Annotated in this window: 153 protein-coding genes, 8 tRNA genes and 1 pseudogene; 95 read left to right on the top strand and 67 right to left on the bottom strand. The window is 61.0% G+C overall.

Annotated features, from left to right (window positions below; genetic code table 11):
* Positions 1-265: 265 nt before the first annotated feature.
* Positions 266-354: transfer RNA gene (locus AACP62_RS07740), tRNA-Leu, on the bottom strand.
* A gap of 118 nt (positions 355-472) precedes the next feature.
* On the opposite strand from AACP62_RS07740, the gene AACP62_RS07735 reads away from it, so the two are divergent.
* The 6 genes from AACP62_RS07735 to era all read left to right on the top strand — a co-directional run bounded on the left by AACP62_RS07735 (position 473) and on the right by era (position 5,833).
* Positions 473-1,246, top strand: coding sequence for a 16S rRNA (uracil(1498)-N(3))-methyltransferase (locus AACP62_RS07735; protein ID WP_029678762.1), 774 nt, complete (start codon positions 473-475; stop codon positions 1,244-1,246).
* 117 nt (positions 1,247-1,363) lie between these two features.
* Entirely contained in the window at positions 1,364-1,711 is a 348-nt protein-coding gene (locus AACP62_RS07730; RefSeq protein ID WP_198184220.1) for a histidine triad nucleotide-binding protein, read from the top strand.
* 40 nt (positions 1,712-1,751) lie between these two features.
* Positions 1,752-2,927, top strand: coding sequence for a PhoH family protein (locus AACP62_RS07725; protein WP_029678764.1), 1,176 nt, complete (start codon positions 1,752-1,754; stop codon positions 2,925-2,927).
* Complete coding sequence (ybeY, locus tag AACP62_RS07720; RefSeq protein ID WP_029678765.1) at positions 2,924-3,478, top strand: rRNA maturation RNase YbeY; 555 nt, start codon at positions 2,924-2,926, stop codon at positions 3,476-3,478. Before AACP62_RS07725 ends, ybeY begins: the two co-directional genes overlap by 4 nt.
* On the top strand, positions 3,471-4,883 hold the full coding sequence (locus tag AACP62_RS07715; protein ID WP_198184218.1) for a hemolysin family protein: 1,413 nt from the start codon (positions 3,471-3,473) through the stop codon (positions 4,881-4,883). The genes ybeY and AACP62_RS07715 overlap by 8 nt, the downstream gene beginning before the upstream one ends.
* Entirely contained in the window at positions 4,880-5,833 is a 954-nt protein-coding gene (era, locus tag AACP62_RS07710; RefSeq protein ID WP_198184217.1) for a GTPase Era, read from the top strand. The genes AACP62_RS07715 and era overlap by 4 nt, the downstream gene beginning before the upstream one ends.
* A 6-nt stretch (positions 5,834-5,839) precedes the next feature.
* Here era and AACP62_RS07705 read toward each other — a convergent pair whose 3' ends face one another.
* Positions 5,840-7,831, bottom strand: a complete 1,992-nt coding sequence (locus AACP62_RS07705; protein ID WP_415873659.1) for an AMP-dependent synthetase/ligase — start codon at positions 7,829-7,831, stop codon at positions 5,840-5,842.
* A 265-nt stretch (positions 7,832-8,096) separates the two neighbouring features.
* Between AACP62_RS07705 and AACP62_RS07700 the strand changes: the two genes are divergently transcribed.
* The 3 genes from AACP62_RS07700 (at position 8,097) to AACP62_RS07690 (ending at position 11,001) form a co-directional block, all read left to right on the top strand.
* A complete protein-coding gene (locus tag AACP62_RS07700) occupies positions 8,097-8,720 on the top strand; it encodes a 50S ribosomal protein L25/general stress protein Ctc (RefSeq protein ID WP_029678769.1) in 624 nt (207 codons plus the stop codon).
* A 187-nt stretch (positions 8,721-8,907) separates the two neighbouring features.
* The gene (locus tag AACP62_RS07695) at positions 8,908-10,035 is read left to right on the top strand and encodes a branched-chain amino acid aminotransferase (RefSeq protein WP_029678770.1); all 1,128 of its coding nucleotides are present in this window, start codon (positions 8,908-8,910) and stop codon (positions 10,033-10,035) included.
* A 183-nt stretch (positions 10,036-10,218) separates the two neighbouring features.
* Positions 10,219-11,001: a trimeric intracellular cation channel family protein gene (locus AACP62_RS07690; protein WP_198206240.1), complete on the top strand. Its 783-nt coding sequence runs from the start codon at positions 10,219-10,221 to the stop codon at positions 10,999-11,001.
* Positions 11,002-11,041: 40 nt separating this feature from the next.
* Here the strand turns inward: AACP62_RS07690 and rpsT are convergent, their stop codons facing one another.
* Positions 11,042-11,302, bottom strand: coding sequence for a 30S ribosomal protein S20 (gene rpsT / locus AACP62_RS07685; RefSeq protein ID WP_015021872.1), 261 nt, complete (start codon positions 11,300-11,302; stop codon positions 11,042-11,044).
* Positions 11,303-11,447: 145 nt separating this feature from the next.
* On the opposite strand from rpsT, the gene lepA reads away from it, so the two are divergent.
* The 12 genes from lepA (at position 11,448) to metF (ending at position 31,287) form a co-directional block, all read left to right on the top strand.
* Positions 11,448-13,325 carry a translation elongation factor 4 gene (lepA, locus tag AACP62_RS07680; RefSeq protein ID WP_198206241.1) on the top strand — a complete coding sequence of 626 codons (1,878 nt, stop codon included), beginning with the start codon at positions 11,448-11,450 and terminating at the stop codon, positions 13,323-13,325.
* 4 nt (positions 13,326-13,329) lie between these two features.
* Positions 13,330-14,673 carry a radical SAM family heme chaperone HemW gene (gene hemW / locus AACP62_RS07675; protein ID WP_339347514.1) on the top strand — a complete coding sequence of 448 codons (1,344 nt, stop codon included), beginning with the start codon at positions 13,330-13,332 and terminating at the stop codon, positions 14,671-14,673.
* Between the two features lie 123 nt (positions 14,674-14,796).
* Positions 14,797-19,371, top strand: coding sequence for a glutamate synthase large subunit (gene gltB, locus AACP62_RS07670; RefSeq protein WP_339347512.1), 4,575 nt, complete (start codon positions 14,797-14,799; stop codon positions 19,369-19,371).
* A 1-nt stretch (position 19,372) separates the two neighbouring features.
* Positions 19,373-20,920, top strand: coding sequence for a glutamate synthase subunit beta (locus AACP62_RS07665; protein WP_339347510.1), 1,548 nt, complete (start codon positions 19,373-19,375; stop codon positions 20,918-20,920).
* Positions 20,921-20,965: 45 nt separating this feature from the next.
* Positions 20,966-21,418: a tripartite tricarboxylate transporter TctB family protein gene (locus AACP62_RS07660; protein WP_339347508.1), complete on the top strand. Its 453-nt coding sequence runs from the start codon at positions 20,966-20,968 to the stop codon at positions 21,416-21,418.
* Between the two features lie 2 nt (positions 21,419-21,420).
* The gene (locus tag AACP62_RS07655; RefSeq protein WP_339347537.1) at positions 21,421-22,260 is read left to right on the top strand and encodes an ABC transporter ATP-binding protein; all 840 of its coding nucleotides are present in this window, start codon (positions 21,421-21,423) and stop codon (positions 22,258-22,260) included.
* Positions 22,261-22,402: 142 nt separating this feature from the next.
* On the top strand, positions 22,403-24,166 hold the full coding sequence (locus AACP62_RS07650; RefSeq protein WP_339347506.1) for an ABC transporter ATP-binding protein: 1,764 nt from the start codon (positions 22,403-22,405) through the stop codon (positions 24,164-24,166).
* The gene (locus tag AACP62_RS07645) at positions 24,167-26,113 is read left to right on the top strand and encodes an ABC transporter ATP-binding protein (protein ID WP_339347504.1); all 1,947 of its coding nucleotides are present in this window, start codon (positions 24,167-24,169) and stop codon (positions 26,111-26,113) included.
* Between the two features lie 12 nt (positions 26,114-26,125).
* Complete coding sequence (locus AACP62_RS07640; RefSeq protein WP_425332930.1) at positions 26,126-27,256, top strand: tRNA (adenine-N1)-methyltransferase; 1,131 nt, start codon at positions 26,126-26,128, stop codon at positions 27,254-27,256.
* 80 nt (positions 27,257-27,336) lie between these two features.
* Positions 27,337-27,897: a SixA phosphatase family protein gene (locus AACP62_RS07635; protein ID WP_339347500.1), complete on the top strand. Its 561-nt coding sequence runs from the start codon at positions 27,337-27,339 to the stop codon at positions 27,895-27,897.
* Positions 27,898-28,076: 179 nt separating this feature from the next.
* A complete protein-coding gene (metE, locus tag AACP62_RS07630; RefSeq protein WP_339347498.1) occupies positions 28,077-30,413 on the top strand; it encodes a 5-methyltetrahydropteroyltriglutamate--homocysteine S-methyltransferase in 2,337 nt (778 codons plus the stop codon).
* Positions 30,406-31,287 carry a methylenetetrahydrofolate reductase [NAD(P)H] gene (gene metF / locus AACP62_RS07625; RefSeq protein ID WP_339347496.1) on the top strand — a complete coding sequence of 294 codons (882 nt, stop codon included), beginning with the start codon at positions 30,406-30,408 and terminating at the stop codon, positions 31,285-31,287. Before metE ends, metF begins: the two co-directional genes overlap by 8 nt.
* 58 nt (positions 31,288-31,345) lie before the next feature.
* Here metF and AACP62_RS07620 read toward each other — a convergent pair whose 3' ends face one another.
* The 3 genes from AACP62_RS07620 to AACP62_RS07610 are packed head-to-tail and all read right to left on the bottom strand — an operon-like array spanning position 31,346 to position 33,731.
* A complete protein-coding gene (locus tag AACP62_RS07620; RefSeq protein WP_339347495.1) occupies positions 31,346-31,666 on the bottom strand; it encodes a hypothetical protein in 321 nt (106 codons plus the stop codon).
* A 16-nt stretch (positions 31,667-31,682) separates the two neighbouring features.
* On the bottom strand, positions 31,683-32,501 hold the full coding sequence (locus tag AACP62_RS07615; RefSeq protein WP_339347493.1) for an ATP-binding cassette domain-containing protein: 819 nt from the start codon (positions 32,499-32,501) through the stop codon (positions 31,683-31,685).
* Between the two features lie 36 nt (positions 32,502-32,537).
* Entirely contained in the window at positions 32,538-33,731 is a 1,194-nt protein-coding gene (locus AACP62_RS07610) for an ROK family transcriptional regulator (protein WP_339347491.1), read from the bottom strand.
* 236 nt (positions 33,732-33,967) lie between these two features.
* Here AACP62_RS07610 and AACP62_RS07605 point away from each other — a divergent pair, with 236 nt between their 5' ends.
* From AACP62_RS07605 to AACP62_RS07545, 13 genes are all read left to right on the top strand, one after another.
* Positions 33,968-35,122, top strand: a complete 1,155-nt coding sequence (locus AACP62_RS07605; protein WP_198184202.1) for a substrate-binding domain-containing protein — start codon at positions 33,968-33,970, stop codon at positions 35,120-35,122.
* Positions 35,123-35,199: 77 nt separating this feature from the next.
* Positions 35,200-36,756 carry a sugar ABC transporter ATP-binding protein gene (locus tag AACP62_RS07600; RefSeq protein WP_198219904.1) on the top strand — a complete coding sequence of 519 codons (1,557 nt, stop codon included), beginning with the start codon at positions 35,200-35,202 and terminating at the stop codon, positions 36,754-36,756.
* The gene (gene mmsB / locus AACP62_RS07595; RefSeq protein ID WP_024627987.1) at positions 36,753-37,988 is read left to right on the top strand and encodes a multiple monosaccharide ABC transporter permease; all 1,236 of its coding nucleotides are present in this window, start codon (positions 36,753-36,755) and stop codon (positions 37,986-37,988) included. The genes AACP62_RS07600 and mmsB overlap by 4 nt, the downstream gene beginning before the upstream one ends.
* Before the next feature lie 88 nt (positions 37,989-38,076).
* Positions 38,077-38,277, top strand: a complete 201-nt coding sequence (locus AACP62_RS07590) for a hypothetical protein (RefSeq protein ID WP_024627988.1) — start codon at positions 38,077-38,079, stop codon at positions 38,275-38,277.
* Positions 38,278-38,360: 83 nt separating this feature from the next.
* Positions 38,361-41,441 (top strand): bifunctional [glutamine synthetase] adenylyltransferase/[glutamine synthetase]-adenylyl-L-tyrosine phosphorylase, encoded by a 3,081-nt coding sequence (locus tag AACP62_RS07585; RefSeq protein ID WP_339347482.1) that lies wholly within the window; start codon positions 38,361-38,363, stop codon positions 41,439-41,441.
* 70 nt (positions 41,442-41,511) lie between these two features.
* The gene (pyrB, locus tag AACP62_RS07580; RefSeq protein WP_339347480.1) at positions 41,512-42,519 is read left to right on the top strand and encodes an aspartate carbamoyltransferase; all 1,008 of its coding nucleotides are present in this window, start codon (positions 41,512-41,514) and stop codon (positions 42,517-42,519) included.
* Complete coding sequence (locus AACP62_RS07575) at positions 42,516-42,929, top strand: aspartate carbamoyltransferase regulatory subunit (RefSeq protein ID WP_154313513.1); 414 nt, start codon at positions 42,516-42,518, stop codon at positions 42,927-42,929. Before pyrB ends, AACP62_RS07575 begins: the two co-directional genes overlap by 4 nt.
* A 1-nt stretch (position 42,930) precedes the next feature.
* The gene (locus AACP62_RS07570) at positions 42,931-44,355 is read left to right on the top strand and encodes a dihydroorotase (protein WP_154313512.1); all 1,425 of its coding nucleotides are present in this window, start codon (positions 42,931-42,933) and stop codon (positions 44,353-44,355) included.
* A gap of 2 nt (positions 44,356-44,357) precedes the next feature.
* Entirely contained in the window at positions 44,358-45,419 is a 1,062-nt protein-coding gene (pyrF, locus tag AACP62_RS07565) for an orotidine-5'-phosphate decarboxylase (RefSeq protein ID WP_154313511.1), read from the top strand.
* The gene (locus AACP62_RS07560) at positions 45,416-46,261 is read left to right on the top strand and encodes an iron-sulfur cluster-binding protein (protein ID WP_154313510.1); all 846 of its coding nucleotides are present in this window, start codon (positions 45,416-45,418) and stop codon (positions 46,259-46,261) included. Before pyrF ends, AACP62_RS07560 begins: the two co-directional genes overlap by 4 nt.
* Entirely contained in the window at positions 46,258-47,205 is a 948-nt protein-coding gene (locus tag AACP62_RS07555) for a dihydroorotate dehydrogenase (RefSeq protein WP_154313509.1), read from the top strand. The genes AACP62_RS07560 and AACP62_RS07555 overlap by 4 nt, the downstream gene beginning before the upstream one ends.
* Positions 47,202-47,951, top strand: a complete 750-nt coding sequence (pyrE, locus tag AACP62_RS07550; protein ID WP_154313508.1) for an orotate phosphoribosyltransferase — start codon at positions 47,202-47,204, stop codon at positions 47,949-47,951. The genes AACP62_RS07555 and pyrE overlap by 4 nt, the downstream gene beginning before the upstream one ends.
* Positions 47,952-48,107: 156 nt before the next feature.
* On the top strand, positions 48,108-49,226 hold the full coding sequence (locus AACP62_RS07545) for a DsbA family protein (protein ID WP_154313507.1): 1,119 nt from the start codon (positions 48,108-48,110) through the stop codon (positions 49,224-49,226).
* Positions 49,227-49,245: 19 nt separating this feature from the next.
* Here the strand turns inward: AACP62_RS07545 and AACP62_RS07540 are convergent, their stop codons facing one another.
* From AACP62_RS07540 to AACP62_RS07530, 3 genes are read right to left on the bottom strand one after another with little or no spacing between them, the layout of a single operon-like run.
* Positions 49,246-50,184 carry a LysR family transcriptional regulator gene (locus AACP62_RS07540; RefSeq protein ID WP_154313506.1) on the bottom strand — a complete coding sequence of 313 codons (939 nt, stop codon included), beginning with the start codon at positions 50,182-50,184 and terminating at the stop codon, positions 49,246-49,248.
* 24 nt (positions 50,185-50,208) lie between these two features.
* On the bottom strand, positions 50,209-50,991 hold the full coding sequence (locus AACP62_RS07535; protein WP_154313505.1) for a 2,3-bisphosphoglycerate-dependent phosphoglycerate mutase: 783 nt from the start codon (positions 50,989-50,991) through the stop codon (positions 50,209-50,211).
* A gap of 28 nt (positions 50,992-51,019) precedes the next feature.
* On the bottom strand, positions 51,020-52,927 hold the full coding sequence (locus AACP62_RS07530) for a bifunctional ADP-dependent NAD(P)H-hydrate dehydratase/NAD(P)H-hydrate epimerase (protein WP_154313504.1): 1,908 nt from the start codon (positions 52,925-52,927) through the stop codon (positions 51,020-51,022).
* Positions 52,928-53,063: 136 nt separating this feature from the next.
* Between AACP62_RS07530 and AACP62_RS07525 the strand changes: the two genes are divergently transcribed.
* On the top strand, positions 53,064-53,753 hold the full coding sequence (locus AACP62_RS07525) for an MgtC/SapB family protein (RefSeq protein ID WP_015021846.1): 690 nt from the start codon (positions 53,064-53,066) through the stop codon (positions 53,751-53,753).
* A gap of 24 nt (positions 53,754-53,777) precedes the next feature.
* On the opposite strand, the gene AACP62_RS07520 is transcribed toward AACP62_RS07525, so the two are convergent.
* Together AACP62_RS07520 and AACP62_RS07515 are read right to left on the bottom strand one after the other, a co-directional pair.
* Entirely contained in the window at positions 53,778-55,379 is a 1,602-nt protein-coding gene (locus tag AACP62_RS07520) for an ABC-F family ATP-binding cassette domain-containing protein (RefSeq protein WP_029678807.1), read from the bottom strand.
* A 117-nt stretch (positions 55,380-55,496) separates the two neighbouring features.
* A complete protein-coding gene (locus tag AACP62_RS07515) occupies positions 55,497-56,672 on the bottom strand; it encodes a TspO/MBR family protein (protein WP_339347469.1) in 1,176 nt (391 codons plus the stop codon).
* 185 nt (positions 56,673-56,857) lie between these two features.
* Here AACP62_RS07515 and AACP62_RS07510 point away from each other — a divergent pair, with 185 nt between their 5' ends.
* From AACP62_RS07510 to hemH, 12 genes are all read left to right on the top strand, one after another.
* A complete protein-coding gene (locus AACP62_RS07510; protein WP_339347468.1) occupies positions 56,858-57,460 on the top strand; it encodes a DNA-3-methyladenine glycosylase I in 603 nt (200 codons plus the stop codon).
* A 162-nt stretch (positions 57,461-57,622) separates the two neighbouring features.
* Positions 57,623-60,544 carry an excinuclease ABC subunit UvrA gene (gene uvrA, locus AACP62_RS07505; RefSeq protein ID WP_339347535.1) on the top strand — a complete coding sequence of 974 codons (2,922 nt, stop codon included), beginning with the start codon at positions 57,623-57,625 and terminating at the stop codon, positions 60,542-60,544.
* On the top strand, positions 60,541-62,841 hold the full coding sequence (uvrC, locus tag AACP62_RS07500; protein WP_339347466.1) for an excinuclease ABC subunit UvrC: 2,301 nt from the start codon (positions 60,541-60,543) through the stop codon (positions 62,839-62,841). The genes uvrA and uvrC overlap by 4 nt, the downstream gene beginning before the upstream one ends.
* A gap of 61 nt (positions 62,842-62,902) precedes the next feature.
* Positions 62,903-63,862 carry a shikimate dehydrogenase family protein gene (locus AACP62_RS07495; RefSeq protein ID WP_339347464.1) on the top strand — a complete coding sequence of 320 codons (960 nt, stop codon included), beginning with the start codon at positions 62,903-62,905 and terminating at the stop codon, positions 63,860-63,862.
* Between the two features lie 2 nt (positions 63,863-63,864).
* A complete protein-coding gene (gene rapZ, locus AACP62_RS07490) occupies positions 63,865-64,758 on the top strand; it encodes an RNase adapter RapZ (protein ID WP_154313572.1) in 894 nt (297 codons plus the stop codon).
* Between the two features lie 120 nt (positions 64,759-64,878).
* Positions 64,879-65,838: a DNA-binding protein WhiA gene (whiA, locus tag AACP62_RS07485; protein WP_045935384.1), complete on the top strand. Its 960-nt coding sequence runs from the start codon at positions 64,879-64,881 to the stop codon at positions 65,836-65,838.
* 79 nt (positions 65,839-65,917) lie between these two features.
* Complete coding sequence (locus tag AACP62_RS07480; protein ID WP_339347462.1) at positions 65,918-67,114, top strand: phosphoglycerate kinase; 1,197 nt, start codon at positions 65,918-65,920, stop codon at positions 67,112-67,114.
* Positions 67,115-67,204: 90 nt separating this feature from the next.
* Positions 67,205-67,987: a triose-phosphate isomerase gene (gene tpiA / locus AACP62_RS07475; RefSeq protein WP_154313498.1), complete on the top strand. Its 783-nt coding sequence runs from the start codon at positions 67,205-67,207 to the stop codon at positions 67,985-67,987.
* Positions 67,988-68,047: 60 nt separating this feature from the next.
* Positions 68,048-68,296: a preprotein translocase subunit SecG gene (gene secG, locus AACP62_RS07470; protein WP_045935382.1), complete on the top strand. Its 249-nt coding sequence runs from the start codon at positions 68,048-68,050 to the stop codon at positions 68,294-68,296.
* A gap of 232 nt (positions 68,297-68,528) precedes the next feature.
* Positions 68,529-69,287, top strand: a complete 759-nt coding sequence (gene hemQ / locus AACP62_RS07465; protein WP_339347460.1) for a hydrogen peroxide-dependent heme synthase — start codon at positions 68,529-68,531, stop codon at positions 69,285-69,287.
* Between the two features lie 3 nt (positions 69,288-69,290).
* Positions 69,291-70,688 carry an MFS transporter gene (locus AACP62_RS07460; RefSeq protein ID WP_198219888.1) on the top strand — a complete coding sequence of 466 codons (1,398 nt, stop codon included), beginning with the start codon at positions 69,291-69,293 and terminating at the stop codon, positions 70,686-70,688.
* A complete protein-coding gene (gene hemH, locus AACP62_RS07455; protein WP_339347458.1) occupies positions 70,681-71,604 on the top strand; it encodes a ferrochelatase in 924 nt (307 codons plus the stop codon). Before AACP62_RS07460 ends, hemH begins: the two co-directional genes overlap by 8 nt.
* Positions 71,605-71,708: 104 nt before the next feature.
* Here hemH and tal read toward each other — a convergent pair whose 3' ends face one another.
* Positions 71,709-72,818, bottom strand: a complete 1,110-nt coding sequence (gene tal / locus AACP62_RS07450; protein ID WP_198219886.1) for a transaldolase — start codon at positions 72,816-72,818, stop codon at positions 71,709-71,711.
* Positions 72,819-72,973: 155 nt separating this feature from the next.
* Positions 72,974-75,076, bottom strand: coding sequence for a transketolase (gene tkt / locus AACP62_RS07445; protein ID WP_029678821.1), 2,103 nt, complete (start codon positions 75,074-75,076; stop codon positions 72,974-72,976).
* Positions 75,077-75,260: 184 nt separating this feature from the next.
* Between tkt and hrcA the strand changes: the two genes are divergently transcribed.
* Together hrcA and dnaJ are read left to right on the top strand one after the other, a co-directional pair.
* Positions 75,261-76,334 (top strand): heat-inducible transcriptional repressor HrcA, encoded by a 1,074-nt coding sequence (gene hrcA, locus AACP62_RS07440; RefSeq protein ID WP_155805038.1) that lies wholly within the window; start codon positions 75,261-75,263, stop codon positions 76,332-76,334.
* 84 nt (positions 76,335-76,418) lie between these two features.
* Positions 76,419-77,555 carry a molecular chaperone DnaJ gene (dnaJ, locus tag AACP62_RS07435; RefSeq protein WP_339347456.1) on the top strand — a complete coding sequence of 379 codons (1,137 nt, stop codon included), beginning with the start codon at positions 76,419-76,421 and terminating at the stop codon, positions 77,553-77,555.
* Positions 77,556-77,565: 10 nt separating this feature from the next.
* On the opposite strand, the gene AACP62_RS07430 is transcribed toward dnaJ, so the two are convergent.
* Positions 77,566-78,360 (bottom strand): fructosamine kinase family protein, encoded by a 795-nt coding sequence (locus tag AACP62_RS07430; protein ID WP_339347455.1) that lies wholly within the window; start codon positions 78,358-78,360, stop codon positions 77,566-77,568.
* Between the two features lie 145 nt (positions 78,361-78,505).
* Here AACP62_RS07430 and AACP62_RS07425 point away from each other — a divergent pair, with 145 nt between their 5' ends.
* The 3 genes from AACP62_RS07425 (at position 78,506) to AACP62_RS07415 (ending at position 84,483) form a co-directional block, all read left to right on the top strand.
* On the top strand, positions 78,506-79,381 hold the full coding sequence (locus AACP62_RS07425; protein ID WP_339347454.1) for an undecaprenyl-diphosphate phosphatase: 876 nt from the start codon (positions 78,506-78,508) through the stop codon (positions 79,379-79,381).
* A 309-nt stretch (positions 79,382-79,690) separates the two neighbouring features.
* Positions 79,691-83,077, top strand: coding sequence for an RCC1 domain-containing protein (locus AACP62_RS07420; protein WP_483413706.1), 3,387 nt, complete (start codon positions 79,691-79,693; stop codon positions 83,075-83,077).
* Positions 83,078-83,829: 752 nt separating this feature from the next.
* Positions 83,830-84,483: a helix-turn-helix transcriptional regulator gene (locus AACP62_RS07415; RefSeq protein WP_339347451.1), complete on the top strand. Its 654-nt coding sequence runs from the start codon at positions 83,830-83,832 to the stop codon at positions 84,481-84,483.
* 600 nt (positions 84,484-85,083) lie between these two features.
* Here the strand turns inward: AACP62_RS07415 and AACP62_RS07410 are convergent.
* The 4 genes from AACP62_RS07410 to AACP62_RS07395 form a co-directional block, all read right to left on the bottom strand.
* Positions 85,084-85,156: transfer RNA gene (locus AACP62_RS07410), tRNA-Val, on the bottom strand.
* 31 nt (positions 85,157-85,187) lie between these two features.
* Positions 85,188-85,259: transfer RNA gene (locus AACP62_RS07405), tRNA-Val, on the bottom strand.
* 23 nt (positions 85,260-85,282) lie between these two features.
* Positions 85,283-85,353: transfer RNA gene (locus AACP62_RS07400), tRNA-Cys, on the bottom strand.
* A gap of 27 nt (positions 85,354-85,380) precedes the next feature.
* Positions 85,381-85,453: transfer RNA gene (locus AACP62_RS07395), tRNA-Gly, on the bottom strand.
* A 162-nt stretch (positions 85,454-85,615) separates the two neighbouring features.
* Between AACP62_RS07395 and AACP62_RS07390 the strand changes: the two genes are divergently transcribed.
* The 17 genes from AACP62_RS07390 to AACP62_RS07310 all read left to right on the top strand — a co-directional run bounded on the left by AACP62_RS07390 (position 85,616) and on the right by AACP62_RS07310 (position 103,174).
* Positions 85,616-86,446, top strand: a complete 831-nt coding sequence (locus AACP62_RS07390) for a PAC2 family protein (RefSeq protein WP_029678830.1) — start codon at positions 85,616-85,618, stop codon at positions 86,444-86,446.
* Positions 86,447-86,522: 76 nt separating this feature from the next.
* The gene (gene thrS, locus AACP62_RS07385) at positions 86,523-88,568 is read left to right on the top strand and encodes a threonine--tRNA ligase (protein ID WP_029678831.1); all 2,046 of its coding nucleotides are present in this window, start codon (positions 86,523-86,525) and stop codon (positions 88,566-88,568) included.
* A 3-nt stretch (positions 88,569-88,571) separates the two neighbouring features.
* Positions 88,572-89,246 carry a phosphatidylinositol phosphate synthase gene (gene pgsA, locus AACP62_RS07380; RefSeq protein ID WP_029678833.1) on the top strand — a complete coding sequence of 225 codons (675 nt, stop codon included), beginning with the start codon at positions 88,572-88,574 and terminating at the stop codon, positions 89,244-89,246.
* A gap of 4 nt (positions 89,247-89,250) precedes the next feature.
* Positions 89,251-90,261, top strand: a complete 1,011-nt coding sequence (locus AACP62_RS07375) for a phosphatidylinositol mannoside acyltransferase (RefSeq protein ID WP_339347449.1) — start codon at positions 89,251-89,253, stop codon at positions 90,259-90,261.
* The gene (locus AACP62_RS07370) at positions 90,236-91,522 is read left to right on the top strand and encodes a glycosyltransferase family 4 protein (RefSeq protein ID WP_339347447.1); all 1,287 of its coding nucleotides are present in this window, start codon (positions 90,236-90,238) and stop codon (positions 91,520-91,522) included. Before AACP62_RS07375 ends, AACP62_RS07370 begins: the two co-directional genes overlap by 26 nt.
* 61 nt (positions 91,523-91,583) lie before the next feature.
* Positions 91,584-92,339: a YebC/PmpR family DNA-binding transcriptional regulator gene (locus tag AACP62_RS07365; protein WP_045935369.1), complete on the top strand. Its 756-nt coding sequence runs from the start codon at positions 91,584-91,586 to the stop codon at positions 92,337-92,339.
* Between the two features lie 4 nt (positions 92,340-92,343).
* Positions 92,344-92,925, top strand: coding sequence for a crossover junction endodeoxyribonuclease RuvC (gene ruvC / locus AACP62_RS07360; RefSeq protein WP_110412913.1), 582 nt, complete (start codon positions 92,344-92,346; stop codon positions 92,923-92,925).
* 42 nt (positions 92,926-92,967) lie between these two features.
* A complete protein-coding gene (gene ruvA, locus AACP62_RS07355; protein ID WP_045924419.1) occupies positions 92,968-93,579 on the top strand; it encodes a Holliday junction branch migration protein RuvA in 612 nt (203 codons plus the stop codon).
* Between the two features lie 3 nt (positions 93,580-93,582).
* Positions 93,583-94,659 carry a Holliday junction branch migration DNA helicase RuvB gene (ruvB, locus tag AACP62_RS07350; RefSeq protein ID WP_045935366.1) on the top strand — a complete coding sequence of 359 codons (1,077 nt, stop codon included), beginning with the start codon at positions 93,583-93,585 and terminating at the stop codon, positions 94,657-94,659.
* A 66-nt stretch (positions 94,660-94,725) separates the two neighbouring features.
* Positions 94,726-95,313, top strand: a complete 588-nt coding sequence (locus tag AACP62_RS07345) for a preprotein translocase subunit YajC (RefSeq protein WP_082069384.1) — start codon at positions 94,726-94,728, stop codon at positions 95,311-95,313.
* 108 nt (positions 95,314-95,421) lie between these two features.
* Positions 95,422-96,006: an adenine phosphoribosyltransferase gene (locus AACP62_RS07340; protein WP_045936110.1), complete on the top strand. Its 585-nt coding sequence runs from the start codon at positions 95,422-95,424 to the stop codon at positions 96,004-96,006.
* Between the two features lie 22 nt (positions 96,007-96,028).
* A complete protein-coding gene (gene sucC / locus AACP62_RS07335; RefSeq protein WP_339347436.1) occupies positions 96,029-97,243 on the top strand; it encodes an ADP-forming succinate--CoA ligase subunit beta in 1,215 nt (404 codons plus the stop codon).
* The gene (sucD, locus tag AACP62_RS07330) at positions 97,240-98,163 is read left to right on the top strand and encodes a succinate--CoA ligase subunit alpha (protein ID WP_339347434.1); all 924 of its coding nucleotides are present in this window, start codon (positions 97,240-97,242) and stop codon (positions 98,161-98,163) included. The genes sucC and sucD overlap by 4 nt, the downstream gene beginning before the upstream one ends.
* Entirely contained in the window at positions 98,160-99,536 is a 1,377-nt protein-coding gene (locus AACP62_RS07325) for a cell division protein PerM (protein WP_339347433.1), read from the top strand. Before sucD ends, AACP62_RS07325 begins: the two co-directional genes overlap by 4 nt.
* A 52-nt stretch (positions 99,537-99,588) precedes the next feature.
* A complete protein-coding gene (purH, locus tag AACP62_RS07320) occupies positions 99,589-101,190 on the top strand; it encodes a bifunctional phosphoribosylaminoimidazolecarboxamide formyltransferase/IMP cyclohydrolase (protein ID WP_339347431.1) in 1,602 nt (533 codons plus the stop codon).
* Positions 101,191-101,320: 130 nt separating this feature from the next.
* A complete protein-coding gene (locus tag AACP62_RS07315) occupies positions 101,321-102,694 on the top strand; it encodes an NAD-dependent succinate-semialdehyde dehydrogenase (RefSeq protein ID WP_339347429.1) in 1,374 nt (457 codons plus the stop codon).
* A 132-nt stretch (positions 102,695-102,826) separates the two neighbouring features.
* Positions 102,827-103,174 (top strand): DUF3017 domain-containing protein, encoded by a 348-nt coding sequence (locus AACP62_RS07310; protein WP_154313476.1) that lies wholly within the window; start codon positions 102,827-102,829, stop codon positions 103,172-103,174.
* Positions 103,175-103,205: 31 nt separating this feature from the next.
* On the opposite strand, the gene AACP62_RS07305 is transcribed toward AACP62_RS07310, so the two are convergent.
* Complete coding sequence (locus AACP62_RS07305) at positions 103,206-104,492, bottom strand: MIP/aquaporin family protein (RefSeq protein WP_339347426.1); 1,287 nt, start codon at positions 104,490-104,492, stop codon at positions 103,206-103,208.
* Positions 104,493-104,662: 170 nt separating this feature from the next.
* On the opposite strand from AACP62_RS07305, the gene AACP62_RS07300 reads away from it, so the two are divergent.
* From AACP62_RS07300 to AACP62_RS07285, 4 genes are all read left to right on the top strand, one after another.
* Positions 104,663-105,436 (top strand): pseudouridine synthase, encoded by a 774-nt coding sequence (locus AACP62_RS07300; protein WP_045935361.1) that lies wholly within the window; start codon positions 104,663-104,665, stop codon positions 105,434-105,436.
* Positions 105,433-107,541, top strand: a complete 2,109-nt coding sequence (gene der, locus AACP62_RS07295; protein ID WP_339347424.1) for a bifunctional cytidylate kinase/GTPase Der — start codon at positions 105,433-105,435, stop codon at positions 107,539-107,541. Before AACP62_RS07300 ends, der begins: the two co-directional genes overlap by 4 nt.
* A 258-nt stretch (positions 107,542-107,799) precedes the next feature.
* The gene (locus AACP62_RS07290) at positions 107,800-108,276 is read left to right on the top strand and encodes a GNAT family N-acetyltransferase (RefSeq protein ID WP_339347423.1); all 477 of its coding nucleotides are present in this window, start codon (positions 107,800-107,802) and stop codon (positions 108,274-108,276) included.
* A gap of 674 nt (positions 108,277-108,950) precedes the next feature.
* On the top strand, positions 108,951-110,303 hold the full coding sequence (locus AACP62_RS07285) for an ApeA N-terminal domain 1-containing protein (RefSeq protein ID WP_339347422.1): 1,353 nt from the start codon (positions 108,951-108,953) through the stop codon (positions 110,301-110,303).
* A 202-nt stretch (positions 110,304-110,505) separates the two neighbouring features.
* On the opposite strand, the gene AACP62_RS07280 is transcribed toward AACP62_RS07285, so the two are convergent.
* Positions 110,506-111,234: an SdpI family protein gene (locus tag AACP62_RS07280; protein ID WP_339347421.1), complete on the bottom strand. Its 729-nt coding sequence runs from the start codon at positions 111,232-111,234 to the stop codon at positions 110,506-110,508.
* 10 nt (positions 111,235-111,244) lie between these two features.
* Positions 111,245-111,583, bottom strand: coding sequence for a metalloregulator ArsR/SmtB family transcription factor (locus AACP62_RS07275; RefSeq protein WP_198219866.1), 339 nt, complete (start codon positions 111,581-111,583; stop codon positions 111,245-111,247).
* A gap of 311 nt (positions 111,584-111,894) precedes the next feature.
* Here AACP62_RS07275 and AACP62_RS07270 point away from each other — a divergent pair, with 311 nt between their 5' ends.
* The 8 genes from AACP62_RS07270 (at position 111,895) to AACP62_RS07235 (ending at position 121,085) form a co-directional block, all read left to right on the top strand.
* Entirely contained in the window at positions 111,895-112,542 is a 648-nt protein-coding gene (locus AACP62_RS07270) for an HAD family hydrolase (RefSeq protein ID WP_198219995.1), read from the top strand.
* Positions 112,543-112,714: 172 nt separating this feature from the next.
* The gene (locus tag AACP62_RS07265) at positions 112,715-113,284 is read left to right on the top strand and encodes an endonuclease III domain-containing protein (protein WP_339347419.1); all 570 of its coding nucleotides are present in this window, start codon (positions 112,715-112,717) and stop codon (positions 113,282-113,284) included.
* A 326-nt stretch (positions 113,285-113,610) separates the two neighbouring features.
* A complete protein-coding gene (locus AACP62_RS07260; protein ID WP_198219864.1) occupies positions 113,611-114,651 on the top strand; it encodes a zinc-dependent alcohol dehydrogenase family protein in 1,041 nt (346 codons plus the stop codon).
* Positions 114,652-114,939: 288 nt separating this feature from the next.
* The gene (locus AACP62_RS07255) at positions 114,940-115,698 is read left to right on the top strand and encodes an ABC transporter ATP-binding protein (RefSeq protein ID WP_339347416.1); all 759 of its coding nucleotides are present in this window, start codon (positions 114,940-114,942) and stop codon (positions 115,696-115,698) included.
* Positions 115,699-115,730: 32 nt separating this feature from the next.
* On the top strand, positions 115,731-117,116 hold the full coding sequence (locus AACP62_RS07250) for an ABC transporter permease family protein (RefSeq protein ID WP_198177810.1): 1,386 nt from the start codon (positions 115,731-115,733) through the stop codon (positions 117,114-117,116).
* 316 nt (positions 117,117-117,432) lie between these two features.
* Positions 117,433-117,966, top strand: coding sequence for a ClbS/DfsB family four-helix bundle protein (locus AACP62_RS07245; protein ID WP_339347414.1), 534 nt, complete (start codon positions 117,433-117,435; stop codon positions 117,964-117,966).
* 986 nt (positions 117,967-118,952) lie between these two features.
* Positions 118,953-120,389, top strand: a complete 1,437-nt coding sequence (locus AACP62_RS07240; RefSeq protein WP_339347412.1) for an AAA family ATPase — start codon at positions 118,953-118,955, stop codon at positions 120,387-120,389.
* A complete protein-coding gene (locus tag AACP62_RS07235) occupies positions 120,390-121,085 on the top strand; it encodes a hypothetical protein (protein ID WP_339347411.1) in 696 nt (231 codons plus the stop codon). It begins immediately after the preceding gene.
* 634 nt (positions 121,086-121,719) lie between these two features.
* On the opposite strand, the gene AACP62_RS07230 is transcribed toward AACP62_RS07235, so the two are convergent.
* The 4 genes from AACP62_RS07230 to AACP62_RS07215 form a co-directional block, all read right to left on the bottom strand.
* Positions 121,720-123,024, bottom strand: coding sequence for a mannosyltransferase YkcB-related protein (locus AACP62_RS07230; protein WP_339347410.1), 1,305 nt, complete (start codon positions 123,022-123,024; stop codon positions 121,720-121,722).
* 108 nt (positions 123,025-123,132) lie between these two features.
* Positions 123,133-123,918 carry an ArnT family glycosyltransferase gene (locus AACP62_RS07225; RefSeq protein ID WP_339347408.1) on the bottom strand — a complete coding sequence of 262 codons (786 nt, stop codon included), beginning with the start codon at positions 123,916-123,918 and terminating at the stop codon, positions 123,133-123,135.
* Between the two features lie 201 nt (positions 123,919-124,119).
* Positions 124,120-124,392, bottom strand: coding sequence for a hypothetical protein (locus AACP62_RS07220; RefSeq protein WP_339347406.1), 273 nt, complete (start codon positions 124,390-124,392; stop codon positions 124,120-124,122).
* Complete coding sequence (locus AACP62_RS07215) at positions 124,389-125,120, bottom strand: glycosyltransferase (protein WP_339347405.1); 732 nt, start codon at positions 125,118-125,120, stop codon at positions 124,389-124,391. The genes AACP62_RS07220 and AACP62_RS07215 overlap by 4 nt, the downstream gene beginning before the upstream one ends.
* 1,185 nt (positions 125,121-126,305) lie before the next feature.
* Here AACP62_RS07215 and AACP62_RS07210 point away from each other — a divergent pair.
* The 5 genes from AACP62_RS07210 to AACP62_RS07190 all read left to right on the top strand — a co-directional run bounded on the left by AACP62_RS07210 (position 126,306) and on the right by AACP62_RS07190 (position 132,299).
* Entirely contained in the window at positions 126,306-126,794 is a 489-nt protein-coding gene (locus tag AACP62_RS07210; RefSeq protein WP_339347404.1) for a hypothetical protein, read from the top strand.
* Entirely contained in the window at positions 126,787-126,975 is a 189-nt protein-coding gene (locus tag AACP62_RS07205) for a helix-turn-helix transcriptional regulator (RefSeq protein WP_339347402.1), read from the top strand. Before AACP62_RS07210 ends, AACP62_RS07205 begins: the two co-directional genes overlap by 8 nt.
* A 683-nt stretch (positions 126,976-127,658) precedes the next feature.
* Entirely contained in the window at positions 127,659-127,925 is a 267-nt protein-coding gene (locus tag AACP62_RS07200) for a ribbon-helix-helix domain-containing protein (RefSeq protein WP_339347401.1), read from the top strand.
* 1,575 nt (positions 127,926-129,500) lie between these two features.
* Positions 129,501-131,189, top strand: a complete 1,689-nt coding sequence (locus AACP62_RS07195; RefSeq protein ID WP_339347399.1) for an MBL fold metallo-hydrolase — start codon at positions 129,501-129,503, stop codon at positions 131,187-131,189.
* A 552-nt stretch (positions 131,190-131,741) separates the two neighbouring features.
* Positions 131,742-132,299: an ATP-binding cassette domain-containing protein gene (locus tag AACP62_RS07190; RefSeq protein WP_339347397.1), complete on the top strand. Its 558-nt coding sequence runs from the start codon at positions 131,742-131,744 to the stop codon at positions 132,297-132,299.
* A gap of 233 nt (positions 132,300-132,532) precedes the next feature.
* Here the strand turns inward: AACP62_RS07190 and AACP62_RS07185 are convergent.
* Positions 132,533-132,609, bottom strand: a tRNA-Pro gene (locus AACP62_RS07185).
* A gap of 178 nt (positions 132,610-132,787) precedes the next feature.
* On the opposite strand from AACP62_RS07185, the gene AACP62_RS07180 reads away from it, so the two are divergent.
* The 6 genes from AACP62_RS07180 to AACP62_RS07155 all read left to right on the top strand — a co-directional run bounded on the left by AACP62_RS07180 (position 132,788) and on the right by AACP62_RS07155 (position 140,396).
* Positions 132,788-134,218: a UTP--glucose-1-phosphate uridylyltransferase gene (locus tag AACP62_RS07180; protein ID WP_339347395.1), complete on the top strand. Its 1,431-nt coding sequence runs from the start codon at positions 132,788-132,790 to the stop codon at positions 134,216-134,218.
* A gap of 143 nt (positions 134,219-134,361) precedes the next feature.
* A complete protein-coding gene (locus AACP62_RS07175; RefSeq protein WP_339347393.1) occupies positions 134,362-136,317 on the top strand; it encodes a helix-turn-helix transcriptional regulator in 1,956 nt (651 codons plus the stop codon).
* 21 nt (positions 136,318-136,338) lie between these two features.
* Positions 136,339-136,650 (top strand): hypothetical protein, encoded by a 312-nt coding sequence (locus tag AACP62_RS07170; RefSeq protein WP_339347391.1) that lies wholly within the window; start codon positions 136,339-136,341, stop codon positions 136,648-136,650.
* Positions 136,651-136,675: 25 nt separating this feature from the next.
* Positions 136,676-139,240, top strand: coding sequence for a DEAD/DEAH box helicase (locus AACP62_RS07165; protein ID WP_339347389.1), 2,565 nt, complete (start codon positions 136,676-136,678; stop codon positions 139,238-139,240).
* A gap of 84 nt (positions 139,241-139,324) precedes the next feature.
* Positions 139,325-139,672 carry an RNA polymerase-binding protein RbpA gene (locus AACP62_RS07160; protein ID WP_045935333.1) on the top strand — a complete coding sequence of 116 codons (348 nt, stop codon included), beginning with the start codon at positions 139,325-139,327 and terminating at the stop codon, positions 139,670-139,672.
* The gene (locus tag AACP62_RS07155; RefSeq protein WP_339347386.1) at positions 139,665-140,396 is read left to right on the top strand and encodes an HAD hydrolase-like protein; all 732 of its coding nucleotides are present in this window, start codon (positions 139,665-139,667) and stop codon (positions 140,394-140,396) included. Before AACP62_RS07160 ends, AACP62_RS07155 begins: the two co-directional genes overlap by 8 nt.
* A gap of 261 nt (positions 140,397-140,657) precedes the next feature.
* Here AACP62_RS07155 and AACP62_RS07150 read toward each other — a convergent pair whose 3' ends face one another.
* The 24 genes from AACP62_RS07150 to AACP62_RS07035 all read right to left on the bottom strand — a co-directional run bounded on the left by AACP62_RS07150 (position 140,658) and on the right by AACP62_RS07035 (position 162,135).
* Entirely contained in the window at positions 140,658-141,254 is a 597-nt protein-coding gene (locus AACP62_RS07150; RefSeq protein WP_029678885.1) for a MerR family transcriptional regulator, read from the bottom strand.
* 14 nt (positions 141,255-141,268) lie between these two features.
* The gene (locus AACP62_RS07145; protein ID WP_029678886.1) at positions 141,269-141,712 is read right to left on the bottom strand and encodes an FHA domain-containing protein; all 444 of its coding nucleotides are present in this window, start codon (positions 141,710-141,712) and stop codon (positions 141,269-141,271) included.
* A gap of 6 nt (positions 141,713-141,718) precedes the next feature.
* The gene (locus tag AACP62_RS07140; protein ID WP_081709102.1) at positions 141,719-142,552 is read right to left on the bottom strand and encodes a DUF881 domain-containing protein; all 834 of its coding nucleotides are present in this window, start codon (positions 142,550-142,552) and stop codon (positions 141,719-141,721) included.
* Between the two features lie 4 nt (positions 142,553-142,556).
* On the bottom strand, positions 142,557-142,889 hold the full coding sequence (locus tag AACP62_RS07135) for a small basic family protein (RefSeq protein WP_015021764.1): 333 nt from the start codon (positions 142,887-142,889) through the stop codon (positions 142,557-142,559).
* Position 142,890: 1 nt separating this feature from the next.
* Positions 142,891-143,847, bottom strand: a complete 957-nt coding sequence (locus tag AACP62_RS07130) for a DUF881 domain-containing protein (RefSeq protein WP_339347383.1) — start codon at positions 143,845-143,847, stop codon at positions 142,891-142,893.
* Positions 143,840-144,472: a CDP-alcohol phosphatidyltransferase family protein gene (locus AACP62_RS07125; protein WP_339347381.1), complete on the bottom strand. Its 633-nt coding sequence runs from the start codon at positions 144,470-144,472 to the stop codon at positions 143,840-143,842. Before AACP62_RS07125 ends, AACP62_RS07130 begins: the two co-directional genes overlap by 8 nt.
* Positions 144,473-144,476: 4 nt before the next feature.
* Positions 144,477-145,328 carry an ATP phosphoribosyltransferase gene (gene hisG / locus AACP62_RS07120; RefSeq protein WP_045935328.1) on the bottom strand — a complete coding sequence of 284 codons (852 nt, stop codon included), beginning with the start codon at positions 145,326-145,328 and terminating at the stop codon, positions 144,477-144,479.
* A gap of 51 nt (positions 145,329-145,379) precedes the next feature.
* Positions 145,380-145,643 carry a phosphoribosyl-ATP diphosphatase gene (locus AACP62_RS07115; RefSeq protein WP_046322855.1) on the bottom strand — a complete coding sequence of 88 codons (264 nt, stop codon included), beginning with the start codon at positions 145,641-145,643 and terminating at the stop codon, positions 145,380-145,382.
* A gap of 31 nt (positions 145,644-145,674) precedes the next feature.
* Positions 145,675-146,340: a ribulose-phosphate 3-epimerase gene (gene rpe, locus AACP62_RS07110; RefSeq protein WP_029678892.1), complete on the bottom strand. Its 666-nt coding sequence runs from the start codon at positions 146,338-146,340 to the stop codon at positions 145,675-145,677.
* A gap of 90 nt (positions 146,341-146,430) precedes the next feature.
* Positions 146,431-147,342, bottom strand: coding sequence for a prolipoprotein diacylglyceryl transferase (lgt, locus tag AACP62_RS07105; RefSeq protein ID WP_339347374.1), 912 nt, complete (start codon positions 147,340-147,342; stop codon positions 146,431-146,433).
* Between the two features lie 37 nt (positions 147,343-147,379).
* Positions 147,380-148,279 (bottom strand): tryptophan synthase subunit alpha, encoded by a 900-nt coding sequence (gene trpA, locus AACP62_RS07100; protein WP_425332929.1) that lies wholly within the window; start codon positions 148,277-148,279, stop codon positions 147,380-147,382.
* Positions 148,279-150,384, bottom strand: a complete 2,106-nt coding sequence (trpB, locus tag AACP62_RS07095; RefSeq protein ID WP_339347372.1) for a tryptophan synthase subunit beta — start codon at positions 150,382-150,384, stop codon at positions 148,279-148,281. Before trpB ends, trpA begins: the two co-directional genes overlap by 1 nt.
* 64 nt (positions 150,385-150,448) lie before the next feature.
* On the bottom strand, positions 150,449-150,862 hold the full coding sequence (hisI, locus tag AACP62_RS07090; protein ID WP_198177830.1) for a phosphoribosyl-AMP cyclohydrolase: 414 nt from the start codon (positions 150,860-150,862) through the stop codon (positions 150,449-150,451).
* 139 nt (positions 150,863-151,001) lie between these two features.
* Positions 151,002-151,778, bottom strand: a complete 777-nt coding sequence (gene hisF, locus AACP62_RS07085) for an imidazole glycerol phosphate synthase subunit HisF (protein WP_198177831.1) — start codon at positions 151,776-151,778, stop codon at positions 151,002-151,004.
* Positions 151,779-151,892: 114 nt separating this feature from the next.
* Positions 151,893-153,080: a dual-specificity RNA methyltransferase RlmN gene (rlmN, locus tag AACP62_RS07080; protein WP_339347370.1), complete on the bottom strand. Its 1,188-nt coding sequence runs from the start codon at positions 153,078-153,080 to the stop codon at positions 151,893-151,895.
* 44 nt (positions 153,081-153,124) lie between these two features.
* Positions 153,125-154,114, bottom strand: coding sequence for a phosphatidate cytidylyltransferase (locus tag AACP62_RS07075; protein ID WP_339347369.1), 990 nt, complete (start codon positions 154,112-154,114; stop codon positions 153,125-153,127).
* 26 nt (positions 154,115-154,140) lie between these two features.
* Positions 154,141-154,695 (bottom strand): ribosome recycling factor, encoded by a 555-nt coding sequence (gene frr, locus AACP62_RS07070; RefSeq protein WP_110412761.1) that lies wholly within the window; start codon positions 154,693-154,695, stop codon positions 154,141-154,143.
* 114 nt (positions 154,696-154,809) lie between these two features.
* Complete coding sequence (pyrH, locus tag AACP62_RS07065; RefSeq protein WP_029678901.1) at positions 154,810-155,565, bottom strand: UMP kinase; 756 nt, start codon at positions 155,563-155,565, stop codon at positions 154,810-154,812.
* A 207-nt stretch (positions 155,566-155,772) separates the two neighbouring features.
* The gene (tsf, locus tag AACP62_RS07060) at positions 155,773-156,624 is read right to left on the bottom strand and encodes a translation elongation factor Ts (protein WP_029678902.1); all 852 of its coding nucleotides are present in this window, start codon (positions 156,622-156,624) and stop codon (positions 155,773-155,775) included.
* Positions 156,625-156,651: 27 nt separating this feature from the next.
* A complete protein-coding gene (gene rpsB / locus AACP62_RS07055; protein WP_339347367.1) occupies positions 156,652-157,515 on the bottom strand; it encodes a 30S ribosomal protein S2 in 864 nt (287 codons plus the stop codon).
* Between the two features lie 225 nt (positions 157,516-157,740).
* Positions 157,741-158,223, bottom strand: a complete 483-nt coding sequence (locus tag AACP62_RS07050) for a peptide deformylase (RefSeq protein WP_015021747.1) — start codon at positions 158,221-158,223, stop codon at positions 157,741-157,743.
* Positions 158,224-158,226: 3 nt separating this feature from the next.
* Complete coding sequence (locus tag AACP62_RS07045) at positions 158,227-160,218, bottom strand: AMP-dependent synthetase/ligase (protein ID WP_044097892.1); 1,992 nt, start codon at positions 160,216-160,218, stop codon at positions 158,227-158,229.
* 38 nt (positions 160,219-160,256) lie between these two features.
* The gene (locus AACP62_RS07040) at positions 160,257-160,811 is read right to left on the bottom strand and encodes a hypothetical protein (RefSeq protein WP_029678906.1); all 555 of its coding nucleotides are present in this window, start codon (positions 160,809-160,811) and stop codon (positions 160,257-160,259) included.
* 199 nt (positions 160,812-161,010) lie between these two features.
* Positions 161,011-162,135, bottom strand: coding sequence for a GuaB3 family IMP dehydrogenase-related protein (locus AACP62_RS07035; protein WP_029678907.1), 1,125 nt, complete (start codon positions 162,133-162,135; stop codon positions 161,011-161,013).
* 163 nt (positions 162,136-162,298) lie between these two features.
* Here AACP62_RS07035 and AACP62_RS07030 point away from each other — a divergent pair, with 163 nt between their 5' ends.
* Together AACP62_RS07030 and AACP62_RS07025 are read left to right on the top strand one after the other, a co-directional pair.
* Complete coding sequence (locus AACP62_RS07030) at positions 162,299-163,549, top strand: NADP-dependent isocitrate dehydrogenase (protein WP_339347362.1); 1,251 nt, start codon at positions 162,299-162,301, stop codon at positions 163,547-163,549.
* 206 nt (positions 163,550-163,755) lie between these two features.
* Entirely contained in the window at positions 163,756-165,360 is a 1,605-nt protein-coding gene (locus AACP62_RS07025) for a type 1 periplasmic-binding domain-containing protein (protein WP_052323236.1), read from the top strand.
* Here AACP62_RS07025 and AACP62_RS07020 read toward each other — a convergent pair.
* The 16 genes from AACP62_RS07020 to AACP62_RS06945 all read right to left on the bottom strand — a co-directional run bounded on the left by AACP62_RS07020 (position 165,330) and on the right by AACP62_RS06945 (position 183,662).
* On the bottom strand, positions 165,330-167,156 hold the full coding sequence (locus AACP62_RS07020) for an AMP-dependent synthetase/ligase (RefSeq protein WP_029678910.1): 1,827 nt from the start codon (positions 167,154-167,156) through the stop codon (positions 165,330-165,332). The genes AACP62_RS07025 and AACP62_RS07020 overlap by 31 nt on opposite strands.
* 119 nt (positions 167,157-167,275) lie before the next feature.
* Positions 167,276-167,941 carry a M23 family metallopeptidase gene (locus tag AACP62_RS07015; protein ID WP_052323237.1) on the bottom strand — a complete coding sequence of 222 codons (666 nt, stop codon included), beginning with the start codon at positions 167,939-167,941 and terminating at the stop codon, positions 167,276-167,278.
* Between the two features lie 195 nt (positions 167,942-168,136).
* A complete protein-coding gene (gene arfA, locus AACP62_RS07010; RefSeq protein ID WP_425332928.1) occupies positions 168,137-169,672 on the bottom strand; it encodes an arabinosylfuranosidase ArfA in 1,536 nt (511 codons plus the stop codon).
* Positions 169,673-170,059: 387 nt separating this feature from the next.
* A tRNA-Asn gene (locus tag AACP62_RS07005) sits at positions 170,060-170,132 on the bottom strand.
* A gap of 78 nt (positions 170,133-170,210) precedes the next feature.
* Positions 170,211-171,254 carry a tRNA (adenosine(37)-N6)-threonylcarbamoyltransferase complex transferase subunit TsaD gene (gene tsaD / locus AACP62_RS07000; protein WP_029678913.1) on the bottom strand — a complete coding sequence of 348 codons (1,044 nt, stop codon included), beginning with the start codon at positions 171,252-171,254 and terminating at the stop codon, positions 170,211-170,213.
* Positions 171,247-171,759 carry a ribosomal protein S18-alanine N-acetyltransferase gene (rimI, locus tag AACP62_RS06995; RefSeq protein WP_044097907.1) on the bottom strand — a complete coding sequence of 171 codons (513 nt, stop codon included), beginning with the start codon at positions 171,757-171,759 and terminating at the stop codon, positions 171,247-171,249. Before rimI ends, tsaD begins: the two co-directional genes overlap by 8 nt.
* A complete protein-coding gene (gene tsaB / locus AACP62_RS06990) occupies positions 171,756-172,544 on the bottom strand; it encodes a tRNA (adenosine(37)-N6)-threonylcarbamoyltransferase complex dimerization subunit type 1 TsaB (RefSeq protein WP_029678915.1) in 789 nt (262 codons plus the stop codon). Before tsaB ends, rimI begins: the two co-directional genes overlap by 4 nt.
* Positions 172,541-173,143: a tRNA (adenosine(37)-N6)-threonylcarbamoyltransferase complex ATPase subunit type 1 TsaE gene (gene tsaE, locus AACP62_RS06985; protein ID WP_029678916.1), complete on the bottom strand. Its 603-nt coding sequence runs from the start codon at positions 173,141-173,143 to the stop codon at positions 172,541-172,543. The genes tsaB and tsaE overlap by 4 nt, the downstream gene beginning before the upstream one ends.
* Positions 173,140-174,117: a DNA polymerase III subunit delta gene (gene holA, locus AACP62_RS06980; protein WP_029678917.1), complete on the bottom strand. Its 978-nt coding sequence runs from the start codon at positions 174,115-174,117 to the stop codon at positions 173,140-173,142. The genes tsaE and holA overlap by 4 nt, the downstream gene beginning before the upstream one ends.
* A gap of 28 nt (positions 174,118-174,145) precedes the next feature.
* Entirely contained in the window at positions 174,146-175,222 is a 1,077-nt protein-coding gene (locus AACP62_RS06975; RefSeq protein WP_052323238.1) for a ComEC/Rec2 family competence protein, read from the bottom strand.
* A gap of 884 nt (positions 175,223-176,106) precedes the next feature.
* Positions 176,107-176,775 carry a ComEA family DNA-binding protein gene (locus AACP62_RS06970; RefSeq protein ID WP_029678919.1) on the bottom strand — a complete coding sequence of 223 codons (669 nt, stop codon included), beginning with the start codon at positions 176,773-176,775 and terminating at the stop codon, positions 176,107-176,109.
* Between the two features lie 101 nt (positions 176,776-176,876).
* On the bottom strand, positions 176,877-179,846 hold the full coding sequence (gene leuS / locus AACP62_RS06965; protein WP_339347354.1) for a leucine--tRNA ligase: 2,970 nt from the start codon (positions 179,844-179,846) through the stop codon (positions 176,877-176,879).
* 75 nt (positions 179,847-179,921) lie between these two features.
* On the bottom strand, positions 179,922-180,752 hold the full coding sequence (locus tag AACP62_RS06960) for a glutamate ABC transporter substrate-binding protein (protein WP_198206317.1): 831 nt from the start codon (positions 180,750-180,752) through the stop codon (positions 179,922-179,924).
* A gap of 9 nt (positions 180,753-180,761) precedes the next feature.
* The gene (locus AACP62_RS06955) at positions 180,762-181,712 is read right to left on the bottom strand and encodes a magnesium transporter CorA family protein (protein ID WP_024627661.1); all 951 of its coding nucleotides are present in this window, start codon (positions 181,710-181,712) and stop codon (positions 180,762-180,764) included.
* 106 nt (positions 181,713-181,818) lie between these two features.
* The gene (locus AACP62_RS06950) at positions 181,819-182,631 is read right to left on the bottom strand and encodes a DUF1287 domain-containing protein (protein WP_198206318.1); all 813 of its coding nucleotides are present in this window, start codon (positions 182,629-182,631) and stop codon (positions 181,819-181,821) included.
* Between the two features lie 5 nt (positions 182,632-182,636).
* Positions 182,637-183,662, bottom strand: coding sequence for a D-2-hydroxyacid dehydrogenase (locus AACP62_RS06945; RefSeq protein WP_232339264.1), 1,026 nt, complete (start codon positions 183,660-183,662; stop codon positions 182,637-182,639).
* Positions 183,663-183,875: 213 nt separating this feature from the next.
* On the opposite strand from AACP62_RS06945, the gene AACP62_RS06940 reads away from it, so the two are divergent.
* Positions 183,876-183,948: transfer RNA gene (locus AACP62_RS06940), tRNA-Ala, on the top strand.
* A gap of 167 nt (positions 183,949-184,115) precedes the next feature.
* Here AACP62_RS06940 and AACP62_RS06935 read toward each other — a convergent pair.
* Positions 184,116-184,291, bottom strand: a pseudogene (locus AACP62_RS06935) (IS256 family transposase); the annotation flags it as partial.

Raw genomic sequence — 184,291 nt, 5'->3', positions numbered from 1 at the left:
ATCGAACAGGAACGGGCACCCCTGCAAGACCCCTATTAACAACCCGACCTATTAACAACCACCCAACACGCTTACAGCCACAAGGCCAAACCCCCAACATAAACAACGCGTTTAGTTCCTATAGCCCACCGATCAGCTGTATTAATCAAAACAACGATTCAAGCCACGCACGGATTTGCAAATCTTCTATGCAATAGCACATTTCAATAAATGTAGAAAGCAGGGAAGATACGAATCACAATAGCCCCAACGACGTGGAATCGAGTGTCCGGAACGGGAGTTGAACCCGTACGCCTGTATATATATAGGCACTAGCACCTCAAGCTAGCGCGTCTACCATTCCGCCACCCGGACAGGTGCGTAATCGCAACGGAGATAATCATAGCATCTCAGGCGGCATCGTGCACTGGGCGATTGGGGGAGCGTGTCGTCGCGGAGAGTGCTTTTCGGCGGCGGGCTGTAGCCTAACACCATGACTGCACCCCTCTTCCTGCTGGATCCCGACCACGATGATTCCCCACTGGCCAGCGATGAGCTCCATACCGGCTGGCGCCTGACCCTGCCCGAGCACATTCGTCGCCATGCCCTGGGCTCCATGAGGCTGAAGAATGGGGACCAGCTGGATCTTTCTGACGGGGGCGGACTGCGCATCAGAGCCCTGGTAAGGGATGCCTCGACCGGCCTGGTGGAGGTCACCGCTGTGGGGCGGCAGGCGCCTCCCAAGAAGGAACTGATTCTTGTTCAGGCCCTGGCCAAGGGCGGCAGCGACGAGCAGGCCATCGATATGGCCACCCAGATTGGAGTGGATCAGGTCATGCCTTGGCAGGCTGATCGGTCCATAGCCAAATGGAGGCCGGGCCGCAACGACCGGCACTGGCAGGCCACATTGGATGCAGCCACTGAGCAGAGCCGGAGGGCCTACCGTCCTCGACTGCTGGACAAGGTGGACAGCCGTGGTCTTGCCTCCTGGTGCCGGAAGGCGACTGATCAGGGATGCCTGGTCCTGGTCCTGCACCAGGATGCCGACCTTGGGTGGGATGCGGTCCGCAAGCGCGTAGACGAGCTTCCAGCGAGCTCGCCTGTTGCCGTGGTTGTGGGCCCGGAAGGCGGGATTGCCGACCAGGAGGTTCAGACCATGATGAGGGAGGGAGCCCTGGCAGTTCGGCTGGGCGGCAATATTCTCCGGGCCGCTCTTGCCGGACCTGTGGCCATGACCCTGCTGGCGGACATGCTGGGTCGTTGGTAGTCGGAAGCCCCTGAGCCCAGCGCATGAAGTCGCGCGCAATATACAACCTCGACAATAAGATGGAAAACAGCGAAAACGCCAAAAACAGCAATGCCGGCAAAGAATTAAGGAGTGGTCATGAGCGATGACGATCGACAGGAGGACTGCATTTTCTGCAGAATCGTGGCAGGGAAGGTCCCCAGCGAGAAGGTCTATGAGGATGAGACCGTCTACGCTTTCAAGGATGCCAACCCCAAGGCCGCCGTCCATGTCCTGATCGTCCCGCGTCACCACTACGCGTCGGTGGCTGAATTGGCCAAGGCTGATCCTGACACCCTGGCCCACATCGTCCAGGTGGCACAACAGATTGCCGACCAGGACTTCCATGGAGCCTACCGACTGATCTTCAACACAGGGGAGGATGCCGGACAATCGGTCTTCCACGTCCACGCCCACGTCCTGACCGGACAGGTGCTGCCCGAGTGAGGCCCATGTTCACCATCGTCGTCGTGCAGGAAGGGAATCCGTGGCGGTAACTACGCGAACCCTGGAGATTCCTGAGGGGATCGACCCGGTTCAGGTGTTGGGGCCGGAGGATGCAGTCATCGACAGGATCGGGCGCGCCTTCCCGGCAGTGTCCATCCTGGTTCGGGGCAACCGGATCGTGCTGCGGGCCCAGGACCGGCAGGGCGACGTTCAGGCGGCCCAGATCCGGGACCTGCTGTCTGAACTCATGCAGACTGCCGATCAGGTTCCCCTGGATGCCGATCAGGTGGGGCGAATACTGGATCACCGTCGCTTGGGGACTGCCCCCGCAACTGCGGCTGACTACTCCCGTCCAGAAGGGCAGAAAATTACAGACCGCAAAATGCAAGACCGCGATACTCAGGACCGCAATACGACAGACCATACTTCTGTAGACCGTAATTATCATGAGACAGCCATTGCCGAGTCGGAGGCGAGCAACACGCTGGAAGGCGGCGACCAACCCCGCCAGGCAGCTCCTGCTGCTCTTCGTCGCCGCCCCCTGACCCAGGCCTCCAAGGGTCCGATCAGGCCCAAGACCGCTGGCCAGTCCGCCTATGTGGCCGCCATTGAAACGCATACCATTACCTTTGGCGTCGGACCGGCCGGCACCGGCAAGACCTATCTGGCGGTGGCCAAGGCCGTTCAGGAATTCCGGGCCGGGCGTATCGGGCGAATCATTCTGACCAGGCCTGCCGTGGAGGCGGGGGAGAGTCTGGGCTTCCTGCCCGGCACCCTCAATGAAAAGGTCGACCCCTATCTGCGGCCCCTCTACGATGCCCTGGCCGACATGCTGGGCACCTCAAGGCTCCACCGGCTTCTGGCCGACGAGACCATTGAGGTGGCTCCGCTGGCCTACATGCGAGGGCGGACACTGAACGATGCCTTTGTCATTCTGGATGAGGCGCAGAACACCACCCGCAGGCAGATGAAGATGTTTCTGACCCGTCTGGGCTTCAACACCAAGATGGTCATCACCGGCGACGTCACCCAGGTCGATCTGGGCGGGCCAGCATCTGGTCTGGCAACCATTGAAGGGGTGTTGCACGGCATCGACGACATTGCCTTCGTACACCTGCAGGCGGCCGACGTAGTGCGCAATCGGCTGGTCGGGCAGATTGTCCGGGCCTATGACCGCGCAGATCAAGCCCGCAGCCGTGGACGGGAGCAGGCATGAGCGTAGAGGTGACCAACGAGACCCAGTGGCTGATCGACGCCAAGACCTTCTCCGATCTGGGGGTTTGGGTGCTGGACCAGATGCGGGTGAGCACCCAGTCCGACATGACCATCATCTTCAACGATCCCGAGCCCATGGCGGTGCTGCACGAGCGTTGGATGAACCTGGCCGGGCCAACCGATGTCATGAGCTTCCCTATGGACGAGCTGCGCCCCGGAGACGAGAACCATCGGCAGGAGGGCATCCTGGGCGACATTGTCATCTGCCCCTGGGTGGCGGCCCAGCAGGCTCTGGCAGCAGGTCATTCCACAATGGAGGAGATGCTGCTGCTGGCCATCCACGGCACCCTGCATCTGCTGGGATACGACCACGCCAGCAGGGAACAGGAGGCGCAGATGTTCGGTCTGCAACGCCAACTCTTGCTGACCTTCCTGGCCCTTCGCCAGGGGCCCATTGCGGATGCCGCACTGCCGGCCGGGGCCACCAATGCCATGGAAATCTACGAGCGGTACGGCCGTGATGCCCACCGGAGAGGCAAATCCCATGAGTGAGCAGACCATCGCTGCCCTGGTGGTCATGGTTCTGGCCGTCATCGCCCTGGTCGTGCTCTCCCTGGCGTTGGCAGAGGCCCAGGGGGCGCTCAATCGGGTGACCAGGTCCAGCCTCAACAATTTGATTTTGGGCCTGCAGACCGACCAGGAGCTCAGCCAGTTCTCCAGAATGAAGCGGATTGACCGCATTCATCGGGCACAGAGTCTGATTTCCCAACGGCAGGTGACAGGCAGCGCCTGTGCCTTTTTCCGCATCATCTGCGACATCATGGTCGGCGTCCTGGTGGCTTGTATGGCTGCTCTTGGCGGCCTGCCCTTCTGGGAGCAACTGCTGTGCGGAGTGGTCATGGCCATCCTGGTGGCTGCCATCTCCGTCACCCTGGGTCCGCATGGCCGCTCCCGCCAGCCCATGGAAGCATTGCTTAAGCACGTCCGGCTGGTCGGGCTGGCTGTTCTCCTGACGCCTTTCAAGCGTCGGCGGCAGGCTGAAGCCAGTGCCCGCATAAACCATCGCGGCGACCTTTCCGACGATGAGGAACTGGAGAAGATCCAGATCGAGCAGGGCCGTGCCATGGTCGACCAGTTGGTGGAGGCCGGCGCCTTCGATCCTGAAATCTCCGAGATGCTGAAGAACGTGCTGACCCTGTCGACCACGCTGACCCGCGAGATCATGGTCCCTCGTACAGACATGATCTGCATTTCCAAGGACGCAAGTCTGGATTCGGCCCTGAAGCTCTTCTCCCGGTCGGGGTTCTCCCGCATACCTGCCATTGGTGATGACGTGGATGACCTGGTCGGCATCGTCTACTTGAAGGATGTGGTCCGGGCCCTGGCCTTCAGCCACAAGGGCGACAGATCGGTCGCCTCCATCATTCGTCGGCCTGTTCTGGTGCCTGAATCAAAGCCGGTGGACGATCTCTTCCACTACATGCAGCGCTCCCGCCACCACCTGGCCGTGGTTGTGGACGAGTACGGGGGCATCGCCGGTCTGGTCACCATTGAGGACGCCATCGAGCAGATCGTGGGCGAGCTGGAGGACGAGCACGACCGGGTCCAGCATGACGAGCCCAAGCAGATCGGCCTGCACACCTGGCAGCTGCCGGTCCGCACGCCCATCGCCGACCTGGAGGAACTCTACGAGATCACCATCGACGAGGACGATGTGGATACGGTGTATGGACTGCTGACCAAGCTGCTGGGTTCCGTACCCGTCTCAGGCTCATCGGCAGTGACCCGGGGAATCAGGTTGACTGCGGGCGAAGCCGTGGGTCGCCGCAAGAAGATCGCCACCATCGTGGTCGAGCCAGCCAACGGATCCAGCATCGCCCTTGAGGACGGCGCGGAGCAAGAAGACCAACAGACCAACGGGGATCAACCCGAGCAGGACAGTCAGGAGAATTCATGACCAAGGAAGAACACAGCGATGCCAAGGCGCCGGTCCACCGATCGGGCTTCGTGGCGGTAGTGGGCCGACCCAATGTGGGCAAGTCCACGCTCATGAACGCCCTGGTGGGCAGACCCATCGCCATAGCTTCCTCAAGGCCGGAGACCACCCGCAAGGCCATCCGGGGTATCATGACCCGTCCCGAGGCCCAGGTGGTCCTGGTCGACACCCCAGGCATCCACCGTCCGCGCACCCTGTTGGGCCAGCGGCTCAACGACGTGGTGGAGGCCTCCCTGTCGGATGTGGATGCCATTGCCTTTTTGTTGCCGGCCGACCAGGCCATAGGCCCTGGCGACCGTCGCATTTTGAGTCGGCTGCGGTCCGACTTCGCCCGCAAGGATAAGGACGGCAAGTGGATCTGGCGAAAGCCGCTGATCGCCGTAGTGACCAAGATTGACCAGCTGAGCAAGGGTCAGCTGGTGGACAAGCTGCTGGAGATCGGCGCCTTTGCCGACTTCTCCCAGATTGTTCCGGTCAGCGCCCTGGAGGCTGACAACGTGGACGAAGTGGCACAGGTTTTGATTGATGCCATGCCCGAGGGCCCTCAGCTCTATCCCGACGATCAGCTGACCGAGGAACGTCCCGAGGACATGATCGCCGAGCTGGTACGCGGAGCCTACCTGGAGGAGCTCGACGACGAGCTACCGCACTCCCTGGCCGTCCGTGTGGAGTCCATCGAGCCGGATCCAGAGGGCGGGCGCGACACTGTCCATATAGGTATTTACGTAGAGCGCGACTCCCAGAAGCCCATTGTCATAGGGCGGGGAGCCGAGCACCTGGTGCGGGTGAAGAAGAAGCTGCGTACCGCCGTCAACCGGACCATGGGCCGTAAGGTCCGGTTGGACCTGCACGTCAAGGTGGCCCGCAACTGGCAGACCGATCCCAAGCAGCTGGAGCGCCTGGGGTTCTGATCGTGCTCAGCGGCGGGGTGCCGGGGTGCGCTTGGCCGTGTACATCCGGGTGTTCAGCAGGTCGGCGTAGCGCTCGATGACCTTGGGCCGGATCACCTTCATGGATGGTGTCATCAGTCCGTTGTCCTGGGTGAACTCCTCGGGCAGGATGATGAACTTGCGCACTGATTCGGCTCGTGAGACGCCCTCGTTGGCCCGGTCCACATATTCCTGGACCTCGGCCCGGACCACGGCGTTCTGAGCCGCCTCCTGCAGGGACATGTTGCGGTCCAGTCCCTTGGAGGCCAACCAGGGCCGCAAGGCGGACTCGTTCAGGGTGACCAGGGCGGAAATGAAGGGACGTTTGTCACCCAGCACCAGGGCCTGGGAGACGATCTCGGAGCGTTCGATGACTTCCTCGATGGGCCTGGGGGAGACGTTCTTGCCGCCGGCTGTGATGATCAGGTCCTTCTTGCGCCCGGTCAGGAAGAGGAACCCGTCACGGGAGAGCCGTCCCAGGTCGCCGGTGGCGTACCAGCCGTCCTCGGTGAAGGAATCGCGGGTGGCCTCCTCATTCTTGTGGTAGCGGTGGAATACGCAGACGCCCTTGATCTGTACTTCGCCGTCCGAGGCGATGCGGATGGTGAATCCCGGGAAGGGGATGCCCACCGAGCCCCTGTGGTAAGGGGTGCCCAGGGGGTTGAAGGCGCAGGGTGCTGTGGTCTCGGTCAGACCGTAGCCCTCATAGACCGGAACATTGGACCCGCGGAAGAATCCAAGCAGCTCCGGGTCCAGGGGTGCGCCCCCTGAGACGATCCACTTGGCCCGTCCGCCCAGGACCTGGCGCAAAGAAGAGTAGACCAGCGGGTCGTAGAAGGCTCGCCGCAGGGCGCTGCGCTTGGTCGGCCAGCCCTGGCGGGAGATGTCCTCCATGTAGGTGCGTGCCGCCCGTGCCGCTCCGTTGAAGATTCTGCCCTTGATGCCGTGCCCGGCCTTCTGGGAGGCGGCGTTGTAGACCTTCTCAAAGACCCTGGGCACGCCGATGATGACCGTGGGCTTGGACTCCTGCAGGTCGGACAGCAGGGTGGCCAGCCCGGAGGAGATGTATACGTGCATGGTCCCGTAGACGACCCCGTAGCTGATGGCCCGGGCGAAGGTATGGGCCTGGGGCAGGAAGAGCAGGATGGATCCATCCGGGTCGTGGGTCAGATTGGGGATGAAGGCGTTCAGGTTCCTGGCCAGCTGGCAATAGTGCTCATGGGTCATCTCCACACCCTTGGGCGCCGCTGTGGAACCGGAGGTGTAGACGATGGAGCAGAGGTCGGTCTTGCGGATGGAGTTGATCCGCTCGTCAAGTTCGGCGTCGCTGACCGACTCCCCATAGGCCTGCAACTCCTGCAGGGCACCGGACTCCAGGCAGGCGATCCGCTCCAGGGTGGGGCACTCCTTGTCGGCCCCCTCGGCCTTGGCCCGCATCTCGGCTGTCTGCACAACCAGCAGCCTGGCATCGGAGTTGTTGACGATGAATCGGATCTGTTCGGCCGAATCGGTGTCGTAGATGGTCGCGATGACCCCGCCGATGGACAGGACCGCGGCATCAACGATGTCCCACTCGTAGCTGGTCCTGCACATGAAGGCCACGGCATCGCCCTTCTTCAGCCCGTAGTGCAAAAAGCCCTTGGCGGTGGTTCTGATGTCGTGCAGGATCTCCCGGCCGGTCCGGTAGGTCCAGCTGCCGTTCTCCACAAAGTGCAGCACCGGCTGGTCGGGGGTGCGGCGGGCCCGGTCGGCGTAGATGTCATAGACGGTCATGTCGTCAGGCACCGGACCCATGCCGGCGGTGGTGGCCGAAAGCAGTCCCGAGGCCGGATCCATGCGCGTGGTGGTGGCGTAGTCAGCCGACCAGAAATGCGTATTTGGCAGAGCCAGCGAATCCTCGGCGGCCCGGGGGGCAGCCTGCGACAAATCCGCATTCTCCTCGCCAGTCGGTCCCTCCCCATGACCCACCTGGTGTGCCACAAAAGATTTGACCGATGCTAGTAACGACACGTTGTCTCCTTCAATAATCGCGGGATATGTCCAGAATACCCGCCTACTTGGAGAAGAGCGGGCCCGGTGCTAAAGTAGGTACGTTGCTTTGGCGAGGGAGGCTTTTCGGCCTCCGTTATCGACTCGGCTGGATCATCGGCGGCCTTTCCTTATGGGCGGTCCGGAATCCGACGCGGCGATGCGCCAGGACCGGCCCAGGTCGGTCTTGAGGAACCACTCAAGGAAGGAAGCCAACATGGCTAACACAATTAAGCTCGAGGGCGAAGTCCGCGATCAATTCGGCAAGGGGGCGGCACGCCGTATGCGCGTGGCCCAGCAGATTCCAGCCACCATCTACGCCGGCGGCGCCCAGCCCGACTACATCAAGCTGCCCATGCGCGAGACCACTCTGGCCCTGCGCCGCGCCAACGCCCTCTTCTCCATCAGCTTCGGTGGACAGACCAAGACGGCCGTGGTCAAGGACGTGCAGCGCAACCCGGTCAAGCGCCAGGTGGAGCACATCGACTTCTATGAGGTCCGCGCCGGCGAGAAGGTCACCGTTGAGGTACCTGTCTTCGTCAGCGGCGAGACCAAGGGCGCTGCCGTGGCCCTGATCGACACCCAGAACCTGCAGGTCCGGGCTGACGTGTCCAACCTGCCCGAGCGCATTGACATCAGCGTTGAGGGGCTGGCCGAAGGCGACAAGATCCTGGCCAAGGACATCAAGCTGCCCGAGGGCTCCGAGCTGGTCATCGACGATATGGAGGAATCCATCGTCTCCGTTGAGATCCCCAAGGAGGAGAGCCTGGAGACCCCCACCGAGGAGACCGAACAGGCCGATACGGAAGCTGCTCCGGAGGCCGACGCCCAGAGCGAGTGAGCCCGAAGTTTCGATTTGCAAGGCCGTGGGATCATCACGATCCCACGGCCTTTTTGTCTAAGACGGTCACAATGCGAAATGCGCCGGACAGGTCAAGGCCTGCCTATGCGATAGTTCGGGTACCGGGCATCGCCATAAGCATCGCACCCGAGCATCCAAATACAGTAGCAAGAAGAAGTGGTAGATAATGGCAGAGCAATCACATCACGACCCGAAGGCACTCAATGAGTTGGCGGACGCTTTCAAGGTCATTCCCAACGATCATCCCGCCTCTGACGAGGAGCGTGCCCGGCTGATTGACAAGCCCGCCTTCGGCCAGCTCTTCTCAGACAACATGACCCATATGGGATGGACTTCGGAAGGCGGCTGGGCGGACCGCAGGGTTGAGCCCTACGGACCGATCAACCTGGATCCAGGGGCTTCGGTGCTTCACTACGCCCAGGAGGCCTTCGAGGGACTCAAGGCCTACTACCACGACGACGGCTCCATCTGGCTCTTCCGGCCCGATGCCAATGCCCAGCGCTTCTACAACTCAGCCAAGCGTCTGGCCCTGCCCCCGCTTGAGCCCAATGATTTCCTGGGCTCGGTCGCGGCCCTGGTCCGCCGTGACGCGGCCTGGGTGCCCAAGCGGCGTGAGTACACGCTCTATATGCGCCCCTATATGTTCGCCTCCGAGCCCTTCCTGGGCGTGCGCGCCCCGCATGCGGTGGACTATTGCGTCATCGCCTCGCCCTCGGGGCCCTACTTTGCCGGCGGCGTCAAGCCGGTCAGCATCTGGGTGGAGGACAAGTGGTTCCGCACCGGCCCCGGCGGCACCGGCTTCGCCAAGTGCGGCGGCAACTATGCGGCCTCCCTGCTGGGCGAGAACCGCGGCGCAGAGCACGGCTGCCAGCAGGTCTGCTTCGTTGATGCTGCCACCAAGACCTACCTGGAGGAGCTGGGCGGCATGAACATGTTCACCGTCCACAAGGACGGACACCTGGAGACCCCCAGCCTGACCGGAACCATTCTGCCCGGCGTCACCCGCAACTCCTTGATTGCTCTGGCCCAGGATCACGGTCGTGACGTGGTGGAGACCATGATCCGTCTGGACACCCTGCTGGACGATATCCGCTCCGGCGAGGTCACCGAGGTCTTCGCCTGCGGGACCGCCGCCATCATCACCCCGATCGGGCGTTTCAAGTCCGAGAACTTCGACGTTCAGGTGGCCGACGGCGGCTCGGGCAAGGTCACCATGGACTTCCGCAACGAGCTCCTGGGCATCCAGCTGGGCGAGATCGAGGATCCGCACGACTGGATGTGGAAGGTCTGCTGAGCGCTGACCTCATTCCTGCCTGACAGGTTTTGAGATAAGGCGGCTTCAGGGCAGCACTTAGCCCTGAAGCCGCCTTTTGTCATCTTTGTGGCCTTGCGCACATCACCGGCCTGTTCCGCTGTGTGCTTGGCTAATCTATAGACAGACTTGAGTGAGAACCTGTTCCGGAAGGAGAAGCGCGGGATGAAGACGGCCTTGGAGGGGAACCTGATCTTCATGGTCATCGAGTACCTGGGCATCTTGAGCTGTGGGCTTTCGGGCGGTCTGGCTGCCGTGCGCAAGGGCTACGACATCATCGCTATTCTGCTGGTCTCCTGGATCAGTGCCCTGGGCGGCGGGGTGGTCCGTGACGTTCTTCTGGGTCAGGTGCCGCCCAGTGGCATCACCGACAAGGGCTCGGTCATCGTCACCCTGGCTTCCGGCCTGGTAGTGGCTGTCGCCCATCCCGAAATCAGCCGTATGACCTGGTCCATGCTGGTCACCGATGCCATGGCCCTGGGATCCTTCGCCGTCAACGGGACAGCCAAGGCCCTGATGTGTGGAACCGGCGGCATGACGGCCATCTTCATGGGCATGGCAACGGCCCTGGTCGGCGGTCTGCTGCGAGACATCCTGCTCAACCAGGTGCCTGCGGTCATCCAGGACCAGCACTGGTACGCGCTGCCTTCCCTGATCGGTTGCCTGCTGACCCTGGCTTCCACGCGCGCTCAGCAGCATGGGCTCTATCCGGTCCGGGTCGACATGATCCTGGACCTAGCCATTGTGGCCCTGGTGGTCGTCCTGCGCATCATCTCGGTAAAATTCGATATCCTGGTGCCTGGGGCAGTGGACCGGCACTCGGCCCGACTCCCACTCAGTGACGCCCAGCTGGCCAGGGCCATCCGTCACCTGATGCATGGCCGGTCGAACATCAGCGTCACCATCAAGCACACCGACGAGGACCCGGATACCAAAAAGGGCCGGTGATCCAAGCGCTTGGATCACCGGCCCCCATAGGGCACCCGGTTCAGAGGGCGTTGACGGCGTTGGCCAGACCGGACTTGCGGTTGGCGGCCTGGTTGCGGTGAATCACACCCTTGCCGGCAGCCTTGTCCAGACGGCGGGCGGCCACCTGGTAGGCAGCCTGAGCGGCCTCCTTGTCACCGGCATCCACGGCCTTGCGCACGGAACGCACGGAGGTCTTGATTGCGCTCTTGACCTCCTTGTTGCGCAGGTGCGCCTTTTCGTTGGTGATGACCCGCTTCTTCTGCGACTTGATGTTTGCCAATGTTGCTCCAAACGATGAATGTATCTGTACAGACAACCCACCATAGTAGCACCCGACCGGGAGAAGAATCCGCCAGAGGCGGGCGCTTCGGCCCAGGGCATCGTCTAGAATCGTTAGACCAGACGTACGTGAGGAGAGCAGACCGGTGCAGGAAGCCAAGAACCAACCAGGATTCACCGACCAATCGCTAATCCGTAATTTCTGCATCATCGCCCACATCGATCACGGCAAATCCACGGTGGCCGACCGGATTCTGCAACTGAGCGGGATCGTGCCCAAGCGCGAGATGCACGACCGGTTCCTGGACAGGATGGACATCGAGCAGGAGCGCGGCATCACCATCAAGTCCCAGGCCGTTCGCCTGCCCTGGGTCAAGGACGGCATTGAATACACCCTGGGCATGATCGACACCCCAGGCCACGTGGACTTCACCTATGAGGTCTCCCGGGCCCTGGAGGCCTGCGAGGGGGCGGTCCTGCTTGTGGACGCCACCCAGGGCATCGAGGCGCAGACCCTCTCAAACTTATACATGGCCCTGGAGGACGACCTGACCATCATCCCCGTGCTCAACAAGATCGACCTGCCCTCGGCCGAGCCGGACAAGCACGCTGAGGAGATCGCCAACCTGATCGGCTGCTCCACGGACGAGGTGCTGCGGGTATCGGGCAAGACCGGCGAAGGTGTCCGCGAACTGGTGGACCGTATCGTGGACCAGATACCTGCCCCCAAGGGGGATCCCAAGGCCCCGGCACGAGCACTGATCTTCGACTCGGTCTACGACTCCTACCGGGGAATAGTCACCTACATCAGGATGGTGGACGGCGAGCTCAAGGAACGTCAGAAGATCCGCATGATGGGCCGGGGGACCGTGCATGACCCCATCGAGCTGGGCGTGATCAGCCCGGACATGACACCCACCAAGGCCCTGGGTGCCGGCGAGGTCGGCTACGTGATCACCGGCGTCAAGGACGTCAGCCAGTCCAAGGTGGGCGACACGGTCACCACCGAGGCCAATCCCGCCAAGGAGCCCCTGCCCGGCTACCAGGATCCCCAGCCCATGGTCTATTCCGGGCTCTTCCCCATCGACAACGCCCAGTTCCCCGAGCTGCGCGACGCCCTGGACAAGCTCAAGCTCAACGATGCCGCCCTGGTTTACGAGCCGGAGACCTCCGTGGCCCTGGGCTTCGGCTTCCGCTGCGGCTTCCTGGGGCTGCTGCACATGGAGATCGTCACCGAGCGCCTGAGCAGGGAGTTCGGCATGGACCTGATCGCCACGGCCCCCAACGTCACCTACCAGGTGACCATGGAGGACGGCAGCGAGCACACGGTGACCAACCCCAGCGAGTTCCCCGACGGCAAGGTCCGTCAGATTCTGGAGCCTGTGGTCAGCGCCGACATCATCACCCCCAAGGAGTTCATCGGACCGGTCATGGAGTTATGCCAGGACCATCGCGGGCAGATGGGGACCATGGAGTATCTGAGTCCCGAGCGCGTCGAGATGCACTACAGGATGCCCCTGGCCGAGATCGTCTTCGACTTCTTCGACCAGCTGAAGAGCCGGACCAAGGGATACGCCAGCCTGGACTACCAGCCCGACGGCACCCAGTCCGCTGACCTGGTCAAGGTGGACATCCTCATCCAGGGGGAGAAAATCGACGCCTTCTCGGCCATCGTCCATAAGGACAAGGCCTACGCCTACGGGGTGATGATGACCAAGAAGCTGCGCAAGCTGATTCCGCGCCAGCAGTTCGAGATCCCTATCCAGGCGGCCATAGGGTCGCGAATCATCGCCCGGGAGACCATCAGCGCCCTGCGCAAGGATGTGCTGGCCAAGTGCTACGGGGGCGACATCACCCGCAAGCGCAAGCTGCTGGAGAAGCAGAAGGCCGGCAAGAAGCGCATGAAGATGCTGGGCCATGTCGAGGTGCCCCAGGAGGCCTTCATTGCCGCCCTGAGCACGGGCCAGGCCCAGGATCGGGACACCAAGGACAAGATCCGGGCCGCCGCCAAGAAGGAGGGCTGAACGGGTGGGGTCCTACCAGGTCTACATCCACGTACCCTTCTGCATGCGCCGCTGTGGTTACTGCGATTTCAACACCTACACGGCCCGGGACCTGGGCGGAGGCGCCAGCCGGGAGCACTACGCCGACCTGGCCATCCAGGAAATGCGCCTGGTCCGGGACTGGCAGACCTCCCGAGGGCTGATTGAGCCGCCCGTGTCCACCATCTTCTTCGGCGGAGGTACGCCGACCATTCTGCCCGCCCAGGATCTGGTGCGCATGGTCGAGGCCGTGGCTGACCTCTGGGGTCTGTCCCCAGGGGCCGAGATCACCACCGAGGCCAATCCTGACACCGTGGATCGGGCCTACCTGGAGCAGCTGCTCCGGGGCGGCATCAACCGGGTCTCCTTCGGCATGCAGTCAGCGGTGCCCAGCGTCCTGGCCACCCTGGACCGCACCCATACGCCGGCCAATGTGACCATTGATGTGGCAGCCGCTAAAGATTTGGGGCTCAGGGCCAGCGTGGATCTGATCTACGGGACGCCGGGGGAGCGGCTTGAGGATTGGCGGACCAGCCTGCAGGCGGCCTTGGACCTGGGTGTGGACCATGTCTCCGCCTACGCCCTGACCCTGGAACCCACCACCAAGATGGGCCGTGCCGTGCGCCGGGGTCAACTGCCCGCTCCCGATGACGATGACGAAGCCACCAAGTACGAGATGGCCGACGACATGCTATCCCAGGCAGGCCTTAACTGGTACGAGATCTCCAACTGGGCCCGTCCCGGCCAGGAGAGCCGCCATAACCTGGGCTACTGGCACAACGTGGACTGGGCCGGCATCGGGCCAGGCGCCCACTCCCACTATCGTGCTCTGGAAGACCAGGACACAGGCATGGCACTGGTGGAAGAGGCCCAGAAGTCGGAGCCCATACCTTCCGTCTCGCCCGGGTTCAGGGCCACCGGAAAAGCAGCAGCACAAGAGGCCGATCCTGGGGCACGTTGGTGGCTTTCGCCGGAGCCCGGCCTGGGGGAGCGGCGTGCCCGGGCCATTCGCTCTTGGGACATCGCCCACCCCAGGGACTGGGCAGCCGCCATGGATGACGGACGTGTGCCCTGGCAGGATGCCGAGCTGCTGGGTTGGAGGCAGGACCTGGAGGAGACGGTCATGCTGGCCCTGCGCCTGCCAGAAGGCCTGGGACTGGATCGGCTGACCAGGCAGGCTGGTCGTCCGGCAGACCCGAAAATCCTCAAGGATCTGGTCGACCAGGGCCTCCTGCTGCCCGTGGGCGACAGAATCCAGGTGACCCGCCGGGGTCGCCTGCTCAACGATCTGGTCATCGATCAGGTCCTGGAGGCGGTGGGCATTCGTTAGACACTGCGGAACGTTACATGGATGTCACCTGTGGATGCATTATTCTGTTGATTCACCAATGACCAGGCTCTTCAAGGGCGGAGCATGCCGGCCCCGCCCCCGTCCACGAATGAGGTGATTGCAGTGTCATTCACGGCCCCTCTCGATCTGCACGTCCACGGCCCGCAAGGGCTCTATGACCCTGATACGGAACACGATGCCTGCGGTTTCGGCATGGTGGCCACCCTCAACCGACGGGATGAAAGGCTGATCGTCGAGCAGGGCATCCGTGTCCTGGTCAACCTGGACCACCGAGGAGCCGTGGGAGCCGAGCCCAACACCGGCGATGGGGCCGGCATCATGCTTTCCATGCCCGACGAGTTCATGCGCACCCGCGTCTACCGGGATCTGCCTGAAGCCGGCCATTATCTGGCGGGAATGGTCTTCCTGGACAGGGACCCGGCTCAGGCTGCCAGCCAGGAGGAGGCCATAGCATCGATCGCAGGCCAAGAGGGGCTGCGCGTCCTGGCCTGGCGGTCAGTGCCCACCAATCCTGACGGACTGGGCCTGCAGGCTCTGGCCTCCATGCCCCGCTTCCTCATGCCCATTATGTGTGACGCCGGTCATCAAGGTCGCGGAGGCCTGGATCTGGAGCGGCTGGGCTACCGGGTCCGCAAGCGGGCCGAGCACGAGCTGGGCGTCTATTTCGCCTCCCTGTCCTGCAGGACCATCACCTACAAGGGCATGCTGACCACCAAGCAGCTGCAGGGCTTCTTCCCCGACCTGAGTGATCCGGCCATGAAGGCCCGCCTTGCCATCGTCCACTCCCGTTTCTCCACCAACACTTTCCCCTCCTGGCCTCTGGCCCAGCCTTTCAGGATGATCGCCCACAACGGGGAGATCAACACCATCCAGGGCAACCGCAACTGGATGTCGGCCCGCGAAGGAAAGCTCAGCTCGGAGCTGCTGGGCGACATGGCCCCCCTGCTGCCGGTCAACACCCCTGGAGCCTCAGATTCGGGCACCTTCGACGAGACTCTGGAGTTGCTTCACCTGGCAGGACGGTCCCTGCCCCATGCCGTCTCCATGATGATGCCTCCAGCCTGGCAGCAGGACCCGGACATGGACCCGGACCTGAAGGCCTTCTACGAGTACAACGACACCCTGATCGAGCCCTGGGACGGGCCGGCTGCCATAGTCTTTACCGACGGAACCCTGGTGGGTGCCCAGCTGGACCGCAATGGCCTGCGTCCCGGCCGCTGGCAGCTGACCGATGACGGCCACCTGGTCCTGGCTTCGGAGGCCGGCGTCCTGGAGGACACGCCTCAGGAGTCCATCGTCGCCAAGGGCAGGCTGGAGCCGGGACGCATGTTCCTGGCCGATACCAAAGAGGGCCGGATAGTGCCCGACAGCGAGATCAAGCACCAGCTGGCCGGTCTGCACCCCTACAGGAAGTGGATTGCCGAACGCACCGTCCGCCTGGACGACCTGCCCGAGCGCGAACACGTCAATTACTCGCGAATCTCGGTCCACCGCAGACAGCAGGCCTTCGGCTACACCCGGGAGGATCTGACCATGCTGCTGGGGCCCATGGCCGAAACCGGCAAGGAGCCCATCGGATCCATGGGCAATGACGCACCCATCGCCGTACTCTCACGCCGGTCCCACATGCTCTTCGACTACTTCACACAGAAATTCGCCCAGGTCACCAACCCGCCCCTGGACTGGGAGCGCGAGGAACTGGTGACCAGCATCGCTTCGGCCATCGGCCCCGAGCCCAACCTTTTGGAGGACACCCCCGAGCACGCCTGGAAGATTCACATCGACCTGCCTGTGGTGGACTCCGTCCAGATGGCCCAGATCAAGCGCCTGGATCGGGCGCCGGTCCTGGAAGGCCGCTTCCGCCCCCGTCTGATCCGGGGCCTTTACCAGGTGGCCGGTGGTGGCAAAGCCCTTGAGGAGCGTCTGGAGGCCATCGAGAGGGAGGTGGATCAGGCCATCGAGGAGGGCTGCAATGTCCTTGTCCTCTCCGACCGGGATTCCAACCACATCTGGGGACCCATACCCTCCCTGTTGCTGACCGGGGCCGTCCAGCACCACCTGCTCCGTCAGCACACCCGCACCCAGGTCTCCCTGGCGGTGGAGGCCGGAGATGTGCGCGAGGTCCACCATGTGGCATTGCTGATCGCATACGGCGCCGCCTGCGTCAACCCCTATCTGGCCCTGGAGTCAGTGGAGAACCTGGCCAACAGCGGGGACCTGCACGTGGATGCCAAAAAGGCCTCAAACAACCTTGTCCGGGCCCTGAGCACCGGGGTCCTGAAAATCATGAGCAAGATGGGCGTAAGTACCATCATGTCCTACCGTGGCTCCCAGCTCTTCGAGGCCGTCGGACTGAGCCGTGAGGTCATCGACCGCTGGTTCACCGGCACCACCTCCCTGGTGGGCGGCATAGGCCTGGATGAGATCGCCGCCGAGGTGGCCCAGCGCCATCGGGTGGCCTATCCCATTGAGTGGACCGCAGGCTCCGGGCATGATCTGGAGACAGGCGGCAACTACCACTGGCGCCGCACCGGCGAGGATCACCTGAACGACCCTGAGTCCATCTTCCTGCTCCAGCAGTCCACCAAGCGCGGGGACTACGGACTCTTCAGGGCCTATACCGACCATGTGAACGCGGCGGCCAAGCAGGGCATGACCCTGCGCGGTCTCATGGAGCTGCACTCCGACAGGGCGCCCATACCGCTGAACCAGGTGGAGCCCGCCGAGTCCATCGTCACCCGCTTCTCCACCGGCGCCATGAGCTACGGGTCCATCTCCCAGGAGGCCCATGAGACCATGGCCCTGGCCATGAATCGGCTGGGAGCCCGGTCCAACTCCGGCGAGGGCGGCGAGTCCCCGGACCGAATCGCAGACCCTGCCAGGACCAGCCGCATCAAGCAGGTGGCCTCGGCACGGTTCGGGGTGACCAGCGATTACCTGGTCTCGGCCACGGACCTGCAGATCAAGCTGGCCCAGGGAGCCAAGCCGGGGGAGGGCGGCCACCTTCCCGGAGCCAAGGTTCCACCCTGGATCGCCCAGGTCAGACGCTCCACACCCGGGGTCGAGCTCATCTCGCCCCCGCCCCACCACGACATCTACTCCATCGAGGACCTTAAACAGCTGATCCATGACCTGAAGATGGCCAACCCCCGGGCCCGCATCCACGTCAAGCTGGTTTCCGAGCACGGGGTGGGAACCGTGGCCGCAGGCGTGGCCAAGTGTCATGCCGACGTGGTCCTCATCTCCGGCCAGGACGGCGGCACGGGAGCAGCGCCGCTCAACGCCATCAAGCACGCGGGCACCCCCTGGGAGCTGGGCCTGGCCGAGACCCAGCAGACCCTGGTCATGAACGACCTGCGCTCGCGGATTGTGGTCCAGTGCGACGGAGAGCTCAAGACCGGCCGCGACGTGGTCATAGCCGCCTTGCTGGGGGCCGAGGAGTTCGGTTTCGCCACCACAGCCCTGCAGGTGGAGGGCTGCGTCATGATGCGGGCCTGCCACAAGAACACCTGTCCCCAGGGCATAGCCACCCAGGATCCGGAGCTGCGCTCGCGCTTCACCGGTCGGCCCGAGGATCTGATCAACTTCTTCATGTTCATGGCCCGCCAGGTGCGCGAGATCCTGGCCTCCCTGGGCTTCGCCAGCTTGGAGGAGGCGGTCGGCCACGTGGAGTGCCTGCGCCGGGACCCCTCTGTGCAGACCTGGAAGAGCCAGGGTATCGATCTGGATGCCATCCTGCGCAAGCCGGGCCCCACCCCTGGCACTGTGCTCCACCACACCCAGGCCCAGGACCACGAACTGGACAAGTCCCTGGATATGGACCTGATCAATCGGGCCGTTGATGCCCTGGATGAGGGCCGTCCGGTGGCCATCAAGACAACCGTGCGCAACGTCAACCGCAGCGTGGGCACCATGCTGGGCTACAGAATCACCCGCAAATACGGAGCCGCCGGCCTGCCACAGAACACCGTGGACATCACGCTGACAGGTTCTGCCGGACAGTCCTTGGGCGCCTTCATCCCCAGGGGTGAGACCATCCGGGTGATCGGCGAGGCCAACGACTATGCAGGCAAGGGCCTGTCCGGTGGCCGTCTGATCCTCCACGCTGCCCCGGGCGTTCGCTTCGATCCGCACCAGACCGTCATCTGCGGCAATGTGGCTGGATTTGGTGCCACTTCGGGCGACATGTTCGTGGCTGGACGGGCCGGGGAGCGTTTTGCCGTGCGCAATGGCGGCGGCCGATTCGTGGTCGAGGGCCTGGGCGACCACGGCTGTGAGTACATGACCGGCGGCCTGGTGGTGGTTCTGGGTTCCACTGGTCGCAACTTCGGCGCCGGCTTCTCGGGAGGGGATGTCTACCTGCTGGACATGGATGCCTCCCGGCTCAATCCTGAAGCCTGGAATGACGGCTCCCTGCTGGCCCTGGAGCCAGACCAGGACCAGGCGGCCATGCTCAAGGAACTGATAGCGGAGCATGTCCGGCTGACCGGTTCAAAGGCTGCGGCCTCCCTGTTGGAGGACTGGCCAAGCGCGCTGGCCCGGTTCACCCATCTGGTTCCCCGTCGTTATCTGGCCATGAAGCAGGCCATGGAAGAGGCCGAGCGCGAGCAGGTGGACTTCAACGCGCCCGGCGTCTGGGACGCCACCTACGCCCAGGTCATGGAAGGAGCGCACTGATATGGTCGATTCCAAGGGATTCCTCAAGGTACGCACCCGGCACGAGCTGGCCGAGCGCCCGGTCGCTGAACGCCTGAAGGACTGGCGCGACGTGCACCAGACCACCGGCCCCGGGCCCTGGACCGCCGAGCAGGCCGCCCGCTGCATGGACTGCGGCACCCCCTTCTGCATGACCGGCTGCCCCCTAGGCAACCTGATCCCCGAGTTCAACGACCTGCTGTCCCGGGGCCGCTGGGAGGAGGCCTACGAACGGCTGAGCCTGACCAACAACTTCCCGGAGTTCACCGGACGGATCTGCCCGGCTCCCTGTGAGTCCTCCTGCGTGCTCTCCATCCACCAGCCGGCCACCACCATCAAGCTGGACGAGCAGACCATCATCGACCAGGCCTGGTCCCTGGGTCTGGTCAAGCCCCGGCCTCCGCAGCGGCTGACCGACATGACCGTGGCCGTGGTCGGGTCCGGTCCCGCCGGGCTGGCATGCGCCCAGCAACTGACCCGGGCAGGGCACACGGTGGTGGTCTACGAGCGCGCCGACGCCATAGGCGGCCTCCTTCGTTACGGCATTCCCGCCTTCAAGCTGGAGAAGTCCTTGTTGGACCGTCGGCTGGAGCAGATGGAGGCCGAAGGGACCCGATTCCGCACCGGTATTGAGGTGGGCCGAGACCTGACCTGGGACCAATTGCGGGCCCGTTATGACGCCCTGGTGGTGGCCATCGGTTCCACCGAGCCCCGCCGGGTGGACCTGCCCGGGCGGGATTTGCAGGGCATCCACTACGCCATGGACTTTCTGCCCGATCCCACACGTAAACTCATGGGCCGCGAGCCCATCAACAACATCGACGCGGCCGGCAAGGACGTCATCATCATCGGCGGCGGCGACACCGGGTCGGACTGCCTGGGCACGGCCCTGCGAGAGGGTGCCAAGTCGGTTACCGTCCTGCAGATCCGTCCCAAGGAGCCCTCTTCCAGGCCCGATAACCGGCCCTGGCCGACCTACGCCCGGCTCTACAATCCCACCTCCTCCATGGAGGAGGGTGGACACTACGAGTACGCTGTGGACAGTCTTGAGTACCTGGGCGACAGTTCCGATGACCGGATCAACCTGGACCAGAGCAGTGCCCCTACCGGCTTCGACCGGGACCATGAGGGACGGGTGCGCGGCGTTCGGGTGGTGGACGTCAGCCGGGACGACCAGGACCGAATCGTTCCCCATCCCGATACCGAGCGGGTCCTGTCCGCCGACCTGGTGCTGATCAGCATTGGCTTCGCCCATCCGGAGACGGCCACCCTGACCGGACAGACCGGCATAGGCCTGGACCCTCGCGGCAACGTGGCCCGGGATGCCGACTACGCCACCGACCGCGACGGTATCTTCGTCTGCGGTGATGCCGGACGCGGCCAATCCCTGGTGGTCTGGGCCCTGGCCGAGGGTCGTTCCTGCGCTGCGGCCGTGGATCGGTATCTGACAGGCTCCACCGAGTTGCCCGCCCCCATCCGAGCCGATGAGCGCGCCATGACCCTGCCCGCGGCCGACCGGCGCCCACGCTAATATGAAAAGGAATGGTGCCGATCGAAGGGATGGAGGCAGTGGGATATGACCAACCGCGCTGAACGTAGGGCGCAGGCCAAGCGGAGCCGCCGTGGCGGCAATGATGACCGGAGGATGACGGCCAAGGGCAGGGCCGGAGTGATGGACGAACGGGCCTTGCAGGAGCGCTCCCGTCGGCTGGAGGCTGGCCAGGGAGCCGAGTGGAAGCCCACCGGGCACACCGATGACCTGGTGCAGAAGGATTCCGTGGACCCCAATGACCGCAACCCCCGTCTGCTGAGGGCTCCCAGCGGCGTGCGCCAGTGGCTGCGAATCCTGGTCTGGGCCCTGATCATCTGCTCCGGCCTGGCCTTCCTGGTCTGCATGTGGCTGCCACACGTTCCCATCTGGGCCACCATCGCCATCGCGGCGGTCTTCTGCCTGGGTGTACTGGGGCTCTTCCTGGTCGGCGGCAACCGGGACAACCCCCATCTGGACTCTTATGGAACGGCCCTGTGACCATGAGCGAAAGCGTGGCAGAAAAGCAGGCCGTGCTTATGCAGCACGTGGGATTCCGCCGTCAGGGCCGGGTCATTCTGGACGACGTCAACCTTGAGGTGGGCCGCGGGCAGAAGTGGGTGCTCTTCGGGCCTAACGGCGTGGGCAAATCCACCTTGGTGGCCATGATGAGCACACGAGGCTTTCCCAGCACCGGCAGCGTAGAGATCCTGGGCAACCGGCTGGGCAAGGTGAACGTTTTCTCCTACCGGCATCGGATTGGTCTGGCCTCGGCCGGCCTGGCCAAGACCATCAGCCCTCAGGAGGATCCCTACGACGTGGTGCTGACCGCCTTCAGCGACACCACAGGCCGCTGGAGGGAGACCTTCACGCCCGAGCAGGAGGAGGCCACCCTGGCCCTGATGGACCGGTTCGGCATCGCCTACCTCAAGGGCAAGCGCATGTACCGGCTCTCTGAAGGGGAGCGCGGCCGGGTGCTGATATGCCGGGCGTTGATGGCCAATCCCGATCTGCTCATCCTGGATGAGCCGACCACCGGGCTGGACCTGGGCGGCCGGGAGCTGGTGCTCAGGGCCTTGAGTGACATCGGTCGTGAAGACAAGGACCGCACGGTCATCCTGGTCACCCACCGGCTTGAGGAGATCCCCCTTGGCTTCAATCGGATAGCCATGATGGGTCGGCGTCCTGCCGACACTGCAGACACTGGCGACCCGGATCCGGGCACCATCGTCTACAAGGGCCCCTTGGAGGGCGGGCTGACTGGTCCGCGTCTGAGCGAGCTCTTCGATCTGGACCTGACAGTTGTCCACCGCGACGGACGCTGGGGTGCATTCGCCGTCTGAACGCCACTGCCCGCGGACCCGTTCTGACACGCCCGTATCAGCTCAAGGAATAGCAAATTCGTTCGCCAAGGCACGGGTATAGACTGTGGTGGTTTGTCTGCCCGGGGACCGCGGCAGACCTATATGCGTGAAGGATGTTGACGTGATCAAGATATGGACCCGCTACCTGCGGCCTTACTGGCTCCAGGTGGCCGTTCTGGTGCTCTTTCAGGTGGCGCAGACGGCCTTGAATCTCTACCTGCCCAACCTGCAGGCGGACATCATCGACAAGGGCGTGGCCGTAGGCGACCAGGATGCCATCTACAGGATCGGCTGGGAGATGATGGGCATCACCGCCATCCAAATCGTGGCCAACGTGGTAGCCGTCTACTGCGCCACCCGGCTGGCCATGAGGATGGGCTACGAGCTGCGCAGGGATCTGTTCGCCTCGGTTGAGGGCTTCAGCCTCAACGAGATCGAGCGCTTCTCGGCCGGTTCCCTGATCACACGCACCACCAACGACGTTCAGCAGATGCAGATGACCACCATGCAGACCCTGATGATCATCCTGCAGGCCCCGGTCATGCTGATCGGCGGGCTGGTTTTGGCCCTGCGCCAGGACGGCCCCCTGACCTGGTCCCTTGCGGTCATCGTGCCCCTGATTCTCCTGGTGGCACTGGTGCTCATGGGCAAAATGGGACCCCTGTTCACCCGTCTGCAGAACATGCTGGACTCGGTCAACCGCCTGGTCCGCGAGCAGATCTCCGGGGTGCGGGTCATCCGAGCCTTCGTCCGCGAGAAGACCGAGGCCGCCCGCTTCGACAAGGCCAACCGCGACGTCTACGGTGTCCTGATCTCCACCGGCCGGCTGATGAGCATGATGGTGCCGCTCATGTGGTTCCTGCTGAACATGTCCAATGTGGCCATCATGTGGTTCGGCGGCCGACGCATCGACTCCGGCGCCATGCAGATCGGTGCCCTGCAGGCCTTCATCCAGTACCTGATGATCATCCTGTCAGGCCTGATGATGGCTGCCATGATGTCGGTCATGCTGCCCAGGGCGGCTGTAGCCGCCCGAAGGATCAACGAGGTCCTGGAGGCCACCAGCGAGATTGCCGCTCCCGAGCATCCCTACCGCAACGAGCATCCCCAGGGACTACTGGAGTTCAAGCACGTGGACTTCAGCTACCCGGGCGCCCAGGACCCGGTCCTTTCTGACATCTCCTTCACCGCCCGGCCGGGCACGACCACGGCCATCATCGGGGCCACGGGATCCGGCAAGTCCACCATCATCCGGCTGGCCAACCGTATGTTTGACGTCACCGACGGCCAGGTCCTGGTGGACGGCCACGACGTGCGCGAGTACGACCCCGACCAGCTGGCCCTGATCTTCGGGCCGGTCCCGCAGAAGGCCACCCTCTTCACCGGCACCATCCGTGACAACATGCACTACGGCGATCCCGAGGCCGACGACGACCGCATCTGGGAAGCCCTGCGCATCGCCCAGGCCGAGGACTTCGTGCGGGAGATCCCCGAGGGGCTGGACGCCCGCGTGGCCGAGGGCGGCACCAACTTCTCAGGCGGGCAGAAGCAGCGGCTCTGCATGGCCAGGGCCATCCTGCGCAATCCCCGCATCTACACCTTCGACGACTCCTTCTCTGCACTGGACATGACCACTGACCGTGCCCTGCACGAGGCCCTGGTGCCGGTCACCCGCGAAGCCACCCAGATCGTGGTGGCCCAGAGGGCGGCATCCATCCGCCAGGCCGACCAGATTCTGGTTCTGGACCGAGGCCGCATCGTCGGCCGGGGTACCCACGACCAGCTCATGGAGGACTGCCCAACCTATCAGGAAATCGTCCAATCCCAGGGCGGGCAGGGTCCCGACGTGGAAGAGCTCAGCATTGACGAGGGGAGGGCCGAGTAGATGGCTAAGAACTTGAGCGTAAATACAGGCTCGCAGGCCGTGGGCGGCCGCCGTCACACCGTGGGCCGGCTGGTCCACTATCTGCTGGCCAGCCCCTGGAGGGTCATCGTCATGGTCCTCGCCGGCATGATCGCCGTGGCCATGATCGTCATCGGCCCCAAGGTCATGGGCGAGGCCACCAACGTCCTCTTCGAGGGGCTGCTGGGGTCCATGCTGGTCAAGATGGGCGCCAAGCCCGGCACCCCCAAGCAGGCTGTGGTCACCTACCTGCAGTCCCGCGGCCAGGACAAGTTCGCCCGGATGATCGACTCCATGAACGTCCAGGTGGGCGTGGGCATCGACTGGGGGCGCTTCGGCACCATCCTCATGTTCGTCATCGGCATCTACCTGGTCTCCATCCTGGTCAGGCTGGTGCAGAACTTCCTGATGACACGGCTGGTCTCCGACGCGGTCTATACCATGCGCAGGCAGATCGAGGACAAGCTGGACCGGTTGCCCCTGCAGTACTTCGACCGGACCCCGCGCGGCGAGGTCATGAGCCGGACCACCAATGACATCGACAACATCTCGGGCACCCTGCAGCAGATTTTGGGAGAACTGCTCTTCTCGGTCTTCTCCATCATCGGCGCCTTCATCATGATGCTGACCATCTCGCCCCTGCTGACCCTGATCGCCTTCATCATCATCCCGGTCATGGCCCTGTGCGCGGGCATCATCCTCAAGAAGACCCAGCCCCAGTTCACCAGACAGTGGATTCGCACCGGTCAGGTCAACAGCCACGTGGAGGAGATGTTCTCCGGCCACATGGTGGTTCGGGCCTTCGGCCACCAGCGCAAGGCCGAGGAAGAGTTCGAGGAGCGCAACCAGGAGCTCTACCAGGCCAGCTTCAAGGCCTCCTTCTTCTCTGCCCTGGTCACGCCTATGTCAACCTTCTTCGGCAACCTGAGCTTCGTGATCGTGGTCATCATCGGCGGCGTGCACGTGCTCAACGGCAGCATGAGCCTGGGTGGCCTGCAGGCCTTCACCCAGTACACCCGTCAGGCCTCCCAGCCCATCGGCCAGCTGGCCTCCATGGGCACCATGCTCCAGTCCTCCCTGGCCTCCTGTCGCAGGGTCTTCGACTTCCTGGACGAGGCCGAGGAGGTGCCGGACATCGAGCATCCCGACCATCTGGGACAGGAGACCGGAGGCAAGGTCGAGGGCCATGTCCGTTTCGACCACGTCCGCTTCTCCTACGATCCGGCCGAGCCGCTGATCAAGGACCTGTCCATCGAAGCCAAGCCCGGGCAGACCATAGCCATCGTCGGGCCCACCGGCGCGGGCAAGACCACCCTGGTCAACCTGCTCATGCGCTTCTACGAGATCCAAGGCGGGCGCATCACCATCGACGGTGTGGACACCTCCAGGGTGACCCGTCACGACCTGCGCAGCCACTTCGGCATGGTCCTGCAGGACACCTGGCTATTCGACGGCACTGTTCGCGACAACCTGCTCTACGGGCTGGACGAGGGGCAGACCATCCCAGAGCAGACCATGATCGATGGCGCCAAGGCAACGCACGTGGACGAGTTCATCCGCAAGCTGCCTCAAGGCTACGACACCGTTTTGAATGAGGACAGCAGCGAGCTCAGCCAGGGCGAACGCCAGCTGATGACCATCTGCCGGGCCTTCCTGTCCGACCCGGACATCCTGATTCTGGACGAGGCCACATCCTCGGTGGATACCAGGACCGAGCTACTGGTCCAGCAGGCCATGAACACCCTGCGCAAGGGCAGAACCTCCTTCGTCATCGCCCACCGGCTGTCCACCATCCGCGACGCCGACCTGATCCTGGTGGTCAACCACGGCTCGGTGGTCGAGCAGGGCACCCACGACCAGCTGTTGGAGCGCGGAGGCGCCTATGCCTCCCTCTACAACTCCCAGTTCACCAAGGGCGAGGAGGACTGAGGAGGCATGAGCCTGAGACGCGGTCCGCTGAGCGTAGGGGAGCGGGTCCAGCTGACCGACCGGCGCGGCCGCAAGCTGACGGTCATGCTGGAACCAGGCGGCCTCACCCAGACCGACCACGGTCTCTTGCCGCACGAGGCCATGATCGGTCTGCCCGAGGGGTCCGTGGTGGTGACCATCTCGGCCGACAAGTGGCGCCGGATGCGTCACAAGCAGGATGATGCCGACACCGACACAGGGGAGCATGACAGGGCCAAGCCCTGGAAGTCTTCGCGAGGCATCGGAGGATGGGCTTTCACGGTCATGCGTCCTCGGCTGGAGGACTACATTCTCTCCATGCCTCGCGGCGCCCAGATCATGTACCCCAAGGATGCGGCCAGGGTCATTCTCCTTGGCGACATCCGTCCCGGCATGAGGGTCTTGGAGTCGGGAGCCGGTTCAGGGGCGATGAGCTTGGGTCTTCTGGATGCCATCGGCGCGGAGGGGAAGCTGACCAGCATTGAGCGGCGGGAGGAGTTCGCCCGGGTGGCCATGGGTAATGCCACTGTATTCTTTGGGCAGCGCCCTGTACAGTGGGACCTGCGTACCGGCGACTTCGACACCGTTGCTGCCGACCTGCCCGAGGACGGATTCGACCGTATTGTTCTGGACATGCTGGATCCCTGGAACCGCCTGGAGCAGGCATATCGGGTCATGGCCCCGGGCGGCGTGCTGACCGCCTACGTGACCACCACCACCCAGCTCAGCAGACTTGCCGAGGCCCTGCGCGCAGACGGGCGATGGACCGAGCCAGAAATCATGGAGAGTCTGGAGCGTTCCTGGAAGGCCGACGGTCTAGCGGTCCGACCCGAGCATGAGATGATCGGGCACACCGGCTTCCTCTTGACCAGCAGGGCCATGGCTCCCGGCCAGCAGGCACTACGCAAACATATCCGGGCCACCAAGGACTACCGGACTGACGTGGATCAGGGCCGGCGGCCTGCCAGGATCAGTGGATCCAATCACGAGCATGAGATGCAGGATCTGGAGGATCTCGAGGATCTGGAGCTGCGCCGGGTCTCCGATCGTAAGCTGCGCAAGGTGTTGCGCGACCTGGACCATCAGGTGCGCACCCTGGAAGGCGGCAAGGAGCAGGAAAGCTGATCGCCCATGACCCGCACCTTCAGCCAGCTCTGTCATAATGGAGAAGACGCCTGATAGGAACTCCGGGAAAGGAAGTATGCATGGGTTTGCGAAAAGGTCTGAAGGCCGAGGATCTGCGCAGGTGCAGCCGGACACTCATGCTCATGCGTCATGCCAAGACCGAACGCCAAGGTGCGCAGGGTGATCGCAGTCGTCAGCTGACCGACCGAGGCCAGAAACAGGCCCGAATCATGGGCCGTGGATTGACCGCTTTGGGCCTGGTGCCCGACCGCATCATCTGTTCGGGTGCGCCCCGGGCACGTCAGACCCTGGATGGCATGCTCAAGCCCCTGGGTGACGGGCCGCGGGTCGATTACCGGGAATCCCTCTATGAATCCGGCATGCAGGCGGTCTTCGACGAGCTGGCGCAGTCCGAGGATCGTGACCGCCGGGTCCTCATCCTAGGGCATGAACCCACCATGTCTATCTGCTCACAGTGGCTGGCCGAGGACAACTCCGACCCCGACCTATTGGACCTGCTCAATCTTGGACTGCCGCCGGCCACCATGGTCGTGCTGGGGTCTGAGCGACCATTGACCGACTGGGGAACCCACCAGGCCCGTTTGCTTGGCATTCTGGGCCTCCAGGACCTTGAAGACTGACCGGCATAAGAAGCCGTAGACGATCTTCTATAGGCAGTCTTGGCGACCAATAATGCCCTGGCTGCTGTCATGTCGTTATCGATTCAATTTATGGCGACACCTTATTTGCACCAATTACCCGCCTCCCCCCCGCCGCTGATAGGCTGACCGGAGACATCAGGACGAAACTGGGAGGTTTCATGGCAGCGATTACATCCGTGTCCGGGTTCCCGCGCATCGGTGCGCACCGCGAACTCAAGAGGGCCATCGAGGGCTATTGGAAGGGCGAACGGAATCTGGACGAGGTTCGGCGCACGGCCGCCGACCTGCGGGCCAGGCACTGGCAGCTTCAGCAGGAGGCCGGCGTCGACCTGATTCCCGTCAATGATTTCAGCTACTACGACCAGATCTTGGATACGTCCATCCTTCTGGGCGTCGTGCCCGAGCGCTATCGGAAGTTGGGCCTGGGCCCCGAGGACACCCTCTTCGCCATGGGCCGTGGTTACCAGGGGGAGCAGGGTGACGTGACCGCCCTGCCCATGAAGAAGTGGTTCACCACGAATTACCACTATCTGGTTCCCGAGATCGATCAGGACACCAAAATCGCCCTGGAAGGCGACAAACCATTCAAGGAGTACCAGGAGGCGCGCGAGCAGGGCATCGCCGCCAAGCCGGTGCTGATCGGCCCCTACACCTTCCTCAAGCTGGCGCGCGGTCCCCAGGGTGAGCTGCTGGATCCTGACCCGGCGCTGGTCCAGGACCTGGCCAAGGCCTATGCGACCATACTGGAGCGGTTCATCGGCCTGGGCGCCGACTGGGTACAGCTGGACGAGCCTTATCTGGTCCTGGACAAGGAGCCTGGCGACCAGGACCTCTTCGATACCCTCTACCAGCCCATTCTCAAGGCCCGCCAAAGTGACCAGGGTAAGGTCCGTATTCTGCTCAACACCTACTTCGGCCATGTGGGCGACTGCTATGACCAACTGACTGACCTGGGCTTCGACGGGATCGGCTTGGATCTGGTCGAGGGCCGGGATGAGAATCTGGCGGCCCTCAAGGAGCACGGCGTGCCCGAGGGAACCACCATCTTCGCCGGCCTGGTCAACGGCCGCAACATCTGGCGCAACGACTATGCAGTCAGCCTGGGACTCCTGGATGCCCTGCACCAGGTGACCCCGAATGTGGTGGTGTCCACCGCATGTTCCCTCCTGCACGTGCCCTACACGGTGGCCGACGAGGATGGGCTGGATGCCAACACCGTGCGGCCCCACTTCGCCTTCGCCCTGGAGAAGCTGGGCGAGCTGCACGACCTGGCCCGGCTGGCCGATGCCGACGAGGACCAGCGCCGCTCCAGCAAGGCCCTTGCCGACAACCAGAAGCTCTTCGACGGCAGCCGCGTTCAGCCCGACTCCCAGGTGCAGCAGCGCCTGGCCGGCCTTAAGGACGAGGACTTTGTGCGTACCCCGGCCCGGCCCGAACGCCAGAAAGTCCAGGCCCAGGAGCTGGGTCTGCCCCTGCTGCCGACCACCACCATCGGCTCCTTCCCCCAGACCGCCGAAGTCCGCGCCGAGCGTGCCCGCCTGCGCAAGAAGGAGATCAGCCAGGAGGACTACGACGACTTCATCGCCCGCAAGATCGACCAGGTCATCGACCACCAGGAGCAGATCGGCCTGGATGTGCTGGTCCACGGCGAGTTCGAGCGCAACGACATGGTCGAGTACTTCGGTCAGAACCTCAAGGGCTACCTCTTTACCCGGAATGCCTGGGTCCAGTCCTATGGCACCCGCTGCGTCAAGCCTCCCATCGTCTGGGGGGATATCTCCCGCGCCCGGCCCATCACCGTCCGCTGGTCCTCATATGCCCAGTCCCGCACCAAGCATGTGGTCAAGGGGATGCTGACCGGTCCGGTGACCATTCTCAACTGGTCCTGGCCCCGCGAGGACATCGATCACAAGCAGCAGACCCGCCAGCTGGCCTTGGCCATCCGTGACGAGGTCCTGGACCTGGAGGCCGCGGGCATCCGGATCATCCAGATTGACGAGGCCGCCCTGCGCGAGAAGCTGCCGCTGCGGCGCTCCGACTGGCACAGCCGATACCTGGACTGGGCCATCCCCGCCTTCCGGCTGGTGCATTCCGGGGTCAAACCCACTACCCAAATTCACACCCACATGTGCTACTCGGAGTTCAACGACATCATCAAGGACATTGATGCCATGGACGCCGATGTAATCTCCTTCGAAGCCTCCCGCTCCGACCTGACCGTTCTGGATGCCATCCAGGAGGCCAGGTTCGAGACCGAGGCAGGCCCCGGAGTCTACGACATCCACTCGCCGCGCATCCCCTCCACCGAGGAGATCGTGGACCGGATCCATGCCATCCTGAAGAAGCTGGACGCGGCCAAGGTCTGGATCAATCCCGACTGCGGGTTGAAGACCCGAGGCGACAAGGAGACCTGGCCCAGCCTGGAGCACATGGTGGCCGCCGCCCATCAGGTGCGTGCGAAACTATCGTCCAGTCAGGAGTCGGATCATGCATGAGCCTATCTTTTCCCTGGAGGTCTTTCCCCCTAAGCGTGATGCCCCGGTGGGCACCATCTACGACACTCTGGATGGGCTTGAAGGGTTGATGCCCGACTTCATCTCGGTGACCTACGGAACCGGACGACGCTCAGACCGCACGGCCACGGCCCGCATAGCCAAGACCATCCATACCGAGTACGGCATCCCTGCCGTGGCGCACTTGACGGCCCAGTATGCGGACCGCGAGGTGATCGACCAGGCCCTGGACATGTTCGACGACGCCGGGGTGGCAGCGGTGCTGGCCCTGCGCGGCGACAGCGTGGAGGGCCGTGAGCCCGCCGGAGTCTTCGACCATGCCAGCGACCTTGCCGCCTACATCCGGGCGCGTCGGCCCAACCTGTCGATATACGGAGCCTGTTATCCGGAGACCCATCCGGAGGCCGCCTCGCCCGAGGAGGACATTGAGAATCTGAAAATCAAGGTGGATTCCGGTGTGGACCACCTGGTTTCTCAGCTCTTCTACGACAACGCCGATTTTCTGGACTTTCTGGACCGGGCCCGGGCAGCCGGCATCCAGGTGCCCATCGAGGCCGGCATCATGCCCATCACCAACGAGGGCCAGGTCCGGCACATGAGCGAGGTCTGCAAGGCGCGGATCCCGGCGGCTGTCGAGTCCATCCTGGAGCGCTGGGGCGACGACCGGGCCAGCCTGCGCGAGGCGGGCATCATCTACGCCTCTCAACAGATTGCCGACCTGGTGGCTCATGGGGTGGACGGCATCCATCTCTATTCCATGAACCACTCAGGGGTCACCAGGCGCATCTGGCACAACGTCCGTCACCTCTTCCATCAGGTGGGTGCCAAGGAGGAGGCGGTCAGCAGCCAAAAATAATTGCATAGGAGCGGGGGAGGCCCCGCATCGATGACGGCAAAAGCGTGATCGCCAGCCTTCAGCGACGCTTTTGGCCCTGATTGTCGGTGCGGGGCCTCAGCCATGGCCAGACCTTGAGTGCAGCCCTGTTCAGCGTCGGTATCATGCCAATCAACAGACCGAGGATCATCCCTCCTATGGTCAACCAGGAGGCCAGGTCATGTCCAAGCAGAATCATGACTACCACAAGGCCGGGGCCGATCAAGGATAGGACCGGTATCCAGCGTTGCTGAGAATCGGTCATTCTGTCGTTTCTCTTCGGCAGAAGTCCATAGATCAGTCCTATCGCCAGCCCTATCAGGGCGCACACGATTGTCAGGAGGGTATCGGTCAAGTGCATTCTAGGGTTCCTTCTTTCATGATTGCTCGGGCGAGGCCTTTCTGGTGCCGCGCAGGGCGTGGACGCGGGCGTTGGCTCTGGCCATGGCATCCAGCTGCTCCTGGTCCTGTATGACATCCTCGGGATCAATGCCTGAAATCAACGCTATTACAGTTTCATAAGATGTCTTGGCCGTAGGAAGGACTCCTACCAGACGTCCCTGGCGCATGACTGCTATGCGGTCAGAAACCGCGAAAACGTCCGGCAGATCGTGACAGACCATCAGGATGCTGCGGCCCTCGGAACGCATGCGCTTGATGTAGTTGAGCACCTCGGCGGACTGCATGACGGATAAGGAGGCCGTCGGTTCGTCCAGCAGGATCAGCTCGGGATCGTCCAGCAGAGTCCTTGCGATTGATACGGTCTGTTTTTGTCCCAAAGACAAGGTAGCCATGGGTTGTCCCACGCGGATGGGGGAGGACAGCGACTGGAGGACCTGACGGGTGCGCCGACGCATGGCTTCGTCATCACGGCGATGGTGACGATCGCGCAGCTCCTTGCCCAGGAAGAGGTTGGAGGAGACATCCAGGTTGTCGCAGAAGTCCTGCCCTTGGAAGACGGCTGCAATGCCCAACTGGTTGGCGACTCTGATCGAGGGAATGCTGGTCCGTCGGCCCTTCCAGAGCAGCGTACCCTGATCGGGTCGGATCAAGCCGGATAAAATCCTGACCAGTGTGGACTTGCCCGCTCCATTGTCGCCCACAACGGCGAGCACTTCGTGCTGACGAATATCCAGGTTTATATGTTTGAGGGCCTCAACGAACCCGAACCTGATGCAGAGGTCTTCCATCTGCATCAAGACAGAGGTTTCATGCAATCCAGGTCACCTCCTCTACGATGATCGACCTGCGGATTTGGTGGACACATCAATGTGTTCGTTGACGCTATCGACAGCCATCATAGCCGCCCCCAGAGCGGAACCGGTAATCGGATAGCGGGCAGGGAGAACCTCCATGGGAACCATGGCATCAGGGAAAAGCATGCGCTGGAGAGTCTCCTGGAGGGGTTCCAGAAAGACCTCTTCGGTTGTACTCAGGATGCCTCCCAGGACCACCACTTCGGGATCCACGGCGTTGCAAAGATCGGCTACTACATTGCCGATGCGGATGGCCGCATCTCCTACAATCCGTCTGCAGCCCGGGTCCCCCTTGCCGGCATTGGCCACCAGATCCTCCAGGGTCATGTTCCCGTGGGTCACGCTGAGCAAGGAGACCAGGCGGCTCTCATCGACCACCGTATTCAGGCACCCGCGGTTGCCGCAGATGCAGATATCGCCTAGGGGATCAACCTGAACATGGCCTATCTCGCCGGCAAGCCCGGTGGTGCCCCGCCATACCTCGCCGTTGATGACGATTCCCGCGCCCACACCGTCGTTGGCGTGGATGTAAACGAAGTTTCGTCTGCCGACTGCTGCTCCCATTCTCAGCTCGGCCATAGCCGAGAAGTTGGCATCGTTGTCCACTTGGACCGGCACCTGGAAAGCCTCGTGGAAGGTGCCTATCAAATCCTCCTTGTCCCAGCCTCGCAGGATGCCGGGAATGGCCAGCCGGTGAGTTCTGCAGTCCACTGGGGCCCCCATGGCCAAGCCCAGACCGACAAGCTCGTCCGATTGGGCACCGATGGAGGTCAACGTTTCCTTGATCAGGATCATGGCCCGTTCCAGGGTGGTGTCCGGTTTGTGCTGGCGTGGCAGAGCCATATCATGCTCTGCCAGGATGGCATGGCTGGCGTCGACCACTTCTAGCCGCATCTCGTGACGGCCGATGTAGAGCCCGACTCCAAGGCCCTTGCGGCGGGCCAGCATGACCAGGGTGGCGCGACGGCCGTTTCTGGTGGTTGAGGATGTCTCCAGAAGTCCCTGATCGCCCATCAGACGTACCAGGTTGGATACAGTTGCTGTTGAAAGCCCGGTATTTTCAGCCAATTCGATCTGGGTCATGGCGCCGAATCTTCGGATCGTATCCAGCAGTAGTGCACGGTTGGCCTCACGCAATGAGGACTGTGAACCGAACAATCGATGTGCCATAGGTTCCAGTGTAGCCAAGATCGTGGCTTGCCCCCGCCAATAGCTGCCCTTTCGCCGATGGCAGTGAACGATTCGAGTGAATTATTAAATTCATATACAAAACAGACAATCGGAAAATGTGCTTTATTGAGTTGATAAAGTTAACACAATTGGGTATGCTGACCACTGGGCCTGCAATGAAGGGGCCCAGGCAGACGGAGATGCCTGCCAGAGAATTCAAGGATGAAGGAGTCTTCATGAAGATGATGCAACGTGCCATGGCGGCGGCCATTGGCGTCGCCATGCTGACCGGACTGGGCGCCTGTGGAGGATCACGTGCCTCCAGTTCCTCCCAGGAGGGAGGGGCGATCAGCAAAGGCGCCACCATCGGTGTGTCCATGCCGACCAAGTCCGAGGAGCGTTGGAACAAGGACGGCAACAACCTCAAGAGCAAACTGGAGAAGGCAGGCTACAAGGTAGTGCTCTCCTTTGCGGACGACAAGCCCGCCCAGCAAAACGCCGACATCGAGAACATGGTCAACAAGGGCGCCAAGATCGTGGTGGTGGCCTCCAAGGACGGCACCGCCGTAGGACCGGCTGTCGAGAAGGCCAAGGATGCCGGGGCCAAGGTCATCGCCTATGACCGGCTGATCATGAACACCAAGGCCGTTGATTACTATGCGACTTTCCAGCTTGAGCGCACCGGCGTGCTGGAGGCCAACTGGCTGATTGACCAGCTGGGGCTCAAAAACGGAGCCAAGGGTCCATTCAACATTGAGCTCTTTACCGGTTCTCCCGACGACAACAACGCCAAGTACTTCTTCAAGGGGGCCTGGGAGCTGCTGCAGCCTTACTTCCAGTCAGGCGTTCTGGTCAGCCCCTCCCAGCATGGCGGCGGTGTGACCAAGGACTTCAAGCTCTCCGACTGGCAGAAGATCTCGGTGCAGTCCTGGAAGACCGAACAGGCCCAGAAGGACATGGAGTCCATCCTCGATTCCACCTACTCCCACGGCGAGCGGCTGGATGCGGTGCTGAGCCCCTATGACGGCATCAGCCAGGGAGTCATCAACGCCATCCAGTCCAAGAGGCCCGACATCCAGCCCAATACCGACAGCTGGCCCAAGATCACCGGGCAGGACGCCATGGAGATCTCCGTGGCCAACATCTCCAAGGGACTGCAGGGCCAGACCGTCTTCAAGGACGTCAACAAGCTGGCCCAGGCCGTCTACGACATGATTATTGAAATCGCCCAAGGCAAGAAGGTCACCGGTATCAACGGCACCTTTGACAACAACAGCATCAAGGTGCCTTCGAAGCTGCTGGACCCCAAGGCCATCACCAAGGACAATTTGACCGATCTGGTCAAGGCGAAATACCTGACCCAGGACCGATTCGATCAGCTGACCAAGTGAGGTTGGCATCACAGTCGCGCCCGACCGTCCCCCTTCCGGTCAAGGGGAGGGACGGTCGGCGCACAGGAGGTGAAAGTATGTCCGACGAGGACATCTTGTTGCGAATGCAGGGAATCACCAAGACCTTCGGTCCGGTAAAGGCCCTGTCCAATGTCGACATGGACGTACGCAAGGGCGAAATCCATGCCATCTGTGGGGAAAACGGGGCCGGTAAGTCCACCCTGATGAATGTGCTGTCCGGGGTCTATCCACACGGCAGCTATACCGGCGAAATCCTGTTCGATGGCAAGCCCTGTCGCTACCGGACCATCAATGATTCGGAGGACGACGGCATCGTCATCATCCATCAGGAGCTGGCGCTGAGCCCTTTCCTGTCCATTGCGGAGAACATCTTCCTAGGCAATGAGCAGGCCCACAATGGCGTAATGGACTGGGACACCACCAGGGCCAAGGCTTCGCGTCTGTTGGAGCGTGTAGGGCTGAACGAGAATCCCGACACCAGGGTCATGGATCTTGGAGTGGGCAAGCAGCAGCTGGTGGAGATCGCCAAGGCGCTGTCCAAGCATGTCAGGCTACTTATTCTGGATGAGCCCACAGCCGCCTTGAACGACGATGATTCCGATCATCTGCTGGACCTGGTCAGGCAGCTGCGTGACGAGCAGGGAGTGACCAGCATCCTCATCACCCACAAGCTGGGTGAGGTGGGGCAGATTGCGGATGGGGTGACCATTCTACGGGATGGCTCCACGGTGGGTGGTATGCGAATCGACGCGGACCACCCTCTGGATCAGGATCTGCTCATCCAGAAGATGGTCGGCCGCGAGCTGACCAACCTTTATCCAGAGCACGTGCCACACATCGGCAAGGAGGTGCTCAAGGTAAGCGACTGGACTGTCCATCACCCGCAGGATCCCTCCCGCACCGTGGTCGATCATGCCAATCTGGTGGTTCACCAGGGTGAGATCGTCGGACTGGCGGGACTCATGGGTGCGGGCCGCACCGAGATGGCCATGAGCATCTTCGGGCGGTCCTACGGCAGCCACATCAGCGGCAGGATCGAGATACATGGCCGTCAGGTCGAGCTGCCGAACGTCCAGTCGGCCATCGATTCGGGCTTGGCCTACGCCACTGAGGACCGCAAGGTCTTCGGACTCAACCTGCTTCAGAACATCAGGGAAAACGCCTCCATGGCCTCGCTCAAGAAAATGAGCAGTCATGGAGTCATGAACGAGAACCTTGAGAGGGCACGGGTGGAGGAGTACCGCAAGGACTTCAACATCAAGTGCAGCAACATCGATGTACCCGTCTCCACCCTTTCCGGCGGCAACCAGCAAAAGGTCGTGCTGGCCAAGTGGGTGATTTCGGATCCTGATGTGCTCATCCTGGACGAGCCCACCCGAGGCATTGATGTGGGAGCCAAGTACGAGATCTACGAGATCATCGACCGGCTGGTCGACCAGGGCAAGGCTGTGGTGGTCATCTCCTCGGAATTGCCAGAGCTGATCGGCATCTGTGACCGTATTTATACGGTCAGCCAGGGGGTCATCACCAACGACGTGGAGCGCCGGGACTTCTCACAGGAATATCTGATGAAGGGCATGACCCAGGAAAAGAAGGGAGTGGCAGCCAGATGAGCTCGCCCAACAGCAACAAGAGCACCGCCCAGGCGGTGGAACAAGAACAGGCAGGACCTGGCATTCTGGCCTCCCTGGCCAGCAACGCCCGGCAGTATGGCATCGTCGGCGCCCTGGTGGTCATCGTGGTCGTCTTCGAAATACTGACCAAGGGGGTGCTGCTCAAGCCCAACAGCTTCGTCTCGCTGATCCAGCAGAACGCCTACGTGATCATCCTGGCCATCGGCATGGTCATGGTCATCATCGCCACCCACATTGATCTGTCGGTGGGCTCTCTGGTGGCCTTCATCGGAGGCGTGTGCGCCATCCTTATGGAGCATATGGGGGTCAACTGGATCGTGGCCATCGGCCTGTCCCTGATAGTGGGTCTGCTGATCGGCATCTGGCAGGGATTCTGGGTCGCCGTCATCGGCATTCCAGGATTCATCACCACCCTGGCCGGCATGCTGATCTTCCGTGGTCTGGCCACAGTCATCGTCGGTGAGTCCGTGCCCATTACCTCCGCGCAGTTCAGAGGGATCGCCCGCGACTACCTGCCCAACATCCTGGGATGGTGGGGGCCCTTCGACGGCCTGACCGTGGTGCTGGGCCTGATCTGCATCCTGGCATACGCCTGGTCGCAGATTGCCCGTCGTCGTAAGACCCTGGCTGTAGGTCTGGTTCCCGAGCCCAAGGCCTTGATGACCGGCAAGATCATCGTGGCCGCAGTCGTCATCCTCTTCGTGACCTACCTGCTGGCCTCCTCCGGTAATGAGAACCAGGGCGGAACGCCCATAATGCTGGTCATCGTGGCCGTATTGGTCCTGATCTACAACTTCATCCTCACCAGGACCGTCTTCGGCCGGCATGTCTACGCAGTGGGCGGCAACCGCAAGGCTGCCGTGCTCTCGGGCATCAACGCCAAACGGGTGGACTTCACGCTATTCGTCCACATGGGCTTCCTGTCCGCTGTGGCGGCCATCTGCATGCTTTCACGACTGGCCTCGGCCACTGCCCAGGCTGGCATGGAGTTTGAAATGGACGCCATCGCATCCTGCTTCATCGGTGGCACGGCTGTCACCGGCGGCATCGGGACCATTCCCGGGGCTGTCGTCGGAGCCTTCGTCATGGGCGTGATCAACCAGGGGCTGTCCATCATGGGCGTGGACACGGCCATCGTCAAGACCATCAAGGGGCTGGTGCTCCTCCTGGCCGTGGCCATTGACGTCATGTCCAAGCGCCGCAAGAGCTAACCAATTATTGGCATGAGGGACGGGCGCTTTCCGTCGCCCCTCATGCCAATCAACTATCTTCGGAACATAGATAAAAAGGAGCACAACCGTGCGTATCACCGGCAAGGCTCGTTCTCGGATGTATGGTCTGACTGCTGCGGCCTGCGCCATCTGGCTGGTCCAATCTCTGGCTGAGGCTGTGCGGGACGGCAGCCTGCTGACATGGCCTACACTGATTTTCTCCGTCTGCTTAGCTGTGGTCACCGTATACTGTGCCGTCTGCGCCTTCCGGGAGGGCCGCAAGGGCTGACGACCCGTCACCCCTATAATGCCTGTACCGGTTCCGCAGACATCAGAGCCGTTGCGGGCCTGAGGAAAGGCAGGGGATAATTCATGGAAGATCCGGTGCGACCGACCACTTCGACCCTGATCCACCTTGGGCTACACGACCTGGACAAGGCCCGGGTTCGGCTGGATCGGCTTGCCCGTCTGGTGGACGACCAGACTCTGGCGCAAACCCTGGTCCAAGCCCTGGGACAGCCCTGCGATCCGGACGAAGCCCTTGCGGGGCTGACACGAATTCTCGAACAGTATCCGCAGGGAGTCAGGCCGGACTTTCTTTCCGGTTCCCCACGGGAAAACCAAGAGGCCGCCCAGTCGCTGATCAGAGTGCTGGGGGCCTCGGAGGCCATGGGCCGACTGATGCGCTCGCGGCCGGAGTTGGTAGAGGCGGCTGCCCTGGATCCGGATCACTTGGCTGACTGTCCGGCGGAAACCAGACAGAAGCGGGTCCTTGACGCCTTGGATAAGGTGGAAGCAAAATCGGACTCCGTGCCCTCGCTGGCGGCCTACGCCGATGCGCTGCGGTTCGAATACCGGCTGCAGCTGGCTGCAGTCATGGCCCGGGACCTGGCAGCCAAGAATCCTCTGGAGCTGGAGCCAGCAATCAGCCGGGCCCTGTCCGACATGGCCGATGCTGCGCTTCAAGGGGCTCTGAGCATCGCCCGCCGTCAGGTTTCCGATGCGGATTCATGTCGTCTGGCGGTCATCGGCATGGGCAAGCTGGGCGCCCAGGAACTCAACTACGTGTCCGATGTGGATCTCATGTACGTGGTGGAGCCGGCCTCGGGGACGGACACCAGTCAGTCCGATCTCATCGCCGTGGGCACTGCCATGGCCGTCCTCCTGCAGCGGGTCTGCCAGTCGGTCATCCCCGGTTCGACCGAGCCGCCGCTCTGGAAGGTTGATACCGCCCTTAGGCCCGAGGGACGTGACGGCCCGCTGGTCCGTCGCCTGGCCTCCTATGCTGACTACTATGCCCAATGGGCCGAGAATTGGGAGTTCCAGGCCCTGCTCAAGGCCCGTCCGGTTGCGGGCGACAAGGCCCTGGGACAGGACTACTCTGCCATGATCGAGCCCCTGGTCTGGGGTGCCTGCCAGCGACCCAACTTCGTCTACGACTGCCAGCGGATGCGCCAGCGGGTGGAGAGGTTGATACCTGAGAACCGCAAGGAGCGGGAGATCAAGCTTGGCCAGGGCGGACTGCGGGATGTTGAATTCACCGTCCAGATGCTCCAGCTGGTCCACGGCTCCAGCGACGACGATCTGCGTTGTCCGGCCACCCTGGATGCCCTGCAGGCCCTGTCCCGTGGCGGCTACATTTCGCGCAAGCACGGCGACCAGCTGGACCATGACTATCGGTTCGAACGGGTCATGGAACATCGTCTGCAGATGTGGCAGCTGCGCCGCACCCACCTCTTCCCGAAAATCAACCGTTCAGGCACCCCCGGCAAACGGCCGCCCAGTCTGGAGGAGCTGGAGAACAACCGCGATCTGCGGCGGCTGGCCCGTGCCTTCGGACTGCATGCCGACCAGATGCTGGCCCGATACCAGGCCACCAGAATCGAGGTTCGCAACCTTCACCAGGCCATCTACTTCCGTCCCATGCTGCCCATCAACGCCCAGGTGGACGAGGACGAGGTCAGCCTGCGCCCCCAGGCGGCCCGCGCCAGGTTCGCCTCCATCGGCTTTGCCGACCCCGATGCAGCCATCCGCCACGTCACGGCACTGACCACAGGGGTCACTCGGTCGGCGAGGATCAACCGTATTCTCATGCCCGCCGTCCTCCAATGGCTGGGGGAGGGGCAGGATCCGGACATGGGTCTTCTGGGCTGGCGAACCCTTGAGGAGCACTTCGGCGGCAAGAGCACCTACCTGGGCTTCCTGCGGGACTCCACCTCGGCCGCCCGCCGCCTCTGCCACGTCCTGTCCAACTCCCGCTATCTGTCCGGCGCCCTGGCCAGGTCCGTTCAGTCGGTGACCTGGCTGGGCCATGACCGGGACATGATCCCCCGCGAACGGGCCACCCTGGACAAGCGCGCTGCTGCCTATCGAACCCGGCACGCGGACTCACTGGAGGAGTTCGCCACCGCTGTGCGGGCCATGCGCCGACAGGAGATAGAGAGGATCGGGCTGGGCTGGATGAGCGGGGTGGACGATCAGCAGGCCTGCCTGGCCGGGATGTCGGATGTCTACGATGCCGCCATCGATGCCGCCCTGGACTGGGCCGTGGATCACCGTCTGGAACAGACTAGTGCGCCGGCAGAAATGGCCCTCATCGCCATGGGGCGCTACGGTGGCAGGGAGGTCAACTTCAACTCGGATGCCGACATCATGCTGGTCTACCGTCCCGCATCGGGCGCCGATCAGGACCAGGCGGCCGAATTCGCACGTGGAGTGACCGCCGACCTGCGGGCCGTCCTGACTGGACGGGCCAGTCTGGAGCCCGGCATCGATCTGGACTTCGACCTGCGCCCCGAAGGACGCCAGGGGCCTTTGGTGCGTTCCTTGGACTCCTACCAGCGCTACTACCGCGACTGGTCAGATACCTGGGAACATCAGGCACTGATCCGGGCCAGATTTGCGGCCGGGAATGCCGGCTTGGCCGAGGACTTCCTGGAGGGCATAGCCAATCCGCTTCGCTACCCCGAGCAGCAGCCCAATGAGGAGGAGCTGGGGCAGATCCGCCGTCTCAAGGCCAGGATGGAGGCGGAGCGGCTGCCGCGCGGGGTGCGTCGGGACCGGCATCTGAAGCTGGGCAGGGGAGGGCTGTCTGACGTGGAGTGGACGGTTCAGCTCCTCCAGCTGCGCTACGCCCACAATCTGCCTGATCTGCAGGTCACCGGCACGCTGACTGCCCTGGACGCCCTGGAGGCTGCGGGACTCATAGAGACCAAGGATGCCGAGGCCCTGCGCCGCAGCTGGGTGCTCTGCACCGCAGCCCGCAACGCCAACTTCCTCTGGTCCGGACGCGTCTCCCAGGCGGACATCCTGCCGGACGACGGTCAGGTTCTGGGAGGCATCGCGGTCTGTCTGGGCTACCCGGCCCACCGGGGCCAGCACTTCGTCAACGAGCTGCTGGCGGCCATGCGCCGCTGCAGGCAGGTCATGGAACGGCTCTTCTACGGAGGCTGACCCCGGGTCCATCCGGCGTCGTATGCTTGTTCAGGTCACATAAGGTGGCCACCTTGAGGAAGGTGAGCCGTTGTCCCAACAAGTTGATCACGCATCCAAAACCTCTTCCGACGTCGTTCCTCTTCGTGGGCGAAGTGTGGTAACCCTCGACGACATTCCCATGACCCAGATCCTGGACCTTCTGGATCGGGCGGCCTACATCGACACCCATCGCCGTCAGGTGGCCCACACCTGCGACGGCCGGGTCCTGGCCACGCTCTTCTATGAACCCAGCACCCGCACCCGGCTCAGCTTCGAGACCGCCATGCTCCGTCTGGGCGGCCAGGTCATCGGATTCGCCGGCGCACAGCTGGCCAGCGTCTCCAAGGGGGAGTCCATCAGCGACACCCTGAAGACCGTCTCCAACTATGCCGACATCGTGGCCATCCGCCACCCCAAGGAGGGTGCCGCCCTGGTGGCCTCCCAGGCAGCCACGGTCCCGGTCATCAACGCCGGCGACGGCGGACACATGCACCCGACCCAGACCCTCACCGACCTGGCCACCATCCGCGCCCGCAAGGGTCGGCTGAACCACCTGATCATCGGCCTGTGCGGGGATCTGACCTTCGGTCGCACCGTCCACTCCCTGATCGCCACCCTCTGCCGCCTGGGCCACGTGGATTTCGTCCTGATCAGCCCCGACGAGCTGCGCACCCCCGAATACGTCCTGGAGAGGATCCGCTCCTCGGCCGACTGCACCTACCGGGAGACCGGGGACCTGAACGGGGTTATCGGCGACTTGGACGTGCTTTACATGACCCGTGTCCAGCAGGAGCGCTTCTTCAACGAGGACGACTACCTGCGCCTGCGCGACACCTACATTCTGAATGCCGACAAGCTTCGGGCTGCGCGATCCGACATGGCCATCCTCCACCCCCTGCCCAGGGTCAACGAAATCGCCGTGGAGGTGGACGATGATCCGCGTGCGGCATACTTCCAGCAGGTCCGCAACGGCATGCTGGTCAGAATGGCCCTGGAAAGCGCCCTGCTGGGTGACGAGCTGCCTGGTTACCGCGAGCAGAAGGAGGTGGCGGCATGAAGGTCACCAGCATCGTTGACGGCATCATCATCGACCACGTTCGTGCAGGCACAGCCCTGAAGGTGCTGCACTACCTGCGCGTGGATCCGGCGAAGACCCGGCTGGCCCTCATCATGAATACGGACAGCCGCAAGTACGGGTCCAAGGACATCATCAAGATCGAGCAGACCGGGGATCTGGACCTGACCGCCCTGGGGTTCATCGCCCCCGAGGCTACGGTGGACGTGGTTCGGGATGGCAGGATCGTCAGCAAGCATCAGCCGGACCGCCCCAGTCATCTGGTGAACGTCATCACCTGCGTCAACCCCCGGTGCGTGACCACTGTGGAGACCGGCGTTGACCAACGCTTCCACTTGGACGCTGCCGGGGTTTACCGCTGCGACTACTGCGACGAGAAGGCTGAAGACTGACATGCGGCTGCTGGGGTTGACTGATTGGCGTAGCGGCAGGGCGGTCGATCTGGTACTTCCCCAGGCCGCCAATGGTGCGCTGATTGACGAGACCGGTGCCATGTCGGCAGAGGTGGATCAGATAGACGCCTCGGGGCTGGTGCTGGCTCCCGCCCTGATCGACCCCCACGTCCATCTGCGGGACCCTGGCCAGACCGACAAGGAGGACATGGTCACCGGCACAGCTGCCGCAGCCGCCGGAGGCTACGGGCTGATACTGCTCATGCCCAACACCCAGCCAGCCATGGACGGACGCGCCAGGATGGCCGACGGGCGCACGGTCATTGACTACCTGGAATCCTACGAGCAGGACCACGGGCTGAGACTGCCGGTGGGCTATGCCCTCTGCGTGGCGGCCACCCTGGATCGGGCTGGCCGTCAGGCCTCGAACCCTGACGACTGGTCGGGCCACCTGCCTGGCCACGGATGGGCACACCCCGTAGTGGCCATCAGCGACGACGGCTCGGCCGTCACCGATCAGACACTGGAGGCCGTGGCCGCCAACGCAAGGGCTTTCGACGTGCCCATCCTGGATCACTGCGAACACCACGAGCACGGTCAGGTCAACCTTGGAGCCGTCAGCCGCCGACTGGGGTTGGAGGGGATTCCAGCCTCGACCGAGACCGCCATCATCAATCGGGACATCGTCTTGGCGGAACGTACCGGCATCCGGGTGCACCTGCAGCATGTCAGCACCGCCGGGGGATTCGAGGCCGTCCGCCGGGCCAAGGGCCGTGGATTACCGGTCACCTGCGAGACCGCGCCCCACTATCTGGCCCTCTGCGACGAGGACCTGCTGCGCTGCGGCAGCATGGCCAAGATGAACCCTCCGCTGCGCTCCCGCGCCGACCAGCAGGCAGCCCTTGAGGCCGTGGCCGACGGCACTGTGGACATGATTGCCACCGACCACGCCCCACATACTGCTGCTGAAAAGGCGCTGGGGCTCAAGGATGCCCCCAACGGCATCATCGGCCTGGAGACTGCATATGCGGTCTGCAACCAGGTTCTGGTCAAAAGCGGGCTCATCAGCCATGACCGCTTGATCGAGCTCATGTCCCTGGCTCCGGCCGGGCTCATGGGCGTGCATCGGCTCCTGCCTGAAGACCTGCCTTCGAACACTGCCAACAAGGTCAATAAGGCCGACACCGGTCCCCTTCAACTGGAGGCCGACAAGCCCAGCGAGACCGGCCAGCCGCCCGTTGACTTGGTCATCCTGGACCCTGAGGCCAAGTGGAAGGTTGATCCCAGCCGTTTCCACTCCAAGGCGAGGAACACCCCCTTCGCAGGGGCGGAACTGGCCGGACGGGTCATGGCCACCATCAAGGATGGGCGTCTGGTCTTCTCCCGCCTGCCCGCAAGCCGCCTCATCCCCAGGGAAAGGATCTGAGCATGGACCGACTGACCGCGCTCATTCAGGACAAGCAAAATCCGACTGTGGTCGGCCTGGATCCACGACCGGAACTGCTGCCCGGCCAGCTGATCGAACAGGCCAGACAACGTGCCGCTGGGAGCATGGCCCAGATGGGTCTGGACCCCAAGGATCCGCAACAGACCCAGGGTGAGCAGGCCCAGGCTGTCTGGGCGGACCACCTGGCCCGGGCCTATCTGCGCTTCAACCTGGCCATCCTGGAGGGCGTGGCCGACCTGGTGCCTGCAGTCAAGCCTCAGATCGCCATGTACGAGGCCCTGGGAGCCTGGGGCATCAGGGCCTACACCGGCACCTGCCGGGCCGCAGCCGACCGCGGCCTCTACGTCATCGGGGATGTCAAGCGCGGGGACATCGGCTCAACAGCCGAGGCCTATGCCGCCCATCTGGACGGGCTTCCCCTGCCCTTCAATCCAGGACAGACAGTGGATGGGCCGACCCGGGCAGGGGGAAGGTTCCCCTGGTATGAGGATGCCCTGACCATCAATATCTACCTGGGCTCCGACGGGGTGGAGCCCCTCCTGCAGGCGGCCGAGCACATCCAGGGTGACCTCTTCGCCCTGGTGCGCACCTCCAACCCTTCGGGCAGTCAGATCCAGGAGCTGGGTCTGGACACTCACTCGGGCGGTGGCACCATCTATCAACGCCTGGGCGACCTGGTCGAATCCTGGGGGCAGCCCTCCATCGGCGAATCGGGCTACTCCAGGCTTGGGGCTGTGGTCGGCGCCACCCACCCTGAGGACGGCGCACTGCTGCGCCGGGCCATGCCCCACACCTTCTTCCTGGTCCCCGGCTACGGAGCCCAGGGTGGTTCGGCGGCCGACGTGGCGCCCATGTTCGACCGGTCCGGCGGCGGCGCTGTGGTCAACTCCTCACGGGGGATCATCGCAGCCTGGCGGAAGGATCCGGACTACAGCCCGCAGCTGAGCGTCCAGGCGGCCCTGGGTATGGTCACCCGCGATGCCCGCCGGGCCGCAGAGGCCATGAAGGACGATCTCAATCAGGCGATCAAGGAGGCCCGATGAAACCCAACCTCTTCATATCCACCAGCCGGGTGGAGGAGCAGGCCCGACAGGCGGGTCGGATGCCCGGACGCCGCACGGCCCAGGTCACTGGTATGGAGCCCCTGGACCGGCAGGTCTGGCGGATGACCATCTGCGACCCCTACCTGGCGGCCCACGCTCCGGCAGGAACCTTCATCAACCTCTACTCGTCTGACCGCATGACCATGATGCCCAGACCCTTCGGCATCAGCCGGGTTCTGGAGGGCGAGCAGATTGAGATCATCTTCGCCGTGGTGGGCCAAGGGACCTACGAATTCTCCCGACTGCAGCCAGGCATGGCTGTGGACCTGTTGGGGCCCCTTGGTCATGGCTTCGACCTGGAGAAGCCGGCCCACTATCTGCTGGTGGGTGGTGGTCTGGGCGTCCCCCCGCTGATCCGCGCAGCCCAGTGCCTGCAAGGCCGGTCCGATGTGCACACCACCGCCCTGCTGGGCTACCGTGACCACCGGTTTGCCGATGCCATCATGGGTTCGCTGACCGACCGGCTGGAGTCCATCGACAATGCCTCCGGGGATGTCATAACCCTCTTGGACCGTGTTCGCGGCGACATCGATCCCGAGCGGACCATCATCCTGACCTGCGGACCTCTGCCCATGATGCGGGCCGTGGCCGCCTGGGCCCGCAAGACAGGTCTGCCGGCCCAGTGTTGCATGGAGTCCCGGATGGGTTGTGGCTACGGCACCTGCGTGGCCTGTGTGGTCGACACCGTGGACGGCAGGCTCAAGGTCTGCAAGGACGGCCCGGTCTTCGCCGCCGACCGTCTGATCTGGGATGCAGACGAGGACAAGAAGGAGACACGATGAGCGGGCTGACAATCATGGATCCTCTGGAGCCACACGTCTGGCGGCATGGCACTATTGTGGCCGGCACGCCCTGGAAGAACCCGGTGGGCACGGCCTCGGGCACCTTCAACCTGGATGCCTGCGGGGATTATTATGATGTCTCCCAGATGGGCGCCATCTCCACCAAGGGGGTTTCACCGGTTCCCTGGGAAGGCAACCCCACGCCCAGGACCGCCGAGAGCCCAGCCGGCATGGTCAATTCCGTGGGCCTGCAGAACCCGGGCGTAGACCATTACCTGGTGGACGAGCTGCCCAGACTCAAGGCCCTTGGAGCCAACGTGGTCACCAATGTGGCCGGTCACAGCGACGAGGACTATGCCACCGTCGTGGAACGCTTGGCCGACTCCCCGGCGGACATGTTGGAGATCAACGTCTCCTGCCCAAACGTCTCACATGGGGGGATGTCCGTGGGCACTGACGCCAAGGCCCTCAACCGGCTGATTACCCGCCTTCGGGCTCTGACCGACAAGCCCATGGTGGTCAAGCTGACCCCCAACGTCACCGACATCGTAGAGGTGGCCCGAGCGGCCGTCGATGGGGGAGCGGATGCCCTCAGCCTGATTAACACCCTGGTAGGCATGCGCATCGACATTACTACAGGCAAACCCATCCTGGCCCAAGGCACCGGCGGTGTCTCAGGCCCCTGCATCCTGCCCATTGCCTTGTCCTTCGTCTGGCGGGTGCGCCAGGCACTGCCCGACATTCCCATCATCGGCATCGGGGGCATCGACTCGGGACGCACGGCCTTGGAATTCCTTTATGCGGGGGCCAATGCCGTGGAGGTGGGGGCTGCGGCCCTGGTGGATCCTGTGGCTCCCATGCGGGTGGCTCGGGAACTGGACGATCTGTTGGACGAGCGGCCCGATCTGGCCGATTTGCTCAAGAAAGGGGAATGCTGGCGATGAGTGCATCCGCAGCAGAAGACAAGGCCAACCATGACGGGGATGCCCAGGAGCAGACCCTCCGCATCCAGGAGGGCTTCACCAGCTTCCTGCTCCAGAGCGGAGCGCTCAAGTTCGGTGACTTCACCCTGAAGTCGGGGCGGCGCTCGCCTTACTTCATCAATGCCGGGGCTTTCAACGACGGACGGCTGATTGCCTTGCTGGGGGAGTTCTACGCCCGGACCATTGTTCAGGCCGTGAAGCAGGGGACCCTTCCCGCCGACATCGACACGGTTTTCGGCCCAGCCTACAAGGGGATTCCCCTGGCCGTCTCCACAGCCATAGCACTGAGCGGGGCACACGGAATGCCGGTCGGCTATACCTTTGACCGCAAGGAGGTCAAGGACCATGGCGACGGAGGCCTTATGGTCGGCACGCAGCTCAAGGACGGCATGAGGGTGCTGCTGGTGGATGACGTCATGACCGCCGGAACCGCGGTTCGCCAGGTGGTGCCCAAGATCATGTCCCAGGCCAAGGTCACCATCGTCGGCCTGGTGCTCTCTGTAGACCGGATGGAGCGCACCGGTCAAGGCCAGGGCTCGGCTGTGGAGTCAATCATGGACGAGTTCCATTTCCCGGTCATCAGCATCGTCAACGTCCGCCAGATCTTCGATGCTGCTGCCTCCATGAAGGGCCCGGACGGGTCACCCATTCTGGACCAGCGCACGGCAGATGCCGCCAGGGACTATCTGGAGCGCTACGGGGCCTGAGCAAAGGACCGTCTTATATCAACATGCGAATTGTGCATTCGTACCACATTGACGCACCTTCTTCGGATGGTCATTCTGCCGGATGACCCTCGTGTAGATTAATAAAGGTCCGACGGGCAGGCCGGCGGATCATCATCGCAAGGAAGGCCATGGATCATGACGAAACCGCAGGAGCAGAACGGTCATGAGGAACCGGACCAGACTAGGGACGATGCAGTGGATTCGGTGAAGCCTACCGCTTCGGCCACAGCAGCTGACGCAGTGAACCCTTCAGCTGTGGCTGAATCTGCTGATAGTCATATTGCGACTGAGGATGAACCGGCAGAGGCAGGCCAGCCCCAGGAGAGCGAGTCTGAAGAAAGTGCGTCTGCACAGCGCTTGCGGAGGTTTCCGCTGATACTGGTGGCGGTGGCTCTTGTGCTGGTGCTTGCGGCAGGCATATACATGCTATGGGCAGAACATTCTGGAGTCGGCCAGTCTGCCCAAAAGCCCTCCTCAGGAGCATCGACCGCGCAAGTCGGTCAGGCTCCCAGCGGAGACGCCACGGCCTATAAGGATCTGCAAGAGGTCGCCGTCAAGCCTTCGGTGGCCGACGACCAAGGAGGGCTGACCGTTTCAGCCAAAGGGGTCGGCAGCAAGAAGAAGGTTGCCGATGCGCCCACCCTTGAGATCTTCATGGACCCCATGTGCCCCTGGTGTGGCAAGGTGGGCCGGGTCATCGATCCGCAGCTGCAGCGCATGATCAGCGCCGGCCAGATCAACGTCACCTACAACTTTTTGAACTTCCTGGATTCAGCCTCAAGCGACGAGTACTCCAGTCGCGTGGACAACGCCCTGGCTATGGTGGCCCAGGAGGACCCGGATCATCTGCCGGCCTTCGCCGCTGCCATTTTTGCCACCGACTTCCAGCCTGATGAAAGCTCCTATCAGGCCGTCTCCGACGCGCGCCTGGCCGACCAGGCCGTGGGAGCTGGAGTGCCCAGGTCCTTGGCAGACCGTTTCGCCCAGGGCACCTACAGGCCATGGGTGGACAAGGTCAACGACTACGCCATCACCCGGAAGGATGCCAAGGACGCCAAGGGCGAGTTCTCAACACCCACCATCATGATCAACGGCAAGGTCTGGGATTTGACCGCAGCGGCAAAGAGCCAGGGAGGGCTGGAACATCTGGACCAAGCCCTGCTCAAGGCCCTGGGGCTCAAATCGCAGGATGTGGGTCATCAAGGAAAGATGCCATCCATCGGAGCCCAAGGAAAAGCGCTGAAAGTACAGTGACCGGTTGCTTGTTTTGCTGCTACTCGCCTGACTCCTGTTCAATCAGCGAGTATCCGTGGTTGGACACCACCTGGCGCAGCTTGTCCAAGTAGAGTTCGGCAGCGTGGGACAGTTTGGTCCGGCTGTTGACGATCCAACCCACCAGCATGGATTCATCTGATTCCAAGGGGACGCTGACGATCTTCTCGTTGTTCAGATCCTCGTTGTCGATGCCTGTGCAGACCGTGTAGGCGTTCAGCCCCACGATGAAGTTGAGCATGGTGGCCCGGTCGCTCACAGTGATCTGCTTGGGGGAGTAGTCGGGCCAGACCGCCTCCTCGGCAAAGTAGAAGGAGCCTTCTTCGCCCTGCTCATATTGCAGGAAGGGATAGGGTTCCAGGTCTTTCATGGTCACCATGGCCCGATCTGCCAGGGGGTTGGTCCGGGCGATGAAGACATGCAGGTCCGCGCGGAAAAGAGGGTGGAAGTCCAGGTGCTTCTCGCGGAGCATCTTGGAAAGGACCCGTTTGTTGAAGTCGGACTCGTAGATGATGCCAATCTCCGACTGGAGGGTGGCCACCTGGTCGATGATGTCCCTGGTGCGCGTCTCCCGTATGGTGAATTCGTACTCGTCCGAATCGATGGAGTTGATCATCTCCACGAACGCTTCGACTGCGAACATGTAGTGCTGGGTGGAGACCCGGCAGAGCTGCTTGCGGGGCCTGACCTGCCGGTAGCGGGCCTCCAGCAGGTCGGTCTGGTCCAGAATCTGCCGGGCGTAGGTCAGGAATTCCGCCCCGTCCACGGTCAGAGCAATCCCCTGCGAATGGCGGGTGAAGATCTCGATGCCCAGCTCGTTCTCCAGCTCCTTGACCGATGAACTCAGGGCCGGCTGGGAGATGTAGAGCTCATGCGAGGCCTCGTTCATGGAGCCGCATTCGACAATTTTGACGATGTAGCGCAGTTGGAGCAGTGTCATATAAGCCAATCTATACCCAAGGCCCTATCGGCCCAGGGCCACGGTTTCCGCCATGCCCTGGTTTGCGGCCTCCTGATCCAGATAGCGACCCGGTCCCTGGACCTGGGGGTTGCCGTCTCCATCGGTCTCGAAGCTGTAGACCATGGGCACGCCGGTGGGTACATTGATGGATCGGATGTCCTTGTCGTCTACGCCCTCAAGGACCTTGATCAGGCTGCGGACCACGGAACCGTGGGTGACGATGAGCACAGTCCGACCCTGGGCCAGGTTGGGGGCTATCCGGCTGCGCCAGTAGGGATGCAGGCGAATCAGCAGGTCCTTGAGGCACTCGGCACGGATCTCGGCCGGATTCTGGCTGTCCAACTCGTCGCCCATGGCCGGGGCATAGCGCGGATCCCGTCCCTGAAAGTAGGGTGAATCGGTTGCGATGGCAGGCGGCCGAACATCGTAGGAACGCCGGTAGATATTGAATTGCTGCTGGCCGTATCGTTCCAGCATGGCCGGTCGCGTCTGTCCCTGGAAGGCGCCATAGTGGCGTTCGTTCAACCTCCATGTGCGCTCCACCGGAATCCAGGCCCGATCGACAAGGTCCAGGACAGTGTTGGCGGTGATGATGCTCCGCGTCAGCAGGGAGGTGAAGACCAGTTCAGGCAGCAAGCCTGATTTCTTGAGCAGCTGTCCGGCATGGCGGGCCTGTTGCAGTCCGCGTTCCGTCAGGGGTACGTCCACCCAACCGGCGAAACGGTTGACCGACTTCTGAGTCCAGACGCTCTCTCCGTGACGCATGACGATGAGCTGCGCGGTCATCGAATCAACTCCTTTTCCAACCACATGCTTAGAACCAAAGTGAGCTGTTTTCGAAGAATTGAGAGGCATCGTCTCCGTCTTGGATGGATTGGTCGATCTGTTCAGCAGCCCCTTCGGCTCTGGACATGACCAGTCCTATGGCCCTGGGTAGGGCATCGGCCACCTGCCCGGCGCGGATTGGCTGTCCCATGTGCCCAGCAACGACCCCCTGACCCTCTGGCTGGTTGTCCTCGGCAACCAGATCCGCAAAGTCCTGAGGCTTGCGGGGGTCGAAGATCAGCGGTTGCTCCCAGCCGGTCTGCCTGCCGCCGCTGGCCAGAGAACCTGCCAGTCCGTGCAGGAAGGCCGCGGCAGCCGTTAGATCCACCATCAGTGTGGCATCATCCTGGATCGGTCCGGCGTTCTGGGCCAGCATGGCCCCGATGGTTCCGGAGAGCACGTCCCCTGATCCGGCTGTGGACAGCCAGGCTGGGCCGAAACCGGTGGTCATGACTCGAGGGCGGTCGGTGCCGTCCTCGCCGACGACCAGCGTGATGGCCCCCTTGAGCAGAATGGTGGCCCCGGTCAGTTGGCAGGCGCGGACAGCCCAGCGCAAGGGTTCGGCCATGACCTGGTCGCCGTCCACGTTCTCGCCATGCGAGTTGAGCAGGGCGGCCATCTCGCCGGCATGCGGGGTCAGCACGGTACGCGGGCCCAGTCGGTCCGGCAGCAGATCCAGGGCTCCTGCATCGGCCACCACCGGCGGGTCGGCCGCTGCATCGTCCTCGTCCAGGTCCGCGGCCTGACGATTGAGTATGTCGGCAATCAGGTCCCGCTGGCCGTCCTGGCCTTCAGGTCCGGCGGCCTCCTGGGCCTGCCGGGTGGGCACGCCCGAGCCCAGCACCCAGGACTCGACCCGCCCACGGCCCAGGACCGTTTCGGGCAGCTCCTGCAGGATCAGGTTGCCCACCTGTTCGGGGCCACAGTAACGGATCATGCCCACATTGCCGCTGGCCGCAGCCCTGCTGGAGAGCAGCCCGGCTCCATGGTAGAGGGCGGATCCGGTGACCAGGCCGACCACGCCCCGGCTGTACTTGGTGTCATCGACCCGGGGCGCCCGCAGGAGACCGGCGCAGTCCTCGGCGTTCATGCAGGAGACGCTGGGGACCAGGGCCGAGGTATCGAAGCCGAAGTCCACCAGGACGATTCTGCCGCAGACGTAGGCGGACGGGGGCAGCATCAGGCAGGGCTTCATGGCCCCCATGGTCACGGTCACATCAGCCGGGATGTAGGCCCCGGGCAGGGTGCCTTCATCAATGTCCACGCCGGAGGGGGTATCTACAGCCAACACCAGGGGGCCATCCTGTCCGGCGGGGTCGTGCCAGGCTGGTCTGTCGGGCAGACCGCTCTCCATGCCCAGTTCTGCGGCCAGAGCTGCGGGAATGCCGCGCAATGCACCCTTGAGACCGATACCCGTCATGGCGTCGATGATCAAATCCGCCTGTCGGCACAGCTCCAGGGCCTGGTCCAGCTCCTCGGAAGCCTGGTCCGGTCCTACTGGTGCCTCGCAGCCCTGGATGGCTGCCTGGGGATCCAGGGCAGTGACCACTCCGCCGGCGCGCAGGAGGGCATCCAACCCGCCCTGGTGCAGGCTGCGCCCGGTCGCCACCACAGTCACATCGGCTCCATGCCCGGCCAGATCAGCCGAGGCATAGAGCCCATCGCCGCCATTGTTGCCGGCCCCTGCCAGCAGGACGATCCTGGCTCCTGCCGGCTCCAGCCCGGCCTGGGTCAGCATGACGTCGGCCACGGAGGCCAGGGATCCGGCGGCAATGCGCATCAGGGGCACCCCGTCATCCAAAAACGGCTGCTCCAGGGATCGGATCATGTCGGCGGTATAGGCGCTGGTGGCCAGGGTCCGCCGGGCTTCGCGGCGTTCATCTGATGACGGCTTCATGGCATCACACCCCTCATTCAAAAGGTCCACGTGCGGCGGCGGCAGGGCCGGCCACGTGCTGGCTCCACTCTATCCGATGGCCTTGTCCTGCAAGCGTTATAAGGTCTGCCTATTTACGAGGGCAGGAAAGGAAATCATGCAGGGATTCGCGATGCCGAATCAAGGCCAGATTATGGCAGTGGTCCTGACGGTGGTGCTCTGTGGCCTGATCGGCTTCGAGCGCGAGTTCCTCAAACACGACGCTGGCATCCGCACCCACATTCTGGTGGGCCTGGGCAGCTGCCTGTTCACCATGGTCTCCCTCTACGGCATCCAGGCCGCTGTAGGAAACTATTCCTGGGATGCCTCGCGAATCGCGGCCGGGGTGGCCTCGGGCATCGGCTTCATCGGTGCCGGAGTCATCTTCTTCAACCATGATTCGGTCAAGGGTCTGACCACGGCCAGCGCCATCTGGGTGGCCGCCGCCGTGGGCATGGCCTGCGGGGTTCAGCTCTTCGCCATCGCCATCCTGGCCGTCGTCTTCTACTTTCTAGCTGTCCTGGTCATCGCGCCCATCCTCAAGTGGTTCCTGCGCAATCGTCAGAACACGGTCCTGCGCATCGTATATCAGGACGGACACGGCTGTCTGCGCGAATCCCTGCTGCTGGCCACCCGCATGGGCTTCGAATCCCGGGTGCTGACCATCCATGAGCTGCACCGGGATGCCTGGAAGGGCGCCGATGTCACCGTCAACCTGCTGGGCAAGGGGGACGTGACCGAGCTGGTCGAATCCATTGGGCAGACTCCAGGGGTCAAAGGGGTGGAGGTCCTGGGGGAGGACGACTGACCCGCTTTTCGCCATTGTGGCTACCTACTCTTCGGCAACCAGATCCAGGTAGTCGTCGCTCCAGAGGTCCTCATCACCGTCGGGCATGAGCAGCACCCGCTCGGGGTTGAGCGCCTTGACGGCCCCCTCGTCGTGGGTGACCAGCACGATGGCCCCCTCGTACTTGGCGATGGCCTTGAGTATCTCGTCGCGGGAAGCGGGGTCCAGGTTGTTGGTGGGCTCGTCCAGCAGCAGGACGTTGGCCCGGCTGGTCACCAGGGTGGCCAGGGCCAGTCGGGTCTTCTCGCCGCCCGAAAGCACCTTGGTGGGCTTCATGGCGTCGTCCCCCGAGAAGAGGAAGGAGCCCAGGATGGTCCGCGCCTGGGTGTTGTCCAGGTCAGGGGCCACATGCTGCAGGTTCTCCAGAACGGTGACGTCGTTATCCAGTGTGTCATGTTCCTGGGCGAAGTAGCCGATCTTGGCCCCGTGCCCCAGGGTCACCTTGCCCGTGTCGGGCTGCTCGATGCCGGCCAGCAGGCGCAGGGTGGTGGTCTTGCCAGCGCCGTTGTATCCCAGGATGACCACCCGGGAGCCCTTGTCGATGGCCAGATTGATTCCGGCGAAGACGATGTTGGATCCGTAGGCCTTGGAAAGGTCCTCGGCCATGATGGGCGTGCGGCCGCAGGGGGCAGGATCCGGGAAGCGCAGGTCGGCCACCTTTTCGGCCTTTTCCGCCTCCTGGGTGTCGGCCAGCAGGCGCTGGGCGCGGCGCATCATGTTCTGGGCGGCCACGGCCTTGGTGGCCTTGGCGTGCAGTCGGATGCCCTGACGCATCAGACGGTCGGCCTTCTTCTCGGCCACCTCCCGTTCGCGGCGACGGCGCTCCTCGTCCACCACCCTCTGGCGCAGGTAGGCCTTCCATCCCATGGTGTACATGTCGATGCAGGAGCGCTGGGCATCCAGGTGCCAGATGCGATTGACGGTCTCGTCAAGCAGCTCGGTGGAGTGGGAGATGATCAGGAAGCCGCCCTCGAACCGGCGTAGGTAGCCCTTGAGCCACTCGATGGAGTCGGCATCCAAATGGTTGGTGGGCTCGTCCAGAATCAGGGTGTCGGCATCGGAGAAGAGGATTCTGGCCAGCTCGACCCGTCGGCGCTGACCGCCGGAGAGGGTGCCCAGTGCCTGCTGCAGGGTCTCCTGGCTCAGCCCCAGGCTCTCGCCCATGACGATGGCCTGTGATTGTGCCGCATAGCCCCCGGCGTTCTCGAAGTCCTGCTGGGCCTTGTCGTAGCGCTTCATGGCCTTTTCCATGACCTTGGGATCAGGACTGGTCATCTCGGTCTCGGCCTTGCGCATCCGCTGGATGATGGAAGCGATGTCCCTGGCGCTCATGACCCGGTCCAGGGCGCTCTGCTCGGAGTTGCCCGCATGGGTGGACTGGGGTAGGTATCCCAGCTGTCCGGTCACACGCACCTTGCCGGCCGAGGGGAGCATATCGCCGGTGATGACCCGGGTCAGTGTGGTCTTGCCTGCGCCGTTGCGGCCCACCAGGCCGATCCGGTCGCCCTTGGTCACGTGGAAGTCGGTGGCTTGCAGCAGTAGCCGGGCACCTATTCGGATCTCAAGTCCCTGCGCCTCAATAGCCATGCCGCCTCCGACCCCGCTTTCCTTATGGATTCAAAACTTGCAAGGAATCATGGTAGCAAGAAGCAAGCCCCGCCAGTGCGTCTCGGCTGACGGGGCAATGGATCAGTCATGGATGGGTCAGCGACGGACCACCCTGAACTTGCTCCAGGGGAAGTAGACCAGGAAGGCACCCACTGCGGTCAAAGCAATGACGAGCACACCCATGACTGCCGCGAAGGAGAAGATCCTGATGCCGATGCCCAGGCAGGCCCAGATGACCACCAGGCCGAAGACCCAGTCCTTGCCATGCCTGTTCATCAGATAAGCGACGGCCAGTAGGGCGCCGACCACGATGATGGTGGCGAATCCCTGTACTGCATTGCCGACCTTGTGCCCGGCCACCACCATGTATCCGGCGTTGACCAGGGTGGCGACACTCAGCCAGCTGGCGTAGATGGACAGGGGGATCCAATCCAGGGCCTTGGCTGCGGTGGGGGTTCCGGCCTTGGTGGCATCCCTGCGCACCAGGGCGTAGAGCATCCAGGCCAGCACGGTCAGAATGAGGATGATGACCAGGGCCCAGAAGTTTCGCTCCATATGCCACAGTGCCAGCCAGGCGATGTTCAGGCAGCAGGTGGCCACGAAGAGCAGCCCGCTCAGCGTGAAGGGCAGGAAGCCAAGACGTTTGCGGCTGGGGCCGGCCAGGCAGAAGCGGAAGAGCCAGATGGCCAGGGCGATGTAGATGACCCCCCAGATGGCGAAGACGTAGCCGGCGGGCATGATCCACAGGTCGACCTTGCGTGCCAGGCCGCCCACGGTCGTGCCATTGAAGTGGTAGACCTCCGCATAGCCGTTGAAGCCCACCATGGCCACCCAGGCCACCCAGAGCACGATATCCTCGAAGAGCTTCCAGCCGCGACCCTTTGAGGATTCCTGCTCCTTTTCAGGCTGACTCTGCTTTGTTTGATTTGATTCCTGCGCTGCCTCATTGCTGCTGCGATTAGAGCGACTCTTGACTCCATTGGCAGTCTCATCTGCACTGGTTTTGTCAATTGGCGCCTTCTTCGACGAATCACCAGACTGGTGGTCTGCGGCACCTGAAGGCGATGAACCTGAGCCAGATGAATTTGAAGTGGGCGACTTTGGTGTCGATGAATTCGAAGACGCCGAACCTGTACTCGTCGAACTCCGAGATGCCGATGCCGAATTTGCGCTCGATTGGCTGCCCTGCATGGCAGGGGAGGTGCGCTTGGCCCTCTCGACCGGGTCCTCATCGTCGGTCCAGAGTCTGCGCGGATTGTCCTTGTCAGTCATGGCACATGCTTCCTCTCCTTGCCGGCCGCAACCGTACTGCCGCCGTGGGGATTGCCCCGGGCATGGGCCGACCGGCCTCTGCTCCAACTCTAAATCAGCCCGCCTGGCTCAGTGGTATTGACCACCCGTTCCGGGCGGCCTCCGGTGCTAGCCTGAAGCCGAATACTGGAGAGGGGGAGTGCGAGATGGTTGAACCTTTACATCGGTGCGACTGGGCACAGGTGGACGACCCGCTCATGCGCAGCTACCACGACCATGAGTGGGGCCGCCCCCTGCACGGCTCCCAGAGGCTCTTCGGCATGCTCTCCCTGGAGATATTCCAGTGTGGGCTCAGCTGGCAGCTGGTCCTGCATCGCCGCCAGGCCCTCTTCAAGGATTTCGACAACTTCGATATTCAGGCCGTCGCCGCCTTCGATGCCGACCGCATCGACCGTCTCATGGCCGACCCGGCCATCATCCGCAATCGTCGAAAGATCGAAGCCACGGTGGCCAATGCCGCCCTGATCGCCCGCCGATTTCCCGGGGAGGGATTCGACCGCTACTGCTGGTCCTTCACCGGCGGCCGGACCATTAACCACGACTACACGGACGATCCTTCAATACCGCGCTACGACCACCTGTCGGCCATCGTCTGCAAGGACATGCGCGACCTGGGCCTGCGCTTCCTGGGACCGGTGACGGTCCACTCCTTCCTCCAGGCGGCCGGCATGATCAACGACCACCAGCACGACTGCTTCCTCAACGGCTGCGGCCATCCGCCCCTGAATCCGCCGGACCAGGCCATCTAAGCCGTCGTCGAACACCTGTTCGAATTATTCGGCCCCGGCGATATTATGGTCAGGCTTTGGCCTCAGCCTTGGCCATGGGTCTTCAGGGAAGCGGATGGGAAGCACGTGAAGCAGCAGAACAAGCCTAAGTCGACAGTGGACGCGGCCATCGAGAACCCGCGCATGATCGAATCCAAGGGGTCCCTGGTGGCGGACCTGTCCATGGTGCCCAACGACCGCAAAATCGTCATCCAAGGGGCCCGGGCCCACAACCTCAAGAACGTCAACCTGTCCATACCCCGCAACCGGATGGTGGTCTTCACCGGCCTGTCGGGCTCCGGCAAGTCCTCCCTGGCCTTCGACACCCTCTTCGCCGAGGGACAGCGCCGCTACGTGGAGTCCCTTTCCGCCTATGCCCGCCAGTTCCTGGGGCAGATGGACAAGCCCGATGTGGACTTCATCGAGGGTCTGAGCCCGGCCGTCTCCATCGACCAGAAGACCACCAACCGCAACCCCCGGTCCACGGTGGGCACCATCACCGAGGTCTACGACTACCTGCGCCTGCTCTTCGCCAGGACCGGCATTCCCCACTGCCCGGTCTGCGGGGCCGAGGTGCGGGCCCAGTCGCCGCAGCAGATCGTCGACACCCTCATGTCCAGGCCGGAGGGGACCCGTTTCCAGCTCCTGGCCCCCATCGTCAAGGGCCGCAAGGGCGAGTTCGTTGAAACCCTGGAGCTCCTGCGCTCCGACGGCTACTCCCGGGCCATCATCGACGGGGACATGCACCAGCTGTCCGAGTCCATCAAGCTGACCAAGCAGAAGAAGCACACCATCGAGGTGGTGGTGGACCGGCTGGTCATCCGCGAGGGCATGCGCCAGCGGCTGACCGACTCCGTGGAGACCGCCCTACGCCTGGCCAAGGGCACGGTGGTGGCCGACTTCGTGGATCTGGATGCCAAGGACCCCGAGCGCCGCCAGCCCTTCTCCGAAAAGCGTTCCTGCCCCAACGGCCACGAGCTGGAGCTGGACGAGATCGAGCCCCGGACCTTCTCCTTCAACGCCCCCTATGGAGCCTGCCCGGCCTGCACCGGCCTGGGATTCAACCTGGAGATCGACCCCGAGCTGGTGGTGCCCGACCCGGAGAAGAGCCTCAAGGACGGGGCTGTGGAGCCCTGGAGCGGCACCAAGAGCCAGCAGCGCTTCTACGGCCATCTGCTGGACGGCCTGGCCAAGGAGATGGGCTTCTCCACCTCGACCCCCTGGAAGGACCTGCCCGAGGAGGTCCGTCATGCCGTCATGTACGGGCACGACTTCAAGGTGGACGTCTCCTACCGGAACCGCTGGGGCCGCCTGCGCGAGTACACCACCGGGTTCGAGGGCGTGGTCCGCACCCTGATGCGCCGCCACGACGAGACCGACTCGCAGCCCATGAAGCAGTATTACGAGTCCTATATGCGCGAGGTGCCCTGCCAGGTCTGCCAGGGCAAGCGTCTGAAGCCCGAGGTCCTGGCCGTGACCGTGGACGGCCTGTCCATCGCCCAGGTCTGCGACATGGCCGTGTCCGCCAGCCTGAAATGGGTGGAGGGCCTGCACATGGAGGGCGCCCTGGCCAAGATCGCCGGCGAGGTCCTCAAGGAGATCCGCGCCCGCCTGCGCTTCCTCAACGACGTGGGTCTGAACTATCTGACCCTGTCCCGGGCGGCGGCCACCCTCTCCGGCGGCGAGGCCCAGCGCATCCGCCTGGCCACCCAGATCGGCTCGGGCCTGGTGGGCGTCATGTACGTGCTGGACGAGCCCTCCATCGGCCTGCACCAGCGGGACAACGACCGGCTGATCAAGACCCTGCAGCGGCTGCGCGACCTGGGCAACACCCTGATTGTGGTCGAGCACGACGAGGACACCATCCGCCAGGCCGACTGGCTGGTCGACATCGGTCCGGGGGCCGGCGAGCATGGCGGGGAGGTCATCTTCTCCGGGCGCTCGCAGGACCTGGTCAAGGCCTCCCGCTCAATCACCGCCGACTACATCGCCGGTCGCCGTTCCATCGAGGTGCCCAAGCGCCGCCGCAAGACCAGCAAGACCCGGCAGCTGACCGTGGTGGGGGCTCGCGAGAACAACCTGAAGAATCTCAAGGTCTCCTTCCCGCTGGGGGTCATGACCCTGGTCACCGGCGTCTCCGGCTCCGGCAAGTCCACCCTGGTCAACTCCATCCTCTATCCGGTCCTGGCCGACCAGCTCAACAACGCCCGCATCGTGCCCGGCAAGCACACCCGGGTGGAGGGCGTGGACCAGGTGCGCAAGGTCATCCATGTGGACCAGAACCCCATCGGCCGCACTCCGCGCTCCAACCCGGCCACCTACACCGGCGTCTGGGACAAGATCCGCCAGCTCTTCGCCAAGACCCCCGAGGCCCAGGTGCGCGGCTATGGTCCGGGCCGCTTCTCCTTCAACGTCAAGGGCGGCCGCTGCGAGACCTGCCACGGTGACGGAACCATCAAGATCGAGATGAACTTCCTGCCCGACGTCTACGTGCAGTGCGAGACCTGCCACGGCAAGCGCTACAACAGGGAGACCCTGGAGGTCACCTACAACGGCAAGACCGTCTCGGACGTGCTGGATATGCCCATCGAGGAGGCCGCCCACTTCTTCAAGGCCTATCCCTCCATCGCCCGCTATCTGGACACCCTGGTGGACGTGGGCCTGGGCTACATCCGTCTGGGCCAGCCGGCACCCACCCTGTCCGGAGGCGAGTCACAGCGGGTCAAGCTGGCCACCGAACTACAGCGGCGCTCCGACGGCAAGACCGTCTACATCCTGGACGAGCCCACCACGGGCCTACACTTCGAGGATGTCCGCAAGCTGCTCAAGGTCCTGCACGGCCTGGTCGACAAGGGCAACACGGTCATCGTCATCGAGCACAACCTGGATGTGATCAAGACCGCCGACTGGATCATCGACCTGGGACCGGAGGGCGGCGACGGCGGCGGCACCGTGGTGGCCCAGGGCACCCCCGAGCAGGTGGCCGCCAATCCGGACAGCTGGACCGGCAAGTACCTCAAGCCCATGCTTGATCCCGCCAAGGTCGCCAAGGCTGCACGATCATGACCCGCAGCTGTTTCGAGCGGCACACGCCGCAGGTATGGCGACGCACCGCCCAAGCCCTGGAGGAGGAGTCCGCCACCGGCAACACGACCGGCGTCAACAAGAACGGCGCGCCCCTGCTGGGAGACAGCCGGGACCTCTTCCGCCCCAAGACCTCCGACATCCCCACCCAACCGGGCGTCTACAAGTGGCGGGACGGCGACGGCCGGGTCATCTACGTGGGCAAGGCCAAGAACCTGCGCAACCGTCTGACCAACTACTTCCAGCCCTTGGAAAACCTGCACCCGCGCACCCAGACCATGGTGCTGACGGCCCGGAGCCTGGAGTGGACCGTGGTGGGCACCGACCTGGAGTCCCTGACCCTTGAATACACCTGGATCAAGGAGTTCGATCCGCACTTCAACGTCAAGCTGCGCGACGACAAGACCTACCCCTACCTGGCCGTCTCCGTGGGCGAGGAGTTCCCCCGGGTGTGGATGACCCGCGTGCGCAAGCGGCACGACACCCGCTACTTCGGCCCCTACGCCAAGGTCTGGGACATGAAGCACACCCTGGATGCCCTGCTCAAGACCTATCCGGTGCGCACCTGCACCCCCGGCGTCTTCCGCAAGGCCAAGCTCAGCGGCCGCCCCTGCCTGCTGGCCTCCATCGGCAAGTGTTCGGCACCCTGTGTGGGCCGGATCAGCGCCAGCGACCACCGGCGTCTTTGCACGGAGCTGACCGGGGTCATCACCGGAAGGCTGGGCAAGAGCTACCGGGCCGGGCTGACCAGAAGCATGCAGAAGGCCAGCAAGGAGCTGGACTTCGAGAAGGCCGCCCGTCTGCGCGACCAGATCGCCATGCTGGACACGGTCATCGAGCAGAATGCCGTCGCCTTCGCCTCCAACGTGGATGTGGACGTCTTCGGCGTGGCCTCTGACGAACTGGAGGCCTCGGTCCACGCCTTCTTCGTGCGCTCGGGAGCCATCCGGGGCGAACGCAACTGGAGCGTGGAGCGGGTGGAGGACGTCTCCGACAGCGAGCTGATCAGCGACCTCCTGGTGCAGGTCTATTCGGATCTGATGAATGAGAACGACAACGAGTTGCACAAGCTGCCCGGAGATTCCGATACCCAGGTCTCCATCAGCCAGGACAGGGATGCCATGGGCTCCACCCAGAAGGTCACGGCCCTGGACGCCGAAGCCCGGGCCAAGGCCACCAGGAGCCGACACCAGCATCAGGATCAGACCGGACGCGCCGACCTGCTGGCCCCCATCTCCCCGGTGCCTCCCGAGGTCATCGTCCCCATCCAGCCCGACCGGACCGGCGACCTGCAGGAGTGGCTGCGGGGGCTGCGCGGGTCCTCAGTGACCATCCGGGTGGCCAGCCGGGGTGAGAAGAAGTCCCTGATGGACCGGGCCAACGCCAACGCCCGACAGGCTCTGCAGCGCAGCAAGCTCAGCCGCATGAGCGACATGGGCACCCGCACCCAGGCCATGAACGACGTGGCCAAGGCTTTGGGTCTTGACCGCGCTCCGCTGCGCATCGAGTGCTACGACATCTCCAACACCGTGGGCGGCCAGTTCCAGGTGGCCTCCATGGTGGTCTTCGAGGACGCGGTCCCCAAGAAGTCCGAGTACCGCCGATTCGCCATCCGCGGCGAGGACGGCAAGGGCGCTGTGGACGACATGAGCGCCATCTACGAGACCCTGACCCGACGCTTCCGCCACGGCAACATTGCGGGCGACAGCGGTGACAGCATGGAGGCTGAGCGAAAGGCCAGCGACAAGGCACCCGAGTTGGTGGAGCAGGAGGAGGGCGCCATCGTCCAGCAGAACACCACCGCCCGTCACTTCGCCTACAAACCCAACCTGGTCGTGGTCGACGGCGGCAAGCCCCAGGTGACCGCCGCAGCCCGGGCCCTGCACGACTGCGGGGTGGACGATGTGGCCCTGTGCGGCCTGGCCAAGCGCCTGGAGGAGGTCTGGGTGCCTGACGACGACTATCCCATCATCCTCAAGCGCCAGTCCGAGGGCATGTACCTGCTGCAACGGGTGCGCGACGAATCCCACCGGTTCGCCATCACCTATCACCGGCAGACCCGGCGCAAGGGTGCCCTGCGATCGGCCCTGGATGAGATTCCGGGCATTGGTCCCGCCTATCAGAAGAAGCTGCTCAATCACTTCGGTTCGGTCAAGCGCATGCGTCAGGCCTCCCAGGAGGAGCTTGAGGCCGTCAAGGGCATCGGCTCCGCCAAGGCCGAGGCCATCTACCGGGCCCTGCACAGCGACCAGGACCAGGCCGGGGATAGCCAGCGATAAAATGGCCCAGAAGGCTGGCATAAGGCCATGCCCTGATCTTGATTGGTGCGTGATTGCAGACATGAATGGACCTGATTGTCGTTGTGCCGTTCTGGGCGACCCCATCAGCCATTCCCTTTCGCCCCTCCTGCATCGCTCGGCCTACGCCGCACTGGGCCTTGACGGTTGGCGCTACGACCGTGTGCGCATGGACGCTGACGGCCTGGCGGACTTTATCCACGGCCTCGACCCGACCTGGGCCGGTCTCAGCCTGACCATGCCCCTGAAGAGTGCAGTTGGCCCCATGGGCGATTTTCGTGACTGCTGGTCCAGCACCATGGGCGTGGCCAACACAGCAGTCTTTGCACAGGGTGGCCCAGCCAATGGGCTGTCTCTGTATAACACCGACGTGGAGGGAATTGTGGCCGCCCTGCTGGAGGCTGCCGACCGCTGCCGGGCCGACGAGGACCCTGACGAGTTGGCCGCCCTGCTTGAGGCAGCCGGTCAGGGTCGGCAGGACCGGCTTCCCGACCAGCCATACGGGGGAGCGCGGGCCCTGGTCATCGGCAACGGCAACACCGCCGAGTCCGCCTTCTGCGCCTTGAAGGTGCTGGGGGTCGAGCATGTGGACCTGCTGGCCCGCAACCCAAAGCACTGCGACCACATGTTGGACCTTGCCTCCCGATTGGGTCTGCCTGAGCCAACCGTCACCGCCATGGACCAGGCTGAGGCAGCCGAAAGGGCCCTGACCAAGGGCGATATCGTCGTCTCCACCCTGCCTTCGGGTGCAGCCGATCCCCTGGCCGATTTGTTCAATACGGCTGATGGCGGCAGTCGCATGGGCCCGGTCCTTCTGGATGTGGTCTATGACCCACGGCCCACCCCGCTCATGAGAGCCTTCTGCCGTCGGCCGGGCGCCCGGGCCATCAGCGGTGAACGCATGCTGCTCTATCAAGCCGTGCGTCAGGTGGCGCTGATGACCGAGCGACCCCTGGCCGCTGTACCGGTGGCCGCCATGGACCAAGCCTTGAGGGAGGCATGACGATGACGACGGAAAAACCGCCCTTCGCAGGCTTCGAGGTACTGCTGATCACGGGCATGTCCGGCGCAGGCCGCTCCCGCGCCGCCGACTCCATGGAGGACATGGGCTGGTATGTGGTCGACAACATGCCACCGCGCCTGCTGGTGCCCCTGGTCGACATGATGACCTCGGCCGGAAGCTCCCTGCACCGCCTGGCCGCCGTCATCGACGTCCGGTCCCGCTCCTACTTCGACGACCTGTCGGCCGTGCTCAGCCACCTGGACGACCTGGGCGTGCGTTGCCGCATCCTCTTTCTGGACGCCTCCGACCAGGTGCTGGTCAAACGCTATGAGTCCGTCCGCCGTCCCCACCCCCTGCAGGGCTCGGGCCGCCTGATCGACGGCATCCGCGAGGAGCGCCGCCTGCTGGGCGGTCTCAAGGAGCGTGCGGACATGGTCATCGACACCTCCAACCTGAGCATCCATCAGCTCTCCACCCGCCTGTACGAAATGGTCCTGGGCTCCGGCCCGACCACCGTGGGCGTGCACATCATGAGCTTCGGGTTCAAGTACGGGCTGCCCATCGATGCCGACTTCGTCGCCGACGTCCGCTTCCTGCCCAACCCCTACTGGGTCCCCGAGCTGCGGGACCTGAACGGCCATGACGGCCCGGTCCGCGACTATGTGATGGCCAGCAAGGGCGCCAAGGAGTTTTTGGATGCCTACACCACCGCCATTCTGACCGCGCTCAGCGGCTATGCACGCGAGGACAAGCACTATGTGACCATCGCCTTTGGCTGCACTGGCGGACAGCACCGCTCAGTGGCCATGGCCGACGCTTTGGCCGCCCGCCTGCGGTCCCGGGGAATGGAGGTGACCGTCTCGGCCCGCGAGCTGCCGCACCGTTCCCGCGGATAGCCAAAGGCGCAATTTGTCCAAGATATTCGGTATCACAGTAATCCGGTGGTTTGCACGGCAGGTGTGTCGCGCGGCCAGGAAGTATTCATTTTTCAGTATTTTTTCGTAGGAGGACGGCTCTTGGCCCTACTTGATGATGTCAAAAGCGAGCTGGCCGCGATTGACAACGAACCCCCCTCTGCCAAGAAAGCGCAATCGGCGGCAATGATCCGCTTCGGCGGCGGTCTGCACATCATTCAGCGTCACATTGTGGTGGAAGCGCAATTCGATTCCCTGCCGGCAGCGCAGTGGTTGCAGAACACCATCAGGGACGTCTACGGCCATGATTCCGATCTGATCCAGGTCAAGCGTCAGGCCCCCACCGGCAACCTGACCCGCTACTCGGTTCGAGTGCTGCGGGCTGGCGGTGCCCTGGCCCTGCAGACCGGTCTGCTGGACCGCCGCAAGCACCCGGTTCGCGGTCTTCCCGCCGATATCGTTTCCGGCAACATCGCCCAGGTCAAGGCCGCCTGGCGAGGGGCCTTCCTGGCTCATGGCGAGCTGTCCGACCCGGGCAAGGCCTCCTACCTGGAGATCGTCTGCCCCGGATCCGAGGCCGCCCTGGCCCTGGTGGGCGCCGCCCGCCGTCTGGGCATCAACGCCAAGGCCCGCCAGGTGCGCAGCTCCGAGCGCGTCACCCTGCGCGATCCGGACGTCATCGAACGCATGCTCAACCTCATGGGCGCCCCCAAGTCCTCCAGGGAGTGGACCGGCAAGCGCAGCGACGGTGAGTCCCGCGGCAAGGCCAACCGCCTGGCCAACTTCGACGATGCCAACATGCGCCGGTCGGCCAAGGCAGCCGTCGAGGCCAGCGCCAAGGTCACCAAGGCCTTTGAGATTCTGGGCGACGACATCCCCGAGAACCTGCGTGCGGCCGGCCAGCTTCGTCTGGACCACCGCGAGGCCTCCCTCGAAGAGCTGGGCCGCCTGGCCGATCCGCCGGTCACCAAGGATGCCATCGCCGGACGCATCCGCCGCCTGCTGCAGCTGGCCACCAAGGTCGAAAAAAAGAGGGCCGAGGAACAGGCCAAACAAGAGTGAGATAGCTCACACAGGTCGGTCTGCCTGAGTACCATGGCAGGGGAGCGGGCGCATGGACCCGCAGTCAGAAAGGATACGCATGAAAACACTGAAGAGCCTCGGTGACCTCAAGGGCAAGCGCGTGCTCGTCCGCGCGGACTTCAATGTGCCGCTGGACGGCACCACCATTACGGATGACGGTCGCATCCGCGCCGCCTTGCCAACCATCGAGCAGCTTCGTGGCCAGGGCGCCAAGGTCATCCTCATGGCCCACCTGGGTCGCCCCAAGGGCAAGGTCGTCCCCGAGCTGAGCCTGGCCCCCGTGGCCACCCGCCTGGGCGAGCTGCTGGGCGTGCAGGTCCCTCTGGCCGAGGACACCTACGGTCCCGATGCCCATGCCAAGGTGGCCGCCATGAACGACGGCGACGTGGTCCTGCTGCAGAACGTGCGCTACAACCCCGAGGAGACCAGCAAGGACGAGGCCGAGCGCGATGCCTACGCCCGCAAGATCGCCGACCTGGGTGATGTCTTCGTCTCCGACGGCTTCGGTGTGGTCCACCGTGCCCAGGGCTCCAACTACTCCGTGGCCAAGTTCCTGCCCTCTGCGGCAGGCCTGCTGGTCGAGAAGGAGGTCAAGGCCCTGTCCAAGGCGACCGAGAACCCCGAGCGGCCCTTCACTGTGGTCCTGGGCGGCTCCAAGGTCTCCGACAAGCTGGGCGTCATCGAGAACCTGCTCAGCAAGGCCGACCGTCTGGTCATCGGCGGCGGCATGGTCTTCACCTTCCTCAAGGCCGAGGGTTATGAGGTCGGTTCCTCCCTGCTGGAGGAGGATCAGGTCGACACCGTCAAGGGCTACATGGCCACCGCCCGCGAGAAGGGCGTGGAGCTGGTCCTGCCCACCGACATCGTGGTGGCTGACGAGTTCAAGGCGGATTCGCCCCACCAGGTGGTTCCTGCCGACGGCATCCCCGCGGACAAGATGGGTCTGGACATCGGCCCCGACTCCCAGAAGCTCTTCCACGACAAGATCGTGGACTCCAAGACCGTGGTCTGGAACGGCCCCATGGGCGTCTTCGAGTTCCCGGCATTCGCCGATGGCACCCGGGCTGTGGCCCAGGGTCTGGTCGATGCGACCAAGGCCGGAGCCTTCACCATCGTCGGCGGCGGCGACTCCGCTTCTGCCGTGCGCAACCTGGGCTTCCCCGAGGATGGCTTCTCGCACATCTCCACCGGCGGCGGCGCCTCCCTGGAGTTCCTTGAGGGCAAGGAGCTTCCGGGTCTGAAGGTGCTGGAGTAGAATCGGCAGACAGACGGGCAATGCCGGGTCACCGGGTTTCGCATCCGGCGGCCCGGCATTGCTGTTGTTGCGCGGATGGAAAGGTCTGGTATGGCACGCATTCCCCTGGTGGCCGGCAATTGGAAGATGAACTTCGACCACCTGGAAGCCACCTATTTCGTGCAGAAGCTGGCCTGGCTCCTGCGCGATGCCCATTTCGACCGCAGGCGCTGCCAGGTGGCTCTCATGCCCGCCTTCACCGCCCTGCGTTCCGTCCAGGTGCTGGTGGAGGCCGACAACCTGCCCATCGAATACGGGGCGCAGGCCGTCTCCGTCACCGCACAGGGGGCCTTTACCGGGGATGTGTCCGCCGACATGCTGGCCCAACTGGGCTGCAGTTACGTCATAGTGGGCCATTCCGAGCGGCGCAAGTACCATCCCGAGGACGATGCCAACATCGTCGACCAGGTCCGGGCCGTCCTGGCTGCGGACATGAAGCCCATCCTCTGCGTGGGGGAGAGCTACGAGGAGCGTCGCCAGGGCATCCAGCTTGACTTCGCCGTTGGTCAGGTCAACGACGTCACCCGAGACCTGGCCAAGGAGGACATGGACAACCTGATCGTGGCCTACGAGCCGGTCTGGGCCATCGGCACCGGTATGGTGGCCACCCCGGACACCGCCCAGCAGGCCGCCAGGGCCATCCGCGATCACATTTCAGGCAAGTTCGGAGATTCTGCCGGCCAGGCCGTACGCATCCTTTACGGCGGCTCGGTCACCTCCAAGAACGCCTCCCAGATGATCACCCAGCCGGACGTGGACGGCTTTCTGGTGGGCGGCGCCTCCCTGGATGTGGAGGAGTTCGCGCGGATTGTGCGACTGGCCGCCAAGGGCTGATGCGTTTTTCGACGGGTGTATGTATACTTGTTTCCAGTTCCTTACGTGGAGGTATGTGCCGTGGCCATTGTCAAGATTGTGCTTCAAATCGTCGTCATCCTCGCCAGCATATTGCTGACCATGCTGATTCTGTTGCACAAGGGCAAGGGCGGCGGCCTGTCCGATATGTTCGGCGGTGGAATCGGCTCCAACGCCGGCACCTCGGGCGCAGCCGAGAAGAACCTGAATCGTCTGACCATTATCGTGGCCCTGATCTGGGTGGCCATCATCATCGCCTTGGATCTCATTTCCAAGTACAAGCTGGCCTGATTCCGACAGACAATACCTGAAATACCCGACCCCGGCATCGACCGGGGTTTTTCCATATCCGGACGACTTTGGTTCAAGACCTATAGTCCTTGACTATTACCACAATATGTCATTCACTATGCACCGATAATCCAACGATTCAGTCGCTCAACGGATAAGGTGGAAACGGTGTGCCGGATGAGCGGCGCATCACACAACGCCGTGCAAGCTAAGCGAGCGAAAGGAAGTGCTCATGGCTGAGCAAGCTGCACCGAGTCTGGAGGGCTGGTTTTGCCTTCACCTCTTCTGGAAAATCGATTGGGCCAAGTGGCGCCGAGTGCCCCAGGACGAACGCCGGGAATGCCTGGATGAGTTCAAGGCCCTGGCCGCACAGCTGGACGAGGTCCAGTCCCAGGGCGAGGGAAGCCACTACTGGTGCCAGGTCAATGGGCAAAAGGCCGACCTGGGCCTGATGGTCCTCAGGGAGACCCTGGACCAGCTGCAGGAGGTAGAGACCTCCTTGGAGAAGCTGCCTCTCTCCGATTATCTGAAGCCGACCATCTCCTATGTGTCAGTCACCGAGGTGGGCCTCTACTCGGGCGAGCCGACCACGGACCGTGGCTGGTCCTACGTCAATGCCAGCCTGCATCCCAAGACGCCCGACAAGCCCTACATCTGCTTCTACCCCATGTCCAAGACCCGCGTGCCCGGAGCCAACTGGTACACGCTGCCCTACGACCAGCGCAAGGCCTACATGCACGACCATGGCAAGATCGGCCGTTCCTACGCCGGCAAGGTCTCCATCATCCTGACGGGTTCCATCGGCCTGGACGACTACGAGTGGGGCGTCACCCTGTTCGCCGACGACCCTGTCCAATTCAAGAAGATCGTCACCGAGATGCGCTACATCGAAGCCAGCTCCATCTACGGCGAATTCCCCTACTTCCTGGTAGGCACCCATACCGATCCCGAGCGCATCGACAGGCTGCTCACGGACCAGTTGGGACAGTAACACATGTCGACAAGAGAGAGAAGATCGATCCTTTCCACGCCCATATGGTTCTTCATGGTCATCGTCTTCATCACCCAGCTGGATGGGGGAGCGGTGCCGACCATGCTGCCGTCCATCACACGGACCTTCGGCCTGACCACCATGGGCTCCTCCTGGGTGGTCGGACTCTACACCCTGGGCCTGGTGGTGGGCACCCCCATCACCTCCAACCTCTCCGACGCCCACGGGACCAGGAAGGTCTTCCTCTGGGAGCTGGCCTTCTGGTTCCTTGGATGTCTGATGACGGCGGTCTCGCCCAACTATGCGGTCATGCTGCTGGGCCGGTTCATCCAGTCCCTGGGAGACAGCGGCATCATGGTCCTGTCCATGAACGTCCTGCTGCAGCGAGCCCGCAGGAACAACCAGGGCAGGAAGGTCTCCACGGTGGGCATCATCGCCGGCCTTTCCGCCATGGTCAGCCCGGTCCTTTCGGGCATGCTCCTGGGCATCACCCACGGATGGCGGGCCTATTACTTCATGATGCTGCCTTTCCTGGCCATCCTGTTTGTTCTGGCCTGGTTCATGATGGGCGACTCGAAGACCGACCGCGCCTGGAAGACCGACTACCTGGGCCTGGGCTCCTTCAGTATCGCTCTGGCCCTGCTGATGGTGGCGATCACCTTCCTCCAGTACGGCACGACCTATCTGGCCCTGATCATTGGATGCCTCCTGGTCACCGTGGTTGCCGGTGCAATCTTCCTGGTGCATGAGCGCAATCTTGGCGGTTCAAGCGAGACCATGCCTTTCCTGCCCATCCGCCTGCTCAAGCTGCCCTCCTATGGGCTCACACTGCTGCTGGGAACGCTGGGAGGCATGTTCTTCTCCCTCTTCGTCTACATTCCGACCTATGTCCACTCCGTCTTCGGACTCCCGGTCCGCTCGGCCGGCATGGTCATGGTCGGCGTCGGGCTCGGCTCCGTGGTCGGGTCCTGGCTGGGCGGGCTCCTGGTCGACAAGTTCGGCTACCGGACCACGCTCGTCTTTTCGTCGTCGCTGATAGGCCTGATGGCCCTGGTGATCACCCTGACCCTGCACAACCTGCAGCTCTTCATGGTCCTGTCCTTCCTGATGGGGGTCGGCATGGGCTCCATGATGTCCTCGCCGCTCCAGGTCATCGCCGGAAGGCTGGCCGGGCCCGAGAACCGCATGCAGGCCATCGGCGGGCTGTCGGCCTGCAAGAAGATCGGCACCACCATCGCCCCCCTGCTCTTCGCCTCGGCCATTGAGCTGGGCAAGGTGGGCGGACAGGCCGGTCTGGCCTCCTACAGGAACATGTTCCTGGTGGTCATCGTCATAGCCCTGGTCAATATCGGCCTGACATACTGCATTCCATTTTCACAGAAAGAAGTTGCTGATGACTGAACCTACAGCAGTCCTCCTCATGGCTTACGGCACTCCCTACCAGGAGTCCGACATCAGGGGGTACTACACCAACATCCGCCATGGGCAGGAGCCCCCCAAGCCGCTCATGGACCAGCTGGTCGGCCGCTACAAGGCCATCGGTCTGCCCTCGCCCCTGGCCAGGATCACCACGGCCCAGCGCGACGGCCTCCAGGCTGCGCTGGACAAGGCCCATCCCGGCGCCTACAAGGTCTACGAGGGGCTGAAGTACATCACCCCCTTCATCAAGGAGGCGGTCGACCAGATTGCCGCCGATGGCATCACCAGGGTGATCGGCCTGCCGCTGGCCCCGCAGTACTCCTCCTATTCGAGCGAGGACTACCACAACCGCGCCCGCAAGGCCATCGAGGCCCATCCGGGCATGGAATACCTGCCGGTGCGGTCCTGGTGGAACCACCAGGAACTGATCCACTTCTGGAGCGACCAGCTGGTGGCCAAGAAGGATCTGACCGACCGGCCGGACACCAAGGTGATCTTCAGCGCCCACTCCCTGCCCCTGCGCATCATCCAGGGAGGGGACCCCTACAAGGATGAGGTCATTGGTCTGTCCAATGCCGTGGCCCGGGCAGCCGGTCTCAATGAGGACCAGTACGTGCTGGCCTGGCAGTCGGCAGGCCGCACCGAGGAGCCCTGGATCGGGCCTGATTTCGTCAAGGTGGCCAAGGATCTGATCACCAAGAGCGGCATGAAGACCATTGTCTCCGCCTCCATCGGATTCATCGCCGACAACCTGGAGATATGCTACGACGTGGACATGGAGCTGGCCAAGGCCATCGAGTCCGCCGGCGGCACCCTGACCAGGCTGAACATGCCCAACGACAGCCCAGCCCTGATCGCCACCCTGCAGCAGGTGGTCGAGGAGGCCAAGGCAGAGTAGTCACACCTCTGCTTGAAATATAGTTGAGATAATAATTGTGCCCCCGTCCGGTTTGAGCCGGACGGGGGCACAATTATTACTGGCAGCGACTGTCAGTCAGGCGCTCAGCCGTTGACGCGGTCGATGCCCTTCTGCACGTCGGAGAGGACTGAATCCCAGGAGTCGATGAAGGCGGCGACGCCATCGGCCTCCAGCTTGTCGGTCACATCCTTGATGCTGATGCCCAGGTCTGCCAGCTTCTGCATCACCTGGTGGCTCTCCTCGTAGGTGCCCTTGACCGAGGGAGCGCCGTTGCCGTGATCGGCCAGAGCGTTCAGGGTCTTCTCAGGCATGGTGTTGACCACGTCAGGGGCCACCAGCTCGTCCACGTACTTGCAATCGGAATAGGCGGCGTTCTTGGTGCCGGTGGAGGCCCAGAGCGGACGCTGACGCTTGGCGCCCTTGGCTTCCAGGTCGGCCCAGCGGGGATCGCTGTCGAAGGCCTTCTCGAAGAGCTCGTAGGCCAGGCGGGCGTTGGCCACAGCGGCCTTGCCCTCCAGGGACTTGGCCTCGTCAGAGCCGTTGGCCTCCAGCAGCTTGTCAACCGCAGTGTCCACGCGGGAGACGAAGAAGGAGGCGACCGAGCCCATGTGCTTCAGGTCATGGCCGTTCTTGTCGGCCTGGACCATGCCCTCGATGAAGGCGTCGATGACCTGTTTGTAGCGCTCCAGGGAGAAGATCAGGGTCACGTTGACCGAGATGCCCTTGGCCAGGGTTGCGGTGATGGCAGGCAGGCCCTCCAGGGTGGCGGGGATCTTGATCATGGCGTTGGGACGATCGACCTTGTTCCAAAGCTCTTCGGCCTGCTTCTCGGTCTCTTCGGTGTTGTGGGCCAGACGAGGATCGACCTCGATGGAGACGCGTCCATCCACGTAGTCGGTCTTCTCGGCAACCTCGCGGAAGATGTCGGTGGCGTTGCGTACATCGGTGGTGGTCAGCTCGCGGACGGCCTGCTCAACGGGGATGCGGCCCAGCTGCTTGAGCTGTTCGTCATAGGGACCCACCTGGCTCAGGGCCTTCTGGAAAATCGAGGGGTTGGTGGTCACGCCCACCACATTGCGCTCGGCGATCAGTTGCTGCAGATTGCCCGATTCGATGCGGGTGCGGCTCAGATCGTCCAACCAGATCGAGACACCTGAATCGCTGGTGCGCTGGGTGTTTGCATTTTCTGCCATCTTGTCACTCCTTATTTGGGTTCCCGATGGAATCACATTCACTATGCACTACCGGGAAGTCTGTTGCTGTATTCCCGCAGGCCCGCGTTTCGGGCGTGCCTGCAGGGGAGGGGGCCGGCGTCGCGGACGGCCCCCGATTGATCACGATGCCGGGTTCAGCGGGCCCGACGGACTTCCTCCAGGGAGGCCTGTGCTGCTTCGACCACATGATCGGCGGTGATGCCCAGGTCGCGCATGTTCTCGTCGCCGCTGCCCTGCAGGCCGAACTGCTCGATGGAGACGGGCTTGCCATAGCTGCCCAGGTACTTGTACCAGGGCGTGGCCAGTCCGGCCTCAACGGAGACGCGGGCCTTGACGGAGGCGGGCAGAACGGCTTCCTTGTACTCGTCGTCCTGCTCCTCGAACCACTCCAGCGAGGGCACGGAGATGACGCGGGCCTTGACTCCCTGCTCGGCCAGGGTCTTGGAGGCGGCCACAGCGTGCTGCACCTCGGAGCCGGAGGCCATGATCAGCACGTCGGGCTGGCCCTCGGTGTCGACCAGCACATAGGCGCCCTTGCGAACGCCTTCGCGGGCCTTGGCCTTGGTCTCCTCCAGGGTGGGCACGCCCTGCCTGGTCAGGATCATGGCCGTGGGGTGGGTGTTGTCCTTCTCGAAGAAGGCGCGGTAGGCTTCAGCGGTCTCGTACTGGTCGGCGGGGCGCACAACCTCCATCCGGGGGATGGCGCGCACGGCGGTCAGGTGCTCGATGGGCTGGTGGGTGGGGCCATCCTCGCCCAGGGCCACGGAATCGTGGGTCCACACATACAGGTTGGGGATGTCCATCAGGGCGGCCAGGCGCACCGAGGGGCGCTCATAGTCGCTGAACTGGAAGAAGGTCCCGTTGTAGGGCCTGGTGTCCGAACCCAGCAGGATGCCGTTGGTGATGGCGCCCATGCCGAACTCGCGCACGCCGAAGTGCAGCTGGCGGCCGTACTTGCTGGCCTTGGGCCACTGGACGGTCTTGTCGGCCTCCGGGGCGAAGGAGACGGCACCGTTGATGTTGGTGTTGTTGGAGCCGCCCAGATCGGCGGATCCTCCCCAGAGCTCGGGCATGATGGGGGCCAGGGCGTTGATGACTGCGCCGGAGGCCTTGCGGGTGGCCACCTTGGAGCCGGGCTCGAAGCCAGCCTCCAGATCGTCCAGGGCCTTGTCGAAGCCCTCGGGCAGCTTGCCGGCATGGATGCGGTCGTAGAGGGCAGCCTTGTCGGGGTTGGCCTTGCGCCAGGCCTGGTACTTCTCGTCCCAGTCCTTGTGGGCGGCCAGACCGCGCTGGGCGACCTCGCGGGCGTGGGCCAGGGCCTCCTCGTCAATCTGGAAGTTCTGCTCAGGGTCGTAGCCCAGGGTCTTCTTCAGGCCGGCGACGGCCTCGGCGCCCAGGGCTGAGCCGTGGGCTGAAGGATCGTTGGTCTTGCCGGGGGTGGGCCAGGCCATCAGGGTGTCCACCTTGATGAACTTGGGCCGGTCGGTGACCTGCTCGGCCTTCTCCAGGACGGCAGCCAGGCCCTCGACGTCCTCCTTGTAGGAGCCGTCGGGCTGGATGAAGCTGAACTCGTCGGTGTACCAGCCATAGGCCTGGTAGCGCTTGAGGATGTCCTCACCCAGGGCGATGCGGGTGTCGCCCTCGATCTGGATGTGGTTGGCATCGAAGATGACGGTCAGGTTGCCCAGGCGCTGGTCGCCGGCCAGGGAGCTGGCCTCGGAGGAGACGCCCTCCTCGACGTCGCCCTCGCCGCAGATGACCCAGACCTTATGGTCGAAGGGGGACTGCCCCTCGGGTGCATCCGGATCCAGCAGACCGCGCTCGTAGCGCTGACCATAGGCGAAGCCCACGGCCGAGGCCAGACCCTGGCCCAGCGGGCCGGTGGTCATCTCGATGCCGGGGGTCAGGCCGTACTCGGGGTGGCCGGGGGTCCTGGTGCCGGCGGTGCGGAAGCGCTTCAGATCGTCCAGGGTCAGTCCGTACCCGGAGAAGTAAAGCTGCACGTACTGGGTCAGCGAGGCGTGGCCGCCGGAAAGAATGAACCGATCACGCCCGACCCAGTCGGGGTCGTTGGGGTCGTGCCGGATGAAGTGCTGGTAGAGCGCGTAGGCGATGGGCGCCAGCGAAATAGGGGAGCCGGGGTGGCCGCTTCCGGCCTTCTCGACCGCGTCGGCCGAGAGGACCTTGGCCATCTTGACAGCCCGCTCATCGAGTTCGGACCATGTGAAATCTGCCATATGGTGCTGCTTTCCTTCCAATGTAGAGGTCTCCATGTTCGACTTGTGTCGAAAATGTTCGATTACCTTCACTATGCGTTTCCATCGTATCGGTTTGAGACGACACAATTCGGCTCTTCGCACGACGTTTTGGCACTCTCATGGCCCGAGTGCTAATAATGAAACCATGACGGAAGGAGCGACATTGCCTAATACCAGACGCATGCTGGTGCTGCGCGCGGTCGTCGAGGACTATATTCGTTCTCGCGAGCCGGTAGGGTCGGGTTCGCTCACCAGAAATCATCAGCTTGGAGTCAGCTCCGCCACCGTGCGCAACGACATGGCGGCCCTGGAGAGCGAGGGCTACCTGGTCCAGCCCCACACCTCGGCCGGCCGCATCCCCACCCAGAAGGGCTACCGTTACTTCGTCGACAGGCTGGCCACCATCGTGCCCCTGTCCGCCGCCCAGCGCCGGGGGATTAACGCCTTCCTGTCCGGGTCGGTCAACCTGGAGGACACCCTCCAGCATGCCGCCCAGCTTCTGGCGCAGATCACCGGGCAGATCGCCGTGGTGGCCTCACCCTCCCTGGCCAGTTCCAACCTGCGCCGGGCCGAGCTTATAGGACTGAGCCGGGGGACCATACTTATGGTGGTCATCACCGACACCGGCCGGGTGGTCCAGCGCACCCTGCACGGGCCCCTGCAGGAGGACCCGAACGCCCTGGCGGACCTGTCCGACCAGATCAACAGACAGTGCCAGGACCTGCCCCTGGACCGCGCCGCCGACCGCTGCCGCATGCTGGCCGACTCCCTGACCGAAGGCCGTGACAAATCCATGCTGCGCCTGGTGGCCACGATCTTCGACGAGATGGCCACCCGGGAGCAGACCAGCGGCCTCTACATGGCCGGCACCTCCCAGCTGACCCACAGCCAGGCCGTCTCCCTGGGGGACCTGGGCTCGCTGCTGGACGCCCTGGAGGAGCAGGTGGTGCTCATGCGGCTCATGCGGGCCCAGAGCGAGCTCTCGCGCGAGAGCAATGGGGTCAGCGTGGCCATCGGCACCGAGACCCGGACCCCTGAACTGGCCCACGCCTCAGTGGTCACCAGCGGATACGGGCATGCCCGGTCCAGGCAGACCGACGGCTCCGAAGCCGACGAGCCCGTGGCCTTCGTAGGCTCCATCGGCCCGACCCACATGGACTATCCGGCGACCATGAGCGCGGTTCGTGCCGTGGCCTCGTATTTGACCGGTTTCCTGGCCGGCGGCGGGGAGCCGTGAGCGTGAAGGCGGCGACATAAGTCATAGGTATCGTGGGCCCATGCAACCATGGGTCGAGAGGGCATCAAACGAAAAGGATGATCGGTGGCAGATTACTACGAGGTTTTGGGAGTCGAGCGCGGCGCGAGCGATCAGGACATCAAGCGTGCCTATCGCAAGATGAGCCGCAAGTACCACCCGGACATCGCCGGGCCTGAATACGAGGACAAGTTCAAGGAGGTCAACAGCGCCTACGAGGTGCTCTCCGACCCCGAGAAGCGGCGCATGTACGACGCGGGCGTGGACCCCAACGACCCGCAGGCCTCCCAGGGAGGCAGCCCCTTCGACATGGGCGACGTCTTCAACCAGTTCTTCGGCGGCGGCTTCGGGGGCGCCACCCAGGGGCCCATTCCGCGCACCCAGCCCGGCCGGGACGCCCTGGCCCAGGTCTCCGTGGACATGAAGACCGCCATCTTCGGCGGTGTGGTACGCACCCCCATCAGCACCTACGGCCTCTGCCAGGAGTGCGGCGGCTCGGGGGCCCAGAAGGGGACCTCACCGGTGACCTGCCCGGTCTGCAACGGCAGGGGCTATGCCCAGAAGGTGGTGCGGACCCTGCTGGGGCAGATGATGAGCCAGGCACCCTGCGAGCGGTGCGAGGGCCACGGCACCATCATCGAGCACCCCTGCCCGGTCTGCAACGGCCATGGCCGTGTGCGCACCCGGCGCGAGGTGGGCGTCAACGTGCCCGCTGGCGTGGCTGACGGCTCCCGGCTGCGGCTGGCCTCCCAGGGCGAGGTGGGCGAGGGCGGCGGTGCCGCCGGCGACCTGTATGTGGACATCACCATCAAGCCCGACAAGCACTACACCCGCAGCGGCCAGGACCTGCACTGCTGGATCGCCGTGCCCATGACTTGGGCCGTGCTGGGCCACCAGGTTGACCTGGAGACTTTCGACGGCCAGCGTCAGGTGGACATCCCCGCCGGCTGCCAGCCCGACCAGGAGATCACCATCAAGGGCCTGGGAGTAACCAGGCTGGGCAACCGGGAGGAGCGCGGCGACATCATCGTCCACGTGCTGGTCCAGATCCCCACCAAGCTGGACGACGATCAGCGCCGCCTTATTGAGGACTTCGCTAACAGCCACGACTCCGAAGCCAAGCAGGTCCCGCAGAGTGCCAAGCCTGCCGGAGTCGGGGGCCGCAAGGGGATCTTCGGCAAGCTCAAAGACATCTTCAGCTGAGTCGGCTGAGTCAGCCCAGCAGCGACCGGCACATGGACCGGTACTCGCTCACATAGCCGCCTCCGAAGAAGGCGCAGTGCCCGGCGATGGCGTAGAGCTGCCAGAGCGTTGTCCGGTTCTGGTAGCCGGCCGCCAGCGGGTGCACGCTCTGGTAGCCGTCCAGAATCTGCTCCAGGTAGGGGATGCCGAACAGCTGCAGCATGGCCAGGTCCTCCTCGCGGTGGCCGCCATGGGCTGCGGGGTCGATCAGGACGGCCTGGGTGTTCCCGTCGTTCCTGGTCCACATGACGTTCCCGCTCCACAGGTCCCCGTGGACCCGGGCGGGCTTGTCATTGGCGGCCGCGCCCAGCAGCTCCGGCAGGGCCTGGATCACCTCTTCGGTCATCTTCATGTCCTCGCGGTTCAGGGCCCGCCGATCCATGGCCATGCCCACCATGGGCTCCAGTCGTCCCTTGGCCCAGTAGGTGGCCGGGTCGTCCCAGGCGCCCACGTCCATGGGCAGCGGATCCTGCAGGGGTCCGAAGTAGCAGGTGCCCGTGTAGCCCTCGGGCGCGGAGCCGAAGTGGTCGGCCCCGGCATCATGCATGTGGGCCAGCTGGGCGCCGAAGCGGTAGGCCGCGCCGGGCGTGGGGGAGGCGGAGGCCACCTCCTCGATGTCCAGGTAGTCCGGGCCCCAGTCGTAGACGTCCACCACCCGGGGACCGCCCTGCGCCTGGGCCTGGCCCAGCCATTGAAGCCCGCGCCCCTCGCACTCGAAGAATCCCGCCGGGGCCCCGCCCCTGGATTTTCTGTAGGTCTTGGCCATGATGATCCACACCCCTATTCGTCGAGTCGTCGATTCCGACAAGACCCATTGTGGGCATTCTGCGAGACATGCCCGTCCCTTGGCTCTGCCTGCCCTGCGCGGTGGCTATGCTTGCCATTGTTGTCCGACATAGCAAGAGGGGTCCATGAATTTCTTCGAAGCCATTCTGTTCGGCCTGGTGCAGGCCCTGACGGAGTATTTCCCCGTCTCATCCAGCGCCCATATCCGCATCGTGGGCGGCCTGCTGGGCCAGGACCCGGGCGCGGCCTTCACAGCCATCATCCAATTTGGCACCGAGCTGGCGGTCCTGCTCTACTTCCGGCATGACATTGCCCGCATACTGACCCACTGGTTCCGCTGCCTGGCCGGCAAGGACGGCTCCTCATGGCGTGAGCGGATGGGCTCCAAGGACCATGACGCGGCCCTGGGCTGGTACATCATTCTGGGAACACTGCCCATCTTGGTGGCGGGCCTGCTCTTCCAGAAGATCATCGAGACCAAGCTGCGCAACCTCTGGATCACCGTGGTCGTGCTGATCGTCTTCGGCCTGCTGCTGGACTACTTCGACCGCCACGGCCGCCAGAACAAGGAGATCCGACAGATGAGCGCCCGCGACGCCCTGCTCTTCGGCATCGGGCAGATGCTGGCCCTGATCCCCGGGGTCTCCCGCTCGGGCGGCACCATGACCTTCGGCCGCGCCCTGGGCTACACCCGCGAGTCCGCCACCCGGGTCAGCTTCCTCATGGCCATCCCCGCCGTCTTCGGCGCCGGCATTCTCGAGACGGTAAAATCCTTGAAGAACATCAACGCGGACGCCGCCTTCCCTGGCTGGGGGGCCACCATCTGCGCCACCGTGGTCAGCTTCCTGCTGGGATACATCGTCATCATCGCCTTTTTGAAGATCGTCTCACGCTTCTCCTACCGGGGATTCGTCATCTACCGGATTGGCCTGGCCATCTTCGTGGCCATCATGCTCATGGTCGGCGCCCTGCCCGCAGTAGGCGGCGTGGCGGCCAGCTGAGCCTGGGTGAATTGCCGGGGGATTCGACGCTCACATGGCTGCGTGATACGATTTGCTCATGCGCTGCCCATGGTTGCGGGGGACTGGGTCAGCCAAGCGTTTGAATCCTTTGGGGAGGTTTGTTGTGGTTTCGTCGTCGATGTCTGCCGGTTCTCGTAAGCATAGGTTTGGCCTGCGGTCGCTCATGTCAGCATTGGTGCTGATACCCCTGCTGCTGACCGGCATGGCCACCGGCACCGTCTTCGCCTCCGGCTCAGATGTCAACGGGGGGGGGGGGGTCGTTATACCGCTCAGGTAGATAACGGTTCCCTGAGCGATCTACAACCCTCTAGCCTGCCTTCCCCTTCGCCGCTGACCACTGCATCTGTTTCCTCCTCGCCTGTTCAAACCCCGACAGGCCTTTCCACTTTTCATGCGGATACCGAAGCCCAGTCTTCTACCGCAGGTTCACATACTGTAGTGTTCGATCCTGCCAATGGGGTCAAGGCTGAACGCTTAACTATAGCTGATGGATCCCTGGTGTCGCCGCCTGCCGATAATCCGAAGCGTGACGGCTACCGTTTCGACGGCTGGTTCGAGCATGACAGGATCATGGACTTCCGTACCCCGATCACCAGGGACACCGCCTTGAAGGCCAAGTGGACACCGGTGAATGATTGGACGCTCAGCCCCGACCATGGTCCGGCTTCCGGCGGCACCAGCATCACCATCACCCCCCCGAACGCGGATTCCCCATCGTTCAGTACGCTGGAGGCCCAAGACGGTAAGCTGATCGGCGTGACCGGCGATGGCCACCTTTTCACGTGGACAACGAACGATAAGATGCCTGTTCAGGTGCCATCACCGCAGGGCGAGTCCGGCGAGGTGCGATTCACAAGCGGGGTTGTTGGCGATGGCAGCTACGCGGCCTTGAGCCGAGATCACCGCATCTACACCTGGAATGGTAGCGGAGAGACGCCAGCCCTGCTCAACATAGACTCCACTACATACACCAGCATCGCCATGGCTGCCGACCGCCTTATAGCAGTGAACCAGGAAGGCCGTATCCGCACATGGACCAGTAAGGAGAAGCCAACAGGAAAAGCCATAAGCCTGCCCACGCAGGCCTTGGCAGTCAAGGCTGCTGGCAATGCTGACCGTCTGCTCGCCCTTGACCGCAAGGGCCAAATCTGGACTTGGAGGCCGGATGCCATTGATACCAATCAGATCCAACACGTCAAGCTTGTAAACCGAATTGTTCAGATATCAGCTATGGATCACGGCTTTATACTTCTGGACTCAACAGGTCAGATCAGCTATCTGGAAAACGAACAAAACCAGACAGAGTCGCTGGTCCTGCCCAACCATTCTGCTGTGACAGCAATAAGCATTGATACAACACAACCAGCTTTGGTTGATTCCAATGGCCACATCTGGGCTTGGAAGCCCGGCGAAGCACCCACCCGGGCAGATGACGGGAGCCAGCAGTACGTGCGGGCCGCCGCTGCCGGCGGCAGGATCGCCGCCATCAGCAGGCAGGGCGGCATGCTCGCGTGGAGCCTGGACGGGCAGGGCCAGCCCGGCAAACCCGTCAGGCTCGACACCACTGCTGCGCCCATCCTGGAATCAGCCAGCCTGGACGGCCAGCCGATCAACCTCACTGCGGAGAACAATGCCTGGCGGGCGGACATGCCCGACCATAAGCCGGGGCCGGCCGCCATCCTCATCACGGGCAGGCAGGACGGGCAGCCTTTCGCCAGGAGCCTTGCGTACACGGTCGACCAGCCGCCGGCACGGGCTGCTGAGCCAGGATCCGCGTTCACGGTCCGCTTTGACACGGGCGGAGGAAGCCCCATACCAGCGGACCAGACTGTCCCCGCCCCGTACGGGAGGGTGAAGCGCCCCTCCCCCGACCCTGTGCGTGAGGGCTTCCTGTTCGACGGCTGGTTCACCGGCGAGGTCGCCTACGATTTCAGCAGGCCCGTCGGCAAGGACCTGACCCTGGCCGCCCACTGGACGCCGGCAGGCCGGAACAGCGGGTGGAGCATCAGCCCTGATAAGGGCAGCCAGCTGGGCAGGGAACCCGCCACCATCACCCCGCCCGACAACGCCAGCCGGGGCATCAGATTCAACCAAGTCAGCGGATCAACATTCGCCGATGGTTTTTCCTTGGCGGTGGGCAGCGACGGGAACGCCTACGCCTGGGGATCCAACGACTATGGCCAGCTCGGCAACGGGACGAGAGACGACAAGCATGCGCCGGTCATGGTGAAGACGCCCGACCGGAAGACCTACCCGGACCTGCCGGAGGATTTCACCTACGTGCAGGTCAGCGCCGGATACGCTCATTCCCTGGCCCTGGGCAGCGACGGCAACGTTTACGCCTGGGGATACAACTACTATGGCCAGCTCGGCGACGGGACAACCACCGAGCGGCATGCGCCGGTCAGGGTGAAGACGCCCGACCGCAAGGCGTACCCGGACCTGCCAGCGGACTTCACCTACCTGCAGGTCAGCGCCGGAGGCGATCATTCCCTGGCCCTGGGCAGCGACGGCAACGCCTACGCCTGGGGACACAACACCTATGGCCAGCTCGGCAACGGGACGAGAGACGACAAGCATGCGCCGGTCAGGGTGAAGACGCCCGACCGCAACACGTATCCGGACCTGCCAGCGGACTTCACCTACCTGCAGGTCAGCGCCGGAACCTCTTATTCCCTGGCCCTGGGCAGCGACGGCAACGCCTACGCCTGGGGATACAACGGCGATGGCCGGCTCGGCGACGGGACAGGCAGCAGCCGGCATGCGCCGGTCAGGGTGAAGACGCCCGACCGGAAGACCTACCCGGACCTGCCAGCGGACTTCACCTACGTGCAGGTCAGCGCCGGATTCTCTCATTCCCTGGCCGTGGGCAGCGACGGCAACGTTTACGCCTGGGGATACAACGGCTTTGGCCAGCTCGGCAACAACAGCAGCGGCGGCTATTCGTTTGTTCCTGTGCGCGTGCGCGACCCCGCCAACCCCACAGACAAAAACAAGGGATTGAAAGCCGCACAGGTCAGCGCCAGATACTCTCATTCGCTAGCCATAGGCAGTGATGGATACGCCTATGCCTGGGGAGCCGGCGCCACTGGCCGACTCGGCAACGGTACCACCAGTACTTCGTATGTTCCTGTGCGCGTGCGCGACCCCGCCAACCCCGGGAACGCGAGCAAAGGACTGCAAGCCACCCAGGTCAGCGGTGGAGGCGATCATTCGCTGGCCGTGGGCAGCGACGGGAACGCCTACGCCTGGGGGAGCAACAGATATGGCCAGCTCGGCAATGACAGCATCCCCACAGGATCCTCCTATCAAGCTCAGAGTCCTGTCCCTGTGCCGGTGTCGTTCAACCTGCAGCTGGTGGTCACCGGCGTCAGATTCGACCAGACCTCCGTATCAGGCCTGACGCGCGGCGACGGCAGCAGCGTGAGCGTGCTCACGCCCGCACACCAGCCGGGCACGGTCACGGTCAGCGTGGACTACACGCTGGGAGGCACAGCCCAAACGCCCGACACTTCTCTCCGATACACGTACCTGCCTGCAGGCGTGCTCCCCAAGGCCGGCGGGGAAGGCATCCTGCTCGCCCTGGCCGCGGGCATGACCGGCATGGGCGGGGTGCTGGCATCCCGCCGCCACCGGCGAGAACAACACCAACTGGTTCGCGCTTCGCACGAGTAAGAGCGGCCGGGCGGCGTATCAATCCCCCCGCCCCCGGCCCATCAAGGGGGAGCAGGAAGGACAAGTGCCACACAAGGCTCAACCCCAAGAGAGCCCGACACTTCCCTCCCGCGCCCCCACCACACTTCTGCAGGCAGAAGCCGAGGGCAGGCATGCACGCCCGCGCCACGCCTGGGAGAGGAGGAAACACGGCCGGGCTGGCTGGAGGCTCAACAGCCCCCAGCCCGCCCGGCCGCTGTTTACTCATTTCATTATGTGCCCCACATAAGCCAGTTCAATATCTTTGGCAAAGTCGCTTTCAGATCCACCCGACAACAAAACACGTGACCAGACTCACATTGTTCTTGCGTCTTGTCCTAGGAACCATACAGGTACTGATGCCCCGCTTCTGAATTACTTAGTTTCCAATGATGACCGATCATCTTGTCTCTTTCTGTCCTGCAGGATTGGAAAAAAGCAGCTTCGCCACGACACCGCGTCCGTTACGACTGGCCGGGTTTGCGAAAAACAAGATTCAGCCCCCTTCTTGCGCTACCATGAAAACTCCTTCGGCACTTCGGCTCTCCTGCGGCCTCGATAGGCCGTATGCAACGGACTGAAGTGCGCAAAAGAAGGTCTAATATACGGGAGTAGAGGAGGCCGATTGGCTGGTATGGAGGTGATGGACCATATCACGCCATCCAATGCCTTTCGCTTCCCGCAGCACCAACCGGTGGCTACAAGCCGCCCTGTTAGGATGTTGAGGATCAGCCATGCATTTCACAGTAGACAACCTTGAAGAGGTATTTCCCCTGGCAGAATTCATAGCCGATTCCTTCGGTCCCATGGCCGAGATTGTGGTGCATGACATCACCCGCCCGGAGAATTCCATCGTCTTCATCCGCAACGGGCAGCTCTCCGGACGCTCCCTGGGCGACGGGGTTACGGACCAGACGCTCCAACTGGCCATACGGGCCGACCAGGACGGGGCCGACTTCGTCTCCGACTACCGGGGGCGCCGCCTGAACAAGCATGAGTTCCGCGTCTCCTCCTACCTGATCCGCAACCAGGAGCAGACCGTCATTGGCCTGCTCTGCATCAGTATCAACATCACCGAGCTGCAGCAGGCCGCCCATGTGCTGCAGACCCTGTCCTCGATTGACTCCGACGATGTGCAGATCTCCACGGAGACCTCGCGCAGCCACGTGAGCGAGGAGCCTGCCGAGAACATCCGCAGGATCACCAGGGACGAGGTCCGCCAGTTCAACATCCCAATGGACAAGCTGACCAAGCAGGACAGGCTGGAGATCATCCGCAACATCAAGGACCAGGGCATCTTCCTCATCAAGGGCGCGGTGGGCATCGTCGCTCCCGAGCTCAAGATTTCGATTCCCACCCTTTACCGGTACCTGCAGGCCCTCAAATAGGGCCTGAAAAGTAAAACCTCCGGCGGCAGGAGAGGGGGGTATATTTCTGTGCCGCCGGAGGAGCTTTACAGCGCGGCCGCCGCCATTGGCGACAACCGGAACGTGGTCACACATACAGACCACGCAAGTATTTCATAGGTAAAACAGGGAGACCACAGTTTCCTCAAGCTGCGGTGCATTGCAGATTCAGCCAGGCTAGTTACGTGCCCTCATTGGCCTAGGCCTTTCTTCATGCTATCACCTCTTCAAGGATGCATCAGGTACTCCCGTTTCTGGCAGGTCCCCCGACCTGTTGCTAAGAGCAAATTATCACAAGGTCCCGGACATACTCAACACTCCGTTCGCCATCCGCCATGACAACCGGCATTACAGGGGCGGTTTGTGCATAATTCAGCGGAGTCGGCTGCCTAAAGCGAGCCCGAAAAGTAAATCTCAGCTGGTCTGCTAACAATAATTTATTACCTGAATTTCTGCTGGAGGAATCATTAGCTATGCATCGTCAGGGATTCGATCACTGAAAATTGAGAAGATTTGTAGGCATCAATTACTGACTGAAAACTGTCTCTAGATGGAAGGTAGGGGAGAGGTAGAAGATCCAGGTGGGCGATGCAGGAATCGAACCTGCGACCCCTTCGGTGTGAACGAAGTGCGCTAGCCGCTGCGCCAATCGCCCGGATTGGGAAAGACCACCGAAGTGATCCTCGTGGGCGATACTGGATTCGAACCAGTGACCCCTTCCGTGTCAGGGAAGTGCGCTACCTCTGCGCCAACCGCCCGGGTCATTCTCGTTTCGAGAGAGAGGTGGGTACGAGAGTCGAACTCGTCTATACGGCTTTGCAGGCCGCTGCCTAACCGCTTGGCTAACCCACCGTATTGGTTAAACTGCTCGAAACCTCGAGCGGGCAACGGGACTCGGACCCGCGGTCTCGACCTTGGCAAGGTCGCGCTTTACCAACTAAGCTATGCCCGCACATTCAACCTTCACCGTGGTGGTGACTGCCGAAGCACGTTGCACTACTGTAGCGTAGACCTCCGCACTTGGCAAAAAGCGCGTGTCGCCGCGTCATAGAGCCACCCTCCGCTGATGGCAAAGCCGCGCAATACAAGGCTTCCTACCGGTAGGGTGAGAGGTATGAGTGAAGAAGCCAGGCAGCACTGCACCATGGTGGCCGCCTTCGATGGCTGGAACGATGCGTGCTCAGCCTCGACCAACGTCATCCGCCACCTGTTGAACGTCTACGAGTCCCACGAGATCGGCAGCATTCCGGGCGACGGGTTCTATGACTACCAGATGTCACGGCCCATGCTCTGCCATGTGCAGGGTAGGCGGCGGATCATCTGGCCCTCCACCAAGATCTACCGGGTGCAGATTGATGACACCCACACCCTCCTGCTGGAGATGGGCCCGGAGCCCAACTACCACTGGAGTGACTTCTGCCGGCGCAGCATCCACTGGGCCGAAGACGATGAGGCCGAGGCCGTCATCACCCTGGGCGCCATGTTTGCCGACTGCCCCCACACCAGGCCCCTGCCCATCGATGACCTGGCCGGCGACCAGCCCAAGACCGACACCGACGGCCACTCCGGCCCCATAGGCATCCCCACCGTCCTGGATGCCCTGGCCACACAGGACGGCTACAGCACCGAGTCCATCTGGGTCTCCGTGCCCCAGTACCTGGGTAGCGACGAGTGCGCCCAGGGCACCCTGCAGCTGCTGCAAAGGCTCTCGGCCATGCTTGGCGTTCACCTTGACGAGGGGGAGCTGCCTCGCAAGGCTGCCGAGTGGAAGGCCCAGGCCGGAATGCTGCTGCGCTGCAACGACGACCTGGCCAACTACGTCCACCGTCTGGAGATGGATGTCGACCAGGCCCAGGTGGACGAGCCGGCCGCCGAAGAGCTGGTCCGTGAGGCCGAGGATTATCTGCGCTCCATGGGCAACAAAGGCCCCTCCTTGTCTGAGTGACGACCTAGGCTGTGGCACGATAACCATGTCCAGCCTGCACCCTGTAACGCGGGCTCCGATAGCAAGGACGGCATTCATGACACAGTCGAGCATCTCCATCATCGTCAAGGGCGAACGGAAGGAGGTGGCGGCGGATCAGACTGGCGTCCAGCTTTTTGCTGACGACAAGGACATCATCGCCGTCGACCTCAACGGGCAGCCCCGCGACCTCTATACACCCCTGCACGAAGGCGACAAGGTCGAGCCCATCACGCTGGAGAGCGACCAGGGACTGGCCATCATGCGGCACTCGGCCACCCACGTCATGGCCCAGGCCGTCCAGGAGATCCGTCCGGACGCCAAGCTGGGCATCGGTCCGGTCATCAAGGACGGCTTCTACTACGACTTCGACGTGGACAAGCCCTTCACCCCCGACGACCTTAAGCAGATCGAGCAGCGGATGAAGCGGATCATCAAGTCCTCCCAGAGCTTCCGCCGGCGCGTGGTCACCGAGGAGGAGGCCCGCAAGGAGGAGGCCGACCAGCCCTACAAGCTGGAGTTGATCGGGGCCAAGGAAGCCGAGATCAACAGCGAGGAGGCCACCGAGGTGGCCACCGGCGGCGAGCTGACCATGTATGACAACCTGGACCGCGAGGGCAACACGGTCTGGAAGGATCTCTGCCGGGGCCCGCACCTGCCCAACACCCGCTACATTCGCTGCTTCAAGCTCATGCGCACGGCCGCCGCCTACTGGCGCGGGGATGAGAAGAACCCCATGCTCCAGCGCATCTACGGCACCGCCTGGGCCAACAAGGACGACATGAAGGCCTACACCGCCCGTCTTGAGGAGGCCGCCCGACGCGACCACCGCAAGCTGGGCGCCGAGATGGATCTCTTCTCCTTCCCGGACGAGATCGGGCCCGGCCTGCCCGTCTTCCACCCCAAGGGCGCGGCCGTCATCAACGCCATGGAGGACTACTCCCGGCAGATGCACCGGCGCAACGGCTACTCCTTCGTGCAGACCCCGCACATCACCAAGGGCCACCTCTACGAGATCTCGGGCCACCTGCAGTGGTACAAGGACGGCATGTACCCGCCCATGCACCTGGACGAGGAGAAGGACGCCAACGGCAAGGTGACCCGCCAGGGCTTCGACTACTACCTGAAGCCCATGAACTGCCCCATGCACAACCTGATCTTCAAGTCCCGGCAGCGCTCCTACAAGGAACTGCCCCTGAGGCTGTTCGAGTTCGGCACCGTCTACCGCTACGAGAAGTCCGGCGAGGTCCACGGCCTGACCCGTGTGCGCGGCCTGACCCAGGACGACTCCCACATCTACTGCACCCGGGACCAGATGAAGGGTGAGCTGACCAACCTGCTCCAGTTCGTGCTCAAGGTGCTCAAGGACTTCGGCCTCAACGACTTCTACCTGGAGCTGTCCACCAAGGATCCCAACAAGTTCGTCGGCTCCGACGAGGTCTGGGAGGAGGCCACCAACACCCTGGCCGAGGTGGCCAAGGACTCCGGGCTGGAGCTGGTTGACGACCCCGAGGGCGCCGCCTTCTACGGGCCCAAGATCTCCGTGCAGGCACGGGATGCCATCGGGCGCACCTGGCAGGTCTCCACCATTCAGCTGGACTTCAATCTGCCAGAGCGCTTCCAGCTGGAGTACATCGCCGCCGACGGCTCCCACCAGCGGCCGGTCATGATCCACCGGGCCCTCTTCGGCTCCATCGAGCGCTTCTTCGCCATCCTGCTGGAGCATTACGCCGGCGCCTTCCCGGCCTGGCTGGCCCCGGTCCAGGTGCAGGCCGTGCCCGTGGCCGACGAGTTCGCCCCCCATCTGGAGCACCTGCTGGACCAGCTGCGCGACGACATGGTTCGTTGCGAGATCGACCGCTCCGACGATCGATTCGGCAAGAAGATCCGCAACGCGGCCAAGTCCAAGGCCCCCTTCATCCTGATCGCCGGCGAGGAGGACGTCTCCAAGAACGCGGTCTCCTTCCGCTTCCGCGATGGCAGCCAGCTCAATGGTGTGCCCGTGGAGCAGGCCCGCGCCTGGATCAATGAGGCCATCAAGGTCCGCGCCCAGATCAACTCGGCAGACGACTTCCGAGCGAACACCTCCTGCAGTCAGGACTGACCAATGTTCGAGCATCTACGGCGCCCCTGGAAGCGCATCATCGCCCCCATCGCCCGCGGCCTGGTTCGTCTGGGCGTGAGCGCCAACGGTGTCACCATCAGCGGAGCCGTAGGCACCACACTGGTAGCCATCCTGACCGGGTTCACCGGCTGGCTTCTGCCTGGGGCCATCGTCCTGGCCATCCTGGTGGCCTTCGACTCCCTGGATGGTTCCGTGGCCGCGCTGACCGGCGGTGGCACGCAGTTCGGGGGCTTCCTGGACTCCACCCTTGACCGGATTGCGGACTGGGCCGTCCTGACCGGGGTCATAATCTACCTGCGCCGTCACGAGCTGGCCTGGGTGGCTGATGGCAGCCACCAGGGTCCCGACATCTGGGCCCAGGTGGGCATGGCTGCAGCACTCTTCGCCATCATGACCTCCTTCGTCACCTCCTACGCCCGGGCCCGGGCCGAAGCGGAGGGCTTCGAGGCCAAGAACGGCATCGCCACCAGGTCCGACCGGCTGGTCATCATTCTGGTGGGCATGGCCCTGACCGGGGCCGGGCTGCCCCTGGCCGTGCTCAGCTGCTTCCTGGTACTGCTGGCCCTGCTGGGCGTCGTCACTGTCTGGCAGCGGATCAGCCACGTGGCCAAGGACATGAGCCGTAACCCGCAGCCTGCCAACCCCAACCACGAGTGAGCCTATGCCGGATCGACTGCTCATCTTTCTGGCGCAGCACGCGCGTCTGGTGCCCGAGAGGCTGTTGCGCGGCCTCTTCCTGGTGGCAGCCGACCTCTGCTGGCTCTTCCGGATAGGCGGCGTCAGACAGCTGGAGCGCAACCTGGCCCATGTCATGCCAGAGGCCGACCGTCGTAGTCTGAGGTGCACCTCGCGCCAGGGTATGCGCTCCTACTTCGTCTACTTCGTCGAGGCCTTGACTGTGGGAGCCCGCACGAAGGAGCAGCTGCTGGCGCGCATACACGGTGGCGGCAACGCCTACCCGGCTCCGGCCAAGACCGACATCAGCCTACGCTCCCTGCCCATAGGCATGGGCCACCAGGGCAACTGGGACTATGCAGGCTTCTGGGCCTGCTCCACGGTCGGTCAGGTCACCACGGTGGCCGAGCGGCTAAGAGACCAGGGGATGCTCAACACCTTTGCGGACATCCGTCGCCGCCTGGGTATGAACATCCTGCTGACCGGCGAGCCGGACATCACCGGCCGTCTGACAACCCTGCTGCGGGAGCCTGACCAGGTGGTGCCCCTGCTGGCCGACCGCGACCTGAGTCGCCGAGGCGTTTTCGTCCAAGCCTTCGACTCCTGGATTCGCGTGGCCGCCGGACCTGCCGTCATCGCCTTGGATGCCCGTCTGCCCCTATATACCGTGAACATGCACAGGGAAAGGCTGACGGGGGAGCGCCGGCGGCAGGCCAAGACCCCCTACGGCTATGTCTGCCAGGTGGACGGGCCCATCGCCATCGAGCCCTACCTGGACATGCCCCGGGAGCAGGCCATCAAGGACCTGACCCAGGCCTGGGTGGACCAGTGGGCCCAGGGCATTCGTGAGCATCCCGAGGACTGGCACATGCTCCAGCCGATTTTCCTTGAGGATCTGGATCTATCCCGGATGCACGACCTGCCGGACTTCATCCTGGCCCAGGCATCCAAGAACAAGGGAGGTGACGGGCATGAAGGCACCCGAGCAAAGGCCTGAGCGGGAGCCGGAGCGGGCCGCCATCAAGGCGCCTCTGCGGGTGGGGATCATTTCGCCCTACTCCTTCGAGACCCCGGGCGGCGTCCAACTGCACATCCGCGACTTCGCCAGGCATCTTATGGAGCGCGGCCACCAAGTGCAGGTTCTGGCCCCGGGCCGACGCACCCAGGACATGCCCCTCTGGGTGCAGACCACCGGCTCCTCCTTCTCCATTCCCTACAACGGATCCGTGGCCAACCTGAGCTACTTCGGCGTGGCCGGCCACAAGACCCGGCAGTGGGTCAGGCAGGGCCACTTCGACATCCTGCACCTGCACGAGCCCGAGGTGCCCTCCCTGAGCCACAAGCCCCTGAGGCCCGGATTCATTCCCTGCCCCTATGTGGCCACCTTTCATGCGGCCTTCGATACGACCCCGCTGGCCCTGAGGCTGACCAGGCGCTACCTGCGCCGATACCTGGCCAACATCAGCCAGGCCATCTTCGTCAGCCCCTCGGCCATGCGGAACGCCCGGAATCTGCTGGAGCCGGGAATACCCAGCCAGATCATCCCCAACGGCATCGAGACCAGAGCCCTGCGCAATGCCCGGCCGCGCCCGGAATGGCAGGGGAGCGAGCGGGAACCCACCATCGGATTCCTGGGAAGGATGAAGGAGGAGCGCAAGGGGTTCAAGATTCTGGCCCAGGCCGCACCTGCCATCCTGCAGCGCGTACCCGGAGCCCGCTTCCTGTGTGCAGGTGACGGCCAGGGGGAGGCCCGGGAAATACTCGAAGCCGTCGATCCCGGACTGGCCCGGCACTTCACCTTCCTGGGACGGATCAGCGACGAGGACAAGGCCTCCTTCTACCACAGCCTTGGCCTGTATGTGGCACCGCAGACCGGGGGAGAGAGCTTTGGCATCGTGCTGGTCGAGGCCATGGCGGCGGGCTGCCCGGTGGTGGCCTCGGACCTGCCCGCCTTCGAGGATGTCTCCCAGAACGGGCGCAGCGCACGCCTGTTCGCCAACGCAGACCCCGAGGACTGCGCCCGGGTGGTCCTGGGCCTGCTGGACGACCGACCTGCCCGCCTGGACCTGGCCTCGTGCGGAATGCGGCGGGCCAGCGACTACGACTGGGAGCGGGTCACCGACCAGGTTCTGGATGTCTACGCCCGGGCCCTGGTAGCCCGGCCCGATCATCGCCGTGGCCTGCTGGGCAGGCTGGTGGGCCGGAAGACTGGTTCTCTTTACGATGAAGCCCCCACGAAAGGGCCTGAAAACCCGTAAAATTGTCAAAGAGCGGAACTAGAATTCCATTCGTTTACGCATTCGTACCGTCAGGAGACATATGTCAGGGCATTCGAAGTGGGCGACCACCAAGCACAAGAAAGCAGCCATCGACGCCAAGCGTGGCAAGCTCTTCGCCAAGCTGATCAAGAACATCGAGATCGCTGCCCGCACCGGCGGCGGTGACCCCGACGGCAACCCCACCCTCTACGACGCCATCGTCAAGGCCAAGAAGTCCTCCGTGCCCGCAGACAACATCACCAGGGCCGTCAAGCGCGGCTCGGGCGAAGAGGCCGGAGCGGCCAACTACGAGAGCATCGTCTACGAGGGCTACGCTCCCGCAGGCGTGGGCATCATCATCGAATGCCTGACCGACAACCGCAACCGCGCGGCCGCCGAGGTCCGTTCCACCCTGACCAAGGGCGGCGGCTCCCTGGCCCAGAACGGCTCGGTCAGCTTCAACTTCGAGCGCAAGGGCCAGATCATCGTCCCCTCGGAGGGCCTGGACTACGATACGGTCTTCGAGAAGGCCGCCGAGGCCGGTGCCGAGGACGTGCAGGACAACGGCGAGAGCTACACCGTGCTGACTGCCCCCGGCGACATGGTCAACGTCCGCAAGGCCCTGCAGGACGCGGGCATGGACTACGACTCCGCCGATCTGGTCCTCAATCCCAAGAGCGAGGTTACCCTGGACCTGGACTCCGCCCGCAAGGTCTCCAAGCTGATCGACAACCTGGACGACCTGGACGACGTGCAGGAGATCTACAGCAATTGGACCGCCCCCGACGAGGTCATGGCCCAGTTGGACGACGAGTGACCCCATGATCGTTCTCGGCGTCGACCCGGGGCTCACTCGATGCGGCGTCGGCGTCATTGAAGCCGGTGCATCGCGCCGGCTTTCCTTTGTTCATGTGGACGTCGTGCGCTCAGACCCCGAACAGAGCCAGGACCTGCGGCTGCTGACCATCTACCAGGGGCTGACGGCCGCCCTGGACCGTTTCAGCCCCGACGTGGTGTCCATCGAGCGGGTCTTTGCCCAGTCCAACCACAACACCGTGCTGGGAACCGCCCAGGCGGCAGGGCTGGCCATGCTGGGGGCGGCGCAGCGTGGGATTCCCGTGGCCCTGCATACCCCTACCGAGGCCAAGATGGCTGTGACCGGCAATGGCCAGGCCGACAAGATCCAGGTGCAGCGGATGGTGGCCCGCATTCTTGGGCTCAATCAGCTGCCCAAGCCCGCCGATGCAGCCGACGCTCTTGCCCAGGCCATCTGCCATGCTCTGCGGCCTGCCGGGGCTATCCAGGGCGGGGAACGCGAGGAGCATCTGACCCAGGCCCAACGCCAGTGGGCACAGGCCTCCGCCAAGTACGGCAAGCATCGGGGAGTCCAGCGAGACATGTAAGCTGATTCGAACAGACGTTCGATTCCATCGAGGGGTGATCAAGTGCTGGCAATGCTGACCGGGCGGGTGGCCGCCATCGAAACGGGCTCCGCCGTCATCGATGTTTCGGGGGTGGGTTTCGAGGTGCGCATGCCCCAGTCGGACCTGGCCTCCATGCGGGCCGAATCCACGGTCACTGTCTACACGGCCCTGTCCCTGACCCAGGATGCACTGACCCTCTACGGATTCCTCAGCCGCACGTCGAAATCCCTCTTCGCCCAGCTGCAGAAGGTCAGCGGCATCGGACCGCGCGTGGCCCTGTCCATACTCGCCACCCTGAACTCGGACCAGCTGGCCCAGGCCGTGGCCGACGGCGACGCTGCGGCCCTGTCCCGGGCGCCCGGCCTGGGCAAGAAGGGCGCTCAGAAGATCATCCTCGAGCTCTCCGGCAAGCTGGATCTGGATGCCGGCACGGGCAGACAGGGACCCGCCCAGACCGACGACGGCGCCCACCAGGTGGTCGAGGGACTGATCTCCCTGGGCTGGCTACAGCGTGATGCCGAGCAGGCCGTGGAGCAGACCTGCAGCGAGGGCGGCTACACCCTGCCTTTGCAGCCGGCCGACATTCCCAAGGTGCTCAAGCAGGCCCTGACCCGGCTGGACAGGGGGCGCTGACCCATGGCTGACAAGCAGATGACCACCGGGTACATCGATACGCAGAACGGCGACGCCCAGGAGGAATCCCTGCGGATGGTCTCGGCCCGGCCCATCGAAGGCGAGCCGGTAAGCGACGAGGAGCTGCGGCCGGAAACCCTGGACGGATTCATCGGACAGCCCCGGCTCAAGGCCCAGCTGGGGCTCTTCCTGAAGGCCGCCAAGAAGCGGGATGTGGCCCCGGATCACATCCTTCTGGCAGGCCCTCCAGGACTGGGCAAGACCACCCTGGCCATGATCGTCGCCCACGAGTTGGAGGTGCCCATCCGTGTCACCTCGGGGCCGGCTGTTCAGCATGCCGGCGACCTGGCCTCCATCCTGAGCTCCCTGGAGGCCGGCGAGGTGCTCTTCATCGACGAGATCCACCGCCTGCCCAGGGCCGCCGAAGAGCTGCTTTACATCGCCATGGAGGACTTCCGCGTGGATGTCATGGTGGGCAAGGGTCCCGGAGCATCCTCCATTCCGCTGACCCTGCCCAGGTTCACGGTCATCGGCGCCACCACCCGTGAGGGCATGCTGCCCTCGCCCCTTCGGGCCCGCTTCGGCTTCACCGCCCACCTGGACTTCTACCCGGAGGATGAGCTGGAGAAGCTGGTCGAGCGGTCGGCCAAGGTCCTGGGCATCGTCCTGCAGGATGACGCAGCTCACCAGCTGGCCCTGCGCTCCCGTGGCACGCCCAGGATCGCCAACCGCCTGTTGCGTCGTGTGCGCGACTGGGCCATAGTCCACGATCTTGACCAGGTCGGCCCTGATGACGTCAAGCAGGCCCTGTCCCTCTACCAGATCGACTCCGAGGGGCTGGACCGTCTGGATCTGGCCGTCCTCAAGGCCATCGTCAACAGTTTCGACGGCGGACCCGTGGGCCTGAACAACCTGGCCGCCATGGTGGGCGAGGAGGCTGAGACGGTCGAGACGGTCTGTGAGCCCTACCTGGTGCGTGAGGGCTTCCTGGTACGCACCCCAAAGGGGCGTGTGGCCACCTCCAAGGCCTGGGAGCACCTGGGCCGCAAACCGCCCGAGGATGTCATGAAGCTGTTCTAGACTGGGGTCTTCGCAGCAATGCATATCGCCGTTTGATACCCGCCGAAACAAGGAGTGGAAACAGCCATGGGATCCATGATTTTCATGATCGTCATCATCGCCCTGATGATCGCCATGATGTGGGGAAGCTCCCGCAAGAGCAAGCAGCAGCAGGCCGCCGTCCAGGACTTCCGCCAGTCCCTGCAGCCCGGTGACGAGGTCGCCACCACCACTGGTCTTCTAGGCAAGGTGGTCTCCGTGGACCTGGAGAAGGAGCAGGTGGTCATCGACTCCGAGGGTTCGCAGTCCCGCTGGCGCATCCAGGCCATCACCAAGCCTCCCATCGTCCCGGCCTACGTCCACGACGACGAGGTTGACGAAAACGGCAACCCCCTGCCCGAGCAGGTCGAGGGCCAGTCCGAGGATGCGGACGCCCCCGCCGAGGTCACCGCCGCCGACGATACCGCCACACAGAACTTTGCCGCCTCCGAAGGCAAGGATGATGCACAATCCAAGTCGTCGGATTCCGAACCGGAGCAGGAAGACGAATCAGACAAGGCCAGGACTGCTGAGAAGTCCGATGACGCTGCCGACTCGGAGGCATCCAAGGATTCCGACGCCTCTGAAGAGTCCGACACCTCCGAGGCTCCGGATTCGACTTCCACCAAGTCCTGAACCTCATACGCGCGCCACACCTTCCGTCAGGCCGACTCCGAACGGAAACGCGGCGCGCGTATGATGGCCCCGGCAACCACTTCCAAGGAGCAAAACAGAAAGAAGATCATGGCTCAATCGGACGATATCAAGGTTGGAGAACTTAAGCAGGTGGGCGATGATGACGCCGCTTATCTGATCTCATTGATCCGTACCATTCCGGACTTTCCCAAGAAGGGGATCCTTTTCAGGGACTTCATCCCGGCCATGTCGGATCCCAGGGGATTGGCCATCATCCTCGACGCCATGAAGCGCACCCTGCCCGTCAAGCCGGAGGACTTCGACCTGGTAGCCGGGCTTGAGGCACGCGGCTTTCTGATCGGTCCCCAGCTGGCGACCGATCTGGGCAAGGGCTTCCTGCCCATGCGCAAGGCCGGCAAGCTCCCCGAGCCCACCTACAGCCAGGAATACGCCCTTGAATACGGCAACGCCCGTATCGAAATCGAGCGGGGCTCCCTGCGCCCTGGTCAGCGGGTCCTGATTGTCGACGACCTGATCGCCACCGGCGGTTCCGCCCAGGCAGCGGCACGTCTGGTGGAACAGGCCGGGGGCCAGGTGGCTGGTTTCAGCTTCGTCATGGAACTCAACGGTCTGGACGGCCGCAAGGCCCTGGGCGCCTACCCGGTCACCTGCCTGATGAACATGCCCGCCTGAGCACGATTGGGGGACCTTCACCATGGATTTGTACGAATACCAGGCCAGGCAGCTGCTCGCTGAACATGGCATCTCCCAACCCAGGGCCGTCTATGCCTCAACCGCAGAAGAGGCCGGCCAGGCAGCCGACGTCATCGGCTACCCCTGCATGATCAAGGGCCAGGCCACCATTGGCCATAGGGGACAGGCCGGAGCAGTCAAGCGAGCCGAGGATCACGATCAGGCCGTAGCCCTGGCCGAGGCCATCCTGCCCATGAACATCGACGGCCATCCGGTCAGCGGGATCCTGGTCACCGAGGCACGCAACATCCTGCACGAGTACTACCTGTCCATTTCAGTGGACCGCACCTCCCGGGACTATGATGTCCTGGCCACGGCCAGCGGGGGCACCGAGGTGGAGACCATCGCCCGCGAACATCCCGAATCGGTCCGGCGCCTGCACATCGGCCCCTTGGAGGATTTCGACAGGCAGGCCGCCCGCACCATGGCCGAGCGCATCGGCTTCTACCATGCGGATCTGGAGCAGGCCGCACAGATTCTTCTGGGCATGTGGCACACCTTCCAGGACAGCGATGCAACCCTGGTCGAGATCAACCCCCTGGCCAAGGTGGGCGACCCGGACGACGAGGCCACCAAGCACCTGGACGCCCTCGATGCCAAGATCTCCCTGGACGGGAACGCGGCCTTCCGGCACGACGGCTGGAAGCGCTTCACGGACCCGGCCCAGCTGGACCCGCTGGAAGCCAAGGCTAAGGCCGCAGGCCTGCACTACGTCCATCTGGACGGCCAGGTGGGCGTCATCGGCAACGGTGCAGGACTGGTCATGAGCTCCCTGGATGCCGTGGCTGGGTCAGGACGCCGCCGGGGCGTTCCTGTTGGACCCGCGAACTTCCTTGACATCGGAGGCGGCGCCTCGCCCGAGGTCATGCGCACCAGCCTGGACGTGGTCCTCTCCGACCCCAAGGTCCGTTCGGTCATGGTCAATGTCTATGGAGGCATCACCTCCTGCCAGCAGGTGGCCCAGGGCATCCTGGCCGCCGTGGACGCTGCGGGCGGGCAAGACCATAACGACGACCGGCCCATCGTGGTCCGCTTCGACGGCAATGAGGCTGCCGAGGGACTGGACCTGCTGGCCAAGGCCCAAGAGCCACGGCTCAAGGTGGCCCGCACCATGGAGGAGGCGGCGGACCAGGCCGTGGCCCTGGCCGCTCAGGCAGGAAAGGAGACGGGACGATGACCCTCTTCGTTGAAGACGGCGCCCCCGTCATGGTTCAGGGCATGACCGGTCACCAGGGCATGGTCCATACGGCCCGCATGATGGCGGCAGGCACCAACATCCAGGCTGGGGTCAACGCCCGCAAGGCCGGAATGACGGTGGACTTCGACGGTCCTGACGGCCAGACCCGTCATGTGCCCGTATACGCCGATTGCTCAGCAGCGCGCCAGGCGACCGGAGCCCGCACCTCCGTGGTCTTCGTCCCGCCCAGATTCGCCAAGGACGCCATGGTCGAGGCCATCGAGGCCGGCATCACGCTGATCGTGGTCATCACCGAGGGCATTCCCGTTGCCGATACCGCCTACTGCGTGGCCCTGGCCAGGGAACGCGGCTGCCGCATCGTCGGTCCCAACTGCCCGGGACTGATGACCATGTCCGACCGGCCCAACGGCGTCGGCGTGGACCTGGGCATCATCCCGCAGGGCATCGCCGGTCGCGGCCCTCTAGGACTGGTGTCCAAGTCGGGCACCCTGACCTATCAGCTCATGGGGGAGTTGTCCTCCATCGGCTTCACCGCCTGCCTAGGCATCGGCGGCGACCCCATAGTGGGCACCACCATGCTGGAGGCCCTGCAGGCCTTCAACCGCGATCCCGAAACCAAGGCCTGCGTCATGATCGGCGAGATCGGCGGCTCGGCCGAACAGGAGGCCGCCCGCTGGGCCTCCACCCACATGACCAAGCCCATCGTGGCCTATATCGCCGGCTTCACCGCTCCGGAGGGCAAGCAGATGGGCCACGCTGGGGCCATCATCTCGGGCGGCAAGGGCACGGCTGCAGACAAGAAGGAAGTGCTTGAGTCCGTCGGCATCCAGGTGGGTACTACACCCGGCGAGACCGCCCGGCTGACCCGCGACCTGCTGCGGGAGCATGCCATCATATGACCGGCAGGGTGAAAGTATGGCTCCGAGGGGCCCTAGAGGCCTTCCTGGCCATGCTTATCTACACTGTCGCCCTAGGCGCCTGCATGGCCCTGCTCCTGCTCATCATCTCCATCGAGGAGGGCGGGCCATCACTGTCCATGGCCACTGTGGCTTTGACGGAAACCATCACCCTGCTCACCCAAGGCTGCGGGTTTACAGCCGGGGCCCTGACCCTGACCATCATCCCCTTACTGCTGACCGGCCTGCTGATTTGGGTGATCCGCACCCTGGTCGGCCGCATGGGTGTGTCCGTCGGCGGCTGCATTGCCGGCCTGGTCGTCTGGGTGCTGTGCAACCTGATTCTCATGCAGGGCAGCCAGACCATGCAGGTCGACACCACCCCGGTCATTCTTCTGCGGACCAGCCTGGTCTTCCTATTGGGTTACGGCTGGGCCTGTGTCCGCTCCGAACCTTTCCGCCAGGCTTTCGCCAAGCGGATCAAAGAAGCCCTGCCGGTCCAGGTCCGCAGGACCATCCGGCTCGGGCTCATGGCCGGCTTGATCCTCCTGGCTGCCATGCTGGCCGCCGGCCTGATCGCCCTGATCGTCTGGATCGCCATCTATCACGGAGACGTGGGCCGCCTGTTCAAACTGACACGTATGGGCACCGCCTCGGCTGTGACGACCAGCCTGGCGTCCCTGGCCTGGCTGCCCAATCTGATTATCTGGGCTGCCTCCTGGATCTTCGGAAACGGCTTCAACATCGGCAGTCTGGCCACCTTCACCCTCTGGTCCGGACACGCCTCAAGTCTGCCCTCGCTGCCCCTCTTTGGACTTTTCCCGGAGCCTGTCTCCCGGCAGGAGGTTCGTCTGCTCCTGCTCAACCTGCCTTTGTTGGCCGGAGTGGTCGCCGGCATTCTGTTGCTGACCGGGCCATGGGGGGTCAGGATTCACGCTGCCGTGCGCCAAGCAGGGCTGAAATCCCGAGACACCGCAGTCTGCTTCCTTATGGCAACCCTGGCCATGGTCCTGGCCTGGCTGGTAACCCTGCTCGGTCTTGCCCTGCTTTTCCAGCTCTCCAACGGTGCCCTGGGCCGCCAGCGACTGGCCGGAGTGGGCGTGCCCATAGCCTCCTCCCTGCGCATGATCGGAACCTCCCTGGGGGTCGGCCTGTTGGGAGTATGGCTGCTGGCTCTCATCACCGCCGCCCTGATTATCATCAAGGACGTCCTGATTGACTATCTGCGCCAGGCAGGCGACAAAAAGACTTCCGCCAAGGCGGAAAACAAGGAAAAACACAATCAATCACGCGGTCAGGAGGGAAAGGAGCCCAAGGCAACCGACCGAGCAGACACACCACGACAGGTCTCGTCCACCCGTAGACCAGGCAAGTAGGTCCGAAGGTGGCGGGGCGCCTCGGCATTCAAGCATAGGAGTAGGAGTTTCCATGGTCACCACGAATCGAACCATCAACCGAGCACTGGTCTCGGTCTACCACAAGCAGGGTCTTGAGGCCCTGGCATCGGCCTTCCGCCAGGCAGGCACCGAGGTCGTCTCCACCGGCAGCACCGCAAAGAAGCTGCAGGATCTGGGCGTTAAGGTCACTCCGGTGGAAAAGGTCACCGGCTTTCCCGAAAGCCTGGATGGCCGGGTCAAAACCCTGGATCCGCACATCCACGCCGGGCTGCTGGCCGACATGACCAACCCCGACCATGTCCGGCAACTCAAAGACCTGGGCATAACCCCCTTCGACCTGGTGGTGGTCAACCTCTACCCCTTCGAGCAGACCGTCCTCGAGGGCGCCGACGCGGACCAGTGCCTGGAGCGCATCGACATCGGCGGACCCGCCATGATCCGGGCCGCCGCCAAGAACCATGCCAGCGTGGCTGTGATCACCGACCCGGACGACTATGCCCTGGCCGCCGAGCGCATCGCCTCCGGCACCGGTTTCAGCCTGGCCGAGCGCGGACGTCTGGCTGCTAAAGCCTTCGCCCTGACCGCCTCCTATGACGCGGCCATCGCCGAATGGACCGCACGCACATGGGTCGACGACAAGCAGGACAAGGCAGAGGATCAGAAACCAGCACAGGCGCTGACCCGCACCTGGCGTCTGGCCAGCCAGCTGCGCTACGGGGAGAACCCCCACCAGAAAGCCGCCCTCTACCTGGACCCGCTGGACCGGGACGGCTTCGCTGCGGCAGAGCACCTGGGCGGGGCCAAGGAGATGAGCTACAACAATTATGTGGATGCGGATGCCGCCTGGCGCTCGGTCTGGGACTTCCCCGACCTGCCCGCAGTGGCCGTGGTCAAGCACTCCAACCCCTGCGGTCTGGCCGTGGGGGAGGACATCGCCCAGGCCCATCGCCGCGCCCACGCCTGCGACCCCATGAGCGCCTATGGCGGGGTCATCGCCGCCAACCGCACGGTCACCCTGACCATGGCCCAACAGATCAAGCCGGTCTTCACCGAGGTGATCGTGGCGCCGGGCTATGAGCCCGAGGCCCTGGATCTGCTGCGGACCAAGAAGAACCTGCGCATCCTGTCTGTGCAACGCCGCCCGCGTCAGCGTCCGGTCATTCGTCAAATCGACGGGGGAGCCCTGGTGCAGACGCCCGACCTGATCGACGCCCCGGGAGACAATCCCTCCACCTGGCGTCTGGTCTCCGGCAACCCTGCCGACCAGGCGACCATGGATGATCTGACCTTCGCCTGGCGGGCCATCCGCTCGGTCAAGTCCAACGCGGTGCTCCTGGCCAACCAGGGAGCCACTGTGGGCATCGGCATGGGCCAGGTCAACAGGGTGGACTCCAGCCATTTGGCCGTGGAGCGGGCCAACACCCTGGACGAGGGCCGCAACCGCGCCAAGGGCTCGGTGGCCGCATCCGACGCCTTCTTCCCCTTCGCAGACGGTCTGGAGTATCTGATCCAGGCCGGCATCAGGGCCGTGGTGCAGCCGGGAGGATCCATCCGTGATCCCGAGGTGATCAAGGCCGCCCAGGACGCCGATCTGACCATGTATCTGACCGGAACCCGCCACTTCTTCCACTGATGAAACCGGACCCCGCGGTCGGATGTCGCCTTGCGACAAATTCCTTGACCGTGGGGCCCAATGCGGTGATATGCTGAATTAACTGACCAGCGATGATGCTGACTGGGAACCATAATTCGAAGGAGATATTGTGACCTATCAGACAGTCAATCCCTTTAACAACCAATTGATCAAGACCTATCCGGATGCCACCGACGAAGACCTGGAGAATGCCCTGGCCCGCGGTCATGACCTCTACAAGACCTGGCGCAAGCAGGAGGGCCCCGGAGACCGTCCCGCACAACTGCGCCAGGTTGCCAAGCTCTTCCGCCAGAACGAGGATGCCCTGGCTGCCAACCTGACCCTGGACATGGGCAAGCTGGTGGGTGAGGCCCGCGCCGAGGTGGAGCTGTGCGCAGACATCGCCGACTACTTCGCCGACCACGCCGAAGAGCTGCTGGCTCCCGTCCCCCTGGACAACCCCGCCGGCAAGGCCTACTACGTCAAGCAGGCCACCGGTATCGTGTTCATGGTTGAGCCCTGGAACTTCCCCTACTACCAGATCATGCGCGTGTTCGCCCCCAACTTCATTCTGGGCAACCCCATGATCCTCAAGCACGCCTCCAACGTGCCGGGTTCGGCTGTGGCCTTCGAACAGACCGTGAAGGAAGCAGGAGCCCCCGAGGGCAGCCTGACCAACCTCTTCGTCAACTATGACCAGGTGGACCGTGCCATCGCCGATCCCCGCGTCTCTGGCGTGGCCCTGACCGGGTCGGAGCGCGGCGGCGCCTCGGTGGCCAAGTCGGCCGGAGCCAACCTGAAGAAGTCCTCCATGGAACTGGGCGGCAACGATGTCTTCATCGTCCTGGATGACGCTGACTGGGATCTGCTCAAGAAGGTGGCCCCAAGTGCCAGGCTGATGAACGCCGGTCAGGTCTGCACCTCCTCCAAGCGCTTCATCGTCACGGAGAAGCACTACGACGACTTCGTCTCACTCATCGTCGATGCCTTCTCACACGCGGTTCTGGGCGATCCCAGCAACCCCGAAACCACGCTGGCCCCCATGTGTATGGTCTCCGCCCGCGACAACCTGGCCAAGCAGGTCGAAAAGGCCGTGGCCGGTGGAGCCAAAGTCGCCTACGGCAACAAGCCCTATGATTCGCCGGGGGCCTTCTTCACCCCGACGGTTCTGACGGACATCGACCGTAACAACCCCGTCTACAACCAGGAGATGTTCGGCCCTGTGGCCTCCATCTACAGGGTGGCCAACGAGGATGAGGCCATCGAGCTGGCCAACGACTCCAGCTATGGCCTGGGCGGTGTGGTCTTCTCCTCGGATACCGAGCATGCGGATGCCCTGGCCCGTCGCATCGAGACCGGCATGACCTTCATCAACGGCGGTTGGGTGACCATGCCAGAGCTGCCTTTCGGAGGCATCAAGAACTCCGGCTATGGCCGCGAGCTCTACAGCCTGGGCTTTGACACCTTCGCCAACGAGCATCTGATCTTCCAGCACAAGAACTGATCGGACAGCTCTGGCTCCTTGTTGGAACAGTGACCGTGCCATCATCGTCCAAGGGCGATGGCGGCACGGTCGCTTTGCGTCTGCAGCGCTGGTAGGCTCGAACCTGCAGAGCAAGTGCAGAGGCAGGTGAGCATGACAGACGCAGATAAGGCCGAGAACCCGGACCTCAAGCCCCCGCAGCCGCCCAAGACATCAGGCCGGGGTCATCCCTTCGTCTCTGAGGCCCAGGAAGGCCGTCCTGTATGCGAGGGGATCATTTTTACGGTGGTGCTGGTCGCCGCGCTCGTGGCCTTCTGTGGATACACATGGGCCGCGACTGGACTGGTGTCCATCGCGGCCCTGGTTTGCGGCGCCCTGCGGCTGATTCTCAAGGATCGCAGCCCCTGGAAGGTGCGGTCGGTGCCCTTCGACGCCTTCATCAGCATCGCCCTGGGCATCGGCCTCCTGGTCACCTACTTCAGCATTCAGCTGCTGCTGTGACCCCTCTCAGGCTTTTCAGTCCTCGCTAAGTTCAGCCTTCGGTAGGCTTGTCTTTGGGTTCCTCGTCACCTTCTTCGTTTTCGGAAGCGGTGTGAAGGGGCTCGACCTGCAGATCGGGAATGGTCCCTGCATCGACTGGGGCAACCTCATCCTGGCCACCATCAGCCTGCTTACCGGCATCGGCATCCTGCCCTGCATCAGTATCTGATAGAGCCGATAAATCGACAGCCTGAGCCGTGGTGTCTGCGGGGGCGACCGTGTCTGCAGCATCTGCTGCATCAGCGGCAGTGTTTTGAACCGGAGCAGGATTGGCCTGGGCGGATTGATCCTGGGTCTGCGCACCCGCAGCAGCAAATGCGTCAGCCTGTGCTTCGGCGCCCGTCTGAGCCTGGACACCTGTAGCAGCGAAGGCGTCAGTGTGTGTTTGTGCCTGTGCAACCGGCTGGGCGTCAGTGGCGATACCCATGGCATGCATGGCCATGTTGTCGGTGATGATGCTGGTCACGATGATGACCAGGGCCACCAGGGATGCAGCCAACAGGGGGCAGATCCAGAAGAGCCAGAGCTGTGAGATCGGGCTGACGGCCATGTGCTTGGACTGGGCGAAGATGGCGATGCCGGTGGAGCGAGCAGGATTCAGTCCCGAGCAGGTGATGGGATAAGTGACCAGCACGCCGACGCCGTAGGCCAGCCCGGTATAGAGAGCATGGTTGCGACGGGCGCGGCCGTCGGAGCGCAGGGTGGTGATGGCCGCAGCCACCACGATCATGCAGCCGATCAGCTCAACCACGATGGCCATGGGCGCCCCGAAGGCGATGTGCTGCTGGCCCAGGGTGGCTGCAGCGGGTGATCCGCCTGAAAAACCGTTGACCGAGAACATGAGCCAGGTCCTGTCCGGCACAGATTTGCTGACCGGGATAAGGGCGACTGCGAGTGCACCGGCGCCAATAGCGCCGATCACCTGGGCGACGATGTAGATCAATCCGTCCACCATGCTGATCTGCGAGGTGAACATGGCAGCCACGGTCACGGCGGGGTTGAAGTGTCCGCCGGAGACACCTCCCAGCATGGCCGTCACGACCAGGTAGGTCAGAGCGGTACCCAAGACCGGCAGCATCACGGTGGGCTGGCCCATGACCAGCTGGCCGAAGCTGTAGGACAGGTAGATGACCGCGCAGATCAGGAAGGTTCCCGCCAACTCTGCGGCCGCACGAATCCAACGAACATCACGAGGTCTGATCCGCCTGCGGACGGGCTTTGCGGCAACCTGCCCGTCGGCCTGTTCGAGGACCGGCTCAGCACTTGCTTCCATAGTCATGTTCCCCACCTTGCAATCCCTTCGACGACAATGAGCAATAACAGTTTCAAGCTTAGGGCAAGCCAACAACACTTCCCTAGGCTCCGATATAGTATGATATGACCTTTCGGCGGCTGCGGTCGTCCGGAACGGTATCCGTTACATATCTATCAGGCCACGTTGGGAGAACGATGCCACATCCATACACACAGGCGATAAGAGCGCGCGAACAGGGGGAGGAAGGCATCCGCCTCCAGAAGGTGCTGGCCCAGGCCGGATTCGGCTCTCGTCGCAAATGTGAACAAATCATCACCCAGGGCAGGGTCGAGGTCGACGGCAAGCTGGTTACCACCCTGGGCAGCCGGGTGGACCCCTCCCATCAGCAGATCCGCGTGGATGGATCCCGCATCCATCTGAACGACAAGCACGTCACCCTGGCCCTGAACAAGCCCCGCAAGGTCCTCTCGACCATGGACGACCCCAAAGGCCGGTTCACCCTGCGCGACATCATCGGGGACCGCTACGAGCGCGTCTTCCACATGGGCAGGCTGGACTATGACTCCGAGGGCCTCATCCTCATGACCGACGACGGGGAGCTGGCCCAGCACGTCATGCACCCGCGTTACGAGGTGGAGAAGACCTACATCGCCACGCTCAGCGGCCACATTGGCGGCAACGTCTGCCGACGGCTGGTCACCCAGGGTGTGGAGCTGGACGACGGCCTCATCCGGCTGGACCATTGCGCCATCATCGACCACAATCGCGAGCACACCATCGTCAAGGTGGTCCTGCATTCGGGCAAGAACCGGATAGTCCGGCGCATTTTCGGCGCCATCGGCTACCCGGTGACCAGGCTGGTGCGCACCCAGATCGGCCCCATCCGGCTGGGCGAGATCCGTCCGGGCTCCTACCGGGTGCTCTCCGCCACCGAGATCAAGGCCCTGGATAAGGAGGTCGGACTGTGATCACCGTCGCCATCGATGGCCCTGCGGGAGTGGGCAAGTCCTCCACCTCGCGGGCCCTGGCCAAGCATTTCGGACTGGCCTACCTGGACACAGGCGCCATGTACCGGGCGGTCACCCTCTGGTGCATGGACCGCGGGCTGGACCTGGACGCGGACCAGCCCGACCAGGGGGCCATCACCGAAGCCGTGGCCGATTCCATCACCGGCGGCCACCTGGTCATGGGACTGGACCCCGAGCATCCTACTGTCAGCCTTGACGACCGTGACGTGGATGAAGAGATACGTTCCACCAAGGTCTCCGAGCATGTTTCCGTGGTCTCTTCGATTCCGGCCGTGCGCCATGTCCTCATCGCCGCCCAGCGGGCCATCATGGCTGACCAGGAGCGGGGCGTTGTGGCCGAAGGACGTGACATCACCACAGTGGTGGCCCCGGATGCCCAGGTCCGTGTGCTGCTGACAGCCCGTGAGGAGGTCCGTCAGGCCCGTCGCAGCGGCCAGGCCCAGTCCGGGTCGGCCGGCGCCGAGGATCTGGCCGCCCGGGATGCCCGGGATTCCAAGGTCACCTCCTTCATGAGCGCCGCCGACGGGGTGACCACCGTGGACAACTCCGATCTGACCTTCGAGCAGACCCTGAAGGTCCTGATCGATCTGGTCTCCTCGGCCATGGAGGAGGAATCCTACGACGAGTACGCCCGGAACCTGGACGACTATGAGCTGGACGAGGAGGACCGTGCCCTGCTGGAGGGCGGCTCCGAGAACCAGGATGACCAGGACCAGGGCCCCAAGGCTGTAGGCGTGCTGGCCGTGGTGGGAAGGCCCAACGTGGGCAAGTCCACCCTGGTCAACAGGATTCTCGGCCGCCGTGCCGCCGTGGTCGAGGACACCCCTGGCGTGACCCGCGACCGGGTCAGCTACGAGGCCGAGTGGGCCGGCACCCAGTTCAAGCTGGTGGACACCGGCGGCTGGGAGAGCGACGTGGAGGGCATCGAATCCGCCATCGCTTCCCAGGCGCAGGTCGCCGTATCACTGGCGGATGCCGTCATTCTGGTCGTGGATGGCCAGGTGGGGCTGACCGCCAGCGACGAGCGGATCGTCACCATGCTGCGGGCCGCCGGCAAGCCGGTCGTCCTGGCTGTCAACAAGCTGGACGACCGGATGGCCGACTACACCGCCTCCGAATTCTGGAAGCTGGGACTGGGCGAACCCTATGCCATCTCCGCCATGCACGGCCGGGGGATAGGTGACCTGCTGGACGCCGCGCTGGAAGAGCTCGGCAAGGCCGAGAAGACCTCGGGATTCCTCACCCCGGAGGGGCTGCGCCGGGTGGCCCTGGTCGGCCGGCCCAACGTAGGCAAGTCCTCCCTGCTCAACCAGCTGGCCCACGAGGAGCGGGCCGTGGTCCACGATGTGGCCGGCACCACCAGAGACCCGGTCGACGAGGTGGTCCAGGTGGACGGCGAGGACTGGCTCTTCATCGACACCGCCGGCATCAAGCGCCGCCTGCACAAGATCTCGGGTGCCGAATACTACTCCAGCCTGCGCACCCAGGCGGCCATCGAACGCTCGGAACTGGCGTTGATCCTCTTCGATGCCTCCCAGCCCATCGCCGACCAGGACTTGAAGGTCATGAGCCAGGCTGTGGATGCGGGCCGGGCCATCGTCCTGGTCTTCAACAAGTGGGATCTGTTGGACGACTTCGGCCGTCAGCGTCTTGAGCGGCTCTGGCAGACCGAGTTCGACCGGGTCACCTGGGCCGAGCGGGTCAACCTTTCCGCCAAGACCGGCTGGCACACCAACCGGCTGGCCAGGGCCATGCGCACCGCTCTGGAATCATGGGACAAGCGCATACCGACCGGCAAGCTCAACTCCTTCCTGGGCAAGGTTCAGGCTGCGCACCCGCATCCGCTGCGGGGCGGCAAGCAACCAAGAATTCTCTTCGCTACCCAAGCCTCCACCAGACCGCCGCGTTTCGTGATCTTCGCCACCGGCTTCCTGGAGCATGGCTACCGCCGCTATCTGGAACGCTGTCTGCGCGAAGAGTTCGGCTTCGAGGGCACCCCCATCCAGATCTCCGTGCATATCCGCGAGAAGAAGAAGCGCAAATAAGGATGGAGAAGGTCCCTAGCCCGGCTCTTAAGTCAGCCTAGGGACCTTTACATACCCCTGCAGATTGGGCGCAGCACCTCGACCATCTCACTCCAGTAGCCTCGCAATGCAAACTTGTCTGACAGTATCCGTGTCTTTCCCAAAGTTCGGGTTTTATTGATTGACTGTGGGGTCACTTAAACGAGGTCTTTGTACCATTATTACCAATATAAATTCCGAGTCTGTATATCGAGTCTGTATATTGAGTAAGGAAAAAATATGGAGTTTGAAAAAATAGCGTTATTAACTCAGGCAAATGCAGACCAGATAGCCAGAGAATGGCATTACAACGATATGTATAGTTTTTATAATATGGAGAATGATCCAGAGGATCTTGAAGAGATAATTACTCCGAAGTTGCGTGGAGATAAGTATTACCAAGTTGTGGATGATCAAGATGAACTGGTTGGTTATTTTTGCTTGGAAAGGCTATCAGAGGAAAAAGTAGAAGTTGGTTTAGGATTGAGACCGGACTTGACTGGACGAGGGCTGGGATTAAATTTCATTACAGAGATTGAAGCATTTATACAGAATAATTTCAATTACAGAATAGTAGTTCTATCTGTAGCTAGCTTCAATAAACGTGCAATTAAAGTTTACCAGAGAGCAGGATTTAAAACAGATGGTTCTAAACTGCAGAAATCAAACGATGGCGTATATGAATTCATTAATCTAAGCAAAACCGTGAATCGTTGATGAGAAAGCAAGAACTTCCCTGGGATCTAAACTGACTGGACAGCTATGCAAGTTCAAGCGGGTGACTATGCGGGTGATTGTAGGGCGTGTAGCTAGTCATTATTCGCTTTAAATAGATGAGAAGGATATCGGTGATGTTCTTACATCCCAAAAAATTCCCCAAAGAAGTGCACTAGCTTTCATCCTTGTTTCCATGGAAAACATGGTTTGTGCGTTGTCTGTTATTACAGTTTCTAGGGTGAGAGCAGATGCCCGTCCAGACTGTTGCAGCTTGACTCGGGAATGATGCTGCTGAAGGACCGTGTTGCCGGGTACTTGATTTGTTCTAAGTCCGCTTCAAATTCCTCCAACGAATTCAGGAAGTTCTTACTTGTACTCTGATCTCTCCTTACAGTCTCTTTTAGCTCACGTATTATATACAAGAACTAGCGGGCGTAGACGGAACCTCCCTGATCGGTATACTTTCTGCCTGCATACGAACCGTAGGCAAAAAGAAATCCAATCTTTACGCACAACGTTTGGAACTTTACGAAAGCACTAGTTCCTTTTCTGCTTCACTTTGCCACGTACCACTATAAGCAAGGGATTAAAACTGTATCCTTCCGGCAAATTATTTATAGTATGGATAATATCCATTACTGATTATCAACTATTGAGATTGTGAGCAATGAAGAATGGCACATGATGACAATGTTCTTCTACCTGGGGTAATTAGAACGGGAACTCTCGTCAGCGACAACCGCCTATTCCCCACAATGCAAGTGCCAATACGCGTCACCGAAGCTGGCATAGAGATCACCATATCGTGGCCAGGAGAGGATGCTATTTCTCGTCTATGGTCTGGAAGTGAGCAGTATTCGGACGACCCAGATAGGAGTCAATACCTCTATGAAGTGCCTCGGAATCTGTGGTTTTACGATGTTAACGGCAGTATTGCTTTGTTGGATTGCCGTAAAGCAGATATGTCTCAGAGAATAGGACTATACAGCGCAGGTAGGGGCACGATAATAGCAAATCGTGCTGTTATGGGAGCGAAGCTGCATACCAAATATCAACAAATATATGGATTGCGAACCTCGATTGAAGGTTTGCGGCGATGGATTAGTAAAAGCAGTATTGAAAGAACAAGTACACACGACAAAGATTTTCGATACGTATCTGAAACGCTTAACATTGAAAGTCCTGATGATGTACGACTTGAAGATGATCCTCTCGTTTACATTCACTTTGATTGGACAGTCTCGTCTAAAGACGGCACCTATACCGTAAACGACAAGGTGTATGTAGAAACCAGATCATCCAAACCTCTCACTTGGCAGAGTGCAGAACATTTGCACAAAGCAATCCAGGATTTGCTTAGTATTTCATATGGTGAAAATCGAGATATAACTGAATCCTTAATTCTTCGCTCGCCCAAACCTGTAATTACCGCAAACAACAGAATCGCTAATGAAGAGTGGTTGCCAATCACTAGGAGGATTCAGGAACACCATAGACCAAAGTACCATCGAGGCTTGATTCCTTATGAAAGTTTGAAAAAGGATAGCATACAAAAATGGCTTTCATTATACGATCAAATACCGCGAGCAATTGATCCAATCGTAGCTTCATTTACAATAGACAAAGCCACACCTGAAGTTAAGTTACTAGAAGCAGGTTCTGGTCTAGAGGCCTTAGGTTATTATCTGCTAAAAGCCGGTGGCAAGAACAAAAAAGAAGCCAATAAATGTAGTTTTAAAGACAGATTAAAGCTAATAACTGAAAATCTAGAAGATATCCTTCCTTTTGATGTTAACGACTGGATACAGCAAACTACCTCGGCCTACAACGGGATAAAACACGCAAACAGGAAGAGACCTGACATAATAGTGTGTCTTAATTCCTGGCAAAGAGCAGTTCTCACATTTAGATGTTGGATAGCACTCAACCTTGGTATTGATAAAGATTTTTTAAAGAGTCGCGCGGAACTGGATCACATGCGAGGTGGATATAAATTACTTTGGGATGAGAACGAAGAGCAGGAATGAGCATCAAACGAATCTATATCTAACTCTGCCTTCTTGACCATACGGTCTTGTCCACAAATCCTTGTGGTGAGAACTGTGTTTCTGGACATTTATTGTATTTAGGGGACCTCCAAATCCTTCCAAAAGATTCAGATAGTCCCCATTACGTATATGCAGATCTGTTATTTGCAGTCTCCTTCAAACCACTCATTGCATATAAGCACTAGCGGTGGTACACGGGTCCGCCCTGCCCGGCATACTTTCTGCCAGCGTATGAACCATAGGCACATATGAGTACAAGGACGATTGCCAGAGCGGTTCCACAGATCCAGTAGAGCCTGACTCCGCTATAAGCCAGGGCAGCCAGAATCATGACCACGCCCAGAATCATGAAGAGCACCCCGCCGAACTGCTGACAACGGCGCCAAGCCTCGCGGCTGGAGTAGGCACCTGGCACCCGAAAACCGCTGATGCCATTGGGTCTGGTTTTAGGAGCAAGATTGCCGATGACTATGAGAGTCAGACCAGTCAATAGCATAGCGACCTTATCAATGCCGAAATCCGTCGGCCACCATCCCCAATGAGGATCAGCAACAGCTAATTCGAACAGATCTAAAACCGCGAAAATAATCTGCATGCATAGACCACCAAGCAGAAAAACGGTCAAGGTATGCCCCGCTTCATCACCACGTTTAATCAAATATGCGCGCAGGACGAGCATGAGGATGGTCCAAATCAACGCAATGACAAGACAGAGACAGGGCATCCAAATCAGCTCCTGGGGAGAGCCCCAGCGGTCCAACTGGTTCTGTGCATTCCAATGAAGCGGGACGTTTTCATTCGGCAGACGATTGACCACTATGCGGCTTACGCCCAGCATGATCATCCCCGGCAACCACTGAGCCGCGACAAGGGTCGGGACGAACCGACCCGCTTTGCCGCCATCCGCCATGAGAGTCTCCTTAGGACTCGGAAACTGACGTCGAACCAGTTTCCTTGCTCACAGTCCGCGGCTCAGATACACTTCTCTTGTCACTGGTGCTGGTCCGCAGGCGGTAGAGCCACTGAATAGTGCTGTCCAGCACACTCAGATTGAGTTCGTAGATGACCCTGGTGCCCTGCTTGTGGCCGACAATCAGGTCTGCTTCTTTCAATTTCCGCAGATGATAGGACAGCTTGGATGGCGTCATTCCCAGCTTTTCGGCCAGGCGTCCAGCCTCCATGCCGCCCTGCTCCAAAAGATCCATCACACGACGACGCAGGGGATCAGCCAGAGCCGCTGTTGTTTCTTGAATAGCCATAAGACTCCTTTTTCGATGATTTTCTCTAGTATTTGCATGCTAACATTGTTTCAATCAATATTGTATATTTTCTTCAACTTTTATGCGCTTTTCACTCACTGAGCGCAAAATATTTGACAAGCGCCGGGATTGATGCATTGTGCAGCAACATTAAACTGTTGAACATACCTACTTTTTTGAAGCCAAGGCCGATTGGACAGTGCTTTGGCTCCAGGCCGCCGGTCCGGACGTGAACTGAGGTCATGCTACTATGAATAACTTCGACGAATAGGAGAACTTGCGGCGTGAGCGAAAATGGAACAAAAGTCAATATTGGCAAGGCCGCCATCTTCGATCTCGACGGCACACTTCTGGATTCCATGGGAGTCTGGAAGCAAATCGACCAACGTTTCTTCGCTCGCCGCAACATCCCCATGCCAGACGATTACGCCTCTGCAGTGGCCTCCATGCAGACCGGTGCTATCGCCAGATACACCATTGACCGCTTCCACCTTGACGAGCGCCCAGAGGACTTGGTGGAGGAGTGGAACCAGGACGCGCTCCTGCTCTACGCCACGGCCGTGCAGCCCAAGCCGCATGCACTCGATTACCTGCGAGCTCTGAGGGCCAGCGGCGCCGCTCTGGCTGTGGCGACCAGCCTCCCTCCGCGCCTGCGACAGGCTGCTCTGAAACACGCAGGCATGACCGAGAGTTTCGACCAGGTCTGCAGCGTGGATGACGCCAAAAGCATCGGTAAGGAGGAGCCGGAAATCTACCTGCTGGCTTCACGGATGCTGGGCGTTGCGCCTGACCACTGCACAGTGTTCGAGGATCTTCTGGTCGCCGTCGATTCGGCCAAGCGCGCTGGAATGAAGGTCTGGGCCATGTACGACAAGTCCTCGGCCAAGGATTGGGATTCCATTCGCTCCGAGGCCGATGGCGCTATCACTGACTTCGCCCAGGCGCCTGCCATTCTCTGACTCGCTCCGCACCTACAGGAGCCAGCTGTTACCATGAAAACGGCAGGAACTTTATGGAGGCGTTATGGGCAATTCAGGCAGGATAAATGCCGGTTGCTCAAAGTGGCTGTATTCACGTTTGCTCGCTCGCCTGGGATTGCAGAATTGGTGGCCGGCAGAGACCGACTTCGAGATGATGATCGGAGCGGTGCTGGTCCAGCATACAGCCTGGGGGAACGCGGCCATGTCCATCGAGCAGCTGCGCAAGGCCGATTTGCTCAACCCCTGCAATATGGCCGAGGTCGACCTGACGACTTTGACGGCATTGATCAGGTCCAGCGGCTTCATGAAGGCCAAGGCGCGCACCTGCAAGGCCCTTGCTCAGTGGCTGCTGGCCCATGGCATTCGCACGGCCGATGTGGAGGACTGCGCGGATAAAGGCCTGCGTGACGACCTGCTCACCATTGCCGGGGTCGGGCGCGAGACTGCGGATGTCATACGACTCTATGCCTTCGGCCAGCCTTGTTTCGTCTGGGATGCCTATGCACGCCGTTTGCTGGACGGTCTGGGGTGGGCCTCCTTGCGGTCATACCAGGAGGGCGAAGAGTACGAGGCGGATTTTATCAAGGTCGATCAATGGGCGCTCAACGATCTACGCGAATACCATGGGTTGATCGTCCAAGCGGGTAAAAACCATCGCAATCCACAGGCCTATGCCGCCTTTCTTAAGGAACTTGGCGGCCCTGAAAGCGCTTCCCAGTGAGTCGAATCGATGCGGCTTGAACTATGAGGTGCATGCAGGGTTGCAAACAATCCGTCACCAGGCATTTGACGAGACAATACCTCAAGACGCCTCCTCTACCCTTCACCCCTACCCGTCACAACTCCTATATGGCACCCCTATAAAGCACCGATATATGTCTGAATCTTATGACCGTATTCCCGTGTAACAATCTTGTCCGCACCTCTGTGAATCGCGCACAAGGAAGCTTTGACTTGACTTCAAGCGGATTGAACTCCGTAGACTATGTTTCATCCGCGTACTTGGCAGGCGAATACGCCAGGTGGTGAAGAATGGGGAGCAGAAGCATGAAAGCAGCAAAGTTTGTAAAGCCGGGCCGCATCGAGCTGGAGGAAGCGCCGATGCCGACCATCGAAAAGCCCAAAGATGCCGTGATTCGGGTCGTCCGGGCCTGCGTGTGCGGATCCGACCTGTGGTGGTACCGGGGAATTTCCTCAATGCCCTCAGGCAGTTATGTAGGGCACGAAGCCATCGGAGTGGTCGAGAAGGTGGGCTCCAAAGTCACCCACGTCAAGCCAGGCGACTTCGTCATCGCGCCCTTCACCCATGGCTGCGGGCACTGCGCGGCCTGCAGGGCCGGCTTCGACGGTGACTGCCTTGATCCGGACAGGCGGGGGAGCGGCGGCTACCAGAGTGAGTATCTGCGATTCACCAACGCGGACTGGGCCTTGGTGCGGATTCCAGGCCAGCCCGAGGACTACGACAACGACATGCTCGACTCTCTGCTGACCCTCTCCGACGTGATGGCCACCGGTTATCATGCAGCCGCCACCGCCCAGGCCAAGGCGGGCGACACGGTCGTGGTCATGGGCGATGGGGCGGTGGGTCTGTGCGGAGTCATAGCAGCCAAGCTGCGTGGGGCCGAACGCATCATCGCCATGAGCCGGCATGAGGACCGCCAGAAGCTGGCGCGTGAATTCGGGGCCACTGACATTGTGGCTGAACGCGGAGACGCTGCTGTGGAGCAGGTCATGGCCCTCACCGACGGAGCCGGAGCCGATGCCGTCCTGGAATGCGTGGGCACCGAACTGTCCACCGACACCTCGATCAGGGTGGCCCGGCCCGGCGCAGTAGTCGGCAGGGTGGGTGTGCCACAGCAGGCCACCATGGACACCTCTAAGCTGTTCTGGAGCAATGTTGGGCTGCGAGGAGGCACGGCCGCGGTCACCACATATGACAGGCATCTGCTGCTTGACCAGGTGCTCAAGGGCAGCATCCAGCCAGGCAAGGTCTTCACCCAGCGCTTTGCCTTGGATCACATCCAGGAAGCCTATGAGGCCATGGACCAGCGCACCGCCATCAAATCCCTAGTGCTTATTAGCGAATGAGGCTGCGATAATAATCAGCTGATCCCCACCGCTACTGACTTTGCCAGTGGCGGCGCGTAAGCATAGCTGCTCGAACATGTCCGTTATTTCGAAAAAATCAGGGCCCAGTCAGGGATAATTCAGGGTAAATCAGGGTATTTCATCCCTTCTTTCGCTGATATTAATGGAAGTGACTGATGACGACAAGGATGACCGTCATACAGGGTCAAGCGACGAACGAGGGCACATGACATCTGCGAGGCGAATCAGCATTACTGAGCGTAGATACTTTGGTCTGGAAGGTCGTCGATGATCATCCAAGGGAAAGATGCAACTATGAATAACCCCAACGTAAGCGAAAGCAGAGGCCCGACACCAACGATTGAAGCTACGGGGCTGTCCATGGTGGTCTCCCCGCGCCGCGGCGATTCACTGACCATTCTCAATGACATAGCATTCACTGCGTATCCGGGGGAGATGACCGGCATCATAGGGCCGTCAGGCAGCGGCAAATCGACGCTGCTGTACTGCCTGGCTGGGCTGGAGAAGGCCACTAGCGGCACTGTGCTTCTGCTGGGCAAGGACATAACCCGTCTGGGGATATCGGCCATGACCAAGTTCAGACGCCAGCATCTAGGCTTCGTATTCCAGTCCTACAACCTGATCACCAGCATGACAGTCGAACAGAATCTGGCTCTGCCATTCACCCTTCGCGGATCCCGCTTTCCCAGAAAGACGGCGGATTCCCTCTTGAAGTACTTTGGTTTGATCGATCAGAAAAAGAAAAGCGTCACCCTACTGTCAGGCGGCGAGCAGCAACGTGTTGCCCTGGCCCGCGTCCTGTTATCCGACGCAGACGTGGTATTCGCGGACGAGCCAACTGGCGCCCTGGATCAGGAATCCGGAGAAAAGGTCATATCGGTGCTTAAGGAACTTGCCAACCACGAAAAGAAAACCATCGTACTGGTGACGCATAACAATGAGGTGGCAGGCCAGTGCGATCGGCTTTTTGCCGTGCGCGATGGCCGTATCAGCCAGTCATTCTCTGCGAAAGCGCCCATGGCATGAGAGGCGCTCTGTCCGAACTCAAAGCAGCGCCCATGGTCTGGAGCGCCGTCTTGCTGGCCATGGTCGTATCCCAGACTGTCATCTGCTCCCTCATCGCGATCGCCACGATCATTGATCAGGACTATCAGGGCCCGGAGCAGGTACTTGGATCCACATACACTGGTCCCGCCTTGGCATTCAGCGTGATCATCACCATAGCTGTGCTGCTATGGGTCATGAATTCAGCACTGAATCAACGCCGGCATCAACTGGCGCTCATGGTTTTGCAAGGCGCTCTGCCTTGGCAACTGCTGGCCTGGAATCTGCTGATAGTCATGGGATTATTCATCCTGTCCATTGCAGCCACCTGCCTTTTGCTGCCGGTGATTACGCCCTTGACCTTCGCCATGGTGACAAATCCATTTGATTTGCATTTGACCTATGCCGGCAGCCACCTGTTCGATTCGCTAGGCAAAGGCCTCGCTTTCAGCGCTGCGCCCATCTTCATAAGCACCTTGTTGACTATCCGTTCGCTCTCGAAAATACGACCAATGGAAGCCCTCAGGCAATCCCAGGACCCTCCAAAGCGGATAGGCGTCTTCCGCTTCCTCCTGGGAATCGTATGCTTGATTGGTGCTGGCTGCATGTTGCTGATTCCAGCTTTTGCACTTGCAACTAACCCTCGTGCCAGTCAGATGAGCAGCGCTGCCGCTCCAGATCGGATGACGGTATTTCTCGCCTTCGCCATGGGCGGCATGTTCCTCCTGATATTTTCGCTGGCAGCTTTCGCGCCATATCTCCTGCCCGGCTTCACGGCGATATGGACGCGTATTGTAGCGTTGCCATCCAGAACCTGGAGGCTGGCAGGCCAACAGGCTGTCGGCAGCATACAGCGCCAGGGAGCGACGATAATCCCGATGACTGCGGGTCTATCATTGCTGATGACCGTCAGCGGAGGGTTGAGCACAATGATCACCACCTTGCTAGTCGCTTTTCCCCACACACCAGGCAGCGTTCCGGCGACCACAGACATGTTTGCGAGTCTCTTGGCGCTCACTGGACCGCCAATAATCATCGCGATAACAGGTGCAATTGCAGGCACCTTGATCACTTCCAAAGGCAGAGGACTTGATCTGGCGCTGACCTACGTATCAGGTGCTGGAATCGGCCAGCTCAGAGTATTGGGCGCGCTTGACGGCATCATCACTATGATTACCAGCACACTGTTCTCCCTGGTCATCACATTGCTCTGCACCTCATCCCTGACTTTCATGCTCTCACGCTTCATGGGCAAAGCACAGATGAGCGTGCAATGGGGCGCATGGATCGTAGTGGTGCTCATCGTATCCCTGCTTGGTGCCGCAGCCACAGGAATCCAAGCTCTGACCACCAGATTCGAGAACTCTGTCAGCGTCATATCGCATGCCATCGGCGAGTAATAAAGCCTCGCTGCATACAGCCGGGCACATATTTGAGCCACAGCAAGCCTGCCGACCTCTGTCATTCCTTCAGGTCTCTTGTTAAATAAATTAAGTCGGTATATGCAGCGCTCGGCTTAATGAATTTAATTGGTGGGTAGATGCGACTGTGGGCACTTGATGGCTTTCCACCAATACAGGTAAACACAGGAGTATGCGACGATTTCCTACTCGCGAGCATTTGTAAGGCTCATATAGGGTACAGTCGATGACAAACCGAGACAGGTGACGATGGACCAGTCAAATCTTGTCAACAACAGACAAATGGAGGACCGTCATGGCGCGACCGACCACCAAGGAAGAATTCATCAAGGCGGCTGATGATGGCTTCGACAAAATCATGGCGCTGCTTGAGCCGCTGACACCTGAAGAACGCAATGGCCGCTTTTCCTTCGACCTGAGCAAGGAGAAGGGGGCCCATTGGGCACGCGACAGGAACATCAAGGACGTGCTCGTCCATCTCTACGAGTGGCATCAGCTGCTGTTGAACTGGGTGGAGGACAACCAGGAGGGCAGGACCCACGACTTTCTTCCCGAGGGCTACAACTGGCGCAATTACGGCGAGATGAATGTGAAGCTGCGAGACAAGCATGATGACACCACCTACGATCAGGCCTTGAACCTGTTCATTGAATCCCATAAGAAGGTCATGGCCCTGGCACAATCCTTCACCGACGAGCAGCTGTTCACCAAGGGCGCCCTCCCATGGACCGGAAACTCTACCTTGGGCTCTGCCTTCATCTCTTCGACCTCCAGCCACTACGACTGGGCCCTAAAGAAGATAGGGAAGTACTTGAAAGGGCGTAAATAAGGGTCAAAAAGTAATGTTGTCATTCACAGCAAGCATTAAAAAAAAAAGAATTAACTACAGTATGGTTCAAATCACTTATCAATCAGAATTATTACAACAAGATGTTGAATTAAGATATTTTTCCTACCTCCCCTTTTACGATGTAGTCATATATCTGAAAGACAGTTTTTTAATCACCATTCTCTATAAAAGAGATAATCAAGGACTTACTTTAGGTTAGATAAACTTGATATAAATTGAGTTTAAATGGCTCACAAGTATCAGATTAAACAATGTTTAGTCGAATCGCTTTATAACAGTTGACTACAACAAGAAGCTCGAAGGATAAGTGATAAGATACCGCCTCGGATACATCACAGATACTGCTCCAAAATAATACTCGCTGATTGAAAAGTCGGAAAAGCGTGCGCTTATTCTTAGAAGTTGAAGCATCTGTTGATTGATCGCCATGACGTTTCATCAATAGACCGGCATTTTATTTATAGAGCATAGTAATGAATTGAAAGGCGAATAGAAAACAAAAATATATGCACCTCACATAGACTGTATTTACGTTTGTTAAACCTTGGCAACCACATGAAGAGCAATTATTTTCCATTATTTAAGTATGCATAAAGTTCATATCATCTCATATCTGAATTTATGCATACGAAAGTTATAGATAGGTGCTATTATAAAATGTATGGTCTGTAATATTACTAGCACGGACTATAAACAGCTGAGGGAGGAAGGACAAACGACTAGAAATTAAGATAATGAAACGAATGCACCTTCATAAGATAAATGTCTTCATGAGAAAAACTGATAGTGACTTGTCCATAAGGGGTTTAAATTTTCAGTTTCTTGATTTTTCTTTTTTATCCTGATCTGCTTTTAATTTATCAAGGAATGACGAAGTCCGTTTTGCTGATCAAGTATTAGACAAAAACTATGTGTTAGCGCGCTTTCGCTATAGCATATTAGCAACACCAGGATTGGAAGATAGAATGCAGTTTACAGTAGACCACATCGGAAGAATTCGTCATGCAAGCATTAAGCTTGATGGCCTTACCGTAATTGCTGGGCGAAACAACAAAGGAAAGAGTACAATTGGCGAATCACTATTCGCATTGGTGAATTCCCAACATAATTTTCATTCCAAAGTAATGTCAAGGAACCGACAAGGTATCATGCAGGCCGCAGAGGAATGTATGTTTACAAGTGGTTCATCTGTAAACGGGGCAAGAACTCGAGTCCGCATGAATTATGAAGATTTAGACATTATCGCCAAGAAATTGAGTGAGCATTTTTTTTCTGTAGAAGAAGAGGACAAGGTCCAATCAAGCGACATAAAGGAATGGCTTCAATCAGAAGTCATGACTGACCACTCACCTCAACCATCTCAGGCAGAAGAGGACATGGATCCTGACAGGGAAGTATATACATCATCAAGTTTTCGTCGGGCTCTCAGTATTCTAGCGAGTGATATAGAACCAGCTATAGAGTTCCGCGAAACAAGTGCAGACTTGTTGAATGATAGCGAAGAATCACTACGCGCAACTTTTACCTTGCGAAGTTTTAATCAGCTTTTTGGAAATCAATACATCTCTTACTTAGATAACAAGAACAATTCAGCATCTGTATCTTTAATCGATACTGATAGTAGCGAGCAAAAAAAACCTCTAATTGCTGCAAACTTTAAGAAAAACGAATGCTCTACCGAGGTAGGCTCTTCTGTACAACCAGTCGTATTATTTATTGATGATCCGGATTTACTCCATATGATTTCAATGAGTCCACGTCGTTTGCCTCCGCGTTTTTTCAATAGCAGAAACAAAGCAACAAATTTTGCAGCTGCTTTACATGAACAAATGAACGCCAAACCGAAAGTGCGCTCAGCTGCACAAGAGAAAGAATATAACAAAAAATGTCAGATAATAATAGATAGCCTCGAAAAAGCGCATGGCAGCGAGATAAAAACAGATAGGTTCGGGCGCCAGACACTACAAGAAGCTTGGATGCCTCAAAAAATTAGTTTATCAAACGTATCTGTGGGTGTTCAAGCAATTGAATTACTAAAGGAAATCGTGCGTTCAGGATCTTTGGATGACAACACTTTTTTGGTTCTTGACGAGCCAGAAATTCACTTACACCCTGAATGGCAGCTAATATATGCGTGGGCTCTGTCCGAAATTGCACATTCGCTCCATACCAAAGTCCTCGTAACAACGCATAGTCCATATTTTATTCAGGCACTTCAAGTTTATTCAAGACAAGCACAAATTCAAGAACAATTCCACACATATATGCCTCTTGAAGTTGAAGGGCATGCTGTGGACTTTATTGAGGCAGACGACGAAATAATGGACACACTACTAGATGATATGGCAAAGCCATTTGACGAACTTGAAATACTTGACGCTAAAATGAACGAAGCGAAATAGATGAGTGGTCAAAATCTGTGTGCTCGGATGTCTGGACATCTTAGTCAATATCAAAAGAGCTGTAAAGATATTAGTAGGATACAAGGTATTAACGGTGGGCAAGGCCAACCACTAGTTAATAGCCCAAAGCTGGCTTGTGATTTTGATAATTTTGCATCTAATTTCGCTCAGAAACATCAACTAACGTATGTTAATTCTTCGAATAAGAAGATATCAAAATGTCTGTGCAGTGTAGACGCTATAATATTGGACAATTTCAATGACAATATTATTCTCGTAGAGTTTAAATATGATAAGGTCGGCCATCCTGAGAAGAATAAAAACAGTGAAGAATGTCATTTTGTTTATGAAATGCAAGAGAGCGAATCAGACAGAAATTACGAACTTTGGATATATCGCAAATTTACAGAGTCTCTAATTATGTTGATCACTGATTGTGGACTAGAGTTTAAAGAGTGTGCAGCTAAAGTACAAGGCTTGCTTGTTCTTAATGCTAGAGACAATCAATTATGCTATAACACAAAAAATACCAATATTGGGCATAGCAAGCACAACCATTTTAAGCAGATGAGCAATGCGGTAAGAGGTTCTAATCGACGCGAATTACATACACTCAAGGAATTAGAAGGTGTGTTGTTCAGTTCGGTAAAAGTACTTTCTGAAACAGCATTTGATAAACTCTTCCCCAATCCTTAGATTTTGCTAGTCTTTTAGACTAGCAAAATTATTCAGAATTTTAAACATGCAATATTAGTTAGCGCGTGTCGTTAATTAGATTAACTTATCTAATTATAATGGCAATTAAGGATGTCGTTCATTTGCAAATCGAAATTTGGATTTATGCCATTCCAACTTTCCAGCGTATAGCTGACTTACCCTAACCTCAGAATGTACATTTCGACATGTAAAACTAGGTTGTTCAATAGTAATGATGCATTGTGAAAGCCAACAATTAGTCAGTTACATAAGCACGATTGTCCCAATTGACATAAATACAATCGATAGTGCCTATTTATAACTGGACTTTTGGAAAGTCAGCTCTTCGCACTAGGTCGTGTAATTGTACTCTGTTAGTTGTTGACATGTGAAATAGATAGCTTTACAGCAATCAGACATAAATATGTAGACACATAATGTGCATATGTTCTAAATAATATAAAGTCAGCAGTTAAGGGATTATAGGCCCACTCATTGCTTTGCACTTTTTCGCCACACAATAGAGGCTACTACTCGCGAACTATAGCTTAGAAATTATTGGCTCGCCTCGCCTTTCTCTGGTTACGCAAACCGGGAAGTAACTCGAAGACAAGATCTTCTCCCCCCCCCCCGCTCAGCTGGCCTTCTGCTGGGGCAGATCATACACAGTGACGCCATCAACCGTGGTTGCGGTGTAATGCTTGGCCACCCACTGTGAGATTTGCGTGGCAGTGTCTGAACCCCCCATCTGATGGCCGCCCATCTCACCAGCTATGTAGTAATGAATCTGCCCATCCTTCACGTACTGCTTGAACTGTTCCAAGCTGGGGTAGGGGTCGGAACCATTGAACCCGCCAATGGCCATGACCGGCTTTTGAGAAGCCAGCTGATAGCCCGCCGCCTGCTGGGATCCTGTCGTGGCAGCGGCCCAGCGATAGGAGTCGGATGACTTTTCCAGTTTGGCGACGATCTTGGAACTGGACCGGCTTCCACCATGCAGACTTCCTCCTTTCATCCTTCTTCCTTCTGGTCCACCCTGGAATCCAGATTGGCTTCTGCGCTGTGAACGCATGGAGGGCGCATCCGAAGGGCTGGATTCCCCTTGTGACCCCGAGGAATCCTGGACCATTGGACCTGGTCCTTGAGAACCCATGCTAGGAGCCTGCTGACTATTCGAACTGCCGCCAGGCATCTGGCCCTGCTGGCGTGACTGACCCTGCTGATTCATCGGGTCTTGGCTCATTAAATATGAACCCGTGAGACCGCCGTCACCACCAGGCATACCTTGCTGTTGCATATTGCCGGGTGCCATGCCGCCTGCCTGGCCACCGCCAGGCTGACCATTACCGGGCTGACCGCCATCAGAAGCACCTCCGGGCATACCACCGGGGCCGCCACCCATATTCCCTGAAGTCAGGCCGGGTCCGGCCAGGACGATTGATCCCATGTGTCCTTGGGATACGGTGTACAGCGTCCATGCAGCAGGGCCAGCCATAAGCCCTATGACTGAGACAATGAGGGCTACAAGAGCGAGTTGTCGTATTTGCAAGAGTCCAGCCAGGGCAAAACCGAGGGCGCCCATGAGACCAATTATGAGAATGGCCCACTTGAGCCAGGGAAGCCACTGGGAGCGACCAGCCAGGCTGAAATCCCAGAAGGCCGTGAAAACGATAAGAATCGGCGTGACGATCCTGGCCCAGAGCTTGTCCCGGGCGATCCACAGACTGAATGCGCCCATTGCCACCATCGCAGCCAGGGCAGGAGCCAGAGCCACGGTGTAATACTGGTGGAAAATGCCGGCCATGAAGCTGAAAACGAGCCAGGTGACGGTCAGCCAACCTCCGAACGCAATGACACTGGCCCTGCGCACGTCAGTGCGAACGGCCCTGCCGATAACCAGCAAGCTGATGACAATGCCTGCGAAAGCCAAAGGAGCCAACCAGGAAATCTGCGTACCGAACTCGCCGCTGAACAGGCGATTGAGGCCAGTCTGGCCCCACTTGCCGCCGCCACCTTCACGGCCGTGGCCGGGTATGACGGATCCTTCTTAGCTGCCGGTCAAGCGTCCAAAACCGTTGTAGCCAAAGGTGAGCTCAAGGAAGGAGTTGCGCTGGGAGCCGCCTATATAAGGTCTGTCGCTGGCTGGCACGATGACCGTCAGCAGTACCCACCAGCCAGCGGCGACGATCATGGAACTAATGGCGGCCAGTGAATCCAGGATGCGACGAACCATGCCTGTTGTCGATGCCAGAAGAAAAGCCAGGGCAAAGCCAGGCAGTACAAGCAGCGCCTGCAGTTGCTTGGTAAGGAAGCCGAATCCAATCAGAGCACCGGCCAGGACCATCCACCATGTGCGCTTTCGATTGCCAGAAGGATGGTTGGCATACTCCAGGGATCTGAGGAGCACGTTAGCAGCACCGGTCATCAATAACACCAGCAAGGCATCGGGGTTGTTGAAGCGGAACATGAGCGCGGCTACCGGAGTGAGCATGAAGATGAAACCGGTGACGATGCCCGCCCAGTTTCCCCAGTACCTACGCACGGTGGCATAGAGCAGGTAGGTGGTCGCAACCCCCATCAGCGCTTCCGGCAGGAGGATGGCAAAGGAATTCAGACCAAGGATGCGCACGGAAAGCGCCATCAGCCAAAGGGCTGCCGGCGACTTGTCCACGGTGATGGCGTTCCCCGAGTCCAGGGACCCCCAGAGAAAGGCCTTCCAGCTGACCGAGCCTGCCTGGGCCGCAGCCGAATAAAACTCGTTGGCATATCCGGAGGCCGTAAGGTTGATGAAGAATATTGCACAGGCCGCAAGCAGCATGGCTCCCAGTGCCACCCAGTCTCCACAAGTCCGTCGGGGCAGAATACACGCGCGGGAGGTGTGCTCCTCAGCGACTGTGTCTACGCTTGTTGATCGTGGCGGATTGAAAGTCTGTGAATGCGGGGAGAAGCCATAGCTGCTGTTAGAAGCCAATGAAGCGTTCATGATAGGTGAAGTTTGCTCTTTATGTATGAGGTTTCGTTTGCTGCCAGCCGCTCAACAAGCGGCAGTCTCTTCGCCTGGATTCCGTATAGGTGAATGCGAATCCTCCTCTTTTGCAGGCAAGAGGGATCCGCGCAGCTCATGCTGACGTATCTGATCCCAGATGGCAGGGGAGTCCAGGTCGACGCGAAGCCCCTCGACCGCTCGGGCATCCATACCCTCCCTGACCCGGTGCATGCCCTCCAGATCCTTCTTTACCGTGTCTGGAATGTCGACCGTCGATCCGGCATCCTCCACCCAATGAACAGGAAGCTCCAACATGGTCATCCCGGCCTGCTGGGCTCGTCAAGCAGCTCCGTATCGAAGAACCACTCGTCATCCTTCACCTGCGGCAGCAGGACATGTGCAGCCTGAGCAGTAATGGCCTTGAAACCGCATTGGGCATCATGAAAGGAGACCGCCAGATATGAGCGGAGCATGAGGTTGTAGGTGCGCGAAATGAATTCACGTTTGGGGGAGCGGGTGACCTGAGATTGCGGCATAAGACGTGAGCCAAAGGCGATGTCAGCCCCGCCTTGGAGTAGGGGGAGAATAAGGCTGCCCGTAGAACCGATGTCGGTAGATAGATCCACATCCATATATGCGACGACTGCTGCCCTGGAGCTGAGCCAGGCCTGTTTCAGGGCGTACCCTCGGCCCTTTCTCACGAGGTGCAAGGCACGAACCTGGTTGGGGCACCAGTCGCACAAAGACATGGCGATCTGCCAACTGGCGTGTGTGCTGGCGTTGTCTGCAATCACGATATTCCAGCTGAAGGGTGCCAGATCTCTGGAGTGACGATCCAGAAAACTGCATAAGGTGGATACGGAGTCAGCCAGCTGAACCTCCTCGTTGTATATGGGAATGACAATATCGGCGTCGACCGATTTTGGACTGCCGTAAAAGACAGGCGAATCAACCTCACCTTGTGGGATTTGTCTGTTGCCAAAGGAGTACCTGTCAGGCACATAGGGCTGCCCAGCAATGTTTCTTTCGAGAATATCCGTTGCGTTCATGCCTCATAGTAAACAGCGGCTTCTTGGGATATTCCTCGAACTTGTCTTTATAAACTGATTGGACTCCTTAAAAAGAATCATGAGGATTTCTCAATGTTTGCTGACATGGCTGCACCAAATAGCAGCAGTCAATATCGTTTATTTAGAACGATTAGCATAGTTCTGCTTGGCTTGCTACAGGGATTAAACCGAAACCAACTTATGTATTGCGTTTAGGAAGAGGCCACGGTCATGCACATTTAAGCTGTATCTATAACATAAAGAATAATGAAGCAATAATTATATGAACAATGCATAGCATAGTTAAGCATCCTTGGGTTTACCTACTTCGTAGGCCTAAATCAAGTCCTGCTGAAACCGTAAAACAACACTATAGATTGGCGATTGTCGCAAGCGCGCTTAATGACAACTAGAGTCAAATGCGATCAGACTTTCCTCTGCTGATACAAAAGACGACAGGTGTCTTCAACGGACACTCAAGTTCAGAGTAAACAAAAAGGCAAGCTACAAGCAACAAAGGTATCTCGGGCAACACGACGAGCAGGCTTACATCTTAATAGTCACCTGTGTCATTAACATGACAAAATCTTAAGGGCGGCAATACTTGCGCCATCAATTACCGTCAAGCTTTCTGCGCAGCCAGGGTACACCAAACACAATGGCACAATATGTTATCGTTCCGCAGGTTAAACCAATTATCGTGTAAGGACTTGTTACAACGTCCTTCCAAGGTCTTCCTATCGCCCAGGAAATAGCCACTATCAGTAGTAGACAAAATCCTATATATAACGGTATAGACAGCACTTTTCTCATCATTATGAAGTCACGAGACCTTCCATGCATCGAGTCTTGGTTAAAGCGAACACATCCATCTTCTTTGGTTGACGCGTGAATCTATGAATATTTCTACAATAACAGGGAGCAAAGGTGTTCCCAAATTCGTTTTGAACGATAGATCTTTTGCTTATAGCTGTGAATGGCTTTCCGCCAACAGCCTGGTTTCGCAACGACCGTAAGACCGAAAACAGTCTCGAGATCCACTGTCAATGTGGCGACAAAAGACGCTTGGTAAACAAGACCAAGATAATGGGTGTCAAATTGACTTGACGTAAAGCTTGCTTTACATTATTCTGATGCTCATTCAGGTCGACCGGTCCTGATTTGAGCTTATCAAAGAAGAAACCCATGAAGGACGAAAAGAGCGGTAAAGCAACTGTCAATGTGCGACCCAGATCGTTTGGCACTGTTCGTTTCGGTTCCCGCTCGATGCCAGCGCTCACAACCGCTTTGATTCCAGGCCTGGCGAGCAGCATAGTTCTGGGAATCCTTCTGGCTGGCTTCATGCCACAGTCCGTACCGAGGATGGTCAAAGCTCTAATAGTGGCTATAATACTTTGTCCTATAGCTGTGAGCCTTTGGTGGGTAATTTTGATGGATCCCAATACCTTGCCTGGAGCCAATCCGCATGCAGAAGAGAACATAGAGAGCCACTGGTACGGAAGGGCCGAGCAACTTTCATACCGTATTGTCATCGTGTTGGTGTCGGCCGGTTGCCTGCTGGCCAATTTGATGGGAGCCGATCAATGGGCCCTCATGCTGGTGTGCGTTCTAATAGCGATGCTCTTGATCCTTGCACTGTCGTATGCATTTGTGAGGTTCGCCCATCATGAATAACCGCCTGGCAAAAATGCGAAAGGAGCGTGGCTGGTCTCAGGAGCAGCTATCAAAAAAGCTGGGAGTGAGTCGCCAAACGGTAATTTCGATCGAAAAAGGCCATTTCGATCCTTCACTTCCACTAGCATTCCGTATGGCCGAAGTATTCGATTCAACCATAGAGAACATATTTCAACCCTGAACCCGCTCCATTTCTTAAGCTGTGGCAGTGAAGCATCACCAAATAAAGCAAACCGAACTGTTTTTGCATAATACTTATAAAAGTGCCATCACGAACGATAGACAATCACAACTTTTCATTTGTCACTAACGTTCCAGTGCCATTCGAACATGCCTATAACCAGAATCCAAGCATCCTAACTAAACACTGCTTTTGCTATTTCACCGGTTCAGTTAGAGCATAATTCCGAATATGCCCCCTTGCGTCTTTAGCGGCGAAGCTTGAATCACATCATTCGCGTTCTCTAAAATACCGGCGACTCCCAAAAGAAAGCAGATCTGCGTCAGACATGTGTATCGCTTCCACACAGATAATTGCCGGCAATTCCACTCGTTTGTAGGGGAAAGGGTCAGAGAAAGAAATGCCCTGAGCTATGGCTTGTCGCCTAATATTGTCATAGAATTATATATTCTATCATACGAGGGAGTGTCGCTTGTGAACATTGAACCGAATCGAGTTGTGCACCCTTCGAATTGTTGAAAAATATCAAGAGCTTGATTCTGCCGATCTGATTCATGCATAGAAATCAGCCATTGTCTTAGCACCAAGACTGGATGGGTCTGGCTCATGGATAGCCATTGGCCTTGACTTCACGGGCAGGCCCTTAGAAATGGTGGCCGTTTAAGAACTGATAGGAGATGATCATGGACCGAAAAGAGGTCAATAATTATTTCAATGTAAACGACCAGATGCTCGACTGCATGGCGGCCGAATACGAGAAGGGGAGCTGGCATGGTGGGGTAGGGCCGATTAAGGCCGGACGTCCTCACATATCAGATGAAGGTCTGACAACGATCTCGGTGAGGCTTCCGCAATCGCTTCTCCGGACCATAGATCTCAAGGCTAAGTCGAAGAAGGAAAATCGTTCCCAGTTCCTTCGGGACACCTTAAGCCGCGCTCTCCAGGACTAAAACTCAACAGCATACCAAGACTGGTCGTCTGCAAGAATCTGACGCAAGCATTCAAATCTTGAATCAGCAAAGCCCTCTGCACACAGTATTTGAGCATGGGAGCCATTGCTTTAACAATGTCTAAATGTATGTCTTCCAACGTGTAACCGCATAAATTCTAATGGTTCTCCCTGCCAGTCTGTGCCTGCGGCAAGTTTGAAATGATAACGAAAGAGAGTGATTGATCCTACCTATAGAAGCGAACTGCCGGTGCCGGTGGTTTGAGAGAACGTTGTAGCCACCATATCAGCGAGCGCTTCATCACTGGAGAATGAAACACGGTTGCGGCCACAACAGCTCAGTTATATGAAACCGCACGGTTTACGTGCTTGTCCGATACCTGCTATGCATGGCGAGAGAGCTTTTCTGCATCCAAGCGTTTCTGGCTTGGAAAGCGAGATATCAGAAGGAGATACCGTGTTCAAGCTATAGAAAGTTAAAGATAAAGCAATGCTTGTAATCACGCGGTAAATCCCCACTATGCCGTTTTATCAACGTTACCACTTAATGAAATAGCGTGCGTTGCTGAAATAGACAATGCTTCAGATTCACCCGTAACGCGTACTCACCCTGTGCCGGTCAGGGTAGTGTACAGACTACATTCGCTAACCAGCGAAACACCCTAAAATTTAATCAGCATTAGCGGATGTAGGGGAATACTGGTGAAAAAGGGTAATTATGAAAGTGGTTGCAATAATAATAAATGTAGTGAACATATTAGGCTTGATTGTCATAGCTGCCATACAAATTCGGGCTGGCTATTACAGCGACGAACTCCCTAGCCTTTTCACTCAATTTGATTCGACGCAATCAGATCTTGCGCGAATTTGTGCCTTGCTATTTTTAGTTCTTTTCGAATTATTGCTTTTAATGCTGATTTACTTTGGAGAACAAGCAAAACAAAAGTCGCCCAATCAATAAGTGAATTTTCGCTATATCTTTCTTTAATCCAAATATCAATATCAGGCAAGTCATGTTATCGATCATTAAAAACAGAAGCTTTACTTTTCCATAGACCTATCTCTATTAGAGCCCCTCATCATGGTACAAGGTAAAAGTCAATATGGAGGTACTAGAGTTTTCTGTACACGCATTTGTTAGTTATCTGTTTATCAAGTGTGTATAGATTCCCACTTACAATTATCTGCCAACTTGCTCAGAATTAATTCGGTTTACCTACTAAAGGTTATGCAATTGTTGACGATTTCCAGATCATAAAATCATATTGTGATTAAACAATAAACGAATTGGTACAACTTCAAGTGCACTAATACTTAACTAACCGTTTACCATTACAATAAATTAGTATATTTTTATTCAGTTCGCTCATAACCATTACGTATCTGTTTCGTTTTAGTACTCGTTATCTTGTGCAGCTGTGAGAACCCGCAGATTAAACTTCTTAACAATTCTGATTTCAAAGTCTTCTATACCGAATTACGTTTCTTGTTGGTAAGATGTAATCGTGTCTATTTGGACAAGTCTGGCATTTTAGTATTATAGAACTTAAAAAATAAAGAAATTAGGCAAGGTAAGATGAGACAACAAATAATAAGAGAGAAGTATGTAGAACAGCAACGGTGGACATTTGCAGTTGGGCAAGGTCTATTACATTATGAAGAGATACGAGTAATACCTTATGGATGTCGTCCAATAACGATTGTGTACGATGCGGGATCTTTTAGTAAACGTAAAAACAAAAATGACACAGCTTATCAAAGTATTGAAGAAGTTAATAGTAGACTTGCACGTTGTAACAGAACAATAGATTATCTTGTCTTATCTCACTTTCATGCCGACCACTACAATCTTATGGGTAGACTACTCAAAAATAATAAAGTTCGACACTTTGTCGCACCACTGTTAACCCCTAAGGACAATTCTGTAGAGATTGCAGCTTTAGCTTATAAATGGTTTTCAGACAAACGCTACTCAAACGGAAATGAAGATGGGATAAGGCTAATTGCAGCACTTGCTGAGAGAGGGACAGGCGGATTTTGCGATGAATTATTTAGAGAATATGAAAAACCTGATCAGTTTATTTATATTACAAATGAATCTGGAAGAAATGATAACGATGAACCAATCATTGACGTTATTCCCGGCGAATCAGATGGCAATGACAGGTCTCAGAATGAGGACAGTACGAAAAATGGCAACGGTAATAGTAACACCAGAATAATTAGTCATAGTCGACCAATACTGATTGCAGACAAAAATAGATATTATCCGTTTTGGAAAATGGCATTTTACTGTAACACTCCAGGTATTAACCCACCTAAATATTGGGATGCAGCCAAAAAAGAGCTAAATAATCAACTTAAAGTTGTTCTTAACAAATGTTCAGGCAATTCAGATGAAATTGAAAAACAATTTAAGGAAATATTTTCAAAAAAAACTTATCTACCCTATAAGGATGAAGATAGTAGCGATACAGAAAAAAAGAGAGTCAAATTTAAAGACGTTTTCGGCTATGCTAACGTTAATATGACCAGCCTAACGATGTACTCTGGTTATGATTTACAGGATACTAATCTAGAAATTAGAACTTTTTTGTATCCACATCCATACAGGTACTGGTCAATCCCTAGATTCGAATTAGAGCATGAAGTAGCAAATTTATTAGTTCACACAGCGAGAGAGACCTCTAACAAGAAAAGGCAATCACTTACTGAGTCTTTTACAAGTGAGTCTATCAGAGAAGATATATTAGCACATCTTTATCCTGTCTCTAATCTGTCCTATAAACCACTGCACTCTGAACGACATAAGGGTAATTTGTACTGGGATTATGTATATCGCAGATCAAATACGATATCGCAGTCATATAAACAACCGTTCCTTGAACGAAATTTCTTCTGGTCTTGGATAGGCTTTGGCGATATGAACTTCGAAGATGCTGCAATAGCAGACAATTTGATTAAACATTTCGAAAAACAAGGCAGTCTACTGGGAAAAGTTGGATGTTGTTTAGCACCTCATCATGGATCACACAATGGCTTTGCTACTGCCAAAATACCCTCTCGATTGGAGGGAGCCGTTTGCTTAATTTCTTGTGATCCAAACAGGGTAGATTTTGGTCATCCGCGTATTGAGGCAGTCTCATCTATCCTCAAAGGAGGAATGCTCCCTATCTTAGTATCCAATCAAAAACAAACGACTTTCCATGAAGTCCTTCGTTGGCCTTTCACGACCTCTCGTAACCAGGCTAAACTAACTCGATGACTATTATGGCGAGCTTGGCAGAAACTGAAGGCTAGTATGCATAATACTGATCTCCTATGACCGGGCCCTGATTGACGCCAGCTGCCCTAGGTCGTTGGTCTTCCGCACACGGCACACGCAGGCCGGCAATATGCTGACGCTGACTCAGTTCAAAGGCAGTCTGGCGCAGATCGGGGAGCAGGAGAAGACCGAGGGCCGTCATGCCCGGGAGGAATTGAATGGCAACCGCCGGGAATTGGACAGGCTCAATCGGTTCAAGGCTGCCCGTTTCCAGAAATTTCAGCATGCAGATGCTCTGAGACAGCAGGGAGGACAGTCGACCCACACGACCATGATGCCCGGAATACTCAGAAATTAGCAAGGTCCGGGGCCTCGGGAACAGCAGCAGCCCACAGCTATCATCAGGCTGACGCGAGCATCGCCGCGACCAGCGGATGGAACGCCGACCTACAGACCGCCGCAAAACGCTATGACGGAAGCATGAGCCTGCAGGTTGAAGCCGGCCACAAACGTGAACTAGTCCGGGTTGATGGCAGTGACCTACGTAACTGAATGGGAAGGCATGGCATCGAGGGCTTCCGTCTGTATCTGCGCCAGAATGCAGCCGCAGAAAACCAGCATGGACCAGTCATAGAAACCATCAGCATCGGGCCGAAAGACCACATCGGCATCGGTGATCCGAATGGACGGGGCAAATCCACCTTGCTCAAGCTGCTGGCCGCCGGTCTGCCCACGGATCTACCCCGCCTGATCCTGCTTCAAATCATTGGCCCGACACGCATACACAAAGCCCTGGAGGACGCAACCGCGCTGCCGGGGATTCAGCGAAAGAAATTGATGACTGTTTATGCCCAGCTCAACTCCGACCCAGAAGATCTTCTGGCCTGTCACAAACTCTCTGCGGGCGAGGCTCGCAAACTATTGCTGTGCCTGGGATTCTTGAAGCATCCCCTGATGCTGATCCTGGATGAACCGACCAATCATCTAGACCTTCACTCTCAAGCTGCTCTGGCCAATGTGCTGGCATCCTACCAAGGAGCTCTAGTAATCGTCTCCCATGATGAAGACCTCTTGGACACTGTAAGTTCAATCCGCTCGGAGGCCGAATGATTCCAGGACATCTGGTTGCCCGATATTGGTGTGCTGGGCAGGGGACGCGAGTTAGTGAAATACCGGTTGCCATGTATCTTTCAGATAAAATGCCTCCCTAATCCGCCACAACACAGTACAACTAAAAGAGCAAAGAAATGAGAAGTATCAGTGATAAGTCAAATATGTGCCCGATGCGGAGAATACAGATAATAAATAATTCCAAGGCCTAAGACCTTGGAATCATTGCTATATGGTCGGGCCGGCGGGATTTGAACCCGCGACCCCTTGACCCCCAGTCAAGTGCGCTACCAAACTGCGCTACGGCCCGACGGTGCATCAGCACCGAGTAGAGATAGTAGCACAGCGTCACCGGGCCGACAACGGTCCGGCGAGTCCCGGCAGACCAGTCCGGACAGACCGGGCACATGATCGACTTGCTATCATTATTCTGAACGGTCGGCGCAACCCGCGTCGGCCGCAAGTCGTCCCAGCCCGGAAGGGGTTCCATGAGCACAGACGTTTTCGACCTTTCGGCCGCGAAGATGCGCGACAAGGGCATGAGCGAAGTCTCCATCAACCAGTTCAAGCACCTTTACGAAACCTGGGAACGGGGAGATGCCAAGGCCTGCGTGCGTGAGAAGGACGTCACCCCGCTCAAGGACGTGCCCCGCACCAAGGACATCCACGACACCATGGACATGGACATGGCCCTGGACGCATTCTCCCGCACCGCCTTCATCAAACTCAACGGAGGGCTGGGCACCTCCATGGGCCTGGAAAAGGCCAAGTCCCTGCTGCCCATCCGTCGCCACAAGGCCCGTCGGATGCGCTTTCTGGACATCATCATGGGCCAGGTACTGACTGCCCGCAAGCGCCTGGGGGTGCCGCTGCCGCTTATCTTCATGAACTCCTTCCGAACCTCGCGTGACACCATGCGCGTAGTCAAGCAGGATCGCCGTTTCGTCCAGAACGATGTGCCCATGGAGATCATTCAGCATATCGAGCCCAAAATCGACTCCGACACCGGCCGTCCGGTCGACTTCCCAGCCAAGCCCGATTTGGAATGGTGCCCTCCCGGCCACGGCGACATCTTCTCGACCATCTGGGAGACCGGTCTGCTGGACACGCTCAAGAAACAGGGAATCGACTACCTGTTCATCTCCAACTCCGACAATCTGGGCGCCCGGCCTTCAAGGACCCTGGCCGGCTATTTCGCCCAATCCGGAGCGCCCTTCATGATCGAGGTGGCCAAGCGGACCGAGGCTGATCGCAAGGGCGGCCACATCGTCATCGACAAGGCCAGCGGACGCCTCATCCTGCGGGAGATGTCCCAGGTGGACCCGCATGACCGCAGCTCGGCCATGTCCATCCGCAAGCACCCCTACTTCAACACCAACAGCATCTGGGTCAGGGTCGATGCCCTGCGCGACAAGCTGACTGAATACGACGGCGTGCTGCCTCTGCCCATCATCGAGAACCGGAAGACCGTCGACCCCACCGATCCTTCCACCCGCCCCGTGGTGCAGCTGGAGACCGCCATGGGCTCTGCCGCCACGCTCTTCGAGGGGGCCATCTGCGTGCAGGTGGACCGTATGCGCTTCCTGCCGGTCAAGACCACCGACGACCTGTTCATCATGCGCTCCGACCGCTTCCACCTGACCGACTCCTATGAAATGGAGGACGGCAACTACGATTTCCCCAACGTCCAGCTGGATGAACGCTACTACAAGTACATCGCCGACTTCGACGAGCGCTTCCCCTACGGGGTTCCCAGCCTGGCGGCTGCCAACTCGGTCACCATCGAGGGGGACTGGACCTTCGGCAGGGATGTGACCCTGTATGCGGATGCCCACCTGAGCGACCAGGGACGCTCCTCATACGTGCCCAATGGTCAGTATGTGGGACCTCAGGGCATCGAACCGGACGAGTGGGTCTAAGGCCAGGCGCAACAGGGTTCAGCCTGTCAAGAAAAGGGACCGTATTTGGGTGTTTGGTTCCCACGGTCCTGAAAATCAATCTATGATAGGTAGACGTGCGTTAGGCGCACTGATACATAAATTTTAACGATACGCGAGGACTGATGGCAGAAGGCACGAACGGAAGACGGCGTTTCTCGGATAAGTGGGGCAAGCACGAACTTGATGTCCTAGCCGTCTTATCGTCCGCTTTCCCGCAATGGCTTACATCACGGCAAATAGCGCAGCGAGTCAAGGCCTATGCCGACTCCTACGGCGAGCTGGCCGACCAGGCCGCCAAGGCAGCCTTCGCCAAGCAGTTCCAACGTGACCGGGCCAAGCTGGCGGCCATGGGCATAGCCATTGAATCCCGTCAGCCCGAGTATTCCTCCAAGTCCGAGGGGCAGGATTTCGCCTCCTACCGTCTGCAGCTGGGGGACGAGCCACGCATCCGCATGCACTTCAATCAGGAGGACATGCCGGTACTGGCTGCGGCCAACTACCTTGCGCGATCCATTGCCATGTCCCAGGAGGCCTGCGAGGAGCCGACCCGACCGGTCTCGCGCACCACGCCCCGCGTGCCGCAGGTGCCCATCCCCGGACTGGGTCTGGACTCCATAGCCCCTGGGCTGGGTACTCAGCGCATTCCCGACAACTTGGTCAAGGTCATCGATTCCCGCCGCTTCGCCGCCACAGTGGACGTGGACGGGGAGAACCTGAACGTGGCCTATGCCGACTCGGACGATCTGGCCATGTTCGTCCTGGAACACCCCGATGCCTCCATCGTCAGCCCGCAGGAGGCCGCAGACGCCTTCCGTAGGCGCTTGGATGCAGCCACCCGCTTCAAGCTGGCCGACGAGTCGCAGAGCCCCGGCGCGGCAACGGTCATCTCCCCGGAGATCGCCCGGACCAGCGTCGAGCATTTCGCCAGCGACCTGAGCGACGACGACACGGACCTTCGGCACGCCCGCCGGGCCAGCGCATCCTCCTTCCAGACCGGATCCGAGGTGGACCGCCGCCTGCGGCTCATGCTCTTCCTGTCCGCACATCTGGGCGAGGAGTTCTCCCTGGCCGAGCTGGCCGATCGCTTCATCGGCCACCCGAACAGCAAGGAAGAGCTGCGCAAATACGTCAATACCATCCACAAGGACATCAACACCCTGACCACGGTTTCGGATGACGGGGAGATGGCCGGCAGCCAGTTCTTCGACATCGACTGGTCCCTGCTGGATGACAGCGGCATCGTCTCGGCCACCAACTCGCTGGGCTTGGAGCGACTGGCAGGCATTTCACCCCAGTACCTGAGCATGCTGACCGCCTCGCTCAACTACCTGGCCCATTCGCCCCTGCTGCCCGAGCAGTCCCGGACCCAGGCCGAGTCGCTCTACCAGCGCCTGCGCAAGCATGTCGGGCCGGGCGAGACACCCTGGCTCTCCCTTACCGGGTACGAGACCGAGCCCAAGAGTTTCTCGGTGGTACGCCGGGCCATCAAGACCGAGTCCCTGCTGGACATGGAGTACACGGACGCCGCCGGCCGGACCCGCCGCAAGGTGGTGGCCCCCGCCAAGATCTTCGTGGATGAGGGTGTCTACTATGTCGCCGCCTGGACCGATATCGGCGATGCAGCGGAGGGCACCGAGGCCGCGGATGCTCCCTCGGATTCCAGCCGCCACCTCAAGCAGGGCACCGGACGCAACCGGCAGTGGCAGGTTCTGCGAATCGCCAGAATCGAACATGCAACCATCGTCAAGCCCAGCCACAAGGTGGAGTTCCCGGATGTGCCTGTCAGTGAGCTGCGCAAGTGGTCCTTCGACAACGGCACGGCTGCGGTCTTCATCACCGACCGGCCGGACCTGCCCTACATCAAGTCCCTGCCGGGTGCCTCTGTGGAGCCCTGCGGGTCCGGGCAGAAGGTTCACCTGACCGTTTCCTCGGACTCCTGGTTCGTGGCCTTCTGCATCGCCCACGCCAAGCACATCACCGCAGTGGCGCCCAAGACCCTGCGCACCATGATCCTGGCCCGTGCCCAGCGCGAGATCACCATCAGCGACGCTCACGACAAGGAGCAGGACCGGCACTAGTCCCGGTCGGAGAGGAGTGCCATGCCTGGATGGATCTGGATCCTTCTGGTGATCTTCATGCTGGCCATGCTGATCGGCGGAGCCGTCTACGCCATCCGCCACGCCATGGCAGCCAGCCGCTCCATAGGGCGGGTCTCGGACGATCTGAACCGTCACATGCCGCAGCCCCCGGCAGCAGGGCAGTCCCAGGCAACGGATAGGACCAAAGGTCCGGCCTTCGCCCTGCCCCTGTCGCAGTCAACCGAGCGATACAGCCAGGCCCATGCCCTGGTGCTGGAGCGCAAGGAGCAGCGCAGGAGGAACCACGGCCGCATCTGGCGGCGGTGGAAGTAGTTCAATAGGTAGTTCTTGGAGGAACATGTCAGGTCATCGTCACCACGGACAGGATTCATCAGCATCCGAACCGGGGCCGGCGGAACGCTACGCCCGCTTCAGTCGTCACCGCAAACGCATGACCGGAGCGCCAGCACGCTTTCAGTCCAAGCTGCCCTTCCCCCTGGATGACTTCCAGCTGGAGGCCATCACCGCCCTGGAGGATGGCGACAATGTCCTGGTGGCCGCTCCGACCGGCGCCGGCAAGACCATCGTGGCCGATTTCGCCGTATTCCTGGCCCAGGAGCAGAACGTCAAGACCTTCTACACCACCCCCATCAAGGCGCTGAGCAACCAGAAATACCATGACCTGGTCGACCGCTACGGTGAGGACCGGGTGGGGCTGCTGACCGGTGACACCTCCATCAACTCCGAGGCGGACATCGTGGTCATGACCACCGAGGTCCTGCGCAACATGCTCTATGAACGGTCCTCCACCCTGACGGCCCTGAAGTACGTGATCCTGGACGAGGTCCACTATCTGGCCGACCGCTTCCGGGGGCCGGTCTGGGAGGAGGTCATCATTCATCTTCCGGCCTCCACCCGCATTGTGGGGTTGTCTGCCACCGTGTCCAACGTGGAGGAATTCTCCGACTGGATATCCTCGGTGCGTGGACGCACCCATCTGGTGGTCTCCGAGCGCAGGCCGGTGCCGCTGGAGCAGCATGTCCTGGTCCAGGCCGACAGACACACCGAGCCCGAGATCCTGGACCTGTATCGGCATGATGGATCTGGAAAGCAGACACCAAAAATCAACCCGCGTCTGGTCTCCCGGCTGGCCCAGTTGGACAAGGCCGGACAGGAGCGCATCCAGGCCCGCGACAAGGGGCATCATCATCGCCATGGCCGAGGCGGCAGACCGGAGCGGCGGATGGGGGAGCGGTACCGTCCAAGCCGGGCCGACGTGGTCGATGAGCTGGACTTCATGGACATGCTGCCCGGCATCTACTTCATCTTCTCCCGCACCGGCTGCGACCAGGCCGTCCAGCAGTGCATTCGGGCGGGGTTGCAGCTGACCACCGACGAGGAAGCCCGCCGCATACGACACATCGTGGACTCCATGGCAGCAGGACAGCTCAGCAAGGAGGATCTCAAAGCGTTGGGATTCTCCCAGTTCCGCTTCGCTCTGGAGCAGGGCTTCGCCGCCCATCACGCCGGCGTAGTCACCCTCTTCCGTCAGATAGTCGAACATTTGTTCGAGTTAGGGCTGCTCAAGGTGGTCTTCGCCACCGAAACCCTGGCCCTGGGCATCAACATGCCCGCCCGCTGCGTCGTGGTCGAGAAGCTGGAGAAGTTCGACGGCACCGGGCATGTGACCCTGACGCCCGGCGAGTTCACCCAGCTGACCGGTCGGGCCGGCCGGCGCGGCATCGACGACATCGGCCATGTGGTGGTGGTCGACCACCGGGATTTCAGCCCCAGGACCATGGCGGCCCTGTCCAGCAGGAGGGTCTACCCGCTGCACTCCAGCTTCCGGCCTACCTTCAACATGGCCGTCAACCTGCTCAATTCCTCCAGCTACACGCGTGCCCGGGACACCCTGGACCATTCCTTTGCCCAGTGGGAGGCCAATCGATCGGCCTCGGAGCTGGAGGAACGCATCGAAACCCTGACCAGCGGCCTGGAGGACTACCGGAAGGCCGCCCAGTGCAGCCGTGGCGATCTGATCGAGTTCATGCGCATCCGTTCAGCCCTCTCCTCGGCCCAGAAGAATGATCGCCGCCGCCTGAAGCGGCAACGATTCACCAGCGAGAAGGCCCGCGACCGGTCATTCCGTGACCTTGACCGGCACATCGACCAGCTGCGCGAGCAGGAGCGCAACCATCCCTGCCGCCAGTGCCCGGACCTGCCCAAGCACCTGCGCTGGGGGAACCGATGGATTCGCATGGACAAGGAGCTGCAGCGCACCCGGGAGCAGTACGAATCCAAAACAGGGTCGGTCTCACGCCAGTTCGACAGGATCTGCCAGATTCTGGCCGACCTGCGCTACACCCGCCCCGTGGATCCTGACGACTGCCGACTGACCCGGAAGGGCCAACTGCTCAGGCGCATTTACAGCGAGCAGGATCTGAGCCTTGCCGAGATTCTGGATCGGGGCATCCTCAATGATCTGGAACCCCCCGAGCTGGCGGCCGCAGTCTCCGGACTGGTCTATGAATCCCGCCGTGGGGTAGGGGAGCAGCCGGGGGAGAGGGCCGGATATCGGGCTTCCGGGCTGGTTGAGGCCATGGAGGATATGAAGCGTCAGTGGTCCCAGGTGCAGGAACGCTGCGATCAGGCCGGATTGGAACTGCCCCCGGAACTTGACTTTGGCCTGGGGCCGACCATCTACGACTGGGCCTGTGGCGACTCGCTGACCACCATCCTGCGCGACAGCGACCTGACGGCGGGGGACTTCGTGCGCAACGCCAAACGCCTGTCCGATGTGCTCACCCAGATCGTCCAGGTGGAACCCTACCTGGGCAGGGGAGGGCATCACCTGGCCAGGACTGCCAGCATCGCCGCCGACCAGGTCAATCGCGGCATTGTGGCTTACACCGGCGTGGAGTGAACACGGGCCCAATCAGGGAATAAGTTCCAGGTCAACACTGTTCTGTAGCTTGGAGGCAGTGACGGACACGAGTATGGAGGAATCATGGCAGAGCGCAGTCTTCGCGGCATGAGCATTGGGGCGAAGTCCCTGGAATCCGATCAGAATGTGGACTTCGCGGCACGCAGCGAGGTCGCCTACATCTGCCCCAAGGGCCATCGGACCATTCTGCCGCTGGCTGAGGGTGCAGAAGTGCCGCAGGAGTGGGAGTGCCGCTGCGGGCAGATCGCTCACCTTGAGGGACACGACGAGCAGGAGTCCGGCAAGACCGGCAAGCCGACCAGGACCCACTGGGACATGCTGCTGGAGCGTCGGTCCGAGGACGAGCTCAAGGCCGTTTTGGACAAGCGCCTGAAAATGCATCGCGAAGGATGGTTCCCTGACTATGAGTAAATCACCGCGCCGTCTGGTTCTCTTGGATCTGGACGGCACCCTGACCGCCTCGCATCCGGGCATTATCGCTTCCGTGGTACAAACCTTTAAAGATCTCGGTTATACCGTGCCCGATGAAAGCGAGCTTCGCAGATTCATCGGACCGGCCGTGAAAGTATCGTTGCGCCGCAACGGCGTCAGGGAGGAAGACCTCGACAGGGGCGTACAGATATACCGGCGCTATTACAGCGAGATAGCAACATTCGAGGATCCGGAACATCCAGGACAACACATCCCTGGACGCCTGCTCGCCACAGTCTTCGACGGCATCCCCGAACAGCTGAATCGTATGCGCGAGCATGGTCTGACATTGGCTGTGGCCACCTGCAAGCCTGAGTATCAGGCCCTACCGGTCTGTGACCACTTCGGACTGACGCCACTGGTAGATGGCGTCTTTGGCGCCAGCAAGGATTCCACGCGGATTACCAAAGCCCAGGTCATCACCTACGCACTAGAGCAGATTGGCTTCAATGTAAAGCTCGGCGACCGAGCCCTTATGGTCGGCGATCGCTGGACTGATGCTGATGGTGCGCAGGAAACCGGTCTGGACTGCCTGGGATGCGGCTGGGGTTATGCCGAGCCCGGAGAACTTGAGTCTCACGGCTGCTATCGAGTCATCAACCAAGTCAACCAATTGTGCCAGGCTGCCGAGGAATACTTCGGCAAAGACCAGACTCAGCACTGAGTCGACCAGAACTGTATCCTGCCTTTTAGGACCACCTAGGGCCACCCGAGATTACCTGGGTGGCCCTTTGCCATCTGTGAGTGAAGCTAGTGAAACGTCACCAAGTCTGACCACAAGAAATCGACCATGAATCACTGAAAAATGAGAAAATCGTAATCTTGACCTAATAAGCCGATAATGTACGTTATGTCAAATTACTTATCGTTTTTCTCCCCCATTTACGCCGCCACATGCCGTTCGCTCAATGCTGTCCTCGTCGATTCATGCAGCCCGCTGACGCTGCTCATGCTGGTGCTCCAGACGCTGGCGCAGGCGCATGGCCGTCAGCTCGTCAATGGGCCGCTCGGGCAGTCCTGGGGTCAGCTGTCCGGTAGTCAAATCCACGTGATCGCAGGTCTGCAATTCCAGATCCATCCGATGCCAGATAGCGCCCACAGAGACAGCAAAAACGGCGCGCCCGGACTGCATCAACGCGAAGACCTGATCCGGGCCTGAGCATTCGGTGACCTGATCACCGTCGCAAACCACGGTCACATGCTCAAGCTGACCCACAGTTCGACGCTCAAGGTAAGCCACAGTGCTCGTAGCGTTGACCAGGTTGACACCGGCATCCAGAAGGCGCTTGAGAACAGCCAGAATAACCACATCTTTGAAGGAATAAAGTCTACGGGAGCCTGAGCCATGCGAGGCCTTGATCGAGGGCTCTACAATCCGCTTCCGAGCCCAATAATCCAGCTGTCGATAGGTGATGCCTGCCACCTTGGCCGCGACCGTGCCCCGGTAGCCTCGAGTTGTGCCCTCGGCCTGCTCAGCCGAAAAGAGTTCACCTTGGACCAGCGCCGGCATCTCATCGGCCATGTCATTGCCCCCTGTCAGCTCTTGGCGATGACTGCCCGGTTATCGAAGTAAACCAGCCTGAACTTGCCGATCATGATCTCATCTCCGTTGTGCAGGTCGGCCTGATCCACGCGTTCGCGATTGACGTAGGTGCCGTTGAGGCTGCCCGTGTCCTCGACACGGAAGCCATGATCGGTCCGTACGAATATGGCGTGCGCCCGGGAGACCGTCGAGTCGTCCAACAGAATGTCCGCCTTCGGATCGCGGCCCACACTGACCTGGTCTTCGTCCAGCAGATAGCGCGATCCCGACACCGCTCCCCTGGTGGAGATCAGCAGGGCTGTACCCTCAGGCAATCGGGCCATGGTCTCCAGATCGTCCTTGGTAAGTGGACGGTCACCGTTGGAGGTGACTGGAATGTTCAGGGCCGGCATGCCGATGATGGTCGTCTCGCCCGCAGTGGGAATAGGATCTGTCATAATTGCCTATTCTACAGGCTTTGCATACTGATAGTCCTGCACGCGTCGAACCTGGTCGATTCTGACACTATCGGACTGGTCCACCGATACGGATGCATGGAATTGCACCTTGATCCGCGAGCCCACTCCCCCGGCGATCTGAATGGCGTTCTGTAGGCTGTCCGGGTCCCCGATGGCCTTGACGACATAGGGGCTGTGCAACTTGGCGTGGTCGCACTGCAGGCCGGTGCGGGTATCCAGCAGATAGGTGTTGGTGACCACCCGGACATCATTGAAGGATATGACCTCGGCCCCGGCGTTGCGCAGCTCCTCAATCAGGTTGAACATGGTGGAGGCATCCACACGATCACTGTCCTCGGTGACCCTCACCACCACTCCCCTGCCCTGTGCAGGCAGCCGTCCGGACAGAATGCCACTGCTCTGTTCGTTCTGCTGGGCGATGCGGGCGGCCTCCTTTTGCTTGTCGGCGGCAGATTTAATCGAGGTAAGCTGCTGGTTGAGCTGGCTCTTGCGCTCCTCCAGCTTGTCGACCTGATTGCTGGTCTCGTCCAGCACCCGCACCAGCTCTTCCTCGGACAGGCTCTGGTAGGAGGACTGGTTATTGCGCACCTGGACGGCGTACCCGAAGCCCAGCAGCGCACACATAAGGGCAACCAGGACGCTGGTGACCAGCCTGACCCTGGTGGCGTTGGAGTTGAGTGTGCGCAGAGGCCTCCGGCGAACCACAGGGAAAGCGCCGGTCTGCGTATCGTCGGATGGGGCCCTGACCCGCCCAGGCCGCCTGGGTGGGATACTCTTGGGCATCTGTTCATCGCGTTTCTTCCTGAGGGTGTGTCTCATATGATCACCCCTTGAAAATGAACCGCCGAATAGCGGAGACGTTGGAGAAGATGCGGATGCCCAGAACCACTATGACGGCCGTGGACAGCTGGGAGCCCACGCCAAGCTGGTTGCCCAGGAAGACCAGCAGAGTGGCGGTGATCACGTTGGAGATGAAGGAGACCACGAAGACCCGGTCCGAGAAGCTGCGCTCGAAGTAGGAACGGACCGCGCCCATCAATGCATCCAGGGCCGCCACCACCATAATGGGCAGGTAGGGCTGCAGGACGATGGGAATGTCGGGCTTGAGGAAGATGCCCGCCACCACGCCTAGGATCAGGCCGAGAATTGCCGACATGTCAATGACTCCTTCCGGCATAGGACAGATTGGGCAGACCGACAGCATTCAGGTTCAGGCGCCGCTGCTTGTTCACATTGACGGTGATGTTCGCATTCTTCAGGTCACGCAGACGATTCTGCAGATCGCTGCGAGCCATCAGATCAGACAGGGCGCCCTGGTCGCCTATGGCCTCGATCTTATAGGGCGCCTCGATGGAGGCGGTCCCCACCAGGATGGTCTGACCGGCCGTGCGCACTGAAGTCTGCGTTCCTATTCTATTTCCGTTGATGGCGATGGCCTCGGCTCCCGCAGACCAAAGCTTGGTCAGAAACCACTGCAGGTCCTGGTCCGTGACCAGTTTGATCTGATCAGCATTGTCCCGGGCATCCTTGGAGGCTATAGGGTTGGCCAGGGTGATGACGATGCCCTGGCCCTGCACCTTGCTGGTACCGTTGGTCAGATCGTCGGCGGTCTGCATGTCGTTCCGGCCCTGGCCACCCACTTGACCCGAAAGCGTGTCGATATTGCCGTTGAGGTCAGAAATCTGCCCGTTGAGGTCGTTGGCACGCTTGCTGACCGCCTCTACCTGGGTAATCAGCTTTTCGCGCACCTTCTGACGCGGGTCCCTATGCAGCACCTGCACTATGCCCGTCCCCGCCAAGCCGACCAGCATGCAGATGACGAAGACCAGGATCCTGTTCACCCAGACACTCACCGGTGATCTGCGCTCAGCGGGCAGCAGGCGGGCATCCTCGAACATGGGATCCATGGGACGGTTGGTCAGGTCATCGATCAGCCTCAGGGACTCATCGGCCATGCGCCGACGATTGGACTCCTGGGAGGGCTCGGAGCTCTCCTCATCCACATAGTGGCGCTCCAGGCCGGCAGTGGAATGCGAAAAAGCCGCCCGGCGGTGAATCAGGGCACGGTCGGGCGGCACGGGGAAGGATTCAGGCGTCATCTGTGGCTCAGTCATGATGGCCGTCCTGATGGTCCTGATGGTCCTGACGAAGCAGTCCAATGCCTTGACGTGCGTAGATCAGCCCTGCCAGCCAGTAGAGCGCCACACCCCAGATGACGGCGGCAAGAGCCACCAGATGGAAGAAGCGGAAGAAGGCGGAAGTGCCCACATCCGCAAAGATCAGGGCAGGTATGGCAAGCATGAGCACGGCCGTTCCGGTCTTGCCCGCGAAGTGCACCGGCAGAGGGCCGTAGTTGTGTTGGGCCAGAGCCAGAACCAGCAGGCCCATGAGCACGTCCCTGGCACCGACCAGGGCCAGAAGCCACCAGGGCAGTATTGAGGCGATGCTCAGGGCAAGGACGGAGCAGAGAATGAGCAGACGATCGGCCACCGGGTCCAGAATCTGCCCCAGCTTGCTGACCTGGTTGAACCTGCGGGCAATGATCCCATCCACACCGTCCGACAGGGCCGAAATCAGCATGACCACCAGGGAGATGATCAGATGCCGGTTGGCCACCAGGTAGGCAATAAGGGGTATGGACAGGATACGAAGCAGGCTGATGACATTGGGTACGGTGAGAATTACCGACCGCGGCTCAGGGCTGTACCTGCTGCGTGAAATTCGATCGATCAGTGCCATCCGACTACATTCTAGAGGCTTGAAGGGCTGTTACAAGGATGGCGCGCGCGCCAATCTCATAAAGCCGGTCCATGAGGTTGTTCACCTGGTCCCTGGGTACCATGGCCCTGACCGCCGCCCACTGCTTGTCGTGCAGGGAGGAGACTGTCGGCGACTCGTACCCGGGCGTGATGCCCACAGCCATGGCTACACGCTCAACCGGGATGTCGTAATCCATCAGCACATAGCGGCGGGCTGTCAGCACACCTTCCAGCCTACGGGACATGACCGCCAGGCGCTCATCATCCGGATCCAGGCGGGGCGATCTGATGAGAATACCCTCCGACTTCAGAATGGGATCGCCGAAGACCCGAAGCCCGGCGTTGCGCAGGGTGGTGCCGGTGGAGACCACATCGGCTATGAGGTCAGCCACCCCAAGCTGAACCGACGACTCCACTGCCCCGTCCAAGTGGATCAGTTCGGCCTTGAGCCCCTTACTGGTCAGGTAGTCTTCAAGAAGCCGGTCGAAGGTGGTGCCGATCCGCTTGCCGTCCACGTCCTGCAGGGTGTTGATGGAGCTGGCCTCCGGAGCGGCGAACCTGAAGGTGGAAGCGCCGAATCCCAGCTGGGCGACCTCGACGGCCCCGGTACCCGAATTCAACAGAAGATCACGCCCGGTGATGCCCAGATCGATGGTTCCCAGGCCGACATAGACCGCTATATCGTTGGGTCTCAGGTAAAAGAGCTGGATGTCGTTGTCGACGTCGTCGACCACCAGCTGCCGATCGTTGGAACGCAGACGATAGCCGGACTCTGACAGCAGTCTCCATGCGGGCTGGGACAACATGCCTTTATTGGGCACCGCGACCTTCAACACGGCAACCTCCTAATTGCGGAAGCGAATCTACAGCGGAATGGGATTGGGGGGTCACAGGTACCTGTAGACATCCTCCAAGGTAATGCCCCGATCGATCATCATGACCTGGATGTGATACAGCAGCTGGCTCATCTCCTCGGCGGTCCGCTCCTTGCCCTCATACTCAGCGGCGATCCAGGTTTCTCCGGCCTCTTCATTGATTTTCTTGCCGATGAAATGCGTGCCCTTGTCCAGCTCGTCAACAGTCAAGGATCCTTCTGGGCGCTCCTTGGCCTTGGTCGTGAGCTCCTCAAACAACCCATCGAAGGTCTTCATCTGGCTATCTCCGTTCTTCCTGCAAAACCTGTCAGTCCTTGTAGCTTACCTGCGCGGCCTGCCTGATCTGGTCAATGGCCTTGGCCGGGTCGTCGGCACCGTAGACCGCAGAGCCTGCCACCAGGACATCGGCTCCAGCCTCTGCGACGATGGGGGCCGTGGTGGGGCTTACCCCGCCATCCACCTGGATGTGGGTCTTGAGTCCGCGGGCGGTGATCTGGTCACGCAGGCGGCGGGTCTTGGGCATCTGATTGTCCAGGAACTTCTGGCCGCCGAAGCCTGGTTCCACGGTCATGACCAGAATCATGTCAAATTCATCGAGAATATCGAAAATGGGCTCCACGGGTTCGGCAGGGCGCACGGCCAGACAGGCCTTGACCCCCATGTCGTGCAGCTGGCGGGCCAGACGGACCGGGGCATGGACGGCTCCGGTGTGGAAGGTGACGGAGGCGACACCCAGCTTGGCGAATTCAGGGGCCCAGCGGTCGGGGTCCTCGATCATCAGATGCACGTCAACCGGCAGGTCGGTCACCTGGCAGATGCGCTCCACCACAGGCTCGCCAAGCGTCAGGTTGGGAACGAAATGGTGGTCCATCACATCCACGTGGACCATATCGGCATTGGCAATAGCCTTGAGATCCCGCTCCAGGTTGGCGAAATCGGCGGAAAGAATGCTTGGTGCTATCTGAATGCTCATGGAGATTATTCTATGTTGTGCGGAAGACTGGCGGCACGGGTTTGTAGCTCAATTACACAGGTCCCGACCCTTGGGTGGCCGACCCCCGCCCTACTTGCTCCGGGCCTCGGATTCCTGACGGACCTCAAGCTCGGTGATGGTCCTCAGCTTTTCGGACAGCAGGGAGGTCGGCTTGCCCTTGCGCCCGATGAGGACGAAGGCTGCAGCCGCCAGGAAGAAGACCGTCATGGAAACCCAGACGTTGATCCTGACCCCGAGGAATTCGTGGGCGAAGTCGATGCGAAGGGCCTCGATCCAGGTGCGCCCCAGGGTGTACCACATGACATAGAGGGCGAAGAGGGATCCGGCCTTGAGCACATTCACCGCCTTGTGGCCGATCCAGACCAGGAGGGCCGCGCCGATCAGGTTCCAGATCATCTCGTATAGGAATGTGGGCTGAAAGAGGGTGCCGGTCGGGCAGGTGGACCCGTCGTAGCACTGTTCGCTGCTGCCGATGGCGGAACCTGCCGCATCGATCTTCAGACCCCAGGGCAGCGTGGTGGGAGCCCCGTAGAGCTCCTGATTGAACCAGTTGCCCAGTCGCCCGATGGCCTGGGCAACCAGAAGGGCCGGAGCCACGCTGTCGGCCAGCAGGGCCGTCGGATAATTCTTGTGACGGCACCAGGCCCAGGCCGCCAGGGCTCCCAGGAGGACGGCACCCCAGATGCCCAGACCCCCACGCCAGATGCGCAGGATGTCCGCTGGGTTGCCATCAGCTCCGAAGTAGCGTTCCGGAGTGGTGATGACGTGGTAGAGCCTTGCGCCGACTATGCCGGCCGGTACCGCACAGATGGCGATGTCCAGAATCTGGTCGGTTCGGCCACCCTCCTTCTTCCAGCGCCTGGCCGTGATCCAGGCAGCCACGATGATGGCCAGGAGCATGGTCAGCGCATAGAACCTGATGGTGACCGGCCCCAGTTGAAAGCTGGATATTCCCGGCGATGGAATGTAGGCAAGCGTCATAAAGCTCCAATCTAGCCCCTGGACCTTACAGCCCCATTCACTTCCTGGCCTGGGATATGCCCCAGCGCAGGTCGGAGCAGATCTCGGCCAGGGCCTCCAGAGCCTTTCTGCGGTCCTTCCGCGGCCTGCCCTCGTCATCCAGAAGACAGTGCACCAGGGCCGAGCCGACGATGACCCCATCCGCGTAGGCGCCGACCTGGGAGGCCTGCTGGGCGGTCGAAACCCCGATGCCCACGCACACATACGGAGCTCCCGCATGCCTGACTCTCGCCACCAGGTTCTGAGCCGAGTTGGACATACTGGTTCGCTCGCCGGTCACGCCCATCCGGGAGGTCGCATAGACGAAGCCCCTGGCGGCTCGGGAGGTGAGCTGCAGACGTGCATCGGTGGAGTCGGGCGAGACCAGATAGACCCGGTCGAGGCCATAGCGGTCCGACTGCTCTATCCATTCCCCGGATTCGTCGACGATCAGATCCGGGGTGACCAGCCCGGACCCTCCGGCCTCGGCCATGCGCCGCGCAAAATCAGCTACCCCATGATGCAGAATCAGATTCCAGTAGCTCATGACCAGAGCCCTTGCACCGTCCGCCTGGACCTGGCGGACAGCATCGAAGACACCCTCGACCTTGACACCATTGTCGATGGCGCACTTGCTGGCCGCCTGGATGACCGGACCATCCATGACCGGGTCGCTGTAGGGCAGTCCGATCTCAACGATGTCGACCCCGCTTTTCACCATGACCCGCATGGCCTCCAGGGATGTGGACACGTCGGGGAATCCGTAGGGGAAGTAGCCGATGAAGGCCGGCCTGCCCTGCTGGCGAAGGGCCTGCAGCGTAGATGCCACCGGACTGGCCGTGCGACTGAACCCCATGGGCTGTGCGGGCTGGACCGGCTGGACGGGGGCTTTCTGCCATTGCCATTGCTGGTTGACCATCAACGGGCCTCCTCTTCTGCTTGATCGCTCTTGCTGTGCCCTGCCTGGGCTTCCAGATCGTTGGCCTCCTGCTCGGACAGGTAGCCGAACCATCTGCCCGCCGTGGCCACATCCTTGTCGCCCCTGCCCGAGATGTTGATCAGAATGACAGGATTACTGATTCCCTTGCGCAGAAGGTCCGTGGCCGCCTTGCTAGCTCCTGCCAAGGCGTGCGAGGACTCCAGGGCAGGGATGATGCCCTCGGTCCGGCAGAGGTCGCTGAAAGCCTGCATGGCCTCCTTGTCGGTCGCATAGTCGTACTTGACCCGGCCCATGTCGTGCAACCAGGCGTGCTCGGGCCCCACCGAGGCGTAATCCAGGCCGGCGGAGATGGAGTAGGTATCCATGGTCTGGCCCTGGTCGTCCTCCAGCAGATAGGACTTGGTCCCCTGGAAGACGCCGACCTGTCCTGTGTCTGGCGACAAGCGGATGGCGTGCTTGCCCGAGCTGGGCCCGTCTCCACCGGCCTCGTATGCGTAGAGGCAGACCCGGGGATCGTCCAGGAAGGTGTTCATGATGCCTATGGCGTTGGAGCCGCCGCCCACGCAGGCCACAACCCCGTCAGGATGGTCGATGCCATATGCGGAAAGCTGTGCGGAGGCCTCTTCGCCGATGATCTTCTGAAAGTCCCTGACTATGGTCGGGAAGGGATGGGGGCCGGCCACCGTGCCCAGCAGGTAGTGGGTGGACTCCACGTTGGTCACCCAGTCGCGCAGGGCCTCGTTGATGGCGTCCTTGAGAATTCTGGTCCCGGTGGTCACCTCCACTACTTCGGCTCCCAGCATCCGCATCCTGGCCACGTTCAGGGCCTGCCTGCGGGCGTCGATCTGGCCCATGTAGATCCGGCACTTGAAGCCCAGGAGGGCGCAGACCGTAGCCGTGGCCACGCCGTGCTGACCGGCTCCGGTCTCCGCGATGACGCGTGTCTTGCCCATACGCTTGACCAGGAGCCCTTGACCCAGGGCGTTGTTGATCTTGTGGGCGCCCGTGTGGTTCAGATCCTCCCTCTTCAGGAATACCCTGACCTGGCCGCCGACCCGATCGCTGATCAGCTTGGCGAACCTGGGAGCCGGCGTCAGAGCCGAGGGACGCCCCACATAGACCCGGTTGAGCCTGTTCAACTCCTCGCGGAAGGCCGGATCGGCCTTGGCCTCCTTGTAGACGCGCTCCAGCTCGTCCAGGGCACCAACCAGGGCCTCGGGTACGAAACGTCCGCCATATGGGCCGAAATAGGGACCGTCATGGGTCGACAGGGGCCTGGCCTCGGCGGCCTTGAAGCGGTGACCGGCCTGAACCAGCAAGCGGACGGTGCCCTCCCGGTCCTGGGAGGTGACCAGTCCTTCTCCTATCAGGACCGCATCGGCCCCGGCCCGGGCGTACCGCTCAAGCTCGACTGTGCCGAACACTCCGGACTCGGCCACCTTCACCACGTCCTTGGGCAGGTTGGAGGCCAGCCGGGCATACTGGTCGACGTCGACGCTCAGGTCCTTCAGATTCCGAGCGTTGATGCCGATCACCCTGGCACCGGCCGCAATGGCCCGCTCGATCTCCTGTCGATCATGCGTCTCGACCAGAGCGGTCATGCCCAGGCTCCCGGACAGGTCGAGCAGGTGCTTGAGGCGGGTGTCATCCAAGGCCGCCACAATCAACAGGATCATATCGGCCCCATTGGCCCTGGACTCCCAGACCTGGTAGTCGGAGACAATGAAATTCTTGTTGAGCACGGGAATGCCCACGGCCTGCCTGACCTGCTGCAGATCCTCCAAGGACCCCAGGAAGCGCCTGCCCTCGGTCAGGACCGATATGGCCGAGGCGCCCCCATTGGCATACTGCCGGGCCAGGGCGGCAGGATTCTTGATGTCGGCAAGATACCCCTTGGAGGGCGAGGCGCGCTTGATTTCCGCGATGATCGGAATGCCGACGCTCTCCCGGAGCAGTCGGCCGGCGTCCAGAGGTTTGCGCTTCATGCTCCTGACCTGTTGCTTGAGGCTTTCCAAGGGAATCTTCTGTACCCGGCCCCTGGCATCCTCCACGGCGCCGGCCACCAGTTCATCCAAGACGGTCATAGAGCCCTTCCCTCCAGTTTTTTGTGTGCTCCCTGCCACAACCTTAGCGTCTTTCTGCACTGGATTACCCTTCCTCGCTCTGCATTTGTGCCTGCGTACGGTTGCCCTGCACCGCCGGCAAGGGTCCTCCGGCCTCGAAACACGACCTGTGTCCGGTGTGGCAGGCCGCCCCCACCTGGTCTACTTCGATAAGCAGCGCGTCCCCGTCGCAGTCGATGCTGACTCCCTTGACGTATTGGACGTGCCCGGAGGTGTCTCCCTTGCGCCAGTATTCCTGCCTGGAGCGGGACCAGAAGGTGACCCTACCCGTGGTCAGGGTCCGTCTCAAGGCCTCCTCATCCATGTACCCGACCATGAGCACCTGACGGCTGTCATACTGCTGGACCACAGCGGCCACAAGTCCCTTGGCATCCTTCTTGAGCCTGGTCGCTATGCTCGGATCCAAACGTGCTTCCCGGTCCTTCGAAGACTGTGACATTGATCCTCGTTCTCCTGATTTGTTCGACATGACCTTATCGGTTGATTGTCTATGGTATGGGTATGGTTCCCCGATGGCTGCCGACAGGGCTTACAAATGCCAAGCACCGTGCGGTGCCGAAATTATCTGCGGGATTGGTTCAGGCCTGCCATCGAACCGGATACCCGGCCGTATGAAGCGCCTGCTTGACGTCCTTGATGGAAACCTGGCCAAAATGGAAGACGGAAGCCGCCAGAACCGCGTCGGCCCCGGCCTTGACAGCAGGAGGAAAATCGGCGGCCTTGCCTGCCCCTCCACTGGCGATGAGCGGAAGTGATACGACCTTGCGCACGTCGGCGATCATCTCCAGATCGAAGCCCTGACGGGTGCCGTCCGCATCCATGGAATTGAGGAGTATCTCACCGGCCCCGAGCTCCTGGGCCTGCTTGACCCAATCGATGGCATCGATGCCGGTGGACTGGTGGCCCCCCATGGCGGTCACCTCGTATCCTGAGGTAATGCCCTGCGCATCAGATCGGCGGGCATCGACCGAAAGGACTAGAACCTGGCGGCCGAACCGCTGGGCGATGTCGCCGATGACCTGCGGATTGGCGATGGCTGCCGTGTTGATGCCGACCTTATCGGCGCCTGACCGCAGGAGGGTATCGACATCCTGCGGGTTGCGCACGCCTCCGCCGACGGTCAGCGGAATGAAGATCTGGTCGGCGGTGCTCTTGACCAGGTCCACCATGGTGGCCCGTCCGCTGCCTGAAGCGGTCACATCCAGGAAGGTCAGTTCGTCAGCTCCCTGGCGGTAGTAGGCCGAAGCCAGTTCGACCGGATCACCCGCATCGCGCAGATTCTTGAAGTGGACGCCTTTGACCACACGGCCCTGGTCGACATCAAGGCAGGGAATGACACGAACCGCTACCGTCATGCGACCTGCCTTCCTGCCTGAACCGAATTGTTTGAGTCACGACCTTAGCTTCTGCGGTGTCTGAAGACCATGGCATGTCCACACTATGGCATGACCTCATTGCATAACGCTGAATCAGGCCTGAAGCTTGACGGCCTTGGCTGCCAGCTGCCCGCAGGCACCGTCGATGTCAGATCCGCGGGTGTCCCTCATGGTTGCAGTGATGCCGGCCTTGTGGAGGATGTCCAGGAAGCGCTGCTCGTCCTCGGGCTTGGATGCAGTCCAGCGAGACCCCTCAATCGGATTCAGGGGTATGGGGTTGACGTGCGCCCAGTCGTCCCCGTAGTGGTTGAGGCGCTTGGCCAGGAGGCGGGCATGCTCGGCCTGGTCGTTGATGCCGCGCATCAGGGCGTACTCGATGCTGACCCGCCTGCCGCTGGCCAGATAGTAGTCGTGGGCCGCGTCCAGGACCTGGGTGGTGTTGAAGCGGCGGTTCATGGGAACCAGCTCGTCGCGCAGCTTGTCGCTGGGGGCATGGAGGGAGACGGCCAGACGGACCGGTATTCCCTCTCGGGTCAGCTTGCGAATGCCGGGGACCACGCCGACCGTGGAGACGGTGATGTTCCTGGCTGAGATGCCGAATCCCTTGGGCGGCAGGGCGCTGATCTGCCTGACTGCGGACAGGACAGCCCGGTAGTTGCCCATGGGCTCGCCCATCCCCATGAAGACGATGTTGCTCAGGCGCCCCGGACCTCCGGCAACCTGTCCGGACCGCATCATCCGGGAGGCGGCCCTGACCTGTTCCAGAATCTCGCCGGTCGACATGTTCCTGGTCAACCCAAGCTGACCTGTAGCGCAGAAGGGGCAACCCATGCCGCAGCCGACCTGGCTGGAGATGCAGAGTGTGGCCCTGGAAGGGTAGCGCATGAGCACGGACTCGATCCTGGACCCGTCGAAGAGCTCCCAGAGGGTCTTGATGGTCGTCCCCTGATCCGCCTTCTGAACGGTGACCGGGGTGATCAGCTCAGGAAAGAAGTGGCGTGCGGCCTCTTGGCGGCTGGCCGAGGGAAAGTCCGTGAAGTCGTCCGGGTTGGTGGACAGATGGTTGAAGTAATGGTTGGCCAGCTGCGAGACCCGGAATTTAGGCAGGCCCATTTGAGCGCAGACCTCCTGGCGCTCCTTCTGGTCCATGTCGGTAAAGTGACGAGGCGGCTTGCCTCGACGCGCATGGTCGGCCGCCAGCACGTCCCTGAAGGCGCCATCCTTGCCTCCCGGGGTGATGCCGGTCTCAGGCTCGACACCGGTCAAATCGACATCTGTCATACCTCTACCTCATCCTGTATCAGTCATCCGACCATCAATTCCGGTCACAGGCCGGTGATCAAAAGCACCAGTGTGATGAATGGTGCGGACATGAGGATGGAATCCACCCTGTCCAGCACCCCGCCGTGACCCTTGAGCAGGTGGCCCATGTCCTTGATCCCCAGATCGCGTTTGATCAAGGATGCGCTCAGGTCCCCGAGGGTGCCTGTGGCTCCGACCATGATGCCCATGAGCAGGGCGACCCACCAAATCCGTCCCCAATACGCTATGGGATAGGTGGCTGCGAAGATAACCAGGGCGCCGATCAGGCAGCAGAGCATGGAGCCTGCCAACCCCTCCAGCGACTTGCCGGGAGAGATGCGGGGCGCGATCTTGTGCTTGCCGAAGAGCGAGCCGAAGAGCAGTCCGCCGATGTCGCTTAAGGCGGGCAGGAAAATCACCATGAAGGCATGTGCTGCAGGATGCCCGCCGAAGGTGGTGGGGAGGGTTATCAGACAGGCCAGGAGGGTGATGTAGACAACAGTCAGGAGGGTGACGCCCACATTGGCCAGGCTGCTTGACCGGGGCTCCCCCTCTGCGGTCCCGTAGGATGCATCGGCCATGGTCTGCGCGTCCTTGCCCGACAGCTTGGCGTTCACCGCCTTGACCAGCCGACCGCCCAGGCGATGGTTGCGCGTGGCCGCAAGAGCCCCGACCAGGGCGGTGACCAGAACTCCAGCGGTCATGACCGCCACATGGTCAGGCGCGTAGAAGGAGGCCAGCATGGTGACCGCCGAACAGACCCAGAGCTCGACCACCGGTATATGCAGGCCCGCCGTGGCAAAATCCACCCTGAGCTCCCAGAGCCCCAGGGTCATGAAGATCACGATCAGGTAGATGAATGCGTCGATGCGCACCAGGATGCAGGCCAGGATGATGACCACCAGAAGCGCGCCGGTGGCCACCGCCTGCGGCATGTTGCGCCCGGTCCGCTTGTTCAGGGTTGCGACGGCATCCTGACCGGCCTTCTCGGCAGAGCTTTCCTTGGTACTCATGAAGTGTTAATCCTCCCCAGGCGGGATCAGACCTCGAGGATCTCCTTCTCCTTGGCATCCAGGAGCTGGTCGATCGTGTCGTTCTTCTGCTTGGTGACAGTCTCCAGCTCCTTCTGCAGCCGGTTGCCCTCGTCCTCGCCCAGGTCGCCATCCTTGACCTTGGCCTCCAGCTCCTCCTTGACCTTGCGCCGGATGTTGCGGACGGCCACCTTGCCCTCCTCGGCCTTGTTCTTGGCCAGCTTGACGTAGTCCCGGCGGCGCTCCTCGGTCAGCTCGGGCATGGTGACCCTGATGACGTTGCCGTCACGGCTGGGGTTGACGCCCAGGTCCGAATCGCGGATGGCCTTCTCGACTGCGCCTGCCTGTGAGGGATCGAAGGGGGTGACAGCCAGGGTGCGAGGCTCCGGGACGCCGATGGACGCCAGCGACTTGATGGGCGTGGGAGTGCCGTAGTACTCAACCATGATGTCGTTGAGGAAGGAGGGGTTGGCTCGCCCGGTCCTGATCCCCGAGAAGTTCTCCTTGGTTGCCTCGATGCTCTTGTCCATCTGCCTTCCGGCCTGGTCCACCACTGTGGTCATCATCTGCTCCTTGCTGTATGGACCATCCGCCTGTGCGCGCGAGGTCCGTCATTCTTATACTCTACGGCCATGGGGCCACAGGGGCCAAGCGGCGCGGGGTGTGCCCTCAACCGGTCACAGGGTACGATCAGGACCGCCATGGACCAGGGTGCCCAGACGCTGGCCCTTGAGCGCTCCGGTCACGTTGCCTTCACCTTCCAGTCCGAAGACTCGGATGGGCATGTCGTTGTCACGGGCCATGGACAGGGCTGCCGCGTCCATAACGGCCAGATTGTCCACCAGGGCCCGCTGGTAGCTCAGATTGGTGAACATGCGCGCAGAAGCCTGCTTGTGCGGATCAGCCGTATACACGCCGTCCACACCGTTCTTGCCCATCAGAACCTCGACGCAATGAATCTCCAAGGCCCGTTGGATGGAGACGGTATCAGTTGAGAAATAAGGCATACCGGATCCGGCGCCGAAGATGACCACGCGCCCCTTCTCCAGGTGACGTATGGCCTTGAGCGGGATGTAGGGCTCGGCCACCTGGCCCATGGTGATGGCTGTCTGCACCCTGGTGGCCTGACCATCCTGCTCCAGGAAGTCCTGCAGGGCCAGGCAGTTCATGACCGTGCCCAGCATACCCATGTAATCGCCGCGCGAGCGTTCGATTCCGGCCTGGCTGAGCTCCGCACCGCGGAAGAAGTTGCCGCCACCCACCACGATGGCCACCTGAACGCCGCTCTGCACCGCCTGGACGATCTCCTTGGCCACCCGCTTGACCACCTGCACGTCGATACCGACTTCGCCTCCCCCGAAGGCCTCTCCGGAGAGCTTGAGCAGCACACGACGAGGCGATGCTGGGGTTTGCGCTGAATCGGATCCGGTCATAAAAGCCCTTTCTCCAAACATGATGACAGGCGGAATACGCCGCTAACCAGGGTATCGAGGCTGGACGACAACCCCCCCACCCGAGAGGCCCAGGACAAAAGTAGGGGAGCGACCACGAAAGCCACTCCCCTACCATCAATGCCGGTCGCCTGCCCATCCTTTAGACAGGATCAGGCGAGATGACCCAAGACATTTCCGTGCTGCTTACTACTCCTCGTCGCCCTTGCCGACCTCGAGCCGGGCGAAGGCCAGGGCCTTGCCGCCAGCCTGCTTGAAGAGGTCGCCAATGGTCTTGGAGGTGTCCTTGACGTACTGCTGCTCCAGCAGGACGGTCTCCTTGAAGAAGGCGTTCAGACGCCCCTCGACGATCTTGGGAATGATCTTCTCGGGCTTGCCTTCGGCCTGGGACTTCTCGGTGGCCACGCGACGCTCGGACTCCACCACGTCGGCCGGCACATCCTCCCGGCTGAGCCACTTGGGGCTCATGGCGGAGATCTGCAGGGCCACCTCATGGGCGACCTGGGCACCGGCCTCATCAGTGGCGATCATGGCCACGATGGAGGGGGGCATCTCCACGGACTTGCGGTGGGCGTAAATCTCCACACGGGGACCTTCGACCCGGGCCACCTGGCCGACCTTGACGTGCTCGTGGAAGAGCGCGCCGGCCTCCTCAACGGTCTCCTTGACGGTGCCGGACTTGGATGGAGCGGCATCGACCTGCTCGGCGTTGGAGGCATCAGCCTTGGCCACGTCGTCGATGACCTCCTGGCCGAACTCGATGAACTGAGGGGTCTTGGCCACGAAGTCGGTCTCGGAGTTGAGCTCGACGGCGTAGCCGATCTGGCCCTGTCCACCCTCGACGACGGTGGAGGCGATCAGGCCCTCCTGAGCCTTGCGGCCCTCACGGGCGCCTGCGGCCTGGATGCCGGTGGCGCGGATGATCTCCTTGGCGCGAGCCATGTCGCCCTCGGCCTCGGTCAGGGCCTTCTTGACGTCCATCATGCCGGCGCCGGTCTGATCACGTAGCTCCTTGATCAGTGCAGCGGTGATTTTTGCCATGAAACTCTCCTATCTAGACGTCAGATTTCAGGCGGCCTGATCGGCAGCGGGGGTCTCCTGCTGCTGCTCTTGCGCAGGCTGCTCGGCCTGGGCAGTCTCCTGCGCCTGCTCCTGCGGCTGTCCGTCCTTGTTCTCCAGCAGGTTCTTCTCCCACTCGGCCATGGGCTGGTCGGAGGCCTCCTCGGTCTTGGCGGCCTTGCCGGAGCGCTCCAGCAGACCGTCGGCCACGGCATCGGCCATGAGCCGGGTCAGCAGCTCGACGCCGCGAATGGCATCGTCGTTGGCGGGAATGGGGTAGGTGACGAGCTCAGGATCCGTGTTGGTGTCCACCAGGGCCACGACCGGGATGCCCAGCTTGTTGGCCTCGGAGACCGCCAGGGCCTCCTTGTTGATGTCGACCACGAACAGGGCCGAAGGGGTACGGCTCATGTTGCGGATGCCGCCCAGCTGACGCTCCAGCTTGTCCTTCTCGCGCCGCAGGAGCAGCAGCTCCTTCTTGGTCAGCCCCGAGCCATGCACGTCGTCGAAGTCCATCTCCTCCAGCTCCTTCAAGCGGCCGACCCGCTTGGTCACAGTCTGGAAGTTGGTCAGCATGCCGCCCAGCCAGCGCTCGGAGACGTAGGGCATGTTCACCCGGGTGGCCTGTGCCTTGATGGCCTCCTGGGCCTGCTTCTTGGTCCCCACGAAGAGCACGGTGCCGTTGTGGGCCACGGTCTGCTTGATGAAGTCATAGGCCTGGTCGATCAGACCGAGCGACTTGAAGAGGTTGATGATGTGGATGCCGTTGCGCTCCATCAGGATGTACTGCTTCACCTTGGGGTTCCAACGACGGGTCTGATGTCCGAAGTGGACGCCGGCCTTCAGCATTTCGCTCATGGTGATCTGTGCCATGTCCGTACCTTTCATTGTCGGTTATTGCCTGGCCATGTGCACCTGCGTGCAACTCCGAGGAGCCGACCGACACAGGACGTCGCGGACATGGCGCGAATTTGCGGCGTGTGTTCGGGAATACTCTTGGTGCGCCTGCCCACCCGTGACAGCGGACCTACGCAATGACACGCCGAAGTACAATAATACCCGAGGCCAATGACCTCGGGTATCGTGTTCGCCCTCTGCCTACCTGGCTGATCTCAACTGCTGCATGGCCTTGCGGCGGACGTCGCTCTCCAGCCGATCCACGTAGACATGGCCGTCCAGATGATCGCACTCGTGCTGGATCATCCGCCCCATGATGCCATGGCCTTCGAGGGTCACCGTCTTGCCGTCCAAATCGATGCCGTGGGCCCGAGCGTAGTCGGCCCGCCTGGTCGGATACCAGAGGTTGGGCAGGGACAGGCATCCCTCTTCGCCATACTGCTCGCCGGAGGTCTTGTCGATGACCGGATTGATGATGTAGCCTACCTTGCCGCCGATGTTATACGAGAAGACGCGCAGGCCCACGCCGATCTGGTTGGCCGACAGGCCTGCCCTGCCCGGGTCGTCGACAGTGTCCACCAGGTCACGCACCAGACTGCGCACAGCCGGGGTGATGCTGGTCACAGGATCGCAAGGTGTGCGCAAAACCGGATCGGGAACCACTCTGATTGTACGAATCGCCACTGCCTACTCCTCGTCGTTCCGACCGTCGCTGCCGTCGCGGCCGTCCTTCTCGTCCTCTGGGGCTGCTTCCCCCTCCGGACGGCCATCACGCTTGCGTCCGGTCATGCTGGCCAGGGAATCGCTCATGGTGGTCCGTGCCCTGCTGACGATGTCGTTCTCCTTGGCGGCGGGCTTGGCCGGCGTCCTGGGCGCGTAGAGGACCTTGTCCACAAGTTCGGCGTACTGGCGGAGCACCTCGGGGCGCACCACCTTCAGGCTGGGGGTCAGGGTGCCGTCCTCCTGGCTGAAGTCCTTGTCCAGCACCAGGAACTTGCGCACCGACTCGGCCCGCGAGACGTTGCAGTTGGCCTTGTCCACATACTGCTGGATGAAGGCATGGATGGCATCGTTGTGGCTGGCCTGTTCCATGCTCATGTCAGCGTCCAGGCCCTGGGATGTCAGCCAGGACTTCAGCATGCCGGCATCCAAGGTGACCAGGGCACCCACGAAGGGCCTGCCGTCGCCCACGACCACGGCCTGGGAGACAATCGGGCAGGTGCTGATGACATCCTCCAAAGGCGCCGGGCTGACGTTCTTACCGCCGGCGGTGATGATGACATCCTTCTTACGGCCCGTGATGAAGACGAAGCCCTGGTCGTCGATCTGGGCCAGATCGCCGGTGTGCAGCCAGCCGTCCTTGTCGAGCACAGTGGAATCCAGCTCGGGCTGGTGGTAGTAGCCCATGAAGACGCTGGGGCCCTTGACCAGAAGCTCGTCGTCGTCGCTCAGCCTGACCGTGATGCCCGAGCCTGGACGGCCGACCGACCCCACCTCATTGGCATCCTCGAAGTTGACGATACAGGGGGCCGCCGTCTCGGTCATCCCGTAGCCCTGGATGAAGGTGATTCCGTCGATTCCGTTGAAGAAGTGGGCCAGGTCGGCGTTCATGGGCGCCCCGCCGCAGGCCAGGTAGCTCAGGTTGGAGCCCAGGGCGGACTCGATCGTGTTGCCGACGGTCTTGGTATAGAAGGCGTGGGCCAGGCGGGTCAGCGGCGAGTGGCCGCGCCCTTCCTGCTCGTCCTTGGACCACTTGATGAAGTGCCTGGTGGCCTTGGCGAAGACCTTGCCGGCCAGACCTGTGCCGGCCTTCTGCGAGGCGGCGTTGTAGACCTTCTCGAAGACACGCGGCACACCCAACAGATAGGTGGGCCGGAAGGTGCGCAGGTCGGTCAGCAGGTGCTTGGCGTTGGAGACGTATCCGACCACGCCCTGGGCGCCGATGGCCACGTACTGGATGTAACGGGCGAAGCAGTGTGCCAGGGGCAGGAAAAGCATCAGACGGGAGGGGGCTGCCAGCATGTGGTAGAGCACGTCCCAGCCCACGAAGACGATGTGGACGAAGTTCCGGTTGGAGAGCATGGCGCCCTTGGGCTCACCGGTTGAGCCCGAGGTGTAGACGATGGTGGCCAGATCGTCGGCCTTGACCTGGGCGATGGCCTGGTCCAGGCGCTCGTCGTCGATCCCTTGGCCGAATTCACTGACTGCATTCAGGCCACCGGCTTCGAAGTTGAAGACATACTTGAGTTTTGGCGAGGACCCACGAACCTGCTCCAGAATCTGCGCATGCTCCGAGTCGCCGGCAAAGGCCAGAACGCAGTCCACGTCCTGAACGATCTTATGGGCCTGGCTGGGCGAGTCGGTCTCGTAGATGGGCACCGAAACCGCTCCGATGGCGGCGCAGGCGAAGTCCGTAACCCCCCAGTCATAACTGGTGGAGGCGTAGATGACCACGGTACTGCCCTTTTCCACGCCCAGGGCCATCATGCCCTTGGCCACGGCGCGAACCCGTGCAGACATCTGCCCGGCTTTGACATCGTGCCAGTTTCTGGTCATGGGATCCTGCCACTGGGCAACCAGCTCCTCAGGGTCGCGGGCGGTGCGTTTTGCCAGGAGTGAATAGATGGTGTCCTTGTCCGTCGTCGGGTGTTGAAGCTCGACCGTATATTCACGCAACATACCCACCATCATATGGGTCAACCCGCCAAAGCCGCCGCCTAGCCCATGTCGAAGCGCACACATAGCCAGCGCGAGCCGCTTCTGGCGACTATCAGGTTGGTCAGCACCGTGCGCTCGCCGACCAGGAATCCGATGGTGGTTTCGTACCGGTCGCGGTCAACGCGGTAGAGCTCGACCAGTTTAGGAATGAGTGGCAGGTAGGCCAGGCCGACATGATCCGACGTGGGGACCATGCCCAAATGCCGATCACGCATCAGCTGGGCCAGCATAGCCAGCCGTTCCATGCAGACGTGGTTGAGCACACGATCCAGGCTCTTCATCGGCAGACGGCCCCGCAACACATCGAAGACCTTGGATGCCAGTGCACACAGGTTGACGAGAATGCGCTTCAGATCCGCCGTAAGACCCTCATGCCCGGCAGCATCTGTCGGCCGCACGAAGTTGACGGTTCGCACTGTCAGATTGATGTCACCAAGTCCCAGCGGCACCTGAGCACAGGTAGACGGCCACCAGCAGCCAAACTCCTGTCCCAGCGAATCCTCAATTGCCTGATCCCCATCCCAGGTCGGCGCCAGATCCATATACTCCGTCATACTTTTCTCCTCGCACTTCTATGTGCTTGTTCCCCCTCTCATGCCGGCGGGGTGCACTGGGCGACCGACGCAACGACAGCGATTACGTCCAGAGTATGAATGCGCTCAGGCATTGTAAAGGCCGGTTCAGGAATGTGGTCAACCTGAACCGGCCTTGATACGGATTGTGGATAAATAGGCTTTGAATGCCCTGTCCTGCTTAGCAGCGGGAAGCCGGAGTCACTGCTACACGGCACTTCTGGAAGTTCTTGACATCCACGTAACCGGTGGAGGCCATGGCCCGGCGCAGTGCTCCGATCAGGTTCAGGCTGCCATCGGTACGATCGCTGGGTCCGAAGAGTATGCGCTCCAGGCTCCCCACCTGGCCGACCTGGACCCTGCGACCCCTAGGCAGATCAGGATGATGGGCCTCGGCCCCCCAGTGCATGCCCTGGCCGGGAGCCTCCGTAGCCTTGGCCAGTGGCGTGCCCAGCATGACCGCGTCGGCCCCCATGGCCAAGGCCTTGACGAAGGACCCCGAGGTGCCGGTCTCCCCGTCGGCTATGACCTGAACATAGCGGCCACCGGACTCGTCCAGGTAGTCGCGACGCGCTTCGGCCACATCCGAGATGGCCGTGGCCATAGGTGCCTGAATTCCAATGGTGGCAGAGTCAGTTGAGGAGGCTCCCCCGCCGAACCCGACCAGCACCCCGGCGGCACCCGTGCGCATCAAATGCAGGGCGGCCTGGTAGGTGGCGGCCCCGCCGACGATGACCGGAACATCCAGGTCGTAGATGAACTTCTTCAAATCCAAGGGCTCATGGCTGGTGGAGACATGCTCGGCCGAGACCGCCGTGCCGCGGATCACGAAGAGATCCACGCCTGCGTCGACCACTGTGGTGTAGAACTCCTGGGTGCGCTGGGGCGACAGGGCACCGGCCACCGTGACCCCGGCCTTGCGAATCTCCTGCAGACGGCGGGTGATCAGCTCCGCCTTGACCGGCTCCCGGTAGGCTTCCTGAATGACCCCGGTCGCCTGCTCCGGCGAAGCATGGGCTATACGGTCCAGCTGTGGACGCGGATCCTCGTATCGGGTCCACAGTCCCTCCAGGTCCAGCACACCCAGTCCGCCCATCCGTCCCAGGGCTATGGCCGTCTCCGGGCTGGTGACCGAATCCATGGGCGCTGCCAGCAGGGGCAGGTCGAACTCGTAGGCATCCACCTGCCAGGCCGTGGAAACATCCTGGGGATCCCTGGTCCTTCGTGATGGGAGTATGGAGACATCATCGAGCGTGTAGGCCATCGTGGCCTTCTTGCCGAGACCGATTTCGATTTCCTGTGTCATGTCTGCCAGCCTAGCGCCTCATGATGACGCTCCAGCGTGCTACGAACGGGTTACGAGCAGGGGAACAGAGAGTAACAAACTTGGGATAGAACTGTTCGCGAGCGCAACTGCGGCACCGGGAGCAGGATACGGCCCCCGACCCGCCCACTGTTAGGAGGCCGCCATGGAGAAGATCGCCGTGAAGGGACGCATCGTCGAGCTCGACGGTGACGAGATGACCCGGGTCATCTGGAAAATGATCAAGGAGCGGCTGATTCTGCCCTATCTGGATGTGGACCTGGACTATTACGACCTGGGCATCCGCAACAGGGACGCCACCGACGACAAGGTCACTGTGCAGGCGGCCCAGGCCATCCAGCGCGAGCATGTGGGCGTCAAGTGCGCCACTATTACCCCTGACGAGGCCCGGGTGAAGGAATTCGGACTCAAGCGCATGTGGAAGTCGCCCAACGGCACCATCCGCAATATTCTTGGCGGAACCATCTTCCGCGAGCCCATCGTCATCGACAACATCCCCAGGCTGGTCCCCGGATGGTCCAAGCCCATCGTGGTGGCCCGCCATGCCTTTGGCGACCAATACCAGGCCACTGATTTCACCGTGCCTGGGCCAGGGAAGCTGAGCGTCACTTTCACACCCGAGGACGGGAGCGCCCCGGTGACCCGGGAAGTGACCGTCTACCCGGGTCCGGGCGTGGCCCAGGTGCAGTTCAACCTTGACGACTCCATCCGCGACTTCGCGCGCTCCTGCTTCAACTATGCCCTGCAGAGGCACTATCCGGTCTACCTGAGTACCAAGAACACCATCCTCAAGGCCTACGACGGCCGTTTCAAGGACATTTTCGCCCAGGTCTACGAGCAGGAGTACCGGAATCGGTTCGAACAAGAGGGGCTGACCTACCAGCATCGGCTGATCGACGACATGGTGGCCTCCTCGCTCAAGTGGCAGGGCGGCTATGTATGGGCCTGCAAGAACTACGACGGCGATGTCCAGTCCGATGCAATAGCTCAAGGGTTCGGGTCCCTTGGCCTCATGACCTCCATGCTGATGACGGCCGACGGGCAGACGGTAGAGGCCGAGGCCGCCCATGGAACCGTGACCAGGCATTACCGGCGCTGGCTCAAGGGTGAGACCACTTCCACCAACCCGATAGCCTCCATTTTCGCCTGGACGGGCGGACTCAAGCAGCGGGCACGGCTGGATGACACACCCAGGGTGGCCCAGTTTGCGCAGACCCTGGAATCTGTGGTTATCGAGACCGTGCGCTCCGGCCGTATGACCAAGGATCTGGCCAGCCTGGTCGGCCCTGATCAGCCCTGGCTGGACACCGAGGGATTCATGGATGCCCTGGACCAGGCCCTTGCCGAGCGTATGGCTTCAACTGCGACAGAGGCCATAGAACACAAGGCGGACTGACAGATCGGACATAGCATCATCTCCCATCCATTGCATGCGGTTGAAACAGGCGGATAATCCGCTGAGTCCAGCCTTGACCGTCTGCTCCCTGGCGAGAAGCTTGTGCGCAAAAGCAAGGATGCTCCATACGCTCCTACCCGTGAGCCCATACAATGGTTGCTCGGGACCCGGCCAGAGTCGGGCCCTTTCGGAACGAAGGAGCGAATGTGAAGAAGACCGGCTTTGCACGGCATTTGTCCGGCTTGCTGGCCCTGCTGGCATGCCTGGCCATGGCGGCATCGACTGGTGCTTGCGGTCCGGCCATGGGCGGAGGCAAACAATCCCCGAGCACCCCGCAGAGCCCGGCGAGCTCGACGGCAGCTGCGGAAGTGCCAGGTCGGGTGGCCATTTTCACTCCCTCCGACGGCATCACCCTCTCCCAGCACACGCCCATCAACAAGTGGGCCGCCCTGGTCCCAGATCTGAAGGCGGGACTGACCAAGGAGCATCTTTCCGGCAAGCGCATCGATGCCTACACCAGCGGGAATCTGGAAGACCAAAGCAAGGAAGTGCAGGATTACGTGGTCAACCGACTTTCGGAGCGCAAGACCGGGAAGACCTCAGAGCCCACCACGCTGGTGGTGGCACCCATGACCTCGCCGGATTCCATTACCCGCCAGTATGGCGACTACATCAGCAAGTCACTGGAGGCCGATGCCAAAGACAAGGCGAGCGCACGCCTGGTCTCGTCTCTGCGCCTTGCCATGGGCGCGGGCATGCACCTGGTGCTGCTGGCCAATCAGGTGCCGGGCATTGAGCCGGATTTGTTCGTGCAGTTGTCTGATGCGCGGGCCATCGGTCAGATGCAGGCGGAGAAGCTGGCCAGCAAGCTGGAGCTGGACAAGGCCAACAAAAACAACCCCTGCCGCATTGAGATTCTGCTGCCGAACCGGACAGCCGAGACATCTTCCTCTGCTGACAAGGATGCTGAAGCCGACCAGGCTGATCAGGACCAGCAAGAGGAGCAGGATGCGCAAAGTTCTTTCCCTGCGCAGGCCTTCGCCGGAATCTGGCAGGTGCTGGGTCCTTACTTCAAGGATGGGCGGGCTGTCAGCCCATCGGGGCGCCTGAAGGCAGACAGCACTGATAAAGACTGGCAGACGGTCGCTTTTGACCCAGGCAAGGATGCCTCGGCTACAGGCAAGGAGCTGGCGACCCGGCTGTCCATGAACGATGACACCAAGACCCATACCGAGGTGGACGGCATTCTGGCCATGAACGACTTCATTGTTTCCGGGGTGGTCTCTGAACTCGGGGATCTGGGGTATCGGGGTACGTCAGCGGATGTCAACCCGGAGATCTCCGTATCAGGCATTGTCGGATCCATGACCGGCCGACAGGATCTGCATCGGCAGCGCGTGCCCAAACCCGCCCAGAGCCCCACAACCCAGAATCAGACAGGGTCGGAGGCGGATTCTTCACAGCAGACCACGGGTAAGACTGAAGGATCCACACCCTCGGACGACCACGCCGCCTGGCCCATCATCAGCGGATACGGCGCTTACGTTGACAACCTCCCTCAAATCGTTGATGGACGTCAGTGGATGACCGGGCTGGAGGACAGGCTGGGACTCGCGGCTGATATTGCCAAGGTCTGCGTCGGCCTCAACAGCCAAGGCAAGGTACCAGCCATGGACACGATCCAGACCGTCAACCAGGACGGCAAACAGGTGCGTCGCCTGTCAAGACCCTTGGTCGCGGTTTCAGCCACCAACCTCAAGGCGGCGCTGATCGATACAGGCTACATCAAGCCAGCCGACGCGGGTCTTTGAGCATAGATCTCCTGCTCGATCCGGTCCTCATACCGCTTGAGAACCTCCTGACGGCGGGGCTTGTACGAGGCGGTGAGAAGACCGTTTTCACGCGTGAAGTCCTGGTCGAGAATCAGATAGCGGCGGATGCCCTCGGCCCGGGAAACCTGTGCGTTGGCCGCGTCCACGGCACGGTCGACCTCCGTGCGGATGATGGGGTTCTCTCCAGCCGCCGCAGCATCTTTCAGGGGCTCGGCGCCCTGGTCCCGCATCCAGCGATCGACCTCCTCGGCATTGAGGGTGATCAGGGCCGAGATGAATGGTCTGCGGTCCCCGATAACCATGCAGTGGCTGATGATGGGCGAACGTTCAACAGCCGTCTCCAGCAACGCCGGTGAGATGTTCTTGCCACCGGCAGTAATGATGATTTCCTTGCGCCGACCGGTCAGCCGAACGAATCCGTCCTCGTCCAGACTGCCCAGATCGCCTGTCAGCAGCCAGCCGTCGCGAATCTGCCTGGTGGTGATTTCGGGATGGTTGTGGTAGCCGATGCAGACGTCGGGACCCTTGACGCATAGCTGGCCCTCCTGGTCGATGCCCACAGTGATGCCAGGCATGGGCAGACCAATGGTGCCCAGCCGATAGCCTTCGGTTGGGTTGACCGTGACCGGACCCATGGTCTCGGTCATGCCATAGCCCTCCAGCAGGGGTAGGCCTATGCCGTTGAAGAAGTCCGCAATGTCCCTGTCCAGGGGGGCGCCGCCCGAAATGGCATACTTGACCCGGCCGCCCAGGGCCTCCAGGATGGGATCGTAGACGGTTCCCGTGTACATAAGGTGCTTGGTCTTCAGCGACATGGGGACGCGGGTGCCGTTCTGTTGATGACGGGACCACTGCCTGGCCACTCCCGCGGCATCCAGGAAAATTCTGCCCCTGGCACCGGTGCCTGCTCGCTGGGAGGCGGCGTTGTAGATCTTCTCGAAGATTCGGGGCACAGCCAGGATGAATGTGGGTTTGAAGGTCTGCATGTCCTGCAGCAGATTGCGGATAGATCCGGTAAGCCCCAAGGTGAGGTCCGTAGCGATGGCGAAGAACTGCAGACAGCGGGCGAAAGCGTGGGCCAGGGGCAGGCAGAGCAGAAGCCGCCTGCCCTCACCCAGGCAGATGTCGGGGACTGCCTGAGCTCCCGAACGCACGGTGAAGACGATGTTGCTGTGGCTGAGTTCAATGCCCTTGGGCTTGCCCGTGGAGCCTGAAGTGTAGACGATGGTAGCCAGGTCGGAGCCTTGCACCGAGTCGGCCCGGGCTTGGAAGTCTGCCTGGTCCACCGCCCGTCCGTAGGCGGTCATAGTGGTCAGCGCCCCCCTGTTGATTACATACAGGTCGTTCAGATAGGCGCATTGGGAACGAACCGCGTCCACCCGGGCCCTCATGTCGTCATCCTCCAGAAAGGCCATGCCGACATGGGAGTCGTTGAAGATACGCCGGATCTGATCGGGCGAGTCCGTCTCGTAGACCGGCACCGTCACTGCTCCAATGGACAGGATGGCCATGTCCAGGGCAGTCCACTCCCATCGGGTGTGCGAGACGATGGCCACCGAATCCCCACGACCTATACCCCTGGCCATAAGCCCCTTGGCCAGCGCGACAACGCGATCCCGGAACTCACGGGCTGTGAGGGTGCTCCACTCACGTCCACTCCGGTATTCGATCAAAGGATCGTCCCCCAGGCGTTCAACCCTGTCCTCAAGCAGGGAGAAGACGCTGGCATCAGGATCTATGGGCTCCTCAAGCGGACGCGTGAATTCTTGCTGCATGTTCTGCATGACCACTCCCTGCTGAAACGGCGTTATGCTTAACGATTCTAACCGCTCCCCCGGGCTGGCGATATACCCGGTCTGCAAACGCGCGAGTCCTGCAAGCAAACCCCACATTCCTACAGGGGCTTGAGACGGATGCGATGCCACCCGATCCTGGCACCAGGATCCAGATAATTGCCTTGATCGTCTTTAAGGCCCCAGTGCAGACACTCCTGGGCACAGTGGTCTGAGTCTCCCCGCACCCTTCCCCATACCGTGCCGGTCTGCAGCCGGGTCCCTGTCGGCAGAGAGCTCTGTGCAGGCTCATAGGTGGAGACCAGGTTGCCGTGACGTATGGAGACCACGTCCTTGCCTGCTACGGAACCTGCAAAGGCGATGACGCCGTCTGCCGGGGCACGGATATCGCTGCCTTGCTCCGTCTCCAAATCTATCCCGCGATGACCTCTCAGCCACGGACGACCCGGAGGATCAAAGGGACGCATAACCAGCGGGGCGGCCTTACCGCCAGGCAGAGGTTCAAGGGGCCACAGCCAGCCCCGGCGGCAGGCTGCGGTCGACGAGCCAACTCGACCCTTCTGCGCCGGAGCTGCAGCCGAAGGCAGGGTCGGCGCAGGCTGAGCCGTGACGGTTGCCGTCGGCCCCGCAGCCGACAGGACCAGCGCCAGCATCAACACCAGCAGGGTCCTGGGAAACCAAGGGGGCCGACAGCCGGAGGGTATGGTGGGCATCCGACCGGTAACTCGCCTGAGGCCCTTGTTCTTATGGTCACGCGCACAGGCCATAGTCGCACCTTCATTCCGTCATCGTGGATGCCCGATCGGGCATCCACCATCATGATGGATTGGATGCCGCAGCCGTGTGAGCCGGAAGGAGGCATGTGGTCGAATATATACTCGTCCACATCCAGATGGACCGTAAAGGCACCATAATCAAGAGTCCGTGAAAGGGTTCCCGGTCTAGATGCCATTGGCGGCCTTTCAAGCCAGATGAATGACCGTCCATGAGATGGGAGGCAGCTGAAGGTTCAAGGTGTCCTCATCCATCCTGAAGTCCTTCCTGGCATGCATGACGACTCGCTCCTGGTCCTCAAGCGTGTTGCGTGCCGAGGGGTCCTCCTCGTGCAGTGTGCTGATCTTGGCCTGCCGATGTCGGTCCTGTTCAGGCAGGGCGATGCTGAAATCAACGGAACGGTCAAGGCTGCGGTTGACCGCGAAAACACTCAGGGAGCCATCGGCACCTCTGACGGCCACTGAATCGGTCATGGGCACCTGACCGTAGCGGGAAGTCTCAAAGGTGTCGCCGCTCTGCAGGCTCTTGAGCACGCTGGCGCCTCGTGCATAACGGGCGGTCAGGGCGAAGGGGTAGAAAATTGTCTGCCTCCAGGCCGGGCCGCCGGGCTCGGTCATGATGGGGGCAATGACGTTGACCAGCTGGGCCAGGCTGGCCGCATGAACGACGTCGGCATGCCTGAGCAGGGTGATCAGCAGGTCGCCTACCACCACGGCATCTGCCGCCGTATAAACATCCTCCAAGAGCGGCGCGCCTATAGGCCAATTGCCGATGCCTTCGGGCGATCTGCTGGCCTCGGCATCCTGGTACCAGACATTCCACTCGTCGAAGGAGATGAAAACCTGATGATCACTGCCCAGCCGGGCACGCGAGGCGGCGATGATGGCCGCAACATCGGTGATGAAACTGTCCATGTCCACGCCGGAAGCCAAAAAGCTGGCCATGTCCCCATCCTTGGGCGCGTAATAGGCATGGCATGAGAGGAAGTTCACATTTTCGAAGCAGCGCTCCAGGACGGTACGCTCCCAGAGGCCGAAGGTGGGCATGGTGTGCGACGAAGATCCGCATACGACCAGATCCAAGTCCGGGTCGATCATCCGCATGGCCACAGCCGTCCGGTTGGCCAGATCGGCATATTCCTCTGCACTCTTGTGGCCGATCTGCCAGTCGCCGTCCATCTCGTTGCCCAGGCACCACATCCTGATGTTGAGGGGGCGATCATGGCCGTTGGCACGACGCCGTTCCGACAGCTCGGTGCCCGACGGCACATTGCAGTATTCGAGCAGATCCAGGGCCTCCTGCATGCCCCTGGTGCCCAGGTTAACGGCCTCCATGAGCTCGTTGCCGCCCAGCTTGTCCAGCCAGTCGCGCATCTCATGCAGGCCGAACTCGTTGCTTTCACCGGAGTGCCAGGCCAGGTCGAGACGGCGAGGACGGTTTTCACGCGGTCCCACGCCATCCTCCCAGCGATAGCCCGAGACGAAGTTACCGCCCGGGTATCGGATGGTGGTCACGCCCAGCTCCTTGACCAGATCCATGACGTCCCGGCGAAAACCCTGTTCGTCTGCTGTCGGATGGCCCGGCTCATAGATGCCCGAGTAGATGCCCCTGCCCAGGTGCTCTACGAAGGAGCCGAAAAGGCGATCGTCAATTGGCGTGGACTTTTGCTCCTCATCCACCTTGAACTGTGCCCTGCCGCTGTGAGTTTGTTGCCCCTGCGTCACTGTCTGACTCCTTCGTTCTGACTTTATCGACCATGATTCTCGTCCATATTGAAACTATGGAACATCTGAATAGTACAACGTTGTGAATTCGACAAACCACCGGTCTATCGCCCCACGCAGTCACCCCCCCCCTAGTGCCGAGCGACAGGCTACGTGGTTATTCCATATCACACTAGGAATGAGAATATTGAGAACAGGCCGACAGCATCAGTCCTTGTGTCAGGAGACTTCTCATCAATTCAGTCGGTTGTGCATCCCGATACTCATATTTACAACGGCCAGGAGCATTTGAGACAGGGGGGGGGGGGGGTCATTTACTTGACAGATTGCACATCATAAAGAGAGCTTGCAGATAAAGAAAACCGCCGGAGAACCGGCGGTTGAGAGCTCCCGCAGCTGGGCTTGAACCAGCGACATTTCGATTAACAGTCGAACGCTCTGCCAACTGAGCTATGCGGGAATGTCCCGTTCAACTCTCGCTGAACACAATTACCATACTGTAGTCCAGACTTTCGTATCCGACAACTTGGCGTGTCGATTACATGAGGATCCTGTCCATGGGCATGGCCGAATCGATGGAAAAGTCAGGAGCGGAGGGTGCCAGACCGGCCTGGACCAGATTGACGCCCAGCATGGCCACCATGGCGCCGTTGTCCGTGCACAGGTTGATCTTCGGAATGCGGACCTTGATGCCCTCCTGGTCACCGAATTCCTGAAGCTTGCCGCGCAGCTGTGAGTTGGCTGAAAACCCACCGCCGACAATCAGGGTATCCGTGTCGAACATGTGGCAGGCAGCCATGGCCTTGCGGGATAGGACGGTGGCCACGGAATCCGCCAGGGAGGCGCAGACATCATCCACGGGAATGTCGAGCCCGGCCTGCTGTCTGCGTTCGACCCATCGAGCCACTGCGGTCTTGACCCCGGAGAAGCTGAAGTCATAGGGATGCTCGGCTCCGGCCCGACCCTTGGTCAGCCCCTGGGGCACAGCGATGGCGTGAGAGTCGCCCAGGCGGGCATGACGGTCGATGTGGGGGCCGCCGGGATAGGGGAAACCGAGCAGACGCGCAATTTTGTCGAAGCACTCCCCCGCCGCGTCATCCAGGGTAGTGCCCACCACCTGGACCGATCGAGCCAGGTCATCCACATGCAGCAGCGAGGTGTGGCCGCCGGAGACGATCAAGGCCAGCGCGTTCTTCGGAAAGGGGCCGAATTGGAGCTGGGTGACCGCTATGTGGCCGATGACATGGTTGATGCCATATAGAGGCTTTTTCGCCGCCCAGGCCAGCGCCTTGGCGCCGGAGACGCCTACGGCCAGGCATCCAGCAAGTCCAGGACCAGCCGAGACCGCTATGGCATCCACTTGGGACAGGTCCATGTCCGCATCCTTCAAGGCCTTGGAGACAACCGGCACAAAGGACTCAGCGTGTGCCCGCGAGGCGATCTCAGGGATGACGCCCCCATAACGGGCGTGCTCGTTCATGGAGGATGCCACCACGTTGGACAGCAGCCGGTTACCCTGAACCAGGGCGGCTGCAGTCTCGTCGCAGGTGGATTCGATGCCAAGCACCAGAGGCTCACTCATGGTCAATGATCCTTTCCTGTCCTTCCGAAAGCCTGCTGCTGACAGATCCCACCGGACCCGGCCCGACCGAGCTTAAAGGTCTGGTCATAGCCCAGGCATCCACGCCTTCAGGCTGATAGTAGCCCTTGGATAGACCCGTCTTTGAGAAGCCAAAGTCCTTGTAGAGATTGATGGCCACGGGATTGTCTACACGCACCTTCAGATTCATTCGCTGCAACCCCATACAATCGGCCGAAGCAATCAGCTTGGCCAGCAGGGATCCTGCAATACCGCGATGTCGTGCTTCCGGTAGCACCCCAATGGTCATCAGCTCGGCCTCCCTTTCGCCCGACCAATAACCTCCGTAGCCCAGGATGGCACCCTGGTCCTCCCATACCAGGTAGGTGCGCGAGGGCGCAGACAACTCAAACCGCATCTCCTGCCTCTTCCAGGCCTGGTCGCCGAAGACGCGCTTCTCCAGATTGACAAGCTGGTTCAGGTCCCCCAAGGCCGCCCTGCGAATCATGACTGGACAGCCACGTGTTTGAGCGGGTTGGGCACCGAGACGTCCGGCCGACGAAGGTAAAGCGGCTCCACCGGGTCGATCAGCCCCTGCTGGGCACGTCTGCATGCACAAGCCGCCATCAGAGCTGTCCCCTGGGTCCGATCCTCCAGGAAGGATCCTTCGTCCAGTATCACCCGTATATCCGGATGCTTATCCAGACGCTCCCACTGGTCAGCGTAGCGACCGGCTCCATGGCCACTAATGACCAGAGTGACAGGGCCCTGATCCACAGACCCACCCTCCTCTGCAACGGCCGTGATTCTCTCACAGATAGCAGCTGGATAGTCGATGCTCATTTCGGTCAGCGGCCGGGCCGGGGCTTCCACGTCTCCAAAGTCATCAAAGAGACGGTAATAGAGCTGCCGACGTCGAGCATCATTGACAGCCAGAACCAGCAACCGGGTATGGTCTTGTTCCTGCTGACTGAACCGGCTGTAGGCATAGCGGGCCTGTGGTTCCAGGATGTCCTGCCCCAGCAGACGGGCACCGGTGGCAAAGGCCAGGGCTTTGGCGGTTACGATGCCTGCCCGTAGACCGGTGAAGGGCGCAGGGCCCAGTCCCACCACGATGGTTCTCAGGTTGTCTGCAGACAGCCCGGCCTGGTCCATGACCTTGGCGATATTGACCTGGAGGCGTTCCACATGCGAGCGCGATTCGGTCTCGATGCAAGGCTCCCGCCCGGGCAGCCCCACAGTCGAGCCATATGAGGTGTCGATCACCAAAAGGGGCGTATCGCTCCCGCTCATGTCGTCATCGCCTTTCTCAGCTGCTCCAGTCTGGTGGCCCATGAAGGACCCACTCCACGCAGACGTACCATACGCTGACCCTGGGAGCTGGGTGGCGCGTCAGGATCTTCCCGAGGATCCACGGGTCGGGCGATGCTCACTTCCAGTCGTTGATCGGCCAGCGCCGAAGCCATCTGCTCCCCCCATTCCATCAGGATGATGGTGCTTTGGCCCGGATCTTCCAACTCCTCGTCCAGACCAAGGGACTCCAGCTCGTCCAGGAGCCGATCCACTGCATCCTCGCCAGGCAGATAGTCCTGTCCACCCAGCCGATAGGCATCCACGTGGATCAGGGTGACCGGCGAGCCGTCGGACAGATGGCCATGCAGCTCTCTTGCGATGGTGAACGTGGGCGAGACCACAGGACCGTCCACTCCAAGTCCGCTGCCCAGCCCCTGGGCCAGCGTGGTTTTGCCCGCCCCCAGAGGTCCGGACAGGAGGATCACATCCCCGCCTTGCAAACATGAAGCCAGGTTTCTGCCCAGACGCTGCATGTCCTCGCCCGTTGGCACAGCCAGCTCGAATCCATCCTGTTGCTCGGCACTGTACTGCAGGCTCATGCCAATGTCCTTCCCTTGGCGGCAATCAGCTCCACTGCCCGTTCCAGAGCATAGCGGGCATCGCCGCTGCTGGTCTTGCTGACCTCATCAGCATGGGCCAAGGCCTCGATGCAGGCCGCCAGGCCGGAGGATGTCCATCCATGCAGCTGTCGCTTCGCCTCCCGCAACTGCCAGTAAGCGGCCTTGGCCTCGGCTGTCGTGATGGATCCAGATTCGATGGCCGCCTCCTTGCCCAGCGTTCGCAGCTTCAGGGCCAGTACTCCGATAAGTGATACCGGTTCGTTGCCCTGTTCCAGAGCTGAACGCAGGGCGACGACGGCTTGGGCCGGTTTGCCAGCAAGGGCCTTGTCCGCCACAGCGAATCCCGATACAGCCGGGTTATCGGTCAGATACCGGTTGACGATATCCAAGGTCATGGGGTCCTGGTCAAAATCAAAACAGAGCTGAGAGCACATAGCAGCCAGTTCCGGAGTGCGTTCGCCCAGGACATCCACCAGACGCTGGGCCGCCCGCGGCTGGATGCGACGCTGATGGGCCTTGAATTGCCCATAAACGAAATCGACCTTGTCATCGAACTTCTTCAGATCCGGCATACGCTCTATGACTGCTCCGGCCCGTTCCATCTGATCCAGAAGCCTGCGGCCCCGGTTGCCCCCGTCATGACGTGCGATGACAATGCTGGATTCGGAATCTACCGGCTCGTGGCAGAAGTCCACCAGGGCCTGAGTCAAGGCCTCATCGGCCGCCTGCAAATCATCCAGAAGAACCACGGCCGTCTGACTGAGCAGGGAGGGTCCGACCGCCTCCTGAAAGGCATAAGCGTCGCAGTCTGCTGCGTCCATTTCCATGTATTCGCTGTCCGGGTGAGCGGCACATGCCTGTGCACACAGCTCCTTGACGCGCTGCCCGTTGAGGAAGGGATCACCGCCGACCACCAGATGGACGGAAGGGTTCTCCTGCTGAGCTTTGGTCATGACTCAAATCTCCCTTTATCACTGGACATTACCCCGGTCGTTTTTTGAAGACCAACTGTGCCAGAAGGCTATAGGTCTGCCGTAGCCAGACCTTGATTGACCCCCAAGCCGATGGCCGAAAGGGAACCCCTGAATCCTCGTCTGCCACGGCTGACCATGAACGGTCCCACCTCCGGGTACGGATGAGTCGAACCAGTCGATGATCGATCACGACCATGAGACCCAGACCAAGCAGACAGGCGCTGCCGACTGGCCCAGAGGGCCAGGCCGCCGGAGCAGCCGCCTCGCCCAGCCATGTGGCGGCAAAAGCCATGACCCCGGTACCCAAGGAGGTCAACCGGGCCAGCAAGAGCCCCAATGGGGGCCAGAGCCAGGAGGTGAGCAATGCAAGCAGGCCGGTCACGGTGGCAGCGTCGACCACAGGAGTGACCAGCAGGTTGGCCAGCGGGGCCAGCAGAGGCAGTCCGGGACTCATCAGCACCTGCACGGGCAGAGTCCCGGCCTGTGCGCACAGGGTCGTGGCCAATGGACGTGCCAGTAATGCCGGCAGATGGTTTTCAAGGAGGGCCGTCAAACGCCGGTTACCCAGACCTATGCCAAGCACGGCACCACAGGAGAGTGCGAAGCCGAAGCTTGAAGCCATGGAAGGCCGCAGGATCAGGACCAGCAGCACGCACCAGGACAAGGTATTCAAGGACTGTGCAGGACGGCAGACAGCGAGGGCCAGCGCCGAAAGAAGCCCCATGGCCTGAGCTCGCAAGACTGAATCCCCTGGGACCATCAGCATGCCCAAGCCCAGATAGGCGGCAGACAAAACCAGGGCCATCAGCAGGGGCGGCGAGCGCAGGGACCGCATGATCGAAACCAACAGTGAGGCCAGGATCATGAAGTGCCCGCCGGAGACCGCCATCAGATGAAGGATGCCTGATGCCCGGAAATCCTGGGTCAGACGGGCGGCATAGGCAGGTTCCACTGCCGGTCTGCTTAGGGACCCACCCGACCCGGGCAGGGCCTGGTTGCCTAGGATGCCCATGGTCAACCCCGGCACCAGAATCCGCCCCTGATCATCCAGCCTGCTGGCCTGTTCGAGAAAGGCATTTTGCATACGAGCGATTAATCGTCTACCAGGTCCTGGCGGTCTGACCTCTTTCAGGCCGCCTTCCACGGTCAGCCAAGGCATAGGGCGTCCGTAAGCGGAGGGTTCCAAGAGACCTCGCGCGCGATACTGTCCACCCTGCTGCAACAGGCATGACCGGCTGCGGGCGAAGAGCACAATCCGTTCATCGGAAGGCATGCGCACCCCGGCCACAGTCACCCATTGCAGCCTTAATTCCACCTGACAGTCCCAGCCTCTTCGAGAGGATGCGCTCATAGGTCCCACAGCTTTGCCACGAACCTCAGCCATCGCCTTCCCCTGAAGGATCTGACGGGACGCCGGCCCGCTGCGCACCGACTCATAATCGACCGTGGCAGCCAATGCCGTAGCCAAAGCCACGGCAGCCAGTACGGCCAGCGTCGGCAGCTTCCGAGGACCAAACCAAGTGGACACCAAGGTGTCCCTGATATTCGCTGCGCTCCCACAAGTCGTATTCAGACTGCGTAAGCGATGAGGCCGACGAAATACCTGACTCCTGCAATCGGGGTTCTCTGTTACGACCAAGCAGACGAATTTGATGGCAAGCAGGAGCGTTGCAAGGACTAATGGAAGCGCCAGGACAAGCGGCGTCATCCAGACCGCTATGCCCATGCCTCCACCGGCTGTACTCCCACCGGCCATGTCGCCTTTGGATTCCCCCATTGACTCGGCCCAGTCACCGCCCTTGGCTGATCCTACCGCTGATCCGCCCATGCTCCGGTCCAAAAACCACGAGACCAGCAAGGCAACCGCCCAAGCCAGACAGGCGGCGGGGAGCATACGAAGGTTGCGGCTGCCGTTCTCCCGATCAGTTGCATCGTGAACCCCATCGTGAACCGCTGCATGACCGACCATCATTGCGCCACCAAATATGGGCGTAAGCGGGCCAGGGTCTTGGCACCGATACCGGGGACATCCAGGAGCTGGTCTACCGAGGTGTAACGGCCGCCGATGGCGTGCCGATGTTCCAATATTTTTGCAGCCTTGACCGGACCGATTCCTTTGACGTTCTCCAGATCCTGCTGGCTGGCGCTGTTGATATTCACCCGTCCCGCCTGATCGTCCTTCGCTGAGGAGGCACTGGAGGCCGGAGCAGCAGGGACATTACCGGTCTCTTCGGGAGGTTGGGGTGAGCCTGAAACCGGAAGTTTGGCCTGTTCACTGCCCGCTTGACCCTGAATATTACGGCTGGGATCGTTTCCTGAGGCTTGCTTGCCTCGGTTGGTAGCCCTGTTTACATCGCTTTTCGCAGCAGCCGACGACCTGGCCCCGGATCCGTCAACAGTTACTCCTGTCGCCAGGGCCCGTCCCTGCTGGGCCAGCAGGGTCAGACTTAAGGCAAGGGCCGCCACCAGAATGAGGATGGCCGTCAAGGCCTGAAGCGGCGTAAACGACCAAACGGGCTTATCCCGTCGAACCTGGGAGTCGGCCTTGCCTTCAGCTGACGGCTCCGACCGAATCGATTGATTCAGGGCCAGAGCCTGGAGCGGCGGCGCCGGCGGCTGGGTGATATTGATGCTCATAGGCCCAGCCTGACATGGAAAAGCCCCCCCGATATGAGGTCGGGGGACTATGTGGTCGAAGGTCGTCGTCTGTCCACAGCCAGGCTGCGGGCAGTTCAGAGTCAGGCTGGCACGACCGAAACGATCTTAGGCGCCTTGACAATGACCTTCCGTGGCTCCTTGCCGCCCAGCCGCTCCTGGACGGCAGGCAGTGCCAGAGCCATGGCCTTGAGCTGGTCGGGCGCGATGTCGGGGCTGACCTGCAGCTTGCCGCGGACCTTGCCTTTGACCTGGACCACGGCAGTGACCGTGTCCTCGCCAAGATAGCGATCATCCCAGGTCGGCCACTGGGCATGCGCCAGGGATTCCTTGTGACCCATACGGCTCCAGAGCTCCTCGCAGATGTGGGGGGCGATGGGCGAGAGCATGAGCACCAAGGGCTCGATGGCTGCCCTGGGCGTCGGGTTCAGCCCGGTCAGATGGTTGTTGAGCACGATCATCCTGGCGATGGCCGTGTTGGGCCGCATGGCCTCCATCTCCACCGTCACGTCGTGGATGGTGGTATTGAGCAGCTTCAGGGTCTTCTGGTCGGGTTCGCCCTCGTCCAGGACCACCTCGCCGGTCTGCTCGTCCACCACGTTGCGCCAGAGCCGCTGCAGGAAGCGCATGCCACCCACCACGTTGCGCGTGTTCCAGGGCCGGGACTCGTCCAATGGGCCCATGCTCATCTCGTAGAGGCGGAAGGTGTCGGCCCCATAGGTGCGGTACATATCGTCCGGGGTGATGATGTTCTTGAGGCTCTTGCCCATCTTGCCGAACTCACGGTTGACCGGCTGCCCCTGCCAGGTGTAGCTGACCTTGCCGCCCTCCTCGTGCTCCTCCACCTCGGCGGCGGGCACATACTGGCCGCGCTGGTCGGTGTAGGCGTAGGCCTGGATCATCCCCTGGTTGAAGAGCTTGTGGAAGGGCTCCTTGGACGAGACGTATCCCAGATCGTAGAGGACCTTGTGCCAGAAGCGGGCATAGAGCAGGTGCAGCACCGCGTGCTCCACGCCGCCCACATAGAGATCGACGCCGCCTGACTCCCCGGCCGTGGCGTTGTGCTTGGGCCCAAGCCAGTAGTCGTATTCCTCCGGATCGACCATGTGCCGGTCGTCCTTGGGGTCGATGTAGCGCATGTAGTACCAGCAGGAGCCTGCCCAGTTGGGCATGGTGTTGGTGTCCCTGTGGTAGACCTTGGGTCCGTCGCCCAGGTCCAGGGTCACGTTCACCCAGTCCTGGTTGCGGCTCAGCGGTGCTTCCGGGCTGGACTGGGCATCCTCGGGGTCGAAGGTCTTGGGCGAGTAGTCGGGCACATCCGGCAGGGCCACCGGCAGCTGGTCGTCGGGCAGCAGGTGGGGCAGGCCCTGGTCGTCATAGACCACGGGGAATGGCTCGCCCCAGTAGCGCTGACGTGAAAAGAGCCAGTCGCGCAGCCGGTAGGAGACCGTCCCATGGCCCACCCCGGCCGACTCCAGCCAGGCAGTGACCTTCTCGATGGCCTGGTCGACCCGCAGACCGTCCAGGCTGAGCGGGTCGCCGGCGGCCTGGGTGGCCTGGACCGAAGAGTTGACCACAATGCCGTCGTGAGAGACGAAAGGCGCCTTGCCCCGGTAGTCGTCCAGGGTCTGCCCGGACTCAGCCAGCGGGCTGACCGTGTAGACGACGGGCAGGCCATACTTGATGGCGAAGTCGTAATCGCGCTGATCGCCGCCAGGCACAGCCATGATGGCTCCGGTGCCGTAGTCCATCAGCACGTAATCGGCGGTGAAGATGGGCAGCTTGGCCCCGGTGATGGGGTTCACCGCGTACAGCCCGGTAAACAGGCCGGTCTTGGCTCCGCCCTCATCCACGCGATCCTTGGCGGTCTTGGCCTCGGCGGCCCTGCGATAGGCCTGCACGCCCTCCGCAGGATTGGCGTAACCGCCCTTCCACTGCTCAGGCACGTCCTCAGGCCACTCCTTGGGCAGGTGCTGCAGCAGGTCATGTTCGGGGGAAACCACGGCGAAGGTGGTGCCGAAAAGCGTGTCGGGACGGGTGGTGTAGACCTCCATGGTCTGATCGCCGTCGGGGCTGGGCACGGTGAAGTCCACCGAGGCCCCATGCGACTCCCCGATCCAGTTGCGCTGCATGAGCTTGACCTTTTCGGGCCAGTCCAGAATGTCCAGATCCTCCAGAAGCCGGTGTCCGTAGGCAGTGATGCGCATGGACCACTGCTTGAGCTCGCGCTGGTAGACCGGGTAGTTGCCCCGCTCGGAGCGTCCCTCGGCGGTCACCTCCTCGTTGGCCAGGACCGTGCCCAGCCCGGGGCACCAGTTGACCGGCGAGCGCGAGATGTAGGCCAGGCGGAAGTCGTTGAGCACCTCGGAGCGCTCGGCCTCGTCCAGGTCCTCCCAGGAGGCGTCGGCATGGCCGGGGATGGGCCTGCTTCCGGACTTGAAGGCCTGGACCAGCTCGCTGATGGGCCTGGCAGAACCCGTCCCCCCGTCGGCACGGCGATAGTCAGGGTCGTACCAGGACTCGTAGATGCGCGAGAAGATCCACTGGGTCCAGCGCACATAATCGGTATCGATGGTGGCGAAGGAGCGGCGGTCGTCGAAGCTGAGCCCCAGCCGGTGCAGCTGCCAGCGCATGTTGGCGATGTTCTGCTCGGTGGTGACCCGTGGATGCTGGCCGGTCTGGACGGCGTACTGTTCGGCGGGCAGGCCGAAGGCATCGTAGCCCATGGCGTGCAGGACGTTCTCGCCCTTCATCCGGTGGTAGCGGCTGACCACGTCGGTGGCGATGTAACCCAGGGGGTGACCCACATGCAGGCCCTTGCCCGAAGGATAGGGGAACATGTCGATGACGAAGTAGGGACTGCGGCCCCCAGCGTGCTCCCCATGGGCATCCGTCAACTCACCCTTGGTGTTGGCGGCCCAGAAGGTGCCCTCCTTGTCCCAGCGCTGCTGCCAGTGCTCCTCGATGGTCTGTGCCATGACGGCATCGTAGCGGAATTGAGGCTGATCGGATTCCTGGGTCTGCTGATGATCCCTGTCTTCATTCGCGTTCATATGGTGAATTATCGCCATTCACATGGACACGGCCGGGCCGATGTCCAGCATCCGTCGTCCTTACGGGAGCCGTGCTCAGTGGTCGCCGGGGTGCAGGGTGCGGGCGGCGGCATCGATGGAGAAGCCGATTGAGCGGGAAGCCCGGCCCAGGGCGGCCTTGAAGGATCCGTCCCGCATCATCCTCTTCAGGGCCTGGTCGATGACGCCCACCAGCTCCGGATCCCCGCGGGGCACGCCTATGCCATACCGCTCATGGGAGAAGGGGTTGCCGACCAGGCGCAACTGGCCACCGCCGCGAACATGAGCCAGTCCAGCCAGGGCGAAGTCATCGCCGCTGGCGGCATCCGTATCCCCGCTGAGCAGGGCCGTGATGCACTCGGGGAACTCCTCCCGCTCCTGGACCTGGGCCTGGGGGGCCAGCGAGCGCACCAGTGCCCCGGAGGTGGACCCCGCTGCCACGCAGACCCGCTTTTGGGCCAGATCCTCCACCCCGGCGATGTCGTTCTGAGTGCGGCGAACCAGCAGGTCCTGCCCCGCAGCCAGGTATGGTCCGGCGAAATCCACCAGCTTCTGCCGTTCCTGGGTGATGGAGTAGCCAGCCACAACCATGTCCACCTGGCCCTGTTCGAGCATGCGCTCGCGATCCGCAGGCTTCACCTGGCGGAAGACGATCTGCGACTCGGCGTATCCAAGCTCGTGGACCACATACTGGGCCACGTCCACATCCAGTCCCCGGTACTGGCCGGACTGGGCGAACCCAAGTCCAGGCTGATCGAAGGAGATGCCCACGCTGATCTTGGGCCCGATGGAACCCGCTCGGTAGCGATCCTCCTGGCGGCCGCACCCGCTCAGGGGCACCGCCAGAACCAGTGCCAGCAGAGCCGCCGCAATCCTGCGTGCAAACATGATCGGCCCCTACTTGAACATTCTCGAACGGGTCAGGAACCAGGTTACCAGGGCGGTCACCAGGCCCGAAAGAATCACCACGACCGCAAAACCCCAGGGCTTGTCGGTGAACGGCATGCCGAACATGCCCTGGTTGAAGTTCATGCCATACATGGAGAAGATCAGCGTGGGCACCGACAGGCTGATGGAGATGATGGTGAAGATCCTCATCACATTGTTGACGTTGTTGGAGACGATGGAGGCGAAGGCGTCGGTCATGTTCGAAAGCACGCTTGAGTAGATGTTGGCCATCTCAATGGCCTGCTTGTTCTCCGTGATCACGTCGCCCAGCAGGTCCTCATCGTCCGGGTAGCGCTTGATCCGCTCCAGCCCGGTCAGCTTCTCCAGGACGATCTCGTTGGACTTGAGGCTGGTGGCGAAATAGACCAGGGTCTTGTTGAGCTCCAGCAGCATGAGGATCTCCCGGTTCTGCATGGAGTGGCGCAGTTTGAGCTCCAACCGGTCCGACTCGCGGTCGATGATGCGCAGGTATCGCAGGTAGAGGGTGGCGTTGCGGTAGAGGATCTGCAGGATGAAGCGGGACTTCATGAAGGTGTTGAAACCCCGGATGGTGCCCTCCATGAAGGGGTGGAGCAGGACGGTGTCCTGCATGCAGACGGTGACAATCAGATCCTCCGTAACGATGATGGACAGAGGAATGGTCTCGTAGTAGTCCCGGCCGTCGCGCTCCTCGGCCCGGGGAATGTCGACGATGACCATGGTGTACTCGTCCTCCACGTCCACACGCGAGCGCTCTTCATCGTCCAGGGGAGCACGCAGGTCAGCCAGGTCTATGCCCGTGGTCTGCGAGACGTTGGCCAACTCGACATCGGTGGGCGCCGATAAGCATATCCATGAGCCCTTGGAAGCCTTGCCGATCTGCTCAATCTGCCCGTTCATGGTGCTGAATACTCTCATCATCGCCATCACCGCCTCTCATGCTCGGACCTGGCCGACGTGTCTGGCCGAACCGATAGTAGCAGATAACCAGTCGCCGCCGTGCTCAATTTCGCAGGGTAGTCCCGGGTCACCCCCTCCATGGGCGCAGGACGGCGGGTTGGATTTTGGAGGCGTCGAAGCGGAAATGACCGGTGATGGGACGATGGCCAGGTGACCCCAGGTAGTCGTTCTCCCTGGCGCGCTGGCCCATGTTGTGCAGAAGCAGGGGAATACCCCGGCTGTCCCTTTTATCCGAGGCCATGCCGATGTGCCAGGAGGTATCGAAGATGACGATGTCGCCCTGCTGCCACTGGTCGGTGGCCGCGATGTCGTTGGTCAGACGCTGGGCGTGCCGGGACAGGAATACGCCGAGGACGTTGGTGCGTCTGAAGTCGATGTTCGGATCAGGCCTGCTGATGACTCCGGCATAGGCCCCAGGAGACGAGGCGATGTCAGCGTCGACCATGGCTTTGAGATCGTAGCCGGCCTGTCGGAAGGCCCTCCAGATCTCATCGGTACAGGCACCCCGGTCATCGGGTGGATAGCCGCCCTGATAGTAGCCGCTGTCATAACGTGGATGGAGGCGTGCCTCCCGATGGGCTCCACGCACCATGGCCGTATAGTCGTCCACACCGTCGTGGTTGTAGTCCACAGGCGAGATCAGAGGCGGATGGGCCGCAGTCTGCTCAGGAGAATACCCGGGAAGGCTATGGGAAGCGGTCTTGCGGCCGTTTGCAGAGGAACTTTGATTATCATGGCGAGCAGGTCCGACACCCATTAGCCTGCCGGCCAAGGTCAAGGAGCCCGCCGCAATCAAGGCAAGCGCCAGCAGGACGGCCGCCCACCGCAGAACAGTCGTCCGCCCACGACTGTTGCCGCTACGGCTTTGCTCTGTCGACACGGCGGTCACCTCATCCGGTTGCGAAGGGGTCTGCCAGCCATGAACCGACGAAGATTATCCAGGCAAATTTCCCGAACCTTGTCCATGTTGGAGGGTAGATAGGCTCCCCCGGCCACATGCGGGGTGAGCAGGCAGCGTGGTTGCCTCCAGAGTGGGTGGTCTTCAGGCAGAGGTTCCGGTTCGGTCACATCCAGCCCTGCACCGAAAATGCCATCCTTATCCAGGGCTTGTGCCAGAGCCATGCAGTCCACGGCATCTCCCCTGCCCGCGTTGATCAGCACGGCGGTGGACTTCATCAATGCAAGACGATTGCCGTCGATGATATGTCTGGTCTGCGGCGTTGAAGGCAGGGCCAGAGCCACTACGTCCATCTCAGGCAGCAGGGCATCCAGATCGTCAAAACCAGCCAGACAGTCGAACCCCTCCACCGGCTGGTCGGGATGCCGCCTGATACCGATGGTCCGAGCGCCTACAGCCTTGGCCAGACGAGCGAAGGAGGCTCCGATATCCCCCGTGCCCAAAACCAGAACCTGGCAACCGCGCGGTGAAAGGACAGCCCCGCGAGGTTCCCAACGGCCCATGCGTTGATTGTCCCGGTAACCAGGAAGGTCCTTCATCAGGGCCCACATCATGGCGAACATGTGCTCGGAAACCGACTGCCCGTAAGCGCCTGAGGCACTGGTCAACATGGCATCCGGAGGCAGAACCCCCGGTTTCAGGTAGGCATCCACACCCGCGCTGCTGGTCTGCAGCCAGACCAGGTTACGGCAGGCAACCACCTGCTCGGCCGGCGGATTACCCAAAATGATCGTGGCCTCCGATCGGAGGGATTGAGGGACATCGATGAGCCAATGCATGCTCTGCCGCATGTCCGTGTCGACAATGAACTCCTGATGAACGCCTGGAGCCGCCTGGAGGAATTCCTGTCGTTCGCTCTGGTCCAAGGGCAGGCAGTTGATGATGAGCTGGTCCCCAGGATGGTTCTCGTTCCGCTTTTCAGCCCGTACTTCGACATCGTTTTTGCCGGTCATGGTCCGCCGCCTTTCCGTTGCTGCCGACCCCCTTGGTCGCCCCTTGTTCATCATGCTAGCGCACTTGCAAGCTCAGGAATGACTCAAGACCATTCGAGGATAAAATCCATCAATTAGCTCACAATCCCTGCAATTCCGGGGCAACACACTGAGTTGCTCCATTCGCCAATCCCGGTGTACTATAAGCAAGGCTTCACCAAGCAAGGCAAGCACGGGGCTATGGCGCAGCTGGTAGCGCGTCTCCATGGCATGGAGAAGGTCGGGGGTTCGAATCCCCCTAGCTCCACAGATGGAATCCCGAGGTCACCTCGGGATTCTTTTTATATCCAGTACCTCTGCAACCGCGAGATTCCAGACGAAGACGCAGCGGCAAACTCAGCTGGGCCATCAACGGGCCTATAGGAACTAAACGCGTTGTTTTAGGTTCTGTGTGTGGGTTTGGTTGTGTGTTGGTCAGAGTGTGGTGTTGGGGTATCTGACTGGTGTGTGGAACTCGTTCCAGTTGATGGCGGTGCCGTAGTGTTCGGGCTCGTCCTGTTCCTGTCTGGTTTCCCGTTTGGGTGCTGGTTGTGGCTGCTGGTGTTCGTCCCTGTTCAGGCTGGCGGGGTCGGGGTTGTCGGTTTTCATGT

Origin of the sequence: Bifidobacterium apis (genome assembly GCF_036986835.1) — a bacterium.
Classification (GTDB): Bacteria; Actinomycetota; Actinomycetes; order Actinomycetales; family Bifidobacteriaceae; genus Bombiscardovia; species Bombiscardovia apis_A.
The sequence above is the reverse complement of the archived record's forward strand: the minus strand, read 5'-3'. Positions and strand labels throughout refer to the sequence as shown.

Excerpts from the sequence above, each read along its gene's own strand:
- AACP62_RS07735 (WP_029678762.1), top strand. The coding sequence starts at position 473 with ATGACTGCACCCCTCTTCCTGCTGGATCCCGACCACGATGATTCCCCA.
- AACP62_RS07730 (WP_198184220.1), top strand. The coding sequence starts at position 1,364 with ATGAGCGATGACGATCGACAGGAGGACTGCATTTTCTGCAGAATCGTG.
- ybeY (WP_029678765.1), top strand. The coding sequence starts at position 2,924 with ATGAGCGTAGAGGTGACCAACGAGACCCAGTGGCTGATCGACGCCAAG.
- AACP62_RS07715 (WP_198184218.1), top strand. The coding sequence starts at position 3,471 with ATGAGTGAGCAGACCATCGCTGCCCTGGTGGTCATGGTTCTGGCCGTC.
- era (WP_198184217.1), top strand. The coding sequence starts at position 4,880 with ATGACCAAGGAAGAACACAGCGATGCCAAGGCGCCGGTCCACCGATCG.
- AACP62_RS07700 (WP_029678769.1), top strand. The coding sequence starts at position 8,097 with ATGGCTAACACAATTAAGCTCGAGGGCGAAGTCCGCGATCAATTCGGC.
- AACP62_RS07695 (WP_029678770.1), top strand. The coding sequence starts at position 8,908 with ATGGCAGAGCAATCACATCACGACCCGAAGGCACTCAATGAGTTGGCG.
- AACP62_RS07690 (WP_198206240.1), top strand. The coding sequence starts at position 10,219 with ATGAAGACGGCCTTGGAGGGGAACCTGATCTTCATGGTCATCGAGTAC.
- AACP62_RS07665 (WP_339347510.1), top strand. The coding sequence starts at position 19,373 with ATGGTCGATTCCAAGGGATTCCTCAAGGTACGCACCCGGCACGAGCTG.
- AACP62_RS07660 (WP_339347508.1), top strand. The coding sequence starts at position 20,966 with ATGACCAACCGCGCTGAACGTAGGGCGCAGGCCAAGCGGAGCCGCCGT.
- AACP62_RS07655 (WP_339347537.1), top strand. The coding sequence starts at position 21,421 with ATGAGCGAAAGCGTGGCAGAAAAGCAGGCCGTGCTTATGCAGCACGTG.
- AACP62_RS07645 (WP_339347504.1), top strand. The coding sequence starts at position 24,167 with ATGGCTAAGAACTTGAGCGTAAATACAGGCTCGCAGGCCGTGGGCGGC.
- AACP62_RS07635 (WP_339347500.1), top strand. The coding sequence starts at position 27,337 with ATGGGTTTGCGAAAAGGTCTGAAGGCCGAGGATCTGCGCAGGTGCAGC.
- metE (WP_339347498.1), top strand. The coding sequence starts at position 28,077 with ATGGCAGCGATTACATCCGTGTCCGGGTTCCCGCGCATCGGTGCGCAC.
- metF (WP_339347496.1), top strand. The coding sequence starts at position 30,406 with ATGCATGAGCCTATCTTTTCCCTGGAGGTCTTTCCCCCTAAGCGTGAT.
- AACP62_RS07620 (WP_339347495.1), bottom strand. The coding sequence starts at position 31,666 with ATGCACTTGACCGATACCCTCCTGACAATCGTGTGCGCCCTGATAGGG.
- AACP62_RS07615 (WP_339347493.1), bottom strand. The coding sequence starts at position 32,501 with ATGCAGATGGAAGACCTCTGCATCAGGTTCGGGTTCGTTGAGGCCCTC.
- AACP62_RS07610 (WP_339347491.1), bottom strand. The coding sequence starts at position 33,731 with ATGGCACATCGATTGTTCGGTTCACAGTCCTCATTGCGTGAGGCCAAC.
- AACP62_RS07605 (WP_198184202.1), top strand. The coding sequence starts at position 33,968 with ATGAAGATGATGCAACGTGCCATGGCGGCGGCCATTGGCGTCGCCATG.
- AACP62_RS07600 (WP_198219904.1), top strand. The coding sequence starts at position 35,200 with ATGTCCGACGAGGACATCTTGTTGCGAATGCAGGGAATCACCAAGACC.
- mmsB (WP_024627987.1), top strand. The coding sequence starts at position 36,753 with ATGAGCTCGCCCAACAGCAACAAGAGCACCGCCCAGGCGGTGGAACAA.
- AACP62_RS07585 (WP_339347482.1), top strand. The coding sequence starts at position 38,361 with ATGGAAGATCCGGTGCGACCGACCACTTCGACCCTGATCCACCTTGGG.
- AACP62_RS07575 (WP_154313513.1), top strand. The coding sequence starts at position 42,516 with ATGAAGGTCACCAGCATCGTTGACGGCATCATCATCGACCACGTTCGT.
- AACP62_RS07570 (WP_154313512.1), top strand. The coding sequence starts at position 42,931 with ATGCGGCTGCTGGGGTTGACTGATTGGCGTAGCGGCAGGGCGGTCGAT.
- pyrF (WP_154313511.1), top strand. The coding sequence starts at position 44,358 with ATGGACCGACTGACCGCGCTCATTCAGGACAAGCAAAATCCGACTGTG.
- AACP62_RS07560 (WP_154313510.1), top strand. The coding sequence starts at position 45,416 with ATGAAACCCAACCTCTTCATATCCACCAGCCGGGTGGAGGAGCAGGCC.
- AACP62_RS07555 (WP_154313509.1), top strand. The coding sequence starts at position 46,258 with ATGAGCGGGCTGACAATCATGGATCCTCTGGAGCCACACGTCTGGCGG.
- pyrE (WP_154313508.1), top strand. The coding sequence starts at position 47,202 with ATGAGTGCATCCGCAGCAGAAGACAAGGCCAACCATGACGGGGATGCC.
- AACP62_RS07545 (WP_154313507.1), top strand. The coding sequence starts at position 48,108 with ATGACGAAACCGCAGGAGCAGAACGGTCATGAGGAACCGGACCAGACT.
- AACP62_RS07540 (WP_154313506.1), bottom strand. The coding sequence starts at position 50,184 with ATGACACTGCTCCAACTGCGCTACATCGTCAAAATTGTCGAATGCGGC.
- AACP62_RS07535 (WP_154313505.1), bottom strand. The coding sequence starts at position 50,991 with ATGACCGCGCAGCTCATCGTCATGCGTCACGGAGAGAGCGTCTGGACT.
- AACP62_RS07530 (WP_154313504.1), bottom strand. The coding sequence starts at position 52,927 with ATGAAGCCGTCATCAGATGAACGCCGCGAAGCCCGGCGGACCCTGGCC.
- AACP62_RS07525 (WP_015021846.1), top strand. The coding sequence starts at position 53,064 with ATGCAGGGATTCGCGATGCCGAATCAAGGCCAGATTATGGCAGTGGTC.
- AACP62_RS07520 (WP_029678807.1), bottom strand. The coding sequence starts at position 55,379 with ATGGCTATTGAGGCGCAGGGACTTGAGATCCGAATAGGTGCCCGGCTA.
- AACP62_RS07515 (WP_339347469.1), bottom strand. The coding sequence starts at position 56,672 with ATGACTGACAAGGACAATCCGCGCAGACTCTGGACCGACGATGAGGAC.
- AACP62_RS07510 (WP_339347468.1), top strand. The coding sequence starts at position 56,858 with ATGGTTGAACCTTTACATCGGTGCGACTGGGCACAGGTGGACGACCCG.
- uvrA (WP_339347535.1), top strand. The coding sequence starts at position 57,623 with ATGATCGAATCCAAGGGGTCCCTGGTGGCGGACCTGTCCATGGTGCCC.
- uvrC (WP_339347466.1), top strand. The coding sequence starts at position 60,541 with ATGACCCGCAGCTGTTTCGAGCGGCACACGCCGCAGGTATGGCGACGC.
- AACP62_RS07495 (WP_339347464.1), top strand. The coding sequence starts at position 62,903 with ATGAATGGACCTGATTGTCGTTGTGCCGTTCTGGGCGACCCCATCAGC.
- rapZ (WP_154313572.1), top strand. The coding sequence starts at position 63,865 with ATGACGACGGAAAAACCGCCCTTCGCAGGCTTCGAGGTACTGCTGATC.
- AACP62_RS07480 (WP_339347462.1), top strand. The coding sequence starts at position 65,918 with ATGAAAACACTGAAGAGCCTCGGTGACCTCAAGGGCAAGCGCGTGCTC.
- tpiA (WP_154313498.1), top strand. The coding sequence starts at position 67,205 with ATGGCACGCATTCCCCTGGTGGCCGGCAATTGGAAGATGAACTTCGAC.
- hemQ (WP_339347460.1), top strand. The coding sequence starts at position 68,529 with ATGGCTGAGCAAGCTGCACCGAGTCTGGAGGGCTGGTTTTGCCTTCAC.
- AACP62_RS07460 (WP_198219888.1), top strand. The coding sequence starts at position 69,291 with ATGTCGACAAGAGAGAGAAGATCGATCCTTTCCACGCCCATATGGTTC.
- hemH (WP_339347458.1), top strand. The coding sequence starts at position 70,681 with ATGACTGAACCTACAGCAGTCCTCCTCATGGCTTACGGCACTCCCTAC.
- tal (WP_198219886.1), bottom strand. The coding sequence starts at position 72,818 with ATGGCAGAAAATGCAAACACCCAGCGCACCAGCGATTCAGGTGTCTCG.
- tkt (WP_029678821.1), bottom strand. The coding sequence starts at position 75,076 with ATGGCAGATTTCACATGGTCCGAACTCGATGAGCGGGCTGTCAAGATG.
- AACP62_RS07430 (WP_339347455.1), bottom strand. The coding sequence starts at position 78,360 with ATGGCCAAGACCTACAGAAAATCCAGGGGCGGGGCCCCGGCGGGATTC.
- AACP62_RS07425 (WP_339347454.1), top strand. The coding sequence starts at position 78,506 with ATGAATTTCTTCGAAGCCATTCTGTTCGGCCTGGTGCAGGCCCTGACG.
- AACP62_RS07415 (WP_339347451.1), top strand. The coding sequence starts at position 83,830 with ATGCATTTCACAGTAGACAACCTTGAAGAGGTATTTCCCCTGGCAGAA.
- AACP62_RS07390 (WP_029678830.1), top strand. The coding sequence starts at position 85,616 with ATGAGTGAAGAAGCCAGGCAGCACTGCACCATGGTGGCCGCCTTCGAT.
- thrS (WP_029678831.1), top strand. The coding sequence starts at position 86,523 with ATGACACAGTCGAGCATCTCCATCATCGTCAAGGGCGAACGGAAGGAG.
- pgsA (WP_029678833.1), top strand. The coding sequence starts at position 88,572 with ATGTTCGAGCATCTACGGCGCCCCTGGAAGCGCATCATCGCCCCCATC.
- AACP62_RS07375 (WP_339347449.1), top strand. The coding sequence starts at position 89,251 with ATGCCGGATCGACTGCTCATCTTTCTGGCGCAGCACGCGCGTCTGGTG.
- AACP62_RS07370 (WP_339347447.1), top strand. The coding sequence starts at position 90,236 with ATGAAGGCACCCGAGCAAAGGCCTGAGCGGGAGCCGGAGCGGGCCGCC.
- AACP62_RS07365 (WP_045935369.1), top strand. The coding sequence starts at position 91,584 with ATGTCAGGGCATTCGAAGTGGGCGACCACCAAGCACAAGAAAGCAGCC.
- ruvC (WP_110412913.1), top strand. The coding sequence starts at position 92,344 with ATGATCGTTCTCGGCGTCGACCCGGGGCTCACTCGATGCGGCGTCGGC.
- ruvB (WP_045935366.1), top strand. The coding sequence starts at position 93,583 with ATGGCTGACAAGCAGATGACCACCGGGTACATCGATACGCAGAACGGC.
- AACP62_RS07345 (WP_082069384.1), top strand. The coding sequence starts at position 94,726 with ATGGGATCCATGATTTTCATGATCGTCATCATCGCCCTGATGATCGCC.
- AACP62_RS07340 (WP_045936110.1), top strand. The coding sequence starts at position 95,422 with ATGGCTCAATCGGACGATATCAAGGTTGGAGAACTTAAGCAGGTGGGC.
- sucC (WP_339347436.1), top strand. The coding sequence starts at position 96,029 with ATGGATTTGTACGAATACCAGGCCAGGCAGCTGCTCGCTGAACATGGC.
- sucD (WP_339347434.1), top strand. The coding sequence starts at position 97,240 with ATGACCCTCTTCGTTGAAGACGGCGCCCCCGTCATGGTTCAGGGCATG.
- AACP62_RS07325 (WP_339347433.1), top strand. The coding sequence starts at position 98,160 with ATGACCGGCAGGGTGAAAGTATGGCTCCGAGGGGCCCTAGAGGCCTTC.
- purH (WP_339347431.1), top strand. The coding sequence starts at position 99,589 with ATGGTCACCACGAATCGAACCATCAACCGAGCACTGGTCTCGGTCTAC.
- AACP62_RS07310 (WP_154313476.1), top strand. The coding sequence starts at position 102,827 with ATGACAGACGCAGATAAGGCCGAGAACCCGGACCTCAAGCCCCCGCAG.
- AACP62_RS07305 (WP_339347426.1), bottom strand. The coding sequence starts at position 104,492 with ATGACTATGGAAGCAAGTGCTGAGCCGGTCCTCGAACAGGCCGACGGG.
- AACP62_RS07300 (WP_045935361.1), top strand. The coding sequence starts at position 104,663 with ATGCCACATCCATACACACAGGCGATAAGAGCGCGCGAACAGGGGGAG.
- AACP62_RS07290 (WP_339347423.1), top strand. The coding sequence starts at position 107,800 with ATGGAGTTTGAAAAAATAGCGTTATTAACTCAGGCAAATGCAGACCAG.
- AACP62_RS07285 (WP_339347422.1), top strand. The coding sequence starts at position 108,951 with ATGGCACATGATGACAATGTTCTTCTACCTGGGGTAATTAGAACGGGA.
- AACP62_RS07280 (WP_339347421.1), bottom strand. The coding sequence starts at position 111,234 with ATGGCGGATGGCGGCAAAGCGGGTCGGTTCGTCCCGACCCTTGTCGCG.
- AACP62_RS07275 (WP_198219866.1), bottom strand. The coding sequence starts at position 111,583 with ATGGCTATTCAAGAAACAACAGCGGCTCTGGCTGATCCCCTGCGTCGT.
- AACP62_RS07265 (WP_339347419.1), top strand. The coding sequence starts at position 112,715 with ATGATGATCGGAGCGGTGCTGGTCCAGCATACAGCCTGGGGGAACGCG.
- AACP62_RS07260 (WP_198219864.1), top strand. The coding sequence starts at position 113,611 with ATGAAAGCAGCAAAGTTTGTAAAGCCGGGCCGCATCGAGCTGGAGGAA.
- AACP62_RS07255 (WP_339347416.1), top strand. The coding sequence starts at position 114,940 with ATGATCATCCAAGGGAAAGATGCAACTATGAATAACCCCAACGTAAGC.
- AACP62_RS07250 (WP_198177810.1), top strand. The coding sequence starts at position 115,731 with ATGGTCTGGAGCGCCGTCTTGCTGGCCATGGTCGTATCCCAGACTGTC.
- AACP62_RS07245 (WP_339347414.1), top strand. The coding sequence starts at position 117,433 with ATGGCGCGACCGACCACCAAGGAAGAATTCATCAAGGCGGCTGATGAT.
- AACP62_RS07240 (WP_339347412.1), top strand. The coding sequence starts at position 118,953 with ATGCAGTTTACAGTAGACCACATCGGAAGAATTCGTCATGCAAGCATT.
- AACP62_RS07235 (WP_339347411.1), top strand. The coding sequence starts at position 120,390 with ATGAGTGGTCAAAATCTGTGTGCTCGGATGTCTGGACATCTTAGTCAA.
- AACP62_RS07220 (WP_339347406.1), bottom strand. The coding sequence starts at position 124,392 with ATGACCATGTTGGAGCTTCCTGTTCATTGGGTGGAGGATGCCGGATCG.
- AACP62_RS07215 (WP_339347405.1), bottom strand. The coding sequence starts at position 125,120 with ATGAACGCAACGGATATTCTCGAAAGAAACATTGCTGGGCAGCCCTAT.
- AACP62_RS07210 (WP_339347404.1), top strand. The coding sequence starts at position 126,306 with ATGAAGGACGAAAAGAGCGGTAAAGCAACTGTCAATGTGCGACCCAGA.
- AACP62_RS07205 (WP_339347402.1), top strand. The coding sequence starts at position 126,787 with ATGAATAACCGCCTGGCAAAAATGCGAAAGGAGCGTGGCTGGTCTCAG.
- AACP62_RS07200 (WP_339347401.1), top strand. The coding sequence starts at position 127,659 with ATGGACCGAAAAGAGGTCAATAATTATTTCAATGTAAACGACCAGATG.
- AACP62_RS07195 (WP_339347399.1), top strand. The coding sequence starts at position 129,501 with ATGAGACAACAAATAATAAGAGAGAAGTATGTAGAACAGCAACGGTGG.
- AACP62_RS07190 (WP_339347397.1), top strand. The coding sequence starts at position 131,742 with ATGGGAAGGCATGGCATCGAGGGCTTCCGTCTGTATCTGCGCCAGAAT.
- AACP62_RS07180 (WP_339347395.1), top strand. The coding sequence starts at position 132,788 with ATGAGCACAGACGTTTTCGACCTTTCGGCCGCGAAGATGCGCGACAAG.
- AACP62_RS07175 (WP_339347393.1), top strand. The coding sequence starts at position 134,362 with ATGGCAGAAGGCACGAACGGAAGACGGCGTTTCTCGGATAAGTGGGGC.
- AACP62_RS07170 (WP_339347391.1), top strand. The coding sequence starts at position 136,339 with ATGCCTGGATGGATCTGGATCCTTCTGGTGATCTTCATGCTGGCCATG.
- AACP62_RS07165 (WP_339347389.1), top strand. The coding sequence starts at position 136,676 with ATGTCAGGTCATCGTCACCACGGACAGGATTCATCAGCATCCGAACCG.
- AACP62_RS07160 (WP_045935333.1), top strand. The coding sequence starts at position 139,325 with ATGGCAGAGCGCAGTCTTCGCGGCATGAGCATTGGGGCGAAGTCCCTG.
- AACP62_RS07155 (WP_339347386.1), top strand. The coding sequence starts at position 139,665 with ATGAGTAAATCACCGCGCCGTCTGGTTCTCTTGGATCTGGACGGCACC.
- AACP62_RS07150 (WP_029678885.1), bottom strand. The coding sequence starts at position 141,254 with ATGGCCGATGAGATGCCGGCGCTGGTCCAAGGTGAACTCTTTTCGGCT.
- AACP62_RS07145 (WP_029678886.1), bottom strand. The coding sequence starts at position 141,712 with ATGACAGATCCTATTCCCACTGCGGGCGAGACGACCATCATCGGCATG.
- AACP62_RS07140 (WP_081709102.1), bottom strand. The coding sequence starts at position 142,552 with ATGAGACACACCCTCAGGAAGAAACGCGATGAACAGATGCCCAAGAGT.
- AACP62_RS07135 (WP_015021764.1), bottom strand. The coding sequence starts at position 142,889 with ATGTCGGCAATTCTCGGCCTGATCCTAGGCGTGGTGGCGGGCATCTTC.
- AACP62_RS07130 (WP_339347383.1), bottom strand. The coding sequence starts at position 143,847 with ATGACTGAGCCACAGATGACGCCTGAATCCTTCCCCGTGCCGCCCGAC.
- AACP62_RS07125 (WP_339347381.1), bottom strand. The coding sequence starts at position 144,472 with ATGGCACTGATCGATCGAATTTCACGCAGCAGGTACAGCCCTGAGCCG.
- AACP62_RS07115 (WP_046322855.1), bottom strand. The coding sequence starts at position 145,643 with ATGAAGACCTTCGATGGGTTGTTTGAGGAGCTCACGACCAAGGCCAAG.
- rpe (WP_029678892.1), bottom strand. The coding sequence starts at position 146,340 with ATGAGCATTCAGATAGCACCAAGCATTCTTTCCGCCGATTTCGCCAAC.
- lgt (WP_339347374.1), bottom strand. The coding sequence starts at position 147,342 with ATGACGCTTGCCTACATTCCATCGCCGGGAATATCCAGCTTTCAACTG.
- trpA (WP_425332929.1), bottom strand. The coding sequence starts at position 148,279 with ATGGTCAACCAGCAATGGCAATGGCAGAAAGCCCCCGTCCAGCCGGTC.
- trpB (WP_339347372.1), bottom strand. The coding sequence starts at position 150,384 with ATGACCGTCTTGGATGAACTGGTGGCCGGCGCCGTGGAGGATGCCAGG.
- hisI (WP_198177830.1), bottom strand. The coding sequence starts at position 150,862 with ATGTCACAGTCTTCGAAGGACCGGGAAGCACGTTTGGATCCGAGCATA.
- hisF (WP_198177831.1), bottom strand. The coding sequence starts at position 151,778 with ATGACGGTAGCGGTTCGTGTCATTCCCTGCCTTGATGTCGACCAGGGC.
- rlmN (WP_339347370.1), bottom strand. The coding sequence starts at position 153,080 with ATGACAGATGTCGATTTGACCGGTGTCGAGCCTGAGACCGGCATCACC.
- AACP62_RS07075 (WP_339347369.1), bottom strand. The coding sequence starts at position 154,114 with ATGAGTACCAAGGAAAGCTCTGCCGAGAAGGCCGGTCAGGATGCCGTC.
- frr (WP_110412761.1), bottom strand. The coding sequence starts at position 154,695 with ATGACCACAGTGGTGGACCAGGCCGGAAGGCAGATGGACAAGAGCATC.
- pyrH (WP_029678901.1), bottom strand. The coding sequence starts at position 155,565 with ATGACCGGATCCGATTCAGCGCAAACCCCAGCATCGCCTCGTCGTGTG.
- tsf (WP_029678902.1), bottom strand. The coding sequence starts at position 156,624 with ATGGCAAAAATCACCGCTGCACTGATCAAGGAGCTACGTGATCAGACC.
- rpsB (WP_339347367.1), bottom strand. The coding sequence starts at position 157,515 with ATGGCACAGATCACCATGAGCGAAATGCTGAAGGCCGGCGTCCACTTC.
- AACP62_RS07045 (WP_044097892.1), bottom strand. The coding sequence starts at position 160,218 with ATGTTGCGTGAATATACGGTCGAGCTTCAACACCCGACGACGGACAAG.
- AACP62_RS07040 (WP_029678906.1), bottom strand. The coding sequence starts at position 160,811 with ATGACGGAGTATATGGATCTGGCGCCGACCTGGGATGGGGATCAGGCA.
- AACP62_RS07035 (WP_029678907.1), bottom strand. The coding sequence starts at position 162,135 with ATGACACAGGAAATCGAAATCGGTCTCGGCAAGAAGGCCACGATGGCC.
- AACP62_RS07030 (WP_339347362.1), top strand. The coding sequence starts at position 162,299 with ATGGAGAAGATCGCCGTGAAGGGACGCATCGTCGAGCTCGACGGTGAC.
- AACP62_RS07020 (WP_029678910.1), bottom strand. The coding sequence starts at position 167,156 with ATGCAGCAAGAATTCACGCGTCCGCTTGAGGAGCCCATAGATCCTGAT.
- AACP62_RS07015 (WP_052323237.1), bottom strand. The coding sequence starts at position 167,941 with ATGGCCTGTGCGCGTGACCATAAGAACAAGGGCCTCAGGCGAGTTACC.
- tsaD (WP_029678913.1), bottom strand. The coding sequence starts at position 171,254 with ATGAGTGAGCCTCTGGTGCTTGGCATCGAATCCACCTGCGACGAGACT.
- rimI (WP_044097907.1), bottom strand. The coding sequence starts at position 171,759 with ATGATTCGCAGGGCGGCCTTGGGGGACCTGAACCAGCTTGTCAATCTG.
- tsaB (WP_029678915.1), bottom strand. The coding sequence starts at position 172,544 with ATGAGCGGGAGCGATACGCCCCTTTTGGTGATCGACACCTCATATGGC.
- tsaE (WP_029678916.1), bottom strand. The coding sequence starts at position 173,143 with ATGAGCCTGCAGTACAGTGCCGAGCAACAGGATGGATTCGAGCTGGCT.
- holA (WP_029678917.1), bottom strand. The coding sequence starts at position 174,117 with ATGACCAAAGCTCAGCAGGAGAACCCTTCCGTCCATCTGGTGGTCGGC.
- AACP62_RS06975 (WP_052323238.1), bottom strand. The coding sequence starts at position 175,222 with ATGCAAAATGCCTTTCTCGAACAGGCCAGCAGGCTGGATGATCAGGGG.
- AACP62_RS06970 (WP_029678919.1), bottom strand. The coding sequence starts at position 176,775 with ATGAGCATCAATATCACCCAGCCGCCGGCGCCGCCGCTCCAGGCTCTG.
- leuS (WP_339347354.1), bottom strand. The coding sequence starts at position 179,846 with ATGAACGCGAATGAAGACAGGGATCATCAGCAGACCCAGGAATCCGAT.
- AACP62_RS06960 (WP_198206317.1), bottom strand. The coding sequence starts at position 180,752 with ATGTTTGCACGCAGGATTGCGGCGGCTCTGCTGGCACTGGTTCTGGCG.
- AACP62_RS06955 (WP_024627661.1), bottom strand. The coding sequence starts at position 181,712 with ATGATGAGAGTATTCAGCACCATGAACGGGCAGATTGAGCAGATCGGC.
- AACP62_RS06945 (WP_232339264.1), bottom strand. The coding sequence starts at position 183,662 with ATGACCGGCAAAAACGATGTCGAAGTACGGGCTGAAAAGCGGAACGAG.